211 protein-coding genes, 4 tRNA genes, 5 other RNA genes and 2 pseudogenes (2 of these 222 only partly in view) are annotated in these 227,430 nt (G+C 55.9%); 122 read left to right on the plus strand and 100 right to left on the minus strand.

What is annotated here, in order from left to right; translation table 11 throughout:
* Together macA and macB are read left to right on the plus strand one after the other, a co-directional pair.
* Positions 1–314, plus strand: partial view of a macrolide transporter subunit MacA gene (gene macA / locus GNG26_RS07225; RefSeq protein WP_103178898.1) — the end only. It extends 802 nt beyond the left edge of the window; 314 of the gene's 1,116 nt are visible here — the last part of the coding sequence; its start codon lies off the left edge, out of view; the stop codon is at positions 312–314.
* A complete protein-coding gene (gene macB / locus GNG26_RS07230; RefSeq protein ID WP_156238289.1) occupies positions 311–2,251 on the plus strand; it encodes a macrolide ABC transporter ATP-binding protein/permease MacB in 1,941 nt (646 codons plus the stop codon). The genes macA and macB overlap by 4 nt, the downstream gene beginning before the upstream one ends.
* Before the next feature lie 164 nt (positions 2,252–2,415).
* Here the strand turns inward: macB and cspD are convergent, their stop codons facing one another.
* Positions 2,416–2,637: a cold shock-like protein CspD gene (cspD, locus tag GNG26_RS07235; RefSeq protein WP_032617324.1), complete on the minus strand. Its 222-nt coding sequence runs from the start codon at positions 2,635–2,637 to the stop codon at positions 2,416–2,418.
* A 322-nt stretch (positions 2,638–2,959) separates the two neighbouring features.
* Between cspD and clpS the strand changes: the two genes are divergently transcribed.
* The 3 genes from clpS to GNG26_RS07250 all read left to right on the plus strand — a co-directional run bounded on the left by clpS (position 2,960) and on the right by GNG26_RS07250 (position 6,620).
* Positions 2,960–3,280, plus strand: a complete 321-nt coding sequence (gene clpS, locus GNG26_RS07240) for an ATP-dependent Clp protease adapter ClpS (RefSeq protein WP_114315466.1) — start codon at positions 2,960–2,962, stop codon at positions 3,278–3,280.
* Positions 3,281–3,310: 30 nt separating this feature from the next.
* Positions 3,311–5,587: an ATP-dependent Clp protease ATP-binding subunit ClpA gene (clpA, locus tag GNG26_RS07245; protein WP_114387535.1), complete on the plus strand. Its 2,277-nt coding sequence runs from the start codon at positions 3,311–3,313 to the stop codon at positions 5,585–5,587.
* A gap of 616 nt (positions 5,588–6,203) precedes the next feature.
* Positions 6,204–6,620 carry a hypothetical protein gene (locus GNG26_RS07250; RefSeq protein WP_156238290.1) on the plus strand — a complete coding sequence of 139 codons (417 nt, stop codon included), beginning with the start codon at positions 6,204–6,206 and terminating at the stop codon, positions 6,618–6,620.
* Between the two features lie 77 nt (positions 6,621–6,697).
* Here GNG26_RS07250 and infA read toward each other — a convergent pair whose 3' ends face one another.
* From infA to trxB, 6 genes and pseudogenes are all read right to left on the minus strand, one after another.
* Positions 6,698–6,916 (minus strand): translation initiation factor IF-1, encoded by a 219-nt coding sequence (gene infA, locus GNG26_RS07255; protein ID WP_001040187.1) that lies wholly within the window; start codon positions 6,914–6,916, stop codon positions 6,698–6,700.
* A pseudogene (locus tag GNG26_RS22805) lies at positions 6,844–7,017 on the minus strand (hypothetical protein); the annotation flags it as partial. The pseudogene GNG26_RS22805 and the gene infA, both read right to left, overlap by 73 nt.
* A 186-nt stretch (positions 7,018–7,203) precedes the next feature.
* On the minus strand, positions 7,204–7,911 hold the full coding sequence (gene aat, locus GNG26_RS07260) for a leucyl/phenylalanyl-tRNA--protein transferase (protein ID WP_156238291.1): 708 nt from the start codon (positions 7,909–7,911) through the stop codon (positions 7,204–7,206).
* 47 nt (positions 7,912–7,958) lie between these two features.
* Positions 7,959–9,680, minus strand: a complete 1,722-nt coding sequence (cydC, locus tag GNG26_RS07265) for a cysteine/glutathione ABC transporter ATP-binding protein/permease CydC (protein WP_156238292.1) — start codon at positions 9,678–9,680, stop codon at positions 7,959–7,961.
* A complete protein-coding gene (cydD, locus tag GNG26_RS07270) occupies positions 9,680–11,446 on the minus strand; it encodes a cysteine/glutathione ABC transporter permease/ATP-binding protein CydD (RefSeq protein ID WP_156238293.1) in 1,767 nt (588 codons plus the stop codon). Before cydD ends, cydC begins: the two co-directional genes overlap by 1 nt.
* Before the next feature lie 113 nt (positions 11,447–11,559).
* On the minus strand, positions 11,560–12,528 hold the full coding sequence (gene trxB, locus GNG26_RS07275) for a thioredoxin-disulfide reductase (RefSeq protein WP_103178905.1): 969 nt from the start codon (positions 12,526–12,528) through the stop codon (positions 11,560–11,562).
* Positions 12,529–13,077: 549 nt separating this feature from the next.
* Between trxB and lrp the strand changes: the two genes are divergently transcribed.
* The 10 genes from lrp (at position 13,078) to GNG26_RS07325 (ending at position 27,305) form a co-directional block, all read left to right on the plus strand.
* Entirely contained in the window at positions 13,078–13,572 is a 495-nt protein-coding gene (lrp, locus tag GNG26_RS07280; RefSeq protein ID WP_000228469.1) for a leucine-responsive transcriptional regulator Lrp, read from the plus strand.
* A gap of 133 nt (positions 13,573–13,705) precedes the next feature.
* Complete coding sequence (gene ftsK / locus GNG26_RS07285) at positions 13,706–17,620, plus strand: DNA translocase FtsK (RefSeq protein WP_156238294.1); 3,915 nt, start codon at positions 13,706–13,708, stop codon at positions 17,618–17,620.
* 127 nt (positions 17,621–17,747) lie between these two features.
* Positions 17,748–18,362 (plus strand): outer membrane lipoprotein chaperone LolA, encoded by a 615-nt coding sequence (lolA, locus tag GNG26_RS07290; protein ID WP_156238295.1) that lies wholly within the window; start codon positions 17,748–17,750, stop codon positions 18,360–18,362.
* A 9-nt stretch (positions 18,363–18,371) separates the two neighbouring features.
* Positions 18,372–19,715 (plus strand): replication-associated recombination protein RarA, encoded by a 1,344-nt coding sequence (rarA, locus tag GNG26_RS07295; protein ID WP_156238296.1) that lies wholly within the window; start codon positions 18,372–18,374, stop codon positions 19,713–19,715.
* A gap of 92 nt (positions 19,716–19,807) precedes the next feature.
* Positions 19,808–21,100: a serine--tRNA ligase gene (gene serS / locus GNG26_RS07300; protein ID WP_114387530.1), complete on the plus strand. Its 1,293-nt coding sequence runs from the start codon at positions 19,808–19,810 to the stop codon at positions 21,098–21,100.
* A gap of 207 nt (positions 21,101–21,307) precedes the next feature.
* A complete protein-coding gene (dmsA, locus tag GNG26_RS07305; RefSeq protein ID WP_156238297.1) occupies positions 21,308–23,752 on the plus strand; it encodes a dimethylsulfoxide reductase subunit A in 2,445 nt (814 codons plus the stop codon).
* A gap of 10 nt (positions 23,753–23,762) precedes the next feature.
* Positions 23,763–24,380 carry a DMSO/selenate family reductase complex B subunit gene (locus GNG26_RS07310; RefSeq protein ID WP_156238298.1) on the plus strand — a complete coding sequence of 206 codons (618 nt, stop codon included), beginning with the start codon at positions 23,763–23,765 and terminating at the stop codon, positions 24,378–24,380.
* A gap of 1 nt (position 24,381) precedes the next feature.
* A complete protein-coding gene (locus GNG26_RS07315) occupies positions 24,382–25,245 on the plus strand; it encodes a dimethyl sulfoxide reductase anchor subunit family protein (protein ID WP_156238299.1) in 864 nt (287 codons plus the stop codon).
* Between the two features lie 275 nt (positions 25,246–25,520).
* Positions 25,521–26,669, plus strand: a complete 1,149-nt coding sequence (locus GNG26_RS07320; protein WP_103178912.1) for an MFS transporter — start codon at positions 25,521–25,523, stop codon at positions 26,667–26,669.
* Positions 26,670–26,792: 123 nt separating this feature from the next.
* The gene (locus GNG26_RS07325) at positions 26,793–27,305 is read left to right on the plus strand and encodes an anti-virulence regulator CigR family protein (protein ID WP_156238300.1); all 513 of its coding nucleotides are present in this window, start codon (positions 26,793–26,795) and stop codon (positions 27,303–27,305) included.
* 34 nt (positions 27,306–27,339) lie between these two features.
* On the opposite strand, the gene pflA is transcribed toward GNG26_RS07325, so the two are convergent.
* The 4 genes from pflA to ycaO form a co-directional block, all read right to left on the minus strand.
* Positions 27,340–28,080, minus strand: coding sequence for a pyruvate formate lyase 1-activating protein (gene pflA, locus GNG26_RS07330; protein ID WP_103823383.1), 741 nt, complete (start codon positions 28,078–28,080; stop codon positions 27,340–27,342).
* Positions 28,081–28,282: 202 nt separating this feature from the next.
* Complete coding sequence (pflB, locus tag GNG26_RS07335) at positions 28,283–30,565, minus strand: formate C-acetyltransferase (RefSeq protein WP_103823382.1); 2,283 nt, start codon at positions 30,563–30,565, stop codon at positions 28,283–28,285.
* A gap of 51 nt (positions 30,566–30,616) precedes the next feature.
* Positions 30,617–31,474 carry a formate transporter FocA gene (focA, locus tag GNG26_RS07340; protein ID WP_146052351.1) on the minus strand — a complete coding sequence of 286 codons (858 nt, stop codon included), beginning with the start codon at positions 31,472–31,474 and terminating at the stop codon, positions 30,617–30,619.
* A gap of 406 nt (positions 31,475–31,880) precedes the next feature.
* Positions 31,881–33,641, minus strand: a complete 1,761-nt coding sequence (ycaO, locus tag GNG26_RS07345; protein ID WP_156238301.1) for a 30S ribosomal protein S12 methylthiotransferase accessory factor YcaO — start codon at positions 33,639–33,641, stop codon at positions 31,881–31,883.
* A 139-nt stretch (positions 33,642–33,780) separates the two neighbouring features.
* Between ycaO and GNG26_RS07350 the strand changes: the two genes are divergently transcribed.
* The 13 genes from GNG26_RS07350 (at position 33,781) to GNG26_RS07410 (ending at position 48,652) form a co-directional block, all read left to right on the plus strand.
* A complete protein-coding gene (locus GNG26_RS07350; RefSeq protein ID WP_114315450.1) occupies positions 33,781–34,473 on the plus strand; it encodes a DUF421 domain-containing protein in 693 nt (230 codons plus the stop codon).
* A gap of 163 nt (positions 34,474–34,636) precedes the next feature.
* The gene (gene serC, locus GNG26_RS07355; RefSeq protein WP_103823378.1) at positions 34,637–35,725 is read left to right on the plus strand and encodes a 3-phosphoserine/phosphohydroxythreonine transaminase; all 1,089 of its coding nucleotides are present in this window, start codon (positions 34,637–34,639) and stop codon (positions 35,723–35,725) included.
* 71 nt (positions 35,726–35,796) lie between these two features.
* Positions 35,797–37,080, plus strand: coding sequence for a 3-phosphoshikimate 1-carboxyvinyltransferase (gene aroA, locus GNG26_RS07360; protein WP_156238302.1), 1,284 nt, complete (start codon positions 35,797–35,799; stop codon positions 37,078–37,080).
* Positions 37,081–37,263: 183 nt separating this feature from the next.
* Positions 37,264–37,947 carry a (d)CMP kinase gene (gene cmk / locus GNG26_RS07365; RefSeq protein ID WP_156238303.1) on the plus strand — a complete coding sequence of 228 codons (684 nt, stop codon included), beginning with the start codon at positions 37,264–37,266 and terminating at the stop codon, positions 37,945–37,947.
* A 111-nt stretch (positions 37,948–38,058) separates the two neighbouring features.
* On the plus strand, positions 38,059–39,732 hold the full coding sequence (rpsA, locus tag GNG26_RS07370; RefSeq protein WP_032617357.1) for a 30S ribosomal protein S1: 1,674 nt from the start codon (positions 38,059–38,061) through the stop codon (positions 39,730–39,732).
* 120 nt (positions 39,733–39,852) lie between these two features.
* Complete coding sequence (gene ihfB, locus GNG26_RS07375; protein ID WP_039029484.1) at positions 39,853–40,140, plus strand: integration host factor subunit beta; 288 nt, start codon at positions 39,853–39,855, stop codon at positions 40,138–40,140.
* A gap of 213 nt (positions 40,141–40,353) precedes the next feature.
* Positions 40,354–42,618 (plus strand): ComEC family protein, encoded by a 2,265-nt coding sequence (locus tag GNG26_RS07380; RefSeq protein WP_156238304.1) that lies wholly within the window; start codon positions 40,354–40,356, stop codon positions 42,616–42,618.
* Between the two features lie 36 nt (positions 42,619–42,654).
* On the plus strand, positions 42,655–44,403 hold the full coding sequence (msbA, locus tag GNG26_RS07385) for a lipid A ABC transporter ATP-binding protein/permease MsbA (protein WP_103178923.1): 1,749 nt from the start codon (positions 42,655–42,657) through the stop codon (positions 44,401–44,403).
* A complete protein-coding gene (gene lpxK / locus GNG26_RS07390; RefSeq protein ID WP_156238305.1) occupies positions 44,400–45,404 on the plus strand; it encodes a tetraacyldisaccharide 4'-kinase in 1,005 nt (334 codons plus the stop codon). Before msbA ends, lpxK begins: the two co-directional genes overlap by 4 nt.
* Before the next feature lie 15 nt (positions 45,405–45,419).
* Entirely contained in the window at positions 45,420–46,649 is a 1,230-nt protein-coding gene (locus tag GNG26_RS07395) for a winged helix-turn-helix domain-containing protein (protein WP_156238306.1), read from the plus strand.
* Between the two features lie 45 nt (positions 46,650–46,694).
* The gene (gene ycaR / locus GNG26_RS07400; RefSeq protein ID WP_103178926.1) at positions 46,695–46,877 is read left to right on the plus strand and encodes a protein YcaR; all 183 of its coding nucleotides are present in this window, start codon (positions 46,695–46,697) and stop codon (positions 46,875–46,877) included.
* Complete coding sequence (gene kdsB, locus GNG26_RS07405) at positions 46,874–47,620, plus strand: 3-deoxy-manno-octulosonate cytidylyltransferase (protein ID WP_103823372.1); 747 nt, start codon at positions 46,874–46,876, stop codon at positions 47,618–47,620. Before ycaR ends, kdsB begins: the two co-directional genes overlap by 4 nt.
* A gap of 138 nt (positions 47,621–47,758) precedes the next feature.
* Positions 47,759–48,652 (plus strand): YcbJ family phosphotransferase, encoded by an 894-nt coding sequence (locus GNG26_RS07410; protein ID WP_156238307.1) that lies wholly within the window; start codon positions 47,759–47,761, stop codon positions 48,650–48,652.
* Here GNG26_RS07410 and elyC read toward each other — a convergent pair.
* Positions 48,629–49,408 (minus strand): envelope biogenesis factor ElyC, encoded by a 780-nt coding sequence (gene elyC / locus GNG26_RS07415; protein ID WP_156238308.1) that lies wholly within the window; start codon positions 49,406–49,408, stop codon positions 48,629–48,631. The genes GNG26_RS07410 and elyC overlap by 24 nt on opposite strands.
* 124 nt (positions 49,409–49,532) lie before the next feature.
* Between elyC and cmoM the strand changes: the two genes are divergently transcribed.
* The 7 genes from cmoM to GNG26_RS07450 all read left to right on the plus strand — a co-directional run bounded on the left by cmoM (position 49,533) and on the right by GNG26_RS07450 (position 60,171).
* Entirely contained in the window at positions 49,533–50,318 is a 786-nt protein-coding gene (gene cmoM, locus GNG26_RS07420; protein ID WP_156238309.1) for a tRNA uridine 5-oxyacetic acid(34) methyltransferase CmoM, read from the plus strand.
* The gene (gene mukF / locus GNG26_RS07425; RefSeq protein ID WP_103823368.1) at positions 50,315–51,637 is read left to right on the plus strand and encodes a chromosome partition protein MukF; all 1,323 of its coding nucleotides are present in this window, start codon (positions 50,315–50,317) and stop codon (positions 51,635–51,637) included. The genes cmoM and mukF overlap by 4 nt, the downstream gene beginning before the upstream one ends.
* Positions 51,618–52,322, plus strand: coding sequence for a chromosome partition protein MukE (gene mukE, locus GNG26_RS07430; protein ID WP_156238310.1), 705 nt, complete (start codon positions 51,618–51,620; stop codon positions 52,320–52,322). The genes mukF and mukE overlap by 20 nt, the downstream gene beginning before the upstream one ends.
* On the plus strand, positions 52,322–56,770 hold the full coding sequence (gene mukB, locus GNG26_RS07435; RefSeq protein WP_156238311.1) for a chromosome partition protein MukB: 4,449 nt from the start codon (positions 52,322–52,324) through the stop codon (positions 56,768–56,770). The genes mukE and mukB overlap by 1 nt, the downstream gene beginning before the upstream one ends.
* A 184-nt stretch (positions 56,771–56,954) precedes the next feature.
* Positions 56,955–58,778, plus strand: a complete 1,824-nt coding sequence (gene ldtD / locus GNG26_RS07440; protein ID WP_156238312.1) for a L,D-transpeptidase — start codon at positions 56,955–56,957, stop codon at positions 58,776–58,778.
* Positions 58,779–58,956: 178 nt separating this feature from the next.
* Positions 58,957–59,505 (plus strand): YcbK family protein, encoded by a 549-nt coding sequence (locus tag GNG26_RS07445; protein ID WP_103823365.1) that lies wholly within the window; start codon positions 58,957–58,959, stop codon positions 59,503–59,505.
* An 18-nt stretch (positions 59,506–59,523) separates the two neighbouring features.
* A complete protein-coding gene (locus GNG26_RS07450) occupies positions 59,524–60,171 on the plus strand; it encodes an MBL fold metallo-hydrolase (protein WP_039029469.1) in 648 nt (215 codons plus the stop codon).
* A 112-nt stretch (positions 60,172–60,283) separates the two neighbouring features.
* Here the strand turns inward: GNG26_RS07450 and GNG26_RS07455 are convergent, their stop codons facing one another.
* The 4 genes from GNG26_RS07455 to pncB form a co-directional block, all read right to left on the minus strand.
* Positions 60,284–61,474 (minus strand): amino acid aminotransferase, encoded by a 1,191-nt coding sequence (locus tag GNG26_RS07455; protein ID WP_103178937.1) that lies wholly within the window; start codon positions 61,472–61,474, stop codon positions 60,284–60,286.
* Between the two features lie 184 nt (positions 61,475–61,658).
* Positions 61,659–62,738, minus strand: coding sequence for a porin (locus GNG26_RS07460; RefSeq protein ID WP_156238313.1), 1,080 nt, complete (start codon positions 62,736–62,738; stop codon positions 61,659–61,661).
* 605 nt (positions 62,739–63,343) lie between these two features.
* Positions 63,344–64,744, minus strand: a complete 1,401-nt coding sequence (gene asnS, locus GNG26_RS07465; RefSeq protein ID WP_103178939.1) for an asparagine--tRNA ligase — start codon at positions 64,742–64,744, stop codon at positions 63,344–63,346.
* 162 nt (positions 64,745–64,906) lie between these two features.
* Positions 64,907–66,109, minus strand: a complete 1,203-nt coding sequence (pncB, locus tag GNG26_RS07470) for a nicotinate phosphoribosyltransferase (protein WP_156238314.1) — start codon at positions 66,107–66,109, stop codon at positions 64,907–64,909.
* A 264-nt stretch (positions 66,110–66,373) separates the two neighbouring features.
* On the opposite strand from pncB, the gene pepN reads away from it, so the two are divergent.
* The gene (pepN, locus tag GNG26_RS07475) at positions 66,374–68,986 is read left to right on the plus strand and encodes an aminopeptidase N (RefSeq protein ID WP_114387512.1); all 2,613 of its coding nucleotides are present in this window, start codon (positions 66,374–66,376) and stop codon (positions 68,984–68,986) included.
* 149 nt (positions 68,987–69,135) lie between these two features.
* Here pepN and ssuB read toward each other — a convergent pair whose 3' ends face one another.
* From ssuB to ssuE, 5 genes are read right to left on the minus strand one after another with little or no spacing between them, the layout of a single operon-like run.
* Complete coding sequence (gene ssuB / locus GNG26_RS07480; RefSeq protein WP_156238315.1) at positions 69,136–69,903, minus strand: aliphatic sulfonates ABC transporter ATP-binding protein; 768 nt, start codon at positions 69,901–69,903, stop codon at positions 69,136–69,138.
* On the minus strand, positions 69,900–70,691 hold the full coding sequence (ssuC, locus tag GNG26_RS07485) for an aliphatic sulfonate ABC transporter permease SsuC (RefSeq protein WP_103823359.1): 792 nt from the start codon (positions 70,689–70,691) through the stop codon (positions 69,900–69,902). The genes ssuB and ssuC overlap by 4 nt, the downstream gene beginning before the upstream one ends.
* A gap of 9 nt (positions 70,692–70,700) precedes the next feature.
* Complete coding sequence (gene ssuD / locus GNG26_RS07490) at positions 70,701–71,846, minus strand: FMNH2-dependent alkanesulfonate monooxygenase (RefSeq protein WP_156238316.1); 1,146 nt, start codon at positions 71,844–71,846, stop codon at positions 70,701–70,703.
* Positions 71,843–72,805 carry a sulfonate ABC transporter substrate-binding protein gene (locus GNG26_RS07495; RefSeq protein WP_156238317.1) on the minus strand — a complete coding sequence of 321 codons (963 nt, stop codon included), beginning with the start codon at positions 72,803–72,805 and terminating at the stop codon, positions 71,843–71,845. Before GNG26_RS07495 ends, ssuD begins: the two co-directional genes overlap by 4 nt.
* Positions 72,798–73,373, minus strand: a complete 576-nt coding sequence (gene ssuE, locus GNG26_RS07500; RefSeq protein WP_103178946.1) for an NADPH-dependent FMN reductase — start codon at positions 73,371–73,373, stop codon at positions 72,798–72,800. The genes GNG26_RS07495 and ssuE overlap by 8 nt, the downstream gene beginning before the upstream one ends.
* Positions 73,374–73,621: 248 nt before the next feature.
* Between ssuE and pyrD the strand changes: the two genes are divergently transcribed.
* Both pyrD and zapC read left to right on the plus strand, forming a co-directional pair.
* A complete protein-coding gene (gene pyrD / locus GNG26_RS07505) occupies positions 73,622–74,632 on the plus strand; it encodes a quinone-dependent dihydroorotate dehydrogenase (protein WP_156238318.1) in 1,011 nt (336 codons plus the stop codon).
* Positions 74,633–74,799: 167 nt separating this feature from the next.
* Complete coding sequence (gene zapC, locus GNG26_RS07510; RefSeq protein WP_103823355.1) at positions 74,800–75,336, plus strand: cell division protein ZapC; 537 nt, start codon at positions 74,800–74,802, stop codon at positions 75,334–75,336.
* Here the strand turns inward: zapC and GNG26_RS07515 are convergent.
* Positions 75,333–76,442: a YcbX family protein gene (locus GNG26_RS07515; RefSeq protein WP_156238319.1), complete on the minus strand. Its 1,110-nt coding sequence runs from the start codon at positions 76,440–76,442 to the stop codon at positions 75,333–75,335. The genes zapC and GNG26_RS07515 overlap by 4 nt on opposite strands.
* Positions 76,443–76,539: 97 nt before the next feature.
* Here GNG26_RS07515 and rlmKL point away from each other — a divergent pair, with 97 nt between their 5' ends.
* From rlmKL to rmf, 6 genes are all read left to right on the plus strand, one after another.
* Positions 76,540–78,648: a bifunctional 23S rRNA (guanine(2069)-N(7))-methyltransferase RlmK/23S rRNA (guanine(2445)-N(2))-methyltransferase RlmL gene (gene rlmKL / locus GNG26_RS07520; protein WP_103823353.1), complete on the plus strand. Its 2,109-nt coding sequence runs from the start codon at positions 76,540–76,542 to the stop codon at positions 78,646–78,648.
* A 12-nt stretch (positions 78,649–78,660) separates the two neighbouring features.
* Complete coding sequence (locus tag GNG26_RS07525) at positions 78,661–80,568, plus strand: ABC transporter ATP-binding protein (protein WP_156238320.1); 1,908 nt, start codon at positions 78,661–78,663, stop codon at positions 80,566–80,568.
* An 18-nt stretch (positions 80,569–80,586) separates the two neighbouring features.
* Positions 80,587–81,840: a membrane integrity-associated transporter subunit PqiA gene (gene pqiA, locus GNG26_RS07530; protein ID WP_156238321.1), complete on the plus strand. Its 1,254-nt coding sequence runs from the start codon at positions 80,587–80,589 to the stop codon at positions 81,838–81,840.
* 4 nt (positions 81,841–81,844) lie between these two features.
* A complete protein-coding gene (gene pqiB / locus GNG26_RS07535) occupies positions 81,845–83,482 on the plus strand; it encodes an intermembrane transport protein PqiB (protein WP_114388439.1) in 1,638 nt (545 codons plus the stop codon).
* Entirely contained in the window at positions 83,482–84,045 is a 564-nt protein-coding gene (pqiC, locus tag GNG26_RS07540; RefSeq protein ID WP_156238322.1) for a membrane integrity-associated transporter subunit PqiC, read from the plus strand. Before pqiB ends, pqiC begins: the two co-directional genes overlap by 1 nt.
* Positions 84,046–84,300: 255 nt before the next feature.
* On the plus strand, positions 84,301–84,468 hold the full coding sequence (gene rmf, locus GNG26_RS07545) for a ribosome modulation factor (RefSeq protein WP_010429337.1): 168 nt from the start codon (positions 84,301–84,303) through the stop codon (positions 84,466–84,468).
* 72 nt (positions 84,469–84,540) lie between these two features.
* Here the strand turns inward: rmf and fabA are convergent, their stop codons facing one another.
* A complete protein-coding gene (fabA, locus tag GNG26_RS07550; RefSeq protein WP_000227926.1) occupies positions 84,541–85,059 on the minus strand; it encodes a bifunctional 3-hydroxydecanoyl-ACP dehydratase/trans-2-decenoyl-ACP isomerase in 519 nt (172 codons plus the stop codon).
* Between the two features lie 68 nt (positions 85,060–85,127).
* Positions 85,128–86,888, minus strand: a complete 1,761-nt coding sequence (locus GNG26_RS07555; RefSeq protein WP_156238323.1) for a Lon protease family protein — start codon at positions 86,886–86,888, stop codon at positions 85,128–85,130.
* A 186-nt stretch (positions 86,889–87,074) separates the two neighbouring features.
* On the opposite strand from GNG26_RS07555, the gene matP reads away from it, so the two are divergent.
* The gene (gene matP, locus GNG26_RS07560; protein WP_103178956.1) at positions 87,075–87,530 is read left to right on the plus strand and encodes a macrodomain Ter protein MatP; all 456 of its coding nucleotides are present in this window, start codon (positions 87,075–87,077) and stop codon (positions 87,528–87,530) included.
* A 66-nt stretch (positions 87,531–87,596) separates the two neighbouring features.
* On the opposite strand, the gene ompA is transcribed toward matP, so the two are convergent.
* Together ompA and sulA are read right to left on the minus strand one after the other, a co-directional pair.
* Positions 87,597–88,652: a porin OmpA gene (gene ompA, locus GNG26_RS07565; protein WP_156238324.1), complete on the minus strand. Its 1,056-nt coding sequence runs from the start codon at positions 88,650–88,652 to the stop codon at positions 87,597–87,599.
* 354 nt (positions 88,653–89,006) lie between these two features.
* Positions 89,007–89,516 (minus strand): SOS-induced cell division inhibitor SulA, encoded by a 510-nt coding sequence (gene sulA / locus GNG26_RS07570; RefSeq protein WP_103178957.1) that lies wholly within the window; start codon positions 89,514–89,516, stop codon positions 89,007–89,009.
* Between the two features lie 217 nt (positions 89,517–89,733).
* Between sulA and GNG26_RS07575 the strand changes: the two genes are divergently transcribed.
* Positions 89,734–90,363 carry a TfoX/Sxy family DNA transformation protein gene (locus GNG26_RS07575; protein WP_156238325.1) on the plus strand — a complete coding sequence of 210 codons (630 nt, stop codon included), beginning with the start codon at positions 89,734–89,736 and terminating at the stop codon, positions 90,361–90,363.
* Here GNG26_RS07575 and yccS read toward each other — a convergent pair.
* Together yccS and GNG26_RS07585 are read right to left on the minus strand one after the other, a co-directional pair.
* The gene (gene yccS, locus GNG26_RS07580; RefSeq protein ID WP_114315419.1) at positions 90,344–92,479 is read right to left on the minus strand and encodes a YccS family putative transporter; all 2,136 of its coding nucleotides are present in this window, start codon (positions 92,477–92,479) and stop codon (positions 90,344–90,346) included. The two genes, GNG26_RS07575 and yccS, sit on opposite strands and share 20 nt — an antisense overlap.
* Positions 92,480–92,497: 18 nt before the next feature.
* Positions 92,498–92,944 (minus strand): YccF domain-containing protein, encoded by a 447-nt coding sequence (locus GNG26_RS07585; RefSeq protein ID WP_103178960.1) that lies wholly within the window; start codon positions 92,942–92,944, stop codon positions 92,498–92,500.
* A 123-nt stretch (positions 92,945–93,067) separates the two neighbouring features.
* On the opposite strand from GNG26_RS07585, the gene helD reads away from it, so the two are divergent.
* Complete coding sequence (helD, locus tag GNG26_RS07590) at positions 93,068–95,122, plus strand: DNA helicase IV (protein ID WP_156238326.1); 2,055 nt, start codon at positions 93,068–93,070, stop codon at positions 95,120–95,122.
* Positions 95,123–95,159: 37 nt separating this feature from the next.
* On the opposite strand, the gene mgsA is transcribed toward helD, so the two are convergent.
* Positions 95,160–95,618 carry a methylglyoxal synthase gene (gene mgsA, locus GNG26_RS07595; RefSeq protein WP_103178962.1) on the minus strand — a complete coding sequence of 153 codons (459 nt, stop codon included), beginning with the start codon at positions 95,616–95,618 and terminating at the stop codon, positions 95,160–95,162.
* A gap of 79 nt (positions 95,619–95,697) precedes the next feature.
* A complete protein-coding gene (locus GNG26_RS07600; protein ID WP_103178963.1) occupies positions 95,698–96,360 on the minus strand; it encodes a DUF2057 family protein in 663 nt (220 codons plus the stop codon).
* A 170-nt stretch (positions 96,361–96,530) separates the two neighbouring features.
* On the opposite strand from GNG26_RS07600, the gene GNG26_RS07605 reads away from it, so the two are divergent.
* Positions 96,531–96,944 (plus strand): CoA-binding protein, encoded by a 414-nt coding sequence (locus GNG26_RS07605; RefSeq protein ID WP_103823343.1) that lies wholly within the window; start codon positions 96,531–96,533, stop codon positions 96,942–96,944.
* A gap of 37 nt (positions 96,945–96,981) precedes the next feature.
* Here GNG26_RS07605 and hspQ read toward each other — a convergent pair whose 3' ends face one another.
* Both hspQ and rlmI read right to left on the minus strand, forming a co-directional pair.
* Positions 96,982–97,299 (minus strand): heat shock protein HspQ, encoded by a 318-nt coding sequence (gene hspQ, locus GNG26_RS07610; protein WP_103823342.1) that lies wholly within the window; start codon positions 97,297–97,299, stop codon positions 96,982–96,984.
* A gap of 60 nt (positions 97,300–97,359) precedes the next feature.
* Positions 97,360–98,550 carry a 23S rRNA (cytosine(1962)-C(5))-methyltransferase RlmI gene (rlmI, locus tag GNG26_RS07615; protein WP_156238327.1) on the minus strand — a complete coding sequence of 397 codons (1,191 nt, stop codon included), beginning with the start codon at positions 98,548–98,550 and terminating at the stop codon, positions 97,360–97,362.
* A 175-nt stretch (positions 98,551–98,725) separates the two neighbouring features.
* On the opposite strand from rlmI, the gene GNG26_RS07620 reads away from it, so the two are divergent.
* The 3 genes from GNG26_RS07620 (at position 98,726) to yccX (ending at position 100,426) form a co-directional block, all read left to right on the plus strand.
* Entirely contained in the window at positions 98,726–99,283 is a 558-nt protein-coding gene (locus GNG26_RS07620) for a kinase inhibitor (protein WP_156238328.1), read from the plus strand.
* A gap of 71 nt (positions 99,284–99,354) precedes the next feature.
* Positions 99,355–100,083, plus strand: coding sequence for a helix-turn-helix transcriptional regulator (locus GNG26_RS07625; RefSeq protein ID WP_370463893.1), 729 nt, complete (start codon positions 99,355–99,357; stop codon positions 100,081–100,083).
* A gap of 61 nt (positions 100,084–100,144) precedes the next feature.
* On the plus strand, positions 100,145–100,426 hold the full coding sequence (gene yccX, locus GNG26_RS07630) for an acylphosphatase (protein WP_103823338.1): 282 nt from the start codon (positions 100,145–100,147) through the stop codon (positions 100,424–100,426).
* Here the strand turns inward: yccX and tusE are convergent.
* Together tusE and yccA are read right to left on the minus strand one after the other, a co-directional pair.
* The gene (tusE, locus tag GNG26_RS07635) at positions 100,423–100,752 is read right to left on the minus strand and encodes a sulfurtransferase TusE (RefSeq protein ID WP_103823605.1); all 330 of its coding nucleotides are present in this window, start codon (positions 100,750–100,752) and stop codon (positions 100,423–100,425) included. The genes yccX and tusE overlap by 4 nt on opposite strands.
* Before the next feature lie 86 nt (positions 100,753–100,838).
* Positions 100,839–101,498: an FtsH protease modulator YccA gene (yccA, locus tag GNG26_RS07640; RefSeq protein WP_103823337.1), complete on the minus strand. Its 660-nt coding sequence runs from the start codon at positions 101,496–101,498 to the stop codon at positions 100,839–100,841.
* Between the two features lie 267 nt (positions 101,499–101,765).
* Here yccA and GNG26_RS07645 point away from each other — a divergent pair, with 267 nt between their 5' ends.
* From GNG26_RS07645 to GNG26_RS07665, 5 genes and pseudogenes are all read left to right on the plus strand, one after another.
* Positions 101,766–103,394, plus strand: a complete 1,629-nt coding sequence (locus GNG26_RS07645) for an ABC transporter substrate-binding protein (RefSeq protein ID WP_156238330.1) — start codon at positions 101,766–101,768, stop codon at positions 103,392–103,394.
* A gap of 145 nt (positions 103,395–103,539) precedes the next feature.
* Positions 103,540–103,627: transfer RNA gene (locus GNG26_RS07650), tRNA-Ser, on the plus strand.
* A 110-nt stretch (positions 103,628–103,737) separates the two neighbouring features.
* Positions 103,738–103,923, plus strand: a pseudogene (locus GNG26_RS07655) (choline transporter); the annotation flags it as partial.
* Positions 103,924–104,156: 233 nt separating this feature from the next.
* Entirely contained in the window at positions 104,157–104,522 is a 366-nt protein-coding gene (locus GNG26_RS07660; protein WP_103823334.1) for a hypothetical protein, read from the plus strand.
* 12 nt (positions 104,523–104,534) lie between these two features.
* Entirely contained in the window at positions 104,535–106,631 is a 2,097-nt protein-coding gene (locus GNG26_RS07665; RefSeq protein WP_156238331.1) for a pyrroloquinoline quinone-dependent dehydrogenase, read from the plus strand.
* 63 nt (positions 106,632–106,694) lie between these two features.
* On the opposite strand, the gene GNG26_RS07670 is transcribed toward GNG26_RS07665, so the two are convergent.
* Positions 106,695–107,552: an alpha/beta fold hydrolase gene (locus GNG26_RS07670; RefSeq protein ID WP_156238332.1), complete on the minus strand. Its 858-nt coding sequence runs from the start codon at positions 107,550–107,552 to the stop codon at positions 106,695–106,697.
* Positions 107,553–107,760: 208 nt separating this feature from the next.
* On the opposite strand from GNG26_RS07670, the gene GNG26_RS07675 reads away from it, so the two are divergent.
* Together GNG26_RS07675 and GNG26_RS07680 are read left to right on the plus strand one after the other, a co-directional pair.
* Positions 107,761–107,848: transfer RNA gene (locus GNG26_RS07675), tRNA-Ser, on the plus strand.
* A 219-nt stretch (positions 107,849–108,067) separates the two neighbouring features.
* Positions 108,068–109,072, plus strand: coding sequence for a substrate-binding domain-containing protein (locus GNG26_RS07680; RefSeq protein ID WP_197080137.1), 1,005 nt, complete (start codon positions 108,068–108,070; stop codon positions 109,070–109,072).
* On the opposite strand, the gene GNG26_RS07685 is transcribed toward GNG26_RS07680, so the two are convergent.
* From GNG26_RS07685 to GNG26_RS07700, 4 genes are all read right to left on the minus strand, one after another.
* Positions 109,065–109,949, minus strand: a complete 885-nt coding sequence (locus GNG26_RS07685; RefSeq protein ID WP_156238334.1) for an NAD(P)-dependent oxidoreductase — start codon at positions 109,947–109,949, stop codon at positions 109,065–109,067. The genes GNG26_RS07680 and GNG26_RS07685 overlap by 8 nt on opposite strands.
* A gap of 50 nt (positions 109,950–109,999) precedes the next feature.
* Positions 110,000–111,355, minus strand: coding sequence for an NAD(P)H-dependent oxidoreductase (locus GNG26_RS07690; protein ID WP_114315408.1), 1,356 nt, complete (start codon positions 111,353–111,355; stop codon positions 110,000–110,002).
* A gap of 26 nt (positions 111,356–111,381) precedes the next feature.
* On the minus strand, positions 111,382–112,740 hold the full coding sequence (locus GNG26_RS07695) for an MFS transporter (protein ID WP_156238335.1): 1,359 nt from the start codon (positions 112,738–112,740) through the stop codon (positions 111,382–111,384).
* Positions 112,741–112,972: 232 nt separating this feature from the next.
* Complete coding sequence (locus tag GNG26_RS07700; RefSeq protein ID WP_103178979.1) at positions 112,973–114,079, minus strand: NADH:flavin oxidoreductase/NADH oxidase; 1,107 nt, start codon at positions 114,077–114,079, stop codon at positions 112,973–112,975.
* A 175-nt stretch (positions 114,080–114,254) separates the two neighbouring features.
* Here GNG26_RS07700 and GNG26_RS07705 point away from each other — a divergent pair, with 175 nt between their 5' ends.
* The 6 genes from GNG26_RS07705 (at position 114,255) to ampC (ending at position 121,049) form a co-directional block, all read left to right on the plus strand.
* On the plus strand, positions 114,255–114,449 hold the full coding sequence (locus GNG26_RS07705; RefSeq protein WP_156238336.1) for a hypothetical protein: 195 nt from the start codon (positions 114,255–114,257) through the stop codon (positions 114,447–114,449).
* 491 nt (positions 114,450–114,940) lie between these two features.
* Positions 114,941–115,501 carry a fimbrial protein gene (locus GNG26_RS07710; protein ID WP_156238337.1) on the plus strand — a complete coding sequence of 187 codons (561 nt, stop codon included), beginning with the start codon at positions 114,941–114,943 and terminating at the stop codon, positions 115,499–115,501.
* A 61-nt stretch (positions 115,502–115,562) separates the two neighbouring features.
* Positions 115,563–116,225: a molecular chaperone gene (locus GNG26_RS07715; protein WP_156238338.1), complete on the plus strand. Its 663-nt coding sequence runs from the start codon at positions 115,563–115,565 to the stop codon at positions 116,223–116,225.
* A 78-nt stretch (positions 116,226–116,303) separates the two neighbouring features.
* Positions 116,304–118,733, plus strand: coding sequence for a fimbria/pilus outer membrane usher protein (locus tag GNG26_RS07720; RefSeq protein ID WP_156240152.1), 2,430 nt, complete (start codon positions 116,304–116,306; stop codon positions 118,731–118,733).
* Positions 118,734–118,744: 11 nt separating this feature from the next.
* Complete coding sequence (locus tag GNG26_RS07725) at positions 118,745–119,809, plus strand: fimbrial protein (RefSeq protein WP_103823622.1); 1,065 nt, start codon at positions 118,745–118,747, stop codon at positions 119,807–119,809.
* A gap of 97 nt (positions 119,810–119,906) precedes the next feature.
* Positions 119,907–121,049, plus strand: a complete 1,143-nt coding sequence (gene ampC / locus GNG26_RS07730) for a CMY2/MIR/ACT/EC family class C beta-lactamase (protein WP_156238339.1) — start codon at positions 119,907–119,909, stop codon at positions 121,047–121,049.
* Between the two features lie 67 nt (positions 121,050–121,116).
* Here the strand turns inward: ampC and GNG26_RS07735 are convergent, their stop codons facing one another.
* From GNG26_RS07735 to GNG26_RS07750, 4 genes are all read right to left on the minus strand, one after another.
* Positions 121,117–122,487 (minus strand): Xaa-Pro peptidase family protein, encoded by a 1,371-nt coding sequence (locus GNG26_RS07735; RefSeq protein WP_156238340.1) that lies wholly within the window; start codon positions 122,485–122,487, stop codon positions 121,117–121,119.
* Positions 122,488–122,513: 26 nt separating this feature from the next.
* Positions 122,514–122,750 carry a DUF1272 domain-containing protein gene (locus GNG26_RS07740; protein WP_103823625.1) on the minus strand — a complete coding sequence of 79 codons (237 nt, stop codon included), beginning with the start codon at positions 122,748–122,750 and terminating at the stop codon, positions 122,514–122,516.
* A gap of 93 nt (positions 122,751–122,843) precedes the next feature.
* Positions 122,844–123,410 (minus strand): NTP transferase domain-containing protein, encoded by a 567-nt coding sequence (locus GNG26_RS07745; RefSeq protein ID WP_156238341.1) that lies wholly within the window; start codon positions 123,408–123,410, stop codon positions 122,844–122,846.
* Between the two features lie 124 nt (positions 123,411–123,534).
* Positions 123,535–124,329, minus strand: coding sequence for an SDR family oxidoreductase (locus GNG26_RS07750; RefSeq protein ID WP_156238342.1), 795 nt, complete (start codon positions 124,327–124,329; stop codon positions 123,535–123,537).
* A 214-nt stretch (positions 124,330–124,543) separates the two neighbouring features.
* Here GNG26_RS07750 and GNG26_RS07755 point away from each other — a divergent pair, with 214 nt between their 5' ends.
* The 3 genes from GNG26_RS07755 to GNG26_RS07765 all read left to right on the plus strand — a co-directional run bounded on the left by GNG26_RS07755 (position 124,544) and on the right by GNG26_RS07765 (position 128,175).
* A complete protein-coding gene (locus GNG26_RS07755; protein WP_103823628.1) occupies positions 124,544–125,404 on the plus strand; it encodes a DMT family transporter in 861 nt (286 codons plus the stop codon).
* A gap of 327 nt (positions 125,405–125,731) precedes the next feature.
* A complete protein-coding gene (locus GNG26_RS07760) occupies positions 125,732–126,226 on the plus strand; it encodes a molybdopterin-dependent oxidoreductase (protein WP_103823629.1) in 495 nt (164 codons plus the stop codon).
* A 17-nt stretch (positions 126,227–126,243) separates the two neighbouring features.
* Positions 126,244–128,175, plus strand: coding sequence for a bifunctional diguanylate cyclase/phosphodiesterase (locus GNG26_RS07765; RefSeq protein WP_156238343.1), 1,932 nt, complete (start codon positions 126,244–126,246; stop codon positions 128,173–128,175).
* A 180-nt stretch (positions 128,176–128,355) separates the two neighbouring features.
* On the opposite strand, the gene GNG26_RS07770 is transcribed toward GNG26_RS07765, so the two are convergent.
* From GNG26_RS07770 to GNG26_RS07815, 10 genes are all read right to left on the minus strand, one after another.
* Positions 128,356–129,366, minus strand: coding sequence for a hypothetical protein (locus GNG26_RS07770; protein WP_156238344.1), 1,011 nt, complete (start codon positions 129,364–129,366; stop codon positions 128,356–128,358).
* A 288-nt stretch (positions 129,367–129,654) separates the two neighbouring features.
* Positions 129,655–130,539 carry an SDR family oxidoreductase gene (locus GNG26_RS07775; RefSeq protein WP_156238345.1) on the minus strand — a complete coding sequence of 295 codons (885 nt, stop codon included), beginning with the start codon at positions 130,537–130,539 and terminating at the stop codon, positions 129,655–129,657.
* Positions 130,540–130,712: 173 nt separating this feature from the next.
* Positions 130,713–130,937, minus strand: coding sequence for a hypothetical protein (locus tag GNG26_RS07780; protein ID WP_156238346.1), 225 nt, complete (start codon positions 130,935–130,937; stop codon positions 130,713–130,715).
* A gap of 75 nt (positions 130,938–131,012) precedes the next feature.
* Positions 131,013–131,231: a YgdI/YgdR family lipoprotein gene (locus GNG26_RS07785; RefSeq protein ID WP_103178994.1), complete on the minus strand. Its 219-nt coding sequence runs from the start codon at positions 131,229–131,231 to the stop codon at positions 131,013–131,015.
* A 191-nt stretch (positions 131,232–131,422) separates the two neighbouring features.
* Entirely contained in the window at positions 131,423–132,382 is a 960-nt protein-coding gene (locus GNG26_RS07790; RefSeq protein WP_156238347.1) for a glycyl-radical enzyme activating protein, read from the minus strand.
* Entirely contained in the window at positions 132,345–134,726 is a 2,382-nt protein-coding gene (gene cutC, locus GNG26_RS07795; RefSeq protein ID WP_156238348.1) for a choline trimethylamine-lyase, read from the minus strand. The genes GNG26_RS07790 and cutC overlap by 38 nt, the downstream gene beginning before the upstream one ends.
* 12 nt (positions 134,727–134,738) lie before the next feature.
* Positions 134,739–135,062 (minus strand): multidrug efflux SMR transporter, encoded by a 324-nt coding sequence (locus GNG26_RS07800; RefSeq protein ID WP_114315392.1) that lies wholly within the window; start codon positions 135,060–135,062, stop codon positions 134,739–134,741.
* 14 nt (positions 135,063–135,076) lie between these two features.
* Positions 135,077–135,415, minus strand: a complete 339-nt coding sequence (locus tag GNG26_RS07805; protein ID WP_156238349.1) for a multidrug efflux SMR transporter — start codon at positions 135,413–135,415, stop codon at positions 135,077–135,079.
* A 121-nt stretch (positions 135,416–135,536) separates the two neighbouring features.
* Positions 135,537–136,340, minus strand: a complete 804-nt coding sequence (locus GNG26_RS07810) for a PhzF family phenazine biosynthesis protein (RefSeq protein ID WP_156238350.1) — start codon at positions 136,338–136,340, stop codon at positions 135,537–135,539.
* The gene (locus tag GNG26_RS07815; protein ID WP_231604236.1) at positions 136,330–137,001 is read right to left on the minus strand and encodes a transcriptional regulator; all 672 of its coding nucleotides are present in this window, start codon (positions 136,999–137,001) and stop codon (positions 136,330–136,332) included. Before GNG26_RS07815 ends, GNG26_RS07810 begins: the two co-directional genes overlap by 11 nt.
* A gap of 214 nt (positions 137,002–137,215) precedes the next feature.
* On the opposite strand from GNG26_RS07815, the gene GNG26_RS07820 reads away from it, so the two are divergent.
* From GNG26_RS07820 to GNG26_RS07830, 3 genes are all read left to right on the plus strand, one after another.
* Positions 137,216–137,572 carry a hypothetical protein gene (locus GNG26_RS07820; protein ID WP_156238351.1) on the plus strand — a complete coding sequence of 119 codons (357 nt, stop codon included), beginning with the start codon at positions 137,216–137,218 and terminating at the stop codon, positions 137,570–137,572.
* A 79-nt stretch (positions 137,573–137,651) separates the two neighbouring features.
* Entirely contained in the window at positions 137,652–138,239 is a 588-nt protein-coding gene (locus tag GNG26_RS07825; RefSeq protein ID WP_231604239.1) for a YcxB family protein, read from the plus strand.
* A 3-nt stretch (positions 138,240–138,242) separates the two neighbouring features.
* Positions 138,243–139,037, plus strand: coding sequence for a helix-turn-helix domain-containing protein (locus GNG26_RS07830; RefSeq protein WP_103823641.1), 795 nt, complete (start codon positions 138,243–138,245; stop codon positions 139,035–139,037).
* Here the strand turns inward: GNG26_RS07830 and leuA are convergent.
* Complete coding sequence (gene leuA / locus GNG26_RS07835) at positions 138,989–140,665, minus strand: 2-isopropylmalate synthase (protein ID WP_156238352.1); 1,677 nt, start codon at positions 140,663–140,665, stop codon at positions 138,989–138,991. The genes GNG26_RS07830 and leuA overlap by 49 nt on opposite strands.
* 95 nt (positions 140,666–140,760) lie before the next feature.
* On the minus strand, positions 140,761–141,642 hold the full coding sequence (locus GNG26_RS07840; RefSeq protein WP_156238353.1) for a LysR substrate-binding domain-containing protein: 882 nt from the start codon (positions 141,640–141,642) through the stop codon (positions 140,761–140,763).
* Between the two features lie 100 nt (positions 141,643–141,742).
* Between GNG26_RS07840 and GNG26_RS07845 the strand changes: the two genes are divergently transcribed.
* The 5 genes from GNG26_RS07845 to GNG26_RS07865 all read left to right on the plus strand — a co-directional run bounded on the left by GNG26_RS07845 (position 141,743) and on the right by GNG26_RS07865 (position 144,633).
* On the plus strand, positions 141,743–142,045 hold the full coding sequence (locus tag GNG26_RS07845) for a carboxymuconolactone decarboxylase family protein (RefSeq protein WP_156238354.1): 303 nt from the start codon (positions 141,743–141,745) through the stop codon (positions 142,043–142,045).
* Positions 142,046–142,049: 4 nt separating this feature from the next.
* Positions 142,050–142,439: a tautomerase family protein gene (locus GNG26_RS07850; protein WP_156238355.1), complete on the plus strand. Its 390-nt coding sequence runs from the start codon at positions 142,050–142,052 to the stop codon at positions 142,437–142,439.
* The gene (locus tag GNG26_RS07855) at positions 142,436–142,942 is read left to right on the plus strand and encodes a DUF4865 family protein (protein WP_156238356.1); all 507 of its coding nucleotides are present in this window, start codon (positions 142,436–142,438) and stop codon (positions 142,940–142,942) included. Before GNG26_RS07850 ends, GNG26_RS07855 begins: the two co-directional genes overlap by 4 nt.
* A 124-nt stretch (positions 142,943–143,066) precedes the next feature.
* Positions 143,067–143,633: a TetR/AcrR family transcriptional regulator gene (locus tag GNG26_RS07860; RefSeq protein ID WP_156238357.1), complete on the plus strand. Its 567-nt coding sequence runs from the start codon at positions 143,067–143,069 to the stop codon at positions 143,631–143,633.
* 523 nt (positions 143,634–144,156) lie between these two features.
* Entirely contained in the window at positions 144,157–144,633 is a 477-nt protein-coding gene (locus tag GNG26_RS07865) for a DUF1348 family protein (protein ID WP_103179012.1), read from the plus strand.
* Positions 144,634–144,698: 65 nt separating this feature from the next.
* Here the strand turns inward: GNG26_RS07865 and GNG26_RS07870 are convergent, their stop codons facing one another.
* The gene (locus GNG26_RS07870) at positions 144,699–145,148 is read right to left on the minus strand and encodes a helix-turn-helix domain-containing protein (RefSeq protein ID WP_103823651.1); all 450 of its coding nucleotides are present in this window, start codon (positions 145,146–145,148) and stop codon (positions 144,699–144,701) included.
* A 145-nt stretch (positions 145,149–145,293) separates the two neighbouring features.
* On the opposite strand from GNG26_RS07870, the gene agp reads away from it, so the two are divergent.
* Positions 145,294–146,535, plus strand: a complete 1,242-nt coding sequence (agp, locus tag GNG26_RS07875) for a bifunctional glucose-1-phosphatase/inositol phosphatase (RefSeq protein WP_156238358.1) — start codon at positions 145,294–145,296, stop codon at positions 146,533–146,535.
* A 144-nt stretch (positions 146,536–146,679) separates the two neighbouring features.
* On the opposite strand, the gene GNG26_RS07880 is transcribed toward agp, so the two are convergent.
* Together GNG26_RS07880 and wrbA are read right to left on the minus strand one after the other, a co-directional pair.
* Positions 146,680–146,907, minus strand: a complete 228-nt coding sequence (locus GNG26_RS07880) for a YccJ family protein (RefSeq protein ID WP_103179015.1) — start codon at positions 146,905–146,907, stop codon at positions 146,680–146,682.
* A gap of 20 nt (positions 146,908–146,927) precedes the next feature.
* The gene (wrbA, locus tag GNG26_RS07885) at positions 146,928–147,524 is read right to left on the minus strand and encodes an NAD(P)H:quinone oxidoreductase (protein WP_103823653.1); all 597 of its coding nucleotides are present in this window, start codon (positions 147,522–147,524) and stop codon (positions 146,928–146,930) included.
* A 394-nt stretch (positions 147,525–147,918) separates the two neighbouring features.
* On the opposite strand from wrbA, the gene GNG26_RS07890 reads away from it, so the two are divergent.
* On the plus strand, positions 147,919–148,095 hold the full coding sequence (locus tag GNG26_RS07890) for a general stress protein (RefSeq protein WP_032617468.1): 177 nt from the start codon (positions 147,919–147,921) through the stop codon (positions 148,093–148,095).
* A 140-nt stretch (positions 148,096–148,235) separates the two neighbouring features.
* Positions 148,236–149,153, plus strand: a complete 918-nt coding sequence (locus GNG26_RS07895; RefSeq protein ID WP_114315382.1) for a DMT family transporter — start codon at positions 148,236–148,238, stop codon at positions 149,151–149,153.
* Here the strand turns inward: GNG26_RS07895 and rutG are convergent.
* The 7 genes from rutG to rutA are packed head-to-tail and all read right to left on the minus strand — an operon-like array spanning position 149,144 to position 154,579.
* Positions 149,144–150,469: a pyrimidine utilization transport protein G gene (gene rutG / locus GNG26_RS07900; RefSeq protein WP_156238359.1), complete on the minus strand. Its 1,326-nt coding sequence runs from the start codon at positions 150,467–150,469 to the stop codon at positions 149,144–149,146. The genes GNG26_RS07895 and rutG overlap by 10 nt on opposite strands.
* Before the next feature lie 20 nt (positions 150,470–150,489).
* Complete coding sequence (gene rutF / locus GNG26_RS07905) at positions 150,490–150,981, minus strand: NADH-dependent FMN reductase RutF (protein ID WP_103823656.1); 492 nt, start codon at positions 150,979–150,981, stop codon at positions 150,490–150,492.
* A 9-nt stretch (positions 150,982–150,990) separates the two neighbouring features.
* Complete coding sequence (locus tag GNG26_RS07910; protein ID WP_103823657.1) at positions 150,991–151,581, minus strand: malonic semialdehyde reductase; 591 nt, start codon at positions 151,579–151,581, stop codon at positions 150,991–150,993.
* A complete protein-coding gene (gene rutD, locus GNG26_RS07915; RefSeq protein ID WP_156238360.1) occupies positions 151,578–152,390 on the minus strand; it encodes a pyrimidine utilization protein D in 813 nt (270 codons plus the stop codon). The genes GNG26_RS07910 and rutD overlap by 4 nt, the downstream gene beginning before the upstream one ends.
* 7 nt (positions 152,391–152,397) lie before the next feature.
* The gene (rutC, locus tag GNG26_RS07920) at positions 152,398–152,784 is read right to left on the minus strand and encodes a pyrimidine utilization protein C (RefSeq protein WP_103823659.1); all 387 of its coding nucleotides are present in this window, start codon (positions 152,782–152,784) and stop codon (positions 152,398–152,400) included.
* Between the two features lie 11 nt (positions 152,785–152,795).
* Entirely contained in the window at positions 152,796–153,488 is a 693-nt protein-coding gene (rutB, locus tag GNG26_RS07925; RefSeq protein WP_156238361.1) for a pyrimidine utilization protein B, read from the minus strand.
* Positions 153,488–154,579 carry a pyrimidine utilization protein A gene (gene rutA, locus GNG26_RS07930; protein WP_156238362.1) on the minus strand — a complete coding sequence of 364 codons (1,092 nt, stop codon included), beginning with the start codon at positions 154,577–154,579 and terminating at the stop codon, positions 153,488–153,490. Before rutA ends, rutB begins: the two co-directional genes overlap by 1 nt.
* Positions 154,580–154,869: 290 nt before the next feature.
* Between rutA and rutR the strand changes: the two genes are divergently transcribed.
* Positions 154,870–155,508 carry an HTH-type transcriptional regulator RutR gene (gene rutR / locus GNG26_RS07935; RefSeq protein WP_114315378.1) on the plus strand — a complete coding sequence of 213 codons (639 nt, stop codon included), beginning with the start codon at positions 154,870–154,872 and terminating at the stop codon, positions 155,506–155,508.
* Here rutR and GNG26_RS07940 read toward each other — a convergent pair.
* The gene (locus tag GNG26_RS07940; RefSeq protein WP_114387461.1) at positions 155,505–155,900 is read right to left on the minus strand and encodes a lysozyme inhibitor LprI family protein; all 396 of its coding nucleotides are present in this window, start codon (positions 155,898–155,900) and stop codon (positions 155,505–155,507) included. The genes rutR and GNG26_RS07940 overlap by 4 nt on opposite strands.
* Before the next feature lie 112 nt (positions 155,901–156,012).
* Positions 156,013–159,975: a trifunctional transcriptional regulator/proline dehydrogenase/L-glutamate gamma-semialdehyde dehydrogenase gene (gene putA / locus GNG26_RS07945; protein WP_156238363.1), complete on the minus strand. Its 3,963-nt coding sequence runs from the start codon at positions 159,973–159,975 to the stop codon at positions 156,013–156,015.
* A gap of 420 nt (positions 159,976–160,395) precedes the next feature.
* Here putA and putP point away from each other — a divergent pair, with 420 nt between their 5' ends.
* Both putP and GNG26_RS07955 read left to right on the plus strand, forming a co-directional pair.
* On the plus strand, positions 160,396–161,904 hold the full coding sequence (gene putP, locus GNG26_RS07950; RefSeq protein WP_103823665.1) for a sodium/proline symporter PutP: 1,509 nt from the start codon (positions 160,396–160,398) through the stop codon (positions 161,902–161,904).
* Between the two features lie 103 nt (positions 161,905–162,007).
* Positions 162,008–162,427 (plus strand): DUF3574 domain-containing protein, encoded by a 420-nt coding sequence (locus tag GNG26_RS07955; RefSeq protein ID WP_103823666.1) that lies wholly within the window; start codon positions 162,008–162,010, stop codon positions 162,425–162,427.
* A gap of 97 nt (positions 162,428–162,524) precedes the next feature.
* Here the strand turns inward: GNG26_RS07955 and GNG26_RS07960 are convergent, their stop codons facing one another.
* Positions 162,525–163,709, minus strand: coding sequence for a NupC/NupG family nucleoside CNT transporter (locus GNG26_RS07960; RefSeq protein WP_103179030.1), 1,185 nt, complete (start codon positions 163,707–163,709; stop codon positions 162,525–162,527).
* 250 nt (positions 163,710–163,959) lie between these two features.
* On the opposite strand from GNG26_RS07960, the gene efeU reads away from it, so the two are divergent.
* The 5 genes from efeU (at position 163,960) to GNG26_RS07985 (ending at position 170,494) form a co-directional block, all read left to right on the plus strand.
* Entirely contained in the window at positions 163,960–164,793 is an 834-nt protein-coding gene (gene efeU, locus GNG26_RS07965) for an iron uptake transporter permease EfeU (RefSeq protein WP_103179032.1), read from the plus strand.
* A 48-nt stretch (positions 164,794–164,841) separates the two neighbouring features.
* Entirely contained in the window at positions 164,842–165,969 is a 1,128-nt protein-coding gene (gene efeO, locus GNG26_RS07970) for an iron uptake system protein EfeO (RefSeq protein ID WP_103823668.1), read from the plus strand.
* 4 nt (positions 165,970–165,973) lie between these two features.
* On the plus strand, positions 165,974–167,257 hold the full coding sequence (efeB, locus tag GNG26_RS07975; RefSeq protein ID WP_156238364.1) for an iron uptake transporter deferrochelatase/peroxidase subunit: 1,284 nt from the start codon (positions 165,974–165,976) through the stop codon (positions 167,255–167,257).
* Positions 167,258–167,757: 500 nt separating this feature from the next.
* The gene (gene phoH, locus GNG26_RS07980; RefSeq protein ID WP_180210573.1) at positions 167,758–168,549 is read left to right on the plus strand and encodes a phosphate starvation-inducible protein PhoH; all 792 of its coding nucleotides are present in this window, start codon (positions 167,758–167,760) and stop codon (positions 168,547–168,549) included.
* 451 nt (positions 168,550–169,000) lie between these two features.
* Positions 169,001–170,494, plus strand: a complete 1,494-nt coding sequence (locus GNG26_RS07985) for a sodium:alanine symporter family protein (RefSeq protein ID WP_103823671.1) — start codon at positions 169,001–169,003, stop codon at positions 170,492–170,494.
* 184 nt (positions 170,495–170,678) lie between these two features.
* Here the strand turns inward: GNG26_RS07985 and GNG26_RS07990 are convergent.
* The 5 genes from GNG26_RS07990 to GNG26_RS08010 all read right to left on the minus strand — a co-directional run bounded on the left by GNG26_RS07990 (position 170,679) and on the right by GNG26_RS08010 (position 172,831).
* A non-coding RNA gene (locus GNG26_RS07990) (RtT sRNA) lies at positions 170,679–170,816 on the minus strand.
* A gap of 42 nt (positions 170,817–170,858) precedes the next feature.
* A non-coding RNA gene (locus tag GNG26_RS07995) (RtT sRNA) lies at positions 170,859–170,995 on the minus strand.
* Between the two features lie 43 nt (positions 170,996–171,038).
* Positions 171,039–171,126: transfer RNA gene (locus GNG26_RS08000), tRNA-Ser, on the minus strand.
* A 146-nt stretch (positions 171,127–171,272) separates the two neighbouring features.
* Entirely contained in the window at positions 171,273–171,950 is a 678-nt protein-coding gene (locus GNG26_RS08005; RefSeq protein ID WP_156238365.1) for an isochorismatase family protein, read from the minus strand.
* 20 nt (positions 171,951–171,970) lie between these two features.
* Positions 171,971–172,831 carry a pirin family protein gene (locus GNG26_RS08010; RefSeq protein ID WP_156238366.1) on the minus strand — a complete coding sequence of 287 codons (861 nt, stop codon included), beginning with the start codon at positions 172,829–172,831 and terminating at the stop codon, positions 171,971–171,973.
* A gap of 110 nt (positions 172,832–172,941) precedes the next feature.
* Between GNG26_RS08010 and GNG26_RS08015 the strand changes: the two genes are divergently transcribed.
* A complete protein-coding gene (locus GNG26_RS08015) occupies positions 172,942–173,847 on the plus strand; it encodes a LysR family transcriptional regulator (RefSeq protein WP_156238367.1) in 906 nt (301 codons plus the stop codon).
* Between the two features lie 277 nt (positions 173,848–174,124).
* On the opposite strand, the gene GNG26_RS08020 is transcribed toward GNG26_RS08015, so the two are convergent.
* From GNG26_RS08020 to GNG26_RS08035, 4 genes are all read right to left on the minus strand, one after another.
* A non-coding RNA gene (locus GNG26_RS08020) (RtT sRNA) lies at positions 174,125–174,261 on the minus strand.
* A 46-nt stretch (positions 174,262–174,307) separates the two neighbouring features.
* A non-coding RNA gene (locus GNG26_RS08025) (RtT sRNA) lies at positions 174,308–174,445 on the minus strand.
* 42 nt (positions 174,446–174,487) lie between these two features.
* A non-coding RNA gene (locus tag GNG26_RS08030) (RtT sRNA) lies at positions 174,488–174,624 on the minus strand.
* Positions 174,625–174,666: 42 nt separating this feature from the next.
* A tRNA-Ser gene (locus tag GNG26_RS08035) sits at positions 174,667–174,754 on the minus strand.
* A 228-nt stretch (positions 174,755–174,982) separates the two neighbouring features.
* Between GNG26_RS08035 and ghrA the strand changes: the two genes are divergently transcribed.
* The 4 genes from ghrA to GNG26_RS08055 all read left to right on the plus strand — a co-directional run bounded on the left by ghrA (position 174,983) and on the right by GNG26_RS08055 (position 177,896).
* Positions 174,983–175,921, plus strand: a complete 939-nt coding sequence (gene ghrA / locus GNG26_RS08040) for a glyoxylate/hydroxypyruvate reductase GhrA (protein WP_156238368.1) — start codon at positions 174,983–174,985, stop codon at positions 175,919–175,921.
* A gap of 83 nt (positions 175,922–176,004) precedes the next feature.
* On the plus strand, positions 176,005–176,742 hold the full coding sequence (locus GNG26_RS08045) for a phosphatase (RefSeq protein WP_103823676.1): 738 nt from the start codon (positions 176,005–176,007) through the stop codon (positions 176,740–176,742).
* A 20-nt stretch (positions 176,743–176,762) separates the two neighbouring features.
* Positions 176,763–177,317: a molecular chaperone gene (locus GNG26_RS08050; protein ID WP_103179043.1), complete on the plus strand. Its 555-nt coding sequence runs from the start codon at positions 176,763–176,765 to the stop codon at positions 177,315–177,317.
* 96 nt (positions 177,318–177,413) lie between these two features.
* Positions 177,414–177,896, plus strand: coding sequence for a DUF1097 domain-containing protein (locus GNG26_RS08055; RefSeq protein WP_231604241.1), 483 nt, complete (start codon positions 177,414–177,416; stop codon positions 177,894–177,896).
* Positions 177,897–177,938: 42 nt separating this feature from the next.
* On the opposite strand, the gene csgG is transcribed toward GNG26_RS08055, so the two are convergent.
* From csgG to csgD, 4 genes are read right to left on the minus strand one after another with little or no spacing between them, the layout of a single operon-like run.
* Positions 177,939–178,772, minus strand: coding sequence for a curli production assembly/transport protein CsgG (gene csgG / locus GNG26_RS08060; protein ID WP_039032323.1), 834 nt, complete (start codon positions 178,770–178,772; stop codon positions 177,939–177,941).
* A gap of 26 nt (positions 178,773–178,798) precedes the next feature.
* Positions 178,799–179,212 (minus strand): curli production assembly/transport protein CsgF, encoded by a 414-nt coding sequence (csgF, locus tag GNG26_RS08065; protein ID WP_103823677.1) that lies wholly within the window; start codon positions 179,210–179,212, stop codon positions 178,799–178,801.
* 13 nt (positions 179,213–179,225) lie between these two features.
* Positions 179,226–179,615 carry a curli production assembly/transport protein CsgE gene (csgE, locus tag GNG26_RS08070; protein WP_156238369.1) on the minus strand — a complete coding sequence of 130 codons (390 nt, stop codon included), beginning with the start codon at positions 179,613–179,615 and terminating at the stop codon, positions 179,226–179,228.
* A gap of 4 nt (positions 179,616–179,619) precedes the next feature.
* Positions 179,620–180,270 (minus strand): biofilm master transcriptional regulator CsgD, encoded by a 651-nt coding sequence (gene csgD / locus GNG26_RS08075; protein WP_103823679.1) that lies wholly within the window; start codon positions 180,268–180,270, stop codon positions 179,620–179,622.
* Positions 180,271–181,017: 747 nt separating this feature from the next.
* On the opposite strand from csgD, the gene csgB reads away from it, so the two are divergent.
* From csgB to GNG26_RS08105, 6 genes are all read left to right on the plus strand, one after another.
* A complete protein-coding gene (gene csgB, locus GNG26_RS08080; RefSeq protein ID WP_103823680.1) occupies positions 181,018–181,467 on the plus strand; it encodes a curli minor subunit CsgB in 450 nt (149 codons plus the stop codon).
* 40 nt (positions 181,468–181,507) lie between these two features.
* Positions 181,508–181,957, plus strand: a complete 450-nt coding sequence (gene csgA, locus GNG26_RS08085) for a curli major subunit CsgA (protein WP_103823681.1) — start codon at positions 181,508–181,510, stop codon at positions 181,955–181,957.
* 60 nt (positions 181,958–182,017) lie between these two features.
* Positions 182,018–182,344 (plus strand): curli assembly chaperone CsgC, encoded by a 327-nt coding sequence (csgC, locus tag GNG26_RS08090; protein WP_103823682.1) that lies wholly within the window; start codon positions 182,018–182,020, stop codon positions 182,342–182,344.
* Positions 182,345–182,502: 158 nt separating this feature from the next.
* Entirely contained in the window at positions 182,503–182,802 is a 300-nt protein-coding gene (locus GNG26_RS08095; protein WP_231604244.1) for a type 1 fimbrial protein, read from the plus strand.
* A gap of 84 nt (positions 182,803–182,886) precedes the next feature.
* Positions 182,887–183,429 carry an O-acetyl-ADP-ribose deacetylase gene (gene ymdB / locus GNG26_RS08100; RefSeq protein ID WP_103823683.1) on the plus strand — a complete coding sequence of 181 codons (543 nt, stop codon included), beginning with the start codon at positions 182,887–182,889 and terminating at the stop codon, positions 183,427–183,429.
* Positions 183,365–184,849, plus strand: a complete 1,485-nt coding sequence (locus tag GNG26_RS08105) for a phospholipase D family protein (protein ID WP_197080154.1) — start codon at positions 183,365–183,367, stop codon at positions 184,847–184,849. Before ymdB ends, GNG26_RS08105 begins: the two co-directional genes overlap by 65 nt.
* Before the next feature lie 34 nt (positions 184,850–184,883).
* Here the strand turns inward: GNG26_RS08105 and mdoC are convergent, their stop codons facing one another.
* A complete protein-coding gene (gene mdoC, locus GNG26_RS08110) occupies positions 184,884–186,044 on the minus strand; it encodes a glucans biosynthesis protein MdoC (protein ID WP_156238370.1) in 1,161 nt (386 codons plus the stop codon).
* A 273-nt stretch (positions 186,045–186,317) separates the two neighbouring features.
* Here mdoC and mdoG point away from each other — a divergent pair, with 273 nt between their 5' ends.
* From mdoG to GNG26_RS08125, 3 genes are all read left to right on the plus strand, one after another.
* A complete protein-coding gene (mdoG, locus tag GNG26_RS08115) occupies positions 186,318–187,853 on the plus strand; it encodes a glucans biosynthesis protein MdoG (RefSeq protein ID WP_156238371.1) in 1,536 nt (511 codons plus the stop codon).
* Positions 187,846–190,374, plus strand: coding sequence for a glucans biosynthesis glucosyltransferase MdoH (gene mdoH / locus GNG26_RS08120; RefSeq protein ID WP_103179055.1), 2,529 nt, complete (start codon positions 187,846–187,848; stop codon positions 190,372–190,374). The genes mdoG and mdoH overlap by 8 nt, the downstream gene beginning before the upstream one ends.
* A 120-nt stretch (positions 190,375–190,494) precedes the next feature.
* Positions 190,495–190,722: a YceK/YidQ family lipoprotein gene (locus tag GNG26_RS08125; RefSeq protein ID WP_103823687.1), complete on the plus strand. Its 228-nt coding sequence runs from the start codon at positions 190,495–190,497 to the stop codon at positions 190,720–190,722.
* Here GNG26_RS08125 and GNG26_RS08130 read toward each other — a convergent pair whose 3' ends face one another.
* The 3 genes from GNG26_RS08130 to GNG26_RS08140 all read right to left on the minus strand — a co-directional run bounded on the left by GNG26_RS08130 (position 190,723) and on the right by GNG26_RS08140 (position 193,517).
* Positions 190,723–191,097: a MysB family protein gene (locus GNG26_RS08130; RefSeq protein WP_039032335.1), complete on the minus strand. Its 375-nt coding sequence runs from the start codon at positions 191,095–191,097 to the stop codon at positions 190,723–190,725.
* A gap of 97 nt (positions 191,098–191,194) precedes the next feature.
* Entirely contained in the window at positions 191,195–192,445 is a 1,251-nt protein-coding gene (gene mdtG / locus GNG26_RS08135; protein WP_156238372.1) for a multidrug efflux MFS transporter MdtG, read from the minus strand.
* 145 nt (positions 192,446–192,590) lie between these two features.
* Entirely contained in the window at positions 192,591–193,517 is a 927-nt protein-coding gene (locus tag GNG26_RS08140) for a Kdo(2)-lipid IV(A) acyltransferase (protein WP_156238373.1), read from the minus strand.
* 218 nt (positions 193,518–193,735) lie between these two features.
* Here GNG26_RS08140 and GNG26_RS08145 point away from each other — a divergent pair, with 218 nt between their 5' ends.
* Positions 193,736–194,785 (plus strand): rhodanese-related sulfurtransferase, encoded by a 1,050-nt coding sequence (locus tag GNG26_RS08145; protein WP_156238374.1) that lies wholly within the window; start codon positions 193,736–193,738, stop codon positions 194,783–194,785.
* Positions 194,786–194,824: 39 nt separating this feature from the next.
* Here GNG26_RS08145 and GNG26_RS08150 read toward each other — a convergent pair whose 3' ends face one another.
* The 9 genes from GNG26_RS08150 to mdtH all read right to left on the minus strand — a co-directional run bounded on the left by GNG26_RS08150 (position 194,825) and on the right by mdtH (position 201,527).
* On the minus strand, positions 194,825–195,400 hold the full coding sequence (locus GNG26_RS08150; RefSeq protein ID WP_103179061.1) for a YceI family protein: 576 nt from the start codon (positions 195,398–195,400) through the stop codon (positions 194,825–194,827).
* Position 195,401: 1 nt separating this feature from the next.
* A complete protein-coding gene (locus tag GNG26_RS08155; RefSeq protein WP_156238375.1) occupies positions 195,402–195,968 on the minus strand; it encodes a cytochrome b in 567 nt (188 codons plus the stop codon).
* 261 nt (positions 195,969–196,229) lie between these two features.
* Positions 196,230–196,343, minus strand: coding sequence for a YceO family protein (locus tag GNG26_RS08160; protein WP_103823691.1), 114 nt, complete (start codon positions 196,341–196,343; stop codon positions 196,230–196,232).
* Between the two features lie 56 nt (positions 196,344–196,399).
* The gene (solA, locus tag GNG26_RS08165) at positions 196,400–197,518 is read right to left on the minus strand and encodes an N-methyl-L-tryptophan oxidase (RefSeq protein WP_156238376.1); all 1,119 of its coding nucleotides are present in this window, start codon (positions 197,516–197,518) and stop codon (positions 196,400–196,402) included.
* Positions 197,519–197,634: 116 nt separating this feature from the next.
* Positions 197,635–197,889, minus strand: a complete 255-nt coding sequence (gene bssS, locus GNG26_RS08170; RefSeq protein ID WP_103179063.1) for a biofilm formation regulator BssS — start codon at positions 197,887–197,889, stop codon at positions 197,635–197,637.
* 273 nt (positions 197,890–198,162) lie between these two features.
* Positions 198,163–198,408: a DNA damage-inducible protein I gene (gene dinI, locus GNG26_RS08175; RefSeq protein ID WP_103823692.1), complete on the minus strand. Its 246-nt coding sequence runs from the start codon at positions 198,406–198,408 to the stop codon at positions 198,163–198,165.
* 74 nt (positions 198,409–198,482) lie between these two features.
* On the minus strand, positions 198,483–199,529 hold the full coding sequence (gene pyrC, locus GNG26_RS08180) for a dihydroorotase (RefSeq protein WP_114388431.1): 1,047 nt from the start codon (positions 199,527–199,529) through the stop codon (positions 198,483–198,485).
* Positions 199,530–199,638: 109 nt separating this feature from the next.
* Positions 199,639–200,199: a lipoprotein gene (locus tag GNG26_RS08185; RefSeq protein WP_114315358.1), complete on the minus strand. Its 561-nt coding sequence runs from the start codon at positions 200,197–200,199 to the stop codon at positions 199,639–199,641.
* A gap of 119 nt (positions 200,200–200,318) precedes the next feature.
* Complete coding sequence (mdtH, locus tag GNG26_RS08190; RefSeq protein ID WP_156238377.1) at positions 200,319–201,527, minus strand: multidrug efflux MFS transporter MdtH; 1,209 nt, start codon at positions 201,525–201,527, stop codon at positions 200,319–200,321.
* 358 nt (positions 201,528–201,885) lie between these two features.
* Here mdtH and rimJ point away from each other — a divergent pair, with 358 nt between their 5' ends.
* The 4 genes from rimJ (at position 201,886) to murJ (ending at position 205,742) form a co-directional block, all read left to right on the plus strand.
* Entirely contained in the window at positions 201,886–202,470 is a 585-nt protein-coding gene (gene rimJ, locus GNG26_RS08195; protein ID WP_103179068.1) for a ribosomal protein S5-alanine N-acetyltransferase, read from the plus strand.
* Between the two features lie 9 nt (positions 202,471–202,479).
* On the plus strand, positions 202,480–203,130 hold the full coding sequence (locus GNG26_RS08200; protein WP_156238378.1) for a YceH family protein: 651 nt from the start codon (positions 202,480–202,482) through the stop codon (positions 203,128–203,130).
* A 2-nt stretch (positions 203,131–203,132) separates the two neighbouring features.
* Complete coding sequence (locus GNG26_RS08205; RefSeq protein WP_103823697.1) at positions 203,133–204,056, plus strand: Gfo/Idh/MocA family protein; 924 nt, start codon at positions 203,133–203,135, stop codon at positions 204,054–204,056.
* Between the two features lie 150 nt (positions 204,057–204,206).
* Positions 204,207–205,742 carry a murein biosynthesis integral membrane protein MurJ gene (gene murJ, locus GNG26_RS08210; protein WP_156238379.1) on the plus strand — a complete coding sequence of 512 codons (1,536 nt, stop codon included), beginning with the start codon at positions 204,207–204,209 and terminating at the stop codon, positions 205,740–205,742.
* Between the two features lie 55 nt (positions 205,743–205,797).
* On the opposite strand, the gene flgN is transcribed toward murJ, so the two are convergent.
* From flgN to flgA, 3 genes are all read right to left on the minus strand, one after another.
* Complete coding sequence (flgN, locus tag GNG26_RS08215) at positions 205,798–206,220, minus strand: flagella biosynthesis chaperone FlgN (protein ID WP_156238380.1); 423 nt, start codon at positions 206,218–206,220, stop codon at positions 205,798–205,800.
* A gap of 7 nt (positions 206,221–206,227) precedes the next feature.
* Positions 206,228–206,515 carry a flagellar biosynthesis anti-sigma factor FlgM gene (gene flgM, locus GNG26_RS08220; RefSeq protein ID WP_103179073.1) on the minus strand — a complete coding sequence of 96 codons (288 nt, stop codon included), beginning with the start codon at positions 206,513–206,515 and terminating at the stop codon, positions 206,228–206,230.
* A 94-nt stretch (positions 206,516–206,609) separates the two neighbouring features.
* Positions 206,610–207,266, minus strand: a complete 657-nt coding sequence (gene flgA / locus GNG26_RS08225) for a flagellar basal body P-ring formation chaperone FlgA (RefSeq protein ID WP_156238381.1) — start codon at positions 207,264–207,266, stop codon at positions 206,610–206,612.
* Between the two features lie 160 nt (positions 207,267–207,426).
* Here flgA and flgB point away from each other — a divergent pair, with 160 nt between their 5' ends.
* The 11 genes from flgB (at position 207,427) to flgL (ending at position 217,334) form a co-directional block, all read left to right on the plus strand.
* On the plus strand, positions 207,427–207,846 hold the full coding sequence (gene flgB, locus GNG26_RS08230) for a flagellar basal body rod protein FlgB (protein ID WP_103179075.1): 420 nt from the start codon (positions 207,427–207,429) through the stop codon (positions 207,844–207,846).
* Positions 207,846–208,250 carry a flagellar basal body rod protein FlgC gene (gene flgC, locus GNG26_RS08235; RefSeq protein ID WP_103179076.1) on the plus strand — a complete coding sequence of 135 codons (405 nt, stop codon included), beginning with the start codon at positions 207,846–207,848 and terminating at the stop codon, positions 208,248–208,250. Before flgB ends, flgC begins: the two co-directional genes overlap by 1 nt.
* An 11-nt stretch (positions 208,251–208,261) precedes the next feature.
* The gene (flgD, locus tag GNG26_RS08240; RefSeq protein ID WP_103179077.1) at positions 208,262–208,966 is read left to right on the plus strand and encodes a flagellar hook assembly protein FlgD; all 705 of its coding nucleotides are present in this window, start codon (positions 208,262–208,264) and stop codon (positions 208,964–208,966) included.
* A gap of 26 nt (positions 208,967–208,992) precedes the next feature.
* A complete protein-coding gene (flgE, locus tag GNG26_RS08245) occupies positions 208,993–210,255 on the plus strand; it encodes a flagellar hook protein FlgE (RefSeq protein WP_156238382.1) in 1,263 nt (420 codons plus the stop codon).
* 20 nt (positions 210,256–210,275) lie between these two features.
* Entirely contained in the window at positions 210,276–211,031 is a 756-nt protein-coding gene (locus GNG26_RS08250) for a flagellar basal body rod protein FlgF (RefSeq protein ID WP_103179079.1), read from the plus strand.
* An 11-nt stretch (positions 211,032–211,042) separates the two neighbouring features.
* Complete coding sequence (flgG, locus tag GNG26_RS08255) at positions 211,043–211,825, plus strand: flagellar basal-body rod protein FlgG (protein ID WP_032617536.1); 783 nt, start codon at positions 211,043–211,045, stop codon at positions 211,823–211,825.
* A gap of 57 nt (positions 211,826–211,882) precedes the next feature.
* Entirely contained in the window at positions 211,883–212,581 is a 699-nt protein-coding gene (flgH, locus tag GNG26_RS08260) for a flagellar basal body L-ring protein FlgH (protein ID WP_039028917.1), read from the plus strand.
* A gap of 12 nt (positions 212,582–212,593) precedes the next feature.
* Positions 212,594–213,691, plus strand: a complete 1,098-nt coding sequence (locus GNG26_RS08265) for a flagellar basal body P-ring protein FlgI (RefSeq protein WP_103179080.1) — start codon at positions 212,594–212,596, stop codon at positions 213,689–213,691.
* The gene (gene flgJ / locus GNG26_RS08270) at positions 213,691–214,644 is read left to right on the plus strand and encodes a flagellar assembly peptidoglycan hydrolase FlgJ (protein ID WP_156238383.1); all 954 of its coding nucleotides are present in this window, start codon (positions 213,691–213,693) and stop codon (positions 214,642–214,644) included. Before GNG26_RS08265 ends, flgJ begins: the two co-directional genes overlap by 1 nt.
* A 75-nt stretch (positions 214,645–214,719) precedes the next feature.
* Entirely contained in the window at positions 214,720–216,366 is a 1,647-nt protein-coding gene (gene flgK, locus GNG26_RS08275; RefSeq protein WP_156238384.1) for a flagellar hook-associated protein FlgK, read from the plus strand.
* Between the two features lie 14 nt (positions 216,367–216,380).
* Positions 216,381–217,334, plus strand: coding sequence for a flagellar hook-associated protein FlgL (gene flgL / locus GNG26_RS08280; RefSeq protein ID WP_156238385.1), 954 nt, complete (start codon positions 216,381–216,383; stop codon positions 217,332–217,334).
* 79 nt (positions 217,335–217,413) lie between these two features.
* Here the strand turns inward: flgL and GNG26_RS08285 are convergent, their stop codons facing one another.
* Positions 217,414–218,628: an MFS transporter gene (locus GNG26_RS08285; RefSeq protein WP_156238386.1), complete on the minus strand. Its 1,215-nt coding sequence runs from the start codon at positions 218,626–218,628 to the stop codon at positions 217,414–217,416.
* A 109-nt stretch (positions 218,629–218,737) separates the two neighbouring features.
* Here GNG26_RS08285 and GNG26_RS08290 point away from each other — a divergent pair, with 109 nt between their 5' ends.
* The gene (locus GNG26_RS08290; RefSeq protein ID WP_156238387.1) at positions 218,738–219,676 is read left to right on the plus strand and encodes a LysR family transcriptional regulator; all 939 of its coding nucleotides are present in this window, start codon (positions 218,738–218,740) and stop codon (positions 219,674–219,676) included.
* A 40-nt stretch (positions 219,677–219,716) separates the two neighbouring features.
* Here the strand turns inward: GNG26_RS08290 and rne are convergent, their stop codons facing one another.
* A complete protein-coding gene (gene rne, locus GNG26_RS08295) occupies positions 219,717–222,932 on the minus strand; it encodes a ribonuclease E (RefSeq protein ID WP_156238388.1) in 3,216 nt (1,071 codons plus the stop codon).
* Between the two features lie 571 nt (positions 222,933–223,503).
* Here rne and rluC point away from each other — a divergent pair.
* Positions 223,504–224,451 (plus strand): 23S rRNA pseudouridine(955/2504/2580) synthase RluC, encoded by a 948-nt coding sequence (rluC, locus tag GNG26_RS08300; RefSeq protein ID WP_103823711.1) that lies wholly within the window; start codon positions 223,504–223,506, stop codon positions 224,449–224,451.
* 80 nt (positions 224,452–224,531) lie between these two features.
* Here the strand turns inward: rluC and GNG26_RS08305 are convergent, their stop codons facing one another.
* The gene (locus GNG26_RS08305; protein ID WP_103823712.1) at positions 224,532–225,116 is read right to left on the minus strand and encodes a nucleoside triphosphate pyrophosphatase; all 585 of its coding nucleotides are present in this window, start codon (positions 225,114–225,116) and stop codon (positions 224,532–224,534) included.
* Positions 225,117–225,257: 141 nt separating this feature from the next.
* Between GNG26_RS08305 and yceD the strand changes: the two genes are divergently transcribed.
* From yceD to GNG26_RS08325, 4 genes are all read left to right on the plus strand, one after another.
* Entirely contained in the window at positions 225,258–225,779 is a 522-nt protein-coding gene (gene yceD / locus GNG26_RS08310) for a 23S rRNA accumulation protein YceD (RefSeq protein WP_103179089.1), read from the plus strand.
* Positions 225,780–225,795: 16 nt separating this feature from the next.
* Positions 225,796–225,969 (plus strand): 50S ribosomal protein L32, encoded by a 174-nt coding sequence (gene rpmF, locus GNG26_RS08315; RefSeq protein ID WP_003857964.1) that lies wholly within the window; start codon positions 225,796–225,798, stop codon positions 225,967–225,969.
* Between the two features lie 79 nt (positions 225,970–226,048).
* Entirely contained in the window at positions 226,049–227,083 is a 1,035-nt protein-coding gene (gene plsX, locus GNG26_RS08320) for a phosphate acyltransferase PlsX (protein ID WP_231604303.1), read from the plus strand.
* Between the two features lie 6 nt (positions 227,084–227,089).
* Positions 227,090–227,430, plus strand: the start of a protein-coding gene (locus GNG26_RS08325) for a beta-ketoacyl-ACP synthase III (protein ID WP_156238390.1). The gene runs 613 nt beyond the window's last position; only the first 341 of its 954 coding nucleotides appear in the window; it begins with the start codon at positions 227,090–227,092; the stop codon falls past the right edge of the window.

Here is a 227,430-nt window from a genome sequence, read left to right on the forward strand (position 1 = left end):
AGGTCAACGACGCCATTTTCTATCACGCCCGGTTTGAAGTCCCCAACCCGCAGGGAGTGCTGCGCCTGGACATGACCGCCCAGGTGCATATTCAGCTCTCCGGGGTGAAAAACGTGCTGACCATTCCGCTGGCGGCGCTGGGCCAACCGGTAGGAGATAACCGCTATAACGTGAAGGTGCTGCGCAACGGTGAAATTCGCGAGCGTGAGGTGAGCCTCGGCTCGCGCAACGACACCGATGTGGTGGTGGTGAAAGGGCTGGAAGAGGGTGAAGAGGTGGTCATCAGCGAGAGCCAGCCGGGGGCGGCGAAATGACCGCCCTGCTGGAGCTGGATGATATCCGCCGCAGCTACCCCTCCGGCGACGGGCCGGTGGAGGTGCTGAAGGGCATCACCCTGCGGGTTGAGGCGGGGGAGATGGTGGCGATTGTCGGGGCGTCAGGCTCCGGTAAATCGACGCTGATGAACATTCTCGGCTGCCTGGATAAACCCACCAGCGGTACCTACCGGGTGGCGGGCACCGACGTCGCGACCCTGGACAGCGACGCGCTGGCTAAACTGCGCCGGGAACATTTCGGCTTTATCTTCCAGCGTTACCATCTGCTTTCGCATCTGAGCGCGGCGCAAAACGTCGAGGTGCCCGCGGTCTATGCTGGCGTGGAGCGCAAAAAACGCCTTGAGCGGGCGCAGGCGCTGCTTACCCGGCTGGGGCTGGGGGAGCGGGTCGATTACCAGCCGTCGCAGCTTTCCGGCGGCCAGCAGCAGCGGGTGAGTATCGCCCGGGCGCTGATGAACGGCGGACAGGTGATCCTGGCGGATGAACCGACCGGGGCGCTGGACAGCCACTCCGGGGAAGAGGTGATGGCGATCCTGCACCAGCTGCGGGATCAGGGGCACACGGTGATCATCGTCACCCACGACCCGGAGGTGGCTTCGCAGGCCGGGCGGATCGTAGAGATCCGCGATGGCGAGCTGGTCAGCAATCCGCCGCCTGGCCTCAATGCCACCCCGCGTCAGGAGGTATCATTACCGCCGCCTTCGGGCTGGCGGCAGTTTGCCAGCAGCTTTCGCGAAGCGCTGACCATGGCCTGGCTGGCGATGGCGGCAAACAAGATGCGCACCCTGCTGACCATGCTTGGGATCATCATCGGCATCGCCTCGGTGGTGTCGATTGTGGTGGTAGGTGACGCGGCCAAACAGCTGGTGCTGTCGGATATCCGTTCCATCGGCACCAATACCATTGACGTCTATCCCGGCAAAGATTTTGGCGATGACGAGCCGCAGTACCAGCAGGCGCTGAAGTATGACGATCTCACGGCCATTCAGAAGCAGCCGTGGGTTAACTCCGCCACCCCGGCGGTGTCCCAGAGCCTGCGTTTGCGCTATGCCAATATCGATGTGGCGGCCAGCGCCAACGGCGTCAGCGGCGACTACTTTAACGTCTACGGCATGACCTTCAGCGAAGGGGGTACCTTCAATGCAGAGCAGCTGGCAGGGCGGGCGCAGGTGGTGGTGCTCGACAGCAACGCCCGGCGACAGCTGTTCCCCAATAAAGCGAAGGTGGTGGGTGAGATCGTGCTGGTGGGGAACATGCCCGCGACGGTGATTGGCGTGGCGGAGGAGAAGCAGTCGATGTTTGGCAGCAGCAAGATTTTACGCGTCTGGCTGCCTTACACCACTATCTCCGGGCGCATTATGGGGCAGTCGTGGCTCAACTCCATCACCGTCCGGGTGAAAGATGGCTACGACAGCGCTCAGGCAGAGCAACAGCTTGAACGCCTGTTAACCCTGCGCCACGGGAAGAAAGATTTCTTCACCTGGAACATGGACGGGCTCTTGAAAACGGCGGAAAAGACCACACGTACTCTTCAGCTCTTCCTCACGCTAGTGGCGATCATCTCCCTGCTGGTCGGGGGGATCGGGGTGATGAATATCATGCTGGTGTCGGTGACGGAGCGGACGCGTGAAATCGGCATCCGTATGGCGGTCGGCGCCCGGGCCAGCGATGTGTTGCAGCAGTTTTTGATTGAAGCGGTGCTGGTCTGTCTGGTGGGCGGCGCGCTGGGGATTACGCTCTCGCTGCTCATCGCTTTTACGCTGCAGCTGTTTTTACCCGGCTGGGAAATTGGTTTTTCACCGATGGCGCTGCTAACTGCCTTCCTGTGTTCTACCTTTACCGGGGTGCTGTTTGGCTGGTTGCCGGCACGCAACGCCGCGCGATTAGATCCGGTGGATGCGTTAGCCCGGGAGTGAACCTGTTGCCGGGTGGCGGCTACGCCTTACCCGGCCTACGAAATCCGTAGGCCCGCGCAAGCGCAGCGCCGTCGGGCATCAGGCCGCATCACCGCACACAAATAAAAATGCCAGCGCATCGGGCTGGCATTTTGAGTGCGGGGTGTACACAATGAAACAGAGGGCTATGCCACCACTTCTGCTTCGATGGGCACAATAACGCTGGCATGATTGCCTTTTGGCCCAAGGTGTACATCGAACCGGACGGCCTGCCCGGCTTTCAGCGTTCTGTATCCATCCATCTGAATGGTGGAGTAATGTGCGAAAATGTCTTCGCCGCCGCCTTCAGGGCAGATAAAACCAAACCCTTTGGCGTTGTTGAACCACTTAACTGTACCCGTTTCCATGCTTCGACATCCTTCGTAAATCTTATTGAGTTAGATGTAATGAACCGGTGGTGGAGTGGGAGCTGTTCAAAACCTCGCCAACTCACGCTTGTACAATTTAGATAAACCAAAAGGATCGTCAAGCATTTGCCGGGCAAGGACGGGTAAAAATGAGTCAAAATTTGAAGCAGTTAACGCTATTGAACGGTATTGTGACAGACATCGCGGATGGCAATAATAGATGTAGGTTATCTGACATCTAAGGTAGATTCAGGTTATGTATAGCCTCCCGTCAGCATCAGAACACGCGACCGGAGACCGTAAACGAAGATGACGACTGACAATGGGTAAGACGAACGACTGGCTCGATTTCGACAAGCTGGCGGAAGATCAAGTGCGCGACGCGCTAAAACCGCCATCTATGTATAAAGTTATGTTAATGAACGATGATTACACGCCGATGGAATTTGTTATTGACGTGCTACAAAAGTTCTTTTCTTATGATGTTGAACGTGCAACGCAACTGATGCTTACGGTTCACTATCATGGCAAAGCCATCTGTGGAGTATTTACCGCAGAAGTCGCCGAAACCAAGGTGGCAATGGTGAACCAGTATGCAAGGGAGAATGAGCATCCGTTGCTGTGTACGCTGGAAAAAGCCTGAATAAGGCAATGAAAATTGGGGGAGGTGCCTATGCTCAATCAAGAACTGGAACTCAGTTTAAACATGGCTTTCGCCAGAGCGCGTGAGCACCGACATGAGTTTATGACGGTCGAGCACCTGCTGCTTGCACTGCTCAGTAACCCATCCGCCCGCGAAGCGCTTGAAGCCTGCTCCGTGGATCTGGTGGCGCTGCGTCAGGAACTTGAAGCCTTCATCGAACAGACCACACCTGTACTGCCCGTCAGTGAAGAGGAGCGCGACACGCAACCGACGCTCAGCTTCCAGCGTGTACTCCAGCGTGCGGTATTTCACGTCCAGTCCTCCGGACGTAGCGAAGTCACCGGTGCCAACGTGCTGGTTGCCATCTTCAGCGAGCAGGAGTCGCAAGCTGCCTACCTGCTGCGCAAACACGAAGTCAGCCGCCTCGATGTGGTGAACTTTATCTCTCACGGAACGCGAAAAGACGAATCGAATCCGTCTTCGGATTCCAGCCATCAGGTCAACAGCGAAGAGCAAGCAGGCGGGGAGGAACGTATGGAAAACTTCACCACCAATCTTAACCAGCTTGCCCGTGTTGGCGGTATTGACCCGCTGATAGGCCGCGATAAAGAGCTGGAACGGGCGATTCAGGTGCTGTGCCGCCGCCGCAAGAACAACCCGCTGCTGGTGGGGGAATCTGGCGTCGGTAAAACCGCCATTGCCGAAGGGCTGGCCTGGCGTATCGTGCAGGGCGACGTCCCGGAAGTGATCGCCGACTGCACTATCTATTCGCTGGATATCGGTTCCCTGTTGGCCGGAACCAAATACCGCGGCGATTTTGAAAAACGTTTCAAAGCGCTGCTGAAACAGCTGGAGCAGGATACCAACAGCATCCTGTTCATCGACGAGATCCATACCATCATCGGCGCCGGTGCGGCATCGGGTGGTCAGGTGGATGCCGCCAACCTGATTAAACCGCTGCTCTCCAGCGGCAAGATCCGGGTGATCGGCTCAACCACCTATCAGGAGTTCAGCAATATTTTCGAAAAAGACCGTGCTCTGGCGCGTCGCTTCCAGAAAATCGATATTACTGAACCGTCGGTTGAAGAAACGGTGCAGATCATCAACGGCCTGAAGCCGAAGTACGAAGCGCACCATGACGTGCGTTATACCGCGAAAGCGGTGCGTGCGGCGGTGGAGCTGGCGGTGAAATACATCAACGATCGCCACCTGCCGGATAAAGCGATTGATGTGATCGACGAAGCGGGCGCGCGTGCGCGTCTGATGCCGGTCAGCAAGCGTAAGAAAACGGTCAACGTGGCGGATATCGAATCCGTGGTGGCCCGCATCGCGCGTATCCCTGAGAAGAGTGTTTCTCAGAGCGACCGCGATACGCTGAAAAACCTCGGCGATCGCCTGAAAATGCTGGTCTTTGGGCAGGATAAAGCCATTGAGGCCTTAACCGAGGCCATTAAGATGGCCCGTGCCGGACTGGGGCATGAGCACAAACCTGTCGGTTCTTTCCTGTTCGCCGGCCCGACCGGGGTGGGGAAAACCGAGGTGACGGTTCAGCTCTCCAAAGCGCTGGGCATCGAGCTGCTGCGCTTTGATATGTCCGAGTATATGGAGCGTCACACCGTCAGCCGTCTGATTGGTGCGCCTCCGGGCTATGTGGGCTTTGACCAGGGCGGCCTGCTCACCGACGCGGTGATCAAGCATCCGCACGCGGTACTGCTGCTCGATGAAATCGAGAAAGCGCACCCGGACGTGTTCAACATCCTGCTGCAGGTGATGGATAACGGGACGCTGACCGATAACAACGGGCGCAAGGCGGACTTCCGCAACGTGGTGCTGGTGATGACCACCAACGCCGGGGTGCGTGAAACCGAGCGTAAATCCATCGGCCTGATCCACCAGGATAACAGCACCGATGCGATGGAGGAGATCAAGAAGATCTTCACGCCGGAGTTCCGTAACCGTCTGGACAACATTATCTGGTTCGAACATCTCTCTACCGAGGTGATCCATCAGGTGGTGGATAAGTTCATCGTCGAGCTGCAGGTTCAGCTGGATCAGAAAGGCGTGTCGCTGGAAGTGAGCCAGGAGGCCCGCAACTGGCTGGCTGAGAAAGGCTACGACCGTGCGATGGGTGCCCGTCCGATGGCGCGTGTGATTCAGGACAACCTGAAGAAACCGCTGGCTAACGAGCTGCTGTTTGGTTCGCTTGTCGATGGGGGCCAGGTGACGGTGGCGCTGGATCAGGCGAAGAACGAGCTGACGTATGATTTCCAGAGTGCGGCGAAGCATAAGCCGGAAGCGGCTCACTAACGCTGCTGCGTGATGGTAAAAACCGGGCGAAAGCCCGGTTTTTTTATGGTTTTTTAGTGTGCCGTTTGTAGGCCCGTGCAAGCGCAGCGCCGCCGGGCAATGCATGTGGCGCAATGCATGGTGGGTGGGAACACGTGGCGGTTGAGGAGGTTCCGTTCACTTTACGTTCCGTGCTTCTCTATAAACCTCGTCACCGGTGAACGTGTCAGGGGGGCTCGCCGCCGCCCCCCTGACCACCCTGGCTCCCGGCAAAGAAAATCGCCGCTTCGCGGTCCCCTCGGCTTATTCCCTTCGGCTTTCGGGTCGGGGGCGATCCTACATCCCTGTAGGTCGCCCCCTCTCGGCGCGTCCCTGCGCCTCGCCCCGGCCTGCGGTCAACGCCTCAGCGATTTTCAGCCGGACCAGGGTGCCGCTGTGAGTGGCGAATTTGCCTCTGGCTTTTCTGTTGCTGTAAGGAAGAATCAAAATTTTGCGAGGCGTTATCCAGAATTTAAATGAGGAAATTGCTGGATAAAATCACAGTATTAGAATGGCGATGCACCTGCAAAATCAGGTGCCAGGATTGGCATCCTGAAAGCGCGCACAATGATAATTTGCCGTGCATACAGGACTCTTTATGACTAATGAAAACCCTATTCCCCAGCTTTATAGCGAACTTGAAGTCTGTGCCCACGATCTCTCCACGCTCGCTGCGCGCTGCAACCTGCTTACCGAAATCCTTGTCGATTGCGACTCGCTGCCGCAAACGCAGCCTGTCTGCCGCTGCCTGGCGGCCTATCTCGATGCATTCAGCGCTGAGCTGGCAAAATCTATGACCGATTTTTGTGTGCTGGATGAGAACGAGATCCCGCCCTCGCACAAACAGGAGTGGCTGCTGGACAGCACCGAAGCCCAGTGCAATTACTGCCGGGCCTTAAACCATGTGCTGCTGGTGTCGCATTTCGACCGCGAGATGCTCCCGCACCTTACCGGCCTGCTGCATGATATTGCGCATACCATGCTGGCGGATCTGACCGTAGTGCGTATCCACTGATACGGGCGGGGCATAAAAAAAGGCCGGGATAACCCGGCCTTTATTATTCTTTGTACGCCATTTCAGGCGAAAAACTCTTAGCGACTACGGAAGACAATGCGGCCTTTGCTCAGGTCGTACGGGGTCAGCTCAACAGTCACTTTGTCGCCCGTCAGAATACGGATATAGTTCTTACGCATTTTACCGGAGATATGCGCGGTAACGACGTGACCGTTTTCCAGTTCTACGCGAAACATGGTGTTAGGCAACGTTTCCAGAACGGTACCCTGCATTTCAATATTGTCTTCTTTGGCCATCTAATCCTCTGGGGTATCACTACCAAGTTTTGAACCGGCAAGATAATGCCGAAATTCATCAATTAAGTAAAGATTTGCGCGTTTAAAACGCAACAAAGCAGTTTTCAGCGTATTGCCCGGACGTCACGGTTCAACCGTACGAAAAGCGCATACGTAAAGGGGAGGTGGCAGGATAAACGATAGGGCGTTATCGGATGCGAACTATTCCCAAACGGCGGCGGGGCAACAGGCAGAACCTACTCTGCGGCAGAATTATAGCACCTTGAGGAAAAATATGCGGAAAACATTTATCCCTGAGGCGTAAATAACGTCGTTGGCACCCAGAAATTTTGCGGTAATTTTTGCATGCGCAGGGTCGCCAGCTGCGCCAGATATTCATGGCGCGAGATCTCCACGACACCCAACGAGGCGGTATGTTCGTTCAGCACCTGGCAGTCAACTAACTTGCCGCCGCTGCGGGCGAAGCGTTCGCAGAAGACCAGCAGCGCGGTTTTGGAGGCGTTAACCGCGCGGCTGAACATCGACTCACCGCAAAACAGCGTGCCCTGCGCCACGCCGTACATGCCGCCCACCAGTTCATTCTTATCGTCCCATACCTCAATCGAATGGGCGTAGCCCAGTTCGTGCAGGCGATGGTAAGCGACGATCACCTCGGGTGTGATCCAGGTTCCTTCAAAGCGATCGCTGGCACAGCCCTCGATCACCTGACCAAACGCATGGTTGAGGGTGACGCGATAAGGGGAGCGAGCGTGAAAACGCTTCATGCTGCGGCTGATATGAAACTCCGCAGGCCACAGAACGGCGCGGGGATCGGGCGACCACCACAGGATCGGATCGCCGGGAGAGAACCACGGAAAAATCCCCCGCTGGTAAGCCATCAATAAACGCGACGGACTCAGATCGCCGCCCAGGGCCAGCAAACCATTAGGTTCACGCAGCGCCCCTTCCGGAGAAGGGAACGCAAGAGAATGACGAGAGAGCTGGACCAGGCGCATGACAACAAAACTCCAGTACGCAAAGTGGGGATCGGTTCAAATATAGACTACAGACGTTGTTTAAAGTGGTAGTAGCGGCCCTGTTTTGCCAACAGTTCAGCGTGATTACCTTGCTCAATAATTTGTCCGTTGTCCATCACAATAATTTGATCGAAATCCGCCAGACCGCGCAGACGGTGCGTTACCATCAGCACGGTTTTGTCCTGCATCTCTTTTTTCAGTAAATCAAGGATTTGCCGCTCGGTAGTCGCGTCCAGCCCCTCGGTGGGCTCATCCAGTAGCATCAGCGGCGCATTGTGAAGCAGCGCGCGCGCAATGGCCAGGCGACGCAGCTCGCCGCCGGATAATTGACGGCCGCCTTCGCCAAGCCAGCTGTTGAGCCCTTCATCTTCCAGCAGCTTCTGCAGACCCACTTTTTCCAGCATCCCGCGTAACACCTCATCGGCAGCACCGGGCGCAGCTAACAGCAGGTTATCGCGAAGGGTGGCGCTGAAAAGATGAACCCGCTGCGGCACCACGCTTACCGTTTTGCGCAGCGCAGTCTCGCTCATCTGCATCAGAGGCGTGTCATTAAACAGGATCTGACCCTGCGCCGGATCCCATGCTCTGGTCAGCAGCTGCAGCAGTGTCGATTTACCGCAGCCTGTGCGACCCAGCACCGCCACATGGGCACCCGCGGGGATCGTCAGGTTAATGTGGTCCAGCGCGGGCTGCGCCTGCCCTTCATAGGCAAAACTCACATCCGAAAGGCGCAGGGCCAGTCGCTCAGGGACCGCTGATGCGGTCGTACTGAACTGCACTTCCGGCTGCTGGCCGGTAATCTGGGTGATACGCAGCGCGGAGGCCACCACCTGGCCCAGGTGCTGAAAGGCACCGGTCACCGGTGCCAGGGCTTCAAACGCCGCCAGCGCACAGAAGACAAACAGGGCGATTAACGGGCCTGGCTGCGCGTTATCGCCCACGCCGCCGGAAGCCATCCACAGCATCGCCATGACTGCGCCTCCGCCAATGAGCAGCATCAGCGCCTGCGAGAGGGCCGTGAGTTCCGACTGCTTGCGCTGGGCTTCGTGCCAGTTCAGCTCGGTATTTTCCATCTGCGCGCGGTAGCGGCGGCTGGCACCAAAGATGGTCAGCTCCGCCTGACCCTGTAGCCAGCCCGTCAACTGCTGACGATACTCGCCCCGCAGACGCGTCAGCTTTTCACCGGTCGGTTTGCCGGCGCGGTAAAACAGCGGGGGTAAGATAAAGAGCGTTGCGAGCATGATCCCGCCGAGCGTCAGCGCAATGTGAACGTCCAGCAGGCACAGCCCAAGGGTGACCACTACAATCACCACCAGGGCGCCCACCAGCGGAGAGATAACGCGCAAATAAAGATGATCGAGGGTATCCACATCAGCGACCACGCGGTTAAGCAGTTCCCCCTGGCGATAGCGTGCCAGTCCGGCGGGGGAGAGGGGGAGCAGCTTACTGAAGGTAGTAACGCGCAGGTGCTGCAACACGCGGAACGTCGCATCATGGCTAACCAGACGTTCAAAGTAGCGCCCGGCGGTGCGGGTGATTGCCGTACCGCGCACCCCGGCGGCGGGCAGCATATAGTTAAAGCTGTAGAGCCCGGCAAAACCGGCGACCGCCGAGGCAGAGAGGAACCAGCCGGAGAGCGTCAACAGGCCGATACTGGCCAACAGGGTGACAATCGCCAGCACCACCCCCAGCGTCAGCATCCACTTATGGCGCATATAAAGCGCCAGATAAGGCAGTAAAGCGCGCATCAAATCTCCTCCTGACGGTTTGCCAGCAGGGCCGCAAACGGCCCCTGTGCCGCCGCGAGCGTGGCGTAATCGCCCTGCTCAACAAGCTGACCATTGTCCATGACCCAGATCTGATCCCACCGGGAGATGCCCTCCAGCTGGTGGGTTACCATCAGCGTGGTTTGCTGCTGCGAGGCGGCATCAAGGGCCATCATCACGCGCTGTTCACTGTGCGCATCCAGGCTGGCGGCAGGCTCATCCAGGAGTAAAAGCTGACAGGGGTTAAGCAGGGCGCGGGCCACGGCAATGCGCTGCGCCTGGCCGACGGAAAGCCCCGCCGACTGATCGCCCACCACCGTATCCACGCCGTTCGGCAGCAGGGGCAGGAATTCGCTGACCCAGGCGCGGTCGAGCACCGACTGTAACTCTGCTTCGCTGGCGTCCGGGCGAGCCAGCAGCACGTTTTCCCGCAGCGTGGCCGCCGGAAGCTGCGGGTTCTGACCTACCCAGCTTAAATGGGTGCGCCACTCGTCAGGATCGAGCGCAGAGAGCTCGGCCTGGTTGATGCGCAGCGAGCCGCTGTAGGCCATAAAACCGGATAACGCATTCAGCAGGGAGCTTTTACCGGAGCCGCTGGTGCCGACCAGCACCACGCGCTGGCCTGCCGCGAGGGTAAAGTTCAGAGGGCCGGCAAGGACTTTACCTTCCGGCGAGAGCACGCAAAAATCTTCCGCTTCAATGCTGACCGGTCTGGTGGTGTTCAGGGTCACGTCGCCACGCTGCGGATGAGCCAGCGGCGTTTCAAGGAAGGTTTTCAGGCTGTCGGCGGCGCCCACCGCCTGCGCTTTCGCATGATAGAAAGTGCCCAGATCGCGCAGCGGCTGGAAAAATTCCGGCGCCAGAATTAACGCCAGAAAGCCTGCAAAAAGGGTCACGGCAGTACCGTAATGACCGAAATCAAGGGCGCCCAGATAGGAGAAACCGAAATAGACAGCAACCAGCGCAATCGACAGGGAGGTGAAGAACTCCAGCACCCCGGAGGATAAAAATGCCAGGCGTAACACTTCCATGGTGCGCTGACGGAAATCCTGGGAGGCGTGGCGGATATTGTCGGTTTCGGCTTCACCGCGACCAAAAATACGCAGCGTTTCCATGCCGCGCAGACGGTCAAGGAAGTGGCCGCTGAGGCGTCCGAGCGCCAGGAAGTTGCGGCGGTTGGCGTCGGCAGCACCCATACCGACCATCGCCATAAAGAGCGGGATCAGCGGGGCGGTGCCCAGCAGGATCAGCGCGGCGACCCAGTTGTAAGGAAAAATCGCGAGCACGATCAGCAGGGGAACGAAAGCGGCCAGCGCCATCTGGGGCAGATAGCGGGCGTAGTAGTCATGCATATCATCGATCTGTTCGAGGATAAGCGTCGCCCAGCTTCCGGCGGGCTTGCCCTGGATCCAGGCAGGCCCGGCCTCCTGTAGCCTGTCCAGCACCTGGCGGCGAATTTCATAGCGAATGTTCTGCCCGGCGTGGAAGCCCACGCGCTCACGCAACCAGACCACCCAGGCACGCAGAACAAAGACCAGAATCAACACAATGAAAGGCAGTAACAGCGCCTCGCGCGGGATATTTTCCATAATCATATGGTTAAGAATGCGGGCCAGAAGCCATGCCTGGCCGACAATCAACAGTCCGCTGATAAACCCCAAAAGACGGGAAATATTCAGCCAGCGGCGGGAAATAACGCTTTGCTTTTTAAGCCAGCGAGTTAACTCTTGTTGACGGGTTTTTTCCATTGCGTGCTTTGCAGGTGATGTTATTAGGTATTGGGCACGGCAATGTTACAACGCAGAGACGATAAAGGCGACTTATCGCCGCCTTATTTACGTTTGTTGCTGATTTGTAAAAATTATTTACTCTGATCGGCCAGTCCGTCGAGATATCGTTCTGCATCCAGCGCCGCCATACAACCGGTGCCTGCAGAGGTGATCGCCTGACGATAAATGTGGTCCATCACGTCGCCCGCAGCGAACACACCCGGGATGCTGGTCTGGGTAGCATTACCGTGAATACCTGATTGCACTTTGATGTAGCCGTTCTCCAGCTCAAGCTGGCCGTCGAAGATAGCGGTGTTCGGGCTGTGGCCGATGGCAACAAACAGACCTGCCACTTCCAGCGTTTCAACGTTGTCGGTGTTCTGGGTGTCACGGATGCGCAGGCCTGCCACGCCCATCTGATCGCCGGTCACTTCTTCCAGCGTGCGGTGGGTATGCAGCACGATATTGCCGCTGGCCACTTTGTCCATCAGACGTTTGATCAGGATCTTTTCCGCGCGGAAAGTATCACGGCGGTGAATGAGGTGCACTTCAGAGGCAATATTCGCCAGATAGAGTGCCTCTTCAACCGCGGTATTGCCGCCGCCGATGACCGCGACCTTCTGGTTGCGATAGAAGAAACCGTCGCAGGTTGCGCAGGCAGATACGCCGCGACCTTTAAATTCCTCTTCAGAAGGCAGACCCAAATAGCGGGCAGAGGCGCCGGTAGCGATGATCAGCGCGTCGCAGGTGTACTCCGCGTTGTCACCTGTCAGGCGGAACGGACGGTTTTGCAGATCGACCTTGTTGATGTGGTCAAAAATGATTTCGGTATCAAATTTGGCGGCATGCTCGTGCATGCGCTCCATCAGCAGCGGCCCGGTCAGGCCTTCAGGATCGCCTGGCCAGTTTTCAACTTCGGTGGTGGTGGTCAGCTGACCGCCTTTTTCCATGCCCGTAATCAGTACCGGTTGCAGGTTAGCGCGTGCAGCGTAGACCGCTGCGGTATATCCCGCAGGTCCAGAACCAAGAATTAGCAGCTTACTGTGTTTGGCCGTGCCCATGAGATCCTCATTGTTGTTGGCAGACATTTTCCCGGATTGTAGGGAATTTGTTGGCGTAAAAAAAGGGCGCAGCGATTTTGTTAACGATGTGTGTGATAGAAAGGGCCAATCAACGAGAGGGAAGAAAAGGTGATTTTATAACAATAATCATGGGTAATCGGTCGAAACGACGGCGATAAAATGAGGATTAATCGCCGGACGTAATGAATATCCGACATGTTGTACTAAAAATCGATGTTTTGCTTTGACAATCCCCTGCGCTTTTGCGAAAACATTCAAGGAAGAAAAAAAATGGTCTTTGTGTAACGCATAGTCATGCACAAAATCACCATTTTTACCGGGTCAGCGAAATCTACGCATGGTGTGGACAGATGCCATACGTGATGTTGATGGCCGCCTCTGGGCAACGGTCTTCATACCACATAACCCCAATCGGATCGCGCAAACTATAAAACAGGCGATGCGATTAACCGCGGGGAAAGACTCTGAACAGTGAAGTGCACAGGGTCCTGGCAGGAGTTAGGGAAGGAATACAGAGAGACAATAATAATGGTAGATAGCAAGAAGCGCCCTGGCAAAGATCTCGACCGCATCGATCGTAACATTCTTAATGAATTGCAAAAGGATGGGCGTATTTCCAACGTCGAGCTTTCAAAACGTGTGGGACTTTCCCCGACGCCATGCCTTGAGCGTGTGCGCCGACTGGAAAGACAGGGTTTTATTCAGGGCTATACAGCGCTGCTGAACCCGCATTATCTGGATGCCTCACTTCTGGTATTTGTTGAGATTACTCTGAATCGTGGTGCGCCGGATGTTTTTGAGCAATTTAATGCCGCCGTACAAAAACTTGAAGAAATTCAGGAGTGTCATCTGGTTTCCGGTGATTTCGACTACCTGTTGAAAACCCGCGTGCCTGATATGTCCGCCTACCGTAAGCTGCTGGGCGAAACCCTGCTGCGACTGCCTGGTGTGAACGACACCCGTACCTACGTGGTAATGGAAGAAGTCAAACAGAGCAATCGTCTGGTTATTAAGACGCGCTAACACGGAACAGGTGCATTATCAGCGTACTTTGATTACACTCCTGGTAATCCATACAGCAACAGTGTCGGGCTTCCCGGCACTGTTGTCCGTTTAGCACGCAGGCAGGAATTGCCTGATACCTGGAGAGCCTGTTTTGAGCCAGGAATATACCGAAGACAAAGAAGTCAATTTAACCAAGCTCAGCAGTGGACGCCGACTCCTTGAGGCGTTACTGATCCTTGTTGCTCTTTTTGCCGTCTGGTTGATGGCAGCCTTACTCAGTTTCAATCCCTCCGATCCCAGCTGGTCACAAACCGCATGGCATGAGCCTATCCATAATTTAGGCGGCGTACCGGGGGCATGGCTGGCTGACACGCTGTTCTTTATCTTTGGCATAATGGCGTACACCCTTCCCGTCATTATTATTGGCGGCTGCTGGTTTGCCTGGCGCCATCGCCAGAACGATGACTACATCGACTATTTTGCTGTCTCGCTGCGCCTGATTGGTGCGCTTGCCCTGATCCTCACCTCCTGCGGTCTGGCGGCGATTAACGCCGACGACATCTGGTATTTTGCCTCCGGCGGCGTGATTGGCAGCCTGCTGAGCACCGCGCTACAGCCGATGCTGCACAGCAGCGGTGGTACTCTGGCGCTGCTCTGCGTCTGGGGGGCGGGGCTGACGCTGTTTACCGGCTGGTCCTGGGTCACCATCGCCGAGAAAATTGGCAGCGTGATCCTCAATATCCTGACCTTTGCCAGCAACCGCACCCGTCGCGACGATACCTGGGTTAACGACGAAGAGTATGAAGATGACTACGAAGACGCGGAGCCGAGCGCTGAGCGTCGTGAATCTCGCCGCGCCCGCATTATGCGCGGGGCGCTGGCGCGCCGTAAGCGTGTGGCAGAGAAATTCGCCAATCCATTAGGCCGCAAAACCGACGCGGCGTTGTTCTCCGGCAAACGGATGGATGACGAAGAAGAGGTGGCTTATAGTGCCCGTGGCGTTGCCGCCGATCCGGATGATGTATTGTTCTCCGGTAATCGTGCGCTGCCGTCCGATTATGATGAGTTCGATCCGCTGCTCAACGGTCACTCAGTAGCTGAGCCCCTTGCTGCCGCTGCCGCCGCAACCACGGCAACCCAGGCCTTTGCTGCGCCGGTTGAACCGATCACCCCGACGCCTTCTGTGCCAGAGATGCCGCTGCAGCAACATGCGGTTGAATGGCAAGCGGAACCTGCTGCGCCTGCATCGCCGATCCCTGCGCCGGAGCCGGAACCGTATGTCGCCGCCGCGCAGCAGGAGTGGCAACCGCCTTATCAGCCTGAACCTGTCTACGCGCAGCCGCAGTATGAGCCGCAGCAGCAGCCTGTTTATCAGCCTGAACCTGTTTATCAGTCTGAACCCGTTTATCAGCCAGAGCCGGTCTATCAGCCTCAGCCTGTTGTCACCCCGCCGGTCGTCGAAGAGCCGCCGGTTGAAGAGGTGAAACCGTCCCGTCCGCCGCTTTACTATTTCGAAGAGGTGGAAGAAAAACGTGCCCGTGAGCGCGAACAGCTTGCGGCCTGGTATCAGCCGGTGCCCGAGGAGGCACAAGAGCCAGCCCCGGTTAAAGCCGCTGAAACCCCGACAATTCCGGTTCCCGCTGTGGAACCCGCTTCCGCCGTCGCTCCTGTTGCCGCAAGCGTACAGCAGGCAACAAGCGCAGGAGCCGCTGCGGCCAGCGCCGCCGCGCCGTTATTCAGCCTGGCAACCGGCGGCGCACCGCGTCCGCAGGTAAAAGAGGGTATTGGTCCGCAGTTGCCGCGTCCTAATCGCGTACGTGTTCCGACCCGCCGTGAACTGGCCTCGTATGGTATCAAGCTGCCTTCCCAACGAATGGCCGAAGAGAAAGCGCGTGAAGCCGGACGTCAGCAGTATGATGAACACTACGACGACGATGCCGATGCCGATGGAATGCAGCAGCAGGAGGAGCTGGCCCGCCAGTTCGCTCAGCAGCAACAGCAGCGGTACGGTGGTGATGAGTATCAGGCCCAGCCACAGTCCTTTGAAACGCAGGATGACGAAGATAGTGCCGCCGAAGCGGAGCTGGCTCGCCAGTTCGCCGCCACCCAGCAGCAGCGTTATTCCGGTGAGCAACCGACAGGAGCTAACCCTTTCTCACTGGCTGACTTTGAATTCTCGCCAATGAAAGATCTGGTGGATGATACGCCGAGTGAACCGTTGTTCACGCCTGGCGTGATGCCGGAAGCCGAGCCACCACGTCAGCCGGTGACGCCGCCCCAGCCGCAGCAGTCCGTGCAGCCACAACATGTTGCACAGCAGCAGCCCGTTCAGCCACATCAGTATGCAAAACCGCAGCAGCCTGTTCAGCCGCAGCAGTATGCACAACCGCAGCAGCCTGTTCAGCCGCAGCAGTATGCACAGCCTCAGCAGCCCGTTCAGCCGCCGCAGCCCGTGCAGCCGCAGCAGTATGCGCAGCCGCAACAGCCGGTACAGCCACAGCAGCCAGCCGCTCAGCCTCAGCAGAGCCTGATCCATCCGCTGTTGATGCGCAATGGCGACAGCCGCCCGCTGCAAAAGCCAACCACGCCGCTGCCGTCGCTGGATCTGTTAACGCCGCCGCCAACGGAAGTAGAGCCGGTCGATACCTTTGCCCTGGAGCAGATGGCTCGTCTGGTTGAAGCGCGTCTGGCCGACTTCCGTATTAAAGCGGATGTGGTGAACTATTCCCCGGGCCCGGTCATCACCCGCTTCGAGCTGAACCTGGCGCCGGGTGTTAAAGCCGCGCGTATTTCCAATCTCTCCCGTGACCTGGCGCGTTCGCTGTCGACCGTGGCTGTGCGCGTGGTTGAGGTGATCCCAGGCAAACCCTATGTGGGCCTGGAGCTGCCGAACAAAAAACGCCAGACCGTTTACCTGCGTGAAGTGCTTGATAACGCCAAGTTCCGCGATAACCCGTCGCCACTGAGCGTGGTGCTGGGTAAAGACATCGCGGGTGAGCCTGTGGTGGCCGATCTGGCTAAAATGCCGCACCTGCTGGTGGCAGGTACCACCGGCTCCGGTAAATCTGTCGGCGTGAACGCCATGATCCTCAGCATGCTCTATAAAGCGCAGCCGGAAGATGTGCGTTTCATCATGATCGACCCGAAAATGCTGGAGCTGTCAGTCTATGAAGGGATCCCGCATCTGCTGACCGAAGTCGTGACCGACATGAAAGACGCTGCCAACGCCCTGCGCTGGAGCGTCAATGAGATGGAGCGTCGCTACAAGCTGATGTCCGCGCTGGGCGTGCGTAACCTCGCCGGGTATAACGAGATCATCGCCGAAGCGGCGAAGATGGGGCGCCCAATTCCGGATCCGTACTGGAAACCGGGCGACAGCATGGATGCCGAACATCCGGTACTGGAAAAGCTGCCGTATATCGTGGTGCTGGTGGATGAATTTGCCGACCTGATGATGACCGTCGGTAAGAAAGTGGAAGAGCTGATCGCCCGCCTGGCGCAAAAAGCCCGTGCGGCAGGGATCCATCTGGTGTTGGCGACCCAGCGTCCATCGGTGGATGTCATCACCGGCCTGATTAAAGCCAACATCCCGACCCGTATCGCCTTTACCGTGTCGAGCAAAATCGACTCCCGTACCATTCTTGACCAAGGGGGCGCGGAATCGCTGCTCGGCATGGGGGATATGCTCTATTCGGGGCCGAACTCGACTTCCCCGGTACGTGTCCACGGCGCGTTTGTTCGTGACCAGGAAGTGCATGCCGTGGTGCAGGACTGGAAAGCGCGCGGTCGTCCGCAATATGTCGAAGGCATCACCTCTGACAGCGAAAGCGAAGGCGGTGGTGGCGGCGGCTTTGACGGCGGTGAAGAGCTGGATCCATTGTTCGATCAGGCGGTTAACTTCGTTACCGAGAAACGTAAAGCCTCCATCTCCGGCGTACAGCGCCAGTTCCGCATCGGCTATAACCGCGCGGCGCGCATTATCGAGCAGATGGAAGCGCAGGGCATCGTTAGCGAGCAGGGACATAACGGCAACCGTGAAGTACTGGCCCCGCCACCGTTTGAGTAACGGCCTCGATTGCAAAGATGGGTAAAGCAGCAAAAATTAAGCATTTTCTTCTGTCGCCTGCCTGCGGGCAGGTCCAGAATAGTGACAGAAACCCCCATTTCGGGAAGACGCTTTGTAAGGATGAACAATGAAAAAAATCGCAATCACCTGTGCATTACTCACTAGCTTTGTGGCAAGCAGCGTCTGGGCTGATGCCGCCAGCGACCTGAAGAGCCGCCTGGATAAAGTGAGCAGCTTCCATGCCAGCTTCACGCAGAAAGTGACCGACGGCAGCGGCAACGCGGTGCAGGAAGGCCAGGGTGACTTGTGGGTTAAACGTCCGAATCTGTTCAACTGGCATATGACCCAGCCAGACGAAAGTATCCTTGTCTCCGACGGCAAAACCTTGTGGTTCTTTAACCCGTTTGTTGAGCAGGCCACCGCCACCTGGCTGAAAGATGCGACCAGCAACACGCCGTTTATGCTGATTGCCCGTAACCAGTCCAGCGACTGGCAGCAGTACAACATCAAACAGACCGGCGATGAGTTCGTGCTGACGCCGAAAGGCAGCACGGGCAACCTGAAGCAGTTCACCATCAACGTGAGCAGCAACGGTACTATTAATCAATTCAGCGCCGTTGAGCAGGACGATCAGCGCAGCAGCTATCAGCTGAAATCCCAGCAGAACGGTGCGGTCGATGCATCGAAATTCACCTTTACCCCGCCGAAGGGCGTAACGGTGGACGATCAACGTAATAAGTAAGAGGCGTGAGTGAGCAACCTGTCGCTCGATTTTTCAGATAATGCATTTCAACCTCTGGCCGCCCGTATGCGGCCAGAAAATTTAGCGCAGTATATCGGTCAGCAGCATCTGCTGGCTGCGGGCAAACCCTTGCCACGCGCTATTGAGGCCGGGCATCTGCACTCCATGATCCTCTGGGGGCCGCCCGGTACCGGTAAAACGACGCTGGCGGAAGTGATTGCCCGCTATGCCGATGCCGACGTCGAGCGTATCTCTGCCGTCACCTCCGGGGTGAAAGAGATCCGTGAAGCCATCGAGCGTGCCCGGCAGAACCGTAACGCCGGTCGCCGCACAATCCTGTTTGTTGACGAAGTCCACCGCTTCAACAAAAGCCAGCAGGATGCCTTCCTGCCGCATATTGAAGACGGCACCATCACCTTTATCGGCGCGACCACGGAAAACCCCTCGTTTGAACTCAACTCCGCACTGTTGTCCCGTGCCCGCGTCTATCTGCTGAAATCGTTAACCACCGAAGATATTGAGCAGGTGCTGACCCAGGCGATGACCGATAAGGCCCGGGGCTACGGCGGCCAGGATATCGTTCTACCTGACGAGACCCGTCGGGCCATTGCAGAGCTGGTTAATGGGGATGCGCGCCGGGCGCTGAATACCCTGGAGATGATGGCCGATATGGCCGAAGCCGACGATAGCGGTAAGCGGGTCTTGCTCCCGGCGCTGCTGACCGAAATCGCCGGTGAACGTAGCGCGCGTTTCGATAATAAAGGCGATCGTTTTTACGATCTGATCTCGGCGCTGCACAAATCGGTGCGCGGCAGTGCGCCCGATGCCGCGCTTTACTGGTATGCGCGCATTATCACTGCCGGGGGCGATCCGCTGTACGTTGCCCGCCGCTGTCTGGCGATTGCCTCGGAAGATGTCGGTAACGCCGATCCGCGCGCCATGCAGGTGGCGATCTCCGCCTGGGACTGTTTCACCCGAGTCGGGCCTGCTGAAGGCGAGCGCGCCATTGCCCAGGCCATTGTCTATCTGGCCTGCGCGCCGAAAAGCAATGCAGTCTATACCGCGTTCAAAGCGGCAATGTCCGACGCCCGCGAGCGCCCTGATTACGATGTCCCGGTCCACCTGCGTAACGCCCCGACCAAACTGATGAAAGAGATGGGCTACGGTCAGGAATACCGCTACGCCCACGACGAGCCCAACGCCTACGCTGCCGGAGAGGAGTATTTCCCGCAGGAAATGGCACAAACACGCTACTATCGCCCGACAAACAGAGGCCTTGAGGGTAAGATTGGCGAAAAGCTCGCCTGGCTTGCCGGACAGGATCAAAATAGCCCTATAAAACGCTACCGTTAGGGCTATCGTTGCGGTAATGTTTGCAATTGTATCTTCGTGACCGCAGGCTGTGGTCACATTTCCTATTTTAATTCGATAAGCACAGGATAAGCATGCTCGATCCCAATCTGCTGCGTAACGAGCCAGACGCAGTCGCTGAAAAACTGGCACGCCGGGGCTTTAAACTGGATGTAGATAAGCTGCGCGCTCTTGAAGAGCGTCGTAAAGTTCTGCAGGTACAAACCGAAAACTTGCAGGCAGAGCGTAACTCTCGATCGAAATCCATCGGCCAGGCGAAAGCGCGCGGGGAAGACATTGAGCCATTACGCCTGGAAGTGAACAAGCTGGGTGAAGAACTGGATCAGGCGAAAGCTGAGCTGGATCTTCTTCAGGCCGAAATTCGTGATATCGCGCTGGCGATCCCGAATATCCCTGACGACAGCGTACCTGTCGGCAAAGACGAAAACGACAACGTCGAAGTGAAACGCTGGGGTACGCCTCGCGAGTTCGACTTCGAGGTTCGCGATCACGTTACGCTGGGCGAAATGCATGCAGGGCTCGATTTTGCCGCTGCCGTTAAGCTGACCGGTTCCCGCTTTGTGGTAATGAAAGGACAGATCGCCCATCTGCACCGCGCGCTGGCGCAGTTCATGCTGGATCTGCACACCGAGCAGCACGGCTACAGCGAAACCTACGTACCGTATCTGGTTAACCACGATACGCTGTACGGCACCGGCCAGCTGCCGAAATTTGCCGGCGATCTGTTCCATACTCGTCCGCTGGATGAAGAAGCAGACAGCAGCAACTACGCGCTGATCCCAACGGCAGAAGTGCCGCTGACCAACCTCGTGCGTGACGAAATCCTCGACGAAGATGACCTGCCGATCAAACTGACGGCACACTCTCCGTGCTTCCGTTCTGAAGCGGGCTCTTATGGCCGTGATACCCGCGGTCTGATCCGTATGCACCAGTTCGACAAAGTTGAGATGGTACAGATCGTGCGTCCGGAAGAGTCCATGGCGGCGCTGGAAGAGATGACCGGTCACGCGGAAAAAGTGCTGGAGCTGCTGGGTCTGCCGTACCGCCGCGTGGCGCTGTGTACGGGTGACATGGGCTTTGGCGCCTGCAAAACCTTCGACCTCGAAGTGTGGGTACCGGCGCAGGGCACCTACCGTGAGATCTCCTCCTGCTCTAACGTAGGTGATTTCCAGGCGCGCCGCATGCAGGCTCGCTGCCGCAGTAAATCTGACAAGAAAACCCGCCTGGTGCACACCCTGAACGGCTCCGGCCTGGCAGTGGGGCGCACGCTGGTCGCGGTGCTGGAAAACTACCAGCAGGCCGATGGCCGTATCGAAATCCCTGAAGTGCTGCGTCCGTACATGAAAGGCCAGCAGTACATCGGTTGATTTGTTTTTAAGTAAAAAGCGCCTGCGGGCGCTTTTTTTATGCCCCGCTTTTGATGTCAGGCAATAACCCCTCCCTCTAAAGTAGTAATACTTGCCAAACAGTTGGTTAGCGTAAACGTCTGCTAACGCACGCCATCCTTACATAAAAAACTATATAGCGGTGACTGCCGCACCTTTGAACTTTGTGAGCAACCAAAGTGAGAATCTATGAAAATAAAAACGCCTGAAGCTCTGCTGGCTGCTGAGGTGAGTCGACGTGGATTGATGAAAACCACGGCGATTGGCGGCCTGGCTGTTGCCAGTAGCGCATTCACATTGCCTTTTTCACGTCTGGCATCGGCTGCACAAGCCACTGAGACCGTTAAACCTGATGAGAAAGTGGTCTGGAGCGCCTGCACGGTGAACTGCGGCAGCCGCTGTCCGCTGCGCATGCATGTCGTTGACGGTGAAATTAAATACGTTGAAACCGACAATACCGGGGATGATAACTACGAAGGATTACATCAGGTTCGCGCCTGCCTGCGTGGCCGCTCGATGCGCCGCCGCGTCTACAATCCGGATCGCCTGAAGCAGCCGATGAAGCGCGTGGGTAAACGCGGAGAAGGCAAATTCGAACCCATCAGCTGGGAAGAGGCCTTTGATACCATCGCCGGTACGATGCAGCGTCTGATTAAGGATTACGGTAACGAATCCATCTATCTGAACTACGGCACCGGCACCCTCGGCGGCACCATGACCCGCTCCTGGCCGCCGGGAAAAACTCTGATCGCCCGTCTGATGAACTGCTGCGGCGGGTATCTTAATCATTACGGTGACTACTCAACCGCACAGATTGCCGCTGGCCTGAACTACACCTACGGCGGCTGGGCAGATGGCAACAGCCCGTCGGATATCGAAAACAGCAAGCTGGTAGTCCTGTTCGGCAATAACCCTGGCGAAACGCGCATGAGCGGCGGCGGGGTGACGTACTACGTTGAACAGGCCCGGGAAAAATCGCAAGCCCGGATGATCGTCATTGACCCGCGCTATACCGACACCGGGGCAGGGCGCGAAGATGAGTGGATCCCCATCCGTCCCGGCACCGATGCAGCGCTGATCTCTGCCCTGGCGTGGGTCATGATCACTGAAAACCTCGTCGACCAGCCTTTCCTCGATAAATATTGCGTCGGCTACGACGAAAAAACGTTGCCTGAAGGGGCACCGGCGAACGGCCACTATAAAGCCTATATTCTCGGCCAGGGCAATGACGGCATCGCCAAAACTCCGGCCTGGGCTGCGGCCATCACCGGTATTCCTGAGGCGCGAATCATCAAACTGGCACGTGAAATCGCCGGGGCGAAGCCCGCGTTTATCTCTCAGGGTTGGGGGCCGCAGCGTCATGCGAATGGTGAACTGGTCTCCCGCGCTATCGCCATGCTGGCAATTTTAACCGGCAACGTGGGGATTAACGGTGGCAACAGCGGCGCGCGTGAAGGCTCATATTCACTGCCGTTTGTACGCATGCCGACCCTGGAAAACCCGGTTAAGACCAGCATTTCAATGTTTATGTGGACCGATGCCATCGAGCGCGGCCCGGAAATGACCGCTACCCGTGATGGGGTACGCGGCAAAGAAAAACTCGACGTGCCAATTAAGATGGTCTGGAACTACGCCGGGAACTGCCTGATCAACCAGCATTCGCAGATCAACCGTACCCATGAGATCCTGCAGGATGACAAAAAATGCGAGCTGATTGTGGTGGTGGACTGCCATATGACCTCTTCGGCGAAGTATGCCGATATCCTGCTGCCAGACTGCACCGCCTCTGAACAGATGGACTTCGCCCTTGATGCCTCCTGCGGCAATATGTCGTACGTGATTTTTGCGGACCAGGCGATCAAACCGCGCTTCGGCTGCAAAACCATCTATGAGATGACCACAGAGCTGGCGAAACGTATGGGCGTTGAGCAACAGTTCACCGAGGGGCGGACCCAGGAAGGATGGATGCGGCACCTGTACGAGCAATCCCGCGAAGCCATTCCGGAATTGCCGTCATTTGATGAATTCCGCCAGCAAGGCATGTTCAAAAAGCGTGACCCGGAAGGGCATCACGTGGCGTATAAAGCCTTCCGTGCCGATCCTGTTGCCAATCCGCTGACCACCCCGTCAGGCAAAATTGAGATCTACTCCGCTGAGCTGGCGCAGATCGCCGCGACGTGGGAGCTCGAGAAAGACGATGTGATCGATCCACTCCCGGTTTACAGTCCGGGCTTCGAAAACTACGACGATCCGCAGGTCAAAACCTTCCCGCTGCAGTTGACTGGCTTCCATTACAAAGCACGTACGCACTCTACCTACGGCAACGTTGATGTCCTTAAGGCGGCCTGTCGTCAGGAGATGTGGATCAATCCGCTGGATGCTAACGCCCGCGGGATCGCTAACGGCGACCGGGTACGGATCTTTAACAGCCGTGGCGAAGTACACATTGAAGCCAAAGTGACGCCGCGTATTCTGCCGGGCGTCGTCGCGCTAGGTGAGGGCGCCTGGTACAACCCGGACGCCAACCGCGTCGATCAGGCTGGCTGCATTAACGTGCTCACCACGCAACGCCCGTCGCCGCTGGCGAAAGGCAATCCGTCTCACAGTAACCTTGTTCAGGTTGAAAAGGCGTAAGGAGTAGCCGATGACCACTCAGTATGGATTTTTTATTGATTCCAGCCGCTGCACCGGGTGTAAAACCTGCGAGCTGGCCTGTAAGGACTATAAGGATCTGACGCCAGATGTCAGCTTCCGCCGTATCTACGAGTACGCGGGCGGCGACTGGCAGGAGGGCAACGGCGTCTGGCATCAGAACGTCTTTGCTTACTATCTCTCCATTGCCTGTAACCACTGCGAAGATCCCGCCTGTACCAAGGTGTGCCCGAGCGGCGCAATGCACAAGCGCGACGACGGTTTTGTCGTGGTGAATGAAGATGTCTGTATCGGGTGTCGTTATTGCCATATGGCCTGCCCGTACGGCGCGCCGCAGTACAACGCCGCCAAAGGCCATATGACCAAGTGCGACGGCTGCCATGATCGTGTGGCTGAAGGCCATAAGCCGATTTGTGTTGAATCCTGCCCACTACGGGCGCTGGATTTCGGTCCGATTGCCGAGCTGCGCCAGAAGTATGGCAAGCTGGCTGCGGTCGCGCCGCTGCCGTCGGCACACTTTACGAAGCCGAGTATCGTCATTAAACCCAATGCCAACAGCCGACCAACGGGTGATACCACCGGCTATCTGGCCAATCCAAAGGAGGTGTGAGATGGGAAGCGGATGGCATGAATGGCCGTTAATGATTTTTACCGTCTTCGGACAGTGCGTAGCGGGCGGTTTTATTGTGCTCGCGCTGGCGCTGTTAAAAGGTGATCTGAAGGCTGAACAACAGCAGCGTCTGGTGCTGAGCATGTTTGGCCTGTGGGTGCTTATGGGGATCGGCTTTATCGCCTCTACGCTGCATCTGGGCTCACCGATGCGCGCGTTTAACTCCCTCAACCGCGTGGGTGCTTCGTCACTCAGTAATGAGATCGCCAGCGGGGCGATCTTCTTTGCTGTTGGTGGTCTGGGCTGGCTGCTGGCCGCAATGAAGAAACTGCCTGTCGGGCTGCGCAGTCTGTGGCTGATTGTCACGATGGTGCTGGGCGTGGTGTTCGTCTGGATGATGGTTCGGGTCTATAACACAATCGACACCGTGCCTACCTGGTACAGCGTCTGGACCCCAATGAGCTTCTTCCTGACGATGTTTATCGGCGGGCCGCTGCTCGGTTTCCTGCTGCTGCGCGTGGCGGGTGTGGATGGCTGGGCCATGCGTTTATTGCCCGCCGTCTCCCTGCTGGCGCTGGTGGTGAGCGCCCTCGTTGCCCTGATGCAGGGGGCGGAGCTGGCAACCATCAGCAGCTCCATTCAGCAGGCGTCAGCCCTGGTGCCGGATTACGGCTCGCTGATGGCCTGGCGCGTGGTGCTGTTAGCGGCCGCGCTGGCCTGCTGGATTGTGCCGCAGCTTAAAGGCTATCAGCCTGCGTTACCGTTGTTGTCGCTGGCATTTGTGCTGGTGCTGGCGGGAGAATTACTGGGTCGCGGCGTATTCTACGGTCTGCATATGACTGTTGGAATGGCTGTCGCCAGTTAACGCTAATCTTTGTTATAGAAAGCCGGGACTTAGTGCCCGGTTTTTTTTATTTTCGATCATGAAATTTTTCTACTGTCGTTTGGCTTCAATTTTGTCTCTATATAAACAAAAACAAACACATAAATATTATTGATAGCCGCCATTCCATTAGCAGGATGAGTTTTTTCAATCGACGAGGATCATATCGTGCTTGCGGCTCGAGAGGGTGGATTGACTTTGTTTTTGCCAGTGGCATGATGCGCACGAAATCTGAACTTCCTCACGGTTTTTAATCCATGTCGACCTATACCCGGCCAGTGCTCCTGTTGCTCTGTGGCCTGCTTTTGCTGACCCTCGCGATCGCGGTGTTAAATACGCTCGTCCCGCTGTGGCTCGCCCATGAAAATTTACCGACCTGGCAGGTTGGCATGGTCAGCTCGTCCTTTTTTACCGGCAACCTGCTGGGAACATTAATGACGGGAAGCCTGATCAAACGCTTTGGCTTTAACCGCAGCTATTATCTGGCGTCGCTTATTTTTGCTGCCGGCTGTGCCGGGCTGGGGCTGATGGTTGGCTTCTGGAGCTGGATGGTCTGGCGCTTTATTGCCGGCGTAGGCTGCGCCATGATCTGGGTGGTCGTGGAAAGCGCCCTGATGTGCAGCGGTACCTCCCGCAACCGCGGTCGTCTGCTGGCGGCCTATATGATGGTCTATTATGTTGGGACCGTGCTGGGCCAGCTGATGGTCAGCAAACTTCCAACCGACCTGATGAGCGTGCTGCCGTGGGTAACGGGCATGGTGCTGGCCGCTATTCTGCCGCTGCTCTTTACGCGCATTGTGAACCAGAGCAGCGAGCACCAGGAAGCGACCCACGTCTGGCCGATGCTGAGATTGCGCCAGGCGCGCCTGGGTGTTAATGGCTGCATCATCTCCGGGATTGTACTGGGCTCGCTGTATGGCCTGATGCCGCTCTATCTCAACCATCAGGGGGTGAGTGATTCCGGTATCGGTTTCTGGATGGCGGTGATGGTTAGCGCCGGGATTGTTGGACAGTGGCCGGTGGGGCGTCTTGCCGACCGCTTTGGGCGCCTGCTGGTGCTGCGCGTTCAGGTCTTCGTGGTGATCATGGGGTGCTTTGCCATGCTCAGTAATGCCGCCATGGCGCCTGCACTGTTTATTCTGGGCGCGGCGGGCTTTACCCTCTATCCGGTGGCGATGGCCTGGGCCTGTGAGAAAGTGGAGCATCATCAGCTGGTGGCGATGAACCAGGCGCTGCTGCTGAGTTACACCATCGGCAGTTTACTGGGTCCGACCTTCACCGCCATGCTGATGCAGAATTATTCTGACAATCTGCTGTTTATTATGATCGCCAGTGTGTCATTTATTTATCTCTTAATGTTGCTGCGCAAAGCGGGCGAACACCCGACGCCAGTGGCGCATGCCTGAACAAATAAAAGCCTGTCGATGACAGGCTTTTTTGTCTTTGTCACATCTAAGAGTTTTACGCATTGTTTGTTTATCATGCCAGGCGATAATTCAGATGCGTTCTACCACTAAAAGGCAGCGATCATGTCTACTCGTCGTTTTACCACTACCGCGCTGGCAGTAGTGTTGTCTTTATCATTTGCAACTGCACCTGTTATGGCTAATCCAGGCAATGGGAATGCAAATGGCCACGGCATTGGCGGTGGGCAAGGTAATAGCGGTAATCATGGGAACGGAAATTCCGGGAAGGGGAATTCCGATAATCATGGTAATAAACAAAATAATGGCACTTCCAGCAAATCAAATAAAAGCGTAAGAGAGGATGTGGATGCACGTGTCAGTTACGATCATGCTCGTCATCTGGCGTTAAACTATGGTTTAACAGGTTATGACTCACTGCCGCCGGGGATTGCGAAAAACCTCGCCCGCGGTAAACCGCTGCCGCCGGGAATTGCGAAAAAGACCGTACCGGCTTCAATGTTAGGTCAATTGCCTTCTTACCCTGGTTATGAATGGCGGGTAGTCGGCAAGGATCTGGTCTTAATTGCGCTGAGTACGGCAATTGTGACGACCATTATTAATGGTGTCTTTGACTAATAAATAGAACGCCCGGTCAAGACCGGGCGTTTTGTTAATACATGACCTTGTGACCGTACTGCTCCAGAATGCCTTTCACGCGTTCCATGGTCTCTTTCTTCGGCGGCTTCACGCCATCAAGTTTGTATTCTTCGCCCATCGCCACCCATTTATGTTTGCCCAGCTCGTGATACGGCAGCAATTCAATTTTCTCGACATTACCCATATCGCGCGTGAACTCACCCAGTCGGTGGGCTGAATCATCATCATCTGACCAGCCTGGAACGACGACATAACGGATCCAGGTTTTGATGCCTTTGGCGGAGATGTATTTTGCGAACTCCAGAGTGCGGTGGTTGGAGACCCCCACCAGGTTCTGGTGGATCTCGTCGTTCATCTGCTTGAGATCGAGCATCACCAGATCGGTCACTTCCAGCAGTTCATCGATCACCGGATCGTAGCGACGGACAAAGCCGTTGGTATCCAGACAGGTATGAATACCCTCTTTACGGCAGGCGCGGAACCAGTCGCGTACAAACTCAGCCTGCAGGATCGCTTCCCCGCCGGATGCGGTTACGCCGCCGCCAGAGGCGTTCATAAAGTGGCGATAGGTCACCACTTCTTTCATTAAATCTTCAACGGTGACCTCTTTGCCGCCGTGGGTATCCCATGTATCGCGGTTATGGCAATACATGCAGCGCATCAGGCAGCCCTGGAAGAAGGTAATAAAACGGATGCCCGGGCCATCGACGGTGCCACAGGACTCAAAGGAGTGGATGCGACCAATAGTTGACATTGCGGTGATATCTCCAGGTTCGGCCCTTCCGGGGCCTGTTTATGTGCACAACTCGGAGGCTGTGTCGAGTCTGTTTTGGCTGTTATCCATTCATTATAGATAGCGGGCAAAAGAGACTGCGGAGCGGGAGGTGTTAAAAAGGCCCCACTTGCGTGGAGCCTTTATTGTACGCCTTTTACTGCGCGATTTCAGTCAAATCCACTTACATGGACTGAGTGAAAGTACGGGTAATAACGTCTTTCTGCTGCTCTTTAGTCAGCGAGTTAAAACGTACTGCGTAGCCAGAAACACGGATGGTCAGCTGAGGATATTTCTCAGGGTGTTCCATCGCGTCGAGCAGCATTTCACGGTTCATGACGTTCACGTTCAGGTGCTGACCACCTTCGATGGTTGCTTCATGATGGAAGTAACCGTCCATCAGACCCGCGAGGTTGGTTTTACGCACTTCGTCATCTTTACCCAGCGCATTTGGAACGATAGAGAAGGTGTAAGAGATACCATCTTTAGCGTAAGCAAACGGCAGTTTTGCAACGGAGGTCAGAGAGGCAACAGCACCTTTCTGATCACGGCCGTGCATTGGGTTAGCACCTGGTCCGAATGGCGCGCCAGCACGACGTCCGTCTGGGGTGTTACCGGTTTTCTTACCATACACAACGTTAGAGGTGATGGTCAGAACAGACTGAGTCGGGATAGCGTTACGGTAGGTAGTGAGTTTCTGAATTTTCTTCATGAAACGTTCTACCAGGTCAACCGCCATGTCATCAACGCGAGCGTCGTTGTTACCAAACTGCGGGTATTCGCCTTCGATTTCGAAGTCGATAGCCAGACCGTCTTCGTCACGAATTGGTTTAACTTTCGCATATTTGATAGCAGACAGGGAGTCAGCCGCAACGGACAGACCTGCGATACCACATGCCATGGTGCGCACTACGTCACGGTCGTGCAGCGCCATCAGAGAGGCTTCGTAGCTGTACTTGTCGTGCATATAGTGAATAACGTTCAGCGCGGTGACGTACTGTTTAGCCAGCCAGTCCATGAAGTGATCCATGCGATCCATGACTTCGTCATAGTTCAGCACGTCGCCTTTGATCGGCTCAGACTTAGGACCAACCTGCATTTTCAGTTTTTCATCAACGCCGCCGTTGATTGCGTACAGCATGGTTTTCGCCAGGTTTGCACGCGCACCGAAGAACTGCATTTGTTTACCAACAACCATTGGGCTTACGCAGCAAGCGATAGCGTAGTCATCGTTGTTGAAGTCAGGACGCATCAGGTCATCGTTCTCATACTGCAGAGAAGAGGTGTCGATGGACACTTTAGCGGCAAATTTCTTGAAGTTCAGTGGCAGTTTTTCAGACCACAGAACGGTGATGTTCGGCTCCGGAGAAGGACCCATGGTGTACAGGGTGTTCAGGAAGCGGAAGCTGTTTTTGGTTACCAGAGTACGGCCATCTACGCCCATACCACCGATGGATTCCGTTGCCCAGATTGGGTCACCAGAGAACAGCTCATCATATTCTGGGGTACGCAGGAAGCGAACCATACGCAGTTTCATGACCAGATGGTCAATCATTTCCTGAGCGTCTTGTTCAGTGATTTTGCCTGCTTTCAGGTCACGTTCGATGTACGCATCCAGGAAGGTGGATACACGACCGAAGGACATTGCTGCACCGTTCTGAGACTTAACAGCAGCCAGGTAACCGAAGTAGGTCCACTGGATCGCTTCCTGAGCGTTGGTTGCAGGGCCGGAGATATCGCAACCATATTTCGCTGCCATCTCTTTGATCTGACCCAGCGCGCGGTGCTGTTCAGCAATCTCTTCACGCAGACGGATAGTGGCTTCCAGGTTTACGCCATTTTCCAGGTCGGACTGCAGAGACTGGAACTGGGCGTATTTGTCTTTCATCAAGAAGTCGATACCGTACAGCGCAACGCGACGGTAGTCACCGATGATACGGCCACGGCCATACGCATCTGGCAGGCCGGTCAGGACGCCAGATTTACGGCAGTTCAGGATGTCTTTGGTATAAACGTCAAACACGCCCTGGTTGTGGGTTTTGCGGTATTCGGTGAAGATTTTTTTCAGCATTGGGTCCAGCTCGCGATTGTACGCTTTGCAGGAACCTTCAACCATTTTGATACCACCGAACGGGATAATCGCACGTTTCAGTGGCGCTTCAGTTTGCAGACCAACAATCTTCTCGAGGGACTTGTTGATATAACCCGCGTCGTGAGAAGTGATGGTGGACGCGATGGAGGTGTCGAAATCAACAGGCGCGTGAGTGCGGTTTTCCTGCTTAACGCCTTCCATAACGCTATCCCACAGGGCAGTGGTTGCGTCGGTGGCACCGGCCAGGAAGGATTCGTCACCTTCATATGGGGTGTAGTTTTTCTGGATGAAGTCACGAACGTTGACTTCATTCTGCCAATCACCTTTGGCAAAACCTTCCCATGCTGTGGCTAACTTTTCATTAAGTTCGGACATGTAACACCTACCTTCTTAAGTGGATTTTTTATTTACTGCCTGAGACAACCGTTAATGATGGTTATCGCCACGCAGGTAAATGACCCAGTATGTCAACCCAACCAGCAGACCACCGCCGATAATGTTCCCGATTGTGACTGGGATCAGGTTATCAGTAATGAAGTTCATAACGGTCAGGTGAGAGAAATTCTCCGGGCTTGAACCAATAGCGGTCCAGAACTCCGGGCTGGCAAAGTCACGGATTACGATACCGAAAGGAATCATAAACATGTTTGCAATGCTGTGTTCAAAGCCGCTGGCGACGAACATGGCGACGGGCAGTACCATAATCATGGCTTTGTCCATCAGGCTGCGGCCGGAGTAACTCATCCAGACGGCCAGGCAGACCATCAGGTTCGCCAGGATGCCAAGGGCAACGGCTTCAATAAATGTGTGGTGCATTTTATGGTCGGCGGTTTGCAGGACATTCAGACCCCATCCGCCGTTGGCTGTCATATATTCACCGGACAACCACATCAACAGGACGAACAGTAAACATCCAATCAGGTTACCGATATAAACGTTAATCCAGTTTTTGGCCAGTTGACCCCAGGTGATTCTACCGCTGGCTTTCGCCACGACGATGAGTACCGTCGAGGTAAAAAGATCGGCGCCGCAGATGACGCAGAGAATCAGACCCAGCGAGAAACAGATGCCACCAATCAGCTTGGCAATACCGAAAGGCATTGCGGCGGTACCGGTAGTGGCAGTGATATAGAAAACAAAAGCGATGGAGATGAACACGCCAGCGGTAATCGCCAGGAAGAACGTCGTCATCGGTTGTTTTGTTGCTTTATAGACACCCGCTTCTTCGGCAACTTTTGCCATCGCAGCTGGGAGTAAAAGATCAAAAGGGTTGTCAGCTTTCACACTAACTCTCTCTTTATTAAGTCGGCGACGAGATACTAACAAAGCATTATAGAAGAGAAATTGATGTAGATCATATCTCGCCTGGCTTATAGGCCCGCAAACTGCGTGGTTTTACAGCAAATGCGGAGTAAGTTTTTGATTATCCTGATAAAAATAAATTTTAAAAGTTACAAAATGAGTTGATTTTTTTCTCCTGACCCTCTCCCGGACAGTTAATTAAAATGGAGTATTTCATATAAATAGTAACAATACTCGGCAAGCTGGAATTATTATAGCTACCAATATTTAACTTTATTATTACAACTAAAATTTATTACCGCGCAAATAAAAAACGGGGCAATAAAAATTGCCCCGTAATATAACGTAGGCGATTGTATTCGCCTACTGTTTGTAATGGTATGTAACGTTATTTAGCCCAGTACGCGCTTTTGGCTTTCTGCAGTTTCTCATAGGCCTTCAGCAAGGACTGGTGAGCAGGGAAGGCTTTCAGATCGCTGTCCACGGCCTGCAGGCCATAGAACGGCGCTTCGCCGCTCAGGGCCGCGCTGGCGTTCTCTACCGCTTCGGCACCGTACATACGGGTGAAGGCGTTAAGATACTGCAGCGGCTGACGATCTTCTTCCTGCGCCAGCAACAGCAGCGTCTGCAGGCAACGGTAGTAGTTCGCACGCTCCGCGCTGAATACCGAGGCGTTGAATTCGATGGTCCATTCGGTCCAGATCAGCGCCTGTTCCAGATCGCCGCCTGCCAGCGCCAGCATCGCCTTCAGCTCGCCAATACGCAGGGTGTACCAGCCATTGTCTTTACCCGTCGCCAGACCCAGCAGCTCGCGAACGCGGGTAAAGTCATCGTGGCCTTCGTCGTCCAGCTGGGTAATGAGGTTCAGGTAGTCCTCTTTCTCCCATGTGCTCTCCGGCAGCGCCAGCAGGGTTTCGCGCAGGTGGCTACCCATGCTGTTATTGGCCAGCCACAGATCTTCCACCGGATAGATGTCAGACATACCCGGCACCAGAATACGGCAGGCGTAGACGCCCAGGTGTTCATAATCGGCGATGTACACTTCCTGCCCTTCGGCAGTGAAGATAGCCATCAGCGTGGCGAACTCCTCTTCCGTGGTGCCGGAGAAGCTCCAGTCAACAAACGGATAATCCGCGTCCTGCTTGAACAGATCCCAGGAGATAGAGCCGCTGGAGTCGATGAAGTGCGTCTCCAGGTTGGCATGTTCCGCCACTTCTTCGTCATCAAACGTCGGCGGAGTAAAGACATCGAGATCTTTCAGGCTACGGCCCTGCAGCAGCTCGGTAACGGTACGTTCCAGCGCTACGCCAAAGTCCGGGTGCGCCCCGAAGGAGGCGAAGCAGGTGCCGTTCGCCGGGTTGAAGAGCACCACGCAGATCACCGGGTACTTCCCGCCCAGCGAGCCGTCATAGGCGAAGATTGGGAAGCCTTCTGCTTCCAGTTTGGCAATGGACTCCACCACGCCCGGGTAGCGGGCCAGCACCTCAGCCGGGATCTCCGGCAGGCTGATAGATTCCGCGATAATGCGGTTTTTAATATGGCGCTCAAAGACTTCGGACAGACCCTGAACACGCGCTTCGTTGCGGGTGTTACCGGCTGACATGCCGTTGGAGACATACAGGTTGCCGACGATGTTCATCGGAATGTAGACGGTCTGCTCGTCAGACTGACGGGTAAACGGCAGGGCGCAGATACCGCGTTCTTCATTACCTGACTGTAAATCAACCAGCATGCTGGCGGTCAGTTGATTCTCCAGATCGTAAAACGCACGCAGACGATCGTCGAGGATCCCTTCCGGCAGTTCGTCATCTTCGGTCAGCGGGAACCATTTTTCATTTGGATAGTGAACAAACGGGCCATTCGCCACGGTCTCGCCCAGCCAGAAATCGGCAAAGAAATAGTTAGTGGACAGACGTTCAAAATACTCACCCAGCGCAGAGGCCAGCGCCGCTTTTTTGGTCGCACCTTTGCCATTGGTAAAGCACAGCGCGCACTCTTTATCGCGAATATGCACAGACCAGACGTGGGGAACCGGGTTGAGCCAGGAGGCCTCTTCGATGTTAAAGCCCAGGTCGGTCAGTTTTTGCTGGAAGCGAGCGATGGAATCTTCCAGGGCGGCGTCTTTGCCGGGGATAAACGTTTGAGTCATGGGGATCACTTATATCGTACGGAAAGCGCGCAATGATACGGGTTTTGCATGACAGGCGCTATCTCCCCGGCGGTTTCGGCGAAAATAAAAGGCTGGACTATGCTTATATCCAGTAACCTACTGTAAAGGAATATAAAAAATGAAAGCATTCGATCTTCAACGAATGGCCTTTGATAAAGTACCCGTTGAGTTTTTAGGCGAGGTAGCGCTGCGAAGTCTCTATACCTTTGTACTGGTTTTCCTGTTCCTCAAACTTACCGGACGACGCGGCGTGCGTCAGATGTCGCTCTTCGAAGTGTTAATCATTTTGACCCTGGGGTCGGCGGCGGGGGACGTGGCGTTTTATGACGATGTGCCGATGATTCCCGTCTTTGTTGTTTTCATCACCCTGGCGTTACTCTACCGGCTGGTGATGTGGCTGATGTCGAAAAGTGAAAAGCTGGAAGATCTGCTTGAGGGAAAACCGGTCGCCATTGTCGAAGAGGGCAAACTGGCCTGGGAAAAAGTAAAGCGCGCCAACATGACCGAGTTTGAGTTCTTTATGGAACTGCGGGTGAGCGGCGTCGAGCAGCTTGGGCAGGTTAAGCTTGCCATTATGGAGACCAACGGGCAGATAAGCGTTTACTTTTATGACGACGATCAGGTCAGGCCCGGGCTGTGCATATTGCCGGATGAATTTGTGAAACGTTTTATGACGATACCGGAAGTCGGCGAATATGCCTGTCGGCGTTGCGGTCATGTTCAGACTCTACAGGCCGGAGCGCATCAATTATGTCCACGTTGTACGAATCCGGAATGGACGAAGGTTAGCCTGGCCAAACGCATCACCTGACAGCAATTTTGTCGGTTTTGTGACAGCCCGCTGGCAGAATGTATTGTGTGATGGCGGGCACATTTTCCGGGGCATGAGTTTTAGACATTGCGGCGCGTGTCACTGAATGATAAAACCGATATCCACAGTTATTACTTATGGCTTTATAGCGTGGTGAGGGGAAATGGCTCAGGTCTTTAATTTTAGTTCAGGTCCGGCAATGTTACCGGCGGATGTGCTCAAACAGGCTCAACAGGAGCTGTGCGACTGGAACGGTCTTGGCACGTCGGTAATGGAAGTCAGCCACCGTGGTAAAGAGTTTATTCAGGTGGCGGAAGAGGCAGAAGCAGATTTTCGTTTCCTGCTGAATATCCCCTCAAATTACAAAGTATTATTCTGTCACGGCGGCGGACGCGGTCAGTTCGCTGGCATTCCACTGAACCTGCTGGGCGACAAAACCACCGCCGACTATGTTGATGCCGGTTACTGGGCTGCCAGCGCGGTAAAAGAAGCGCACAAATACTGCTCCCCGAACGTGATTGATGCCAAAGTCACCGTTGACGGTTTACGCGCGGTAAAACCGATGAGCGAATGGCAGCTCTCCCGCGATGCGGCCTATCTGCACTACTGCCCAAATGAAACCATCGACGGCATCGCCATCCACGAAGAGCCAAACTTTGGCGAGGATGTGGTCGTCACGGCGGACTTCTCCTCCACCATTCTCTCTGCGCCGCTGGATGTCAGCCGCTACGGCGTGATCTACGCTGGCGCGCAGAAAAACATCGGCCCGGCCGGTCTGACTCTGGTGATCGTGCGCGAAGATCTGCTGGGTAAAGCCCACAAATCCTGCCCGTCGATTCTGGATTACAGCGTGCTGAACGATAACGACTCCATGTTCAACACCCCGCCGACCTTTGCCTGGTATCTCTCTGGCCTGGTCTTTAAATGGCTGAGAAACAACGGCGGCGTGGCGCAGATGGATAAGATCAACCAGCAGAAATCTGAGCTGCTCTACAGCGTGATCGATGGCAGCGACTTCTATCGCAACGACGTCGCCAAAGCGAACCGCTCCCGCATGAACGTGCCGTTCCAGCTGGCTGACAGCAACCTCGATAAGCTCTTCCTCGAAGAGTCCTTCGCTGCTGGCCTGCATGCGCTGAAAGGCCACCGCGTGGTTGGCGGAATGCGTGCGTCCATCTATAACGCCATGCCGATCGAAGGCGTTAAGGCGTTGACCGACTTCATGACTGACTTCGAACGTCGCCACGGTTAATTGCGCCCGTGTTTATTCCCCCGTAGCCTGGCTGCGGGGTTTTTATTATGTTGAGTTGAGACTTAAATTTCATGGAATCCCTGACGTTACACCCTATCGCGCGGGTAGATGGCACCATCAATCTGCCTGGTTCAAAAAGTGTCTCGAACCGCGCCTTGCTGCTGGCTGCGCTGGCAAACGGCACCACTGTTCTCACTAACCTGCTGGACAGCGATGACGTTCGCCATATGCTTAATGCGCTGAAAGCGTTGGGAGTCCACTACACCCTGTCTACGGATCGTACCCGTTGTGAAGTGACGGGCAATGCGGGTGCGCTGCACTCCGCCGACGCGCTGGAGCTCTTCCTCGGTAACGCTGGCACGGCTATGCGCCCGCTGGCGGCAGCCCTGTGCCTGGGCAGCAATGACATCGTGCTGACAGGCGAGCCGCGCATGAAAGAGCGTCCGATTGGCCATCTGGTTGATGCGCTGCGTCAGGGCGGCGCGCAGATTGACTATCTGGAGCAGGAAAACTATCCGCCGCTGCGTCTGCGTGGAGGTTTTACCGGCGGTGAAGTGGCGGTGGACGGCAGCGTATCCAGCCAGTTCCTGACCGCGTTGTTGATGACCGCACCGCTGGCACCACAAAACACCACTATCACCATTAAAGGCGAGCTGGTTTCCAAACCCTATATTGATATCACGCTGCACCTGATGAAGACCTTTGGCGTTGAGGTGGAAAACCACAGCTACCAGCGTTTCGTGGTGCGTGGTGGGCAGCAGTACCAGACACCGGGCAACTACCTGGTAGAAGGCGATGCCTCGTCGGCCTCTTACTTCCTGGCGGCGGGCGCCATTAAAGGCGGTACCGTTAAAGTGACCGGTATTGGTCGCAACAGCGTGCAGGGCGATATTCGCTTTGCTGATGTGCTGGAGAAGATGGGCGCCGTGGTGACCTGGGGCGATGACTACATCTCCTGCACCCGCGGGGAGCTGAACGCCATTGATATGGACATGAACCACATTCCCGACGCGGCGATGACCATTGCCACGGCGGCGCTGTTTGCCAAAGGCACCACCACGCTGCGCAACATCTATAACTGGCGCGTGAAAGAGACCGATCGCCTGTTTGCTATGGCGACCGAGCTGCGTAAAGTCGGTGCCGAAGTGGAAGAGGGCGAGGACTATATCCGCGTAACGCCACCGGCCAGGCTGCAGGCGGCGGAAATTGGCACCTACAACGACCACCGTATGGCGATGTGCTTCTCGCTGGTGGCGCTCTCCGATACGCCGGTCACCATCCTTGACCCGAAATGTACCGCGAAAACCTTCCCCGACTACTTCGAGCAGCTGGCGCGTATTAGCACTCCTGCATGATATTGCTGCGCCGCATCACCTGATGCGGCGTTTCCTTACGCTTCCTGACGTCATCATCGTCCATTTCTTCTACACTCAGCTTCAATCATTCCGTAATTTGCACGCAAAGGTAACAGTTGTGCACATTGGCGCGTATAATGCGCGGCGTTTACACAACGGTATGCCTAAATTAAGGAGAAAAAGATGACGGCAATTGCCCCGGTAATCACCATTGACGGGCCGAGTGGCGCAGGTAAAGGCACGCTATGCAAGGCCATGGCGGAAGCACTGCAATGGCATCTTTTAGATTCGGGCGCAATCTATCGTGTGCTGGCGCTGGCTGCATTGCATCATCATGTCGATGTCGCCTCTGAAGAGGCACTGGTGCCGCTGGCCGCCCATCTGGACGTACGTTTCATCTCCACCAACGGCAACCTGGAAGTGATCCTCGAAGGGGAAGACGTCAGCAGCGAGATCCGCACCCAGGATGTGGCGAACGCCGCCTCTCAGGTCGCGGCGTTTCCGCGCGTTCGCGAGGCGCTTTTACGTCGCCAGCGCGCGTTCCGTGACGCGCCGGGCCTGATCGCCGACGGACGCGACATGGGAACCGTGGTCTTCCCTGATGCGCCGGTGAAAATTTTCCTTGACGCTTCCTCGGAGGAGCGCGCGCAGCGCCGTATGCTGCAGTTGCAGGAAAAGGGCTTTAGTGTTAACTTTGAACGTCTTTTGTCTGAGATAAAAGAGCGTGACGATCGCGACCGTAATCGCGCCGTTGCACCGCTTGTTCCCGCAGATGATGCATTAGTTCTGGATTCTACCAGTTTAACTATTGAGCAAGTGATTGAAAAAGCGCTACAATATGCGCGCCAGAAATTGGCTCTCGCGTAATCGCGACCGATTTAGCAGTACCCCCGCTGCAATGGATTGACGGCGGGTATGTGAAACAACCCCATCCGGCACGGAGCCAGGTGGACGTTAATATTAACCTGAAGATTAAACATGACTGAATCTTTTGCTCAACTGTTTGAAGAATCCTTAAAAGAAATCGAAACCCGTCCGGGTTCCATCGTTCGTGGCGTTGTTGTTGCTATCGACAAAGATATCGTACTGGTTGACGCCGGTCTGAAATCTGAGTCTGCCATTCCGGCAGAGCAGTTCAAAAACGCTCAGGGCGAGCTGGAAATCCAGGTTGGTGACGAAGTTGACGTTGCTCTGGACGCAGTAGAAGACGGCTTCGGCGAAACCCTGCTGTCTCGTGAAAAAGCGAAACGTCACGAAGCATGGATCACGCTGGAGAAAGCTTACGAAGAAGCTGAAACTGTGGTCGGTGTTATCAACGGCAAAGTTAAAGGTGGCTTCACTGTTGAGCTGAATGGTATTCGTGCGTTCCTGCCAGGTTCACTGGTAGACGTTCGTCCAGTTCGTGACACCCTGCACCTGGAAGGCAAAGAGCTTGAGTTCAAAGTAATCAAGCTGGACCAGAAGCGTAACAACGTTGTTGTTTCCCGTCGTGCCGTTATCGAATCCGAAAACAGCGCAGAACGCGATCAGCTGCTGGAAAACCTGCAGGAAGGCATGGAAGTCAAAGGTATCGTTAAGAACCTCACTGACTACGGCGCATTCGTTGACCTGGGCGGCGTTGATGGCCTGCTGCACATCACCGACATGGCGTGGAAACGCGTTAAGCACCCAAGCGAAATCGTGAACGTGGGCGACGAAATCACTGTTAAAGTGCTGAAGTTCGACCGCGAGCGTACTCGTGTATCCCTCGGCCTGAAACAGCTGGGCGAAGATCCATGGGTAGCTATCGCTAAACGTTACCCAGAAGGTACTAAACTGACTGGTCGCGTTACCAACCTGACCGACTACGGCTGCTTCGTTGAAATCGAAGAAGGCGTTGAAGGCCTGGTTCACGTTTCCGAAATGGACTGGACCAACAAAAACATCCACCCATCCAAAGTTGTTAACGTTGGTGATGTAGTGGAAGTTATGGTTCTGGATATCGACGAAGAACGTCGTCGTATCTCCCTGGGCCTGAAGCAGTGCAAAAACAACCCATGGCAGCAGTTCGCGGAAACCCACAACAAGGGCGACCGTGTTGAAGGTAAAATCAAGTCTATCACTGACTTCGGTATCTTCATCGGCCTGGACGGCGGCATCGACGGCCTGGTTCACCTGTCTGACATCTCCTGGAACGTTGCAGGCGAAGAAGCAGTACGTGAATACAAAAAAGGCGACGAAATCGCAGCAGTTGTTCTGCAGGTTGACGCAGAGCGTGAGCGTATCTCCCTGGGCGTTAAACAGCTCGCAGAAGATCCGTTCAACAACTGGGTTGCACTGAACAAGAAAGGCGCAATCGTAAACGGTAAAGTGACTGCAGTTGACGCGAAAGGCGCAACCGTAGAACTGGCTGACGGCGTTGAAGGTTACCTGCGCGCTTCTGAAGCTTCACGTGACCGCGTTGAAGATGCAACTCTGGTTCTGAGCGTAGGCGACGACGTTGAAGCTAAATTCACCGGCGTTGATCGTAAGAACCGTGCAATCAGCCTGTCTGTTCGTGCTAAAGACGAAGCTGATGAGAAAGATGCAATCGCAACTGTTAACAAACAGGAAGATGCAAACTTCTCTAACAACGCAATGGCTGAAGCTTTCAAAGCAGCTAAAGGCGAATAAGTTACTCGTAGAGTGACTTGACAGATTGCAGGATTCGTCCTGTAATCAATAACAAAGGGCGGCTACGGCCGCCCTTGTTTAAGCTGTTTAGCTAATTGGTTTGAAGGAACCGGAGGAATCATGACCAAGTCAGAATTGATTGAAAGACTTGCCAGCCAGCAATCGCATATACCTGCGAAAGCAGTGGAAGACGCCGTAAAAGAGATGCTGGAGCATATGGCTACCACTCTTGCACAGGGCGAGCGCATTGAAATCCGCGGTTTCGGTAGTTTTTCTCTGCACTATCGTGCTCCACGCACCGGGCGTAACCCGAAGACTGGCGACAAAGTAGAGCTGGAAGGTAAATACGTTCCGCACTTTAAGCCGGGTAAAGAGCTGCGCGATCGCGCCAATATTTACGGCAACTGAGTTTCGCCTGCGGGCAAAACTGAGTGACCACAAGAAAAGCACCTGCGGGTGCTTTTTTTGTTTTTCTCCTTTTTATCCGGAAGCTGCGCCGCAAATTTCCCGGTCCTTTGCTGCACGACGTTGATTTATGCCAGCCTGCGTCGCAACCGCACAATTTCGCACCTGACAGACTTAACGTCTGAACGCACACTGCCCTGACACAGGGAGGTGTAAATGCGTTTAACGTCGTTAGCGACATGTCTGATTCTGGCTATTCTGCCACTTCTGTGGCTGCCCGCTCTGCCAGCGCTGCCGGTTATCCAGGCCATAGCAGTTGCCGGATTTCTGCTCGCCTTAATTCGTCATAACGTGGCCCGCTACAGTGGTTTCTGGCTGCTTTTCTTTGCCTGGGGAGCGCTGGCCGCGCAAAGTGCGGTCTGGCCAATGCAGCATCTCACCCGGGGTCCGCAGAAAGCGGAGATAGAGATCGTAGCGGTTGAAAACGAGGCGGCCTATCGGGCCCGTATCATCCAGCTCAACGGCAAAGCGATGGTGCCAGCAGTAGGCGTCACGCTGTATGGCAACACTCTGCCGCAACCGGGCTGCGCCGGACAGCGTTGGTCGATGACCTTGTCATTACGTGCCGTTCACGGGCAAATCAACGATGGCGGGTTCGATTCCCAGCGCTATGCCCTGGCACAGCATCAACCCCTGACCGGGCGTTTTACCCATGCCGGTGTAACAGATGATCGCTGTAGCTTACGCGCCCGCTATCTCACCTCGCTGACGGCCACACTTTCTACCTATACCTGGGGGCCGGTTCTGCTGGGGCTGGGCATGGGGGAGCGGCTGGCGGTAACGCCAGAGATAAAAAATCTGATGCGGGAAACCGGCACCGGACATCTGATGGCGATCTCAGGTTTGCACATAGCCCTGGCGGCGTCGGTTGTCTGGCTGCTGGTGCGGGGCATACAGTTTTTCATCCCGGGGCGTTGGGTAAGCTGGCGAGCCCCGCTGGTGGCGGGTTTCTGCTTTGCCGCCTTTTACGCCTGGCTTACCGGAATGCAGCCTCCTGCGTTGCGCACCGTCGTCTCACTGGGTGCTTGTCTGGCGTTGCAATTGAGTGGTCGTCTCTGGTCGCCCTGGCAGGTATGGCGAGTCTGCATTGCTGCCATTTTGCTGGCCGATCCGCTGGCCGTGCTGTCGCACAGTCTTTTACTGTCCGCTTTTGCCGTGGCGGTGCTGATTTTCTGGTATCAGTGGGTGCCTGCCCCGCGCTTTTCCGGCCCCTGGGTCGTCAGGGCTGTGGTTAATTTGCTGCACCTGCAACTTGGCATGCTATTGCTGTTGCTGCCGGTACAGATTGTCGTCTTCCATGGTTTCAGCCTCTCTTCACTGGTCGCGAATCTGGTGGCGGTGCCGCTGGTGACCTTTATTTCGGTGCCTTTAATTTTACTGGGGATGGGGCTGCACCTCTGGATGTGGCCGGCGGCAGAAAATATGGTCTGGACTATGGCGGATGGCTCTCTGTCGCTGCTGTTCAGATTTTTAACCGCGCTCCCTGACGGTTGGATCCCGGTCGATAAACGCTGGCTGTGGCTGACCCTGCTGCCCTGGGCCGCCATCGTCGCCTGGCGGCTGCGCGGCGTACGCGCCTGTCCGGTGGTCTGTGTCTCGGCACTGGTGCTGGCAACCAGTCCGCCATGGCGGGCTGATAAAACCGAGGACTGGGCGGTGCATATGCTGGATGTCGGGCAGGGGCTGGCAATGGTGATCGAACGGCAGGGGAGAGCGATCCTTTATGACACCGGCCCTGCCTGGCCGGGCGGGGACAGTGCGCAACAGCTGATCATTCCCTGGCTACGGTGGCACCATTTACGCCCGGAGGGGGTGATTATCAGCCACGAACACCTCGACCATATCGGCGGGCTGGTATCGCTACGTAAGGCGTGGCCGACAATGTGGATAAGAAGCCCGCTGCGCTGGGCCGGTCATGACCCTTGTGCGCGCGGGGAGCGCTGGCAGTGGCGAGGGCTGACCTTCAGCGCACACTGGCCCCTCGCCAACAAACCGCAGCGCGGCAACAACGGTTCCTGCGTGGTTAAAGTTGAGGACGGTACCCATAGCGTGTTGTTAACCGGCGATATTGAAGCGAAGGGAGAAAAAGCGATGCTCAGTCGTCACTGGCAATATCTTGCGTCTACACTTATCCAGGTGCCGCACCATGGCAGTAATACCTCCTCGTCACTCCCTCTGGTGCAGCGCGTGGGTGGGCAGATCGCTCTGGTGTCTGCCTCCCGCTATAACGCGTGGCGACTGCCTTCGCTCAAAGTGGCTCGCCGCTACCAAAAGGAGGGGTATCGCTGGCTAACAACCCCCCGACAGGGACAACTTACCGTTTATTTTTCGCAACATGGCTGGCAAATCCATAGCTTACGGGATCAAATTTTGCCCCGTTGGTATCATCAGTGGTTTGGCGCGCCCGGAGATAACGGGTAGAATATGCGGCTATTTCAACAAATGCTGGTTTTTTGAATGCATAACGACAAAGATCTCTCCACGTGGCAGACCTTCCGCCGACTCTGGCCGGTGATTGCACCCTTCAGAACGGGCCTAATCGTGGCGGGCGTAGCGTTAATCCTCAACGCAGCCAGCGATACCTTCATGTTATCGCTCCTCAAACCGTTACTGGACGACGGTTTTGGTAAAACGGATCGCTCAGTGTTGCTATGGATGCCGCTGGTGGTTATCGGCCTGATGATTTTACGCGGCATCACCAGCTATATCTCCAGCTACTGCCTCTCCTGGGTTTCGGGCAAAGTGGTGATGACCATGCGCCGCCGCCTGTTCAGCCATATGATGGGCATGCCGGTCGCGTTTTTTGACAAGCAGTCGACCGGCACCCTGCTGTCGCGCATTACTTACGACTCCGAGCAGGTGGCTTCCTCCTCCTCCAGCGCGCTGATCACCGTTGTGCGTGAAGGGGCGTCGATTATTGGTCTGTTCGCCCTGATGTTCTGGTATAGCTGGCAACTGTCGCTGATCCTGATTGTGCTGGCGCCGATTGTCTCGATTGCGATCCGCGTCGTCTCGAAGCGTTTCCGCAGCATCAGTAAGAACATGCAGAACACGATGGGGCAGGTGACCACCAGCGCCGAGCAGATGCTGAAAGGCCATAAAGAGGTGCTGATTTTTGGCGGCCAGGAGCTCGAAACCAAGCGCTTCGATAAGGTCAGCAATAAGATGCGTCTGCAGGGGATGAAGATGGTGTCTGCTTCTTCCATCTCCGATCCGATCATTCAGCTCATCGCCTCCCTGGCGCTGGCGTTTGTGCTCTATGCCGCCAGCTTCCCGAGCGTGATGGAAACCCTCACCGCCGGTACCATCACCGTGGTCTTCTCGTCGATGATTGCCCTGATGCGCCCGCTGAAATCGTTAACCAACGTTAACGCCCAGTTCCAGCGCGGGATGGCAGCCTGCCAGACGCTGTTCGCGATCCTTGATTCCGAACAGGAAAAAGACGAAGGCAAACGCGTGATTGAGCGCTCAACCGGCGACGTGGAGTTCCGCAATGTGACCTTTACCTATCCGGGTCGTGATACGCCTGCTCTGCGCAATATCAATCTGAAAATTCCGGCAGGCAAGACCGTAGCCCTGGTGGGCCGCTCTGGCTCAGGTAAATCGACCATCGCCAGCCTGATCACCCGCTTCTACGATATTGATGAGGGTGAGATCCTGATTGATGGCCACGATCTGCGCGAGTACACCCTGCGGTCGCTGCGTAATCAGGTCGCGCTGGTTTCCCAGAATGTGCACCTGTTCAACGACACCGTGGCTAATAACATCGCCTATGCCCGGAATGAAGAGTACAGCCGCGAGCAGATCGAAGCGGCGGCGCGGATGGCCTACGCCATGGACTTCATCAATAAGATGGATAACGGCCTGGATACCATTATCGGTGAAAACGGTGTCCTGCTCTCCGGCGGTCAGCGCCAGCGTATTGCCATTGCGCGCGCGCTGCTGCGTGACAGCCCAATCCTGATCCTCGATGAAGCCACCTCGGCGCTGGATACCGAGTCCGAACGCGCTATCCAGTCTGCGCTGGATGAGCTGCAGAAGAACCGTACCTCACTGGTGATTGCCCACCGCCTGTCGACGATTGAAAAAGCCGACGAAATCGTGGTGGTGGAAGATGGCTACATCGTCGAGCGTGGCAGCCATGCTGACCTGCTGGCGCACCAGGGCGTGTATGCCCAGCTTCATAAAATGCAGTTTGGCGAATGATCGCTCGCATCTGGTCCGGTGAGTCTCCGCTCTGGCTGTTGCTGTTGCCGCTCTCATGGCTGTATGGCCTGGTCAGCGGCCTGATCCGCCTGAGTTATAAAGTGGGGCTCAAACGGGCCTGGCGCGCGCCGGTGCCGGTGGTGGTGGTGGGCAACCTTACCGCTGGCGGTAACGGTAAAACGCCGGTGGTGATCTGGCTGGTGGAACAGCTGACAAAACGCGGGATTCGCGTGGGGGTTGTCTCCCGGGGATATGGCGGCAAGGCGGAGCGCTATCCGCTGCTGCTGACCGCGCAAACCACCACGGCGCAAGCGGGGGATGAACCGGTGCTGATCTTTCAGCGTACCGGGGTGCCGGTAGCGGTTTCGCCGGTGCGCAGCGAGGCGGTGCAGGCTCTGCTGACGCAGGCGAATGTCCAGATTGTCATTACCGACGACGGCCTGCAGCACTACGCGCTGGCCCGGGATAAAGAGATCGTGGTGATTGATGGCGTGCGCCGCTTTGGTAACGGCTGGTGGTTACCTGCCGGACCGATGCGCGAGCGCGCGTCGCGTTTGCGGTCCGTGGATGCGGTTATCGTCAACGGCGGTACGGCGCAGGCGGGGGAGATCCCGATGCAGCTGCACCCAGGACTTGCCGTGAATCTGCTGACCGGTGAGCGGCGCGACGTTGCTGAGCTAAACCATCTGGTGGCGATGGCCGGTATCGGTCATCCTCCGCGCTTTTTCTCCACCCTGGAAGCCTGCGGCGCCAAACTTCAGCGTAGCGTGCCGCTGGCCGACCACCAGGCGCTAAGCCTGGAGCAGGTTGCGGCGTTTACTGCGCCTGGTCAGACATTGATCATGACTGAAAAAGATGCGGTGAAATGCCGTGCCTTTGCCCAGGATAACTGGTGGTATTTACCGGTTGATGCCCAACTGCAGGGTGAACAGCCTGAACAACTGCTCCAGGAACTTATCGCCCTTGCAGGGCAGGTAAAAGAGGTTTCGCCCGCGCACTAACTGACAGGAAAAGGCATGGCTTTACCGCAACTCACGCTTTCAGCCGCACGTCATCTGCATCTTGCCGCCCAGGGGCTTTTGAAAAAGCCCTGTCGTCGCGCCCGACCCGCCGATATTCTTACCACCATTAAGCGCATGTCGCTGTTACAGATCGACACCATCAATATCGTCGCCCGCAGCCCTTACCTGGTGCTCTTCAGCCGTCTCGGTCCCTATTCGCCCGACTGGCTGGATAACGCCCTGCGTCAGGGAGAGCTGATGGAGTACTGGGCGCACGAGGCGTGTTTCCTGCCGCGCAGCGACTTTGCGCTGGTGCGTCACAGAATGCTCGCGCCCGATAAAATGGGCTGGAAATACCGTCAGGCCTGGATGCAGGAACATGCGGATGAAATAGAAGAGCTTATCGCCCATATTCAGGAGAAAGGCCCTGTCCGTTCCGCCGATTTTGAACATCCCCACAAAGGAACGAGCGGCTGGTGGGAGTGGAAGCCGCATAAACGCCATCTTGAGGGATTATTCACCGCTGGCAAGGTGATGGTGGTCGAAAGGCGTAACTTTCAGCGCGTTTACGATCTCACACATCGGGTGATGCCTCAGTGGGATGATAGCCGGGATATGCTGACCCAGGCGGCGGCAGAGGCCATAATGCTGGAAAACAGCGCCCGCAGCTTAGGCATTTTCCGCCCCCAGTGGTTGGCCGACTATTACCGCCTGCGTCAGCCCGCGCTGGCACCCTTGCTTGAGCGCTGGCAGGCGCAGCAGCAGGTGGTCCGCGTCGAGGTGGAGACACTGGGGGAGATGTGGCTGCATGCCGATCTGCTGCCGTTGCTTAACGAAGCGCAGGAAGGGAAGCTCACCGCGACCCATAGCGCCGTTCTCTCACCCTTCGATCCGGTGGTCTGGGATCGTAAGCGTGCGGAGCAGCTCTTTAACTTCAGCTACCGGCTGGAATGTTATACCCCGGCGCCGAAACGTCAGTATGGCTATTTCGTTCTGCCGCTGTTGCATAGAGGGCAGCTGGTAGGGCGGATGGATGCCAAAATGCACCGCAAAACCGGCGAGCTACAGGTTATCGCCCTTTATCTGGAAGAGGGTGTTCGGATAAGCGTCGCGCTGGAGAAGGGACTCGCCACGGCAATCAGTGATTTTGCGGGCTGGCAGGGGGCGACACGCATCGCGCTGGGCCATCTTCCTGACGGACTTTTTCACACCTGTCGAACGGGCTGGGAAATAGACGCGGTCTGAAAAAGGAATATGGTAAACTTTACCGATTATTGATACGGAGGAACTATGGATCACCGTTTACTGGAAATTATTGCCTGCCCGGTGTGCAACGGCAAACTCTACTACAGCCAGGATAAGCAGGAGCTGATTTGCAAAGTGGATAGCCTTGCCTTCCCTCTGCGCGACGGCATTCCCGTCCTGCTGGAAACCGAAGCCCGCGCCCTGGCGCCTGAAGAGAGCAAACCATGAGTTTTGTTGTCATTATTCCGGCGCGCTTTGCCTCCACGCGTCTGCCGGGCAAACCGCTGGTGGATATCAACGGCAAGCCGATGATCGTGCATGTGCTTGAACGTGCCCGTGAGTCCGGCGCGGAGCGGATCATTGTCGCCACCGATCATGAAGAGGTGGCGCGTGCAGTTGAAGCGGCGGGCGGCGAAGTCTGCATGACCCGCGCCGATCACCAGTCCGGCACTGAGCGTCTGGCCGAAGTGGTGGAAAAATGCGGTTTCAGCGACGACACGGTGATTGTTAACGTGCAGGGCGATGAGCCGATGATCCCGGCGGTCATTATTCGTCAGGTGGCGGAAAACCTGGCCCAGCGTCAGGTGGGTATGGCGACGCTGGCCGTGCCGGTTCATAGCGCAGAAGAGGCATTCAACCCGAATGCGGTGAAGGTGGTACTGGACGCTGAAGGCTATGCGCTCTATTTCTCCCGCGCCACTATCCCCTGGGATCGCGATCGCTTTGCCGAATCCCGGGATAACATTGGTGACAGCATCCTGCGTCATCTGGGCATTTATGGCTATCGTGCAGGCTTTATCCGCCGTTACGTCAACTGGCAGCCGAGCCCGCTGGAGAACATCGAAATGCTCGAGCAGCTGCGTGTGCTGTGGTACGGCGAAAAGATCCACGTCGCCGTCGCGCACGAGGTCCCGGGCACAGGCGTTGATACGCCAGAAGATCTGGCCCGCGTTCGCGCTGAACTTCGCTAATCCCCGCCATCCCCTCTTTTGAGGGGATTTTTTTGTCTCAATTTTCTGAATTTCTGCTACAGAATCTTCTCATAAGAGTGACATCCGCCTGCCAGACGCTCATTATAAAAGCAGTAGTCTTAATGGGGGTAATCTCGAATGGAACAGCTGCGAGCCGAACTCAGCCATCTGCTGGGTGAAAAACTGAGCCGTGTGGAATGCGTGCATGAAAAGGCGGATACCACGCTATGGTCGCTGTACGACAGCCAGGGAAACCCCATGCCGTTATTGGCGCGAAGCTTCTCTTCACCGGATGTGGCCCGACAGCTGGCGTGGAAAATCTCCATGCTGGCCCGCAGCGGCACGGTAAGAATGCCGACCGTTTATGGCGTGATGACCCACGAAGAACATCCGGGCCCGGATGTCCTGCTGATTGAGCGTCTGCGTGGTGTCCCGGTGGAAGCCCCGGCGCGTACGCCTGAACGCTGGGAGCAGCTAAAAGATCAGATAGTTGAAGCGCTGCTGGCCTGGCACCGGCTGGACAGCGGAGGGCTGGTCGGCTCGGTGGACAGCACCCAGGAAAATCTCTGGCCACTCTGGTATCGTCAGCGGGTCGAGGTGCTGTGGGGGACGCTAAACCAGTATCACAACACTGGCCTGACCATGCAGGATAAACGGATCCTGTTTCGTACCCGCGAGTGCCTGCCCACCCTGTTTGAAGGATTCAATGACAACAGCGTGCTAATCCACGGTAATTTTACGCTGCGCAGTATGCTCAAGGATCCCCGCAGCGATCAGCTGCTGGCGATGGTCGGGCCCGGCGTGATGCTGTGGGCCCCCCGGGAGTATGAACTGTTTCGCCTGAGCGAGAGCGGGCAGGCGGAGGATTTACTCTGGCACTACCTGCGGCGCGCGCCGGTCTCAGAGTCGTTCCTCTGGCGGCGCTGGCTCTATACGCTGTGGGACGAAGTGGCGCAGCTGGTGAATACCGGTCATTTTAGCCGCGCCAACTTCGATCTGGCCTCGAAATCACTGCTCCCCTGGCTCGCCTGACAGGCCCTTCAGCCACTGCCAGACGCGCCCAAGCGTCTCATAGCCCACGCGATCGCTGTGCATCAGCCATACCGGGGACGGAATGATCCGTTCCCAGGGGTTAAGCGGGGCGCTAATCGCCAGCTGGTTCGCGGGCGCGGGCAGGGGATGCAGACCCTGGCGTTCAAAGAAGATCATCGCCCGCGGCAGATGGGAGGCTGAGGTGACCAGCAGGAAGGGCGCATCGCCTATCGCCTGCTTCACCGCGGCGGCTTCCTCTTCGGTATCTTTTGGACTGTCGAGAGTGATGATCGCCTCGCGCGGCACGCCCAAAGACTGCGCCACGCGCGCGCCCGCTTCGGCGGTACTCACCGGATTACTTTGTGCTGCCGCCCCGGTGAAGATCATCTTCGACCCGGGATTTGCCAGCCACAGCCGCATGCCTTCATTGAGGCGCGGCAGGCTGTTGTTGATCAGATTGGAGCTGGGAGCCCATTGTGGATCCCAGGTGTAGCCCCCGCCGAGCACCACGATGTACTTAACCTTCTCATTTTCCTGCCAGGTGGGGTATTTGTCTTCGACCGGACGTAACAGCCCATCCGCGACCGGCTGCAGGCTCAGCAGCGTCAGCGCCAGCCAGCCTGCCGTAACCAAAATTTTGCCGCTTTTCTGATGGCGGCTGAACCACAGCAACCCCAGGCCCAGCGCGATACACAGCAGAAGAAGAGGGAGGGGAAGCATCATGCCGCCAATATATTTTTTTAGGGTAAAAAGCATCCTTTCTGGCTCCTTTTTTGACCATATAGCTGATGATTGTCAGCGATATTACACCAGAGAGGTTCATTCTCCGCCCGGCTGTGACAAAATAGCGGTTTTGTTGTGAGTGGGTGGAGCTCTCCCAATGCGGGATCGCAATTTTGATGACATCGCGGAAAAGTTTGCCCGCAATATTTACGGCACGACCAAAGGCCGTCTACGGCAGACGATCCTCTGGCAGGATCTGGACATCCTGTTGGCCGGATTTGGCGACAAGAAACTGCGTGTCCTCGATGCTGGCGGCGGTGAAGGCCAGACGGCGATAAAAATGGCTGAGCGTGGGCACCACGTTATCCTTTGCGATCTCTCCGCTGAAATGATCGCCCGCGCTGAAAGTGCCGCGGTGGAGAAAGGTGTGAGCGATAACATGCAATTTATACATTGTGCCGCTCAGGAGATCGCTCAACATTTGGAAAGCCCGGTTGATCTGATATTGTCTCATGCGGTGCTGGAATGGGTAGCCGAACCCCAGGCGCTGCTGAAGACGCTCTGGTCGATACTGCGCCCCGGCGGCGCGCTGTCGCTGATGTTTTACAACGCTAACGGCCTGTTAATGCGTAACGTGCTGGTGGGTAATTTCGGTTATGTACAGCAGGGCATGTACAAGAAGAAACGCCGTACGCTGTCACCGGACTTTCCGCGCGACCCGCAGCAGGTTTATGGCTGGCTGGAAACCTCCGGCTGGCAGATTACCGGGAAAACCGGCATCAGGGTGTTTCATGATTATCTGCGTGATAAACAGAAGCAGCATGAGTGCTTTGACGCCCTGACAGAATTAGAGACGCGGTACTGCCGCCAGGAGCCTTATATTAGCCTTGGCCGCTACATTCACGTCACCGCGCGCAAGCCGCAGAGCAAGGATAACTTATGAGTGAATTTTCCCAGACAGTCCCCGAGCTGGTTGCCTGGGCCCGAAAAAACGATTTCTCCCTCTCGCTGCCGGTAGACAGACTCTCTTTTCTGCTGGCGGTCGCCACGCTGAACAGCGAACGGCTGGATGGAGAAATGAGCGAGGGCGAACTGGTGGATGCGTTCCGCCATGTCAGTGATGCGTTTGAGCAAACCAGCGAAACCATTAATGTGCGTGCCAATAACGCGATTAACGATATGGTGCGTCAACGTCTGCTGAACCGCTTTACCAGCGAGCTGGCAGAAGGGAATGCCATCTATCGTCTGACGCCACTGGGCATCGGCATTACCGACTACTACATTCGCCAGCGCGAATTCTCGACCCTGCGCCTCTCGATGCAGCTCTCCATTGTGGCGGGTGAACTGAAGCGTGCAGCCGATGCCGCAGATGAGGGCGGTGACGAGTTCCACTGGCACCGTAACGTCTACGCGCCGCTGAAATATTCAGTAGCCGAGATTTTCGACAGCATCGATTTGACGCAGCGCATCATGGATGAGCAGCAGCAGCTGGTGAAAGAGGACATCGCCCAGCTTCTGAACAAAGACTGGCGGGCGGCAATTTCCAGCTGTGAAATGCTGCTGTCAGAAACTTCCGGCACCCTGCGTGAACTGCAGGATACGCTGGAGGCTGCGGGGGACAAGCTGCAGGCTAACCTTCTGCGCATTCAGGATGCCACCCTGGCCCAGGACAACCTGCATTTTGTCGATCGCCTGGTCTTTGACCTGCAAAGCAAACTCGATCGCATTATCAGCTGGGGCCAGCAGGCGATCGACCTGTGGATCGGCTATGACCGCCACGTGCATAAATTTATCCGTACCGCTATCGACATGGATAAAAACCGCGTGTTTGCCCAGCGCCTGCGCCAGTCGGTACAGACCTATTTCGATGCGCCGTGGGCGCTGACCTACGCCAGCGCTGATCGCCTGCTCGATATGCGTGACGAAGAGATGAGCCTGCGCGACGAAGAGGTGACCGGCGAGCTGCCAGCCGATCTGGAATATGAAGAGTTTAACGAAATACGGGAACAGCTTGCGGCGATGATCGAGGAGCAACTGGCGATCTTCAAAACCAAAAACAAACCACTCGATCTCGGTCTGGTGGTGCGCGACTACCTCGCACAATACCCGCGTGCCCGCCATTTCGATATCGCCCGCATCGTGGTCGATCAGGCGGTACGCCTGGGCGTCGCGCAAGCAGATTTCACCGGCCTGCCGCCGAAGTGGCAGCCGATCAACGATTACGGAGCCAAGGTACAGGCGCATGTCATTGACAAATATTGAACACGTGATGCCAGTTAAGCTGGCCCAGGCGCTGGCAAATCCGATCTTTCCGGCGCTGGACAGCCAGCTGCGTGCCGGTCGTCACATTGGTCTCGACGAGCTGGATAATCACGCTTTTTTAATGGATTTTCAGGAGTACCTGGAAGAGTTTTACGCCCGCTTTAACGTGGAGCTGATCCGCGCGCCGGAGGGGTTCTTCTATCTGCGTCCGCGCTCCACCACGCTTATCCCGCGCTCGGTGCTCTCCGAACTGGACATGATGGTCGGCAAAATTCTCTGCTATCTCTACCTCAGCCCGGAGCGTCTGGCGAACGAAGGCATCTTCACCCAGCAGGAGCTCTATGACGAGCTGATGACCCTGGCGGACGAAGGCAAGCTGCTGAAGCTGGTAAACAACCGCTCCACCGGCTCGGACGTTGACCGTCAGAAGCTACAGGAAAAAGTGCGCTCCTCCCTGAACCGTCTGCGCCGTCTGGGGATGGTGTGGTTTATGGGCCATGACAGCAGCAAATTCCGCATCACCGAATCTGTGTTCCGCTTCGGTGCCGACGTGCGCGTGGGTGATGACGCCCGCGAAGCGCAGCTGCGCATGATCCGTGATGGCGAAGCGATGCCGGTGGAAAACCATCTGCAGCTCAATGACGAGCATGAAGACAATCAGCCGGATAGCGGGGAGGAAGAGTAATGATTGAACGCGGTAAATTTCGCTCACTAACGCTGGTTAACTGGAACGGTTTCTTTGCCCGCACCTTTGATCTCGATGAGCTGGTGACCACGCTCTCGGGCGGTAACGGGGCGGGGAAATCCACCACCATGGCGGCCTTCGTCACGGCGCTGATCCCGGACTTAACCCTGCTGCACTTCCGTAACACCACCGAAGCCGGCGCGACCAGCGGTTCCCGTGATAAGGGTCTGCACGGTAAGCTGAAGGCGGGTGTCTGTTACTCTGTGCTGGACGTGATCAACTCCCGCCATCAGCGCGTGGTGGTTGGCGTCCGCTTACAGCAGGTCGCCGGTCGCGACCGTAAAGTGGATATCAAACCGTTCGCCATTCAGGGGCTGCCAACCTCCGTTCAGCCCACCGCGCTATTGACGGAAACCCTCAACGAACGTCAGGCGCGCGTGCTGACGCTGCAGGAGCTGAAAGACAAGCTGGAAGCCATCGAAGGCGTGCAGTTTAAGCAGTTCAACTCCATCACCGAATACCACTCGCTGATGTTCGATCTGGGCATCGTCGCCCGTCGTCTGCGCTCCGCCTCGGACCGCAGTAAATATTATCGTCTGATCGAAGCCTCGCTCTACGGCGGGATCTCCAGCGCCATTACCCGCTCTCTGCGTGATTACCTGTTACCGGAAAACAGCGGTGTGCGTAAGGCGTTCCAGGACATGGAAGCGGCGCTGCGTGAAAACCGTATGACGCTGGAAGCCATTCGCGTCACGCAGTCTGACCGCGACCTGTTCAAGCACCTGATCAGCGAAGCCACCAACTATGTGGCGGCGGACTACATGCGCCACGCCAACGAGCGCCGCATTCATCTCGATCAGGCTCTCGAGTATCGCCGCGAGCTCTTTACTTCGCGCCAGCAGCTGGCGTCCGAGCAGTACAAGCACGTTGAGATGGCGCGTGAACTGTCCGAGCATAACGGGGCGGAAGGGGATCTGGAGGCCGATTACCAGGCCGCCAGCGATCATCTGAACCTGGTGCAGACCGCGCTGCGTCAGCAGGAAAAAATTGAGCGCTACGAAGCGGATCTCGATGAACTGCAAATTCGTCTGGAAGAGCAGAACGAAGTGGTGGCGGAAGCTGCCGACAAGCAGGAAGAGAACGAAGCCCGCGCCGAAGCTGCCGAGCTGGAAGTGGATGAGCTGAAAAGCCAGCTTGCCGACTATCAGCAGGCGCTCGACGTCCAGCAAACCCGCGCCATTCAGTACAATCAGGCGTTGCAGGCGCTGGAACGTGCAAAAGCGCTTTGCCACCTGCCGGACCTGACGCCAGAGAGTGCGGATCAGTGGCTGGAGACTTTCCAGGCCAAAGAGCAGGAAGCCACAGAAAAACTGCTGAACCTTGAGCAGAAAATGAGCGTGGCGCAAACAGCGCACAGCCAGTTTGAACAGGCATACCAGTTGGTGGCCGCCATTAACGGCCCGCTGGCGCGCGCCGAGGCGTGGGAAGTGGCCCGCGAGCTGCTGCGTGATGGCGTCAATCAGCGTCATATGGCGGAACAGGTTCAACCGCTGCGCATGCGTCTGAACGAGCTGGAACAGCGCCTGCGCGAACAGCAAGAGGCGGAACGCCTGCTGGCCGAGTTCTGCAAGCGTCAGGGCAAACGGGTCGATATTGACGATCTGGAATCCCTGCATCAGGAGCTGGAAGCCCGTATCGCGTCGCTGTCCGACAGCGTCTCCAGCGCTAGCGAACAGCGCATGTCCCTGCGTCAGGAACTGGAGCAGCTGCAGTCGCGTATTCAGACGCTGATGCAGCGCGCCCCGATCTGGCTGGCCGCCCAGAGCAGCCTTAGCCAGCTCAGCGAGCAGTGCGGCGAGACGTTCGAATCCAGCCAGGAGGTGACAGAGTACCTCCAGCAGCTGCTGGAGCGCGAGCGTGAAGCGATTGTAGAGCGTGATGAAGTGGGGGCGCGTAAGCGCGCCGTCGACGAAGAGATCGAACGTTTAAGCCAGCCGGGCGGTGCAGAAGATGCGCGTCTGAATACCCTGGCAGAGCGTTTTGGCGGCGTGCTGCTGTCCGAAATCTATGACGACGTCAGCCTGGAAGATGCGCCGTACTACTCGGCGCTGTATGGCCCGTCCCGCCACGCTATCGTGGTGCCGGATCTGTCGCTGATCGCGGACCAGCTCGAAGGGCTGGAAGATTGCCCGGAAGATCTCTACCTGATCGAAGGGGATCCGCAGTCGTTCGATGACAGCGTCTTCGGCGTCGACGAGCTGGAAAAAGCGGTGGTGGTGAAGATCGCCGATCGCCAGTGGCGCTATTCACGCTTCCCGGCGCTGCCGCTGTTTGGCCGCGCGGCCCGTGAAAGCCGTATTGAGAGCCTGCACACCGAGCGTGAAGCGCTGTCAGAACGTTTTGCGACGCTCTCGTTCGACGTGCAAAAAACCCAGCGTCTGCACCAGGCGTTCAGCCGCTTTATCGGCAGCCATCTGGCCGTGGCCTTTGAGGCCGATCCGGAAGCCGAGATCCGTAAGTTCACCACCCGTCGTACCGAGCTTGAACGCGCGATTTCAGCCCACGAAAATGATAACCAGCAGAGCCGCCTCCAGTTCGAGCAGGCTAAAGAGGGCGTCGCTGCCCTTAACCGCATTCTGCCGCGCCTGAACCTTCTGGCGGACGACACCCTCGCCGATCGGGTGGATGAGATTCAGGAGCGTCTCGACGAAGCACAGGAAGCCGCGCGCTTTGTCCAGCAGTACGGCAATCAGCTGGCGAAACTGGAGCCGATGGTCTCTGTGCTGCAGAGCGACCCGGAACAGTTCGAACAGCTGAAAGAAGATTATGCCTGGTCCCAGCAGGTCCAGCGCGAAGCGCGTCAGCAGGCGTTTGCCCTGACCGAAGTTTCCCAGCGCCGGGCGCACTTCAGCTACTCCGACTCGGCGGAGATGCTGAACGGCAACAGCGATCTGAACGAAAAACTGCGCCAGCGTCTGGAGCAGGCGGAAACGGAACGTACCCGCGCCCGTGAGGCGATGCGTAGCCATGCCGCGCAGCTGAGCCAGTACAATCAGGTGCTGGCGTCGCTGAAAAGTTCGTTTGATACCAAGAAAGAGCTGCTGACCGACCTGCATAAAGAGCTGCAGGATATCGGCGTGCGGGCCGACAGCGGGGCAGAGGAGCGGGCGCGCATTCGTCGCGACGAACTCCATGCCCAGCTCAGCAATAACCGCGCCCGCCGCAACCAGCTGGAAAAAGCGCTCACCTTCTGTGAAGCGGAGATGGACAACCTGACCCGCCGTCTGCGCAAGCTGGAACGTGACTACCACGAGAAGCGCGAGCAGGTGGTGACCGCCAAAGCGGGCTGGTGCGCCGTGATGCGGATGGTGAAAGACTACGGCGTTGAACGTCGTCTACACCGCCGCGAGCTGGCCTATCTCTCCGGCGATGAGCTGCGTTCTATGTCGGATAAGGCGCTGGGTGCGCTGCGTCTGGCTGTGGCGGATAACGAACACCTGCGCGATGTGCTGCGCATGTCGGAAGATCCGAAGCGCCCTGAGCGCAAAATTCAGTTCTTCGTGGCGGTCTATCAGCATCTGCGCGAGCGTATTCGCCAGGATATCATTCGCACCGATGACCCGGTTGAAGCCATTGAACAGATGGAGATTGAACTGGGGCGTCTGACGGAAGAGCTGACCTCACGTGAGCAGAAGCTGGCGATCAGCTCCCGCAGCGTGGCCAATATCATCCGTAAGACGATCCAGCGCGAGCAGAACCGTATTCGTCAGCTGAACCAGGGCCTGCAGAGCGTCTCCTTCGGCCAGGTTAACAGTGTGCGACTGAACGTCAACGTGCGCGAAGCCCACGCCACGCTGCTTGACGTACTGGCCGAGCAGCACGAGCAGCATCAGGATCTGTTCAACAGCAACCGACTGACCTTCTCCGAAGCGCTGGCGAAGCTGTATCAGCGTCTTAACCCGCAGATCGACATGGGCCAGCGTACGCCGCAGACCATCGGTGAGGAGCTGCTGGACTACCGCAACTATCTCGAGATGGAAGTGGAAGTTAACCGTGGCTCTGACGGCTGGCTGCGCGCGGAATCTGGCGCCCTGTCGACCGGGGAAGCGATCGGTACCGGGATGTCGATTCTGGTGATGGTGGTGCAGAGCTGGGAAGATGAATCCCGCCGTCTGCGCGGCAAGGATATCTCCCCATGTCGTCTGCTGTTCCTTGATGAGGCGGCGCGTCTGGATGCCCGTTCGATCGCCACGCTGTTTGAGCTGTGCGACCGTCTGGATATGCAGCTGATTATCGCAGCGCCAGAGAACATCAGTCCGGAGAAAGGCACCACCTATAAGCTGGTGCGTAAGGTCTACCAGAACAGCGAGCACGTTCATGTTGTGGGTCTGCGTGGCTTTGCCCCGCAGCCGCCGGAATCGCTTCCGGGAACGGCTGACGCCTCCTGAGGAATCTGAAAATTAACGATGGCGGCCTCCGGGCCGCCTTTTTTTTATTCCTTGAGCTTGTACTGGCGGCTGCGTTAACTTTAAACTTCTTTACATAAGGCAAGGCTGGTGCCGGTCTGTCTTCCTATAATGAAATGAAGCCCCGGTGATGAGGGCGCGACGTAAAGCAAACAGGGGGCAAGGGATGTTGCTGAATAAAATGTACGGTCGTCAGCTGTCGGCGCTCAGTTTGTGCATGACGGTATTAGTGGCTCCACTGTTTAACGCCCGGGCCGATGAGCCCGAACTGGTTCCGGTTGATAGCTCCGCGACGATGGGCGCGCAGCCTACGTCGCTGTCGCAACCGCTGGAACAATCGCCCGCCACCGCCATTATGGCCGGTATCCTGCCGCTACCTGCCGATGTCAGTGCAGAACAACGCCGTGAGCAGCTGTTGTCGGCCCTGCCGGCAGGATACTCTCCGGTCTATCTCAATCAGCTTACGCTGCTATATGCCGCACGTGACATGAAGCCCATGTGGGACGATCGCGAAGCTGTGCGCGCGTTTCAGCAGCAGCTTGCCGAAGTCGCTATTGCCGGTTTTCAGCCGCAGTTTACTGCCTGGGTGGAATTGCTGACCCAGCCTGCCGTCACTGGAATGGCGCGGGACGTCGTTCTGTCCGATGCGATGATGGGTTACCTGCAATTTGTGGCGGGGATCCCGGTCAACGGCAACCGCTGGCTCTACAGCAATAAGCCTTACAAGCTGGCGACACCGCCGCTGTCGGTCATTAACCAGTGGCAGCTGGCGCTGGATAAGGGCACGGTGCCGAATTTTATTAACGGACTTGCCCCGACGCATCCGCAGTATTCCGTCATGCACCAGTCGCTGCTCCAGCTGGTGGCCGATACGCAACCCTGGCCGCAACTACAGGGAACCGCGAAACTGAGCCCCGGGCAGTGGAGCAGCGATGTTCCGGCCCTGCGTGAAATCCTGAAGCGCTCAGGCGCGATTGACGGCGGGCCCAAAATTGCCCTGCCGGGTGACGATCCGCAAAGCGTGGTGGTCAGCCCGTCGGCGCCCTCCGTCGAAAAGAAAACCAAACCTGTTTCCAGCAAGCCGGCCTCCTATGACCGTAGCCTGGTTGAAGCGGTAAAAGCGTTCCAGGCCAGCCAGGGGTTGGGCGCGGATGGCGTTATCGGTCAGGCGACGCGTGAGGCGCTAAACATGACTCCCGCACAGCGTGCCGGGGTGCTGGCGTTGAATATCCAGCGCCTGCGTTTGCTGCCGGGAACGCTCTCGACGGGCATCATGGTGAATATCCCGGCCTTTTCGTTGGTCTATTACCAGAACGGCAGTGAAGTGCTGGCCTCCCGCGTGATTGTGGGCCGCCCGGATCGTAAAACGCCGATGATGAGCAGCGCGCTGAACAACGTGGTGGTTAACCCGCCGTGGAACGTGCCGCCGACGCTGGCGCGCAAAGATATTCTGCCGAAGGTGTGGAATGACCCGGGCTATCTTGAACGCCATAACTATACCGTCCTGCGCGGCTGGAACAGTAAAGAGGCGATAGATCCGTGGCAAGTCGACTGGGCGACCATCACGCCGGCGAATTTACCTTTCCGTTTCCAGCAGGCACCTGGTGCGCACAACTCGCTGGGTCGGTATAAATTCAATATGCCAAGCTCGGATGCCATCTATCTGCATGATACGCCGAACCACAACCTGTTCCAGAAAGATGCCCGTGCGCTCAGTTCTGGGTGCGTGCGTGTTAATAAGGCGTCAGAACTGGCAAATATGTTGTTACAGGATGCTGGCTGGAACGACACACGTATCTCGGATGCGCTGAAGCAGGGCGACACGCGATATGTGAATATCCGCCAGAATATTCCGGTTAATCTGTACTATCTCACCGCCTTCGTCGGCAAGGATGGCCGGACGCAGTATCGTACAGATATTTACAATTATGATGAGACCGCCCGGTCCAACACACAAATTCTGCCCAAGGCAGAGCAATTGATCAGATAAATGAAGAAGTTCGGAAAATTCCGGTAGTCTAAATGGAAAAATAAACGGGGTCTTGCGGTTGCAAGCCCCGTCTTTCCTGGGTTGTGGTGCCTTGACGATGACAGGTTTGCCCGGTAATGTGCCCTTCGTGCGCTGTAAAGCATCTATACGATAACATTGACCTGTAGACCTGATTACCATGGACAAATTCGACGCTAATCGCCGTAAGTTGTTGGCGTTAGGTGGCATTGCGCTGGGCGCGGCCATCTTACCTACGCCATCATTTGCCACGCTCTCTACCCCTCGACCACGTATTTTGACGCTTAATAACCTGCACACAGGTGAGTCGATCAAAGCTGAGTTTTTTGATGGTCGGGGCTATATTCAGGATGAATTAGCCAAGCTGAATCACTTTTTCCGTGATTTCCGCGCCAATAAAGTAAAGGCCATCGATCCGGGATTATTTGACCAGCTTTACCGCCTGCAGGGTTTGCTTGGCACCCGCAAACCGGTTCAGCTCATTTCCGGCTACCGCTCTCTTGATACCAATAATGAATTGCGCGCCCACAGCCGCGGTGTAGCTAAAAAGAGCTATCACACCAAAGGGCAGGCGATGGATTTTCATATTGAAGGCGTTTCGTTAGCCAATGTTCGCAAAGCTGCGTTATCTATGCGCGCAGGTGGTGTAGGATATTACCCACGTAGCAACTTTGTGCATATTGATACCGGGCCATTGCGGCACTGGTAATAACAAATCAGGAGCAGTATGAACTATCGTATTATTCCGGTCACCGCCTTCTCCCAGAACTGTTCGCTTATCTGGTGTGAACAAACCAAACTGGCAGCCCTGGTCGATCCCGGTGGCGATGCAGAGAAGATCAAACAGGAAGTCGCTGCCGCTGGCGTGACCTTAATGCAGATCCTGCTGACCCACGGCCATCTCGATCACGTGGGGGCGGCGGCTGAACTGGCACAGCATTATGGCGTGCCGGTGATTGGCCCGGAAAAAGAAGATGAGTTCTGGCTGCAGGGATTACCGGCGCAGAGCCGCATGTTTGGTCTTGATGAATGTCTTCCCCTGACGCCAGATCGCTGGCTGAATGAGGGCGAGAGCGTCAACGTGGGCAATGTGACATTACAGGTCTTGCATTGTCCAGGGCATACTCCAGGCCATATTGTTTTCTTTGATGACCAGTCGCGTCTGCTGATTTCTGGCGATGTGATCTTTAAAGGCGGCGTAGGGCGCAGTGATTTCCCCCGGGGCGATCACGGCCAGCTGATTCGCTCGATTAAAGAGAAGTTATTACCGCTGGGCGACGATGTGACCTTTATTTCAGGTCATGGCCCGATGTCTACCCTGGGATACGAACGGCTGCACAATCCGTTCCTGCAGGATGAAATGCCGGTCTGGTAATAACCATTAAAAAAGCCTGCTTTAAGCAGGCTTTTTTAATTGCCCGGTGGCGCTACGCTTACCGGGCCTACACGTAGGCCGGGCAAACGCATTGCCGCCCGGCTTAGCGTTTTTACAATACTGCCACAATCGCTTCGCACAGCGGCGCCATGTTATCCGGCGTCATCCCCGCCACGTTAACACGACCCGATGCCACCGCATACACACCAAACTCTTCGCGCAGACGCAGAACCTGCTCTTTGGTCAGGCCGCTGAATGAGAACATGCCATTCTGTTTGATGATAAAGCTGAAGTCGCGATCCGCCCCTTTTTCCGCCAGGGTGTTCACAAACAGCTGACGCATGCGCTGAATACGCTGACGCATGTCGTTCAGTTCCTGCTCCCAGATAGCGCGCAGGGCGTCATTGCTGAGGATAGTCGCCACTACAGACGCACCGTGAGCCGGCGGGTTAGAGTAGTTAGCGCGAATAACAGATTTCATCTGGCTGAATGCACGGTCAACGGTCTGCTCATCAGACGCCACCAGCGTACAGGCACCTACGCGCTCGTTGTAGAGGCCGAAGTTCTTGGAATAGGAGCTGGCAACAATCAGCTCTTTATGGACTGCTGCGAAGGCGCGCAGGCCTTCGGCGTCTTCTTCCAGGCCACGAGCAAAGCCCTGATACGCGAAGTCGAACAGCGGCAGCCAGCCTTTTTCTACGGAGAGTTTCGCCAGCTGTTCCCACTGCTCAAGCGTTGGATCAATCCCGGTTGGGTTATGGCAGCAGCCGTGGAACAGCACCACATCGCCCGCCTGCGCTTCGCTCAGGCTTGCCAGCAGGCCGTCGAAGTCCAGAGAGTGGTTTGCCGCGTCGTAGTAAGCATATTCACGCACTTCCAGACCCGCAGAGTTAAAGACACTCTTGTGGTTCGGCCAGCTCGGATTGCTCACCCAGACGGTTTTTACGCTGGTGTTTTTGGCGAGGAAATCCGCTGCCACGCGCAGGGCGCCAGTACCGCCAGGGGTCTGCGCCGTGCGGGCACGTTTATCGCTGACAATCGCGCTGCCTTTGCCGAACAGCAGTTCCTGGGTGCAACGACCAAATTCCGGAATACCGTCGATGCCGAGGTAGTTTTTGGTATTTTCATTTTCCAGCAGATACTGCTCAGCTTTTTTAACGCTGGTCAGTACCGGGGTCTTGCCGGTCTCATCTTTATAGACACCAATACCCAGGTTAATTTTCCCAGGGCGGTCATCGGCACGAAACAGATCGGCCAGGCCCAGAATAGGGTCGGCAGGGGCGGCGGTAATGTTCTCAAACATGACGAAGTTCCATTGTGGTTACGGAAGTGAAATCCGCTATCAGGTTAACGATAGTTCTACAAAATGCCAACCGTTTGCTACAAAAAGCGTGCGGCTTTTCAAAAGTCGCCATTTTTTGCTTTCACGCATAAAAAAACAGGGCCGAAGCCCTGTTTTTTAGACATATAACAAAGTGGTGTACTGATTAGAACTGGTAAACGATACCTACACCCGCCTGGTCGTCGGTAGACAGGCCAGTTGCTTCGGTGTAATTGTTGTCGTCCAGCAGGTTGAAGCGGTACGCAGCGTACACGTTCATGTTCTTGTTGAAGTAGTACCAGGTACCCACTTCTACGTATTTCACCAGGTCAGCATCGCCGCCGGAGAAACCGTTACGACCGGTCAGATCTTTACCTTTGGACTGAACGTAACCCACGGATGGACGCAGACCGAAGTCGAACTGGTACTGAACCACAGCTTCAACGTTCTGAGTCTTGTTCGCGAACTCGCCGTCGTTTTCACGGGTCATGTTCTGAGATTCGCCGTACATTACCGCTGCGTACAGGTTGTTTGCGTCATATTTCAGGGAGGTTGCCCAGCCTTCAGCACGTTCGCCTTTACCGTCAACACTCTGAGCGGTAGAGCGGTCAGAGTTAGAGTAAGCTGCAGTTACGTTGAAGCCTTCAGCGAAGTCATAACCCAGAGAGTAGCTGCCGCCGTCGCCGTTCTGACGGCTGGTGGTGTGGCCAGATTCGTTTTTACCCTGATACTGCAGACCCACTGCCAGGCCGTCAACCAGACCGAAGAAGTCAGAGTTACGGTAGGTAGCCAGACCGGTGCTACGTGCGGTCATGAAGTTGTCAGTTGCCGCCAGGGAGTCGCCACCCCAGATAACGAACATATCGGTAGAAGCCAGCGCATCGTAGAACACGCCGTAGTTACGACCGTAGTCGAATGAACCGTAGTCACCAGCTTTCAGGCCTGCGAATGCCAGACGGGTCTTGGTGCCCTGAGCGCCTTCCTGGGAAGAAGCGTCCATGTTGTATTCCCACTGACCGTAACCGGCCAGTTGGTCATTAATCTGAGTTTCACCTTTGAAGCCGATACGCGCATAGGTGGTATCACCGTTGTTGGTGTCACCGTTGGTGGTCCAGATGTGCTCACCTACAGCTTTACCGTAGAAGTCCAGCTTGTTAGCGTTTTTGTTATAGATTTCTGCTGCGTTAGCTGCACCGGCTGCCAGCAGGGCAGGGATAACCACTGCCAGGATATTGCGCTTCATCATTATTTATTACCCTCATTGGTTTTTTTATGACACTCGCCACTGCCGTCAATAAATTCTGTCAATAAATATTTCCGGAACTATTGATGAGAGTTTGGTGTCTTTATGTGTCTGACAGGCATCTTTCCATTCAAATAGCGGTTTCGCTAGCCTGAAAGTGCTACAAACATAAAGAATCGGTTACAATGAGAAAATATGTGTAACTAAATGTGAATTTTAAGGAACTTTGTGAGGCACCTCAAAGTTCAGAGTTGAATGGCTAAATTTAAAGCTTCATATATTCTATCTATATGAATTGCTTATCTTAATTTTAGATAACGACTTTTTTTATGATCCGAAGCATTAGCGAACAATTTTTCTTATTTCTGAAAATGGACGTCTGGATAGCCGGGAGTTTGTGCGAAAAATGTGCTAATGCTTAAGAAAGAGATTAGGCGCAATAAGAATAGGGTTTATTTTTTGTTCAAAGATGTTTCGTGGAAATAAAGCGTAACACTGAAGAGGATATTGCGGGGTTGTGCTTTAAAGATACTGACTTTCAACTGACACAAGTTGACACGGCAGGATAAAATAATGGCCAGCATAGCTGGCCATTGAGTATTACGGGATTAGAACGTTGCGCTGCGCGGAGTACGCGGGAAAGGAATGACATCACGCACGTTCTGAACGCCGGTGACATAGGCAATCAGACGCTCAAAGCCGAGCCCGAAACCGGAGTGCGGCACGGTGCCATAGCGACGTAAATCGCGATACCACCAGTAGTCCTCTTTGTTGAGGCCCATTTCAGCCATACGCGCATCCAGCACATCCAGACGCTCTTCACGCTGAGAACCCCCGATGATTTCACCGATGCCCGGCGCCAGCACGTCCATCGCGGCAACGGTTTTACCATCTTCGTTAAGGCGCATATAGAACGCCTTAATGTCTTTTGGATAGTTTTTAACAACCACTGGCGCCTTGAAGTGTTTCTCGGCAAGGTAACGTTCATGCTCGGAAGCCAGATCAACGCCCCAGTAAACCGGGTTCTCGAACTTCTCACCGCATTTCTCAAGGATCGCGACGGCATCGGTGTAATCCACCTGCGCAAAGTCAGCAGAGACGAAACGCTCCAGACGGGCAATCGCATCGCTGTCGACGCGCTCGGCGAAGAATTTCATGTCGTCTGCACGCTCGGTAAGCACGGCCTTGAAGACATACTTCAGCATCGCTTCTGCCAGGCCCGCAACATCATTGAGATCGGCGAAGGCCACTTCGGGCTCCAGCATCCAGAATTCTGCCAGGTGGCGGCTGGTGTTGGAGTTTTCAGCACGGAAGGTCGGGCCGAAGGTGTAGATTTTAGACAGCGCACAGGCGTAGGTTTCGCCGTTCAGCTGGCCAGACACGGTCAGGAAGGCCTCTTTACCAAAGAAGTCTTTGTCGTAATCCACTTTGCCTTCTGGCGTGCGCGGCAGGTTTTCCATATCCAGCGTGGAGACGCGGAACATCTCGCCTGCGCCTTCGGTATCAGAGGCGGTGATAAGCGGCGTGGAGACCCAGAAGAAACCTTGCTCGTCGAAGAAGCGGTGCAGCGCCTGTGCAAGCGTATGACGGACACGGGCCACGGCACCAATCATGTTGGTACGCGGGCGCAGGTGAGCCACTTCGCGCAGATACTCGATGCTGTGGCGTTTTGCCGCCATCGGGTAGGTATCTGGATCTTCAACCCAGCCGGTCACTTCAATGGAGGTGGCCTGCAGTTCGTAGCTCTGACCCTGGCCCTGAGAGGCCACGATTTTACCGGTGACGACAACGGAGCAACCCGTGGTCAGACGCAGCACTTCCTGATTGTAATTGGGCAGAGAATTATTAATTACGGCCTGTACAGGATCAAAGCAGGAACCGTCATAGACGGCGAGGAATGAAAAGCCAGCTTTTGAATCTCGGCGGGTACGCACCCATCCGCGCACGGTGACTTCGCTGTCAACGGCTACGCGGCCCTGGAGTACGTCGGCTACAGGCACAACGCTCATAATAGTCTCTCTATGTTGTCCAAAAATAAAATCTGTATCCCCCTCTACAGGGGGATATCTATGTTACCTGGCATCCGCCATCAGACAAGCAGATTTCGCAATCATAAGAGAAGAAATAGGAAATAAATAAGAGAAGGGAGCGCGGCAGGCTCCCTGAAGAGATTAGCTGGCGATTTTTACCTGAGGCAGGTCGAAGGCTTTACGCAGCGCCCGCACGAAGGCTTTGTCATGACAGATGGTTTTGCCCGGGCTGTCGGAGAGCTTCGCCACCGGCTTGCCGTTACATTCCACCAGTTTAATCACTATATTCAGCGGTTTTACCTGTGGAATATCGCAGGTCAGACGGGTGCCGATCCCGAAGGCCAGATTTACGCGCGAGGAGAAATGTCGGTACAGGCCTACCGCTTTTGGCAGGTCGAGATTATCGGAGAAGACCAGCACTTTGCTCATCGGGTCGATGCCCAGCTTTTGATAATGGGCGATCGCTTTCTCACCCCACTCCAGCGGATCCCCGGAGTCATGGCGCAGCCCCTGATAGGCGGTGGCGAACTCAGGCCCGAAATCGCGCAGGAAGGCGTCCATGGTAATACAGTCGGTTAAGGCAATACCGAGCTGGTTCGGGTACTCATCAAGCCAGGCGGCCAGCGCCGCACGCTGGCTGGTCGCCAGTTCCGGGCTGATCTGCTGATGCGCCTGGAACCACTCGTGCGCCTGGGTGCCCATTGGGGTCAGGTTCAGACGGCGGGCCAGATCGTAATTACTGGTGCCGACAAACCACGGCTCCTGCTGCAGCCGCTCGACGATGGCCTGCTGCACCTCGCGGGAGAAACGGCGGCGGGTGCCAAAATCCATCAGACGGAAACGCGACATATCCAGCGAGTCGGTCAGTTGGGCAAAATCCACCAGCTTCTGTTCCAGCGTCGTCAGCGCCAGCTCAACGCTCGCCTCCGGGGAACGGAAGCGGTGCACCAGCTCGCTGATCACCGCCAGCAGCGGCACTTCCCACATGATCACTTCCCGCCACGGGCCTTCAAGGCGGATGTGCAGCTTGCCGTTATCATTGTTGATTTTTACCTGGGACGGGTCATAGCGGAAATTGCGCAGCCACTGAAGGTAATCTTCTTTAAAGAAGGGCAGGCTGGAAAGCCACTGGAATTCATCATCCTGCAGACGAAGATGCTGCATTGCGTCGACTTGCTCACGGATGGCGTCAGCATAGATCCCCAGCAAATCGTCACCACGGCAGCGGAATTCAGCCGCGACCTGTACGTCGTGGTATTGGTGGAAAACGGCTTGCTGCATATGCAGTTTGTACGCGTCGGTATCCAGCAGCGTATGCAGAACAGGAGAAGCGAATTGAGTCATAGGTGCGCAGTAGCATCCTCTCACGGGAGCGTTTAGTACAATAAACGACTAATGAAACCGCTGGAGTATACCTTGTTTAGCGATTTATTGAACCCCGATCACACCATAAGCCTGGACCAGGGTCGAGAGCATTTCGTGCCGCGTGTTATAAAAATGTAGCAAATAGAGTGTTTGTGACTGAAAAGATGAACATTCTGCATAGCGTGATTTAGACAACAGGAATAGACTGGTTCGTTATTCGACAAACGATGCAAAAGGTTTTCTATGACACAACAGCCTCAAGCCAAATACCGCCACGACTACCGTGCGCCGGATTACCTGATTAGCGATATCGATCTGACTTTTGACCTGGATGCCACAAAAACCGTTGTGACGGCGGTAAGTCAGGTGACGCGCCACAACGCCACGGCGGTGCCGCTGCGTCTTGATGGCGAGGACCTGACCTTAGTGTCGGTGCAGGTGAACGACACCCCATGGACCGACTATAAAGAAGAGAACAACCAGCTGGTGCTGGATAACCTGCCGGAACGTTTTACGTTACGCATCGTTAACGAGATTAGCCCGGCGTCTAACACCGCACTGGAGGGGTTATACCAGTCGGGCGTGGCGCTCTGCACCCAGTGTGAAGCCGAAGGTTTCCGTCACATCACCTGGTATCTCGACCGCCCGGATGTACTGGCCCGCTTTACCACCAAAATCATCGCCGATAAAGCCACCTATCCGTTCCTGCTCTCCAACGGTAACCGCGTAGGCGAGGGCGAGCTGGAAAATGGCCGTCACTGGGTACAGTGGCAGGATCCGTTCCCGAAACCGTGCTACCTGTTTGCGCTGGTGGCGGGTGATTTTGACGTTCTGCGCGACACCTTCACCACCCGTTCAGGGCGTGAAGTGGCGCTGGAGCTGTTTGTCGATCGCGGCAACCTCGACCGCGCCCCGTGGGCCATGACCTCGCTTATCAACTCCATGAAGTGGGATGAAGAGCGTTTCGGTCTCGAGTATGACCTCGACATCTATATGATCGTCGCCGTCGACTTCTTCAATATGGGCGCGATGGAGAACAAGGGCCTTAACGTCTTTAACTCCAAATATGTGCTGGCGCGTACCGATACCGCCACCGATAAAGACTACCTCGATATCGAGCGCGTCATCGGCCACGAATATTTCCACAACTGGACCGGCAACCGCGTCACCTGCCGCGACTGGTTCCAGCTGAGCCTGAAAGAGGGCTTAACCGTCTTCCGCGATCAGGAGTTCAGCTCCGACCTCGGCTCGCGGGCGGTGAACCGCATCAATAACGTGCGCACCATGCGCGGCCTGCAATTTGCCGAAGACGCCAGCCCAATGGCGCACCCGATCCGCCCGGACAAAGTGATTGAGATGAACAACTTCTACACCCTGACGGTGTATGAAAAGGGTTCTGAAATTATTCGTATGATCCACACCCTGCTGGGCGAAGAGAACTTCCAGAAAGGGATGCAGCTCTATTTCGAACGCCATGACGGCAGCGCCGCCACCTGCGACGATTTCGTGCAGGCGATGGAAGATGCCTCTAACATCGATCTCTCCCATTTCCGCCGCTGGTACAGCCAGGCCGGTACGCCGGTTGTCACCGTTAAAGACGACTACAACCCGGAAACCGAGCAGTACACCCTGACCATCAGCCAGCGCACGCCGCCGACTGCCGAGCAGGAAGAGAAGCACCCGCTACATATTCCGTTCGCCATTGAGCTGTACGATAACGAAGGTAAGGTGATCCCGCTGCAAAAAGGCGGCCATCCGGTGCATAACGTGTTGAACGTGACCCAGGCCGAGCAGACTTTCATCTTTGATAACGTCTACTTCCAGCCGGTACCTGCGCTGCTGTGCGAATTCTCCGCGCCGGTTAAGCTGGAGTACAAGTGGAGCGATCAGCAGCTGACCTTCCTGATGCGTCATGCGCGCAACGACTTCTCCCGCTGGGATGCGGCGCAGAGCCTGCTGGCGACCTATATCAAGCTGAACGTCAATCGTCATCAGCAGGGGCAGCCGCTGTCGGTACCGGCACATGTTGCCGACGCCTTCCGCGCAATTCTGTTAGATGAGAAGATCGATCCGGCGCTGGCGGCTGAAATCCTTACCCTGCCGTCGGTAAATGAAATCGCCGAGCTGTTTGAGATTATCGATCCGATCGCTATCGCGACGGTGCGTGAGGCGCTGACCCGTACTCTGGCAACCGAGCTGGCGGATGAGTTCCTGGCGGTCTACAACCACCATAAACTGGACGCCTATCGGGTTGAGCATGCCGATATTGGCAAGCGCTCACTGCGTAACACCTGTCTGCGCTATCTGGCGTTTGGGGAGACGGCGCTCGCCGACGAACTGGTCAGCAAGCAGTATCACACGGCCGACAACATGACCGATGCGCTGGCTGCGCTGGCTGCCAGCGTTGCCGCAGAGCTGCCGTGCCGTGATGCCCTGATGCAGGAGTATGACGACAAATGGCACCAGGATGGTCTGGTAATGGATAAGTGGTTCATCCTGCAATCCACCAGCCCGGCGGCGGATGTGGTGAACAAGGTGCGCAGCCTGCTCAATCACCGTTCGTTCACTCTGAGCAACCCGAACCGCGTCCGCTCTCTGATTGGCGCCTTTGCCAGCAGCAACCCGGCCGCCTTCCATGCGGAAGATGGCAGCGGCTACCAGTTTATGGTGGAGATGCTGACCGAGCTCAACAGCCGCAACCCGCAGGTGGCGTCGCGTCTGATTGAGCCGCTGATCCGTCTGAAACGCTACGATGAGAAGCGTCAGGCGAAGATGCGTGCCGCGCTGGAGCAGCTGAAAGGGCTGGAAAATCTGTCTGGCGATCTGTACGAGAAGATCAGCAAGGCGCTGGCCTGACAGAAAGCCGGGTCCGGCCTGGGGTTCTGTTTTGTAGGCCGGGTAAGGCGAAGCCGCCACCCGGCAATGCTGTGCGGCCTGATGCCCGGTGGCGCTAAGCTTACCGGGCCTACCAAGACCGGGCAGGCGTAAGTGCCGCCCGGCTTTTTTTATCCGTGCTTTCTGATGGGCACCTCACTGGCACCGCGCTTCATCACCCGCTCCAGGACCTCCGCTTCCAGCTCCGCCAACCGCGCCGAACCCACCCGGCGAGGGCGAGGAAGATCTACCGTCAGATCCAGCCCAATCTTACCCTCCTCAATCAGCAGTACCCGGTCCGCCATGGCAACGGCTTCGCTCACATCATGGGTCACCAGCAGCACCGTAAAGCCGTGCTCCTGCCATAACGAGACGATAAGATCCTGCATCTCAATCCGCGTCAGGGCGTCCAGCGCCCCCAGCGGCTCATCCAGCAGCAATAGCCCCGGGCGATGGATCAGCGCTCTGGCCAGCGCCACGCGCTGTTTCTGACCCCCTGACAGGGCGGCAGGCCACTCCCCGGCGCGATTGTCCAGCCCGACGGCGGCCAGCGCCTGTAATGCCTGCGCTTTCCAGTCGCCTTTCAGCCCCAGCCCCACGTTATCGATTACCGATTTCCATGGCAGCAGTCGCGCATCCTGGAACATCATCCGGGTATCGTCCTGGATCTCCGCCAGCGGGGTGTTCCCGGCCAGCAGTTCGCCGCTGTTCGGCGCTTCCAGCCCGGCCAGCAGGCGCAGCAGGGTGCTTTTACCGCCGCCGCTGCGGCCTACCACCGCCACGAATTGCCCGGCGGGAATATGCAGCTCCAGTTCGTTCAGAATGGTGTTTTCGCCGTAGCGTTTGGTGACGCCGTTAAGCAACAGCGGCGTCCCCTGGTTTAAGCGAGCCGTATTCATGCGTGTGCCTCCTTTATCGCGTAGGCCGGATTCCAGCGCAGCCAGCGGCGTTCCAGCCACTGGGCGCTGACATCCGCCAGTTTGCCGAGCAGGGCGTAGAGAACGATGGCCACCACGACCACGTCGGTCTGCAGGAATTCGCGGGCGTTCATCGCCAGGTAGCCGATACCCGAGTTGGCGGAGATGGTTTCCGCCACAATTAACGTCAGCCACATCAGACCGAGGGCGAAGCGCACGCCGACCATAATGGAGGGGAGGGCGCCCGGCAGGATAACGTGGATAAACAGGGCGAAGCCGGACAAACCGTAGCTGCGCGCCATCTCCACCAGCCCGCGATCGATATTACGAATGCCGTGCCAGGTGTTGATATAGACCGGGAAGAGCGTGCCGAGGGCGACGAGGAAAATCTTTGCCGTCTCATCGATACCAAACCAGAGGATCACCAGCGGGATCAGCGCCAGATGTGGCACGTTGCGCAGCATCTGGATCGAGGTGTCCAGCAGACGCTCACCCCAGCGGGAGAGGCCGCTGATCAGCCCCAGCGTCAGGCCAATCGACCCGCCGATGGAAAAACCAATCACTGCGCGCCAGGCGCTGATCGCCAGATGCTGCCACAGCTCACCGCTGGCGCTCAGGGACCAGAAGGCCTCCACAACCCCCTCCGGCGACGGCAGGATGCGGCTGGAGAGCCAGCCCACGGAGGAGGCTAACTGCCAGATAAGCACAATGCCTGCGGGAAGCAGCCAGGGGGCAATGCGCAGCAGCCATTTTCGGGAAGGGTTAGCCATGCGTTCTCCTTAGCTCTGGGCGACTTTACGCGGAATAAATTCGTTGGCGACCGCTTCACCCTGCTGCTGCAGGGGCTGCGGCTGCGGGATTTCTGGAATGGCGACATCCAGATGCGGGAACAGCAGTTCGCCCACCTTGTACGCCTCCTCCAGATGCGGATAACCGGAGAGAATAAAGCTGTCGATACCGAGGTCAGCGTACTCATTAATGCGCGCCGCCACGGTCGGGCCATCACCCACTAAGGCGGTACCCGCACCGCCGCGCACCAGGCCGACGCCCGCCCACAGGTTCGGGCTGATCTCCAGATTTTCTCTTTTACCGTTGTGCAGGGAGGCCATTCGGTGTTGCCCCACGGAATCGGTGCGGGCAAACGCGGCCTGCGCTTTGGCAATGGTGTCTTCATCCAGCTGCGAAATCAGGCGATCGGCGGCCTGCCACGCCTCTTCAGTGGTTTCGCGCACAATCACATGCAGACGAATGCCGAAGCGGACTTTACGACCCCGCGCCGCGGCTTTGGCGCGCACCTGTTCGATTTTCTCTTTTACCAGCGCCGGCGGTTCGCCCCAGGTGAGGTAGAGATCCACCTGTTCGGCGGCCAGATCCTGGGCAACGTCCGATGAACCGCCAAAATAGAGTGGCGGACGCGGCTGCTGAATCGGTGGGAAGTAGAGTTTCGCGTCACGCACATGGATATGCTTGCCCTCGAAGGTGACGCTCTCACCCTCCAGCAGACGACGCCAGACGTGGGTGAACTCCGCGGAGGCTTCGTAACGCTCGGTGTGATCGAGGAAGACGCCGTCTCCCGCCAGCTCCTGCGGATCGCTGCCGGTTACCAGGTTAAAGAGCGCGCGCCCGTTCGACAGGCGGTCGAGGGTCGCGGCCTGGCGTGCGGCCACCGTCGGGGAGGTTACGCTGGGACGCAGGGCCACCAGAAACTTCAGGCGTTGGGTCACCGGGATCATCGACGCCGCCACCAACCACGCATCCTCGCAGGAACGACCTGTCGGGATCAGCACCCCGGTAAAACCAATCCGGTCGGCGGCCTGGGCGATCTGCTGAAGATAAGCATGATCCACCGGGCGTGCGCCCTCGTCGGTGCCCAGATAATGACCGTCGCCGTGGGTAGGTAAAAACCAGAACAGATTCAGACTCATGATTTATCTCCTTTCGAGGCAGTGGGTTGCCAGATGCGGTCGCGAATAACGATTTTTTTCGGTACCAGATGGTTGTCGTAAAACAGGTCGGCGGTTTGCTGCTGTAACACGGCGATTTTCGCATCCACCGGTTTGATGACGGTTGGCGGGCGATGGTCAAGGTAGGTAGCAATGACCGGCTCCGGCAGACCCATGCTTTTTGCCAGCAGGGCGATACTGGCCTGACGCTGGCTCTGGGTGAGGGCGTCCGCTTCGCTGAAGGTATCCAGCACGCCCTGAATAAAGGCACCGTTCTTCTCGGCATAGGGGCGTGCGGCAAGGTAGAAAGAGCCGGTCTGTTTCAGGGTTTCGCCATCTTTCAGTACTCTCACACCCCCCTGCAGCAGCACCGCAGAGTAGTAAGGGTCCCAGATAGCCCAGGCATCGACATTCTGTTGCTGGAAAGCGGCGCGGGCATCCGACGGGGAGAGATAGACCGGCTGAATATCCTTAAAGGTCAGGCCCGCCTGCTGGAGCGCGCGCAGTAAAAGGTTGTGCGAACTGGAACCTTTCTGGAAAGCAACTTTGTGGCCTTTCAAATCCGCTACGGTTTTAATCGGGCTGTTTTCAGGCACCAGGATCACTTCGGCTTTCGGTTTGGGCGGCTCAACGCCGACGTAAACCAGGTCCGCGCCAGCGGCCTGGGCGAAGATCGGCGGGATATCGCCGGTACTGCCAAGATCGATACTGCCGACGTTCAGCGCCTCCAGCATCTGCGGGCCAGCCGGGAACTCAACCCAGGAGAATTTGGTGTCCGGGTAGCGTTTTTCCAGCAGCTGATGGCTCTTCGCCAGCACCATACTGACGCTGCCTTTCTGATAGCCAATACGCAGATTGTCGGGCGCGGGCTCTGCGCCATGCGCCAGTGCGGAGAGAGCCACCAGACCTGCCAGACTCAGGCGTGCAAGGGATTTAAACATGGGCGACTCCTTTCTGAAGACCAAAGGCGGGAACCTGAACGTCGCGGCGATGTAGCGCCTGCCAGAAGGTCTCCAGCGCGCTGTCGAGGCGGGTTTGCAGGTTCGGGGTAAAGTGCGGCTTGTGCTGGTAGTCGATGACCTGAGAATCATCGGCAAACACGCCGTGCAGGATCTCCTGGGCTTTCAGGGCGTTGAGCACCGGTTTCAGGGCGTAATCCACCGCCAGCAGATGAGCCACGGTGCCGCCCGTCGCCAGAGGCAGGACGACTTTGCCCTCTAACGCGCGCTCCGGCAGCAGATCGAGCAGGGTTTTCAGGGCGCCGGAGAACGAGGCTTTATAGATCGGCGTGGCGACGATCAGCCCATCGGCCTCTTTTAACTGTTCATTCAGCGCCTTCAGCGCAGGGCTGTCGAAGCGGGCATAGAGCAGATCTTCCGGGGCAAAATTTTGCAGATTCCAGTGGAACACCTCCACATCCAGAGAGGTAAGCTGCTCCCGGGCGTACTCCAGCAGTGCGCTGGAGCGGGAAGGGAATCGCGGACTGCCGGCCAACGTAATGACGCGCATAGATGCTCCTTATAACCAATTATTTGCTTTTATCTAACATTGATAACATTTGTTGGCAGTGTGGCACCGCTGGCTTATTCCGCTAAATGATTTATCCGCAAGATAAATGCCGAAAATTGAATAAAGGAGGAGTGAAAAGTAAACGATTGCGCGGCATGGGGCTTTTTTTGCCTCAGGTCAATTCCCTTTCCCGCTGCGATCGCAGATAATACGCCCCCGGTTTGCACACCGGGAATCCAGGAGAGTTCATGTACTACCCCTTCGTTCGTAAAGCCCTTTTCCAGCTCGATCCTGAGCGCGCTCATGAATTAACGTTCCAGCAGTTACGCCGTATTACGGGAACCCCGCTCGAAGCGCTGGTGCGCCAGAAAGTGTTGGATAAGCCGATCACCTGTATGGGGTTAACCTTTAAAAACCCACTGGGTCTGGCGGCAGGGCTGGATAAAAATGGCGAGTGCATTGATGCACTGGGTGCGATGGGCTTCGGCTCCATCGAAATTGGTACCGTCACACCGCGTCCGCAGCCGGGTAACGACAAGCCACGCCTGTTCCGCCTGGTAGAAGCCGAAGGGCTGATTAACCGCATGGGGTTTAATAATCTCGGTGTCGATCACCTCGTTGAAAATGTGAAAAAGGCCCATTTCGACGGCGTATTAGGCATTAATATCGGCAAAAATAAAGACACGCCGGTCGAACAGGGCAAAGATGACTACCTGATCTGCATGGAGAAAGTCTACGCTTATGCTGGATATATTGCGGTGAATATCTCCTCGCCTAACACGCCAGGTCTGCGTACCCTGCAATACGGCGAAGCGCTGGATGACTTATTAACCGCCATCAAAAATAAGCAAAATGAACTCCAGGCGACGCACCATAAATATGTGCCGGTCGCCGTTAAAATTGCGCCGGATCTGACTGAAGAAGAGCTGATTCAGGTGGCCGACAGTTTAGTTCGTCATAATATTGATGGTGTTATCGCTACCAATACCACGCTCGACCGCGCTTTAGTTCAGGGGATGAAGCACTGCGATGAAATGGGCGGCTTGAGCGGACGCCCGGTGCAGTTAAAAAGCACCGAAATTATTCGTCGTCTGTCGCAGGAATTAAATGGCCGCTTACCGATTATTGGGGTTGGCGGGATTGATTCAGTCATCGCCGCCCGTGAAAAAATGGCTGCTGGCGCTTCGCTTGTTCAGATATATTCCGGCTTTATTTTTAAAGGTCCGCCGCTGATTAAAGAAATCGTTAATCACCTCTAACCTTTTAGCATGACTGACAACCAGGGCTTTATTTCCAGCTCTGGTTGTTTTATATTCCCGGACTGTTGCTTTATTAGACATAGTAGTCTTTGATTACTGAGGTTAAAAAAACGAAGCGGCAATAAGGACTTTCTTACGACAGGACGTTTCGGGAACGGGAGAGACAGATGCGAATTAAACCTGACGATAACTGGCGCTGGTATTTCTGCGAAGAGCACGATCGTATGATGCTCGATCTGGCCAATGGTATGTTGTTTCGTTCGCGTTTTGCCCGCCGGATGTTAACCCCGGACGCCTTCGCCGATACCGGTTTTTGCGTCGATGATGCTGCCCTCTATTTCTCTTTTGAAGAGAAGTGCCGTGACCTGGAACTGTCGAAAGAGCAACGCGCTGAACTGGTGCTCAATGCGCTGGTGGCGATCCGCTTCCTCAAACCCCAGATGCCAAAAAGCTGGCACTTTCTTGCCCACGGTGAACGCTGGACACCGACAATCGGCGACGCCGCCTGTGTCAGCCTGAGCGAAAATGGTGAGCAGGTGAATTTGCTGGTGGTGGAGCCGGGCGACAACGCTGCGCTCTGTTTACTGGCGCAGCCCGCGGTGACCATTGCCGGGCGCACCATGCAGTTGGGCGACCCGATTAAAGTGATGAATGACAGGCTGAAACCGCAACCGGTCAGCTTCAGCCTGGAACAGGCTGTTTAAGCCTCGAGCTGTAACGACGTTTTCGGCACACAGCTACAGCACAGGATTGTGCCGTCGCTGCCAATGGCCGATTTCTTCAGCGCGCTCACTTCCCCCTCAACCAGCGTGATGCGACAGCATCCGCAAATCCCCGCACGGCAGGAGTAGGGCACGCGAATACCGGCCTGTTCAAGCTGCTCCAGTAACACCTGCTGATTGTTACCGCGAATGGTCTGTCCCTGCCACTGGATGGTCACCGCCGTTGCAGGCTGCACTTCCATGTCGCTGGCCTCTTCTTCGGCACCTGCGCCGTAGAGGCGGCCCGGGGCGGTCGAGAGGATCTCCACCTCGTCGCCCACGCGGATCACTCCGCTGGAGCGCGGGATCAGGTTCTGACCGAAATCGACATCACCATTATCCTGCGCGGTGCGGAAAGATTGCAGGGTTTTTAGCGGTTCGCCAGCCGGGTGTTTCTGCCCCTTTTCCGGGCTGACGGTGGTAAAGATGCAGCGGCTACAGGGTTTCACCACATCAAAAATGACCTCGCCAATGCGGATCACTTTCCAGGTGTCCTCTTCCCAGGCGGCAGCGCCGGTCACCACCAGGTTCGGGCGGAACTGCTCCATCTGCACGCTGGCCGGGCAGCGCTGTTGCAGGTCGCGCAGCGAGGCTTCGTTAGTGAGCAGATACGGGAACCCGTCGGCAAAAGAGAGCGGCACCGCGGCAAACTTAGCCACGCGTCGCGTCAGCTCCGGCCCAACCCAGCGCAGCTGAACCGGGCGGGAAAAGAATTCGCTCAGCCAGCGGTTGATCGCATCCGGGGCGATACGGGCGGTAAAGTGGTTGCCCCAGACTTCGGTGGGCGCATCCGCTGGCGCAAAATCGCTGAAACGGACGATACTACTGGAACCATCCGGCGCAGTCAGATGGAGACCATCCTGAACCGGCGCCGGGGTAAAGCGAACCATTTGCGGGAACTGGCGTGCGGTAATAAATGTGCCATCCAGCTCTGTGACCATAAAAATGCGATCAAAGGCAAAACCGCTGACATCGGCAAGGGCATGGGTGAGCCCAATACCCCGCATGGATTTAACCGGATGAATGAAAAGCCTGGATAACGTCGCCACGGCGCAGCCCTCAAATGAAAATAAGCCCTCAACTTTATGACATAGAGCCCAGATTGGCTATAATGCGCAGCAATTTTCTTAGAGTAAAAGTGACGATATGAATTCTCTGTTTGCCAGTACGGCCCGTGGGCTGGAAGAGCTGTTAAAAACTGAACTGGAAAACCTGGGCGCGCAAGAGTGCCAGGTGGTTCAGGGTGGTGTCCATTTTCAGGGCGACACGCGGCTTATTTACCAGAGCCTGATGTGGAGCCGCCTGGCCTCACGCATCATGTTGCCGATGAGAGAGTGCAAGGTTTATAGCGATCTCGATCTTTATATTGGCGTGCAGACTATCGACTGGACAGAGATTTTTGCCCCAGGCGCCACTTTTGCCGTGCACTTCAGCGGCCTGAACGATGAGATCCGTAACAGCCAGTACGGGGCGCTGAAGGTCAAAGATGCCATCGTCGACTGTTTCACGCGCAAAAATCTGGAGCGTCCGAACGTCGATCGTGAAAATCCGGATCTGCGCATCAACGTTCGCCTGAATAAAGAAGTCGCCAGCATTGCGCTGGACCTGTGTGGCGAAGGCCTGCACCAGCGCGGCTACCGCGATCGTGCCGGTATTGCGCCGATCAAAGAGAACCTTGCGGCCGCCATCGTGATGCGTTCCGGCTGGCTGCCGGGTACGCCGCTGCTCGATCCGATGTGTGGTTCCGGTACCCTGCTTATCGAAGCGGCGATGCTGGCAACCGACCGCGCGCCGGGCCTGCATCGCGGCGCGTGGGGCTTTAAGGGTTGGGCTCAGCATGACGAGGCCATCTGGCAGGAGGTCAAAGCCGAAGCCCAGACGCGCGCACGTGCCGGGCTGGCAGCCTATGAATCCCGTTTCTATGGTTCTGACAGCGACGCCCGCGTGATTGAACGCGCGCGCAGCAACGCCCGCCGCGCCGGGATCGGCGAGCTGATCGCCTTTGAGGTTAAAGACGTTTCCCAGCTCACCAATCCGCTGCCAAAAGGCCCGTACGGCACGGTGATCAGCAACCCGCCTTACGGCGAACGTCTGGACAGCGAGCCTGCGCTGATTGCCCTGCACAGTCTGCTGGGGCGCACCATGAAGGATCTATTTGGCGGCTGGAATCTCTCTTTGTTCAGCGCCTCCCCTGAGCTGCTGAGCTGCCTGCAACTGCGCGCCGAGCGCCAGTTCAAGGCCAAAAACGGCCCGCTGGACTGCGTGCAGAAAAATTACCATCTGGCCGAAAAAGAGGCAGACAGCAAACCTGCCACCATCGCGGAAGATTACGCCAACCGCCTGCGCAAGAACCTGAAGAAATTTGAAAAATGGGCGAAGCAGGAAGGCATTGAATGCTATCGCCTGTATGACGCCGATCTGCCGGAATACAACGTGGCGGTCGATCGCTACGCCGACTGGGTGGTCGTGCAGGAGTATGCCCCGCCTAAAACTGTCGATCCGCAGAAAGCCCGTCAGCGTATGCTCGATATTATTGCCGCGACCATCAGCGTGCTGAATATCGCCCCGAACAAGCTGATCCTCAAAACCCGTGAGCGTCAGAAGGGTAAAAACCAGTACGAGAAGATGAACAGCAAGGGCGAGTTCATCGAAGTGGGTGAATATAACGCGCGCCTGTGGGTGAACCTCACCGATTACCTCGATACCGGGCTGTTCCTCGACCACCGCATTGCCCGCCGCATGCTGGGCCAGATGAGTAAAGGTAAAGACTTCCTGAACCTCTTCTCCTATACCGGCAGCGCCAGCGTACATGCCGGCCTGGGCGGTGCGCGTACCACTACCACCGTGGATATGTCCCGTACCTATCTGGAGTGGGCGGAGCGCAACCTGCGCCTTAACGGCCTGACCGGTCGCGCGCACCGCCTGCTGCAGGCTGACGTGCTGGGCTGGCTGCGAGAAACCGAAGAGCAGTTCGATCTGATCTTTATCGATCCGCCGACCTTCTCGAACTCCAAGCGCATGGAAGAGTCTTTCGATGTCCAGCGCGACCATATTACGCTGATGAAAGATCTAAAACGTATGCTGCGTAAAGGCGGCACGATCATGTTCTCGAACAACAAACGCGGTTTCCGCATGGATCATGAAGGGCTGGAAAAACTGGGGCTGAAAGCACAAGAGATCAGTCAAAAAACCTTGTCCCAGGATTTTGCCCGTAACCGTCAGATCCATAACTGCTGGCTGATTACCGCGGTCTGAAAGGAAAAGTAAATGTCATTAATTAGTATGCATGGAGCGTGGCTGTCGTTCAGCGACGCGCCGCTTCTCGATAATGCTGAGCTGCATATCGAAGATAACGAACGTGTCTGTCTGGTGGGGCGTAATGGCGCCGGAAAATCGACGCTGATGAAGATCCTCAACCGCGAGCAGGGGCTGGATGACGGGCGTATTATTTACGAACAGGATCTGGTCGTGGCGCGTCTGCAACAGGACCCGCCGCGCAACGTTCAGGGCAGCGTTTACGATTTTGTTGCCGAAGGCATCGAAGAGCAGGCCGAATATCTGAAGCGCTACCACGAGATCTCGCATCTGGTGATGACCGACCCCAGCACCAAAAACCTGAATGAGATGGCGCGCCTGCAGGAGCTGCTGGATCATCATGGCCTGTGGCAGCTTGAAAACCGTATCAACGAAGTGCTGGCGCAGTTAGGTCTGGAAGCGGACATGCCGCTGGCCTCGCTTTCTGGCGGCTGGCTGCGTAAGGCGGCGCTGGGCCGGGCGCTGGTCAGCGGGCCGAAAGTGCTGCTGCTTGATGAGCCGACCAACCACCTGGATATCGAAACCATCGACTGGCTGGAAGGGTTCCTGAAAACCTTCAACGGCACCATCATCTTTATCTCTCATGACCGTTCGTTCATTCGCAATATGGCGACCCGTATTGTCGATCTCGATCGCGGCAAGCTGGTGACCTATCCTGGCGATTACGATACCTATCTGCTGGAAAAAGAGGAAAACCTGCGGGTAGAGGAGCTGCAAAACGCAGAGTTCGACCGCAAGCTGGCGCAGGAAGAGGTGTGGATCCGTCAGGGCATTAAAGCGCGTCGTACCCGTAATGAAGGCCGCGTCCGTGCCCTGAAAGCAATGCGCCGAGAGCGCAGCGAACGCCGCGAGGTGATGGGCAGCGCGAAGATGCAGGTCGAAGAGGCGAGCCGTTCAGGTAAAATCGTCTTTGAGTTGGAAAACGTCAACTACCAGGTCGACGGCAAGGTGCTGGTGAAGGACTTCTCCGCCCAGGTACAGCGCGGCGACAAAATCGCCCTTATCGGCCCGAACGGCTGCGGTAAGACTACGCTGCTGAAGCTGATGCTGGATCAACTTAAGGCCGACAGCGGCCGCATCCACTGCGGTACCAAGCTCGAAGTGGCGTACTTTGACCAGCACCGCGCGGAGCTGGATCCGGATAAAACGGTGATGGACAACCTCGCCGAAGGCAAGCAGGAAGTGATGGTAAACGGTAAGCCGCGCCACGTGCTGGGCTATCTGCAGGACTTCCTGTTCCATCCAAAACGGGCGATGACCCCGGTGCGTGCCCTCTCTGGTGGGGAGCGTAACCGCCTGTTACTGGCGCGTCTGTTCCTGAAACCCAGCAACCTGCTTATTCTTGACGAACCGACCAACGATCTTGACGTTGAAACGCTGGAACTTCTGGAAGAACTGATTGATAGTTATCAGGGAACTGTGATGCTGGTCAGCCACGATCGTCAGTTCGTGGATAACACCGTTACCGAATGCTGGATCTTCGAAGGCCAGGGCCGAATTGGCCAGTATGTGGGCGGTTATCACGATGCCCGTGGGCAGCAGGCGCAATCGCAGGCGACAAAACAGTCAAAAGTGAAGGTGGAAGCGGAAGTTGCTGTTCCAAAAGCAGAAAATAGCAAACGCACCACGGCCAAATTAAGCTATAACCTTCAGCGCGAACTGGAAGGCTTGCCGCAGCGTCTGGAAGAGCTCGAAGCCAGTCTGGAAAGTTTGCAGGCTCAGGTGGCAGACGCGTCATTCTTCAGCCAGCCGCATGACTATACTCAAAAAGTTCTGGCCGATATGGCCCAGGCTGAGCAGGCGCTGGAAGAGGCATTTGAACGCTGGGAATATCTTGAGGCTCTGAAAAACGGCGCATAAGTTAAACATGGAGCCAGTATGTGTGAACATCACCATGCCGACCGGCATATTTTATGCTCACAGTGCGATATGCTCGTGGCGCTTCCCGTGCTCGAGCATGGCCACAAAGCGGCATGCCCGCGCTGCGGGACAACGCTGACAACAGAGTGGGACGCGCCGCGGCAGCGTCCTACTGCTTATGCCATTGCTGCGTTGTTTATGCTCTTTCTCTCCAATCTTTTCCCCTTTATTAATATGAAGGTGGGGGGCATCACCAGCGAAGTCCATTTGCTGGAGATACCCCGCGTGATGTTCTCAGAGAATTACGCCAGTCTGGGAACATTCTTTTTACTTTTCGTCCAGATCGTACCGGCGTTTTGCCTGGTGGTTATCTTACTGCTCGTGAACCGGGCGCATATGCCCGGAGCACTGAAGATCAGGCTGGCGCGGATCCTGTTCCAGTTGAAAAGCTGGGGAATGGCGGAGATTTTCTTAGCCGGTATTCTGGTGAGCTTTGTTAAGCTGATGGCCTACGGCGATATCGGCATTGGCAGCAGCTTTATTCCCTGGTGCCTGTTCTGTATCCTGCAACTACGCGCGTTTCAGTGCGTGGATCGCCGTTGGGCATGGGACGATATCGCCCCTGCGCCCGCGTTGCCGCAAACGCTGCAACCCGGCGTGCCGGGAATCAACCAAAATTTGCGCTTATGCGCCTGCTGCACAGCGATCCTTCCTGCCGACCAGTATGTCTGCCCGCGTTGCGCAACAAAAGGGCATGTGCGGCGTAAAAACAGCCTTCAGTGGACCATAGCGCTGCTTATTACGTCCATGATCCTCTATCTCCCGGCCAATATTCTGCCGATTATGATTACCGACCTGCTGGGCGATAGAATGCCATCGACCATCATGGCCGGGGTTGTACTGCTATGGAGTGAAGGCTCCTATCCGGTTGCGCTGGTGATCTTTATCGCCAGTATTATGGTTCCCACGCTCAAAATGATTGCGATTGCCTGGCTCTGCTGGGATGCGAAAGGGCACGGCAAGCGTGACAGCGAGCGGATGCATCTGATCTATGAAGTCGTGGAGTTTGTCGGGCGCTGGTCAATGATTGACGTCTTTGTTATTGCCGTCCTCTCTGCGCTGGTGCGTATAGGCGGATTAATGAGTATCTATCCCGCCATCGGAGCGGTGATGTTTGCATTGGTCGTGATTATGACCATGTTTGCGGCCATGACTTTCGACCCTCGGTTATCCTGGGATCGTGAGTCAGCGTCGAGCCATGAGGATGAATAAAAGCATGGAAAAGAAAAGCGGAGAGGCGAAAGTGCAGAAGGTCAGAAACTGGTCGCCGGTGTGGATTTTCCCCATCGTGACTGCCCTGATCGGTGCCTGGATCCTGTTTTATCATTACAGCCATCAGGGTCCGGAAGTGACGTTAATCACCACCAACGCCGAGGGGATTGAGGGTGGTAAAACCACCATCAAAAGCCGCAGCGTGGATGTGGGGGTCGTTGAAAGCGCCACCCTGACTGACGACCTGACACACGTAGAGATCAAAGCCCGCCTTAACGCTGGCATGGAGAAGCTGCTGCATGGCGACTCGGTATTCTGGGTGGTGAAACCGCAGGTGGGCCGTGAAGGCATCAGCGGTCTGGGCACGTTGTTATCCGGGGCATATATTGAACTGCAACCGGGCAAAAAGGGCGTCCAGCCAGCGGAATATCAACTGCTGGACTCACCGCCGCTGGCGCCACCCGACGCGAAGGGGATCCGCGTCATCCTCGACAGTAAAAAAGCGGGCCAGCTGAGTCCGGGCGATCCGGTATTGTTCCGCGGTTATCGCGTGGGTTCCGTTGAAACCAGCACGTTTGACACCCAAAAACGCACCATCAGTTATCAGCTGTTTATCAATGCGCCTAACGATCGCCTGGTGACCGGCAACGTACGCTTCTGGAAAGACAGCGGTATCGCCGTGGACTTAACCTCAGCCGGTATGCGCGTCGAAATGGGTTCACTCTCTACGCTCTTCGGCGGTGGCGTTAGCTTTGACGTGCCGGAAGGGCTGGATCAGGGCCAGCCGGTGGCGCAGCATACGGCGTTCAAGCTCTATGACGACCAGAGAAGCATTCAGGATTCGCTCTATACCGACCATATCGACTACCTGATGTTCTTCAAAGATTCTGTCCGCGGCCTGCAGCCGGGCGCGCCGGTTGAATTCCGTGGCATCCGTCTCGGAACCGTCGGTAAGGTGCCGTTCTTTGCGCCGGGTATGCGGCAGGTGCTGGATGATGACTACCGTATTCCGGTGCTGATCCGCATCGAGCCGGAGCGTCTGATCAATCAGGTTGGCGATACGCCGGACATTGCTCAGCATATCGACGGGCTAATGAAGCGCGGCCTGCGCGGCTCGCTCAAAACCGGTAATCTGGTGACCGGGGCGCTGTATGTGGATATGGACTTCTTCCCGAAAGAGCCGCCGTTAAAAGAGATCCGCGAGTTTGGGGGCTATAAAATTATCCCGACCGTCAGCGGTGGCCTGGCGCAGATCCAACAGCGTCTGATGGAAACGCTGGATAAGATCAACAACCTGCCGCTTAATCCGATGATTCAGCAGGCTACCAACACACTTAGTGAAAGCCAGGCGACGATGCGCCGACTGCAGGCCACGCTGGATAATCTGAACAAGCTGACCGCCAGCCAGTCGATGCAGCAGCTGCCGCAGGACATGCAGAAGACGCTGCGTGAACTGAACCGCAGTATGCAGGGCTTCCAGCCGGGTTCCGCGGCATATAACAAGATGGTGGCGGATATGCAGCGCCTCGATCAGGTTCTGCGTGAGCTCCAGCCGGTACTGAAAACGCTGAATACGAAGAGTAATGCGCTGGTATTCGAAGCAAAAGACAAAAAGGACCCTGAGCCGAAGGGGGCTAAATAATGAAAAAATGGCTAATCATCACCGCAGTGGCGCTTCTGACCGCCTGTAGCTCATCAGAGAACAAGAGCTATTATCAGCTGCCGGTGGCAGCGCAGGCGGGCGGGCAAACGACGGCCAGCCAGGGGAACCGCCTGCTGTGGGTAGAGCAGGTGGCGGTGCCGGATTACCTCGCCGGTAATGGCGTGGTTTATCAAACCAGCGATGTGCAGTATGTCATCGCTAATAACAACCTGTGGGCCAGCCCGCTGGATCAGCAGCTGCGCAACACGCTGGTCGCTAACCTTGGCAGCCAACTGCCGGGATGGGTGGTTGCCTCGCAGCCGCTGGGTAGCGACCAGGATACGCTCAACGTCAACGTGACCAACTTCCACGGGCGCTATGATGGCAGGGTGATTGTCAGCGGGGAGTGGCTGCTGAACCATCAGGGTCAGCTGATCAAACGACCTTTCCATCTGGAGCTGATCCAGCGAAAAGATGGTTACGATGAGATGGTAAAAGTGCTGGCTCAGGGCTGGGCGCAGGAGTCTGCCAGCATTGCGAGAGAGATCTCCCGACTGCCATAAGTAAAATTCATCGCACGGGGCCGCACTTAGCTTGATGCTAATTGCGGCTTTTTTTTCGTTTGTCCCTCAGGCGGTTACTTGTGCCGTGTCACAATTTTTGTACAAATGAACTTTTGTGTAGCTCACATTTATGACACTGGCGTGAATTTTGCGCATTGACGCTCGGCGGTAATCAGGGTATTCGTTATCTGTGATTGCACATTTTGTAATCACTGTTTTCTTTTCCACCAGATCAAATAATGAGGGAAACGAGGCATGAAGAGACAGAAACGAGATCGCCTTGAAAGGGCTCATCAACGTGGTTATCAGGCTGGCATCGCCGGACGTTCAAAAGAAATGTGTCCCTATCAGACCTTGAATCAGAGGTCACAATGGTTAGGGGGCTGGCGAGAAGCTATCGGAGACAGGGCAGTACTTGCTTGATAACGTCTCTTTAAAAAAGAAACCTCCGCACTGCGGAGGTTTCGCCTTTATATGCTCTGGTAAAAGCAACAATCAGAATGCGGAGGTGTCCTGGAACAGACCCACTTTCAGGTCGTTCGCGGTATAGATCAGACGACCGTCGACCAGCACTTCGCCATCCGCCAGGCCCATAATCAGGCGACGGTTAACAATGCGTTTGAAGTGAATACGGTAGGTAACTTTTTTCGCGGTCGGCAGAACCTGACCAGTGAATTTCACTTCACCCACGCCCAGCGCGCGGCCTTTGCCTTCGCCACCCAGCCAGCCGAGGTAGAAGCCAACCAGCTGCCACATTGCGTCCAGACCCAGGCAGCCTGGCATCACCGGATCGCCAATAAAGTGGCAACCAAAGAACCACAGGTCCGGATTGATATCGAGCTCTGCTTCTACGTAACCCTTATCGAAGTTGCCGCCGGTTTCCGTCATCTTCACGACACGGTCCATCATCAGCATGTTCGGGGCCGGTAACTGCGGGCCTTTCGCGCCAAACAGTTCACCGCGACCAGAGGCAAGAAGATCTTCTTTTGTATAGGATTCGCGTTTATCTACCATGTTCTCAGTATGCCTTATTTTAGTGAAGGACGCAGGATAGCTAACACGTGTACGCTGAACAAGTCCGATCAGTTTGGCGTGAACCAGTTCAACCAGCGTAACGGCCAGGGATAACGGTGGCGCGCTTCCTGTTGCGTTGCCTGCGCAATACGTTCCTGGATAGTCTGCATCAACGTGGTTTGCCCCTCGGCGTCCCACTCCAGGTTTGTCAGTAAGGGTAGCGCATCTGTAATGTCTTCGATGGCCCAGAGGCTGAATTGTTCCTCTTCTACCGCCTTCAGCAGTTCCTGACTGAGGCTGAGATGACGCACGTTCGGCAGAGGAATGATCACACCCTGTTTACCGCTCAGCCCACGCTGCTGGCAGACGGTAAAGAAGCCCTCGATCTTCTCATTCAGACCGCCGACCGGCTGCGCGCGACCAAACTGGTCCACGGAACCGGTAATGGCAATGCTCTGATTCACCGGCACATCGGCCAGGGCGCTGATGAGGGCACACAGCTCTGCCATTGAGGCACTGTCGCCATCCACTTCGCTGTAGGATTGTTCGAAGGTCAGCGAGGCGGTGAAGGGGATCTGCTGCTCGAGCTGCAGTTCCGACATCAGGAAGGCCTGCATGATCATCATGCCCTTGGCGTGAATATTCCCGCCCAGCTCGGCTTTGCGTTCGACATCGATAAACTCACCGTCGCCGATATGCACGACGCAGCTGATACGCGACGGCTCGCCAAAGGCGCGCGGGTGGCCAGGGAATTCAATTACCGACAGGGCGTTGATCTGCCCGACGCGTTCGCCTTCGGTTTCAACCAGGATCTGCTCAAGCAGGATCTCATCCTGCATGCGATCGGCAAGATAGCCTTCACGCCATTCGCGCTGCACCAGCATCTGGGAGAGCTGTTCGCCGGTGACCGTATCGTCTTCGGTCATGGCTGCGGCTTCACGCAGTTGTTTGCCAAGCCAGAGAGGACAAAGCGGCAGTGTCTCCTGATCGCCGGTATAGCGGACCGCTTCGCGGATCAGCACCGGCCAGGCATCGGCAGCTGGTGTTGGCAGCTGCGCACGCTGGCAGACGGCGTAAACCCACTGCAGCCATTGCTGCATATCTTCGGCATCCGCAATCTGGGTGCTCTCTTCAAATTCGCTGTAGACCACCTGGTCGGCCAGTTCGGGTTCCATCTCCTGGAAATCCGCCAGCGCTTCGCGATCGCCGATGAGCACCACTTTCAGGGTGAGCGGCATAGAGGGCACAGCGACCGGAAGAGGACGCGACTCGTCGTAGGCCACCCAGTCGAAGCGCTGCTGGCTAACGCTGTTTTTCAGGCGCATCCACAGAAGCGGCTGAGCAAGCAGCGTGCGCAGAGAGATAACCAGCACGCCGCCGTTTGCCTGATGGACCAGACCGGGATGCAGGGTTAATTCACCATTAAACTGGCGCAGACAGCCGAACAGCTGTTCTGCTTCTGTCCAGCCCGCCTGGACGATGTTGCCGGTGACTGCAAAACGGCCATCGGGTACGGTGGCGGGTTCAAAGGTAACGGTATGCCCATCGATGCGGTACTCACCACCAAAGACCGTTCCGGCTTCTGGCTGCAGCTGCCGCATGGCATCTGCCAGAAGATTCAGATACTCCGCTTCGTCTGGCGCTTTCAACAACATGAATGGCGAGGTGGCCCATGGGCTTAACACCTGCTCCAGCGCGTAATGCAAACGGGGCTGAGTGTCGCTGAGGATGTATTCGTCTTCTTTCGCGAGATCTGGCTGTGCAAACAGTTCCTGATAACTGTCGGTATCCGGAACAAGGTCACGCCATGCAAGTTTCGTAATGGTCAAAGTTGATGTTTTTTAGTCAGAAGTAAAACGATGGAGTATACCGTAAGGCGCAGGCTCTGCACATGAGGGAATGGGGGTTTCCGGGCAGGAATGCGTCACCGCGTGTCACAGGATATGATTTCTTTTCAGCAGATTGCTAAAAAACTGATATTCTGAACACAGTTACACGGTCACACTGAGATCGCAATGAAATATCAACAACTGGAAAATCTCGAAAGCGGCTGGAAATGGAAGTATCTGGTCAAAAAACACCGTGAAGGGGAGTTGATCACCTGCTACCTCGAAGCCAGTGCCGCAAAAGAAGCTGTAGATTTATTGCTGACCCTCGAAAATGAACCCATTCTGGTCAATGGCTGGATTGAAAAGCATATTAATCCCGCCTTACTGAACCGAATGAAGCAGACTATCCGTGCGCGGCGCAAACGGCACTTTAATGCTGAGCACCAGCACACCCGTAAAAAGTCGATCGATCTGGAGTTTATGGTCTGGCAGCGTCTGGCCGGGCTTGCCCAGCGACGGGGGAAAACCTTGTCAGAAACCATCGTGCAGCTGATTGAAGATGCGGAACATAAAGAGAAGTACGCCAGTCAGATGTCGACCCTGAAAACCGATCTTCAGGCGCTGCTGGCCGGTAAAAAGTAGCGTTTTACTTTTCTTCAGGCAATAAAAAACCCCGCACCATGGCGGGGTTTTTTGTCAGACGATAACTTATGCCGCTGGCTGAGTTACAACGTCTTTGATGCCTTTAACTTCGATCTCTACGCGACGATCTGGAGCCAGGCAGTCGATCAGTGCAGCGCGAGCTTTCACGTTGTCACAGGTAGAACCGGTAACTGGGTTAGATTCGCCCATACCACGTGGGGAGATCTTGTTAGCCGGGATACCTTTAGAGATCAGGTAATCAACAACGGACTGAGCACGTTTCTCAGACAGACCCTGGTTGTAAGCGTCAGAACCGATACGGTCGGTGAAGCCCAGAACCACTACGGAACCATCTTTAGGATCCAGGTTGCTCAGCTGGGTGTACAGCTGATCCAGTGCCTGCTGACCTTCTGGTTTCAGGGTTGCTTTGTTGAAGTTGAACAGAACGTCAGACTTCAGAGTGAAGTGCTTGGTCTGTACTTCTGGAGCCGGTGCTGGAGCTGGAGCAACGATTGGCGCTGCTTCTTCCTGCTGGCCGAAACGGTAGGAAACACCCACGCTCAGCATGCCGTTGTCTGGACGAACACCAACGGTGTTGCCGTCGCCGATGTTGTTAACCCACTGGTATTCCAGACGGGTAGCAACGTCACGGGTCATAGCCCACTCAACGCCACCAGCGAATACTGGGGATACGCCGGTGTCATGGTCGTCGCCAGCGATGCTGTTGCTGGAGTCTGCACGCCATACCATGCCGCCCAGACGGGTGTAGATGTCTACAGCGTCATTTACTGGGTAGCCCAGTTTAGCAGTCAGCTGAACGCCCTGAGCTTTGAATGCGCCGTTAACGTTGTCGCCTTTGTAAGGCATACGGCCCAGCCAGTCGTAACCCATTTCGAAGCCAACGTACGGGTTAACCTGATAACCACCGAACGCGCCTGCGCCCAGCTGGCTTTCATGAGTTGGACCGTCGTTGTTCAGAGCGTCGTTATACCAGCCAGTGTCATGGAACTGAGACCAGCCCAGTTTAGCACCAGCGTACCAGGTATTATCTTTCGGAGCGGCCTGCGCTACGGTAGCGAAACCAGCCAGTGCCACTGCAATCGCGATAGCTGTCTTTTTCATTTTTTGCGCCTCGTTATCATCCAAAAATCGCCATGAGAATCTCAATGAGAGTCACGGTTAAATCCTTCACCGGGGGGCGGGGACAAAGAGTAAACCTACCGATATCTTCGGCTTAGGCCGAGCACCCCTGGCGATGTAAAGTCTACAACGTACCTGAAAACTTACAAGTGTGAACTCTGTCAGGCATATGAAAAAAAAAGTTTTGTATACACAATATTTAACATTTATTGCGCAATTTAAGGCGTGCTAAAATGAAGAAAGCCGCGGCAGACAAGACTTTTCGCGGCTTTTATATAGAGAACCAACGGCGTACAGAGGGCGCAAAAAAAATTCCAGGAATACTCTTATTTTTACTTAATGATACAAATTGGAGTGAATTTTTAGCCCAGAAAGGTGTCCGTTGCCCAGAGCATTCATTCGAATGGGACGCATTATGAAGCCGAGCGCATTACCTTCTTCGGCGGCTTCAGCCAGACGATGTTGTTCCGTTTCCGTCAACTCGTGCGTAAACCAGCCGATCACGACGCTGTAATTCCCGGTACGCAACGCCCTCACCATTGAATCTACAGTATGGCATGGATCCATCTGACTTATCTGCATCACTTTTGTGAGTGGTAAGCCAGCGGACTGCACCCACTCCCGGCTCAATTTCTGCTGCGGCGTAAGCCACAACTGCCAGCGAGACTGCTGACCAAGCTGCTGTAACAGGGGCAGCAATAACAGCTGCGTCATCATGGGCTGGTCTTCACGGTAGAGCACTTCACTAATCAGCCCGGTGGAAACAGGCGCAGTGGAATTCAGCGCGCTTTTACCTGCGGTTGAAGAGAAAGTAGTTGAACGGTTTGCATAGCCTGAAGAGTACATAATCAATCCAGCCCTGTGGTTACTGTATGGATATACAGTAACCCCTGTGCGACTAAAGATCAACCTCATTTTCGGAAAGCTCCTCGCAAATTTGGTTTGTAATTCAGTCGTATTGAAAAATCATCTTGCCGTTCGATTATAAGTTACCTATTTTCTGGCTAACGGATCCGTTAACAAACGAACTCACCATTACTCCATGATTTAAAAGGGAAATATCATGAAAAAGTTATCGTATGAACGGATCTATCAATCAGCAGAATACCTGTCTCCTCTCGGCAAGGTGCACTATCGCGCCCTGTTTGGCGGTTACACTCTGGCGGTAGATGACACGGTATTTGCCATGGTGTCGGAAGGGGAGTTATACCTGCGGGCCTGTGAGGAGAGCGCACCTTACTGTGTAAAACATGCCTCGACTTTCCTGTCGCTGGTAAAGCGGGGGCGGCCTGTGTTGTTGAACTATTATCGCGTTGATGAAGGTCTCTGGCAGGATCGCGAAAAGCTTCTGCAGCTCTCCTCGTTTGCGCTGGAGGCGGCGCGGCGGGAGCGCAGCGCACGCTATAAGCGCGAAAGGCTGAAAGATTTACCCAATCTCACCTTTCAACTGGAGATCCTGCTTTATGAAGCGGGCATCACCACCGAAGAGGCATTACGCGCGCTGGGGGCGGAGCAGTCCTGGCTGAAGATCAAAGCGCTGAACAAGCACCTCAGTTATAAGGTGCTGTTTGCACTGGAAGGGGCCATCACCGGGCTGCACGTCGCTGCACTCCCGGAAGTCAGACGCCAGGAGCTTGTGGAGTGGTACAAAAAGCTGCCGGTAGAGACTCCCCTTACTCCGGCAGCTGATTAACGTGCTGCTGTAGGCGACAAATTTCTGGCAGCAACGCGATGAGCAGACCAATTTGCTGCAGAACCAGAGGCGCTTTGCTCTCGGCTCCCGGCTCAATATGTGAAATGCGTTGCGCCAGTTCGCTTAATGCCTGCTGAACACGAGGCTCATCCGCCGGACGTTGATGAAGTGCATCATCAACGTAGCAGACCGCATCGTCGAGCAATCCCAGGATTGCGGGGCTGGTGAGCCGCTCGCGGTGCGCGCCCAACGCGGCGATATAGCTGGTAAAAGTATGGTTGAGGCACAGCAAACGGAATGCAACTTCACGGGTTTCTGCGGTTGCCCGCGGCTCCGTGGACATATTCGACACCACAGACGCCAGCTCCGCGTCGCGGTTATAGGCATCACGCCGGGCGATACGGTACGCCAGGCGGTTATCGCGCCCCTGATGATACTGCTCAAGAATGGCATCAAGATAACGGCAGTTGGCGTTCATCGCCTGATCCAGCACCCGAGGCAGATTACGGAACCGCCAGTCCGGCCAGATGAAACTCACCGCAGCCCAGGCAATGGCGCAGCCAATTAACGTATCAATGACGCGCGGCAGGGCCACCTCAAAACCTTCCCCGAGCAGGTTGAAGCAGAGCAGCACCAGCAGAGTGATAAACATGGTGGCGTGAGCATATTGCACATTACGAAACGCAAAAAACAGCACGCCGGTGATCACAATTAAGATCAGCTGACCTTCCAGCGAAGGAACAAAGTAAAGGATGGGTAACCCGACAGCGACCCCAACCAGGGTGCCGAGAATACGCAGCGCCAGCCGGTGGCGGGTGGCATTGTAGTTGGGCTGACAGACAAAGAGGCTGGTGAGCAAAATCCAGTAGCCGTGATTAAGCCCGGTTATCTGTATAAAAGCATAACCAATACAGAGCACCAGCGACATCCTCACCGCATGGCGAAACAGCGCCGATTCCGGGGAAAAATGACGACTTAAACGCAGCCAGATATCGCTAAACCCATGCAGGCTGTCATCCGCAAGCTGGTTATTCACATCATTACCGGGTGTTGCCAGCGCCTGTTCAGATTCGATAGTGGCGAGCTGGGCATCAATGGCGCGTAAGTTATTTAACAGAAAACCCAGCGCTTTCATCTGCTCAGCAGAGGTGCCGCTGGCCTGAACGCGGTCGAGCGCCGCATCCAGGTGGGTAAATGCGCGTTCAAATCGCGGATCGTGTTGATAAGGGGTGCGCAGCAGAATGGAGCGCGACAGCTGCTGGCAGGCTTGCGACTGCATCGACAACAGGCGCTGGAAGCGGAACATCACGTCGCTGTAGCGAAACTTTTCGCGCAGTTCGGCGTACTGAATATGCGATGAGCTGGCGCGTTCGTGGATATCCTGCGCCACAAAGTAATAGTGTAGGGTTCGGCGGGTGCCGCGCTGACCACGATCGCCGCGTAAACGGGTAAGTAACGATGCTTTGGTCTGGTTTAGCGTGGTCACCAGTTGCCCGTTCGCCAGGGCCAGATCGTACAGCGGTGCCTGGCCGTCATCTTCGATATCTGGATCGAAGAGCCGGGACTTTAATTCCAGATAGTGGGCCAGCTGCTCATAGCTGCGGGCAAGATTATCCTGTAACGGGCGAATGGGGAAAATAAGATGCCCGGCGAGCGTCAGCAGGTTATACCAGACCGCGCCCAGCAACAGCAGCACCGGCTGTTGATACCACTGGTCATACAGCGACACCCCCAGCATGGTATAGATGGCAATAAGCAGCGCGCCAAAGGCGATGGTGGCGTAGCGCTGGCCCAGCCCACCCAACAGGATAAAAACGCTGGTGGAGAGCGTCAGCCCAATCGCGAAAAACCATGGCCACGGAAAGAGCAGCTCAACCGATGCAGAGGCGATAAAAAAGCAGATCAGGGTGATAACCAGATTGCGCAGCCGACCGGTAAGACGATCGTCCAGGTCGGCCAGCGCGCCGGCAACCACCCCCAGCGTCAGCGGGATGGTCAGCTTTACTTCGCCCAGCCACCAGGGCAGGGCGGTACTGCCACACAGGGCAATAAAGATCCGGGCATTGTAGAGCCAGGCGCTGTTCAGGGTGTAGCGGCGAAGCAGAGGGCTTAGCATGTGCGCGCGAGGTCCTTGTTACGGAAAACGGCGGCGGGCGTTGGCTTCCCGCGCGGCGCGAGCCACTTCTACCGGCACAACCCGGCGTCCGACCGGCCATAAAGCGATGGCGGCAATTTTGAAATTGGCGATCCCGACGGGGATGCCAATCAGGGTCAGGCACTGGGCGATCCCCGCCGCTATATGCATCACACACAGCCACCAGCCGAAAAAGATCAGCCACAGAATATTGAGCAGCGTTCCGCCGGTGTTCATCAGCGTACTTTTACTGTCAGGCTCCAGTTCATCCACGTGAACCGCTTCGTTACCGTAAGGCACCAGCGAGAGTTTGGTGATTTCCCAGCAGGAGCGCGTCAGCGGCAGGGTAAAGATCAGCACCACGCTGACCAGCGTCGCCAGCAGCCAGGAGAGGGTAGTGACAAAACCACCCAGCACAAAATTCAAAATATTCAGAACGGTACGCATAAAACCTCAATTCTTACCGGAATGGTGAAGCCCTGATGATTGTAACGTTTTTTTGCGCTGGAGCACCTGAAAACTGGCAGTTAAACTGTTATGCAATTATTCACGTCGTGGATCAGGCTGGACATGGAACTGAAAGCAACATCGTTAGGCAAGCGCCTGGCACAACATCCGTACGACAAAGTCGTTCTGCTCAACGCCGGGGTCAAGGTCTCAGGCGAACGTCATGAATATCTCATCCCTTTCAATCAGCTATTGGCCATTCACTGCAAACGCGGCCTGGTCTGGGGGGAGCTGGAGTTTGTTCTGCCCGATGAAAAAGTGGTCCGCCTGCATGGCACCGAGTGGGCAGAAACCCAGCGTTTTCACCGTCATCTGAACACGCTCTGGCAGCAGTGGAGTGCTGAAATGAGTGAGGTGGCGGCGCAGGTCCTGCAAAACGCGCTGAATGACATTGCCGCAACAAATGAGCAAAACAGCTGGCTGACGCGGGAAAAAACGCTCGGTTTGCAGCAAAAAATTCGCCAGGCGTTACAGGCCTTGCCGTTGTCCGTCTCAAGGCTCGACGAGTTTGATAACTGCCGGGAAGCCTGGCGTCAGTGTCAGGCCTGGCTGAAGGACATTGACCAGAGCAGGCTGGCGCACAATCAGGCGTGGACCGACGCCATGCTCAGCCAGTATGCCGACTTTTTTGCCGGTATTGAGTCTTCCCCCCTCAATCCGGCCCAGGCCCGGGCGGTGGTCAACGGCGAGTCGTCGCTGCTGGTGCTGGCCGGTGCCGGTAGCGGCAAAACCTCGGTGCTGGTGGCCCGGGCAGGCTGGCTGCTGACCCGCAATGAAGCCTCTGCCGATCAGATTTTACTCCTGGCCTTTGGCCGTAAGGCGGCCCAGGAGATGGATGAGCGGATAGAGGCGCGGCTGCATACCCGCGACATTACCGCCCGGACCTTCCACGCCCTGGCCCTGCACATCATTCAGCAGGGGAGTAAAAAAGTGCCCGTGGTCAGCGAGCTTGAAAACGACACCGCGGCGCGACAGAAGCTATTTATAGATGCCTGGCAGCAGCAGTGCAGCGAGAAAAAAGCGCAGGCCAAAGGCTGGCGCCAGTGGCTGGAAGAGGAGCTGAACTGGGACGTGCCGGAGGGCAGTTTCTGGCAAAACGAGAAGCTGGCGCGCCGACTGGCACCCCGGCTCGATCGCTGGGTGAGCCTGATGCGCATGCACGGCGGCGCTCAGGCAGAGATGATTGCCGGTGCCCCTGAAGAGGTGCGGGCGCTGTTTTCAAAGCGGGTGAAGTTAATGGCTCCCCTGCTTAAGGCGTGGAAAGCTGCCCTGAAGGCAGAAAACGCCGTCGATTTTTCCGGCCTGATTCATCAGGCGATCGTTATTCTGGAGAAAGGCCGTTTTATCAGCCCCTGGAAACACATTCTGGTGGATGAGTTTCAGGACATCTCCCCTCAGCGTGCGGCACTGCTGGCGGCGCTACGGGCACAGAACAAGCACACCACCCTGTTCGCTGTGGGGGATGACTGGCAGGCGATCTATCGCTTCAGTGGCGCGCAGCTGTCGCTGACAACCGCGTTTCACCATTACTTTGGCGAAGGCGATCGCTGCGATCTGGATACCACCTACCGCTTCAATAACCGGATCGGTGAGATCGCCAACCGCTTTATCCAGCAGAACCCGCATCAGCTGGCAAAACCGCTGAACAGCCTCTCGGCTGGGGACAAAAAAGCGGTCACGCTGCTGGCAGACGATCAGCTCGATGCCCTGCTGGATAAGCTGAGCGGTTACGCCAGACCGGAGGAGCGCATTCTGGTGCTGGCGCGCTATCAGCATCTCAAGCCCGCCAGCCTGGAGAAAGCCGCGACCCGCTGGCCAAAGTTGCAGCTGGATTTTATGACGATCCATGCCAGCAAGGGGCAGCAGGCGGACTATGCCATCGTCGTGGGGTTACAGGAGGGGAGCGACGGTTTCCCAGCACCTGCGCGTGAATCGGTCATGGAGCAGGCTCTGCTGCCTGCGACGGAAGACTTTCCCGATGCCGAAGAGCGGCGATTGTTATATGTGGCGATGACCCGCGCCCGCCATCGGGTCTGGTTGCTGTTCAATAAACAGCAGCCGTCACGTTTTGTTGAGATATTGAAAAATATAGACGTGCCGGTAGCGCGTAAACCGTAGGCCGGGTAAGGCGAAGCCGCCACCCGGCAGGACACATTTACTTCAGACGTTCAGCCAGATAGCGCTGATAATCCGGGATCAGGATCTCCACCGGCGAGTTGAACTGCGGGGATTCGATAATAAAGTCCGCCGTCGACAGGTTAGTGGCGACCGGAATATTCCACACCGTTGCCAGACGCAGCAGGGCTTTTACGTCCGGATCGTGCGGTACCGCATTGAGCGGGTCCCAGAAGAAGATCAGCACATCAATCTTTCCTTCCGAAATCTGGGCACCCACCTGCTGATCGCCCCCCATAGGGCCGCTCAGCATGGCATTCACCTGCAGCCCGGTCTCCCGATGGATCAGGTTGCCGGTTGTTCCGGTGGCCGAAAGCTGATGTTGTCCCAGCAGGGATTTATGACGCTGGACCCAGTTGAGCAGCATCTGTTTGCAGTGATCGTGCGCGACAAGGGCAATATGTTTGCGTTCCGGCAGTGTGCGGGTTGTGAGTTCCATAGTCTCTATCCGTTAGTTAACTGGCTACAGATTACTGGAAGCACCTGACGCTGCAAGAGAAAGGGATAAAAAATGCGGCTCAGGACGAGGGTTGTTGTTTCGCCCATTGCAGGAAACGGCTTCGGGTCTCGGGATCGGCCTGGGCAAACCAGTATTTCAGGCGCTGCTCCGTCATGCTCTGGGATTGCGGTGGCGGCATATCCAGTTCAGACACGCCGGATAAGAGCGTGCTGTCATCGGCCATGGTGGTAGAAAACTGCGGTATCGAGGCGCTCTGCCCGGCTTTGTTATAGCGCTCAGTGTCGTACTCGTAATTGACGCCGTTCGGCGTATTGGTGATCGCCAGAATATCCAGCTTGACCGGAATCGGGGTCGCGTCGCCATCCAGCAACTCGATTTGCGGTGATTTATCAAAAAGTTGTGACTCTTTTTCTGTTTCCAGCCGCGGAAGGCTAAAATTAACCTGACTGATCCGCTGCGTGTTAAAGCTGGCGACCAGAGGAGGGGAGATATAGATGCGCTCCTCGTGATTGCCAAGGCGAATGGTTTTTTCTACCCGGAAGACAATCTGATGCGGACCGTTGTCCAACTCTATGCTATCGGCGCCGCGCAGCAGGGAACTGGAGACTTTTTTGCCATCAAGTACCAGCAGGTCGATGTCTGTAGAGAGCCGCAGCGTTGTGGCGAAAACGCAAACCGGCATGAGCAGCGCAAACAGACTCCAGGCAATGCCGGTTTTCATAGAGAGCCCTCTTAAAAGACATGCGTCTTGAATAATGTATCAAAATTTTTCGTTAATCATATTTACTAACATATAGACAGGGTCCGGCAATTTGCCCTCATACAGACGTATGGGATGAGAAGTTGTTTAACGGCGTTGATACCCGGTTTGAACGAGCCAGGAGGAGATAAATGAAAGAGAACACCATAGCTGACATCCTTACCACCACCCGAACCATTGCGTTGGTGGGGGCGAGTGATAAGCCCGATCGCCCGAGTTATCGGGTGATGAAATATCTGCTCGACCAGGGCTATCACGTGATCCCGGTATCACCAAAAGTGGCAGGTAAAACATTGCTGGGCCAGCAGGGGTACGGCACCTTGGCGGAAGTACCGGAAAAAATCGACATGGTGGATGTGTTCCGCAACTCTGAAGCGGCCTGGGGGGTGGCGCAGGAAGCCATTGCAGTCGGGGCGAAAACGTTGTGGTTACAGCTCGGGGTGATTAACGAACAGGCGGCGGTGCTGGCACGGGACGCAGGCCTGAATGTGGTGATGGATCGCTGCCCGGCGATTGAGATCCCACGCCTCGGGATGGCGAAGTAATAAAAAACCCGGTCAGCCGTGGGCTACCGGGTTTTCATTAGTTACGCAGGCGCGGCGCCTGCAACTGTTTGCGGATCGTTTGCGCCAGTTCATCCATCGATGGCTGTTCAGGATGTTCATCCTGCTGTTCGCTACTTAACTGGGCTTCGGCAAGATAGGTATGCACGGCCTGGCCATCGTCATCTTCCATAACCACGTGGTACCAGGGCGCGGCGCGGAGTTCTGCATTCACCGCCAGCTCATCCGCTGACGGCTCGTCGAGAGAATATTCCGGGTCGATATCCACGACCACACCCAGATAACCTAACAGGGAATGGCGGACCTGCTGGCCGATACCGAATTTGCTGGCATTCATAGTCACCTCCCGGGAAACGTTACTTACACTATAGGTGTGGGCAACATTCCACTTTTCAAGTTACATGATGCGACAGGCAAATCCTTTCAGATACAGCCCTTCCGGATAGGTAGCGATCACCGGATGATCGGCCGCCTGACGGAACTGCTCTATAAATTGTACATCACGACCAGCATCTACAGCGGCATCCGCGATAATTTTCTGGAATAATTCGGTGGTCATCAGGCCGGAACAGGAGAAGGTCAGCAACACGCCGCCCGGGTTAATCAGCTGGATGGCGAGCATGTTAATGTCTTTGTACCCACGGCAGGCACCCATCAGCTGGTTTTTATTTTCCACGAATTTCGGCGGATCCATGACGATCACGTCAAACGTCTCGCCCTGGTCGCGATATTTGCGCAGCAGCTTAAAGACATCATCGCGAACAAATTCGGCTTTGCTCAGATCCAGCTTGTTAAGCTCGACGTTCTGCTTCGCCACGTCCAGCGCTTCCTGGGACGTATCGACGCTCACCACCTGAGCACAACCGCCCATCAGCGCCGACACCGCAAAGCCGCCGGTGTAGGAGAAGCAGTTCAGCACGCGCTTATCGGCAACGTACTGGCGTGTTGCCAGACGGCTGTCGCGCTGATCGAGGTAGTAACCGGTTTTGTGGCCGCCCTGAATATCCACCAGCAGTTTCATGCCGTGCTCTTCGATAGGCAGCAGGGCAGGGGGCAGTTCGCCCGTTACCGGACCCTGAGTCAGTTCCATGCCCTCTTTTTTACGCACCGCGACGTCGCTGCGATCGTAAATGGCACACTCAGGGAACAGTGTCTGCAGCGCGCTGATTAACGCCGCCCGCTGATACTCTGCCCCCGCGCTTAGCAGTTGCAGCACCAGGAAATTGCCAAAACGGTCGATGGTCACGCCTGGCAGACCGTCGGATTCACCGGCGATCAGGCGGTAGCTGTCCAGCCCGTCGCGTTTTGCCAGCCAGTCGCGCCACTGCTGCGCCTGCTGCAGGCGACGGACGAAGAAATCGATATCGATGGATTCCTCTTTATCAAACGTCCAGACGCGCGCCCGGATCTGGGACGCAGGCGAGTATGCGCCGCGCGCTAACCATTTCCCCTGGTGGTCAACGATATCGATGGTTTCACCGAGGCTGGCTTTGCCTTCCATACGGGCAACTGCACCGGAGAAGACCCAGGGATGGCGGCGCAGCAATGATTTCTCGCGCCCTTTGGCTAACACTAAACGTACACTCATAATTTTCAGTTCTGTCGATTCCAGGGAAATGGCGCGTAGAGTAGCACAGATGGCCAGTGGCAATCATCTGCGGACACTATTGAGCGTTTCGGCACATTTTAAAATCGCTCAGGCACATTATGAATTCGTTGTGAGCTTTAGAGTGAGGTTTCCGGTTCAGCAAAAGGAAACCACAATGAAAAAGCACATTGCCATCGCCGCCATTGCGCTGGCGACAATCAATTTTACTGCGTCTGCGGCATTGCCGTTTAGTCTCAGCAGTCAGGATATCGCCGACGGCCACCCCTTAACGCAACAGCAGGTTTTTACTGGCTTTGGCTGCAAGGGAGGAAATGCCTCGCCACAGCTGGCCTGGCAGCATCCCCCGGCGGGCACAAAAAGTTTTGCCATCACGGCCTACGATCCTGCTGCCCCCACCGGCAGCGGCTGGTGGCACTGGACCCTGGTCAATCTTCCCGCTCACACGCTGAGCCTGCCCGCTGGCGCCGGAAAAACGAACAGCGATAAATTACCCGCAGGGGCGGTGCAGGGGCGGAATGATTTCGGGTATGCTGGCTTCGGTGGGGCGTGTCCGCCGGAAGGGGATAAACCGCACCCCTATCAGTTCACCGTCTGGGCGCTGAACGTGGATAAACTGCCCATCGACAGTAATGCCAGCGGCGCCCTGGTCGGCTTCATGCTCAACAGCCACGTACTGGCGAAAGCGCAATTAACCGCAACATACGCACGATAAAAGGTGGTCCGGTGCAGGATTTTCATTTTCAACATAATCATCTGACAGCGGCTGAGGTTAATGCCAGCAAGATGCATCGCCTGCACCACGTAAAGCTTTTTTACCCGGCCATTTGCCACATTACACACGGCAGCAAGGTGATTATTCAGGAGGAGCGGCGCTTAGTGGCGACGCCGGATGAGCTAATCATTATTCCGGCGAATACCCCAATGGAAATCATTAACCAGCCCGCGCAGGAGCTGTTTCATTCCGATTTGCTGCTGTTATCCCCCGACATTATCGCCGAGTTTAAAACGCGCTACCTGCAATCCTGGCCGCGCACCAGAACGGACTCGTTGTGTGCTCCGCTCAGCGAAGGGCTGGCCTTTATGTGGAGCAATCTGCTGCATGCGGTGCGGCACGGTTTTCCGGAAGAGCTGCAAAAGCATCAGGCCTTCGGGCTCCTGCTGGCGCTGCTGCATGATGGGGTGGCCGGGCCGCTGCTTATCGAGAGAAATATCAATCTCACCGAGCAGGTGCGGCATTTCATCATGGTGTCGCCCGGTAAGGCATGGACCGCGCAGGAGATCGCCAGCCGTCTGGCCGTAAGCGTACCCACCTTGCGCCGACGCTTACGGGAAGAGTCGCAAAGTTTTCGCCAGATTGTGGAGGAGGTGCGTATGGCGGTAGCACTTTCGCAGCTACAGTCGACCCGCCTGCCCATCGGCGAGATCGCCATGCAGTGCGGGTACCTGTCCAGCTCGCGTTTTACGGCCCGTTTCCGCCAGCATTACGGCTGTTTACCCAAAACGCTACGCTAAACCTGTAGCCATAATTTGCTATTCTTTGGGTTCAGGTCAGGCATGGATAAGGGGAGGGAGTATGGCAAATGTCTGCATCATCGCGTGGGTTCACGGCACGGTTCAGGGTGTGGGCTTTCGTTACAGCACGCAGCGAGAAGCCACGGAGCTGGGGCTGACCGGTTACGCGCGTAATATGGATGACGGAAGCGTCGAAGTGGTGGCCTGCGGCGAGGCGGAACAGGTCGATAAACTGCTCGCCTGGCTTAAGGCGGGCGGGCCGCGCATTGCACGGGTTGAAAAGGTTCTGTCAGAACCGCATCAACCCGGCCGGGAATACGTGAACTTCGGTATTCGCTATTAAATGCACTTCACGGGCTTAGGCAGACCGGCGATTTTGGTCGCCTGTTTTGCCGGGCCTTTCGGGAACAGACGATAGAGATAGCGGCTGTTGCCTTTCTCCTCGCCATATTTATTGGCCATCGCTTTCACCAGCATGCGGATGGCGGGGGAGGTGTTGAATTCCAGATAGAAGTCGCGCACAAAGCGCACCACTTCCCAGTGCTCTGGCGTCAGGGCGATAGACTCTTTTTCGGCGATAATCGCCGCCAGCCCTTCGCTCCACTGGCTGGTCTCTTTCAGATAGCCTTCGCTATCGGTCTCAATCTCTTTACCTTCAAAGTTCAGCATAATCATCACGAAATTATCGAAAACCGTGACAGTTTACCAAAAAAGAAAGCCCCGCATAAGCGGGGCTTGTTACAGAGCACTGTCGGTTAATCGCGGCTGGCGAAGCCCAGGATGCTCAACAGGCTGACGAAGATGTTGTACAGCGACACATACAGGCTCACGGTAGCGCGGATGTAGTTCGTCTCACCGCCATGAATGATGTTGCTGGTTTCCATCAGGATCGCCCCGGAGGAGATCAGGATGAATACGGCGCTGATAGCCAGGTGCAGGGCCGGTAACTGCAGGAAGATGTTCGCCACCATACCGATCAGTACTACCACGATGCCCGCCATCAGCATACCGCCGAGGAAGGACATGTCTTTGCGGGTGGTCAGCACGTAGGCAGAACAGCAGAAGAAGACCAGCGCGGTACCGCCCAGCGCCAGACCGATCAGATCGCCCATACCGGCGGACAGGTAGGTATTAAGCATTGGCCCCAGGATGTAGCCCAGGAAACCGGTGAAGGCGAACGCCGACAAAATACCTACCGGCTTGTTAGCCGTTTTGTAGGTCAGGAACATCAGACCATACATACCAACCAGAGTCAGGATCAGCCCCGGCGATGGCAGCATCAGCACGGTGCTGGCGGTGGCCGTCAGCGCGGAGAAGGCCAGCGTCAGGCTGAGCATAAAGTAGGTGTTGCGCAGCACCTTGTGGGTGCTGAGTAGCGATGTGCGGTCGCGTGAAGAACTAATAATACGATCCATGAGTCACTCTCTTATGACAGATGTAATTGACGGCAAGAATAGAAAACGACGCGCCGCTTATAAAATGGTTTTACCCATCTTTACTCAGCATCTTAGGTATTGAGGTAGCATGAAATGTTCCGTAACCTGCGCAATGTAGCACGAACCACGGTTTGTCAGGGTTAATCAGATCAAGCTCTTATAGGTCACTGAAATATATTGCCTTATTCCTGACTCAACGCTAAGAGTTATTTTGCGTCGACAAAACGAAACAATAAGGCGAAGGACATGAAACCCTCATCACAAGCAACATTTACCCTCTCTTTACTGACGGCAGGCATCCTGTGCGCAAGCACAACGGCGTTCGCCGCTAGTGTACCGGCAGGAACAGAGCTGGCAGAGAAGCAGGAACTGGTCAGGAATAATGGCAATGAACCGGCATCTCTCGATCCGCATAAAGTCGAAAGCGATGTCGAATTCAATATTATCAGCGATATATTCGATGGGCTGGTGAGCGTCTCGCCGCAGGGTGAGATCCAGCCGCGGCTGGCCGAGAAATGGGAGAACAAAGACAACACCGTCTGGACCTTCCATCTCCGTCCGGGGATTACCTGGAGCGACGGTACAGCGATTACTGCCCAGGACGTAGTCTGGAGCTGGCAGCGGCTGGTGGACCCGAAAACCGTCTCGCCGTATGCCAGCTTCCCAGGCAACATGCATATGGTCAACGCCGCCGATATCGCCGAGGGCAAAAAAGCCCCTGAAACCCTGGGGGTGAAGGCGCTGAACGACACCACCCTGGAAGTGACGCTGGATCAGCCCAACGCGGCATTTCTTGCCATGCTGGCGCACCCGTCGCTGGTGCCGGTGGATAAGGTCCTGATTGGTCGCTACGGCGATAAATGGTCCAGGCCGGAACACTTTGTTGGCAGCGGGGCCTATACCCTCAAGCAGTGGGTGGTCAACGAGCGGATTGTCGCCGAGCGCAACCCGCGCTACTGGGACAATGCCCATACGGTGATCAACAAGGTGACTTACCTGCCCATCACCTCCGAAGCCGCCGACGTGAACCGCTACAGGGCGGGTGAAATCGATATCGCTTATACACTGCCTATCAACCAGTTCGCGCAGCTACAAAAAACGCTGGGCAAAGAGGTGGATGTCTCGCCGCAGCTGGCAACCTACTACTACCAGTTCAATACCTCCCGTCCCCCGTTTAACGATCCGCGCGTACGCAAGGCGCTGAACCTGGCGCTGGATAAAGAGATTATTGCCGGGAAGGTGCTGGGGCAGGGGCAGCGTCCAGCGTGGGTGATTAGCCAGCCGGATATCGGCGGGGTGAAACTGAAAAATCCGGATTACGCCAGCTGGCCGATGGATAAACGCATTGCCGAAGCGAAAAAACTGTTGAACGAAGCTGGCTTTAACGACGGTCACCCGCTCAGCTTTAACCTCCTGTATAACACCTCGGAATCCCACCAGCGGATTGCCATTGCCGTCAGCTCGATGTGGAAGAAAAACCTCGGCGTGGAGGCGAAGCTGCAAAACCAGGAGTGGAAAACGATGCTGGACACCATGCACACCCACAATTTTGACGCGGTGCGCTACGCCTGGATCGCCGATTTCGACGATGCGGCGACTTTCCTGAATAACTTCCGTACCGGTGACAGTCAGAATACCAGCCAGTACAGCAATGCCGCCTATGACGAGGCGCTGGCCAATGCCGCGAAAGCGAAAACCACTGCCGAGCGCGGGGCATTTTACCAGCAGGCAGAAGATCTGCTGGCGCGGGATGTCCCGGCGATCCCGGTCTATCACTACGTGCGTACCCATCTGGTGAAGCCGTGGGTGGGCGGATTTACGCCGGATAAGCTGGGGTACTACTTCACCAAAGATATGTATATCAAAAAACATTGAGCGGTCTGTGCGTGATTTTGTGCTGATAAAATGGTCAGGATGTTGGCTATTCAACCGATTAAACGCATTTTGACTATTTTTCAGGCGAACGATCGCGGGCACGCTTTACAGGGCGCAAGGAGGTGTTTATAGTTCGCCTCATTCTGGAAGTGTGGCCGAGCGGTTGAAGGCACCGGTCTTGAAAACCGGCGACCCGAAAGGGTTCCAGAGTTCGAATCTCTGCGCTTCCGCCAGATTAGATAAGCCCTGCGATAGTAATATCGCGGGGCTTTTTCTTTTGTCGTTTTACCTGCCCGATGACATTATGTCAGTCAACTAAAGATCCGATTCCGACAAATCAACCTTTGCCCTGGCGGCGACAGACAACGACGAACAGCCGGCGGAGCAACACAGATACTATCGTGCGGAAGTCTACCTCAAAGAAGGGGGACAGAATTACGACGTGATGAGCTGGAACCCGGAGCAGCTGGTTAACGATATTCTCGACCAGTACGAAAAGCATCTCCACTTCTTGCATCTGGTTCGTTAACATCACTATGCCACCTCCTCAGGCGGCATTTTTTATGCCCAACTACGCGGCTATGCCGTGTTTGAACGCCCCCTTTAAAAACCTTCTTCTATACTCAGTTACGTTTAGTGATCTATGCCGCTGTTTTTCTTACTGCCTGAGTTTTTCGCTATTGCCCATGCAAGTCGCAGCCGCATAAATCCACGAGCCTGAATTATTGGTTAATTTTTGTTTTGATAGGGGGAGTTCCTGGTATGTTACATTCTCAATCCTCCCGCGCTGGCACGATATTGCTGCTGCTGGCTGCGGTCATTGGCGTCGCGGTGGCGTTATACGCCTGGCTGACGCCCCTTACCGGCGTTACCGATACCATCGGTGCGTTGGGCGTCGCCATTGCCAGTGCGGTACTGGCGGTACTGACCTTGATGTTACGTGCCGCATCTGGCCGTGGGGCGCGTATCTTTCTGATTATCGTCACCCTCGTGGTACTCATTGGTATTGGATTCGCCGCCGCGCTGCTGCACCAGTACATCATTACTGCAGCGATGGTGGTCGGCCTGATTGGTCTGATTATGCTGAGCAGCAAGCCCGTTCACCACAATACCCGCGTCAGAGCCTGAGGAGTCCCACCCGTGTATAACGATAAACACTACCCCTTCATGAAAGTCAGCATGACGGCGCTGGCGCTGCTGATCGCGCCACTCTCTGTGCAGGCGCAGGATAAAGCCACTGAGGCCTCTCAGGGAACGCAAGAACAGCTCAACGTAGATGCAGCGGATCAACAGGCGCCAGGAACCACCAAAACCACCGATGAAGCCTCTACCGGGCAGAACGAGGGACAAAAAGTGGCTTCGGCTGAGCAACCAGCGACCCCGCTGGTGCCCTCTGCCGCCACCTGGGACAGCTTCCACGGACAGCTTAACGCGCAGAAATACAGCCCGTTGACCCAGATCACGGCGGAGAACGTCGGTAAATTGGCGAAAATCTGGGAGTTCCATACCGGCGATGTGTCGGATGGTAAAGGCGAGACCCCTGCAACCGTCTGGTCAGCAACGCCCATTTTTGCTAACGAGACGCTCTATATCGGTACCCCTTTCGATCGCCTGATTGCGCTGGATCCGGGCACCGGGAAAGAGAAGTGGCACTACGACACGAAGTCTTCGCGTAAAGCGCTAACCCAGCCGGTGCTGAAAAACCGCGGCGTCTCCTACTGGCAGGCCAAAGAGCCAGTCGCCGGCGAAGCCTGCCAGAAGATCGTCTATATGGGCACCGTGGACGGCAAGCTCTTTGCGCTGGATGCCGATTCAGGCAAACCCTGCACCGGTTTTGCGAACAACGGCGTGCTGGATGTGAATCAGTGGAACACCGTTAACGCCAAATTCCCGCTCTCCATCCTGCAACCGCCAACGGTGGTGGGTAACCACCTGCTGGTGGGCTGGGCCGGCAAAGACTGGGCTTACGCCGAAGCACCTCCGGGCACCGTATTTTCTATCAATGCCCAGACCGGCGAGCGGGAATGGTCCTTCGAGGCGATCCCGGAAGAGATTCGCCAGCGCACCGGGACGGCTAACGTCTGGACGCACATGTCCGCCGACGAGGCCAACGGCCTGGTTTATCTGCCGGTCTCCTCTCCGTCGCCTAACTACTGGGGCGGTAACCGTGTCGACGCGATCCCGCTTGGCACCTCGACAACCGCGCTGGACATCAATACCGGTAAAGTGGTCTGGTCCCGCCAGTGGGTGCATCACGACGTGTGGGATTACGATATCAACTCCGCGCCAACGCTGATGGATATCACCGTAGACGGCAAGCAGATCCCGGCCCTGGTACAGGCCACCAAGCAGGGCTTCCTGTTTGTGGTTAACCGCCTGACGGGGGAGGACGTCTGGCCTATCGAAGAGCGTCCGGTGCCGCAGGGCGACGGTTCGGTGCAGGGGGAAAAACTTTCGCCAACCCAGCCGTTCCCGACCAAGCCTGCACCGCTGCTCGATCAGTCGAAAAAGCCGGAGATCTGGAAGCTGGCCGATATGGTGGGTGCCGGTCAATGCTCCCGCCTGTGGGATAACCTGGCCTATGAGGGGATGTACACACCGCCTACCGCCAAAGGCGAGGGGGCGCTGACCTACCCGGACAGCGCCGGTGGCGTGCAGTGGGGCGGGGTGGCGTTCGATCCGAATAAGCAGATCGCTATCGTCAACACCTCGCATATTGTGCAGTACGTGAAGCTCTACAGCCGCGAAGATTACGATAAAGCCGATAAAACTGCCGGTAACGAGAGCGGCTTTGCACCGCAGGAAGGCGCGCCTTACGGCATGCGTCTGCTGGTGGCCAATAACTGGCTGGGCATGCCGTGCTGGAAACCGCCGTTTGGTGAGATCGTCGCGCTGGATATGCATACGGGTGACGTGAAGTGGCGTCGTCCGGTTGGCGCCTCGCAGCAGTACGGCTTCTTTATGCCGGAAAGCTGGGGCTCCCCAACCATCGGCGGCCCGGCTATCACCGCGGGTGGGGTGATCTTTATCGGTGCCTCTATGGATGCCAAAGTACGCGCTTATTCCGTGGAAAGCGGTGAAGAGCTATGGTCCGATCAGGTTGAGGCTCCTGCGGTCGCGAACCCGTCGGTCTATGAGTACAAAGGCCGTCAGTATGTGGCGTTTGTCGCGGGCGGAAACACTATCCTGAAGGATCAGGTAGGCGACCAGGTTGTGGTTTACGCCCTGCCTGAATAATTCCTTGACGCACAATGTCATCATAATGGGGCCTGCGGGCCCCTTTTTATATTCACTGCTCGCTCAATCGGGGCACTGACTCTTCAACCATTGCCCGACAATGGGCCATAATGTTTCCGCACAGCGCGTGCGGAAAAAACCCATATGCCCCACGCTGGGCAGGCCAAAATCCGCATGACGGATCTCCCGGCGGTCAATTTTTGCGTTTTTGACCGGCTCAATCAGGCGCGTAATGGCCTCAGGATTAGCCCACGGATCGTCATCAAACCCCATAACCATCAGAGGGAGCCTGACCTCAGCCGCTCTTCGACGCGCATCCCAGTCAGGATCGTCGTAGAAGTAACCCGGCATGGCGCTCCAGCGCCCCCACTGCAGCATGACAGGCGCCGGTAAATCTTCTCCCAACCCGAGGCGTTTTGCCGGCATATAACCAAATATACGGCAGAGGAGCGGACCGAGAACGCGCAGCAAGCACCAGACGCGCACTTTTTCCGCCGTCTGTTTTATAGAACGGGTCACCCCGGCGTGGGATGCCACAATGGCCGCAGCCTGAAGATGCCGGGTAGCCGTCGACAGCAGAACGGCGTGTCCACCCACGCTGTGCCCAACCGCCAGCAGGCTAAGATCGGGGAAACGTGACCTGGCCCAGGCCGTGATGCAACCCACATCCTGCTCCATCCAGTCTGACATGGAGACGTTACAGCTGCGGAGCATGACTGATTTAGAGCGACCTACCCCCCGATAGTCATACGTCAGGACACTGAATCCATAGTCGTAAAGATACTCAGCGAAACGCTGATAAAATTCCTGTACAACCGCTGTCGCGGGGTGAAGGATAACCAGCGCACGGGCATCTTCTCTCTCCCAAAGCGTGGCAGCGAGAGAGTCGCCTTCATTTGTCGGTATTATTATCGAATGCATAGGTAAACCTTGGTTGAGTGGTCATACCAGTTCTGAATAAAAGACAATAGCTGCTTATGATGAGTCTGGCGATTTTTTCTTGCCTGGAATTTGACGGTCGTCAGCAGAAGATGATGCGTGCGGAGTTGTACAAAAGGCGAACACATTCAATTTCCTGAATTTTTTGCTTTACATAACCTCCAGAGATGTTTATAGTGCGCCTCACTCTGGAAGCGTGGCCGAGCGGTTGAAGGCACCGGTCTTGAAAACCGGCGACCCGAAAGGGTTCTAGAGTTCGAATCTCTACGCTTCCGCCAAATTTAAAAACCCTGCGATAGCAATATCGCAGGGTTTTTTGCTTTTGTGCTTTTTCAGCAAAAGTTGACGTCTCCTGCGCAACTTATTTCCCTGGTTGAAGGCAAGCGCTGTCATAAATTTTATCGATACGTGATTTTGCCACTAACATCATTTTCATCGAAACATGATTGATCTAACATAAAATTATCTACTCTGCGGACATGAGGCTAAGTGCTACATTGAATGATAAAAAGAAAAGCACCATCAAAGATGTCGCTGCTTTAGCCGAAGTATCAATCGGTGTTGTCTCCCGTGTATTGAATCCCGGAACCGGTTCAGTTTCCGAACGTACCCGGCAGCGGATTATCGCTGCCATGCAAACCCTAAATTACACCCCGCAGAGCGCCGCGCGTGAACTCAAGACAAACCTGAACAATACCCTCGGCTTGGTTGTGGCCGACATCAGTAATGACTTTTTCTCTGAAATTTCGGATCTGATTGTACGGCGCGCTCGCGAAATGGCGATGAACGTCATCCTGGTCACGACGCAGGAAGATCCCTTGCTTGAGCGGGAAAGCCTGGAAATGTTGATGCAAAAGCGGGTCAAAGCCATCATCGCAACGCCGACAAGCGCTAATAAGGATATGTGGCAATCGATCAGCAACATGGGGATAGCGATCGTATTTATCGATCGCTATCTGGAGGATTTTACAGGCGCCAGTGTTATTGGGTTTAACAATGAAACCTCTGCTCGCCAGGCGACCTCTTATCTGGTCGAGCAAGGCCATCGGCGTATTGGGTGGATAAGTGGGCCTCTCAATACATCCACTTCTTTGCAAAGACTGGAAGGTTACAAGAAAGGCCTGCAGGCGCAGGGAATTGAATGTAATAAACAGCTTATCGCAGTAAAGAATTTTCGCGATCCGCTCGCCAGCCAGTCGCTTGATGAATTGCTGTCGCTTGCAGAACCACCGACAGCAATCATTATTGGCAATACGTCAATCGCACCGGTCATCATGTCGCGGATCCGCGAGCTAAAATTGGCTGTGCCCGATGACCTTTCCGTCATCGTTTATCATGACAGTCACTGGAGTCGCCTGCTGAGCCCGTCCATCAGCGTTATAAAACATCCCCTTGAAGAACTGGCCAGTAAAGCACTGTTGAGTTTATCCGGTGAACAGCAAAAACCCTGCGAACTGGATAGCATATTAGTTAAAAGAGAAAGTGTTTCCAGAATTAAATAGCCACCTTATTTAAACGCTGAATTTGCTTAATAATGGCGCAATGATCCAGGTCACCCTCTCCGGCATCAATCATCTGGCTGAAGAGTTGATTCACTGTTTCTGTTAACGGTAGGGTCAAATTAAGCTGCTTTGCCAGTGCCACCGCACTGCGCGTATCTTTAAGCTGCCACTTTGCAGCGCCCCGAGCTTTAAAATCCCCTTTAACCATGCGTTCGCCCTGGTGTTGCAACAATGTGGAATCTGCAAACCCGCCGAGTAGGGCTTCGCGCACTTTTTCTGGATTGGCGCCGCCGCGTTGCGCGAGAGTAAAAGCTTCCGACAATAAACTTAAGGTTCCGGCGACAATAATCTGGTTTGCAAGTTTGGTGAGCTGACCGGCTCCAACCTCTCCGACATGCGTGACTTTCCCCAGGTGTGATAGCAAAGGACGAAGGCTATCAATGAGCTGCCTGTCTCCTCCCGCCATTAAGGATAATGACCCTTTCTCCGCGCCTGTTGTTCCGCCGGAAACAGGGAGATCGACATAATGAGCCTGAACACTATGGGCCTTACGTGCTTGCTCAACCACAATGTCCGGCGACAGGGTACTCATCATGAGGATGATTGTCTCTGGACCAATGTACTGAAGTGCGTCGTGATTGAATATCACCTCATCGCACGCCGTGGCATCGCTTAACAAACAGATGATGAGCTCACTGTCTGCCAGTAACTGCGAAGCAGATTGTTCGATCTTTACGCCAGCGCTTGCCAGTTGTAGCGCTTTTTCTTGCGACCTGTTCCACACCGCGACCGGATATCCGGCAGCGACAAGTCGACGCGCCACAGGTTGTCCCATCAACCCCGTACCCAACAAGCCAATACGCATTTCGCTTTTCATTTGTCCTCCTGATATACCCGCAACAGCAGCCGTTGCGGGTATCACCCTGTTTATAATCCCGCAAGATTGACCATTTGCTTGCGCAATTCGACGATATCCAGATTGTTGTCAAAATGAACATCGGAGAAACGAATCGCCTTATCTTTTGCGACATCCTTCACCAGTCGGACATGATGGGCCAGCCCCATTGGCAAGAAATCTTGTGCCACACTGATGCTGGCTGGCAAGGCGTTGGCCCAGACAGTAAACCCACCTTCACCATCCAGCATCTCACCCGCTTTGAGATCGCGTTTTGCCGTTGCAACCGCATCGCCCCGGAAACTTAATGCTGTCCCGGTAGCTTCTCCTCGTAATACCGCGGAGAGAATACTGATGCTGGTTTCCAGACCAATCAGATGGAAAGGGCGCCACATCGACGCGTACCAGCCGCTTGGGTCGGTCAGTAATCCGTACTGTTTGAAACAGGCCCGGCTGTATTCATCCCGGGCTTTAAATGTCACGAAAACGCCGTAGCGGATATTGTTAAGCACCTCACGTCCGTCAGGTTCCTGACTGGCTGCGATATCCACAAGCCCACTGCGGCCCAGGCGCCCGCCATCAGATGCCGGAGAGAAGACCCGCGCCAGGTCATGCACCCCGGCAGGGGGAAATTCCAGTCCGTTATCGGGACAGTCTAATCCGGTTGCGTTGGCGACAGCCGCCATCTCAATGGCCGCTTTGGTACCATCGGTAAACGAGTTGTACATTTTTGGGTTAAAGTCCCCGGCAGCAACTTCTTCGTCAGACCAGCCAAAGAATCCCCAGACGGTATCCGGTGTGGAGTAGCGGTATCGCGGTTCGTAATTCATCCCTTTACCTGCGGCAACGATTTCAAAGCCACAGGCTTTAGCCCAGTCAACCAGTTCACAAATGATCGCCGGTTGATCACCATAAGCCATGCTGTAAATCACCCCGTTCTGGCGCGCACGTTCGGCTATCAAAGGCCCGCACAACACGTCGGCTTCCACATTTACCATCACCACGTGTTTTCCATTTTCGACCGCATGGAGAGCGTGACGAGTGCCGGCCAGAGGATGTCCCGTCGCTTCAACTATGCAGTGGATTTGCTCACACCGGATCAGCTGTTCTGCATCCTCAACGACGCAGGTTGTGCCTTCGCGTAAAGCTGCTTCGATGTTATGCGCCTGATACTGCGATTCTGGCCATCCCACACGCGCCAGGGCAGCACGGGCTTTCTGGACATCCAGGTCTGCAACGGCCACCACATGCAGTCCTTCCAGGTGCCGCAGTTGGGCAAGTACCATCGAACCAAATTTGCCGGCGCCGATAATGCCCACACGAACAGGCTGTGCTGAACCCGATTTTGCGGCACAGGCACGCTCAGCTAACAATGCTGCTAAGTTCATTTTCTACTCCTTTAAGGGGGGATGGATTAACGCCAGCCAGCAATCTGACGGCGATTTCTGCTCATGAGATAAATCAGCAACGGCGAGAACAAAACCAGGACAGCTAACAGATAGAGACCGCTCTGTGATTTACCGGAAATCGAGATAACGAGGCCAACCAGGAAGGGCCCGAAGAACCCACCAATATTGCCAATTGAGTTAATCAGTGCCATGCCACCGGCACAGCCTCGGCTGGTAAGAAAGGATGCTGGAAGGGTATAAAACGTCGGCACGCATGACAGCATACCCACCGTCGAAAGCGTTAACCCCACCATGGATATCACGGGTGAGTCGCTGATAGCGGCGACCACAAATCCGACAGAAAAAAGCAGCGATGGAAGAATAAAATGCCAGGTTCGCTCATTGGTTTTATCAGAGTGATTCGACCACCAACACATCACCACCGCGCCTGCGATATAGGGAATCGTGCCCAGCATGCCGACAACAGTATCAGAGTAATCGAAGCGCTTGATGAACTGCGGCATCCAGAAACCGAGGCCTGTGAGACCAATAACGGTAAAGAAATAGGCCATCCCCAGCAGCCAGACCCGTCGGTCTTTGATCATTTCCCTGAAACCGGAGTGCCCGGCGGACAAGGTCGTCTGTTGGTCTTTTTCCATCAGGTCCTGGTAAGCCTGACGCTCTTCGGGTTTAAGCCAGGACGCTTTGGACGGTTTATCGGTAAGATAAAGAAAAACCACAACGGATAAGATGACAGGCGGGCAGCCTTCAATTAAAAATAGCCACTGCCAACTCTCCAGCCCCCCAACATTATGGAAATTGTCGAGAATATAACCCGAGATCGGATTGGCGATAATAGCAGCCAGCGGAACCCCTAAATAGTAAATGGAGAAGACCTTAGCCAGCTCCTTTTTGGGAAACCAGGTGGTGAGATAGAAAACAATACCTGGCGCCAGTCCCGCCTCGGCCACGCCCAGTAAAAAGCGCAGGATACTAAGCGTCACCACGCCTTGTGCAAACGCCATCGCCATGGAAATAATGCCCCATGTGATCATGATTCGGGCTAACCAGAAGCGTGCACCGTATCGTTCCAGCAGCACATTGCTGGGAATTTCAAACAGGATATAACCGAAGGAAAATATCCCCACAGCAAACCCAAAATGTTCAGGCGTTAACCCCAGGGATTGATTCATGGTTAACGCGGCCATGCCGATATTTGAGCGATCTATAAACGCAAGCAGATACATCAGCAGTATCAGGGGCATCAGCCGAAATTTGGCTTTTTTTATCGCCCCCCTTGCCAGCGATGAAATTTCTGTTTGGCCTGGCTCAGGCGTAACACCCACACCGGCCAGCGTACTATCGAACTCTTCTATGTGTTTCATGATGTATCCCAGTAGCGTTTAACCCACTGAAAATCACGGAAAAAGCATGAATACCGCGACAGTTTTATGAAAAAGTAAAACGTTTTACTTTTTCAAGAGTTTTACGACTGATACAGAAACAGTCAAGAGAAGCGCGGGGAAAGTTAAGAAATTGTGACTAGGTTAACGAGTTGTAAATGATCATGCTTTTAGGCGGGGAAGGATACCCGTGATGCCACGGGTATCCGAAACATCAGGACTTAAACAGGTTCTTCAGGGTATGCGGCTGGCAACGTAGATACTGTTCCGGCGCATGGACTTGGGCGCCCAGCGCCGCCGCCGCATGCCATGGCCAGCGCGGGTTATAGAGCGCACCGCGGGCGATGGCAATAAAATCTGCATCCCCGCTGGCCACGATGGATTCCGCATGCTCGGGCTCGGTGATTAATCCCACCGCCACCACCGGAATATTTACCGCAGCTTTCACCGCCCTTGCCAGCGGCACCTGATAGCCAGGATAGACCTCAATCTTCTGATCCGGATGCAGACCGCCGCTGGAGACGTGGATCACGTCAACGCCACGCGCTTCCAGCATTCTGGAGAACTCAACCGCTTCTTCAAGGTTGAATCCGCCTTCCACCCAGTCCGTCCCGGAGATACGTACGCTGATGGCTCTCTCCGCCGGGAAGGCTTCCCGCACCGCGTCGACAATTTCCAGTGGGAACCGGGCTCTGTTTTCCAGCGAACCGCCGTAATTATCCGTGCGCTGATTAGAGAGCGGCGATAAAAACTGATGAAGCAGATAGCCGTGGGCGGCGTGGATCTGGATCAGATCGATATTCAGTCTGGCCGCACGTTTTGCGGCCTCAGCGAACTGGTTGCGGATTTCGGCTAAGCCCTCGCTGTCGAGAGCGGTTGGCGGGACATAGCCCTCGTTGTAAGGCACTGCGGAAGGGGCTAACGTCTGCCAGCCCCCTTGCTGGTCGGGTGGAATTTGCTGTCCCCGATGATCCCACGGCTTGTGCGTTGACGCTTTTCTGCCCGCGTGGGCCAGCTGGATGCCAACAGGAATATCGGACCACTTACGCAGGGTGTCCAGCACCCGGCCCATCGCTTCCTCGGTTTTGTCATCGTAGAGCCCGACGTCAGCGTAGGTAATGCGGCCTTCCGGGGAGACGGCTGCCGCCTCAATGGTGAGCAGACCCGCGCCGGAGAGGGCCAGTTGCCCCAGGTGAAGGGTATGCCAGTCATTCATGCAGCCCTCTTCGGCAGAATACTGACACATGGGGGCGATCACGATGCGATTGTCGAGTTCAAGATTGCGGATACGTAACGGTGTAAACAGCTTGGGTTGAGACATACATGTCACTCCAGATTGCAGCGTTAGAAACAGGGGAGGGCGATTTTTACCCTTATATATTCATTAACATAACGCAGAGATAACGATAACTGAACCTGCCGTTTATGCAAAAGTCCGTTGCGTCAGACGCAACGCTTTAATGATTACGCTATTCACTTTGCGACGTTGCTGAAAGATGCGCCATCAGAAAATCGACAAACACTTTCACTTTTTTGCTGTTCCTGCGGGTGGGGTGTGCCGTGAGTATGTGGCGGGGGACACGATGCGCACCGTGACATGGGCGGCTTTATCGTTGCGCCAGATAATGGCAGTAAAACATGAAGCGGGCTTTATTTTAAACCCTGCTCAGGGCATTGGGAATAACACTTAAGTTGTCTGTATTGGTATTTTAATGTAAACATTCATATTCGGTTTTTTATTTGTTGGCTCGTTGTAAGATTTATCTTAATATTAATTTCACTGCTAGCTTTCCTCTTGGGTATAATTGCAAAGATGGCCAATTTATAGGGCTGAATGTTATTTTTATGTAGCCATTTCTCACCATTGCAGTGCAAGAAAATACAAAAATATTAAGATTAATCAATGATGTCAATGTTGACATGTCAACATTGCCGGGGCGGCTATTTTGCGTGTCAGATACCCGGTTGTTTTTTAGTGATACGGGAAATATCATTTTTATGCGCGTAGGTGGATTAAGCGCATTTTATTTTTAAATAAAGAGCGATTAATCAGGGGAATAATGCTCTCTGGTTAGCCGGGAGAGGCATTTTAATTTAAAGGGAAACGCAGAAGGGATGAGTTTTAGGACCGGAGGACATCGGTCAACGTCATCATGAATAACAAGTCAAGTTGAGCGTAATAATGAAGAATCAATTTCGCGTAGCTGCAATTCTGGCGGGCACGCTGGCCTCTGGTGCCGCATTTTCCAATAATATGACCACGAATCCGGGTGCTGGCGCGGGTACGCAAAACACCGGCGGGATTGTGGAGTTCAGCGGTGAAATCGTCGACGCCTCCTGCAATATCACCACCAAAAGCAAAGACGTGCAGGTGGACCTGGGGAAATGGGGCGCAAGCTATTTCACCGCAGCGGGCACCGAAACGACCAAAACCCCTTTCAAAATTGAGGTAGATAACTGTCCGGCGTCGGTGACGACGGTTGCCGTGCTGTTCGATGGTCAAAAAGATGCCCTTGATGCCACCCTGCTGGCGGTGGCCGGTGGGGCGAAAGGTGTGGGTATCAAATTGTACAACAACGGCGCATCCAGCTCTCAGGTTGCCCTGGGGACGGTTTCAGCAAGCGTTCCGGTTGCTTCCGGTAAAGCCACGGTACCCTTTTCCGCCGACTACGTCTCTACAGAGAAGACCGTTACCCCGGGTGCGGCTAATGGCGTTGCAAACTTCCTGATGGTTTACAACTGATCCCCGCATGAGCAGGCCCTGCGCCTGTTCATTCTCTTTTTTGTCCAATGGTATCTGCACGATGAAACAGCTTCTTGCCGCTGTGATGACCGCTTTTCTTCTGCTCTGCGCCACCGCGCAGGCCGGGGTAGTGATGGGCGGAACCCGCGTGATCTATGAGGAAGGAAAACGCGAAGCCACCTTAACGGTGACGAACATGGATACCCGCGTTCCCTACCTGGTGCAGTCGTGGGTTGAAAACCAGGCCGCAGACGATAAACGCCCGGTGCCTTTTGTGGTTACGCCGCCGCTCTTTCGCCTCGATCCTGAGCAGGAGAACGTCCTGCGAATAAGCTTTACCGGGGGCGCATTACCCACAGACCGGGAGTCAGTGTACTGGCTGTGCGTGAAAAACATCGCCCCAACGCAAAAAGCGGCGTCCAACAAGCTCCAGATCAACGTGAAATCGAAGTTCAAGCTCTTCTGGCGGCCAAAAGGGCTGGGCGAGGCCAAAGACGCCTGGCAGAAGCTGACCTTTACCCGGCAGGGTAACCGGCTGGTGGCGCATAACCCGACGCCGTTTTATGTCTCCCTCTACAGCCTGACGGTTGGCGGCAAAGCGATCCCCGAACCGGGCATGATCGCGCCTCAGAGCAGCCAGACGTGGACGGGTGTCGGCACCGGGCAGGTGACGTGGCGCGCCATTAACGACTCTGGCGGTATCACTGACGCCGCGCAGCAGTAACCGGGGGCGAGGGTGAAAACGAACACTTCACGCCGCGACGGTGCGTTACTGCTGGCAACGCTCCCCACTGCGCTGTTGATGCTCTCGAGGCCCGGGATGGTGCGGGCAGAAGATTACTTCGATCCGGCGGCGCTGGAGCTGAGCTCACCGCAGCAAAAAACTGCCGATCTGCACTATTTTGCCACCGCGGGCGGGCAGCAGCCCGGCACGTGGCCGGTCACCATCTGGGTCAATGACCAGCAGGTCAGCGAGGGGAATATCACCTTCGTGGAGGAGAATGGCACCCTTGCACCGGTGCTGACGGCGGCCCAGCTAGCGGAATATGGCGTCAACGTTAGCGCGTTCTCCTCATTTGAACGTCTGCACGACGGGGAGACCTTCACCCGTATCGACCAGTACATCCCCGACGCCAGCAGCCGGTTCGACTTCCCGACCCAGCGGCTGAACCTGAGTATTCCCCAGGCGGCAATGAACGTTCAGCGCGAGGGGGATATTGATCCCGCACGCTGGGATGAGGGGATACCGGCGGCGTTTGTCGATTACACGCTCTCCGGCGCGCAAACCGGGCAATCCACCCATAACGGTCGCTCCACCTTTCTCAACCTGCGCAGCGGGGTGAACCTCGGGCCGTGGCGGTTGCGCAATACCTCATCCATGCAGTATGACTCCACCCGGCGCTGGCAGTCGCTCAGTACATACCTGCAACGGGACGTCACCCCGCTGAAAAGCCAGCTGCGGATTGGGGATACCTACACCAGCGGGGAGGTGTTTGACAGCGTGCAGTTTCGCGGCGTCCAGCTGATGTCAAATGAAGAGATGCTCCCGGACAGCCAGCGCGGTTTTGCCCCGGTGATCCGCGGCGTCGCCCACAGTAACGCCAAAGTGACCATCTCCCAGCATGGCTACGTGATCTACGAAACCTACGTCTCGCCGGGGGCGTTTGCCATTAAGGATCTCTACCCGACCGCGCAGAGCGGCGACCTGGAGGTCAACGTGAAGGAGAGCGACGGTTCGGAGCGCACCTTTACCCAGCCGTTCTCGTCGGTGCCGTTTATGCTGCGGGAGGAGCGGATAAAATACAGCCTCAGCGCCGGGCGCTTTCACGCAGGCAAGCATGAGAGCCGCACCCCGGCGTTTATCCAGAGCACGTTGTTTTACGGTTTACCGGCAGCCTTTACCCTTTTTGGTGGCACGCAACTGGCCGACGATTATCACGCGCTGGCACTTGGGGTGGGACATAGCTTAGGGGAGCTGGGTTCGCTTGGCACCGACGTGACGCTGGCGGGCACCACCACCCCTTCCGGCAAGCGCTACCGCGGCCACTCCCTGCGGGCGCAGTATCAGAAAAGTTTTGCCCGGGTGGGAACCTCGTTCAGCCTCGCCAGCTACCGCTACTCCTCCAGCGGGTTTTACGACTTCAGTGAGGCGATGAGGCTGGAGAAACGTTACGGGCTGGTGGATAACAAACGCACCCGGGAAGAGGTTGCCATCAGCCAGACCCTCGGCGAGATGGGTAACCTGTCGTTGTCCGCTTACGTTCAGGATTACTGGCACAACCAGAGCAGCGACAAAACGCTCCATGCCGGTTTTTACAGCGCCTGGAAAGGGATCTCCTGGGGGCTGGGCTACTACTACACCCAGTCCAGCGGACACAATAATCCCGATCGCTCCTGGTCCTTCAATATCACCATTCCGCTAGGGGGGGCGCTTGCCAGCAGTTCGGTGAGCTACACCACCTCGTCGGATAATCGCGGCTATACCTCGCACCAGGTGTCGATGTATGGCTCGGTGCCGAAGAGCGCGAATCTCTACTACGCCGTGCAACAGGGCTACGCCAGCCAGGGGCAGGGGAGTAACAGCGGCGCATCCCTCGACTACCACGGCGGCTATGGTCAGGCGCAGCTGGGTTATCGACACGATCGCGACAGCAGCCAGATCACCTGGGGGGCGTCGGGCTCCATCGTCGCGCACCCGCATGGCATCACATTGGGGCAGAGTCTGGGCGACAGCTTTGCCATCGTGCGTGCACCGGGAGCGGTCAACGTGGCTGTTCAGAACGGCAGCAACGTTCATACCGACTGGCGGGGTTACGCGGTGGTGCCTGCGCTGACGGCCTGGCACAAAAACGTCATTACCCTTGATACCGAATCGATGACCAGCGACACCGACGTCGAACAGTTCGGCGCGACGGTGATCCCCGGCGGTGGGGCGGTGGTCGAGGCAAACTTCCGGACCCATATCGGCCATCGCGTGCTGTTTACCCTACATGATCGTTCGGGGCCAGTGCCGTTTGGCGCCAGCGCCCAGCTGGCTGGCGATCGCAACGCCGCCACCGGCATGGTGGCCGACGGCGGAACGGTCTACCTGAGCGGTATTCCGGATACCGGCACCCTGGAGGTGAACTGGAATGACAGAGGGGAGGCCCACCGCTGCACGCTGCCTTTCCACATCGCCGCCGACCAGCCGGATGCGGTAAAGCGTATTGAGGCAGCCTGTTTATCACAATGAGGATATTAACCATGCGGTTAGTCTGTTTACTTCTGACGGTCGCCGGGCTGTTCAGCCCTGGCGTATGGGCGGCAGCCTGCAATGGCGATACCGGCCAGATGACGATTAACGTTCAGAACATCAAATACCTGCCTTCGCTGCGTAACAACACCCAGATGACCAGCATCATGGCCGACAGCGGCAGCGGGTTTCGTTTTAGCTGCGATCAGGAGGCCCGGCAGGCCGGGGCGATAGCGGTGAAATATGAACAGGAGCGCACCGGGAATGAGACCTTCATCAATGGCCGAATGGTGTTTGAGTCGGCCATTCCGGGTATCGGCTATGCCCTGGGCTTTCAGTGTAACGGCGGGCCGATCCACTACCTGGATGGCTCCGGTATGCATGAGACGGAGGTCTGTAACAGCAGCGAGAATCCCGCGCTGCTGCACCAGGAACATATCGTGGTGAAGGCGTTTATTACCTTCTTTAAAACCGGCAACGTCAGCCTGGTCAGCGGCAACCACACCAACGCCTCGCCGTTGGGGGCGGTCGGTAAACTCTATGTCGATATTCCCGGCTCAGGCACAACCGGCACGCCCATCAGCGCCGACCTGACGGCGATGAACGTGGATATCGGCGCGGTGGGCAGTTGCAATGTCACCACCCCGGCCATTTTTGTCGATTTAGGCAAGGTTAACCGCGCCGATTTTAAAGGAGTGGGGCAGACGGCGGGAACGGCGAAGACATTGACCATTCCGGTCTATTGTTCGCAGCCGGCGCAGATCAAAATTGGCTTTTTCGGCACCCCAGCCGCCACCGGCGTCACCGATACGCTGGCCATTACCCCGTCGCCGTCGAGCGCCAGCGGCGTGGGGGTCAGGCTGAGCTACGGCAATAATGGCGCCAGTGCACCGGTCGCGGGAACCGCCCTGCACATCAACGAGGCCGGAAACCTGCCGGGTCTGGGACAGGTAACCGCGACAAATGCGGCCAGCGCCCAGCCTTTCCACTTTGTTGCCCAGCTGGTACAGACCGACCCGACCGTGACGGCGGGGTGGGCAAACACCACCGCCACCTTTGCGCTAGAGTATAACTAGTCTTCTGCGAACGGGCGTCGGTTCACGGGGGCCCGTTTTACATCTTCCCGTCAGGCCTGCAAAATAGCGCTCTCACTTTTCGCTAAAGATCATAACGATGAAAAAATCCCTGCTCTGTACGCTCCTCGTTTGCCTGTCCGGTTCTGCTTTTGCCACTTCCCCGGAGGAGGCGCAGGTCGCGGAGGCGGTGAAACCTACGCTTACCGCGCTGATGAACGACCAGACGATCCCGGGCATGGCCGTTGCGGTCATCTACAAGGGCCAGACCTATTTCTTCACGCAAGGGCTGGCCGATGTCGCCGGGAAAAAGCCCGTCACCCGGCAAACCCTGTTTGAGCTGGGCTCGGTGAGTAAAACCTTTACCGGGGTGCTCGGCGGCGATGCGGTGGCGCGCGGGGAGATTGCCCTCAACGATCCGGCCAGCAAGTACTGGCCCGCGCTGTCAGGCAAGCAGTGGCAGGGCATCAGCCTCCTCCATCTGGCGACCTACACCGCAGGGGGACTCCCGCTCCAGGTACCGGAGAGCGTGACCGATGCCGCAGCGCTGGAAACGTACTATCAGACCTGGCAGCCAGCATGGACGCCGGGTACTAAACGCCTCTACGCCAACGCCAGTATTGGCCTGTTCGGCGCCCTGGCGGTCAAGCCCTCAAAGATGAGTTTCGAGCAGGCGCTCACCCGCCGGGTGCTGGAGCCGTTGAAGCTGAGCCACACCTGGGTAACCGTACCGGCAAGCGAACAGGCGAACTATGCCTGGGGCTACCGGGACGGTAAGGCGGTGCACGTCTCGCCAGGGATGCTTGATGCCGAAGCCTACGGGGTAAAAACCTCCATCGTGGATATGGCAGGCTGGCTACAGGCCAACCTGCAACCGGACAGCATTAAAGACGCATCGCTGAAAAAAGGGGTGGAGATTGCCCAGTCACGCTACTGGCAGGTGGGGGAGATGTATCAGGGGCTGGGCTGGGAGATGCTCAACTGGCCGGTCTCCTCCCGGACGCTGGAGCAGGGGGCCGATAATAAATATGCCCTGGCCGCCCGCGATGCCACCGCTATCGCGCCTCCACAGCCGCCGGTGCAGGCCTCATGGGTACATAAAACCGGCTCGACCGGCGGATTCGGCAGCTACATCGCCTTTATCCCTGAGAAGAACCTCGGCATTGTGATGCTGGCGAATAAAAGTTACCCCAACAGCGAGCGGGTCAAGGCAGCGTACCGCATTCTTGCAGCATTGCAGTAAGGTTGATTGCCCTAAAAGGCCCGGCAGCGCTACGCTTGCCGGGCCTATAAAGTGGCACCAACAAACTTCAACAGGTAAACGCCATCTCCTTCGCCAGCAGGAATGGACGAAGATAACCCACGGTATTCGAGAGCGGGATCACCTCATCCGCCAGATTGATGTTTAACACCTCGCGAATGTACGTCCGGCGGCTGGTAATCCGCGCCCACAGCTCCGGGTACGCCGCCTCAATTTTCTCCTGCAAGGCCTGGTCCGCCAGGGCGACGCTCTCCTCGGCGCTCACGCCGGTATAACCAGGAACCGAGGGGATGATATCGAGTTGCAGGATCATGCCGCTTTTTAACGTCTCGGCAGAGCCTTGGTAAATGGGGGAGGACATCCACTCCTCGTCGGCGCTAAGGTGCCCGGGATTAAGATGCCAGCCATACTGCGCTTTATTGAGCACCTGTTCGATATGGGCATACAGCTCGCCGCCCGGCATGCCGATTTTAATCTGCTCAAGCCAGCTGGCGACGGCGGCAAAATAGGGTTTCGCCACCCGATCCAGATAATCTTTCTGGCCGTCCGGCAGCTCGCTCTCGTCAGCAATCACAAACCCGGTCCGGCTGGACAGCCCACCCTTAAAGCCGGTGGTCATCGACAGTGGCTGCCCGCGCTCCAGCTTTTTATAGGTGGGGTAGAAGTTTGCCTTCTCAAAACGCTGTCCGGCGGCGGCAATGGTCACCACCGAATGATACTGCCCCTCTGCCGCCAGCCGCGCCCCCAGCTCGGTTTCGCGCATCCCTGGCTCCACTGCGTTCATGGCGTTCAGGATGCAGGTCGAGGCCAGGTTCGCGCCATATTCATAATGCGCGATTTCGTTCTCGTTGTTGGTGATGCGGGCGCCGTTATCGCCGCCGATAAACAGGTGTGTGGCGTTCTCAAGGGTCGCATCGGTGCTGTTTTTCAGCGCCTCGACGATAAAATAAGGCAGATCGAAAAGCTGCCTGTTATCCGCCCCGGCTGCGGTAAACATCTTCCAGCCCACCAGTCCGATTCGGCCATGCGCATGCAGACCCGCTTCGCGAAACAGTGACTCCAGCGAGGTTTCATTATCCATCGGCTGGTTGGGCAGCGAGAAAAACGGGCAGTGTCTGAGGGTAACCGGAATGCGGGAATGGCGGGCCATCTTCAGATTTTCATTGCCGAGGATCGCCGTCGCCGCGCCGCTCTTTTCCAGAATCAGCAGACCCTCCTCAAAACGCGGCACAAACCCGGTCAGGTACTCAAAGTTGCTGCCGTGTTCTTTGTCGGCATAGATCACCAGGGCGTCATAGCCCGCCTCGTTGATGCGGGCCAGCACTTTATTTTTGCGCTCAAGCAGGGTGGCATCGGTAAGCAACACCGGAGCCACATCGGTGAAGGTACGTGGCGCAGGAATGGTCTGCAGCTGGATCATAATTTCCCTCGTCGTCAGAAGGCGGTTCAGGCGCTTTTTTGCGCATGAACCCGCACGGTGGAGGCCGGCGCGTTTACCAGCTTATTTGCCGGACGCACCGGGCGGCGCACCAGCTCCCCCTGGCAGTTAGGGCAGCGATGGTGAAGGTGGGTGTCGGCACAGGTCGCGCAGAAGGTGCACTCAAAGGAGCAGATCCGCGCGTCCAGATCATCAGGAGGCAGGTCACGATCGCACCATTCGCAGTTCGGACGGAGTTCAAGCATGGTTCTTATCCTGTTGGGTTAGGGGCCTTTTTTTACTATGCCAGAGAGTAAAAAAAGCCGCGACAGCATAATAATAACGTGACGCGGGGAGCGTTAACTCCCCTGTTGCACGCTTCTGAAATCGTCAGGGGTATCGATATCAAAAATAATTTCCGGGCGATCGAGGGCCACGCACTGGTGTTTACCCTGCATCAGGGCCTGGCGCATGCTGCGGATAGCCGGACGGGAGATCGCCTGTTGCAGGCTGGCGCGATCAATCAAAACAGGGTGGCCGGGCGTACCGTGATAGTGCGGCAAGATCGCCCCCCCGGTGCGTAATGCCCACAGTTGGCGGTAAATCTCCCCGTCCAGGCAGGGCAGATCGCCAGGGGTAATAAAACAGTAATCCGTGCTCACCGCCCGGGCACCGGTTATCACCGAACTGACCAGTCCGTTTTCGTAATCGGGATTATGAACCAGGGTGACATTTTCCCGGTGCTGATATCGCGCCTGTAGCTTCTGGGCACGAAAACCGGTGACGAGAATAATGCGCGAGCAAAACTGCAGGGCGTTGTTGATACTGGCATCCAGAAGGGTCCCCTCGCGCCAGGGTAACATCATTTTCCACGTTCCCATGCGGGAGGAGAGTCCTGCGGCAGTAATAATACAGTCGACCGGCATTGTCTTATCCCTTTATCAACGTGAGAGAAGGTAAAGGGAAAATATACCGCAAATTTCGGGATTTAACGCGCTGACCGACGCCTGTTAAAAAGCCCCCTGAAGCAGGGGGCAATTCGCGCAATTTTTAGCGTGTCAGGTAGCGGGGGGCGGGTTCGCCGGTGCGGGCGCTGGCAAACAGCGCCAGGCGCGCCTCTTCGTAGCGCGTCCACAGGGCTTGATCGTGCATCGGCGGGATGGTGATCAGCTCGCCCTGATCGAGCCCCGCCAGCGCCGCATCCACCATATTGTCGGTGGTCATCACCGACCCGGCGGGCAGAGCGTCGGCGCTGATGCCGGACAGCTCCCAGATCTCCGTGGCCGTAGCTGCGGGCAGTACCGCCTGGATACGTACCTGGCTGTCGGCAAACTCCTCCTGTAATCCGCGCGTAAAATTCAGCACCCAGGCTTTGGTGGCGCTGTACAGCGCGCTGCCCGCCCGGGCATGGATCGACAGTACCGAGGCGATATTAATCAAAGTACCGCGGTTGTTTTGCGCCAGACGCGGCAGCAGGGCATAAGTGAGACGCATCAGCGCGGTGGTGTTGAGCATGTTGATCGCCTGATGCTGCGCCACATCCCCCGCGAGGAACGGTGCCATTTGCGCAGTACCGGCATTGTTGATCAGCGTGTCGATAGCGGCGTTGTTGCGCAACATCTCTTCCACGGCGCGGATCCCGCTTTCATCGGTAAGATCCGCCGTCAGGGTGGTGACCTTCACGCCATAGCGCTGCCTGAGCTGTTCCGCCAGCGCCAGCAGACGCGCCTCCCGGCGGGCTACCAGCACCAGATCGTAACCGCGAGCGGCGAGACGATCGGCGTAGACCGCGCCAATTCCGGAAGATGCACCTGTAATCAAAGCTGTTGAACGTTGCGTAGTCATTGTCGTACCTCTTGAAGGGGGAGAGTGGTTTTAATATAAAACTAAATAAACTGTGCGCCATTTGGTTTTATTATGCAACCATATCGCCGGGATTTTTTGATCTCTGCGTTGGGCGGTGGAGATGACCGTCCGCAAAAGCGCGGTTTTACAGTAAAGTGAATAGACAAACTCACGATCCCACCGTCGGTCCGGAACGGTCTCTCTCAGGAAGGGTATGAAAAAGCTGTTGCTGGTTCTCTTTGTCTTAACTGCATTTGCAGCGAACTCCATTCTTTGCCGCATTGCCCTGAAGAACGGCCATGCCGATCCTGAAACCTTCAGCATGCTGAGATTGCTGGGGGGAGCGGCAGTGCTGTTTGTCTGGCATCTGGCGCGGGGAAGGCTGAAAGAGATACGCTGGAAAATCATCGACGCCCTGCTGCTGTGCGCCTATGTTCTCTTTTTCTCGCTGGCGTACGTCCAGCTCAATACGGCGACAGGCGCATTGCTGCTGTTTGGCGCAGTCCAGGTCTGTATGATCGGCTGGAGCGTGGTAAAAGGCGAGAAACTGAGCGGCTATAAGGCCTGCGGGATCGTCATTGCCGTAGGGGGCATTATTACCTTACTGCTTCCTGGCGCGACGGCGCCTCCGCTAGCGGCGGCCATTACGATGGTGGCCTCTGGCCTCGCGTGGGGAGCCTATTCGCTGCGCGGCAAAAATATCCAGGCTGCGGCGGGAACGACGAACGGAAATTTCATCCTGAGCCTGCCGGTTATTCTCGTAGTGAGCCTGATACGACAGGCGCCAGTCCATATTGACGCCAGCGGCATCATCCTGGCCCTGCTTTCCGGCGGGCTGGCATCTGGCGTTGCTTACGTGCTCTGGTATGCCCTGGTCGGCACGCTCTCTTCAGCAACCGCCAGCACGCTGCAGCTGAGCGTTCCGTGTATTGCGGCGGCAGGGGGCGTGTTATTTCTTGGCGAGGTACCGGATCTCCGGATGTTGCTTTGCACGCTGGCGGTGCTGGCCGGAATAGCAATGGTTATCGCCGCCGATAACAAGAAGCGGCAACAGCCGGAAAAAAACGGTTTATGAACGGGCAGGAGGTAATGATTCTCCCGCCCTCATCTGGCTTTCACTGAGTAGTGATAAAATTTAAACCTTTATATTTCTGTGTGTTTAATTGCATTATATAAGTGGGTAGATTATTTTTTGTACAGATCCAATAAAATTTGCCCTAACTGAAATAAATGTACAGACTTTACTTAATCATTTTTAAAAGAAGTAAAAATTTAACTTATTGATTTTAATGATTTATTGTATAAATGATTTTGTTGCTGCAATAATAGGCAGGGAGCATATATTAATAGCACGTTAACTAAATTATAATTCTTTCATATCCGGCAGATAGGTGAGGTTAGTATGCGGTTTATTGTCATGTTGTTAAGCGTTGTGGTTGCCACCCATGCCTGGGCGGGTGAACTACCCAAACCTGCCGGTAAAGCCCTTTTAACCCTGTCCGGTAATATTCAAAATACAAACGAAGAGGGTAAAGCCGTTTTCGATGTCGCCAGCCTTGAGAAACTCGGGATGGTCAGTTTTCAGACCACTTCGCCTTGGTATAATGGACGTACAACCTTTACGGGTGTGCCGCTGCAAAAGATCATGGATTACGTTGGGGCAAAAGGCACCGTTGCTAAGGTCATTGCGCTCAATGACTACACCACCGTTATCCCGCTCAGTGATTTCAAAAAATACAACGTTATCCTTGCCTTGAAAGTCAACGGTGAATACATGCGTATCCGTGACAAAGGCCCGCTATTCATTGTGTATCCCTATGACAGCCTGCACGAGCTGAATAATCAAATTTATTATTCACGATCGGCATGGCAGGTCAGCAAAATGAATATTGAGTAGGAGTTCAGAAGCGCAACATGAACAGGATACTGGCGGGCATCATTTTTTTCCTATTTATCTCTACGGGATATATCTCTTTTCTTGTGCACGAGAGGCAACAAGAGCTACAAAAACTGACGCACTATACGGACTCATGGTCTGCAGCTCAGCTGGTATCAGAATTTTATCGATTCGAATCAACGCTTGGTCTTTACGCCAACGGTATTGACGCATTGACGATAGACGACGTGCGCCTGCGTCTTGACATTATGCTCAGCCAAAGCGGTTTAATGAAAGAAGGTGATCTGGGGCGCTATATCGCCAGCAATAAAGCCCATCATGAACTGGCGGTAAATATAGAAAATATTCTCAAAGATCTGGACGCTAATCTTGAGAAAATGGATCGTTCAGAGCTCCAGACATACCTGATTCAAATGCACCTGCTTGATGCCCCTTTAAGCCGCCTGTCATCCAGTGCATTAGATAATGATATTAACTCGATCAATAAAGCTAATCTTAAAATACAGACATTATATTATATTTATTCAGCCGCTTCTTTATTGCTCATCATTTTGAGCGGCATTCTTGGGGTACTCATATTCTTCCAGAACAGAAATATTCTGACGGCGCATCTTCAGGTCAAAAGCCTTGCTGAAGAGCTGCAAAAATCTAAGGAAAAGCTGCAAATCCAGAATACGCAACTGGAATATGATGTTTACCATGACTCGCTGACAGGAATGAATAACCGTCAGTTTTTCTGGGAAAATATAAAGAAAATCATTCAGGTGGCAGAAAAAAATAATGATTCTGTAACGGTAATGCTGTTTGATTTAGATTGTTTCAAGGAGATCAATGATACTTATGGTCATGATGTTGGCGATATGTTGCTGCGCCAGATCTCCGAACGCCTGATTGCCATGAGCCTGACATCCGATACACTTTATCGCTTAGGTGGGGATGAGTTTGCCTTTCTCTCAAGCGGTTTGACAGAGAGCAGCGCCGTTTCGCGCGCGCGAAAAATATGTGCTTCCATCAACCAGCCGTACACGATTTATAACACCATCATTAATATCGCCACCTGTGTCGGGATTGTTATCTCAGACACGGAGCGCCGCTCCGACTTTCTCTATAAATTTGCCGATCTGGCCCTGTATGAAGCCAAAAAAGAGGGCCCTGGCCAGATAAAAGTCTTCCGGCCGATCATGTTACAAAAGCTGCAGGAGAGCAGAACCCTTGAGCACGATCTGGCGATGGCCTTAGCGAATAAAGAATTCGTGGTTTATTATCAGCCCATTGTCGATTCGTTCAGCCGGGAAATTTACAGCTATGAAGCCCTGGTTCGCTGGGTGCATCCATTAAAGGGCCTTCTGTCGCCCGATAGCTTTATTCCCGTTGCTGAAAAAACAGGCATGATTAACGAACTGGGAAGGTCGGTGCTTGAAATCGCCTGCCGGGAAGCGGCGACCTGGGCGGTTCCGGCAAAAATCTCCGTGAATGTTTCGCCTATCCAGCTCAGCAGCAAAGCCTTTGCCGGCATCGTGCTCTCCATTCTGGAGGAGACAGGGCTTTCGGCCAATCGTCTGGAGCTGGAGGTGACGGAATCCTCTCTCTTTACCGATAACGATACTCCGCTCAATACTCTCAACATGCTCAGAGCCCGTGGCGTGCAAATCTCCATTGATGATTTTGGTACGGGATATTCTTCCCTTTCGCGGCTGAGTAAGCTTGCCTTCGATAAAATTAAAATCGATAAATCCTTTGTGCATTCGATATCTGACCAGGACGACGCCCTGACCATCATCAAACTGATCACCGGTATGGCGAAGTCTCTTAATATGAAGGCGGTTGCAGAAGGGGTCGAAACGCAGGAACAGCTGGAAAGTCTCCAGGCGCTGGGTTGCGATCTCGCTCAGGGTTATCTGTTTGGTAAACCGCAGCCGGGAATCGATGGCAGGATCCGCAACGGATAAATCGCGTGGCTGAATGAAGGCGTGGTGAAAAAAGAAAAAAACATAAATGCCCGTCAGGGCATTTATGTTTTAAAAAGCGATTAATGGAAGAACAGTGCAATCAGGATAATGATTGGAATAGGTACGCCTAAAAAGAAGAGTAATAGTGAGCGCATTTTAAACCTCCTGCTTAATTAAGAATTATAAATCACGTTGACGACCACCGAAGGTCGCACACAGGCTGGCAACAAAAGCACCGGCCAGCAGCGCAATAAATGTCCAGAGCATCAGATAGCTCGTGGTTTTACGTGCGGCATCAGCAGCTTGCTGCGCTTTCTCCTTCGTTTCTTTTAATTTAGCCTGGGCTTTGTCATAGGTGGTTTGTACACGCTGTTCAGCTTCTTGCTGACTGATACCCGTCTTTTGTGCAATCAGCTGGGCAACATACTGACGATCTTCCTGCGGTAAGGTACCGGTGGTGATGCTATTGGCAAAAATACCGGTCACTTCACTTACCTGCGCAGGCGTTAATGGCTCAGCAGGTGCAGCTGGCGTGGCGGGAGCAGGCGCAGGTGCAGCGGTTGGGTCAGCAGGATCGGTGGCACCGTTTGCTGGTGCGGCCGGTGCCGGTGTGGCAGGGTTACTCGCCCTAAACATCGAATTCACAAAATAGTCCATGGATGAACCCGGTGCCTCAGACGAACTGTTCGCCATACCCGCCGCGCCAGCTGCCGTGGCCGTCGCAGCGCCGCCGGCAACAGTACCCACGACTTTAGCGCCGCCGCCAATCAGGGCGCCCACGGTGCTTGTAAACAGCGCCGCAGAAACCAGTGCAGCGACAGCCCAGGTTAAAAAACCGTGGGCAGTATCGCGGAAGTACACTTCATCGGTACGGGTATCGACCCATTTGGTACGCAGGCGCCCGGCTAAATAGCCGCCCATGCCCGACGCCACAATTTGTGTGAACGTCAGCCAGGCGATGGCTGCGATACCCACCGTACCGGCGTCGAGCCCGCGGTTTTCCCAGGGCGAAATCGTTGTCAGGCCCAGCCCGGTGCCCAGCATAAGCAAAATCAACGACAGGGAGGCCGCTGCCGCCGCGCCGGCAAAGATGGCACCCCATGATACGGCGCTGCTGTTCGTCGCAGGCATGGGCAGCCGCGAATCGGGATACGTAGTGTTAACCGTGGCGTGTTCATGAATGTGAGTCATAGCTGTTGTCCTTTAGTTAATCTTTGCGTTCGGAACCAGGAACTGATTGAAAAACAGGAAACATTATCAACTTGAACGTTTAAGCCCTTCAGGGACCGGATGATGTCATTTAGAACGAGGAAGGCTGTAAAACTGACCGAAATAAAAAACAAAAATCAACGATCTAAGAATAGTTGATAATTTTGCGCCGGACGGCTTTTCAGCTTTAAAAATCCGTTACCGCTTCGGATAACGGATTTTATAATTAGCCTTGTTGTCGTCAGGCGCGTCAAAATAAAGGCAACAGAATTAGACTACGCCGGTACCGCCGTCTGAGCACCAGACCTGACCGGAGGCATACGAACACTCTTCAGATGCCAGCAGAACATAGAGTGGAGCAATCTCCACGGGCTGACCCGGTCTGCCCAGCGGGGTATCTCCCCCGAACTGCTGCACCTTCTCCTGCGGCTGTCCGCCGCTTGACTGCAATGGCGTCCAGTAAGGGCCCGGCGCCACGGCATTCACGCGGATGCCTTTCGGTCCAAGCTGTTTTGCCAGGGATTTGGTAAACGCCACGTTACAGGCTTTGGTCTGGGCGTAATCCAGCAGGATTTCGCTGGGCTTAAAGGCCTGAACCGAAGAGGTATTAATAATCACCGCGCCTTCCGACAGATGACGCAGGGCGGCGCGGGTGATCCAGAAGGGGGCATAAACGTTGGTTTTGAAGGTCGCGTCGAAAGCGGCGGTGGTCAGATCTTCAATGGATTCGCAGAACTGCTGTCTGCCCGCATTGTTGACTAAAATATCGAGTCCACCCAGCTCCGTCACCGCGCGCTCAACCAGCGTCTCACAGAACGACTCTACCCGAATATCACCCGGGATCGCGACGGCTTTGCGTCCTTCCGCCTGAATCAGGGCAATAACGGCTGCGGCATCGGACTCCTCTTCCGGCAGATAGCCAATGGCCACGTCCGCACCTTCACGGGCGTAGGCAATCGCCACCGCGCGACCAATCCCGGAATCGCCGCCGGTAATCAGTGCTTTTTTGCCAGAAAGTCTGCCCGAGCCGGTATAACTCGTCTCGCCATGATCGGGGATTGGCTTCATCTCTGACGCCAGTCCGGGCATTTGCTGCGGCTGCTCCACAAACGGGGGTTGTGGGTAGTTTTTTGAAGTGGTGTTTCCTGATGTCATCCCGACCTCCTTTATCAATGAATTTAAAGCGTAGCCACTGTGACGGAACGCACCTTTCTGGAAGGGATAATTCAGATTATTCTTCTTCTGGATATATTTTTGATTTTGTCTTCACTTTGTAAGATCACTAAACAAGCGCCCCCTATTTGGCCGTAAGCATGAGGGGGATGAGGTTATTTGTGCGGTTGTTTACGGGTAATACCGGAAATGAAGCGTCTGAGATGTTTTTTGGGTGAGCGTCTACGTGTGGCGTTGATTTTTGCCGGCTCGACGACGACCTTATTCGCTTCCGGGTGGATCGGCTTTTGGCTGCCCGAGCGAAGTTGCCAGAGTGCGCCTGAATCGCCATGAATAATCAACGCGCCTGAAAGGAGGAGAAGAAATAAGATCTTCTTCATCCTCTTTAGCCTCTCTCCTGAACGAGCATGCAAGCAGGGCAGAGTTTCCGCCGACCCTCTGCCCGCTGTGCTACCTTATTTCTCTATCATCTGGATAATCTGATCCCGGTTGATCGCATGTTCATTTCCCGCGATATCTTCATAAGTAATGAGGCCATTATCATCATCAACTTCGGGTTTTCCGTGAGTAATAATCATCTCACCATTTTTCTTCTGTAAAACATAATCGCTTGAACATCCGGCGACGGTGAGGCTCAATAGCACCAGGCTTATTACAGCCACAACTTTCTTCATTACAACTCCTTATTTACTCAAGCCTGTCACAGGCACAATGATGCCGCACGCTAGTTAAATTGCGTCAGAAGCAGTGCAGCATAAATCACGAACATGAAAAAGAGCGTACCGATAACGACGCGTCGTTCGAGAGCCGAACTATTTTTGTCAGCACGCTTCTCTGGTTTATTTAACATGATTACCTCTTTTCGTTAGCCCACCATTACCCCTGAAACCCTTACCGGCAGGTTATATTTGTGGGTATGTTGTAAGAAGTTTTCTACTTTTGCAGCAGAGTCGTTCCATTCGTAGGCCTTATTAAGTAAGGCGTACTTCCCGGTGCCAAAACGGTGGTAGGGAAGTAATTCGATAAATTTGAACGCGGGGCGATGCCAGGTCAGGGAATTTATCAGCATTAACAATTTTTCAGCCTGTTCGGGGCTATCGTTAAAGCCTGGAATAACGGGGATACGGATAATAATCTGTCGATCTTCCTGCAATAATCTTTCAAGGTTACGCAGGATGATGTTATTACTCACCCCGGTATAGCGTTTATGCTGCTCGTCATCAGCGCTTTTCAGGTCATAGAGAATCAAATCGCAAACCGATGCGATCTGTTGAACGGCGCGCCACGGGGCGTACCCGGCGGTTTCAATTGCCGTGTGAATATCCTCAGCGCTAATTCGTTGGATGAGTTGTCTGGCAAACTCGGGCTGGGTACAGACTTCGCCCCCGCTGAGGGTGATGCCGCCTCCGGATTGACGAAACCAGGTTTCATCCGCCATGACGCGGTTAAAAACGGCCTCTGAGGTCAGTTTTTCCCCTGTCACATTGAGAGCGCCAGCCGGGCAGCGCTCCTCGCATCGCCTGCACCCCTGGCACTGACGCGAGCGATCAAGCGTGTGCACACCATCCATCCAACGGTGTACGCCGGCCGGGCAGTGCAGGGCACATTTTCCACAGTGAAGGCAGCGCTCAGCATGCCAGAAGATCTCGCTGCCAGGGTTGAGTCCTTCCGGGTTGGCGCACCAGCGGCAGCGCATCTGGCAGCCTTTCAGAAACACAACGCTGCGGATCCCCGGTCCGTCATGCAGCGAAAACCGCTGAATATGTGTTATCCAGCCGGATGACGGCTCAGAAGCGATGTTGAGTGGTTCGGCTGATGATCTCATCCTGCACCTCTTTACTTAATTCAACGAAAAAGGCGCTGTATCCTGCGACACGGATCATCAGGTTGCGGTACTCCTCCGGATTTTGCTGCGCCTTCAGCAGCGTTTCATCATCCAGGTAGCTGAACTGCAACTGGGCATTTCCCAGGATACTGGCTGTCCGCAGCAGATGGATAAGGCTGTTTTGCCCTTCCGGCGTTTCCAGCATGCCGTACATAAGCTTGATGTTATGGACCATGCCGATATCCATCTCTTCGACATTGATTCGGCTGACCGAGTTGATGATCGCAGTGGGGCCCAGATAATCTGTCTGCTGGGCCGGGCTTATTCCATCCGCCAGCGGCTTGCCCGCAAGGCGACCGGATGGAAGGGCGCCGGTTATTAGCCCGAACGGCGTATTGTTCGAGATGGAGAGCGTGCCGAATGCAAAAGGTGCATACAGCATCCGGTACTGACGATGCTCTTTTTCCAGAAAGTGCACGCTTTCGCGGGCAATCTCATCCACGGCGGCAATGTCGTTACCGTATTTCGGCACCCGCAGGCATGCAGTAAGGAGCGCCTCATAACCGACAAAATTATGGTCGAGCGCGTCAACAATCTGTTGCAGCGTGAAGCGGGAGGTTTCAAATACCAGCGTCCTGATGACCATCAGAGAGTTCACGAAGTCGGCAAGCCCCGTCCAGATAAGACCCGGCCCCGCATTCAGAAACGCGCCGCCCTGGGTGACATCCTTCGCGGTTGCCATACAGCCCTCGATGAGGCTCGACATCAGCGGTTTTCTGGCATGATCCGCATGCAGTTTCTGCACGATGAGCGTGACCTGCGCGGCCTTTCTGACCATAGCGGATAACTGGGCCATAACCGCACGTTTGACATCTTCATAGCAGTGGAACTGCGATACCTCGCCGGTGTGGGGGCCTGTCTGCTTCCCGGCGCGCGAGCGGCCGTTATGCAGCGCCATCTCGATCGCTGCGGTGAAGGTGGTATAACCCACCGAGGTCCACTGGTACATTTTGCCCGCTTTCTGTGGCTCGACGCAGCCCATCAGACAGTAGTCACGGGCATCTTCATAGCTGAACCCTTTATGCAGCATCATGCGAATATGCGCATCATCGAAATGGCATGCCGGGAACCCCATTCCGCCGCGCACCACATCCACCACCTTGCGCATAAACGACTGCGGCGACTGATTGTGAATTCGCACGGCGAGGCCCGGCTGATAAATTTTTAATCGCGCGGAGCAGTCCATAATGAGCAGCGTGAGCGGATTGGTGGCATCGCCGCCTTCACGCTTCTGCCCGCCGACCACGAGGTTGATAAAAGGCTGATACCCGGCGAAATACATCGCCGTCGATTCGCTGCAAATCCACAGGGTTTCCGCCATCTTAATCAGCCAGCAGCAAAGCAGCTCTTCAGCCTGGGCATGCGTTAAGGTTCCGTCACTGAGATCGCGCTCCAGTAACGGCCAGAGATATTGATCGACGCGGCCAAGGGAGATCCCGGTCTGATTCTCTTCCAGCATAAACAGCGAATGCACAAACCAGATAGCCTGCAGGGCATCGTAAAAATGCTGCGGAGGATGTTCAGGGACACGCTCGCAAATCGTGGCAATATGCAGCAGTTCTTTCCGGCGAAGGGGGCGGGGCTCGGCCCCGGCCAGCTGGCGCAGATAACGCGCATAGCGCCGGGTGTAAGCCATCACGCCGTCACAGGTGTGCTGCACGGCGGTATAAAAATTAAACGCCTCGATGCCGTCGGAGGTGGCGGGATCGAGGGCGGCCAGGTGCGCGGCTGCCTCATCCCGTATTCCCTTTATCCCTTTGGTCAGCAGAATATTGTCGTAGCCCGGGCAAGCGTCACCGCCGCCGTTTTGTGTTTTAATCGTGACGTCGCATATCGCATCGTCATGACACCACTCCCACAGCCCAACGGTTTTTAGCTGCGTCTCCGCCATCTCATCCAGTGAGCGGCCTTGCCAGTAAGGAAATACCTCTTCCCGCAGGATACGTTTCGTTTCGTCGTCAATCTGGTAGGGATCCTGGGCCCGGAAAGGGAGGTTATCCAGCTCGTTGGCCACCCAGCGCCAGCTTATTTCCGGCGAAACTTCACCCCCGCGCGCGCCGCCCGCAGGGTGGCTGACGATAAGCTCGTTTTCGGCGACATATAAAGGCGCGTTCTCGCAGGCATGACGAAACGCTAACGCCCTGAGCAGAATATTATCCATTCCCGGATTGGCCTGATAAACCCGGGTGACGCTAAGGGCACGATGGGCAGAAATAAAGGGCTTCGCCTGTAAAAAGGCGTCGCGCAGCCGTTCCACACGCGGTGGAAGGGGATTGCTATTCATACTGTCGATCCTTTAAAACGCAATCACGATGAGTCCGGCGACGATGCAGCCGATCCCCACCTTTTCCAGGGCGCTGCTGCGCAGTTGATAAAAGATGCTGCTCAGGAGTGAAATCATCACAATGCCGGTTCCTGACCAGGCGGCATAGGCGACAACCGGTGAAATCCAGCCCATCAGCATCGACAGGGCAAAAAAGGATGTCGCGTAACAAATCAGGCAGAGAACCGTTATCAGCGTATTTTTGAATGTATTGGTTTGCGGCAGCATCAAGGTGGCAATCACTTCCATTGAGACGGAAATAAAAAGCCAGAAAAAGCCAAATAAAATATTCACCATTTAAAACCACACTGTTATCTTTTTTGTTTGATAGCAAGATTGAGAATTAATGTGCCAATAATAACCATACCCACACCTATCCACGAATCCTGTGTCAGGGTGAAATCAAAGTAACGGGTTTGTATAAAGGTAATACTTATGATCCCGAAGGCAGACCAGATAGCATAGGCCACACCTATATGAATCCTCCTCAGGGCGAGAGATAAAAAATAGTAGCTTACGCCATAACAGATAATGGCCAGTACACCAACGGAGATAATTTTAAAACTGTCAGAAAGCGATAATAATGTTGTCGCGACGATTTCAATGGATACGGCAGCAATAAGCGCAGTAACGCATCTGGTTAAAGTCATTAGATTATCCTTGGTTATAAGTCACCAATAGTGTTTGGTTCAGGTAACAGGATGCCGGGCAGAATTTAATCCGCTTATTCTATTCTCGGTGAATTAAATGAATACTGTAAAACAGGTCTGTTTAAATAATAAATACCCCCTCAATGACCAGACAGGCTTCGCCCGTCAGCGCCACGCGGCCCGTATCGTTAATATGGCAGATCAATTCTCCTTTACGGCTGCCGCCCTGTTGGGCATGGAGCGTTTTTTTCGCCAGCTTGTCGCTCCACAGCGGGGCCAGAAAGGTATGCGCAGAGCCGGTAACGGGATCTTCATTGACGCCCACCTGGGGCCCAAACCAGCGGGAGCGGAAATCAAACTGACGAGAAGGCGCCGTTACTACCACGCCGCGGGTGTTGAATTTCGCCAGGGCGGTGAAATCTGGCGTTAAGCCATCAAGTTGCGTTTCGTCATCCATGACCACGATCAGATCGGAGGCCTGCCAGATTTCAGTCGCCCCGGCAACGATGCCAAGTGCTGACAAAAGCCCTTCCGGGGCCGCAATCCTGCGGGGGGTGACGAGGGGAAAGTCCATCGTGAATTTTCCATTATCAGAGGTAACGGTCAACTCACCGCTGCGGGTGAAAAAACGCACCGTCTTGCCCGTCTCTTCGCGACGCAGAAGGACACTGGCTGCGGCAAGCGTCGCATGACCGCAAAGGTCGACTTCAACGGCAGGGGTAAACCAGCGAAGGGCGTAATCGTGCCCCTGCTTAACGACAAACGCCGTTTCGGAGAGATTATTCTCGCTGGCTATACGCTGTAACAGCGCATCCTCTGGCCACGCTTCCAGCAGACAAACCGCTGCGGAATTACCCGTAAACGGGCCCTGAGAGAAAGCATCCACCTGGTAAAAAGGAATGCGTTGCGAATAGCTATTTTTCATTCATCACCTCAAGATCGTTATAAACCGTATAGCGTGTCACACCCAGCGCCTGGGCCGCATGTTGCACGCCCCCCCTCATTTTAAAAATGCCTTTATCGCGCATCTCCGCAACGATTTTAAGACGTTGCGTTTTCTGAATTTTCTTTCCGGTAACGGTATGTTTTTCGATGATTTCCTGAATTGATTGCTCAACAAGGCCACCCAGGTTGAGATCGGCTGCATCCGTTTCGGCAGGCGCGGTGGCCATGATGATGTCGAGACTTTTGCGAATGTGTTCATACGGTGAGGTGTCGACATTCATGCAGAAAGCCATCAGCGGATGGCCGTCATCGCTGTAGTAAATGGTGGAGGCGCTGTTGAGGATCTTCTCCGAGGCGGTCACGGTTTTATAATCTTTAACCGTCAACGATTTACGGCCCTCATTTTTACTGAGCAACAGGGCAAATCCCTTATCTTTCTCGGGGCCAGATAACAGGTGGTCGCCTTGACGTCTGCCGCTGACGTGCCCGTTAATGATTTTGACAATCGAGCATTCGGGCGTGGTGAGATTGTGTAAAACGGCTTCCTGATTGGCGGAGAGCGTACCCGCCAGCGCATCCATGGCAGCTTCCAGTGGCCCGGAAATCAGCTTAATTTGTTCTGCATATTCTGACTTCATCATTTTTCCTTCGTCTGGGTCATTGTCAGGGCCACGAGTTTACCATTTGCCACGCGAACCTTCGCCTCTGCAGGAAAGGGATGGGCTGGCAGTCTTAAATTATACTCATAATGTTTAATTATCAACAAAAAGTTGATTTGTGGTTTTTGCAGGGGTAAATTCACTGCCACTGATGGCGGGCTTTCCAGCCGGGAGCCTCTGAAAAGTGGGAACAAGTATGAAAATCATTGGGCTTATAGCGTTAGCGGGTATCCTGACGGCGTGCAGTCTTATCCATCCCTTTGGTGATGCGACGGTGTATCAGGTCTATTCGGTCTCTTCTCACCCGGGGCTGGTGGGGCGCTATCACTGTCTGCGCGATGCCTTGTCGGCAGAGGGCTATGGTGTTGAGGTGATTTATCCTGAGGCGGATACCCCTAACTTTTTTGATATCAACAAAGCGCAGCAGCGGATCGCTCAGGTAGATATGTACCATGTACGCGGGTCAGAAGAGATCAGTATCACGCTCATTGCCGGGGCAAAAACAGATCTCCGTACCCTGGATGGCATCATGCAACCCTGTGTAAGACGGTAATAGGCTGAGGGGAAAGGCCATCCTGATGGGGCAATATGTTAGGATAAAAACAATCAGGCGCTAAATAAGAGGGAGAGGCATGATAAGAAAAAACAGAATCGTTGTGGATTATTCATTATCAGCCCTGGAGCGTACTAACGCTGGCAAGCTCATCAACGATCATAAAAAAGAACACCTCAAACCTTACGGTTCTCTTTTTCTCATTCATAAGGCTGCGGTCTCTGTTTTAGCGGTGGCGGCCTTATTTAATTTTATCACCCTGTTGCAGTTAAGCCTGCAAACCGCCCCCGACGGTGATTTTCTCGCCAGAGCAAAAATGTTCAGTATCGCGCTGTTCGTGCTGTTTGGCGTCGCGTTGGCGCTGTTCAAACTCTATGATGTGGTCATGAATAAGGTCATGCAAAAGCAGCAACAGGCTGAGCAGGAAGACGAGGAGACTTTACAGAAAGTGAAGCTCAACCGCTTCTTTATTGAAAATATCACTAACACCGCCAGCGTTAAAATCTATTGGGAAAAAGTGAAGGAAAGCTACAGGAAAGGGGGTTTTATTTTTATCCATATGCGCAGTGATAATTGTGTGGTGATACCCGAGAGAGTATTTGCCTCAGCAAACGAAGCCGCAGAGGTGTTTGACTTTATCAACGCGCAGTTAGCGCAAAATAGATAATCGATGACAACCCAACAGCAGTTCAGCTTCGCCACCCGCCCGCTGGTGCCTTTTGCCCATGATTACACCCATGGCGAAACGGAGCCCTGGCACAGCCATACCTGCGCCCAGCTTCTGCATACCCTCAGCGGGGTGGTGCGGGTAGAGACCGGGCAGGGGATCTGGATTGTGCCGCCGGGGCGGGGCGTCTGGCTGCCTGCCGGGACGCAGCACCGGCTGCTGATCACCGGTGACGTGGCGGCCCGGACGCTCTTTATCGATCCTTTCGCCCGGGCGGATTTACCCTCGGTCTGCCAGGTTGTGCAAATCTCCACCCTGCTGCGCGAGCTGATCGTCGCCTCGCTGCAACTGCCGGAAAGCTACGCCGCGGGCAGCCGGGCGGAGCGCATTTACGAGCTGATCCTCGATGAAATCAGGGGGATCGGTGTGCTGCCGTTTAACCTGCCGGAACCCCAGGCCCCCGCGCTGCTGGCCCTGTGCCGCCAGATCCAGGCCGAGCCGGGAACAAAATGGACGACGGCGCTGGCAGCAAAAACGCTCAATATCAGTGAACGCACCCTGCTGCGGCACTTTCGCCAGCAGACCGGGCTGGCATTCAGTGAATGGTTGCGCCGGGCGCGGCTGATGGAGGCGCTGAACCGCCTCGCGCAGGGGCAATCGGTGCTGCGGGTGGCGCTGGACCTCGGTTATGAGAGTCACAGCGCCTTTAGCGCCATGTTCCGCCGCACGCTCGGCGTGGCGCCTAGCGACTACTTCCCGCCCGAGGCGCTCTCCGGCAACGCATTCAGCAAAGCCTGAAGCGACGCCCGGGAAACATCGTTGTCGATGCCCGTTCCCCAGCCGCTGGCACCCTGCTTAAAGCTGCAGCGGATATAGGCCGCCGAGCGGCTTTCGCTGCATCTCCCGAGGGTATGCTCGTGATAATCCTCAATGGCGAAGGCCAGATGAAAACAGGTTTTTATCGCGCTGGCGGCGGCAGAGAGCAGGCCGTTGCCGTTCCCCTTCAGGATCACAATCCCGTCGGCGGTCTGGACGCGGGCCCACAGCAGCAGCCCGCCGTCGGCCTGGCTTTCGGTGCGGTAATCCAGCAGCTGTCGCGGGGCGTGCTGATGTGGCCCATACAGCTCGCGATAAAGCTGCCACAACGCACTCAGCGTCATCTCGGTACCTTCCCGATCGGTGTGCGCCTGAACGTGGCGGCTAAAGTCCTGTTGCAGGGCCCGGGGCAGCGCCAGACCATGATTTTGCTCCAGCATCCACGCTGCGCCGCTTTTCCCGGACTGGCTGTTAACGCGGATCACCGCCTCATAGCTACAGCCGATATCTTCCGGGTCCACCGGAAGATAGGGCATCTCCCAGCGCGGGGAGGCGGACTGTTCCCGGGCGTGAAATCCCTTTTTGATGGCGTCCTGATGTGAGCCAGAGAAGGCGGTAAAGGCCAGCTTACCGGCGTAAGGATGGCGGGGATGCACCGGCAGCTGGTTGCACTGCTCCACAAGTTCCACCACCTGCTTCATATCGCTGAAATCGAGCTGCGGCGAAATCCCCTGACTGTAGAGGTTCATCGCCAGGGTCACCAGGCAGACGTTCCCGGTGCGTTCCCCGTTACCGAACAGGCAACCTTCCACCCGGTCGGCACCCGCCAGCAGGGCGAGCTCGGCGCTGGCAACGCCGCTGCCGCGATCGTTATGGGGATGGACGCTGATGCAGACCTCGCTCCGGCGGGAGAAGTGACGGCAGAAATACTCGATCTGATCGGCATAGACGTTGGGGGTGTTGACCTCCACCGTGGCAGGCAGGTTGACGATCATCGGCCGTTCGGCAGAGGGTTCCCAGACATCCGCCACCGCCTCGCAGATGTGCAGGGCAAACTCCGGTTCGGTAAAGCAGAAGGTTTCCGGCGAATACTCATAGGTCCAGCGCGTCTGCGGGTTGGCCTCGCACAGCGCGCGTATCTGCCGCGTGGCGCTGACCGCCAGCTGCACAATCTCCTCCTGGCTCTGACGAAAGACCAGTTGGCGGAACAGCGGCGCGGTGGCGTTATAGAGATGCACCGTGGCGCGTTTTGCCCCATCGAGGGAAGCAAAGGTGCGCTCAATCAGATCGCTGCGGGCCTGGGTAAGCACCTGAATGGTGACATCATCCGGGATGCGTTGCTCCTCAATCAGCTGGCGGACAAACTGAAAATCTGTCTCTGAGGCGGAGGGGAACGCCACCTCAATCTCCTTGAAGCCGCATTTGAGCAGCTGCTCCCAGAAGCGCAGCTTGCGGGGGATATCCATCGGTTCCGCCAGCGCCTGGTTGCCGTCGCGCAGGTCGGTTGAAAGCCAGCGCGGGGCGTGGGTCAGGATCTTATCCGGCCACTGGCGGTCGGGTAACGAAATGGGGGCATAGGCCACGTACTTTTGCGAAGGGTTGTGCAACATAGGGGTTCTCCAGGTGATGTTCTGTTTTTTATCCTGGCGAAGAACGGGGCAGGGCACTGGCGCATAACTGACAACCTGTGGCGAGGAACCGCCATTTATTTCACCCCGAGCAGAGCCTGCTCCATCAGTTGCGCCAGCAGGGCCTGCGCCCGTGGCTCTGCCTCGCTGCCGTGCTGTTCGAGGGTGATCCCCAGCCTGCCCAGCGTGGGCAGGACGCTTCCCGCCACCCGCAGGCTGGCAGGCATCCCGATCCGGGTCCGCAGCGTTACGCCGAGCCCGGCCTGCACCGCCGCCCAGATTCCGCTCAGGCTGTGGCTGACAAAGACCACCCGCCAGGGGATGCCCGCCCGGTTCAGGCAGTCGATGGCGTGGGCGCGCATCAGGCAGGGGGTGTCGAACATCACCAGCGGCAGGGGCTCGCCCCGGGCAAGCAGGGAACGGATCTCCATCTCCGGGGGCTGGATCCACACCATCTGGCTCTGGCCGATCGACCGTCCCTTGCGTGGCTCGCTCTCGTTCTGCCACAGCAGCACCATATCCAGGGCGTGATCATCGAAGGCATTGAGTAGCGCCCGGTTGCGATCCACTCTGGCAACGATCCGCACTCCCGGATGGTGGCGTCTGAATTCGCCCAGAATGCCCGGCATTAGCGACTCTCCAAAATCCTCCTGCATGCCGATGCGGATCTCCGCCTGCAGCAGCTCGCCTTTCAGCGCGAACTGCACCTCGTCATTCAGCGCCAGCATGCGGCGGGCGTAGCTCATGACGATCTCTCCGTTGCGGGTCAGCGTCAGGCCTCGGCCCTTTTTCATCACCAGCTCTGCACCGCACTGCTGTTCCAGCTTTTTGAGCTGGGCGCTCACCGCCGAAGTGGAGCGGCAGAGATGGGTGGCAGCCAGGGCAAAGCTGCCGCACTCAATGCCGGTGACAAAACTGCGCAGCGCATCGAGGTCGAGCGTCGGAGGGAGCTTGTTCATAAATGTCCTGAAATACGGGATGGTGGTGCAAATATAATTTGATTTTCAGGATGAAACTATGGGGCCAGAATCGCCTTACTGTCAATGCGGAGAGAACATCATGGCCACATCCCTTACTTCTGAAACCCTGAGCCGCGTCGCGCCGAAACTGGCCGAGCTGAGCAGGGAGGTGCTGTTCAATGACATCTGGAAACGCGACGCGCTCTCCCCGCGCGATCGCAGCCTCATCACCCTGGGCGCGCTGACGGCGCTGGGGCGGGTGCAGCAACTGCCCTGGCATATCGACTTCGCCCAGCAAAACGGCCTGAGCCGGGAGGAAATTACCGAAGTGTTCACTCATCTGGCGTTCTACGCCGGCTGGCCTGCGGCGGTCTCCGCTCTCGGCTGCCTGGAAGAGGAGTAACCCGATGCCCTTTACACGTATCTCCCTGCGGCCGGGGTACAGCGACGCGCAGATAGCACGGATCTCCGACATCCTCCAGCAGAGCCTGGAGGCGGAATTCGCGGTTCCGCCGGGGGACCGCTTCCAGATTTTTGAGGAGATCCCGACCAGGCTGCACCTGTTCGATCGCCACTATAAAAGCGGCGGGCGCAGCGACAAGTTTATTCAGTTTCACATCCTGGCGGGCAAGCCCCGCACCGCTGCGCAAAAGCAAAATTTCTGCCGCCGGCTCTGTGAAGGGCTGCACAGAACGCTGGCTATTCACCCGGATGACGTGATGGTGATGATCCAGTTCAATACCGCCGAAGAGTGGAGCTTTAGTCGGGGACAGATGCTGTCTGAGGAGGGGTTATGATCGTTATGCAATATCGCTTCACCCTGCCAGCCGACTACGATATGACCATTATTGAACGGCGCATCGCGGAGCATGGCGCGAAGCTGAACGGCTTTCCCGGCCTGCTGTTTAAGGCATTCCTTGTTGCCAGACGCGATGCCGCTTTTAGCGAGGAAAACCGCTATGCACCGCTCTACGTCTGGGAGAGTGCCGCCGCGATGACGCAGTTTTTACAGAGCCCCGGCTTTCGCAGGCTGACGCAGGATTTTGGCTGGCCGCAGATCGACACCTGGCTGGCGCTGCGCCTGCCGGCTGTGGCAGAGGTGAAAAGTGCCGCCTGGCTGTCGATTGCCCGTGAGACGATCCCCGCGCACAGCGACCTGTCAGCACTGCAACTGCATGCCCCGCTCTGCGGGTGGGATGTCAGCCGCTGGCAACTGTTGCAGGTGGATTTTGTCGGGGCGCCGCAGGAGGGCAAGGAGAATTATCGGGTTGCGTATGTGGCGAGTGAGGACATGGGTTAAATCCCCCACCGTTGATCAGGCTTAACTCTTTGAAGGTAGCGGTATTCCGGAACAGGAAAAATTCGTAGCGATTCTGGACGAAAAGAGAATTGACTGAGGAGAACGATCGTTCTACCATTAACTTATGAACAAAAATACGACTGACACACGAGAAAAAATCCTCGCGACCGCTGAACAACTCATTTACCAGAACGGCATCCATGCCACCGGTATGGACCTTCTGGTGAAGACCTCAGGTGTGGCCCGGAAAAGCATCTATCGCTATTTCGCGAATAAAGACGAAGTGGCGGCTGCTGCGCTGAACGCGCGGGATGTCCGCTGGATGGAATGGTTCAGAAGCGAGTGCGACAAAGGGGACACGCCGCAAGAACGTATCCTGAATATGTTCACCGTGCTTAAAGGCTGGTTTGAGTCGGAAGGATACCGCGGGTGTGCATTCATCAATACCGCCGGGGAAGTGGGGGACAGTGCCGATCCCATTCGCCAGATTGCCAGACTGCATAAACAGAAAATACTGGATTATGCCCTGGAGTTGACCGGGCAACTGAATATTGAGCACGCTTCAGCCCTGGCAAGGCAATTGCTGTTATTGGTTGAAGGCGCTATAACCGTATCACGCGTCATGGGCGATTACAGCGCCGCCGATGATGCAAAAGATATTGCTCAATTGTTACTGAAACAGGTCTCGTAAACGAGACCTGAACTCAGAGGCACAGACACTGAAACAGAAATAATTCATCCTCATACTTTTCATACTTATATTCTGTGTTTATGAACAGAGTATAAAAGTTCATAAAATATCTCTTCCCTTGTCGAATGTTTATTTACGACGCTATTCCCTGCCGCCTTTTTTATTCTGACCGGGTACGACTTTCGTATCGCAAAGGCCATAAAATTGAGGCGCTATAATCATATATTGTTGTATATAAAGAAAATTTGTGGGCTTGCTTGTAAGGGGGCGATAAGATAAGAATATCGCTAATGACATTTTTTATTTTTTAATCCTTTTACAGACACACACTTGACGGGGTAGAACGATCGTTCTACCATGAGTGCATGGACAACAAGAACTCTCTGGTAAATGGATATTGCGCGACTGCATTTTGCAAAACCGCCATGAATGAAAAGGACGTTATATAACAGGGGGAATAGTTTATGTCTGTCTCTCGAAAATGCGTATTAACCCTCTATCCCAATTTACAGGAGTCTTAACCATGTCTGATGCACAAATTCGTCCGCCACTGCCTCCGTTTACGCTTGAATCAGCAATTGAAAAAGTCAGGCTTGCTGAAGATGGCTGGAATAGCCGCGACGCCGAAAAAGTTGCGCTGGCCTATTCTCTGGATACCAAATGGCGTAATCGCGCAGAATTTGCGAATAATCGCGAAGAAGCTAAAGGCTTCCTGGAACGTAAATGGAAAAAAGAACTTGAGTATCGCCTGATTAAAGAATTATGGGCATTTGGCGGCAACCGCATTGCCGTCCGTTACGCTTATGAATGGCGCGATGATTCCGGTAACTGGTTCCGCTCTTACGGAAATGAGAACTGGGAATTTGGCGAAGATGGCCTGATGCAACGCCGTTTCGCCTGCATCAACGACATGCCTATCAAGGAAAGCGAACGTAAATTCCACTGGCCGCTGGGGCGTCGTCCTGACGATCATCCAGGGTTATCGGAACTGGGTCTTTAACGTCCCGTTTTATTCCGCAACGCCCGGCGACTGTCCTGGTCGGGCGTTTGTGTTATTTCACTCAGTTATTTCGCCTGCGGATACTTCGCCACCACCTCACCTGGCCCCAGCTCCCGCCCATCACTCGCCACCATTGTGAGCTTGCGCAACGGCTGGCGATCCCGCGCGTCCACCAGCACCGTACCGGTATCCCCCTCGGCGAACAGGTGTTCATTTCCCCACTGGGAGAGCGCCAGCAGCACGGTTTGCAGTTCGCGGCCTTTTGTGGTCAGCACATACTCCTGCCAGGCGCTGCCGTCGGAGGCGGGTTGCAGCGTCAGGATGCCTTCGTCCACCAGCAGCTTCAGCCGGGTCGCCAGCATGTTTTTGGCGATGCCGAGGCTTTTCTGAAACTCACCAAAACGCGTTATGCCGCTCAGGGCATCACGCACAATCAGCAGGGACCACCAGTCGCCGATAATATCCAGCGAGCGGGCGACAGGGCAGGGGCTCTCTTCGAGGCGGGTACGTTTCACGGTCTCTCCTTATCAGCAGTAAGTTTAATTATAAAACCAATTACTCCCGCGTACAAAGCAAGCCGTCACTTTGCGGGCAGGCTCCAGGTAATTCGTCACAGATCTGTCACACTGTTAACGACAATAAACAGGTGAGGAATTAGGGATGAGAAAAGCACTAATCGCTGTCGCCGTGGCGGGCAGCATCGGGCTCTCTGGTGGCGTTCAGGCGCAAACCGCGCCGGAAGGGTATCAGCTGGAACAGGTTCTGATCATGAGCCGTCATAACCTGCGTGCGCCGCTGGCCAATAACGGCAGCGTGCTGGAGCAGTCGACTCCGGAAAAATGGCCAGAGTGGGATGTGCCTGGCGGGCAGCTCACCACCAAAGGTGGGGTGCTGGAAGTCTACATGGGGCACTACATGCGTGAATGGCTGGCAGAGCAGGGGCTGGTGACCGCCGGGGAGTGTCCGGCAGCGAACAGCGTCTATGCCTATGCCAACAGCCTGCAACGTACGGTGGCGACCGCACAGTTCTTCATTACCGGCGCGTTCCCGGGCTGTGATGTGCCGGTGCACCATCAGGAACAGATGGGCACTATGGACCCCACGTTTAACCCGGTGATCACCGACAACTCCCCTGAATTCCGCGAAAAAGCGCTACAGGCGATGAACAAAGAACGCCAGGGGATGCAGCTTGACGAGAGCTACAAACTGCTGGAGCAGATGACCGACTACAAACAGTCTCCGTCCTGCAAAGAGAAACAGGTCTGTTCCCTGACGGACGCGAAAGACACCTACAGCGCCGAGTACCAGAAAGAGCCTGGCGTATCCGGTCCGCTGAAGGTAGGTAACTCGCTGGTGGACGCCTTCACCTTGCAGTATTACGAAGGCTTCCCGCTGGATCAGGTGGCGTGGGGCGAGATCAAAACCGACCAGCAGTGGCGGGTGCTCTCTCAGCTGAAAAATGGCTATCAGGATTCGCTTTTTACCTCGGCAGAGGTGGCGCGTAACGTGGCGAAACCGCTGGTGAAATATATCGATAACGCACTGGTCACCGATCGGGCGAAAGCGCCAAAAATCACCGTGCTGGTGGGGCATGACTCCAACATCGCCTCTCTGCTGAAGGCGCTGGATTTTAAACCCTATCAGCTGCACGGCCAGTACGAGCGCACACCCATTGGCGGCAAGATCGTCTTCCAGCGCTGGCACGACAAAACCGGCAATCGCGATTTGATGAAAATTGAGTATGTCTATCAGAGTACCGAGCAGCTGCGTAATGCCCAGGTGCTGACGTTAGAAGCCCCGGCCCAGCGCGTTACCCTGGAGCTGAATGGCTGTCCGGTGGATGCTGACGGATTCTGTCCGGTGGAGAGCTTTAATAAGGTATTGAATACCGCGGCGCAGTAAGTTCAGCCCCTCTCCCTGAAGGGGAGAGGGGCTGAAATGTCGGGTGGCACTTCGCTTACCCGACCTACAAAATCCAACTCTGGTTGCGAATCCCGTAGGCCTGATAAGCGTAGCGCCATCAGGCGTTTTTTGTCCGCACGAATATCAGACGTTTTTGCGCTCGATGGTCTGCTCGCCCCAGAACAGCGAGTCTTTGTCGGTTTTTTGGAAGGCTAACATCAGAACTTCATCATTACCTTCTTCCCAGATTTTCTCTGCCAGTTTTTCGTCATATTTTGCGACTTCAAAAATCGCCTCAGCGATCTCCGGTGACGTATTACGTAAACGCGCAAATTCCCCGACGCGATGTGCTTTAGCTTCTTGAGTTGGCATAGTAATCCTCCTGTTGAGAGTTAACCTTTCAGTTTAGCAGCCAGGCCGGCGACATATTCACCCTGATAGCGGGCAATGTTCAGTTCTGCTTCCGAAGGCTGACGTGAACCGTCGCCCCCGGCAATCGTTGTTGCGCCATACGGCGTACCGCCACGGAGCTGGGAAAGATCAAACAGTTCCGGGGTGCCGTAGCCGATGGGCACAATCACCATCCCGTGGTGCGCAAGGGTGGTCCAGGTTGAGGTGATGGTCTGCTCCTGTCCGCCACCGGTGCCGGTGGAGCTGAACACGCTGGCGACTTTGCCGAGTAACGCATTTTTAGCCCACAATCCTCCGGTCTGGTCGAGGAAGGTGCGCATCTGGCCGGCCATATTGCCGAAGCGCGTTGGGGTACCAAAGATGATTGCGTCATAATCGCCCAGTTCCTGCGGGGAGGCCACCGGCGCGTCCTGCGCTTTACCGCCCGCTTTGGCAAAAGCTTCTGCCTGCATGGTTTCCGGTACGCGTTTGATCACCACCTCAACCCCCTCGATTTTCCTGGCGCCTTCCGCAACTGCATGAGCCATGGTTTCGATGTGTCCGTACATGGAATAGTAGAGCACCAGAATTTTCGTCATTTCGCTTCACTCCTCGCATGATTTTTACGGTCAGCGGCATGCTGCCCTCTTTTAAAGATATGACGTGACAGCGAGACTGCAAATCTGGACGCCATTTATTTGATTTTAAACAATAAAGAATGACAGACTTTCGTCGTAGCAAAATGAAACATTTTCACTAGGGCAAATTTTCGGAATGATAAGAAAGGCTTATGGTTCCGTTTCGGCAGGCTTCATACAAAAGGCTGATATCGTATTGCAGGATATTACGATTCGCTGGCCGAATGCGCCTGCTCCACTAAGCTTAAGTTCACGCGGCGCAGTTAAAGACTCTTTTTTAGCGTCGTCAGGTGGAAGAATTCGCTTTCACTGAATGCAGAATTAAATCTTATGTTTTTAACTCTGGAGGTCCGACATGGCAAACCATCGTGGTGGGTCAGGTAATTTTGCAGAAGACCGTGAAAGAGCATCAGAAGCAGGACGTAAAGGTGGCCAGCAAAGTGGGGGTAACTTTAAAAACGACCCTCAACGTGCATCCGAAGCTGGCAAAAAAGGGGGCAAAAATAGCCATGGCGGCAACAAGAGCAGTTAAGTTGCGGCCATCTGAAGTAGAGGTCTTTTGACCTCTGGCACCCCCGCCGCCGGGATCCCCGGCGGTTTTTTTATGCCTGTTATTGAAGTGTTATCAAATTCCTTCCACACTAGCGGATTGACTCTTTGTGCTGGTGCCCCATGTCTCTCTCCCGTTATGCCTTTTCGATCAAACCGCAGGAAGCGATCCTGATCCTTATCACCATGTTCTGGGGTGGGACCTTTCTTGCCGTACAGTACGCCGTCACGCAGAGCGGCCCTTTTTTCTTTGTCGGCCTGCGTTTTGCCACGGCTGCGCTGGCGGTGGCGCTCATTTCGCTCAAAACCCTGCGCGGCCTGACCCTGACCGAACTGAAAGCGGGGCTGGCGATCGGGGTGGCGATCGCGATGGGCTACAGCCTGCAAACCTGGGGATTACAGACTATTCCCAGCAGTAAATCGGCGTTTATTACCGCCATGTATGTCCCCCTGGTGCCGCTGCTACAGTGGCTCTGCCTGCGCCGCATGCCGGGAATGATGTCCTGCATCGGCATTGTGCTGGCCTTTATCGGGCTGATCCTGCTGGCAGGGCCGGAAGATAACCTGCTGGCGCTCGGGCCTGGAGAGATGATCACCCTGGTGGGCGCGGTGGCGATTGCCGCCGAGATCATCCTCATCAGCGCCTGGGCCGGAAAGGTGGACGTCAAGCGTGTCACCGTCGTGCAGCTGGCGACCGCCTCGCTGGTGGCGTTTCTGACCATGATCCCAGCCGGGGAGTCGGTTCCGCCGATGTCGGCAGGGCTGTGGATGGTGGCCCTTGGGCTGGGGATTTTCAGCGCCATTATTCAGGTGACCATGAACTGGGCCCAGCGCAGCGTCTCGCCAACCCGGGCGACCGTTATCTATACCGGCGAACCGGTCTGGGCGGGGATCTTTGGCCGTCTGGCGGGGGAGCGCCTGCCGCTGCTCGCCCTGCTGGGGGGCGCCTTTATCATCGCGGGCGTGCTGGTGAGTGAGCTGAAGCTGAAAAGGAAAAAGAAGGCGCTGCCGGACGACAGCGCCACGCTGGATCAGTCCTGAGTCGCCACTGTGCCCTGCGTCACCCCCGCCATCCGGCGGCTGAGCAGGGCGTTAAGGGCAATCGCGCCAAAGGTGGCCGTGCCGATCCCGCCCAGGGTGAAGCCGCCGAGCGAAAGGGCAAAATCCCCCGCGCCCAGCACCAGCGTTACGGCGACCATAATCAGGTTGCCGTTCTGACTGAGATCAACATGGTTCTGCACCCAGATCCGCGCCCCGGCTACCGCAATCAGGCCAAACACCACAATCGACGCACCGCCAATCACCGGCCCTGGGATGGTGTGGATCAAGGCACCGAATTTAGGTGAAAAGCCGAGCAGCACGGCAATCACCGCTGCCGCCACGAACACCAGCGTCGAGTAGACCTGGGTTACCGCCATCACCCCGATGTTCTCGGCATAGGTGGTGACGCCGCTGCCGCCCACCGAACCCGACAGCATGGTTGCCAGCCCGTCTCCCACAAATGCCCGCCCCATATAGGGGTCCATATTGCGTCCGGTCATGCCGGCCACCGCTTTCAAATGGCCGAGGTTTTCCGCCACCAGGATCACCGCCACCGGGGCAATTAGCATGATCGCCTGGCCGTTAAAGGTGGGCGAGGTGAACTGCGGAAGGCCAAACCACGCCGCCTGTTGCACGAGAGCAAAATCGACCGGTTTACCGAACCCAAACACGCTGGTCAGCAGACCGTAGATCAGGCAGGCAAAGATCAGCCCCACCAGGATCAGCAGCCGCTGGATCATCCCCCGGGTAAACACCGCCACCAGGCCGATACAGAGCACCGTCATCACCGCCATCCAGCTGTCAAAGGCGGAGCCGGAAACCCCTTTGACGGCGATAGGCGCCAGGTTGAGGCCAATCGCCATCACCACTGCCCCGGTGACCACCGGCGGCATCAGCCGTTCGATCCAGCGGGTGCCCAGCTTCATCACCACCAGACCCACCGCGGTGTAGAGTGCCCCGCAGGCGATGATCCCGCCCAGCGCCACGCTCAGCTGCGGGTTTACCCCCTGGCCGGAAAAGCCGGTGGCGGCAATCACCACCCCGACAAAGGCAGCGCTGGAGCCGAGATAGCTCGGCACCCGTCCGCCGGTGATGAAAAAGAAGAGCAGGGTGCCAATGCCCGACATCAGAATCGACAGGTTAGGATCCAGCCCCATCAGAATGGGCATCAGCACCGTGGCGCCAAACATCGCCACCGCATGCTGCACCCCCATCACCGCGGTTTGCGCCAGCGGGAGACGTTCATCCGGCGCGACCACGCCGCTATCAGAGGAGGTCGATTTCAACTGCCAGTGAGGAAAACCGAATAGTGCCATCAGCTGCTCCTTAAGGAGGATTAACAGGCGGGTCGCATCAGCGCGTGGTAGCCGCGGTCAAACCACACCAGGCCCTGGGGCACCGGGTGGCGGGTTATTGCAACAATCTCGCAAAACAGAATGTCGTGGGTGCCGACGCTCACCACCTGGCTAATGCGGCAGTCGAACGAAGCCAGCGCCTCGTCGAGACGTGGACAGCCGGTGGCACCCGTCTGCCAGCCTGCTGCGGCAAAGCGATCGGCCATCGGGGTTTTGCCGCCAAACAGATTCGAGAGCGACTCCTGCCCGGCGCTCAGGGTGTTGACGCACAGGGTGCGGTTGTCGTTAAACACCGGCCACACCGAGGCGCTACGATTCAGGCACACCAGCAGGGTTGGCGGTGAGTCGGTCACGCTGCATACCGCGCTGGCGGTAAAGCCCGCCTGGCCGGCCGGGCCGTCGGTGGTGATGATATTGACCGCCGCGCCCAGACAGGCCATGGCATCACGAAACGTTTGTTTATCGATATTCATGGTGGCTCCTTATGCCAGCCCACAGGCGTCTTCAAAACTCAGACGGGGCAGTCGCCCGTAGAGTTTGCTGGTATCGCCGTAGCCGATGTTGATCAGCAGATTGCTTTTGAGGTTGCTGCCGGTGAAGAAGGCCGCATCCACCTTTTCGCGGTCAAAGCCGGACATCGGCCCGGTATCCAGCCCCAGCGCCCGGCAGGCAACGATCAGATAGGCCGCCTGCATCGTGCTGTTGCGAAAGGCGGTCTCCTCGGCAAGCTGCGGGCTGGCGGTAAACCAGCTCCGGGCATCGCCGTGGGGGAACAGCTCCGGCAGCCGGTCGTAAAACTGGCTGTCCCAGGCAACGATAACCGTCACCGGGGCGGTGAGGGTCTTTTGCAGGTTGCCGCTGGAGAGGGCCGGGCGCAGCTTCTCTTTGCCTTCCGGGGTACGGATAAAGACCATCCGCGCCGGAGAGCAGTTGGCGGAGGTGGGCCCCCACTTCATCAGGTCATAGATTTCGCGCAGCGTCTCGTCGCTGACCGGACGATCCAGCCAGCCGTTATGGGTTCGCGCTTCGGTAAACAGCGCATGTTGCGCCGTCGGGGTGATGGCTTCACTCATGGCAACTCCTTCAGTAAACGTGCGTGGCGGTGCAGCAGGCTGGCGAGTCCGTTTTGCAGCAGGGCGTTAAACGCCTCCGGCTCGGTCACGTTGCAGGCGTGTCCGCCCCGGGGCATCACGGTAAGCAGGCTGCCGGGCAGGGCGGCATGCAGCTCTGCTGAACAGACCGAGGGCACCAGCAGATCGTCGGCGGCGCAAAGTATCTGCACCGGGCAGTGAATGCGCGCCGTCTGGCGGCTGAAATCGGCCCGCTTCAGGGCATTGAGCCTGCGCAGGAGCGTGGTTTTGCCCTGAAAGTGGGCCAGGGCCAGCGCCTCTTCAGCCTCCATGCGCGGCTGGCGGGCCGCCATCCAGTCGGCGGGATAAAGAAAGAGTGGCTGGGCTTCCACCCACGCCTGCGCCCCTCCGGCATGTAGCAGCCGCTCGCGGATCTGGAAACAGCGGCGGGTATGGGGATGCAGCGTCAGCCAGCCGTTAACGCACACCAGGGCACCGATCGCCTGCGGGTGATCCACTGCCAGCTGCAGGCCGATAAGCGCCCCCAGGGCATGGCCCACCACGCTGAACCGCGCGATCCCTGCGAGAGAGAGCGCCTGCCACAGCTCGTCGGCCATCGCTGCCAGGGTGTAATCTTCCGGCAGCTCGCCGGGGTTATTGCCGGTGCCGCGCTGGTCGTAGCAGACCACCTGATACCCTTGCTCCAGGTCGGCGAGCTGAGGCAGCCAGTAGCTGCCGCAGCCCCCCAGTCCGGCGATCAGCACCACAACCGGCGCGTCCGCAAAGGGCGGCGGTGAAATGGAAAGATTCATGACAACCTCAGCGGCCAATGTGGGCGATGGTGGCAATCTCCACCAGCGCCTCGGGTTTCACCAGCCCGCACTGAATACAGAAGCGCGCCGGTTTATCGCCGGGGAAAAATTCGGCGTAGATCTCGTTAATCGCGGCGTAGTTTTTCCAGTCGGTAATAAAGATGCTGTTGAAGGTCACATCCGCCATGGTCCCACCCGCCGTTTCGATAACGCGCTGGATGGTCTGCAGCACGTGGCGGGTTTGCGCCTTTGGGTCATCGGGAAACACCACGTTGTTATCCGCGTCGAACGGCAGGGTGCCCGAGACGTAAACCACCCCGTCCGCCAGGGTGCCGGGGACGAAAGGGGCAATCGGCGTGCTGGTCCCCTGGGGGATAATCACAGATTTCGGCATAGGGTAGCTCCTCAGGCGATACGGGTGTAAGCGGCAGGGGAAAGGGCGTCACAGAAGGTGGCGACGTCAGTAACCCAGCCAAAAAAGGTTTCGATGTTGAACAGCGCGGCCTGCTGGGCAAATGCCGGCCCCGCCTGGTGGGTGGCGTCTTCCAGCACCACGCCGAAATATTCGAGGAAAAAGCCGTCGCGCAGGGTCGACTCTACGCAGACGTTGGTGGCGATACCGGTAAAGATCAGATGGCGGATGCCGCGGCTGCGCAAAATGCTGTCCAGCGGGGTGTTGAAAAAGCCGCTGTAGCGCGGTTTCGGCAGCACGATGTCCCCCGGCTCCGGCACCAGCTCATTCACCAGCTGGTAATCCCAGCCGCCTTTCGCCAGCAGCTTGCCGTGCAGCTCCGGGCGCTGGCGCATGGTTTTCAGCGCGTTCGATTTGTGGAAGTTGGGCGAGCCAGGACCGCCAGCCTCCACATACTCTTCATCCCAGCCATTCTGGAACCAGATAATCAGCATCCCGGCCTTGCGGGCGGCGGCCACCGCGGTGCGGATATTCTCGATCACCGGCCGGGTGGCGGAGACGTCAAACCCGGCGAGGTCGAGATAGCCGCCAGGGCTGGCGTAGGCGTTCTGCATATCCACCACGATCAGCGCGCTCTGCTGGGCGTCAAAGGTGATGGCTTCCGGGCGTGCGGGCAGGGTGGTCATCACGCCACCTCCTTCGTCATAACCGGAATATGGGCGCGGCACTGCATCAGCGGCTGGATGCGCTCGCCAAACGTTTCAATCCCGGCAATAAAATCATCAAAGGTCAGAAGCACCCCTTCAGCGCCCGGCACGCTGGCAACCTCATCGAGCATGCGCGCCACGCTGGCATAGGAGCCCACCAGGGTGCCCATGTTGATATTCACCGCCGAGGTCGGGTCGGCCATCTGCCGCACGTTGGTGTCGGCCCCGGAGCGGGTGTCCTTTTGGCTCTGTTCGCTGAGCCAACTCAGGGCTTCGTTGTCGGCCCCGGCTTTGTAGTGCTCCCACTTCGCCCGCGCCGCCTCGTCGGTCTCGTCGGCAATGACCATAAACAGCACGTAGGAGCCGACATCGCGCCCGGTTTTTTCGGCAGCCTGTTTCATGCGCGCAGCGGTAGGGGCAAAGGCCGTTGGGGTGTTGACCCCTTTACCGAAGCAGAAGTTGAAGTCGGCGTATTTCGCCGAGAAGTCCATCCCGGCATCGCTCTGCCCGGCGCAGATCACCTTCATCGGCACCGACGGCTGGGGGCTGACGCGGCAGTCGTTCATGGTAAAGAACTCACCTTTGAAATCGCTCTTGCCGGTGCCCCACAGATCCCGCAGGACCTGCACATACTCGGTGAGGTAGTCATAGCGCTTCGAAAAATAGTCATCCCCCGGCCAGAGCCCCATCTGCTCGTACTCCGGTTTTTGCCAGCCGGTTACAAGGTTGACGCCAAAACGTCCGCCGGAGATGGTATCGATGGTCGAGGCCATCCGCGCCACGATTGCCGGGGGTAGGGTGAGGGTGGCGGCGGTAGCGTAGATCTGGATCCGCGAGGTGACCGCCGCCAGCCCGGCCATCAGGGTGAAGGACTCCAGGTTGTGATCCCAGAATTCGGTTTTCCCGCCGAAGCCGCGCAGCTTAATCATCGACAGGGCAAAATCGAAGTGATAGTGCTCTGCCTTCTGCACGATGGCTTTGTTCAGCTCAAAGGTCGGCATGTACTGCGGCGCGTGGGTAGAGATCAACCAGCCGTTATTGCCAATGGGAACGAATACGCCAATTTTCATCACGAACCTCTCTTCATCTCAGCATGGGGTGAAAGTCAGACGTGGCGCTGCATCCTGCATCTCCTGTTCAGCCGCGTAGTCTCGGTTTTGCAAAGGGGATGCCAGTTTTGAAATCTGTAATGTTATTAGGGTGTTAAGAAATGGTTGATGAATTGCGGATGATAAAAGTGGACTGTCTGGTCAAAATAGTTGCACACAAAGCAGGCAGTCGTGCGCGGTGGCGGTGCAGATTGTCGTGGTAAGGCAGGGGTTTTTGCTATGCTGGGAGCAGATCAACACGGAGTGAGCAAATGGCACAAGGCGCAGTGAAGACAGGCGGTAAACGTTCGCAGGCGGTGAGCGCGAAAAAACAGGCGATCCTCTCGGCGGCGCTGGAGACCTTCTCACAGTTTGGCATTCACGGCACCCGGCTGGAGCAGGTGGCCGAGCTGGCGGGGGTGTCAAAAACCAATCTGCTCTACTACTTCCCCTCCAAAGAGGCGCTGTACGTCTCCGTTCTGCAGCAGATCCTCGATATCTGGCTGGCCCCGCTGAAGGCGTTTCGCGAGGAGCTGACCCCGCTGGTGGCGATCCAGCAGTATATCCGCCTGAAGCTGGAGGTCTCCCGGGACTATCCCCAGGCGTCGCGATTGTTCTGTCTGGAGATGCTGCAGGGGGCACCGCTGCTGAAAACGGTGCTGAGCGGGGATATGAAATCGCTGGTGGATGAGAAGTCAGCGATCATAGCCGGGTGGGTCGCTACCGGCAAACTGGCGCCGGTCGATCCGCACCATCTGATCTTTATGATCTGGGCGGCGACCCAACACTACGCCGACTTTTCCGCCCAGGTGGAAGCGGTGACGGGCAAGACGCTCAAGGATGACGACTTTTTCCACAGCACGGTGGAGAACGTTGAGCGGATGATTATCGAAGGGATCCGGGTGCGTTAATTCCCCGGAGGTAGCGGGCAGCTTAAATCGCCCTCTTCGCACTGCATCAGCGTAGCCAGATAGGCTTCCCGTTCGTTGGTTTTATCCGCCAGGCACTGGTTCACAATCATCGGCTGAATGGAGCCGCCTTGAGTGCCGGAGCCGATAAAGGCGCAGTCGGCATCGCGCAGGGCGATCCACGCCTGTTGCGCCTTTTTCAGCAGCTCACGCTGGGGGGCGTCGGCGCGCTTGATGGCTGACTGATACGTCTGGTTCAGGGTTTTATCCGCGGCCTGATACTGCTGCGCGGTGCAGCTGTTCATCTCCGCCTGGGTGCTGGCGTTGGCGCACTCATCCGCCAGCGCGCTGGTGCTCAGTAGTAACGCGGCACCGGCGATAAAAGCTCGTTTCATCTTTCCCTCCCTATAAAAAAGCCGGATGCGCTGCGCTTATCCGGCCTACAAAAACAGAATGTCACCTCTGTAGCCCCGGTAAGCGTAGCGCCACCGGGGAGAGATTGCACGCTTAACCGATGGTCATCAGGCTGGCGTTACCCCCTGCTGCGGCGGTGTTCACGCTGAGCGAACGCTCCACGTACAGACGCTCCAGCTGCAGGTTGGTTTCACCCCGGGCGAAGCCCTGCACGGAGACAATCGCCCCGCTGCGGGCCGCAACCTGCTCGCACAGCTCGCGCAGCTGGTCGGAGTCACCGTGATAGATCACCGCGTCAAACGACTGGCTGGTCAGCACATCGGCTTTGGCGAAACGAATCCGTTCCGTCACCGCCTTCGGCAGCTGCTTCGCCAGGTCACGGTGCAGGCTATCTTCCGGCCACAGCACTTCACACCCGGTCGCCATCGCTGCCGCCAGCTGGATCAGCGCATCCTGCTCGTTATCCGCCACGCACAGCACACGCTCGCGCGGCATCAGCGTCCAGGTGTTGCGCTCGCCCGTTGGCCCTGGCAGTACGCGCTGGGTACCGGCCTGGGCCAGCTCGCCATACTCCTGACACAGCTCGCGCAGTTCAGGGCGTTTTTCTGCCCACGCTTTTAATGCTTCCAGCGGCTGGGTCAGCACCGTTTTCACCTGGGTGTCTACCGCGTACTGCGCATCCTGACGCGCCAGGGTGACGCCCAGCGCATTGGCCGGACGGTTAGCCAGCAGGCGATAGAGGTACATTGGACCACCGGCTTTCGGACCAGTGCCCGACAGCCCTTCGCCGCCGAACGGCTGCACGCCGACCACGGCGCCGACCATGTTGCGGTTCACGTAGAGGTTGCCGACGTTGGCGCTGCCGGTCACCTGGGCGATGGTTTCGTCGATACGAGTATGCACCCCCAGGGTCAGACCGTAGCCGGAGGCGTTGATCTGCGCGATCAGCTGGTCGAGGTTGTTACGGTTGTAGCGCACCACGTGCAGCACCGGGCCAAATACCTCTTTCTTCAGCTCATCGAAGCTCGCCAGCTCAATCAGGGTTGGCGCCACAAAGGTGCCGCTGGTCCATTCGCGGGCATCTTCGCTGTTCTCACGCACCGCCTGATAGACCGGACGGCCTTTGGCACGCATCGCCTGGATGTGGTTTTCGATGTTGGCTTTCGCTTCGGCGTCGATCACCGGGCCAATGTCGGTGGTCAGACGGCCAGGGTTGCCCATCCGGCACTCCGCCATCGCGCCACGCAGCATTTTCAGGGTGTGATCGGCCACTTCGTCCTGCACGCAGAGCACGCGCAGGGCGGAGCAGCGCTGTCCGGCGCTGTCGAAGGCGGAGGCTACCACGTCCACCACCACCTGCTCGGTGAGGGCAGAGGAGTCGACGATCATCGCGTTCATACCGCCGGTTTCGGCGATCAGCGGCGTCGGACGACCCTGGGCATCCAGACGGGTGGCGATGTTGCGCTGCAACAGGGAGGCCACTTCGGTGGAGCCGGTGAACATTACGCCGCGCACGCGGTTGTCGGCGGTGAGTTTGGCACCCACGGTCTCGCCGCGGCCTGGCAGCAGCTGCACGACGCCCGCCGGGACACCCGCTTCCAGCAGGATATTGATCCCCTGAGCGGCAATCAGCGGGGTCTGTTCCGCCGGTTTGGCCAGCACGCTGTTACCCGCGGCAAGGGCGGCGGCAATCTGGCCAGTGAAGATCGCCAGCGGGAAGTTCCACGGGCTGATACAGACCACCGGGCCCAGCGGGCGGTGGGTTTCGTTGTCGAAATCGTCACGCACCTGACCGGCATAGTAGTGCAGGAAGTCAACGGCCTCGCGCACTTCGGCGATAGCGTTGCTGAAGGTTTTACCCGCTTCACGCACCAGAATGCCAATCAGCTGCTGCATCTGATCTTCCATCAGCACCGCAGCGCGCTCCAGAATGGCTGCACGCTCCTGCGGCGGGGTGGCGAACCAGATCGGTGCGTTGTTCACCGCGCTGTCGAGGGCCAGATCCACTTCCTCTTCGGTCGCTTCGCGGACAAAGCCGACAATGTCTTTCGGTTCGGCCGGGTTGATCACCGGCTGCATTTCGCCATTGCTGACCGGCTGCTCAAGGATCGGTTTCGCCTGCCATTTTTGCAGGGCGCTGTTGAGCAGTGACGAGGAGAGCGATGCCAGACGGTGTTCGTTCGCCAGGTCGAGGCCCGCGGAGTTGATGCGGCCATTGCCGTACAGCTCGCGCGGCAGGGCAATCTTCGGATGCGGCAGACCCACCTGACCCTCCTGGGCGGCCAGCTTTTCCACCGCCTGTACCGGGTCCGCCACCAGCTCATCCAGCGGCAGGGTGGCATCGGCGATGCGGTTAACGAAGGAGGTGTTGGCCCCGTTCTCCAGCAGACGACGCACCAGGTACGCCAGCAGGGTTTCGTGAGTACCGACCGGTGCGTAGATACGGCACGGACGGTTCAGTTTACCCTCGGACACTTTACCGGTGACCTGCTCGTACAGCGGTTCACCCATGCCGTGCAGGCACTGGAACTCGTACTGGCCTGGATAGTAGTTCTGACCGGCCAGCTGATAGATGGCCGCCAGGGTGTGGGCGTTGTGGGTGGCGAACTGCGGATAGATCAGGTTCGGCACGCCGAGCAGCTTTTTGGCGCAGGCGAGGTAGGAGACGTCGGTGTAGACCTTGCGGGTATAGACCGGATAACCCTCCAGACCCTCCATCTGCGCGCGTTTGATCTCGCTGTCCCAGTAGGCGCCCTTCACCAGACGGATCATCAGGCGGCGACGGCTGCGGGTGGCGAGATCAATCAGGTAATCAATGACGAACGGGCAGCGTTTCTGGTAGGCCTGAATGACAAAGCCAATCCCGTTCCAGCCCGCCAGCTCCGGCTCGAAGCAGAGTTTTTCCAGTAGATCGAGGGAGATCTCCAGGCGGTCGGCCTCTTCGGCGTCGATGTTGATCCCGATGTCATACTGGCGCGCCAGCAGGGTCAGGGACTTCAGGCGCGGATAGAGCTCTTCCATCACCCGGTCGTACTGGGCGCGGCTGTAGCGCGGGTGCAGGGCGGAGAGCTTGATGGAGATCCCCGGGCCTTCATAAATGCCGCGACCGTTGGAGGCTTTACCGATGGCGTGGATCGCCTGCTGGTAAGAGACCAGATAGGCCTGCGCGTCGGCGGCGGTCAGCGCCGCTTCGCCCAGCATGTCATAGGAGTAGCGGAAGCCTTTATCTTCCAGCTTGCGGGCGTTCGCCAGCGCTTCGGCGATGGTTTCGCCGGTGACGAACTGCTCGCCCATCAGGCGCATCGCCATGTCCACGCCTTTACGGATCAGCGGCTCGCCGCTCTTGCCGATAATGCGGTTCAGGGAGCGGGAGAGGCTCGCTTCGTTGTGGGTGGAGACCAGACGGCCAGTGAACAGCAGGCCCCAGGTGGCGGCGTTAACGAACAGCGACGGGCTGCGGCCAATGTGCGAATGCCAGTTACCGTTGCTGATCTTGTCGCGGATCAGCGCGTCGCGGGTCGCTTTGTCCGGGATACGCAGCAGCGCTTCCGCCAGACACATTAACGCTACGCCCTCCTGAGAGGAGAGGGAGAACTCCTGCAGCAGGCTCTGCACCATGCCAGCCCGGCCGGAGGCCGTTTTCTGGTTACGCAGTTTTTCGGCAAGCTGATAGGCCAGGCTGTGCGCCTGGGAGGCGACTGGCTCCGGCAGACGTGCCTGTTCCAGCAGCATCGGCACGGCATCGGTCTCTGCGCGACGGTAGGCGGCGGTAATGGCCGCGCGGCTCACCGACTGGGGCAGGATCTGCTCGGCAAACTCAAGGAACGGCTGGTGGACCTCTTCGACGGCCTCGGCCTGTTCGTCGCTCTCGTTGGCGGCACCGGCCAGCAGGGCAGGCAGCTCTGGTAGATCGTCATTGCTCTCCAGTTTTTCCAGATAATTAAAGATCGCCTGCTTGATTAACCAGTGTGGCGTGCGGTCAATTCGGGTCGCAGCCGATTTAATCCGTTCGCGGGTCGCATCATCCAGCTTAACCCCCATGGTGGTCATGCCCATGCCAAAAACTCCTGTGATTCAGTAGCGCTAGTGTAGTTAACGTGAAATATCCACTATGTTGCAACTTTGTGCAACCACGTTAAATGTGACCCGGTTTGCAAGCTGAAAAATGAATGGGATGTTACGTGATAGTTAACCGTAAAAAAGTTGTGGATTTTAGCGATCAACCCTGGTTTCATGCGGCGCTTAACACTTTTTGCAGGTGCAACCTCAAAAAACGTGAGCGAGTGCAACCTCCAGGAAACTGGTGTGAAACCGGGGATGAAATTCATGTAAATGCAGTGTTAAATCGTTTGTGTAATGGAGGCGCATACGGCAGGATACGCGCGGCCAACAGAAACACACATCATCACCCTCTCGTTCCGGGGGTGTAATAAAGACGGTCAAAAAGGCTGTCGAACATCTTTGCGGAGTATTTAAATGGCAATTAGCACACCGATGCTGGTGACATTTCTTATCTATATTTTTGGCATGATCCTGATAGGGTTCCTTGCATGGCGTTCAACCAAAAACTTTGACGACTACATCCTCGGCGGGCGAAGCCTTGGGCCGTTCGTGACGGCGCTCTCTGCGGGCGCGTCAGATATGAGCGGCTGGCTGCTGATGGGCCTGCCGGGCGCCATCTTCATCTCCGGTATTTCAGAAAGCTGGATCGCCATCGGTCTGACGCTGGGGGCATGGATTAACTGGAAGCTGGTGGCCGGGCGTCTGCGCGTGCACACCGAAGCTAACAACAACGCCCTGACCCTGCCGGACTACTTCACCGGCCGTTTCGAAGATAACAGCCGCATCCTGCGTATTATCTCCGCATTAGTGATTCTGCTCTTCTTCACCATCTACTGTGCCTCCGGCATCGTGGCAGGCGCGCGTCTGTTCGAAAGCACCTTCGGCATGAGCTATGAAACCGCACTGTGGGCGGGCGCGGCGGCGACCATCCTCTATACCTTCGTGGGCGGGTTCCTGGCGGTCAGCTGGACCGACACCGTGCAGGCCAGCCTGATGATTTTTGCCCTGATCCTGACCCCGGTGATTGTGATCCTGTCGGTGGGCGGCCTGGGTGATTCCCTGGCGGTGATCCAGCAGAAGAGCATCGAAAACGTCGATATGCTGAAAGGGCTGAATTTTGTTGCCATCGTGTCGCTGATGGGCTGGGGGCTGGGTTACTTCGGCCAGCCGCACATCCTGGCGCGCTTTATGGCGGCGGATTCGCACCACACCATCGTTCATGCCCGTCGTATCAGTATGGCGTGGATGATCCTCTGCCTGGGCGGCGCCTGTGCGGTGGGCTTCTTCGGTATCGCGTACTTTACGAACAACCCGTCGCTGGCGGGCGAGGTGAACCAGAACGCCGAGCGCGTGTTCATTGAGCTGGCGCAGATCCTCTTCAACCCGTGGATTGCCGGTATTCTGCTCTCCGCTATTCTGGCGGCGGTGATGTCCACCCTGAGCTGCCAGCTGCTGGTCTGCTCCAGTGCCATCACAGAAGATCTCTACAAAGCCTTCCTGCGTAAGGGCGCCAGCCAGAAAGAGCTGGTGTGGGTCGGCCGCTTTATGGTGCTGTTGGTGGCGCTGGTCGCTATCGCGCTGGCGTCAAATCCGGAAAACCGCGTGCTGGGTCTGGTGAGCTACGCCTGGGCGGGCTTTGGCGCCGCCTTTGGTCCGGTGGTGCTGTTCTCCGTGATGTGGTCCCGCATGACCCGTAATGGCGCCCTGGCGGGGATGATCATCGGTGCGGTTACCGTTATCGTCTGGAAGCAGTTCGCCTGGCTGGGCCTGTACGAAATCATTCCAGGCTTTATCTTCGGCAGCATCGGGATCGTGGTCTTCAGCCTGATGGGTAAAGCGCCATCTACCTCAATGCAGAAACGCTTTGCGGAAGCCGACGCGCAGTACCACACCACCGCGCCGACGAAGTTGCAGGCGCAGTAAGTGACAGACACGCTATAAGCCGGGCTTGCCCGGCTTTTTTTATTGCTAATTTCCGTGATTTACGCTGATATCGCTGGGCAAATTACAATGAGGATAGCGAAGAATGAGACTTAAAAACGGACTTATGGCGGGCGCGCTTTTACTGCTGGCAGGCTGTAATGCACCCTCTCACAGCACCGCGGACAACACCTGCAAAGCCGATAACCAGATGCAGCAGACCACCCTCTATTTCGGCCTGAACCGTCCGGCAGGGGAGGCGATCACCGGCCAGGAGTGGCAGCAGTTTGTGGACCAGGACGTCACGCCACGTTTTCGTGATGGCTTAACGGTGTTTGATGCCCGCGGGCAGTGGCTGGGTAACGACGGAAAAGTGGCGCGTGAGGCGAGCAAGGCGCTGATGCTGATCCACGGTAAAGATGCGCAAAGCGAGAGCAATATCGAGGCGCTGCGCGGGATCTATAAAACGCGCTTCGCCCAGGAGTCGGTGATGCGCGTTGACCAGCCGGTGTGCGTGCAGTTTTGATAAGACCGGGTGCGGCCTGTTTGCCGGGTGGCGCTAGCGCTTACCCGGCCTACTTATCCTGTAGGCCCGTGTAAGCGCAGCGCCGCCGGGCAACAAACTACAACACTAATCCCGCAAAGCTCGCCGATAACAGGCTCACCAGCGTCGCGCCGTACACCAGGCGCAGACCGAAGCGTGACACCACGTTGCCCTGCTTCTCATTCAGCCCCTTAATCGCCCCGGCGACAATACCGATAGAGGCAAAGTTAGCGAAAGAGACCAGGAACACCGACAGAATGCCCAGCCCGCGCGGGGTCATCTCTGCGGCAATCTTTTGCAGCTCGATCATCGCCACGAACTCGTTCGCTACCAGCTTGGTCGCCATAATGCCGCCCGCGTGCAGGGCATCGCTCAGCGGGATCCCCACCAGCCAGGCCAGGGGATAGAAGACATAGCCCAGAATCTGCTGGAAGCTCAGGCCAAACAGGCTGGAGAAGAGGGCGTTGACGGCGCTGATCAGGGCGATAAAGCCAATCAGCATCGCCAGAATAATCATCGCCACTTTGAAGCCAGCCAGAATATATTCCCCCAGCATCTCAAAGAAACTCTGGGACTCATGCATCTTCTCCAGCTTAATTTCCGGCTCCGCTTCCGGGCGGGTCGGGTTAATCACCGTGAGGATGATAAAGGTGCTGAACATATTCAGGATCAGCGCCGCGACCACATATTTTGCCTCCAGCATCGTCATATAGGCGCCGACGATGGAGAGCGACACGGTGGACATCGCGGTAGCCGCCATGGTGAACAGACGACGCGAGGAGAGATCGCCCAGCACCCCTTTGTAAGCAATGAAGTTTTCTGACTGGCCCAGCGTCAGGGAGCTAATGGCGTTAAACGACTCCAGCTTGCCCATGCCGTTCACTTTCGACAGCAGGGTGCCGACAACGCGAATAATTACCGGCAGAATGCGCCAGTGCTGCAGAATGCCGATCAGTGCGGAAATAAAGATAATCGGACACAACACCCCAAGGAAAATAAACGCCAGCCCTTTTTCGCCCATCCCGCCAAAGACAAAGTTGGTCCCTTCGGCGGCATATTTCAGTAACGATTCAAAGAAGCCCGAGACGTACTGAATAACGAACAGACCGCTTTCGGCATGGAGGAAAAAGAACGCCAGCGCAATCTCAATAACAATGAGTTGAATGACGTAGCGAATACGGACGTTGCGGCGGTCGAAGCTCACCAGCCAGGCCAGCGCAAGGATAACCACCAGCGCCAGCAAGAAGTGCAGAAATTGATACATAGTTGATTTTCAGCAGATTAATGAGGCGCATATTTAGCCACAGCCTGCTGTAAGCGTAAATGGGCATTTATGTTATAACTTATTCACCTTTTAGTCACTTATGTGACTATTTTCCCGGTACGAGTTTACATCCTGTCATCAAAATGCAGCATATTTCGCTTGTATTTCTTATTGCCGTAATGATAATCACTATCACAAGAATTTACCTTTCTTTGCATGAGTTGACGGCGAAAAACATTTAAGGTGTCGCATGTTTGTTCCATTCCTCATTATGTTACGTGAAGGGCTCGAAGCAGCCTTAATTGTCAGTCTTATCGCCAGCTATCTGAAACGCACCCAGCGGGGCCGCTGGATCGGCGTGATGTGGATTGGTGTCTTCCTTGCTGCCGCCCTCTGCCTGGGTCTGGGCATTGCCATCAACGAAACCACCGGTGAATTCCCGCAAAAAGAGCAGGAGCTGTTTGAAGGGATCGTGGCCCTGATTGCGGTGGTGATCCTCACCTGGATGGTCTTCTGGATGCGTAAAGTGTCCCGTAACGTCAAAGTCCAGCTGGAGCAGGCGGTGGACAGCGCCCTGGCGAAGGGCAAGAGCCACGGCTGGGCACTGATCATGATGGTCTTTTTCGCCGTGGCGCGTGAAGGGCTGGAGTCGGTCTTCTTCCTGCTGGCCGCCTTCCAGCAGGATGTCGGGATCTGGCCGCCGCTGGGTGCGGTGCTGGGCCTGGCGACCGCGGTGGTGCTCGGCTTCCTGCTCTACTGGGGCGGCATTCGTCTCAATCTGGGCGCCTTCTTCAAATGGACCAGCCTGTTTATTCTGCTGGTGGCCGCCGGGCTGGCGGCGGGGGCGATCCGCGCCTTCCATGAGGCGGGCCTGTGGAACCACTTCCAGGAGGTGGCGTTCGATCTCAGTAACGTCCTGTCTACCCATTCGCTGACCGGCACCCTGCTGGAAGGGATCTTTGGCTATCAGGAGACGCCGAGCGTCAGCGAAGTGGCGGTGTACTTTATCTATCTTATTCCGGCGCTGGCGCTGTTCTTTATGCCATCGCGCCCCAGCGCTCAGCCGTCGCGTACTGCGCCCTGAAGTGCTCATTGTAGTTACAACATACTCTAAAAGGTTAAGGGAAAAGTCATGGCAATCCACTTTCGTCGCAGTGCATTACAGGCTGGCGTGGCAGCGCTGATCGCTTCTGCATTCGCCGCACAGGCCGCGGATGTTCCACAGGTAAAAGTCACCGTCAATGATAAACAGTGTGAGCCGATGACCATCACGGTCAACAGCGGTAAAACCCAGTTCATCATCCAGAACCACAGCCAGAAAGCGCTGGAGTGGGAGATCCTTAAAGGGGTGATGGTGGTGGAAGAGCGGGAAAACATCGCGCCGGGCTTTAGCCAGAAGATGACCGCCAACCTTGAGCCGGGCGAATACGACATGACCTGCGGCCTGCTGACCAACCCGAAAGGCAAGCTGATCGTGAAAGGTGCCGCCACCGCCGATGCCGCCAAAGGCGACGCGCTGTTGAGCCTCGGCGATGCCATTACCGCCTATAAAGCGTACGTCACTAAAGAGACTGCGGATCTGGTCGCGGGCACCAAAGCCTTTACCGACGCGGTGAAAGCGGGCGATATCGAAAAAGCGAAATCCCTCTATGCGCCGACCCGTCAGCACTACGAGCGTATCGAGCCGATTGCCGAGCTCTTCTCGGATCTCGATGGCAGCATCGACGCCCGTGAAGACGACTACGAGCAGAAAGCCGCCGATCCGAAATTCACCGGTTTCCACCGTCTGGAGAAAGCGCTGTTTGGCGACAATTCCACCAAAGGGATGGAGCAGTACGCGGAGCAGCTGAACAGCGACGTGCTGGAGCTGCAAAAACGCATCAGCGAGCTGGCCTTCCCGCCGTCAAAAGTGGTGGGTGGCGCGGCAGGGCTGATTGAAGAAGTGGCCGCCAGCAAGATCAGCGGGGAAGAAGACCGCTATAGCCATACCGATCTGTGGGACTTCCAGGCCAACGTCGAAGGCGCGCAGAAGATCGTTGACCTGCTGCGTCCTCAGCTGCAAAAAGATAACAGTGCCTTGCTGGAAAAAGTGGATGCCAACTTTAAGAAAGTGAATACCATTCTGGCGAAGTACCGCACCAAAGAGGGCTTTGAGACTTACGACAAGCTGACCGATGCCGACCGTAACGCCCTGAAAGGGCCGATTACCACCCTGGCGGAAGATCTGGCTCAGCTGCGCGGTGTACTGGGTCTGGACTAAGTTGATGAACAAGCATGACGAGTACCACGTGGCTGAACCTTCACGACGTCGGTTGTTAAAAGGGGTAGGGGCGCTTGGCGGCGCCCTGGCCCTGGCAGGCGGTTGCCCGGTGGCGCATGCGGCAAAACCGCAGAGCGCGCCGGGCACGCTCTCCCCGGATACGCGGATGGAGACGCAGCCGTTTCACGGCCTGCATCAGGCCGGGATCTTAACCCCGCAGCAGGCATCAATGATGCTGGTGGCCTTTGACGTGCTCGCCAGCGATAAAAGCGAGCTGGAGCGTCTGTTCCGCCTCCTGACCCAGCGCATTACCTTTCTGACCACCGGCGGCCCGGCGCCTGAGACACCGAACCCGCGTCTGCCGCCGATGGATTCCGGTATTCTGGGGAGCTATATCGCCCCGGATAACCTCACCATGACGGTGTCGCTGGGGGCGTCGCTGTTTGATGATCGCTTTGGTCTGGCGGCGCAAAAACCGAAATCATTGCAGAAGATGGTGCGCTTCCCGAATGACTCCCTGGATGCGGCGTTGTGCCATGGCGATCTGCTGATCCAGATCTGCGCCAATACCCAGGACACGGTGATCCACGCCCTGCGGGATCTCATCAAGCACACCCCGGATCTGTTAAGCGTGCGCTGGAAGCGGGAAGGGTTTATCTCTGACCATGCCGCGCGCAGCAAAGGCAAAGAGACCCCGGTGAATCTGCTCGGCTTTAAGGATGGCACTGCCAACCCCAACAGCCAGGATGGGCCGTTAATGGATCGGGTGGTGTGGGTGACCGCCGATCAGGGCGAACCGGCCTGGGCGGTGGGCGGCAGCTATCAGGCTGTACGCATTATCCAGTTCCGCGTGGAGTTCTGGGACCGGACGCCGCTGAAAGAACAGCAGACCATTTTTGGCCGCGACAAGCAGAGCGGTGCGCCGCTGGGCATGAAGAACGAGCACGACGTGCCGGATTACGCCAGCGATCCGGAGGGCAATGTTATCGCTCTCGACAGCCATATCCGCCTCGCCAACCCGCGTACGCAGGAGACTGAACAAAACCTGATGATGCGCCGGGGCTACAGCTACTCGCTGGGGGTGACCAACTCCGGCCAGCTGGATATGGGCCTGCTCTTTGTCTGCTTCCAGCACGATCTGGAGAAGGGCTTTTTGACCGTGCAGAAGCGCCTGAACGGCGAGGCGCTGGAGGAGTACGTCAAACCCATCGGCGGAGGCTACTTCTTTGCGCTGCCTGGCGTACAGGATAAAAACGGCTGGCTTGCCCAGGGGCTGCTCGAAGCCTGAATACCGTCCCGCTTACCCCTTAAGCGGGACCATTTTTTCACGTCCCGCTATCCCTTTGTTATAATTCTGTAATATCCCCATAGCAGACTAAGTATCGCTGTCAGGCGAATCTTAAAAGTTGCACTCAGGTAAAAATAATGTTGCATTCATGCTAAATCCTGATGTACTTAGATTAAGAAAGCGGTAAACCTTACAGTGAACATGAATCACTCTGGAGATCGCGAATGGTTGGGTCCTCTACTGGACATGGTAAACGCAACAACCGCAGCACACGGCGCGGAGGCCCACACTCCGGCAGCGATCTCTTCACCGAAAAATTCTCCCCCTCCACAGCAAATCCTGATTTTTCCGACCTGACGAATGGTGAGCATAGCGATTCGGCCGGGTCATTTAACCAAGCAAGCTATGGCTTAGAAGGAAGCCAACCCTCAGATGTTTGTTCGCCTAATCGCACCGACTCTGGTGCGAGTGATGAATACCAACAACTCAAGGTGCTATCCATGGGAAGACAAAAAGCAGTGATCAAAGCTCGTCGTGAAGCAAAACGTGTGCTGAGACGGGATTCACGTAGCCATAAACAGCGTGAAGAAGAGTCGGTCACCTCGCTTGTGCAGATGAGTGGTGTTGAAGCAATTGGCATGGCGCGGGACTGCCGTGATACGACCCCGATTGCGGCACGCAACGACGCTCAGGCGCAGTACCTGAATGCTATCGAGAGTAAGTCGCTCATTTTCGCCACCGGGGAAGCCGGGTGCGGGAAAACGTGGATAAGTGCAGCCAAAGCGGCGGAGGCGCTGATTCATAAGGACGTCGATAAAATCATTGTCACCCGTCCGGTACTGCAGGCCGATGAAGATCTCGGTTTCTTGCCAGGCGATATTTCGGAGAAATTTGCCCCTTACTTCCGGCCTGTTTATGACGTGCTGGTGAAACGTCTGGGGGCCTCTTTTATGCAGTACTGCCTGCGTCCCGAAATTGGCAAGGTAGAAATTGCGCCGTTCGCCTATATGCGCGGACGTACATTTGAAAATGCAGTTGTGATTCTCGACGAGGCTCAGAATGTAACTGCTGCGCAAATGAAAATGTTCTTAACGCGCCTCGGGGAGAACGTGACGGTTATTGTCAATGGCGATATCACCCAGTGCGACCTGCCGGCGGGCGTTCCGTCCGGGCTGAGCGACGCGCTGGCACGTTTTGAGGAAGATGAGATGGTGGGCATTGTGCGTTTCAATAAAGACGACTGCGTGCGCTCGGCGCTGTGCCAGCGGACGCTGCAGGTCTATTCCCGGTAATGGCATAACCTTCTCGTTTTAATTTCTTCTGCTATCCCTTCCCGGCGCAATGCCGGGAAGCTGCGTCTGTCGAAACACTTCTGTTGGGTTGTCTTTTTAAAGATCACATTATGATAATGTCATACTTATTTCGTACAGAAAATGCCGGGTATTACGCAACGTTTTGCTGTATCTATAAGTCTTAACGTTAATTCAAATGGGCTTTTTAATAAAAAATGCAGAAGTGTGATATTTAATCATAATACCCACAAAATATGTATGAAAATCATGATCAGGCTAATTGTAAATAATCGATTAAACGTGAATGTTGTCACAATTCATTACTGCCATGCGAATATTAAGTTGGTCTCTTTCTGACTATTATCTATGTTTCGTAGTTATCCAAACACAATTCTATAAAGAAACTTACAGGGAATCCGTTTTCTCTGGACCATTACGCTGAGGGCCATATATGAACGAACTGGTTGGTGCAATTAATGGTGTTATCTGGAGCCCGGCGTTAATATTTTTATGCCTGGGTGTCGGCCTCTATTTCTCACTGCGTAGTCGCTTTCTGCAATTACGCCATGTTAAACATATGGTCGCGCTGATGTTTCAGGGGCGCGCCACCGATGCAGGAGTGTCGTCGTTTCAGGCACTGACGATGACGCTGGCAGGACGTGTGGGGACCGGGAATATCGCCGGCGTAGCGACCGCCATTACCTTTGGTGGTCCTGGCGCGATGTTCTGGATGTGGATGGTAGCCTTTTTGGGTGCCAGCTCTGCTTTTGTTGAATCCACGCTGGGTCAGGTATACAAAGAAAAAATTAACGGTGAATATCGTGGTGGCCCTGCCTTTTATATTGAAAAAGGGTTGGGCGTAAAATGGTATGCATGGTTATTTGCTGTAGTGACTATTTTCTCCTGCGGCTTATTACTTCCAGGTGTACAGGCAAACTCTATTGGTGCCAGCCTGGATATTGCCTTTGGACTTAATCCGAATGTTACCGCCGCATTATTGGCCATGCTGTTAAGTTTCATTATTTTCGGTGGTGTAAAAAGGATCGCCAGCTTTAGCAGCATGGTCGTTCCTTTTATGGCGCTCGGCTATATTATTGTGGCCTGCGTTATTATCGCTATTAATATTGAACAGCTCCCTTCCGTAATTCTGCTGATCTGGAAAAGTGCATTTGGCCTTGAAGCGGGCTTTGGTGCCGTTCTGGGGCAGGCGATCATGTGGGGCGTAAAGCGCGGGGTTTATTCCAACGAGGCGGCGCAGGGAACAGGGCCACATGCTTCATCAGCAGCCGAAGTCAGTCATCCGGCAAAACAGGGGCTGGTTCAGGCTTTCTCAGTCTATATCGACACGCTGTTCGTCTGCTCCGCTACGGGGTTTATGCTGTTGATCACCGGGTTGTATAATGTTCAGGGCGTCGACGGCGCGGCAATCTACACCGGCATCGCAGGCGTGGCGGCAGGTCCTGGCTATGTGCAGACCGCGATGGAAAGTATGATGCCTGGTTTTGGTAACTACTTTGTCGCCATTGCGCTGTTCTTCTTTGCCTTCACCACTATTATTGCCTACTACTATATTGCTGAAACAAATATTGCCTTTATCAACCGCAAAATTAACCGCCCATGGCTGACGTTCTTGCTGAAAATATTCCTGTTAACCTCCACGGTATATGGCACCGTGCGTACTGCGGATCTGGCATGGGGGCTGGGCGATATTGGGGTCGGATTGATGGCGTGGCTTAACATTATTGCAATTGTTCTTTTGCATAAAAAAGCATTTGCCAGCCTTAAAGATTATGAAACGCAGAAGGCGCAAGGAATCGATCCACAATTTGACCCGATCCGGCTTGGAATTAAAAATGCCGATCATTGGGTTAAGGAACCTAAAGATGAAAAGGGTATGAACCCGGATCAGACATCTCCTCTGCCGGGAGGCCGGACGGTAAGTTGATGGTGCGAGAAAAGCCCGTACGCAAGTACGGGCTTTTTTAATGGCGTGGTGAGGGGCTGCGCTCTCAGTCTGTCCAACTGGCTGCGCCAGTTGTCGAACCCCGGTCGGGGGTTTTCATCCCCCCCACAGGCGTGCAACATGCGAAAAAAAAGCCCGCATTTTTATGCGAGCTCTTCTTTAAATATGGCGGTGAGGGGGGGATTGACTCGCTGCGCTCGCCCTACGGGCAGCCCACTCACTGTGTTCGTGGTCTGTCCAACTGGCTGTCGCCAGTTGTCGAACCCCGGTCGGGGGTTCTCATCCCCCCAGCGGAGAATATAAAAGAAAAAAGCCCGTACTTTCGTACGAGCTCTTATCTCGAATATGGCGGTGAGGGGGGGATTGACTCGCTTCGCTCGCCCTACGGGCAGCCTGTTCGCTGCGCTCTCAGTCTGTCCAACTGGCTGCGCCAGTTGTCGAACCCCGGTCGGGGGTTCTCATCCCCCCCAACGGAGAATATAAAAGAAAAAAGCCCGTACTTTCGTACGAGCTCTCATCTCGAATATGGCGGTGAGGGGGGGATTCGAACCCCCGATACGTTGCCGTATACACACTTTCCAGGCGTGCTCCTTCAGCCACTCGGACACCTCACCATATTGTTTTGCTGCCTTTCCTCTCGGGGGCAACGGGGCGCTACTATAGGGAGTCAGGCTAAAACGGTCAAGCAGATTTTCTGCTTTACTGCGCGTTCGGTTAAGCAATAAGCAGCTCCACGGTTTTCAGGCCGTGGAGCAGGCGATTAGCGTTGTGAATCGAGTGCTTCCCCGTTCTTCACCACCTCTTGCGCTTTACCGTAGCTTTCAATCAGCAGCTGATAAGCCGGGAAGATATGGGTATAGACTTCTGCCCATTGCATTGCATCTTCACGATTCCAGGTGCGCTGGATCTCCGAGGCGACGGCGGCAGTATCCATCGGCACGACGCCAGCCTGCACGATACGCGCCAGGGTGATCTCCTGCGCCATTTTACTGTAGGTGCCCGAAGCATCGATCACCGCAAACACTTTATAGCCCTCAGCCACCGCGCTGATCGACGGGAAGGCCATGCAGACGCTGGTAATGGTACCGGCGATAATCAGCGTTTTGCGCCCGGTCGCCTTCACAGCAGCGACGAAGTCCGGATTATCCCAGGCGTTGATCTCACCCTTACGCGCCACGTACTGCGCATGGGGCGCATTGGCGTGGATCTCCGGGATCAGCGGCCCGTTTGGCCCTTGCGGTACGGAGGCAGTGGTGATCACCGGGATATTCGCAAGAGTAGCGATTTTTGCCAGCGCCGCGGCGCGGGCACGCAGCTCCGGCATCGGCATATCACCCACGGTCTGGAACAGGCCGCTCTGGTGATCGATAAGCAACATCACCGCATCATTCACATCAATAGCCGGACGGGCGCCATTAAAGTTAGCAGGGGTAGACATGATTCTCTCCTTTATTACATTCAGATCTGGCCGAAGCGGCCGGAGTTGAAATCGCGAACGGCTTCGGCGATTTCGGTTTTACTGTTCATCACAAATGGACCATAGCCCACAATCGGCTCATTCAGCGGCTCACCGGCCATCAGCAGCACTTTGGCGTCGCTGCTGGCTTCCAGATGCAGCTTCTCCCCTTGCTGGCTCAGCACCACCAGTTGGGCTTCACCCGCCTGCTCGGTGCCGTTTACCGTCACGCTGCCTTCAAGCACTACCAGCGCGGTGCTCCAGCCCTCGGGTTGGCTGAGCGTAAGGTGGCTGCCCTGATGCAGGGCGATGTCCCAGACGTTCAGCGGCGAGTAGGTGTGCGCCGGACCGGTAGTCTCCTCGTAGCGTCCGGCGATCACCCGTAGCGAGCCGGCGTTGTCAGGCAGCGTCATCACCGGGATCTGACGTTTTGTGATGCTCTGATAGCCCGGTGCCGCCATCTTGTCCTTCGCAGGCAGGTTGACCCACAGCTGCAACATTTTTAGCTCCCCTCCGTTTTGCGCAAAAGCGCTGGAGTGGAACTCCTCATGCAGGATGCCGGCGCCTGCGGTCATCCACTGCACGTCGCCCGGGCCAATCACGCCACCTTTACCGGTTGAGTCGCGGTGTTCAACTTCGCCGGAATAGACGATGGTCACCGTTTCAAAACCGCGGTGGGGATGCTGGCCCACGCCGCGTTTCGCGCCATCCGCCGGGAACGAATAAGGCCCGGCGTAATCCAGCAGTAAAAACGGGCTCAGTGGCTCCCCATGGGTCTGGTATGAAAACATTGAACGCACCGGGAAACCGTCGCCAACCCAGTGCGGCCGGGGGGCGGTATAAATGCCTGTTACGTTTTTCATCGTTTTCTCCTGATGTTCTGTTGATGTAATTAGCTTATATTCAGGGTTAATATCCCGGTAGATAGTGAAAATGACATGCACTGTTCCATTTATGGAACGATGAGGGCGTTATGCAGGATCTCAATGATTTCGCGTGGTTTGTCAAAGTAGTCGAACACGGTGGTTTCGCGGCAGCCGGGCGGGCGCTCGACCTGCCAAAATCCCGACTCAGCCGACGGATTGCCCAGCTGGAGGCACGGCTTGGGGTACGTCTGATCCAGCGGACAACGCGGCAGTTTACGGTTACTGAAGTGGGGCAGACCTTCTATCAGCACTGCAAGGCGATGCTGATAGAAGCCGAGGCAGCGGAGGAGGCGGTTGCGGCCTTGCAGGCGGAACCGCGCGGCCTGGTGCGGATTACCTGCCCGGTCACGCTGCTGCACGTCCACGTCGGGCCGATGCTGGCTAAGTTTATGGCGCATTACCCCGGAATTAACCTCCAGCTTGAGGCGACCAACCGGCGGGTGGATCTGGTGGCGGAGGGTGTTGATATCGCCATCCGTGTGCGTCCTCGCCCGTTTGATGACAGCGATCTGGTGTTACGGGTGCTTGCAGACAGAGGGCATTGCCTGGTGGCGAGTCCGCAGTTGATCCAGCGTCTGGGTATGCCGACCATGCCATCGGAGCTCAGCGCCTGGCCCGGGCTGAGTCTGGGGGAGGGGAGACAGGTTCATAAGTGGGCGTTAAGCGGGCCGGAGGGGGCGAAAGCGGAGATCCATTTTCAGCCGCGCCTGATGACTACCGATATGCTGGCGCTACGGGAAGCGGCGATAGCGGGCGTGGGGCTGGTGCAGTTACCCATTTTGATGGTCAAAGAGCAGCTGGCGTCCGGGGCATTAATAAAAGTGCTTGAAGAGTGGGAGCCACGGCGTGAAGTGATCCATGCGGTCTACCCCTCCCGGCGCGGGCTGTTGCCGTCAGTCAGGACGCTGGTGGATTTTTTGACCGAGGAGTATGCGCGGATGGTAGAGGAGTGAAACCGGGTTTGGGTTTCGTAGGTCGGGTAAGCGTAGCGCCACTCGACGCTTCCAGAGCGCGCGCTGTTGCATTAAGGCAAAACGCCTGATGGCGCTGCGCTTATCAGGCCTACGGGATCGAGGCTGGCTTTGGGTTTCGTAGGTCGGGTAAGCGTAGCGCCACCCGACATGTACTGGCTGTCGCCAGTTGTCGAACCCCAGTCGGGGGTCTCATCCCCCCAGCGGAGAATATAAAAGAAAAAAGCCCGTACTTTCGTACGAGCTCTCATCTTGAATATGGCGGTGAGGGGGGGATTGACTCGCTGCGCTCGCCCTGCGGGCAGCCTGTTCGCTGCGCTCTCAGTCTGTCCAACTGGCTGTCGCCAGTTGTCGAACCCCGGTCGGGGGTTCTCATCCCCCCCGCAGGCGTACAACATGCGAAAAAAAAGCCCGCATTTTCATGCGAGCTCTTCTTTAAATATGGCGGTGAGGGGGGGATTGACTCGCTGCGCTCGCCCTGCGGGCAGCCTGTTCGCTGCGCTCTCAGTCTGTCCAACTGGCTGTCGCCAGTTGTCGAACCCCAGTCGGGGATTCTCATCCCCCCAGCGGAGAATATAAAAGAAAAAAGCCCGTACTTTCGTACGAGCTCTCATCTTGAATATGGCGGTGAGGGGGGGATTGACTCGCTGCGCTCGCCCTGCGGGCAGCCTGTTCGCTGCGCTCTCAGTCTGTCCAACTGGCTGCGCCAGTTGTCGAACCCCAGTCGGGGATTCTCATCCCCCCAGCGGAGAATATAAAAGAAAAAAGCCCGTACTTTCGTACGAGCTCTCATCTTGAATATGGCGGTGAGGGGGGGATTCGAACCCCCGATACGTTGCCGTATACACACTTTCCAGGCGTGCTCCTTCAGCCACTCGGACACCTCACCATATTGTCATCCCGTTGTTGCTGGGACGGGCGCTAATGTAAGGAAAAGCCTGACTTACGTCAATCAACTTTTTCAGTAAATTAGCGCGTTCAGACAAACTTCAGCCAACATGATTTTTAATTGCGCTGAAAGTGCCTTTTTTATCAGCAAAGACCCCACACCCAAAATTTGTTATGCTGCAATCCAGTTGATAATGAACATAAAACAGCGCAACAGAAGGCAATCGCAATGGACATTATTTTTTATCACCCGACATTTGATAACGCTTACTGGATAAAAACACTTTCGACGGCCCTGCCGGGCGCGCGGGTTCGGGAGTGGAAGCGCGGCGATAACGAACCCGCAGATTATGCCCTGGTGTGGCACCCTCCGGTTGAGATGCTGCAGGGGCGAAACCTGAAAGCGGTGTTTGCCCTTGGGGCAGGGGTGGACTCGATCCTCAGCAAGCTCAAGGCGCACCCGGAAATGCTGGCGGAGTCGATCCCGCTGTTTCGCCTGGAAGATACCGGCATGGGCCAGCAGATGCAGGAGTATGCGGTCAGCCAGGTGTTGCACTGGTTCCGCCGCTTTGACGATTACCAGGCGCTGAAACAGCAGGCCCGCTGGGAGCCGCTGGCCGACTATCAGCGCGAAGATTTTACTATCGGGATCCTCGGGGCCGGGGTGTTGGGATCGAAAGTGGCCGAAGCGCTGGCACCATGGGGCTTCCCGCTGCGCTGCTGGAGCCGCACCCGTAAAGACTACCCTGGCGTCACCAGCTTTGCCGGGAAGGAAGAGTTACCGCAGTTTTTAGACGGCACGCGAGTGCTGATTAACCTGCTGCCGAATACGGCTGAGACGGTCGGTATCATTAATAAGGCGCTCATCAACCAGCTGGCGGACAACAGCTACCTGATGAATCTGGCGCGTGGCGTCCACGTGGTGGAAGCCGATCTGTTGGCGGCGCTGGAGAGCGGCAAGCTGAAAGGCGCGATGCTGGATGTCTACAGCAAAGAGCCGTTACCGGCGGACAATCCCCTGTGGGCGCACCCGCGCGTAGCCATGACACCGCACATTGCGGCGGTGACGCGTCCGGCAGAAGCCATCGACTATATCGCCCGCACCATCTCGCAGCTGGAGAAGGGCGAACAGGTTACCGGGCAGGTCGACAGACAGCGCGGTTACTGAGTTATACCCGGCGATTGCCGGGTTTTTGCTGATAAACGCCCGTGATAACTGCTATCCTTTGGGAAACATGAGAGGAGAGAACGATGTACCCCGTTGACCTGCATATGCACACCGTCGCCAGTACCCACGCCTACAGCAACCTTCATGACTACATCGCCCAGGCAAAACAGAAGAACATTAAGCTCTTTGCGATCACCGATCATGGCCCGGATATGGCAGATGCGCCGCACTACTGGCACTTTGTGAACATGCGCATCTGGCCGCGGGTGGTGGATGGCGTCGGGATCCTGCGCGGCATTGAGGCCAACATCAAAAATACCCAGGGCGACATTGATTGTACCGGCCCAATGCTCACCTCTCTGGATCTGATCCTCGCCGGTTTCCATGAGCCGGTTTTCGCTCCTCAGGATCAAGCTACCCATACCGAGGCGATGATCGCCACTATCGCCAGCGGTAACGTACATATCATCAGCCATCCGGGGAACCCGAAATACCCGATTGATATTCAGGCGGTCGCGCAGGCGGCGGCGGAGCATCGCGTGGCGCTGGAGATCAACAACTCCTCCTTTATTCACTCCCGTAAAGGTAGCGAAGCAAACTGCCGGGCAGTGGCGGCTGCGGTGAAGGAGGCCGGTGGCTATGTAGCGCTGGGCTCCGATTCCCATACCGCCTTCACGCTGGGCGATTTTAGCGAATGCCGCAAAATCCTCGACGCGGTGGACTTCCCGGAAGATCGCATCCTGAACGTCTCCCCGCGTCGGCTACTCGATTTCCTGGAGTCGCGTGGCATGGCGCCAATCAATGAATTTGCTGATTTTTAACTGTGTAATGGACTAAATAAATGAATGAGTTTTCCATCCTCTGTCGCGTACTGGGTTCTCTCTATTATCGCCAGCCGCAGGATCCGCTGCTGGTGCCGCTGTTTACCTTGATCCGCGAAGGCAAGCTGGCCCAGAACTGGCCGCTTGAGCAGGATGAGTTGTTGCTGCGTCTGCAAAACAGCTGCGACATGCAGCAGGTCGCCGCCGACTACAACGCGCTGTTTGTCGGGGAAGAGTGCCGCGTGTCGCCGTATCGCTCTGCCTGGGAAGAGGGCGCGACCGAAGCCGAAGTGCGCGCATTCCTCTCTGAACGCGGAATGCCGCTGACCGATACCCCAGCCGACCACCTCGGCACGCTGCTGCTGGCGGCCTCGTGGATTGAAGATCATGCGGCGGAAGATGAAAACGAGGCGCTGGAAACCCTCTTCGGGGAGTACATCCTGCCCTGGTGCGGGACGTTCCTCGGGAAGGTTGAAGCGCACGCCACTTCATCTTTCTGGCGCACCATGGCGCCACTGACCCGCGATGCCATTGCCGCAATGTGGGATGAGCTACAGGAAGAGAACGAAGAGTGATTTAGATCACCATCTGAATGTAACGGCAAATCTCAATTTGCATATTATGTGTTCCTGATCTCATTTAATGGCCGCGTATCTGTTAAGATGCGCGCCATGAACATTCTATTTTCTATCGCAATTACGACAGGCATCCTATCCGGTTTATGGGGCTGGGTTGCCGTCTCTCTCGGACTCCTCAGTTGGGCGGGCTTCCTTGGCTGCACGGCCTATTTCGCCTGCCCGCAGGGGGGCGTGAAGGGGCTGTTTATCTCCGCCTGTACGCTGATGAGCGGCGTGGCGTGGGCGATGATTATCATCCACGGCAGCGCGCTGGCACCTCATCTGGAAATCGTTGGCTACGTTATGACCGGCGTGGTGGCGTTTTTGATGTGTATCCAGGCAAAACATCTGCTGCTCTCGTTTGTGCCCGGCACCTTTATGGGGGCCTGCGCTACTTTTGCAGGGCAGGGGGAGTGGCGGCTGGTGGTGCCTTCGCTGGCGCTGGGGCTGGTGTTTGGCTACGCCATGAAAAACAGCGGCCTGTGGCTGGCGGCGCGCAGGGAGAAAACGCGAAACGTCACGGCGTTGAGCGAATAAAAAAGGCGAGACCAGGGTCTCGCCTTTTTAATGCGCTTTCTGTCAGGATTCTGGCGGCGTCGACATCTCGCGGTATTTCACCAGAATATCGTTTTTCACTTCATTTTTGTTTTGCAGGTCCCACAATCCGCGATCGATACCGTCGTTAATCAGGAAGATCACCCCGGTTTCGATAGCAGACATCAGGCAGAGCATGACCGGCTCGTTAGAGGTATAACCGATTTCGCCCTCCAGCAGACGCTGGTAGTCGATGAAACGGAACACCCCGGCCTGCACTTCATACGAGAGAATGGTTTTGCTGGTAGTCACGGAAGACAAAATCTCGCCGGTACTGACGTTGACCACACGCAGGTTCACCGCAATCTGGTCAAGCTGGTACTGCGTATCGCCGCCAATACCGAAATACCGGGCCCCCACACCGCCCGATTTCACGTTACTTTCGTAGCCGATAATTGAACCTTCTACCATCACGTTCGCTGCTGTAAGCGAATGCAACGGAATACGGTTGTTCATTGCCACGGTGCCGTTATCCTGCGCAGCACGAATGATCTTACGTTCGTTGAGCAGGTTTTGCAGCCCCTGACGTTCCAGAGGAATAAACCAGCGAGAATCTTTTAACGCAGTAACCAGCATGGCGGTGGCGCTCTGCGGTACAGCCGTTGAGAAGTTACTTGCCGGATACGGTTTAAATTGCCCGGTTTCATCCTGAATATTATAAACCGACACGTAGATCTTACCCGTTGGCAATGGCAATTTGGTTAAATCACGATAGCTCTGGGCGCGAGGCATTAATGTCGGTTTTGCTGCTTCTTTTGGAGGAGCAGTTAAACAGCCGCTCAATAAGCACACTGCAACAAGGAGGAGAAAGCGCTGCATGATTATTATCCTTATCTCGACATTATTTAAAAGTCGGTAGAACCGCTTTGCAAGCCAGCAACCTGAATGGTGGACGTTTTCCCCGTTTTGCGGTCTGTCACGTTCAGCTGCATTTGTCCGTCCGCATTGGCAATGTCGACAATAAAGTCGCTGGTCACCATACGGCCGGGTTTGCCGGTATTAATATTGGTCAGCAGCCCGCCCAGAACCTGGGCCTGGATTGCCTGGGTAAAGTTATCCAGCGCACTCGGGGTTTCAATCCCGAAGTCGTCAGAGCCTGGATCCGTATAAGAGTTTTGTGCCTGGGCCGAGTTTAAAAGAAAAGAACCGTTATTAGGGTTTCCACCAAAGTTCGGGTTGCGGAACTGGAAGGTCATATTTCCGGCCCAGCTCAGAGATGGAATAAGCATTAAAGCTACTACTGCATGGACAACACGCATGGATGCCTCCGAATTAAAATTCGTCTGGTGCTAAATCGCCCGTACCCAGCAGAGCTTTATCGATCTGCAGGCGATTTAATGCCTCTTCGGTTTGAGCCAGAGCAAAGACCACATTTTTATCCAGGTCAGTTTTCGTGGGGAATAAAAAGGTCTGGAATATAACGTCCTGATTAACCGTTATGGTGATCCAGCTTCCCCAACGTGCGCTGGGCCGTTCATTGATAGTTAAGTTACCGGGATAATCACTTTCCCATTTGTCGCTGAAGCCGCGATAAAAAGCATGGCCGACTGCGGAGACGGTGTGGTCAGTTAACAATCCCGGGATCTCTACTTCAACCGCATGAAGATTCCCGGCAGCAAGCCATAAGCCTGCTGCGGCAATCAAACTCACTGTGCGTTTCATACTGTTAACGCCTGAGGTTATCATTCGCCCATGAAACCGCCTGAGTCCGGTTTTTGACAGCTATCTTCTTGAAAAGATTGTAAAGATGAGTCTTAACCGTATTTTCGCTGATAAATAACGAACGGGCGATTTCAATATTTGAAGCACCGATACGTAATTTATTCAGAATCTCTTTTTCGCGATGGGTCAGCAAAGCGGACTCTGAACTGTTATAGCGATAATTTCCGGAGTGCGTTATGAGGTAGCTGGCAAGTTTCTGCGAAAAGTAACATTCACCACGCAGAACCCCCTGCAGACCTTCAACCACGCGCGTTTCGTCCTCATTGACATAAAAGACGCCATTGATATGTGGCCAACTTTCAATATCCCTGAAGGGGTATTCTTCCGGCGTATTTAACAACAACACACGGATATTGTTGTTTTTCCTGCTTAAAATATCTTGCCAGTATTGGATAAGTTTTTTATCCGCTTCCATCATATCGAAAAGAATAATGCTACCAGGCGCAATGTCATCGAAAGAGCGTTGAATGCTATGCAATTTTCCGCTCAACGATAAACTATGCTTTAAATGCTGTAGTAAAGCTGTCGCTTGTAAAGAAGGTTTGGTCACTAACAATAAAGTCTGACCATGCAAGCTTTGGACTTCATTAAACATGATGAAACCCCTTTTTATGAAACACCTGGCAGCTGCCCCCAATATATTATTGGGGGCACCAGAAGTACTGACAGATGTTGCACTGCTGTGTGTAGAAAAAAGACCATATCCCTTAGAGAGAAGGGAGAATTAATTCGCAATGCCGAACTTCTGTTTTCAATCTAGCTTTAACGTTTTTTAAAGCAAGTGTTAAACGTGTAACAGGATGTAAAAATCAATATTACTTTGTAAAAAATGAGTTCATGAATTGATTAAGAATCATCAAAAAGTTGTACATTACGATATTGATGCACACATTTTAAAAATCATACAAATTCACTTAAGTGATTGATTGTATTGATTAATATAAATTGAAGGCTATTAGCGATAAGGTATGAGACAGGGCAAAACGCTAAGCCTATTTTTACAATATGTAAACGTCTTAAGAAATCACGGACTTTGTCACGCAATCATGGATATATTCCGTTTCCTCTCCTCTGGACCAGACGAAACGGCAAATCCACGCATTTGAGGTTTTCCATTTTTGCAAAGGGAAAATGGCCCTTGCTAACCCCCTGTAAAATCGTTGTATCGCCACGGTATTTAATTTTAATTAATACTTTGGGGTGAACGGAAGAATAAAAATACAACTGGCGGGTGAGATATTAAAATTGTTTCGGCAGACATACTCTTCATCGTAACGCCGGGTTAACAAAATATTTGCTCTTGTTAACGCAGTTATTATACCACCAGGTCCAGGGTGATAACATGAAGAACAAGTTGTTATTGATGTTGACATTACTGGGTGCACCTGGATTTGTTTTCGCAGCGACTGATTTAGCTTCGGCAGAATACAATTTCGCGGTTAATGAGCTGAGTAAATCCTCATATAACCAGGCTGCAATCATTGGACAAGTTGGCGTAAATAATAACGCTAACGTTCAACAAAACGGCCAGAAACTGTTGTCTGTCGTTTCTCAGGAGGGCGGAAATAATCGGGCGAACATTGATCAATCAGGGAGTTATAACCTTGCTTATATTGATCAAAAAGGGAACTCGAACAATGCGAGTATTAATCAAGGTGCATATGGTAATACCGCAGTGATTATTCAGAAAGGTTCTGGTAATAAAGCGAATATTACGCAGTACGGTACGCAAAAAACGGCAGTTGTAGTACAGAGACAGTCGCAAATGGCAATTCGCGTCATCCAACGCTAGCTATTGAGCGATAATTAATCAATCCGATGGGGGCTTTACAATGAAACTTTTAAAAGTGGCAGTAATTGCAGCAATCGTGGTTTCTGGCAGTGCTATGGCTGGTTCTGTTCCACAGTGGGGTAATAACCATGGTGGTAACGGAAATAACAACGTCAGCCCAGAATCGCTGACCGTTTATCAATATGGTGGCCGTAACAATGTGGACGCTTTGCAAAGCGATGCACGTGGCTCTGAAATCACCGTTCGTCAGAATGGCTTCGGTAACGATGCCGATCTGTCTCAGGGTGCTGACAGCAGCGAAATCAGCCTGACCCAGCGTGGCCAGGGTAACGAAGCAACCATCAGCCAGTGGAGCGGTCGTGACCTCTCTGCGACTGTAAGCCAGTCTGGTGGTCGTAACGAAGTCGATCTTCGTCAAACTATGAACGGCGCTTCTGCTAACATCACTCAGGTTGGCTTCGGCAACACCGTGACTGCTGGTCAGTACTAATACTGCCGCTGTACGTCGAAAAAACAGGGCTGAGGCCCTGTTTTTTTTTGGGAGATGATAATGAATACACTTTTACTACTTGCCGCGCTGACCAGTCAGATTACCTTTCAGACCTCCACCGAAGGTGAGAACGTGACCATTATTCCTCAGGTAACCGTCACAGAACCGTGTTTATGCCAGGTACAAATCCTCACCTCGCGCAGTGGCCCGGGCGGGCAGAGCACCTCACGTCAGCAAAACACCGTCTCGTTACCGGCAAATAAAACGGTCAATCTTTCCCGTATGACTCTTAATTCCGGACCCAATGACAAGATAAACGTTATTGTGACGGTCTCGGATGGTAAGTCGTTGCATCTGTCGCAACAGTGGCCACCGTCGAAAGCCTGATGTTTAAAACATTCACAAAATCAATATATTGATTAAAGTGGCGCGGGTGTTATTCCATTGTTATTCTCATGTTACTGGCGTCGTCGATGCCAGTCGACAGCCCTCCATGAAGGGCGTTGTTTAAGCGTCAGGGACGATTATCATTGAGGATTACACTGATGGTTTCGTCCCGTATCACCCTGGCCGCAGCCTTTGTTGCTGCGGTTACGCTTACCCCAGTCTGCACGGCCAATGTCATCCATTTTATCGGACGGATTGTCGAAGATCCCTGTAACGTCACGCCTGATGCGCGCGCCTTAACCGTCTCCTGTCCGCAGGACAATAAAATGTCTGTTCAACAGGTCAGCTATAAAGATGCGCTCGAGGGCAGGGTGAATGCCGCAGATCTTGCCACTGTCAGCATGAGGTACATCAACCCGGAAAAATCGCTCGCCATTGTGCAGGTTGACTACCGCTGAGGCAGGACCGTTTTCTGTCAACCGGACTTCCACAACCCAACCTCTGCGATACACTTAAGAAAAAACGGTATGCAGAGGTTGATTATGTACTCCCGAATTGAAGTCTTTCATGGTGATATCACCACGCTGCATGTGGATGTGGTGGTTAACGCAGCCAATCCTTCTTTGATGGGCGGTGGTGGCGTGGACGGCGCCATTCATCGGGCGGCAGGCCCCGCCCTGCTGGAGGCGTGTAAGCTGGTGCGCCAGCAGCAGGGCGAGTGCGCCCCGGGGCAGGCGGTGATTACGCTTGCCGGAAACCTGCCCGCCAAAGCGGTGATCCACACCGTTGGTCCCGTCTGGCACGGGGGGGAACATCACGAAGCGCGGATTCTGGAGGAGGCCTACCGCAACAGCCTGAACCTGGCGGCGGCCAACGGTTATCAGACTCTCGCCTTCCCGGCAATCAGCACTGGCGTTTATGGCTATCCCCGCGCGGCGGCGGCTGAAATCGCCGTTAATACGGTTTCGGATTATCTCACCCTCAAGCCTCTGCCGGAGCGGGTATACTTTGTCTGCTATGATGAAGAAAATGCCCGACTATACAAGCGACTGCTTACCCAGCGAGGACAGGAAACCGACGCATAACACGCGACTTGGACGCGCGATTGCACCGGTCAGCTCTGCACATCCCGGCCTTTGTGGGCTTCTCCCTCTTGATAACAGTCTCGATGCCTTCGCCTGCCGTTACCGGCTGGTGGAGATGGCAGAAAAGACGCTGGATGTGCAGTACTACATCTGGGAAGACGACATGTCAGGACGCCTGTTGTTTTCCGTCTTATTGTCCGCCGCCATGCGCGGGGTCCGCGTACGTTTGTTGCTCGACGACAACAATACCCAGGGGCTGGACAGCATCCTGCGCCTGCTGGATGCACATCCCAACTTTGATGTCCGGCTGTTTAATCCCTTTTCGTTCCGCTCCCTGCGCGCGCTGGGCTATCTCACCGATTTTGCCCGTCTCAATCGCCGGATGCACAACAAAAGTTTCACCGTGGACGGCGAGGTCACCATTATTGGCGGGCGAAACATCGGTGATGCCTATTTTGGCGCAGGCGAAGAGCCGCTCTTTTCCGATCTGGACGTGATGGCCACAGGCCCGGTGGTTCAGGATGTGGCCAATGATTTTGAGCGCTACTGGAACTGCGCGTCGGTCTCCACGCTTCAGCAGGTGCTGGAACTTTCCGAGGCGGAAATTGAAGACAAAATTCATCCCCCTGAGGAGTGGTATCGCGACGACATTACCCGTCGTTATCTGGATAAATTACAGTCCAGCGACTTTATTACCAACCTCGAGGCGGGCAAACTGCCGCTGATTTGGGCTAAAACCCGGCTACTCAGTGACGATCCGCGTAAAGGGCAGGGCCGGGCAAAACGGCACTCGCTGCTGCCCCAGCGCCTGATGGGGGTGATGGGTTCGCCGTTGCAGCAAATCGATATCATCTCCGCTTATTTTGTCCCTACCCGGGCGGGGGTGGCGCTGCTGCTGCAGATGGTGCGTAAAGGGGTGAAAGTCGCCATCCTCACCAACTCGCTGGCAGCGAACGACGTCTCCGTTGTGCATGCCGGTTACGCCCGCTGGCGAAAAAAGCTGTTGCGCCACGGCATCGAACTTTATGAACTAAAGCCCGTTCAGGATGGTGTACCGCCGGCGCACGATCGCGGCATCACCGGGAACTCCGGCTCCAGCCTGCATGCCAAGACGTTCAGCGTCGACGGCGAGAAAGTGTTTATCGGTTCACTTAATTTTGATCCCCGTTCAACCATGCTCAATACCGAGATGGGCTTTGTCATTGAAAGCGAAAAGCTGGCAAGGATGATCCACACCCGGTTCGTGCGCAGCCAGCGCCATGAAGCCTGGCAACTCCGGCTGGATAAAATGGGACGTCTGAACTGGATTGAGCGTAAGGACGGGCAGGAGATCGTGCATAAAAAGGAGCCCAAAACCCGTTTCTGGCAGCGGATGCTGGTGCGCCTGGCCTACTGGCTGCCGGTCGAGTGGCTGCTGTAATGACGCGCCGGTTCAGCGACCGGCGCACAACGGCTTAGCTGGTGACCTGCGGCGTTTTTTCCGTTTTGCTGGCTGGTTTGCCGGAAAAGAGAAAGCGCAGCAGCGGAATACGCAGATGAATTTCATACAGCACAATCGCAATACCCACCACAAACACCAGCCCACAGATAAAGCCCAGCAGATTTGAGCTGATATGCGGCGTAATGTAGGCGCCAAAGAACAGCGTTAACGGATGGTGCACCAGATAAATGAACAGCGAGGCGTTGACGAAATAGGTGACGCGCGCCGATTTAAAGTTCAGCAGGCGGTGCCCCAGGGCAAAGACCACGTTCACCATCCACAGCCCCAGCAGCATGGTGATCACGCTTTCGGTTTCATACATCCACGCATCGCCGCTGCCATAACGTTGGTTAAGCAGATAGGCAACAAACGCCAGTAGCGCGCCGAGCGTACAGCCGCGTGACGGAGTAGTAAACAGCGCTTTCAGCTTCGGATGCACAAACGCCAGGGCGCCAATCAGGAAGAAGGGCAGGTAGAAGAGCGTCTGCATCACCACAAAGTTAAACAGGCCGTCGCTGAGGATCGGTGAATAGATAATTAAAAGCGTGCGGCGCAGCGCGGCATAGACGATACCCAGGATTAAAAACAGTACCGACAGCTTGCCCCAGGTAATATCGGCAAAAAACGCCTCCGACCGGGCGCTGAGATGATGGCGCATGCGGCTGAAGAGCCACAGGCTGACCGTGGTCATCACCACCAGCACCAGCAGGAACCACAGGTGAGAAACCAGTTCCCAGGCGAGGGTGTTGTATTTATCGTACAGCGACAGGGTGTGCCAGCTCTCCGCTTTGCCTTTGACATGTTGCAGCATAATGAATTGCGGCAGCGTCAGCAGGGGAATGGCGGTAAGCATCGGAATACCGACGCGTTCCACGCGCACTTTCCACCAGCGCTTGAGCGGATAGCGCAAAAAAAGCATGTAAGAGAAGTAGCCCGAAATAACGAAAAAGACCTGCATCCGGAAGGAGTGGATAAAATCGTTAAACAGCGTCAGCCACCACGACGACTCTGCACTATTGACGTGCCAGACGTGGCTCGAATAAATCAAGGAAATATGAAACGGGATCCCCAGCAGCATGAGCCATGCCCGGATGGAATCAAGGAAATATTCGCGTTGTGCGGGTACGGTACTCATATGACGTTGCGCATTCTCAGACTTTTCGTCTTATCCCTAAGACCAATAGTGTTTACATTCGGTGCCAACCCTACACGAAGTCTGACACACTGTCTCCAGGATAAGCACGCAAAGTGAAAACGGGTTACTTTCACTTGCTTAAACCATGAGCCAGCACGCTGAACAAAGCGGTGATTATGTTGTCGGAATGCCTGATTTTCCATTAAAATGGATCGGATCGATATAAGCACACAAAGGGGGAAGTGCTTACTTATTATGAAACATAAACCACAAATGATGAAAATGCGTTGGTTAGGAGCGGCAGTCCTGTTGTCTCTGTATACCTCATCGGCCCTGGCCTTTACCATCGACGACGTCGCAAAACAGGCAAAATCGATGGCCAGTAAAGGGTACGAAGCGCCAAAAAGTAACTTACCCTCCGTTTTCCGCGACATGAAATATGCGGACTATCAGCAGATCCAGTTTAATCACGATAAAGCCTACTGGAATAAAATAAAAACCCCGTTCAAGCTCGAGTTTTATCATCAGGGGATGTACTTCGACACGCCTGTCACCATTAATGAAGTGACCTCCAACGCGGTACGCAAAATCAAGTACAGCCCGGACTACTTTAATTTCGGCAATGTGCAACACGACAAAGACACCGTGAAAGATTTGGGCTTCGCGGGCTTTAAAGTGCTTTATCCCATCAACAGTAAAGATAAAAACGACGAAATTGTCAGCATGTTGGGGGCAAGCTATTTCCGTGTGATTGGCGGCGGCCAGGTTTATGGCCTCTCTGCGCGTGGTCTGGCGATCGATACCGCTCTGCCGTCCGGGGAAGAGTTCCCACGTTTTCGCGAGTTCTGGATCGAACGTCCAAAACCAACCGACAAGCGCCTGACCATCTATGCACTGCTGGATTCCCCGCGCGCAACGGGCGCCTATCGCTTTGTCATTATTCCTGGCCGCGATACGGTGGTCGACGTGCAGTCTAAAGTCTATCTGCGCGATAAAGTCGGCAAACTGGGCGTTGCTCCGCTGACCAGCATGTTCCTGTTCGGGCCAAACCAGCCTTCTCCTGCCACCAACTTCCGCCCGGAACTGCACGACTCTAACGGTCTGTCGATCCTTGCCGGCAACGGTGAGTGGATCTGGCGTCCGCTGAACAACCCGAAACACCTGGCGGTAAGCAGCTTCAGCATGGAGAACCCGCAGGGGTTTGGTCTGCTGCAGCGTGGCCGTCAGTTCTCCCGCTTTGAAGATCTGGACGATCGTTACGATCTGCGTCCAAGCGCCTGGATCACCCCGAAAGGCGAGTGGGGCAAAGGCAAAGTTGAGCTGGTAGAGATCCCAACCAACGACGAAACCAACGACAACATCGTCGCGTACTGGACGCCGGACCAGCTGCCGGAAGCCGGTAAAGAGATGAACTTCAACTACAGCATCACCATGAGCCGCGATGAAGACAAGCTGCATGCGCCGGAAAGCGCGTATGTTCTGCAGACCCGCCGCTCAACAGGGGATGTGAAACAGTCCAATCTGATCCGCCAGCCTGATGGCACCATCGCGTTTGTTGTCGATTTCACCGGCCAGGATATGCAGAACCTGGCGCCGGAAACCCCGGTCACCGCTCAGGCGAGCATTGGTGACAATGGTGAGATCGTTGAGAACAGCGTGCGTTATAACCCGGTCACCAAAGGCTGGCGTTTAACTCTGCGCATTAAAGTGAAAGACGCGAAACAGCCGACTGAGATGCGTGCCGCCCTGGTCAACGCCGATCAGCCGTTGAGTGAAACCTGGAGCTATCAGCTACCTGCCAATGAATAAGATAACTGAGTATATCGATGCCATGCCGCTGACCGATATCGAGAAGGCGGCACTGCCGAAGGGTGACATCAGCGCGGTTCACACCGCGCTGGATGCCGATCATCATCCGTTTACGCGTGAAGATGATACCCCGCTGGGCTCGGTTAAAAGCCGTCTCGAACAGGCCTGGCCCGATTCACTGGCTGAAGGCCAGCTGATCCGCGATGACGAAGGGCGCACCCAGCTTGAGGCGATGCCAAAAGCGACGCGCTCTTCCATGTTCCCGGATCCCTGGCGCACCAACCCGGTGGGCCGTTTCTGGGATCGCCTGCGTGGCCGCGACACGAATCCGCGCTACCTCTCTCGCCTCTCTAAAGAGCAGCAGGCCAGCGAGGAAAAATGGCGTACCGTCGGCAGTATTCGCCGCTACATCCTGCTGCTGTTAACCATTGCGCAGACCGTCGTCGCTACCTGGTATATGAAGACGATCCTTCCGTACCAGGGCTGGGCGCTGATCAATCCGGCCGATATGTTCGACCAGGATCTGCTGGTCTCGTTTATGCAGCTGCTGCCTTATATTCTGCAAAGCGGCATCCTGCTGCTGTTCGCCATTCTCTTCTGCTGGGTATCGGCCGGTTTCTGGACTGCGCTGATGGGCTTCCTGCAGCTGCTGATAGGCCGGGATAAGTACAGCATTTCGCACTCTACGGTGGGGGATGAACCCCTCAATCCTGAACACCGTACTGCGCTTATCATGCCTATCTGTAACGAAGATGTGGATCGCGTTTTTGCCGGCCTGCGCGCCACCTGGGAGTCGGTGAAAGCCACCGGTAACGCCGAACACTTCGACGTTTACATCCTGAGTGACAGCTACAACCCGGATATCTGCGTGGCAGAACAGAAAGCGTGGATGGAACTTATCGCCGAAGTGCAGGGCGAAGGGCAGATCTTCTACCGTCGTCGTCGTCGTCGCGTGAAGCGTAAAAGCGGTAACATCGATGACTTCTGCCGTCGCTGGGGCAGTCAGTACAGCTATATGGTGGTGCTGGATGCCGACTCGGTGATGACCGGTGAGTGTCTGACGGGCCTTGTGCGCCTGATGGAAGCGAACCCGAATGCCGGGATCATTCAGTCTTCGCCGAAAGCGTCGGGTATGGACACGCTCTATGCGCGTTGCCAGCAGTTTGCGACCCGCGTCTACGGGCCGCTGTTTACTGCCGGTCTGCACTTCTGGCAGCTGGGGGAGTCGCACTACTGGGGGCATAACGCCATTATCCGCGTGAAGCCGTTCATTGAGCACTGTGCGCTGGCGCCGCTGCCGGGCGAAGGCTCGTTTGCTGGTTCTATCCTGTCGCATGACTTCGTGGAAGCCGCGCTGATGCGTCGTGCCGGTTGGGGGGTGTGGATCGCCTATGACCTGCCGGGCTCCTATGAAGAGCTGCCGCCAAACCTGCTGGATGAGCTGAAGCGTGACCGCCGCTGGTGTCACGGGAACCTGATGAACTTCCGTCTGTTCCTCGTAAAAGGGATGCACCCGGTACACCGTGCCGTGTTCCTGACCGGCGTAATGTCCTACCTCTCAGCGCCGCTGTGGTTTATGTTCCTGGCCCTGTCGACCGCCCTGCAGGTGGTACACGCCCTGACCGAGCCGCAGTACTTCCTGCAGCCGCGCCAGCTGTTCCCGGTCTGGCCGCAGTGGCGTCCTGAGCTGGCGATAGCGCTCTTTGCCTCGACGATGGTGCTGCTCTTCCTGCCGAAGCTGCTGAGTATTGTGCTCATCTGGTGTAAGGGCTCTAAGGAGTACGGTGGTTTCTTCCGCGTGACGCTCTCCCTGCTGCTGGAGGTGTTGTTCTCCGTGCTGCTGGCCCCGGTGCGTATGCTGTTCCACACCGTCTTCGTGGTCAGCGCCTTCCTCGGCTGGGAAGTGGTCTGGAACTCGCCGCAGCGTGACGATGACTCTACGCCGTGGAGTGAAGCCTTTATGCGTCACGGTTCGCAGATGCTGCTCGGTCTGGTCTGGGCGGTGGGCATGGCGTGGCTGGATCTGCGCTTCCTGTTCTGGCTGGCGCCGATTGTCTTCTCGCTGATCCTCTCCCCGTTTGTGTCGGTGATCTCAAGCCGTTCAACGGTGGGTCTGCGCACCAAACGCTGGAAGCTGTTCCTGATCCCGGAAGAGTATTCCCCGCCGCAGGTGCTGGTGGATACAGACAAGTATCTGGAGCTCAACCGCAGCCGTTCGCTGGAAGATGGGTTTATGCACGCGGTGTTTAACCCGTCATTCAACGCCCTGGCCATCGCTATGGCGACTGCCCGTCACCGTGCCAGCCGCGTTCTGGAGATCGCCCGCGATCGTCACGTTGAGCAGGCGCTGAACGAGACGCCGGAGAAGCTGAACCGTGACCGTCGTCTGGTGCTGCTAAGCGATCCTGTCACCATGGCGCGGATGCATCATCGTGTCTGGGCCGCCCCGGAGAAATACTCTTCGTGGGTGAACTATTACCAGACGCTGAAGCTGAATCCGCAGGCGTTGAAAGCGAAGTGATGCGCCGGGTGGCGCTACGCTTACCCGGCCTACAAAATCTGTAGGCCCGTGCAAGCGCAGCGCCGACGGGCAAATAAATACCGGCTCTTGAGCCGGTATTTTTATCTTTCGAGGTACTGGATGAGATTTTTCACCGTCATCACAATGGCGCTATTACTGAGCGGCTGCGGCAGTATTATCAGCCGGACGATCCCAGGACAGGGACACGGCAATCAATACTACCCGGGCGTGCAGTGGGACGTTCGCGACTCCGCATGGCGTTACCTGACGGTGCTGGATCTGCCGTTCTCGCTGGTCTTTGACACGTTGCTGCTGCCCATCGACGCTCAGCACGGGCCCTATGAGTAATTAACGCTCATCCCATTCATCCGCTGCGGTTTGCCCTTCTTCGGTATCCAGCGGCGGCTCGAGCTGGAATTCACCCTCATCCCATTCATGCAGGGTGTTCTCTTCCAGCCACTCCTGACGCAGCTCAATCTCGTCATAATCGCCATCAAACACAGCCTGGGCCGCTTCACCGCTCAGAACCGGCAGGCATTCGCCGTCTTCGCCGTCATCGGCAAAAAATTCGGCCTGCCACATAATGTCCCCATCCTGCATGACATATTTTTGGATATTGAGTTGCTCAATATTCGCGTCATCTTCTTCAATGCCGGGATTATCAGCGAGGAACTCCTCGCGCGCGGCATCAATCGCTTCCTCTAGAGTGGCAAACATAGTCATCGGCGTCTCCCTGTGATTTGACATGGTGTTCAGGGAAAGGATAGCTGATTCTCCATAATTGCAAGTATGAAAGCCGTAAAACCTTCACGAAGTTGTCTTAATCGGGCGCAGAGACCTTATCCTGCCCGGGAACCCCCCGCGGCTGGCGAAAGGCGCGCGACAGACTCACCCATGAGTAAAAGGCGTTAAACATCACCACGCAGGCGGTCACAATAAACACAGCCCGGAAACCGTAGCTGGCGGCAATACCGGCCCCGAGGAGCGGGCCGGTGACGTTGCCGATATCGCGAAACGACTGGTTATAGCTGAAGATGCGTCCGGCTATCTGATTGGTGGAGTTATAGACCAGCAGGGTCTGCACCGCAGGCAGCAGGGCGCCATCGGCCGCCCCGAGTAAAAAGCGCAGAACGCCCAACTGCCACGGCGATTGCACAAATGACATCGGGATGAGGAGTAGCACGGAGATCACCAGCGCGACGATCAGGATCCTTTCCGGACCAATCCGATCGCCCAGTTTCCCCAGCCGCGGGGCGCTGATTAGGGCGGCTACGCCGGGCACCGAGGCAATCATGCCGCTGATAAAGGCGATATTGCCCACGTGCCCGGCCAGGTCGCGCACGTAGAGCGTCAGGATCGGCGCAATGGAGCCGGTAGCGACCTGAATGATCATGGTGGTGACAAACAGGCTGATGACCAGGCGAGGGTTTTTAAGCGAGGCAAAGACCTCGCGGGCATGCAGCATCTCTTTTTTCGGCACCGGGGTAAAATTTTCCCGGATACAGAATAAGGTCACCAGGAAACAGGCAAACAGAACGCCCGCGGTGATAAAAAATACTGGCCGCAAACCGTAGCTGTCCGCCAGTAATCCCCCGGCCAGCGGGCCAAGCAGGGCACCACTCACCGCACCAGTGGAGAGGGTTCCCAGCGCCCAGCCACTTTTATGGCGGGGAATTTGCGTGGCGATGAGCGCGTTGGCATTGGGTACAAAGCCGCCCAGCAGCCCCAGCAGCGCGCGTAACACCAGAAACTGCCAGATGTTTTGCGCCAGCCCCATCAGCAGCATGATGATGGCCATCCCCAGCGCCGAACGCAGCAGCATAATTTTGCGCCCTTTGCGGTCGGCCAGCCCACCCCAGAACGGTGAGGCGATGGCGGAGAAGAGAAACGTGATGCTGAACACCAGTCCGGACCACATATTGAGCGCGCTGTGGCCGCTGACGCCGAGCTGTTCTACGTAGAGCGGCAGAAAAGGCATCACCAGGCTAAATGCGGCACCCGTGAGAAAGCAGCCCAGCCAGGCAACCATGAGGTTCCGCTTCCAGTTTATTGGCGTTTCTGAGGGAGACATAGCTATCCGCGTTATGATGCGCAGCGGCATCATTATAAAAGAAAGTAATAAGCCTGCTAATTATGCGCCTGGGTGATGGGTGCTGCAATGACGGTGAGCATTATAAGCTTAAAGAGAAGTGCGGCCCGTAGGCCGCAGAGGAGGATTAATAGCGGGAAGGCACGCCTTCCGGACGGGTTTTAAAGCGGCGATGCAGCCACATATACTGTTCCGGTGCCAGCAGGATGCATTTCTCAACCACGCGATTCATCCACGCGGCGGTGGTTGTCGCATCGTCCAGCGGCGGAGAACATTCCGGTTCCAGCATCATCAGTTCATAGCCCTTGCCGTCAGGTTTGCGACGCGGCACAAAAGGGACAATCGCCGCGTTCGACAGACGGGCCAGGGTCCATGTCCCGGTGGTGGTGGCTGCCTCGTCGACCGCAAAGAAGGGCACAAAGACGCTGGCGGTCGGGCCGTAGTCATGATCCGGCGCGTACCAGATCACCTCACCGGATTTCAGGGCGCGGATCATGCCCTTGAGATCTTTACGGTCGATCATGCTCTTGTTGGAGCGCATCCGGCCCCAGGTTTGCAGCCAGTCGATCACCGGGTTGTCGTTCGGGCGATAGACGCCAATACCGGGCGCCTGCATACCAAACATCCGCGCGCCGATCTCCAGGGTCAGAAAATGGACGCCGATCAGCAGAACACCGGTTTTATTGGCCTGCAGATTGTGCACCGGATCCATGCCGGTACCGGTCACTTCCGTCCAGCGCGCCATGCGCTTATTGGACCAGAACCAGGCCATGCCGGTTTCCATCAGCCCCATGCCGACGGATTCAAAATTTTTCACCACCATGGTGTCACGCTCATGCTCGCTCATCTCCGGGAAACAGAGTTCCAGATTACGGCGGGCAATGCGGGCGCGGCGGGACATAAAGCGCATCGCCAGTCGACCCAGACCGCAGCCAAGACGGTAGATCAGCGGGTAGGGCAGTTGCACCATTAACCATAATAAACCGATGCCAGCCCAGGTCAGCCAGTAACGAGGATGTAGAAGCGCAATGGAAAATTTAGGTAGTTGAGTCATGTCGTTCCTGTTTGTGATACGTCCTGTTGGCGTAGTGTCGCATTTTTCCATTGATAACCAAAATGCATCGCTATGGAATGGTCATGAATAGAGCAAATGTTATACCTTCGGCATTTTAACGTGAGAAATGTAGCGCAAAATGAAGGGATGTAAATTCCCAATGTTTGCTATATGATGCCGACCGATTTTCATTCTTACGATTGCAGGAACCGTACACCATGCCAGTGTTACACAACCTCATTTCGAACGAAGAGCTGAAAGCGCGCATGTTGGCTGAAACCGAGCCGCGCACGACGATCTCGTTCTATAAATATTTCAACATCGTTAACCCACAGGCGACACGCGACGCGCTGTACAAGGCGTTAACCGCGCTGAACGTCTTTGGCCGTATCTATCTTGCCCATGAGGGCATCAATGCTCAGATCAGCGTGCCTGAAAGCAAGGTCGATGAGCTGCGCAGCTTCCTTTATGGCTTCGATCCGGCTCTGGACGGCCTGCGCCTGAACATTGCCCTGGACGATGATGGGAAATCCTTCTGGGTGCTGCGCATGAAAGTGCGCGAGCGCATTGTGGCGGACGGCATTGATGACCCGACCTTTGATGCCAGCGACGTGGGCGATTACCTGAAAGCGTCAGAAGTGAATGCCATGCTGGACGATCCTGACGCCGTGTTTATCGATATGCGTAACCACTACGAATATGAAGTGGGCCATTTCGAAAACGCCCTTGAGATCCCGGCAGATACTTTCCGTGAGCAGCTGCCAAAAGCCGTTGAGATGATGCAGGAGCATAAGGACAAAAAAATTGTCATGTACTGCACCGGCGGGATCCGCTGCGAAAAAGCCAGCGCCTGGATGAAGCACAACGGCTTTAACAAGGTGTGGCATATCGAAGGCGGGATCATCGAGTATGCCCGTCGCGCCCGCGAGCAGGGGCTACCAGTGCGCTTTATTGGCAAGAACTTCGTCTTTGACGAGCGCATGGGGGAGCGTATCTCGGACGATGTGATCGCCCACTGCCATCAGTGCGGCACCGCCTGCGACACCCATACCAACTGCAAAAATGACGGTTGTCATCTGCTGTTTATTCAGTGTCCGGCCTGCGCTGAGAAGTTTAACGGCTGCTGCAGCGAGCTGTGCAGCGAAGAGAGCATGTTGCCTGAAGAGGAGCAGCGTCGCCGCCGTGCCGGGCGCGAAAATGGCAATAAGATCTTTAATAAGTCGCGGGGGCGTCTGAATACCCGCCTGGGCATTCCTGACCCGGAGTGACCCTGAAACCTTGCCCGGTCGCGTGACCGGGCGAGGGCATTATTTCTGCTGAACCCCTTCCACCGAAATGATCAGCTCTACGTCCTGCGACGCCGGGCCCAGATCGGTCGTGATGTTGAAGTCTTTCAGGTGAATTTTACCTGATGCCTCAAACCCGGCACGTTTCCCGCCCCACGGATCGTCACCCTGACCAATCAGTTTTGCATCCAGCTTAACCGGTTTCGTTACGCCGTTGAGCGTCAGGTTGCCGGTAATATCCAGCCCGTCACCATCCTTTTTCACCTCGGTCGAGGTAAAGGTCGCCTGCGGGTATTTCGCCACGTTGAGGAAGTCTGCGCTGCGCAGATGCTTATCGCGCTCGGCGTGGTTCGTATCGAGGCTGTTGGTGTTCAGGGTGACATTGACCTTATCATTCGCCGGATTGCTCTCATCAAAGGTGAAGGAGCCATCGAAATCCTTGAATGTGCCGTACAGCCAGCTGTACCCCAGATGCTGAATACGGAAGTTCACAAAGGCGTGCTGGCCTTGTTTATCAATTTTGTAATCCGCTGCCACGGCGGCGCCGGTGGTGAACAGCAGAGACGCTAAGGTTAATCCCAGCAGGCTTTTCTTCATTTTATGCTCCAGAGTCAGGGGACGCTTTGCCCAACATACGTGTCAGGGTGGCGTCTTTGTCGATAAAGTGGTGTTTTATGGCGGCAAGACCATGTAATACGGAGAGAATGACTACGCCCCAGGCCAGCCATAAATGCACGGTTCCGGCCAGATCGGCCTGAGGGCCGGCATCGGCCAGCAGGGCGGGCACGTCAAACAGGCCGAAGACACTGATAGGTTTTCCGTCGGCGGTGGAGATCAAATAGCCGCTGATCAGGATGGCGAAAAGCAAGGCGTAGAGGGCGATATGCGCGGCGGCAGCGCTAATACGCGTAAAGCGAGTCTGGCTTTTCAACGCCGGCGGAACAGGGGAGACATGGCGCCACAGCAGCCGCACCACCAGCGCCAGCATCAGCATAAAGCCGATGCTTTTATGCAGCTCCGGTGCCTGGTGATACCAGCCATCGTAATAGCTCAGGGTCACCATCCAGAGGCCAAGACCAAACATGCCGTAAACCGCAATCGCCATCAGCCAGTGCAGACTCATGGAAATAACGCCATAGCGTGTGGGGGAATTTCGCACCTGCATTTTGAACACCATTATTAATTCGCAAGCGCTAAAAATGGCGTGGGGAAAACATTAATGCAAATGATATTTACACATATTCAATATTAATTTTACTTGTTCAATTATTTTGAATTAAAAATAGAAGTTATAGTCAATTACGCTGTAAAGGATTTCCAGGGTTGGCTGATTTTTGGCGGGTTAAGACGTTTTTATGATGTTCAAATAATTTATTGCGAAATTATAGTTATTTTAAGAAGTGTCAATTTTTGTCAATGAATCTCATCAGAAAAATACAATATAAAGGATATCGAGGATTGCCAACAGCGACCACAGCAAAATATAGAGCATCAGGTGCTCGCGAATATTATTGACCAGATAGCTAACGATACGACGCATGAATATACCGGTAAAAAGATGAAAGAAAGGCTTCGGAAACCCGAAGCCTGACACCATTATCGGCTAAAGCGAGACAGGGAGAAAGGCGTGAGATCAAACGGCGGGGCGATCTGCTGAGAAAATTGTGCGGCAATCTCACCCAGCACGCTGGCGAATTTGAATCCGTGCCCGCTCAGGCCGGTGATCAGCAGCGTATTATCATGGCCCGGCAGGGTATCAATGATGAAATCTTCGTCCGGCGTGTTGTCATAGGTACAGGCTGCTCCGTGTAACAGGCCGCCGATACCCGGCAGTACGTTGCGCAGGAATTTAAACGCTTCAGAGCCATCGCCAGGATACGCGCCAAACGGCTTACGTTCTTCCGGCGAGTTAATCACCTGCCCGCCGTTGTGTTTACCGATCTTCAGGGCATCTTTCTCGGACGGGAAGCCGTAAAACTGGTCGCCGTCAGGCAGCTCGCCGGTAAAGGCAGGGAAGTGATTCTGATGGCTGTAGCGCCCGTCAGCCTGGAACCAGGAGAAAACTTTGCGTACCGGCTGCACCGGCAGGCCGGGCACCAGACGTGAAACCCAGGTGCCGGCGCTCACCAGCAGGCGGCTTGCGCTGTAGGGGCCTTCCGGGGTGTCAACGGTGACGCCGTCGTCATGATGGGTAATGGCGGTAACCGGGCAGTTAAACAATTGGGCGCAGCCCGCCTCTTTCGCCAGTGCAATCCAGGTTTTAATGGCCAGCTCGCTGCGCAGTACCCCGGATTCGGCCTCAAACAGACCGATATAACCCTCGGGCACCTGAATTTCAGGCCAGCGCTTCATTACTGCCGCCGCGTCCAGCCGCTCAAGATTGAGATTGAACTGACGGGCGCTCTGCTCGACGTTCGCCAGGAATGACGAATCGGATGGCCCAAGATTGACCACGCCCGTGCGTTCAAAGACCGGCTCACCGCTGATTTGCGCCAGTTCATCCCACAGCGCCTGCGCCCGTAACACCAGCGGCACATAGCGTTCGCCTTCGCCGTAAGCGTGGCGCATCAGACGGGTATCGCCGTGGTGACTCCCTTCGGTGTGGGGCGGCATATGGGCATCGATCATCAGTACGTTCTGACCGGCTCGCGTTGCGTAATAGCCTGCCGCCGCGCCGACAGATCCGCTGCCAATAATAATAAGATCGTATTTCATGAGGCTCTCTTTACGCGTTTCGTTGGTTAGCAGGGTAATTAAGAAGGCAGGGTTATACAAGGGAGAAATAAACGAGGCACCGTGAGGTGCCTGTTGGGTGAAAAAGTGTCGTGACGCTAGTGTCGCCGGTACTCATTTTCCTGGTAGTCACTGGATTCTATTTTTGCAATACCGGCTTCTAGAATAGAAATAAACTGACGTGCGACATCTGTGGTTAACCACAACGTCTGCCCAACTTCCGCTTCTTCGGTGTCAGGGTGATTTGGGGTCTGGTAATGCAAACGCAGCATCAGTGCGTCGTAGCTATCTACAGTGCTGATATCCCAGCCTACAAGCGGATGGGTCTGGATGACTTCATTATTCTTTTCCATCATAACCCCCTGAATACGTGTTAAAAAGATAACGACTGTGAGGTTCAATGCGTGTTTTTCTGAAGCAATTTCAGTATATCAATAAATAAGGCTTCTTAAGGGAAAAAGAAACAGGCAGTCCAAAATATTTATGCGTTTTAGGATTGTTTGAACATTAAAACGTCACCTTGCCGATGATTTTTGACATAGTCAGTCAGAATATTCGTGCTTTTGACGTGAAAAGAGGAAAAAAAGCCGGGGCGACCCGGCAAAAAAACACAATGAAGGAGAAATTTAATCGGTAATAAACCAGTCGTCAGCGCTCTCCCAGGTTTCCTGTAAAATTTCGCTGATGCGCTCTTTATCATCTTTTGCGCCACCGATGACCGAGAGATTGTTTGACCCCGCATAACGCACGGTGACAGCACCTTCGCGTTCGGGAAAGGAGTTGTTTATACGGCGGGATAATTCACCCGCCAGTGCATCCAGCGCACCAGCAGGCAAAGGCGTTGTTCTGGCAATGGTCACTTCAATACGCATAATTGCCCCCTGTGTTATATACTGTGTATTTATACAGTTATATTGTTGAACTTACAACAGGGGGCAAACAATTTTTAACGCTTCACCGTCCACTGTACGGTTTCACCTGCGAGGAAGGGGATCAGGGTGTCGTCGGTCAGGGGGATAGACTCCGCGACGCTGCTCTCTTCGCGCACCAGCTCAACAAAGCTCTCATTCACTGGCAGACCATAGAAACGCGGCCCGTTCAGGGAGCAGAACGCCTCGAAATGTTGCAGGGCATTCATCTCGTCAAACACCTGCGCGTAGCTGGCAAGGGCGGTCGGGGCGTTAAAGCAGCCTGCACAGCCGCAGCTGGCCTCTTTCCGATGACGGGCATGGGGCGCGGAGTCGGTGCCGAGGAAGGCGCGCTCAAAGCCGCTGGCAACCAGTTCGCGTAGCGCCTGCTGGTGGACATTGCGTTTGAGGATCGGCAGGCAGTACAGGTGCGGACGCACGCCGCCCACCAGCATATGGTTGCGGTTGAACATCAGGTGCTGCGGGGTGATAGTGGCCGCCAGAAGTTCATTGCCATCACGCACGTACTCCGCGGCATCTTTGGTGGTGATGTGTTCAAACACCACTTTCAGACCTGGCAGGCGCTGGCGCAGCGGCTCCATCACGGTTTCGATGAAGCGGGCTTCACGGTCGAAAATGTCGATGTCGGCGTGAGTCACTTCGCCGTGCACCAGCAGCGGCATCCCCAGTTTTTCCATACGCTCCAGCACCGGCATAATCGCGTCAATGCTGGTGACACCGTGGCTGGAGTTGGTGGTGGCGTTGGCCGGATAGAGTTTGGCGGCGGTAAAGACCCCTTCGCTAAAGCCGCGCTCAATCTCATTCGGATCGAGCGTGTCGGTCAGATAACAGGTCATCAGCGGGGTAAAATCGTGGCCGGCAGGCACGGCATCAAGAATGCGCTGGCGATAGGCGATCGCCGCATCGACCGTGGTGACCGGCGGCACCAGGTTTGGCATGACAATCGCGCGGCCATAAATTTCACTGGTATACGGCACGACGGTTTTCAGCATATCGCCATCGCGAAGATGGATATGCCAGTCGTCTGGGCGGCGGATTTTCAAAACCTGGGATTGTGCAGTCATGGATAGGCTCCGGCTGAGTGAGATGATTTTTGCCGGACACAAAGAATAGGGGGAAACGTTTTCGTTTGCACTCTTTTCTGTAAAAAAAGGCGCCGAAGCGCCTCACAGGTTAATCGACGAAGGGGATGACAATCTCACCCGGCTTCACTTCGATACCTTTTGCATACTTTTTCGCCAGTGCTTCGCCCTGGCTGTTGTCTTCGCTCAGGATATAAGCCGGCTGGTGATTAAAGTAGTTTTGCAGGGACTGGTTCAGGTACGGCATCAGCGTCTGCAGAACCGGCTTCATCTTCTCCGGCGAGACCACGGCGTCGGTGATCTCCATCTGTTGCAGATAGATGGCGCCCTGATCCTTATTAAAGACCGGCAACGCTTTTAACTTCAGCTTGATATTGGCTTTCTGGCTGCCGAACAGCGAATTCATATCCAGACTGGCATCGCCGGAGAGCATCACTTTGTTTGGCTCTTCGCGGCCAATCTGGCTGGCAAGATTGCTCAGGACGATATGCGCATCGGCGACGCCGGGCACACCGATATCTTTCGCAAAGTTATTGCGCTTCTGCAGGGCCTGGTTGATCTCCTGTTCACTGACCGTGTACTGGGTGAGCTGATTACAACCAACCAGCAGACCGCTGATGATCAATGCAGTGGCAATAACAATCTTTTTCATGGTTTTCCTCGACATACTGGCGCTTCAATCCTGACGCGCCAGTATGTCAGGGGAGTGTCCCTCAGACCAGCAGAATAAACTGATAACGGCGAAGAACAGGAATAGTGCCTGAGTCCCGGTCAGGCTCCGGGCTCCAGCACGCCGGGTACAGCGCGCTTGTGGCTGAACTGCCAGCCCAGCGCGAAGAAGGTGGTTACCCCAATCAAAGTCAGCATCATCCACGGCAGTTCAGGCTGGTTAAAGGCTTTCCCGGCATCGAACAGCCAGCCGCCCCCGGCATAGCCCAGCGCGCCACCAATCGCCAGACCGAGACGGCTGAAGCCCATATAGCTGCCCCGCGCGCGCGGATCGGCCAGCTCGGCGCTCAGCGTTTCACGGGCGGGTTCGGCGATGATGGAGCCGATATAGAAGGTGCAAATCAGCATAAACAGCTGTTGCAGGGAGCTCACCATCCCAATGGGCAGCATGCTCAGGGACATCAGCAGCAGGCCCGCCATCAGGCGATGCTCCAGGCGGAAGCGTTTTTCGCTCCAGCGGGCAATAGGGTAGAGCAGGGTGAGGGAGAGGCAGGCCTCAATGGCGTACATCCACTTCACCGCCGCCGGCGAGCCGGCAATATCGTTAACCATGATCGGCAGCATCAGCATCACCTGTACGCCGAGCATGTAATAGCCCGCCAGGGTCAGCACATAGGTGATAAAGCGTTTGTCGCGCCAGACGCGATCGAGCCCTTCCCTTACCGGCGCTTTGACGGTAGAGAGCTTCCAGGCGGGCAGCAGCCAGGCGTTAAAGGCCGCACACAGAATAAACAGCACTGCACCCGTGGCGCAGACCAGCCGAAAATCGTACTGCAACAGCCAGCTTCCCAGCAGCGCCCCCACCACCGCGCCCGCGCTGTCCTGCATCATCAGCAGCGAGAAAAAACGCCCGCGATGCCGGGGACGGATCAGCTTCACAACAAGCGCCGTGCGCGGCGGATCGAACAGCGTGCCGCCCAGCCCGGAGACAATACAGGAGACCCATAGCAGCCAGGGTTCATGGGCAATCGCCATGGTGGCAAAACCCGCCGCCCGCAGCAGCATGCCGGTGACAATCATCGGTTTGGCACCAAAGCGGTCGGCAATCGCGCCGCCAAACACCCCCAGCCCCTGCTGGACAAACTGGCGCAGCCCCAGCGCAATGCCGACCATCAATGCCGCCCAGCCCATCTGATCGACAAAGCGAATGGAGATGAGCGGAAAAACGACAAAAAAGCCGAGCACAACCAGCATGTTATCAACAAGCAGGAAATATTTACCCAGGCTCCGGGCCTGTGAGATATGGGACATTTCCCCTCCAGGGAAATATACCCGTCATACTTCAAGTTGCCGGTGCGTTGGCCTCCTCGCTCACCCCTGTCACTTACCGGAGTAAGCTCCAGGGGATTCGCTGCGTCGCCGCCTTCCTGCAACTCGAATTATTTAGGGTATCAAGATAATGAGCGCGCTAATATTTTGCGGTTTCGCCGGGTTTTTTCCCACTGCGCAGGCGACAATATTTTTTTATCAAAAAGGCACTTTGATTGAGGGTTTTCATCGAAAAATGTGAAAAGTCTTCAAAATGGTATGTCGCTGTTTTCCCAGACGGCAGCGGCGCAGGTATAGTAAAGCTAACGGGTCAAGGTTGTAACATGAAGGAGTTGTATCCATGTTTGGCTATCGCAGTAATGTGCCGAAAGTGCGTCTGACGACCGACCGGCTGGTGGTTCGCCTCGTGCATGAGCGTGATGCCTGGCGTCTGGCGGACTACTACGCTGAGAATCGTCAGTTTTTAAAACCCTGGGAACCCGTGCGGGATGAGAGCCACTGCTATCCTTCCGGCTGGCAGGCCCGGCTGAGCATGATCGCCGAGTTTCACAAGCAGGGCTCGGCGTTCTACTTTGCTCTGCTGGATCCCGATGAAAAAGAGATCATCGGCATCGCCAACTTCTCTAACGTGGTGCGGGGCTCGTTTCATGCCTGCTATCTGGGGTACTCCATCGGGCAAAAATGGCAGGGGCAGGGGCTGATGTTTGAGGCGCTGACCTCGGCAATCCGCTATATGCAACGTACCCAGCATATGCACCGCATTATGGCCAACTATATGCCGCACAATCAGCGCAGCGGCGGTCTGCTGGCGCGCCTCGGATTTGAAAAGGAAGGCTACGCCAAAGATTACCTGCTGATTGACGGCGAATGGCGCGATCATGTCCTGACGGCGCTGACAACCAAAGAGTGGAGCGCGGGGCGCTAAGGAACAGAGATGAAATACCAGTTAAGCGCCACAGAAGCGCGCGTCATTGGCTGCCTGCTGGAGAAGCAGGTCACGACGCCGGAGCAGTATCCGCTCTCGGTAAATGCGGTCACCCTGGCCTGCAACCAAAAAACCAACCGTGAACCGGTGATGAACCTTGCCGAACATGAGGTACAGGATCTGCTGGATGCGCTGGTGAAACGCCACTACCTGCGCACTGTCAGTGGCTTTGGCAATCGCGTCACCAAGTATGAGCAGCGTTTTTGCAACTCCGAGTTTGGCGCCCTGAAGCTAAACTCCGCCGAAGTGGCGCTGATCGCCACCCTGCTGCTGCGCGGGGCGCAGACCCCTGGCGAGCTGCGCACCCGGGCGGCGCGCATGCATGAATTCGCCGATATGCAGGAGGTGGAGCAGACACTCGAAGGCCTGGCGGCAAGAGAAGATGGCCCGTTTGTCCTGCGTCTGGCGCGCGAGCCCGGCAAGCGTGAAAGCCGCTATATGCATCTTTTCAGCGGAGAGGTTGAAACCATCGCCGCCGTCGTTGAGGCAGCGGCTCCCGCCACGGAAGAAACCTTACTGGCCCGCGTTGAAACGCTGGAAAACGAAGTCGAAGAACTGAAGCAGCGCCTCGATTCGCTGCTGGCACATCTGGGAGATTAACGGTGACAAAATTACGTGTGGGCGTGGTAGGGCTGGGTGGGATCGCCCAGAAAGCCTGGCTGCCGGTGCTGAGCGCCGCATCAGACTGGACATTGCAGGGGGCATGGTCGCCCTCGCGGGATAAGGCGATCAGGATCTGTGAATCGCTGCGTATGCCTTACTATGAGTCGTTGCAGGATCTGGCCCGCGCCTGTGATGCGGTCTTTGTCCATACTTCCACCGCCACCCATTACCAGGTGGTTAGCGAGCTACTGCATGCCGGGGTGCATGTCTGTGTTGATAAACCGCTGGCGGATAATCTGGCCGACGCCGAGCGCCTGGTCGATCTCGCCGCGCAGAAGAAGCTCACTCTGATGGTCGGGTTTAACCGTCGCTTTGCGCCGCTCTATCAGCAGCTGAAAAACGGGCTTCAGGGGGCGGCATCGCTGCGCATGGATAAGCATCGCGCCGACAGCGTCGGCCCCAACGATCTGCGTTTTACCCTGCTGGATGATTATCTGCACGTGGTGGACACCGCGCTGTGGCTGGCGGGAGATAATGCGCGTCTCACCGGCGGCACGCTGCAAACCAACGAGCAGGGGGCGATGATCTATGCCGAGCACCATTTCAGCACGGGCAATATGCAGATCACCACCTCCATGCACCGCCGGGCAGGCAGCCAGCGGGAGTGGGTCCAGGCGGTGACGGACGGCGCGCTGCTGGACGTGACCGATATGCGCGAGTGGCGCGAAGAGCGGGGCGCTGGAGTGGTTACGCCGGCTATTCCTGGCTGGCAGAGCACCCTGGAGCAGCGTGGTTTTGCGGGCTGCGCGCGCCACTTTATTGAATGTGTGCAAAATCAGACGGTTCCTGAAACCTCGGGTGAACAGGCGATCCGCGCCCAGCGCATCGTGGAGAAGCTCTGGCGCGATGCCATGAGCGAATAACCCTCTGTAACATCTGCCCATAGCAATTCCTGTTTTTACGAGTAGACTAGGCGCGTTTTGCGTTTTCCAGGCCGGGTAAGCATAGCGATACCCGGCGAAATTACGCCTGCTTTGCAGGCGTTTTGTTTCAGGTAGTGGAAGCTCACGTTAATGAACCTATTAAAATCGCTGGCCGCCGTCAGCTCGATGACCATGTTTTCGCGCGTGCTGGGTTTTGCGCGCGACGCCATTGTGGCGCGGGTCTTTGGCGCAGGGATGGCCACTGACGCCTTTTTTGTCGCGTTCAAACTGCCCAACCTGCTGCGTCGAATTTTTGCCGAAGGCGCCTTTTCCCAGGCGTTTGTGCCTATCCTCGCGGAATACAAAAGCAAGCAGGGTGAAGACGCCACCAGGGTCTTTGTCGCGTATGTGTCGGGGCTGTTGACCCTCGCGCTGGCCATCGTCACCGTGATTGGGATGCTGGCAGCACCCTGGGTGATTATGGTGACCGCCCCCGGCTTTGCCGATACCGCCGACAAGTTTGCCCTGACCACGCAGCTGCTGCGCATCACCTTTCCTTATATTCTGCTGATCTCCCTGGCATCTCTGGTCGGGGCCATCCTCAACACCTGGAACCGCTTCTCGGTACCGGCCTTTGCGCCGACCTTCCTTAACGTCAGCATGATCGGCTTTGCGCTGTTTGCCGCGCCGCACTTCCATCCGCCAGTACTGGCGTTGGCCTGGGCGGTGACGGTAGGGGGCGTGCTCCAGCTGGCGTATCAACTGCCGCACCTGAAGAAAATTGGCATGCTGGTGCTGCCGCGCATTAACCTGCGCGATGCCGGCGCGATGCGGGTGGTGAAGCAGATGGGCCCGGCGATCCTTGGCGTGTCGGTGAGCCAGATTTCACTCATCATCAACACCATCTTCGCCTCCTTCCTTGTCTCCGGGTCGGTATCCTGGATGTACTACGCCGATCGCCTGATGGAGTTTCCCTCCGGGGTGCTGGGGGTGGCGCTGGGTACGATCCTGCTGCCGTCACTCTCCCGCAGTTTCGCCAGCGGCAATCATGATGAATATTGCCGCCTGATGGACTGGGGGTTACGCCTCTGCTTCCTGCTGGCGCTGCCAAGCGCCGTGGCGCTGGGGATCCTGGCGAAACCACTCACCGTCTCCCTGTTCCAGTACGGGAAATTTTCCGCGTTTGATGCCGCCATGACCCAGCGAGCGCTGGTAGCCTATTCCGTCGGGCTGATAGGGCTTATCGTGGTGAAAGTGCTGGCTCCGGGCTTCTATTCGCGCCAGGACATCAAAACCCCGGTGAAGATCGCCATTGTGACGCTGATCATGACCCAGGTGATGAACCTTGCGTTTATCGGCCCGTTGAAGCATGCCGGTCTGTCGTTATCCATCGGCCTGGCGGCCTGTCTCAACGCCGGGCTGCTCTACTGGCAGCTGCGTAAGCAGCAGATCTTTACTCCGCAGCCGGGCTGGTCGCGCTTCCTGCTGCGTCTGGTGATTGCGGTGCTGGTGATGGCGGCCGCCCTGGTGGGGATGCTCTACGTAATGCCAGACTGGTCGCTGGGCACCATGCCATATCGTCTGCTGCGCCTGATGGCGGTCGTGCTGGTGGGGGTAGTGGCCTACTTCGCCACCCTCGCGGTGCTGGGCTTTAAGGTGAAAGAGTTTACCCGCCGCACGGCGTAACGCAAAAAAAGGGGAGCGCCTGTCGGTGCTCCCCATTCCTGTGGCTATCGCCTGTTTAAATCGAAATTTTCTTTCCGCCGCTGCGTGAGCTGGCTGTCTGGCCATCGGCGCCATACAGTCCTGTCTCCTGATGCGGCTTAAGCACGGCAAGTGCCTGCTGGTTACGAAGGATTTGCCCTTCCAGTAACCACCCGTTGTGCTGATTCAGATCGCGCAGATGCTGCGTTTTTTCAGTAATAGTTTGCCAGCGTTCGACGACATCATCATTTGCACTATGGCGCACGGATTGCTCGCTGCGTCGCTGCTGTTCAAGGTAATCCAGCGTGGCCAGCAGTGAGCTTTTATCTTCTGTAATGCGCTGCAGCGCGCTGCCATGAACATTTCCGGCAGAGAGCTGCTGCTGTTCGGCGTCCATGACCGTTTTCAGGTCGTTCAACACGACCGTCATTTGATCCATTATTTCCGTCAGACGACTCATACAGTGGTTACTCTAAGAAACTTTGCGCATCCTGGATCAGCGCATCAGCGATTTTACTGGTATCCATTTTCAGCTCGCCATTGCGAATGGCGGTTTTCAGCGCTTCAACACGCTCCATGTTGATATCGTTGCTACCAGGCTGCATCAGTTTCGCCTGGGCATCGCTCAGCGTGACGCTGGTGCTGTTGGCGGTCGCCGATTTTTGCGGGCGAGTCTTTGCAGTGGCAGTGTCATTCATTTCGCGCGGTTGAACTGGGCTAACCGGCTTCAGGGGCGATGTACGATCAATGCTCATTATGTTGTCCTCATCGAGGGTTCGCGGCGTTGGCGCCTGACATCATCATTAAGTTACTTCTATATCGGCAGCCGCCGCATAATCTTTAAAAAGATTATAGGTTAATCAGAATATTCCCATCAGGATCCACCGTTCCGCTCACCACCTGGCCCGAAGACATTCTCACCCGGGCGTTTTGCGCAACCGCCGCATTGTTTAGCGCCTGACCTTCACCGTTAACGCTAAAGCCGTCGCCGCTGGCGATAACCATCACCCGCTGCCCGGCTTTGATCCGCCATGATTGACGCAGCATCGATAGCTGCAAAGGCTGCCCTGGCACCAGATCGCGCAGGCTGACGGCATTCTGCACCTGATGAATATCCAGGATGGCCCGGGGTGGAAGCTGATCCAGCCTGCCGCGCTTCAGCGTCACGCTGTCCGGCTGCAGGGCGGCACCCCGGGGGATACTCCGGGACGCGACAACATAATCGCCCGTCGCCTGAACTGCAACCTGTATAAATCGTTTTTCATTGCCACATCGTGCGGTAACGCTGACGTTGCCCCACAGCTTCGTGTTGCCGATAACGCTGAATGCAGGCGTCTCGCACGAAGGACGCATGCTGGCGGGTGTGCGAACCTGCACCGAAACCTCATCGCTGAACCCCGCCAGCCGCTGGGCAAAAAATTCCGTCAGCTGGGCGTCAAGATCCTGCGCCTGCGTGAGGGCGCTCCAGAGGAGCAGGGTTGCGGTGAAACCACGTTTGAGTGCCATATCGCCCGTTACCGTCGGTTTAATGATGAGCAGAATTCTACCTGTAGCGGTTTGTCATCAACGCAATAAATAGCGACGCATTTTGTGCTTATTCCGTCGATGAAGTAGACGGGGTGAGATTTAAGCTATCCACTGAAATTTTGCCATCAGCGGAGGAGACATGCTCGATAAACTCGACGCCGCGCTACGTTTTCAGCAGGAAGCGCTCAATTTACGCGCCCAGCGTCAGGAGATTCTGGCCGCCAATATCGCTAACGCCGACACCCCCGGGTTTCAGGCGCGCGATATCGATTTTTCCAGTGAATTAAAGAAAGTGATGGAGCGCGGTCGGGCCGAAAATAGCGGTGTCGCCCTTGCGCTGACGTCTGCACGCCACATTCCCGCACAGACCGTGACCACCCCGAGTATCGATTTACTTTATCGCATTCCCGATCAGCCATCCCTGGACGGTAACACCGTCGATATGGACCGGGAGCGTACGCAGTTCGCCGATAACAGCCTGCAGTACCAGATGGGGCTGACCGTTCTCGGCGGGCAGATTAAAGGCATGATGAATGTTCTGCAGGGAGGCAATGGTTAATGGCCTTACTCAATATCTTTGATATCGCGGGTTCAGCGCTGACCGCGCAATCGCAACGACTGAACGTCGCCGCCAGTAACCTGGCGAACGCCGACAGCGTGGCGGGTCCGGACGGGCAACCTTATCGCGCCAAACAGGTGGTGTTCCAGGTCGATGCCGCACCGGGCGCCGCAACCGGCGGGGTAAAAGTCGCCAGCGTAATTGAGAGCCAGGCACCGGACAAGCTGGTCTACGAGCCGGGCAACCCGCTGGCGGACGCCAACGGCTACGTCAAAATGCCGAACGTGGATGTGGTAGGCGAGATGGTGAACACCATGTCAGCGTCCCGCAGCTACCAGGCCAACGTTGAAGTACTGAACACCGTGAAGAGCATGATGCTTAAAACGCTCACTCTGGGCCAGTAAAGGAGAGATCAATGTCCATTGCAGTCAATGTAAATGACAGGTCGAGTGCCACAGGCGTCAGCGGCACTACCGGCAACAGTTCGCTTACCGGCAGCAACGCGTCCGATCTGCAAAGCAGCTTCCTGACGCTGCTGGTCGCACAGCTGAAAAACCAGGATCCAACCAACCCGATGCAGAACAACGAACTGACCACGCAGCTTGCGCAGATCAGTACGGTGAGCGGCATCGAGAAACTGAATACCACGCTGGGTTCTATTTCCGGGCAGCTCGACAGCAGCCAGTCGATGCAGGCCAGCACGCTGATTGGGCATGGCGTGATGATCCCGGGCTCCACCATTCTGGCAGGCAGCAGCAGTACCGACGGCACCAGCACCACCTCCACCACGCCGTTTGGTGTTGAGCTGCAGCAGAGCGCCGACAAAGTGACCGCCACCATCACCGACAGAAACGGTGCGGTGGTTCGCACTATTGATATCGGCGAACTGAAAGCCGGTGTTCATACCTTTACCTGGGACGGCACGATGACCGACGGCAGCAGTGCGCCAAATGGTTCGTATAACGTTGCTATCTCCGCCAGCAGCGGCAGTACGCAGCTGGTGGCCCAGCCACTGCAGTTCGCGATGGTGCAGGGTGTGATCCGCAGCAGCAACGGTAACACGTTGGATCTGGGGACTTACGGTACAACTACGCTCGACGAAGTTCGGCAGATTATATAAGCCTTAACCTTTATCAGGAGTAACAAATGGCCTTTTCACAAGCGGTCAGCGGCCTGAATGCTGCAGCCACTAACCTCGACGTCATTGGTAACAACATTGCCAACTCCGCGACCTATGGCTTTAAGTCTGGTAGCGCGTCGTTCGCAGATATGTTCGCCGGTTCCAAAGTCGGTCTGGGCGTAAAAGTCGCCGGGATCACTCAGGACTTCAGCGACGGTACCACCACTAATACCGGTCGTGGTCTGGACGTGGCGATCAGCCAGAACGGTTTCTTCCGTATGCTCGACAGCAACGGTTCCGTCTATTACAGCCGTAACGGCCAGTTCAGCCTGGACGAAAACCGCAACCTGGTAAACATGCAGGGTCTGCAGGTGACCGGCTATCCGGCAGCGGGTAGCCCGCCAACGGTACAGACCGGCGCGAATCCGCAGCCGATCACCATTCCTAACAATCTGATGTCGGCAAAAGCGACCAGCACCGCAGCGCAGCAGATCAACCTGAACTCCACGGACAGCGTGCCTAACATTCCGTTTGACGCCACAACCGCCAACCCGGACTCGGACAGCTATAACAAGAAAGGCACCATCACCGTTTATGACGAACAGGGTAATGCCCACAACATGTATGTCTACTACGTAAAAACGGCGGACAACAAGTGGGATCTCTACACCCAGGACGGTAGTGCCGCGAACGGCCAGATCACCAAATCTGCCCAGATGAGCTTCGACCCCAACGGTAACCTGGAAGGGATCTATAACTACAGCCCAGCCGGTGTTTTGAGTGCGACGCCAAACGCCAACCCGGCCATTAACGTGACCACCGATCCGCTGAGCGGCGCGCTGCCAGTGACCTTCACCCTGAGCTTCCTGAATTCCATGCAGCAGAACACCGGGGCGAACAACATCGTGGCGACCAACCAGAACGGCTACCGCCCGGGCGACCTGGTGAGCTATCAGATCAACGACGACGGCACCGTGGTAGGTAACTACTCCAACGAACAGAACCAGGTGCTGGGTCAGATCGTACTGGCAAACTTCGCCAACAACGAAGGTCTGCAGTCAGAAGGGAACAACGTCTGGTCTGCCACGCAGTCTTCAGGCGTGGCGCTGCTGGGCACCGCAGGTTCCGGTAACTTCGGTACCCTGACCAACGGCGCGCTGGAAGCCTCCAACGTCGACCTGAGTAAAGAGCTGGTCAATATGATCGTCGCACAGCGTAACTATCAGTCGAACGCGCAGACCATCAAAACCCAGGATCAGATCCTCAACACGCTGGTTAACCTCCGCTAAGTGGCTGACGGGATAGCTTAATGGATCACGCAATATATACCGCGATGGGCGCCGCCAGTCAGACGCTCAATCAGCAGGCCGTCACCGCCAGCAACCTGGCGAACGCCTCGACGCCGGGCTTTCGCGCGCAGCTCAATGCGATGCGCGCCGTCCCGGTGGAAGGGCTCTCCCTGCCGACGCGTACGCTGGTGACCGCCTCCACCCCGGGAGCCGATATGACGCCCGGGCAGATGGACTACACCTCGCGCCCGCTCGATGTGGCGCTGCAGCAGGACGGCTGGCTGGCGGTTCAGACCGCAGACGGCGGTGAAGGCTACACCCGTAACGGGAACATCCAGGTGGACGCGGTCGGGCAACTGACCATCCAGGGACGTCCGGTTATTGGTGAAGGTGGCCCGATCACCGTGCCGGAAGGCTCGGAGATCACCATCGCGGCCGACGGCACCATCTCCGCCCTGAACCCGGGCGATCCGCCAAACACCGTCGCCCCGGTTGGCCGCCTGAAGCTGGTAAAAGCCGAAGGTTTTGAAGTGCAGCGTGGCGACGACGGCATGTTCCGTCTGACCCAGGCGGCGCAGGCTACCCGTGGCGCGACGTTACAGGCTGACCCAACCATTCGCGTCATGTCTGGCGTGCTGGAAGGCAGTAACGTTAAGCCGGTGACCGCGATGACCGACATGATCGCCAGCGCCCGCCGTTTTGAAATGCAGATGAAGGTGATTTCCAGCGTTGATGAAAACGCCAGTCGCGCCAACCAACTGCTGTCAATGAGTTAACAGGACTACTTATGATCAGTTCTTTATGGATCGCGAAAACCGGCCTCGATGCGCAGCAAACCAATATGGATGTCATCGCCAACAACCTGGCGAACGTCAGCACCAATGGGTTTAAGCGTCAGCGTGCGGTTTTCGAAGATTTGCTTTATCAAACCATTCGCCAGCCAGGAGCGCAGTCGTCTGAACAGACTACGCTGCCTTCCGGTCTGCAGATTGGTACCGGTGTTCGCCCGGTGGCGACTGAACGTCTGCACAGCCAGGGCAACCTCTCCCAGACCAACAACAGCAAAGACGTGGCGATCAAGGGCCAGGGCTTCTTTCAGGTGCAGCTCCCGGACGGGACCTCTGCCTATACCCGTGACGGTTCGTTCCAGGTGGATCAGAACGGCCAGCTGGTGACCGCGGGCGGTTTCCAGGTGCAGCCGGCGATCACCATTCCCGCTAACGCCCTGAGCATTACCATCGGGCGTGACGGGATCGTGAGCGTGACCCAGCAGGGCCAGGCCGCGCCGGTGCAGGTTGGCCAGCTCAACCTGACCACCTTCATGAACGACACCGGTCTGGAAAGCATCGGTGAGAACCTGTACATCGAAACCCAGTCCTCCGGCGCGCCGAACGAGAGCACACCGGGTCTGAACGGTTCAGGTCTGCTCTATCAGGGGTATGTGGAAACCTCAAACGTCAACGTCGCGGAAGAGCTGGTGAATATGATCCAGGTTCAACGCGCGTACGAAATTAACAGTAAAGCAGTGTCGACGACCGACCAGATGCTGCAGAAACTGACGCAACTCTAAGGTGTAGCCCGGTGCGGTTCACGCCGCACCGGCTCCCTGTTTTCGAAGATGAAGGCAATGCAAAAACACGCGGCGATTCGTTATCCGATAGTGACTCTCCTGGCCGTTACCCTCAGCGGTTGCGCCTGGGTTCCGTCTCAACCTTTGGTGCAGGGTGCGACTTCCGCCCAACCCATTCCTGGCCCGACGCCGGTAGTGAATGGCTCAATTTTCCAGACCGCGCAGCCGATTAACTACGGTTATCAGCCGCTGTTTGAAGACCGTCGCCCACGCAATATCGGCGATACGCTGACCATCCAGCTGCAGGAAAACGTCAGCGCCAGTAAGAGCTCGTCGGCGAATGCCAGCCGCGACGGGAAAACCAATTTTGGCTTCGACACTGTGCCACGCTATCTCGAAGGACTCTTCGGTAACGCGCGCGCCGATGCCGAGGCGTCTGGCGGCAACTCCTTTAACGGTAAAGGCGGCGCCAATGCCAGCAACACCTTTAGCGGCACGTTGACGGTGACCGTCGACCAGGTGCTGGCGAACGGCAATTTACATGTAGTGGGTGAAAAACAGATCGCCATCAACCAGGGCACGGAATTCATTCGCTTCTCCGGTGTGGTTAACCCTCGCACCATCAGCGGCTCCAACACCGTACCGTCCACCCAGGTGGCCGATGCGCGCATTGAGTATGTCGGCAACGGCTACATCAATGAGGCGCAGAATATGGGCTGGTTGCAGCGTTTCTTCCTTAACTTATCACCGATGTAATCGAGGTGACCTATGTTTAAATCCCTCTTCGGGTTCCTGCTGGTGCTGGTGGCGACCTGTGCCCAGGCCGACCGTATTCGCGATCTCACAAGCGTACAGGGTGTGCGGGAAAACTCACTGATCGGTTACGGTCTGGTCGTGGGGCTTGACGGAACGGGTGACCAGACCACCCAGACGCCGTTCACGACCCAGAGTCTGAATAATATGCTCTCCCAGCTCGGCATCACGGTGCCCGCCGGGACCAACATGCAGCTGAAAAACGTGGCGGCGGTAATGGTCACCGCCTCTTTCCCGGCCTTTGCGCGCCAGGGGCAAACCATCGACGTGGTGGTCTCCTCCATGGGGAATGCGAAAAGCCTGCGCGGCGGGACTCTGCTGATGACCCCCCTGAAAGGGGTGGATAGCCAAGTGTATGCCCTGGCGCAGGGTAACATCCTTGTCGGCGGGGCGGGTGCCTCCGCAGGCGGCAGCAGCGTGCAGGTCAACCAGCTTAACGGCGGCCGTATTACCAACGGGGCGGTCATTGAGCGTGAACTGCCGACCCAGTTCGGCAGCGGCAACACCATAAACCTGCAGCTGAATAATGACGACTTCACCATGGCGCAGCAGATTGCGGACACCATCAACCGCAACCGTGGCTACGGCAGCGCCACCGCGCTGGATGCCCGCACCGTACAGATCCGCGTCTCCAGCGGCGGCAGTAACCAGGTGCGTCTGCTGGCGGATATCCAGAATATGGAAGTGAACGTTACGCCGCAGGATGCCAAAGTGATCATCAACTCCCGCACCGGCTCGGTGGTGATGAACCGTGAGGTGACGCTGGATAGCTGCGCCGTGGCGCAGGGCAACCTGTCGGTGACCGTCAACCGCTCGGCTAACGTCAGCCAGCCGGATACGCCGTTTGGCGGCGGTGAAACGGTGGTGACGCCGCAGACCCAGATCGATTTGCGTCAGAGCGGCGGCTCGCTGCAGAGCGTGCGCTCCAGCGCCAACCTGAACAACGTGGTACGTGCCCTGAACGCGCTGGGTGCCACCCCGATGGATCTGATGTCGATTCTGCAATCCATGCAGAGCGCGGGCTGCCTGCGCGCCAAACTGGAAATTATCTGATGCTGACCGATAGCAAACTGCTGAGCAGCGCGGCCTGGGATACCCAGTCGCTCAACGAACTGAAGTCTAAAGCGGGCAAAGATCCGGCGGGCAATATCCGTCCGGTTGCCCGCCAGGTGGAGGGGATGTTTGTCCAGATGATGCTGAAAAGTATGCGTGAAGCCCTGCCAAAAGATGGCATCTTCAGCAGCGACTCCACGCGTCTGTACACCAGCATGTATGACCAGCAGATTGCGCAGCAGATGACTGCCGGTAAAGGGTTAGGACTTGCCGATGTGATCGTTAAGCAGATGGCGGCCGCGCAGGGCGTGCCGCCAGAAGAGGCACCGCAGCAGGTGCCGATGAAGTTCGATCTGGAAAGGGTCACCAGCTATCAAAACCAGGCCCTGACGCAGATGGTGCGTAAAGCGGTGCCGAAGGTGCCTGAGAGCAATGATGAACCCCTTACCGGCGACAGCAAAGACTTTCTGGCCCAGCTCTCCCTGCCGGCGCGTCTCGCCAGCCAGCAGAGTGGGGTGCCGCATCACCTGATCCTCGCCCAGGCGGCGCTGGAGTCGGGCTGGGGACAACGGCAGATCCGCCGTGAGAACGGTGAGCCGAGCTTTAACATCTTTGGGGTGAAGGCCTCGGGGAGCTGGAAAGGGCCGACTACCGAGATCACCACCACCGAGTATGAAAACGGCGAAGCGAAGAAGATCAAAGCCAAATTCCGCGTCTACAGCTCCTATCTCGAGGCACTTTCAGACTATGTCGGCCTGTTGAGTCGTAACCCGCGCTATGCGGCCGTGACCCAGGCCGCGACGGCAGAGCAGGGTGCGCAGGCGTTGCAGAACGCGGGCTATGCCACCGATCCACATTATGCCCGCAAGCTGACCAGCATGATCCAGCAGCTTAAAGCGATGGGTGAAAAAGTCAGCAAAGCCTACAGCAACGATATCGAAAATCTGTTCTGAAAGTTCTCAAGTCCGGCTGGGGCCTGCCGATAATCTCCAGCAGGACTCATGTCTGAAAGTATAAAAGGAACCCCCATGTCCAGTTTGATCAACAGCGCCATGAGTGGCCTCAGTGCAGCCCAGGCTGCACTGAATACCGCCAGTAATAACATTTCAAGTTACAACGTGACGGGCTACACCCGTCAGACAACGGTGCTGAGCGCCTCAAACAGCACCCTGACAGGCGGCGGTTGGGTTGGCAACGGCGTGTATGTCTCCGGGGTACAGCGCGAATATGATGCATTCATTACCAACCAATTGCGCACCGCGCAGAACCAGAGCAGTGCCCTGACGACCCGCTACCAGCAGATGTCCAAAATTGACGACATTCTCTCTGGCAGCACCAACAGCCTGGCGACCACCCTGCAGGGCTTCTTTACCAGTCTGCAGACCCTGGTGAGCAACGCCGAAGATCCGGCGGCGCGCCAGACCGTACTGGGCAAGGCTGATGGTCTGGTGAACCAGTTCAAGGTGAACGATCAGTATCTGCGCGATCAGGATAAGCAGATCAACACCGCCATCGGTACCAGCGTTGATCAGATCAACAACTACGCTAAACAGATTGCCAACCTGAACGATCAGATTTCCCGTCTGACCGGCGTGGGTGCGGGCGCATCCCCAAACAATCTGCTCGACCAGCGCGACCAGCTGGTGAGCGAGCTGAACCAGATCGTGGGTGTTGAAGTCTCCGTTCAGGATAGCGGCACCTATAACGTCTCCTTTGGCAATGGCTACAACCTGGTTCAGGGCAGCACCGCTAATCAGCTGGCGGCCGTGAAGTCCAGCGCCGATCCATCCCGTACCACGGTGGCGTTTGTTGACGGCACCTCGGGCCCCGTTGAGATCCCGGAAAAACTGCTGACCAGCGGCTCTCTGGGCGGCATGTTGACCTTCCGTACCGAGGAGCTCGACGCGGCACGTAACACCCTTAACCAGCTGGCGCTCTCTTTCGCTAATGAGATGAATACCCAGCATGAAAAGGGCTTTGATCCTGAAGGTAACGCCGGCGGCAAATTGTTTGATATCGGTGCTCCCGCGGTACTGGGAAACACCAAAAATACCGGTTCGGCCTCGGTCACCGCGGCGATTAACGTGGCAGACAGCGCTAAAGTGCAGGCCACCGACTACAAGATGGAGTTTGATGGCGGCAGCTGGAAGATCACTCGTCTTTCCGATAAAACCACCGTCAACCCAACTGACGACGGCAACGGTAATTTATCTTTTGATGGCCTGACGGTGAACGTATCGGGTGCAGCGAATAACAAAGACAGCTTTATCGTTAAGCCTGTTGTCAATGCCATCGTCAATATGGATGTGGCGATTAGCGATGAGTCTAAACTGGCGCTGGCGTCTGACGCCACCGGCGGTGAAAGCGATAACCGCAACGGCCAGGCGCTGCTTAATCTGCAGAACAGCAAAGTGGTCGGCGGCAACAAGAGTTTTAACGATGCGTATGCCTCGTTGGTCAGCACAGTCGGCAGCAAAACCGCGACGCTGAAAACCAGCAGTACCACCCAGGCAAACGTGACGACGCAACTGAGCAACCAGCAGCAGTCGATCTCCGGGGTTAACCTCGATGAAGAGTATGGCAACCTCCAGCGCTACCAGCAGTACTACCTGGCCAATGCCCAGGTGCTGCAAACCGCCAGCACGCTCTTTGACGCGTTAATCAATATTCGCTAAGGCCGAGGTGAACGATGCGTATTAGCACCCAAATGATGTACCAGCAGAACATGCGTGGGATCACCGACTCCCAGAGCAAGTGGCTGAGCTACGGTGAGCAGATGTCCACCGGTAAACGTGTTAACCGTCCTTCTGACGATCCTATCGCTGCGTCTCAGGCAGTTGTGCTCTCGCAGGCGCAGGCGCAAAACAGTCAGTACACGCTTGCACGCTCTTTTGCGTCCCAGCGAGTCGGGCTGGAGGAGAGCGTTCTGGGCCAGGTGACCACTGCGCTGCAATCAGCACAGGATAAAATTGTTTATGCCGGAAACGGCTCCCTGAGTGATAACGACCGCAGTTCCATTGCAACCGATCTGCAGGGCATCCGCGACCAGCTGTTGAACCTGGCAAACAGTACTGATGGCAACGGGCGCTATATTTTTGCTGGTTATAAAACGGATGCTCCGGCATTCGATCAGGCAACCGGAAAGTATGACGGCGGCGACACGCCAATCCGACAGCAGGTCGATTCTGCGCGTAATATGCAGATCAGCCATACCGGCCAGGAAGTGTTTGAATCTTTCACCAGTAACGCCGCGCCAGAACCAGATGGCTCTGCCCCGGAAAAGAATCTGTTCAAGATCCTGGATAACGTGATTGCGGCTCTGAAAACGCCAGTCAGCGGCGATCAGGGCAAGACTGATCAACTGAATCTGGACATTGATAAAGCAAACCGCGGGTTGCGTAACTCCCTTGATAACGTGCTGACCGTGCGTGCTGACCTGGGCACCAAACTGACTGAACTGGATGCACTCAACACGCTGGGCAGTGACCGGGCCTTAGGCCAGACTCAGCAGATGAGCGATCTGGTTGATGTCGACTGGAACGCTGCGATTTCCTCCTACACTATGCAACAAGCGGCGCTTCAGGCATCTTATAAAGCATTCAGCGATATGCAGGGTATGTCTCTGTTCCAACTGAATAAATAACTGACTTGACCTTTAGAACATGGCTTGAAACTGGTTATGTTCTGTATGCCCAATCCGTTTTGCGGATTGGGCTTTTTTTTCAGAAATTTTGCAGGGCCGATGAGCGGGTGCGGACGTTTTCAGTCATACGGATAACCAGCGCCACGCCTGCTGTAATGGTCGCCAGCGCAATCACGCCCGGCCAACCGGCCATGGTATAGAGCTGACTGCCCAATGCGGAACCTAACGCCATCCCGATAAACACACCGGTAAAGAGCAGAGCGTTCAGACGGCCACGGGCCTGGGGCTCAAGGCTGTAAACCAGGTTCTGGTGGGCCACCAGGCTCGACTGCAGACCGAGATCAAAACCTACCGCGGCAACGGCAATCAGGATCAGCTGGCCCTGTACACCTAATGCCGGCATGAAAAACATCAGGGCGAAGGAGACGGTTACCAGCGCGGCACCCAGCTGAGTGACTTTACCGGCGCCCAGTTTATCCGCCAGACCGCCTGCGAGTGGCGCGGCCAGAGCGCCTGCGGCACCGGCAATGCCATACCCACCGGCAACGGCGCTGCCAAGCCCGTAGTGTTCCATCAGCATCACCGCCAGAGTAGACCAGAAGGCGCTAAAGGCGATGGAGAGAAAACCTTGTGCCAGGGCGGCGCGGCGCAGAGCGGGGTAGCGACGCCACAGATGTGCCATGGAACGCATCAGCTGCGGATAACGCAGGTTCGACGGCACCGCGAAGCGGGGCAGAATAAACCACATCACGGCGGCGAGGATCGCAATACTGCCCGCCGCAAGTTGGTACATCACTCGCCAGCCAAAGGCTTCACCTACCACGCCGCTCACCGTACGGGAGAGCAGGATCCCCAGTAACAGACCGGTCATCACAGTACCGACGGTTTTCCCCTGTTTGCCCTCCGGGGCGAGGATCGCCGCAGCCGGAACAATGTCCTGCGCCATGGTGGCGGTCATCCCAATCAGCAGGCTGACCAGCAGCAGGGAGTGGATCTGAGCCGTCAGGCTACAGGCCAAAAGCAGTAATGCCAGCGCAATGCTTTTCACCACAATCAGGGTGCGGCGATCATAGCGATCGCCAAGCGGCAGCAGGAAGAGGATCCCGAGCGCATAGCCCGCCTGCGTCAGAGTGGGCACCATCCCCATCCCTTCAATACTGAGATGCAAATCAGCGCCCATCAGCGGCAGTAGCGGCTGAGCATAATAGATGGCGGCGACGCTAAAGCCCGCGCCGATGGCAAGGATGAAAATTACCCAACGGCTGACGGCTGGGCTCAGGGTACTGGAGTTCATATGCAGTTCCTCATTTCGGGTGTGTCACTATTCTTTATCACCCCGCCTTGCGGTGGTAGCGGGCCCGGTGATAAAACACTTATACGTGTAACGTATAACCGGATTAAAAATGAAACGTTCAGAACGTATAGACCGCGTAGAGCTGATGCGTACTTTTGTGCGTATCGTGGAGACGGGCTCTCTTTCTGCTGCCGCGGTGCAGATGGCGACCAGCCAGGCCACCGTCAGCCGTCGGCTGCAATCGCTGGAGACGCTATTGGGCGTGCGCCTGATCCTGCGAACGACACACGCCATGAAGCTGACGGATGACGGTGAACGCTGCTATCAACATGCCCGGCGGGTCATTGACAGCTGGTACGCGCTGGAGGATGAAGTCGGGCAAACAGAAGATGAGCCGGTCGGTGTGCTTCGCGTGCGTGCGCCGCATGCCTTTGGACAGGAGCAGTTGCTGGAGCCATTAACGGCGTTTCTGCTGCGCTATCCACGACTCAATGTGGAGTGGATGCTCAATGACCGCTCGGCTGATTTTTTAAGTGACAATATCGACTGCGCTATCCGGGTCGGGGCGGAGATCGACCCGGCCACGGTGTCGGTATTGCTGGCCGAGGTACCGCGCAGCATTGTGGCCTCACCCGAGCTGCTGGCACGGTTTGCGCCAGTAGAAAAACCGGAAGATCTCTCCGCGCTGCCCTGGGTGGCGCTCAATACTTTTTATCGTCAGCATGTTGAACTGTTCAGCGCGGAAGCCGCACAACCACTGCGGGTGGCTATCTCCCCGCGCTTAAGTACCGACAGCCTCTACGTGGCGCGTAAAAGCGCGCTCACCGGGCTGGGCGTTGCCGTGGTCTCAAGCTGGACTGTCGAAGCGGATATCCGTGAGGGCAGGCTGATTCATCTGGTGCCTGACTGGCAGCCCGCCGCGTTGCCGGTTCATCTTGTCTACCCGTGGTCTCGCTACTATCCGGCGCGATTGCGTCGTTTTCTGGAGATGATGAGAGAGGTGATGCCTGAAATCGCGGGGATGCGCAGGCCAGAGCAGAAGCAATAAAAAAGCCGACCCGAAGGTCGGCTTTTGCGCTTAAGCAGGCTTATTCAGCCGGCTGTGGACGCGTGGCTGGCGCCGTGGCGTGATGGGTGGCACTGTGACCACCTGCAGAGCCTTTACCGTCAAATTCAAATGCCGGACGTACCCAGTCACTCTGGCGCGGCGCTTCCGGAACATATTCCGGTGCCGGTGCACGGGTCATTGGGGCCGTCGCGTGATGGGCTTCAGCATGAACCTGAGCGGCTGGTGCTGGCTTCACTGCAGGAACCGGCTTCACTTCTGGCTCGTCAACGTGAGCGACATCAGTGACTTCAGGTTCCACTTCAGCTGCCTCAACCGGTTCAACATCGATTTCAATCTCAGGTTGAACTTCCGTTTCTACTTCAACTTCCACGACCGGCTGCGGCTCGACGGCTGCTTCGGTGGTTTCAGCCGATTCAACGGCAGCGGCTTCTTCGACAGCAGGTTCAGCTACGGCAGCATCTTCTGCAATCTGCTTCGCGACGACCGCATCGTCAGGAGTGACGATCTGTGGTTGTTCTGTCACAGGCGCAGCAATCACTTCCGGATGTGAAGTTTCGATTTCAACGACCTGCGGCTCTGGGATCACAACGGCAGCAGCGTCAGCGATCGCTTCAACCGCGACTGGCGTAACAGGGGTTGCAGTTTCCTGAGCGACGTTCTGCTCTTCAAACTGTGGCTCCTGAGGGCGAGCTACCGGATAACGGATCCAGGCTTTACCGGATGCCATTTCTGGTGAGGCACAGGCAATAGCCAGCGGCATTGGCGACTGCAGCGGATAACGCTCGTCACGATAACGACGGCGACGCTGACCACTCACGCGCAGGTGACGCGGAGAGCGACGTGAACGGCGCGGCATGCCGGCGTTTTCACGGCCTTCAGCATTTTCTTCCTGCTCTGGTGCGTTTTCAATCACCGCAGGCAGATCAACTTTAGCCAGCTCGGTACGCTGTGCCGGTTCGGCCTGTGGCGCGATCGCTTCAACCGCTGCGTCTTCAGCCTGAGACTGGAAACGCACTTTCTGGCTCATCTGACGCTGCTTACGGCGCGGCATCACCTGAACGCGTTCTTCCTGTTCAGTATCCTGAGCGGTCTCTTCGTCGCGATTCAGCGCTTTAACTTCCTGCTGAGCCTGACGCTTGTCATCGTTACGACGACGGTTACGTTCGCGGCGCGGCTGCTGCTCATCACGCTGTCTGCCTTTGTCAGACTCTTCGCTGACCGGCTGGCGAATTTCACGCTCTTCCGCGTTCTGCTGCGGCTTTTCGCGGCGGTTGCGACGGTTTTCGTCACGACCTTCACGGCGCTCGCGACCTTCGCGGTTATCACGATTGTCACGGCTTTCGCTGCCTTCACGGCCTTCGTTGCTCTCTGAACGGTTATCGCGGCGCTCATTGCGGTCACGACGGTTGTTCTGGCGTTTACGACGATCCGGTGAACGCTCCTGTTTCTCTTCTTTCTTCTCAACCGGTGCCGGGGCAGGCTGCGGCTCTTCACCCGCAAACATCTTCTTCAGCGCACTGAGGAAGCGGCTCAGCAGACCAGGCTGTTCAGCCGGTTGGCTCACTTCTGCCGCCGGTTTGGTTGCAGGTTTAGCCGCCACGGTCTCCTGCGCTGGCGCAGGCGGTGCTTCTGGCATCACAAACGCTGCCAGTGCAGGCTGTTCAGGCAATTTACGCTCTGAGTACTCTTCCTCGGACGGCAGTGCCATCGCCTCTTCATGCAGCTTAGGCAGCATGTAGCTCAGGGTAGAGGTCTCTTCGCCTTTGCGCACGCGCAGCACGGAGTAGTGCGGAGTCTGCATCTGATCGTTAGGCACGATCACGCAGCGTACGCCACCCAGACGGGCTTCGATCGCACTTACCGCGGCACGTTTTTCGTTCAGCAGGTAGGAGGCAATCGGTACAGGCACAATGGCGTGAACTTCTTTGGTGTTCTCTTTCAGCGCTTCTTCTTCGATAAGACGCAGGATAGAGAGGGACAGCGATTCGTTGTCACGCACGGTGCCGGTACCGCTACAGCGTGGGCAGACGTGGTGGCTGGATTCACCCAGTGACGGGCTCAGACGCTGGCGGGACATCTCCAGCAGGCCAAAACGGGAGATATGGCTGATCTGGATACGCGCACGATCCTGACGCACCGCTTCACGCAGACGGTTTTCCACCGCGCGCTGGTGACGTACCGGCGTCATGTCGATGAAGTCGATAACGATCAGGCCGCCCAGGTCACGCAGACGCAGCTGGCGGGCAATCTCATCGGCCGCTTCCAGGTTGGTGTTGAATGCCGTCTCTTCGATATCGCCACCGCGGGTTGCACGGGCGGAGTTGATGTCGATGGCGGTCAGCGCCTCGGTGCTGTCGATAACGATAGAACCACCGGATGGCAGACGGACTTCACGCTGGAAGGCGGATTCAATCTGCGATTCAATCTGGTAGTGGCTGAACAGCGGGATCTCACCGGTGTACAGTTTGATTTTGCTGGTGAAATCGGGACGACCCAGTGCGGCAATGTGCTGGCGAGCCAGCTCAAGCACTTTCGGGTTATCAATCAGAATTTCGCCAATGTCCTGACGCAGATAGTCGCGGAAGGCACGCACGATAACGTTGCTTTCCTGGTGGATCAGGAACGGAGCAGGGCGGCTTTCAGCGGCTTTCTGAATCGCTTCCCAGTGCTTCAGACGGAAGCCCAGGTCCCACTGCAGCGCTTCGGCAGATTTGCCCACGCCTGCGGTACGAACAATCAGACCCATACCGTCTGGTAGTTCCAGGCTTGCCAGCGCCTCTTTCAGCTCGGTACGGTCATCCCCTTCGATACGGCGAGAGATACCCCCCGCGCGCGGGTTGTTTGGCATCAGTACGAGGTAGCTGCCTGCCAGGCTGATAAAGGTAGTCAGTGCAGCGCCTTTGTTGCCACGCTCTTCTTTATCAATCTGGACAATAACTTCCTGACCTTCACGCAGAACATCTTTGATGTTAGGACGGCCATGGGCATTATAGTTGGAAGGGAAGTACTCGCGAGCGATCTCTTTCAGCGGGAGGAAACCATGACGCTCGGCACCGTAATCGACAAATGCGGCCTCAAGGCTGGGTTCAATGCGGGTGATTTTGCCTTTGTAAATGTTCGCTTTTTTCTGTTCGTGTCCAGGACTTTCGATATCCAGATCGTACAGACGCTGCCCATCCACAAGGGCGACACGCAACTCTTCTTGCTGAGTTGCGTTGATTAACATTCTTTTCATCGTAACTTACTCATTATTCTTACATTGACGACTAAGCTGCGGGCAAGGTGACGCTTTCCGGGGTATGAACCGATGGCCTCGTGTCTATTCACGTCGCCAACCTCACGGTTGTCGCTCGCTTAAGAGGCGCAAAGTGTCGGTTGCCTGTATTTCATACGGAAATACAGCGCGATTATCAGGGGAATAGCCTGGGTAAAACTCTCCAGAGAAGATTCCATTTACCGGTAAGTACTGCAACCCGCAGCCCGCTAACTGTCTGAAAGATCAATACGTCTTACGCCATTGCTGCGTGGATGATCGGTCAGACAAAATTGGTCATTCCGTCGATATCCTTGCTTAACCAGGATTTAACACGGAAAACTGCAGCATTATTCCATTGCTAACCGGGTTATAGCAAGATGACTTTTGCCAATTATCACCCGGTTACTCACAGTTTTTTCACTTCTCTCATAGGATTGGTTTAATAACCACCAAATCGATTGCGTGAACGAAACAGTAACCGGGTAAAACTAAATATAAGCATAGAAAAATGAGTGGCGCTAATGGCTGCCGATAATTAGAATCGCCCCCCATGAAAACAGAGACTCCAGCCGTAAAAATGGTTGCCATTACCGATGATGAAGCGGGGCAACGCATCGACAACTTTTTGCGCACCCAACTGAAGGGTGTGCCAAAGAGCATGATTTATCGCATCTTGCGTAAGGGTGAGGTGCGTGTGAATAAGAAGCGCATTAAACCCGAGTACAAACTGGAAGCGGGTGATGAAGTGCGCATCCCGCCCGTACGTGTCGCCGAGCGGGAAGAGGAGGCGGTATCGCCGCATCTGAATAAAGTCGCCGCGCTGACGGATGTGATCTTATATGAAGACGATCATATCCTGGTACTCAACAAACCTTCCGGTACAGCCGTACACGGCGGCAGCGGGTTGAGCTTCGGCGTGATCGAAGGTCTGCGCGCGCTGCGCCCGGAAGCACGCTTCCTGGAGCTGGTTCATCGTCTTGACCGCGACACCTCTGGCGTACTGCTGGTGGCGAAAAAGCGTTCGGCGCTGCGTTCGCTGCATGAACAGCTGCGTGAGAAGGGGATGCAGAAGGATTACCTCGCGCTGGTGCGCGGCCAGTGGCAGTCCCATGTCAAAGTGGTCCAGGCGCCGCTGCTGAAAAATATTCTGCAAAGCGGTGAGCGTATCGTTCGCGTGAGTCAGGAAGGCAAACCGTCTGAAACGCGCTTCAAGGTGGAAGAGCGTTATGAATTCGCTACCCTGGTGCGCTGCAGCCCGGTGACCGGTCGTACTCACCAGATCCGTGTTCACACCCTGCATGCAGGTCATCCCATCGCCTTCGACGATCGCTATGGCGACCGTGAGTTTGATAAGCAGCTGGCGGGTACGGGCTTGTCTCGTCTGTTCCTGCATGCCGCCGCGCTGAAGTTTACCCATCCGGGTACTGGCGAGGTGATGCGTATCGAAGCGCCTATGGATGAGCAGCTGAAACGCTGTCTTAAAGTTCTGCGCGGTTAATTGCCGGGTGGCGCTGCGCTTACCCGGCTTACAAAACCGTAGGCCCGTGCAAGCGTAGCGCCGCCGGGCGAAGCAGAGGGCTACGCCATTAACGGGTTGTAATGTTCCCGGCGCAGCATCTGGCACAGCGCAATCAGCGGTAATCCCACCAGGGTGTTCGGGTCGCGCCCGTCCAGCCTGTCAAACAACGCAATCCCCAGCCCTTCGCTCTTAAAGCTGCCCGCGCAGTTTAACGGACGCTCTTTACGGACGTAGTCATCAATCTCTTGTTCGCTGAGATGGCGGAAGTGAACGTCAAAGGGCTCGCATTCCGTCTGCAAATGGCCCGTTGAGCTGTTATAGAGAGCCAGGCCGGTATAGAACGTGACGATATTACCGCGGGCTTTCAACAGCTGCTGACGCGCATTCTCTTCGGTATGCGGTTTACCGGTGATAGCACCATCCAGGACGCAAACCTGATCGGAACCTATAATAAGATGGTCAGGAAATTGCGCTGCCAGGCTTTTTGCTTTTTCCTGCGCCAGACGTACCACCAGATGCCGTGGCGATTCACCGGGTTGTGGGCTTTCATCCACATTCGGTGCGGCACATTCAAAGGGTACGCCAAGCTTTTCCAGCAACACGCGGCGGTAGGGTGAAGTCGAGGCGAGAATAAGATTTGGCATATTTTTTTCACCAGATATAGCGTATCGATGCCAGCCATTTTAAACTACAGGCCGCAATGTGTGCGAATAATTGGCAAAAGGCAGCCTGAGGTTGCCTTTTTCTTTGACTCTATGACGTTACAAAGTTAATATGCGCGCCCTATGCAAAAGGTAAAATTACCCCTGACTCTTGATCCGGTTCGTACGGCTCAAAAACGCCTCGATTACGAAGGTATTTATACCCGTGACCAGGCTGAACGTATTGCCGAATCCGTAGTCAGTGTGGACAGTGATGTGGAATGCTCCATGTCGTTCGCGATCGATAACCAGCGCCTCGCCGTATTAACCGGTGATGCAAAGGTTTCGGTTACGCTCGAGTGTCAGCGTTGCGGGAAACCGTTCCCACTTCATGTTCACACAACATATTGTTTCAGTCCGGTTCGTTCAGACGAACAGGCTGAAGCACTCCCGGAAGCGTATGAGCCGATTGAGGTTAACGAATTCGGTGAAATCGATCTGCTGGCGTTAGTTGAAGATGAAATCATCCTCGCTCTGCCAGTGGTTCCGGTGCATGATTCTGAACACTGTGAAGTGTCCGAGGCGGACATGGTCTTTGGGGAACTGCCTGATGAAGCGCAAAAACCAAACCCATTTGCCGTATTAGCCAGCTTAAAGCGTAAGTAATTAAGGAGTAAGGTCCATGGCCGTACAACAGAATAAACCAACCCGTTCCAAACGTGGCATGCGTCGTTCCCATGACGCACTGACTGCAGTTACCAGCCTGTCTGTAGACAAGACTTCTGGTGAAAAACACCTGCGTCACCACATCACTGCTGACGGTTTCTACCGCGGCCGCAAGGTTATCACTAAGTAATCACGCGTTTGCGTGATTAGGCTTAGTGAGGGTTTCCCCGTGCAAACGGGGATATACCGAACCAGGCTGCGACGATACCTTGACACGTCTAACCCTGGCGTTAGATGTCATGGGGGGCGATTTTGGCCCTTCCGTGACAGTGCCTGCAGCATTGCAGGCACTGAACTCTAATTCGCAACTCGCTCTCCTTTTAGTCGGTAATCCCGACGCTATCACGCCATTACTCGCAAAAGCTGACTTCGAACAACGTTCACGTCTGCAGATTATTCCTGCCCAGTCAGCTATTGCCAGTGATGTCCGGGCCTCACAGGCGATCCGCAGCAGCCGCGGAAGTTCAATGCGCATCGCGCTTGAGCTGGTTAAAGAGGGCCGCGCACAAGCCTGCGTCAGCGCCGGCAATACCGGCGCGCTGATGGGGCTGGCAAAATTACTGCTCAAACCGCTTGAAGGTATTGAGCGCCCGGCGCTGGTAACGGTACTGCCGCACCAGCAAAAGGGCAAAACGGTGGTGCTGGATTTAGGCGCCAACGTCGATTGCGACAGTGTGATGTTGGCGCAGTTTGCCGTTATGGGCTCGGTGCTGGCAGAGGAAGCGGTAGGGATTTCTCATCCCCGCGTTGCTTTGCTGAATATTGGCGAGGAAGAGACCAAAGGCCTCGACAGCATCCGTGAAGCGTCCGAGCGGCTAAAAAATGAGCCATCCATCAACTATATTGGATATCTTGAAGCCAACGAATTATTGACCGGAAAAACGGATGTACTGGTGTGTGACGGGTTTACAGGAAACGTTACATTAAAAACCATGGAAGGGGTGGTGAGAATGTTTCTTTCTCTGCTTAAATCGCAGGGAGAGGGGAAAAAACGGTCATGGTGGCTGATTTTATTAAAGCGTTGGTTACAAAAGAGCCTGGCGCGGCGATTCAGTCACCTCAACCCCGACCAGTATAATGGCGCCTGTCTGTTAGGATTGCGCGGCATTGTGATTAAGAGTCACGGTGCGGCCAATCAGCGAGCGTTTGCCGTCGCGATTGAACAGGCAGTGCAGGCGGTGCAGCGACAAGTCCCACAGCGGATTGCCGCTCGCCTGGGATCTGTATTAGCAAAAAGTGACTGAGCGTACATGTATACGAAGATTTTAGGTACCGGCAGCTATCTGCCAAAGCAAGTGCGAACCAATGCCGATCTGGAAAAAATGGTAGACACGTCTGACGAGTGGATCGTCACACGTACAGGTATCCGCGAACGTCGTATTGCCGCGCCAGATGAAACAGTTTCCACCATGGGCTATGAAGCCGCCCAGCGCGCGCTGGAAATGGCGGGTGTCGATAAAGATGACATCGGTCTGATTATTGTTGCGACCACTTCCGCCACGCATGCCTTCCCAAGCGCTGCGTGCCAGGTGCAGAACATGCTGGGCATCAAAGGCTGCCCGGCGTTTGACGTTGCCGCTGCCTGCGCAGG

The sequence above is a fragment of the Leclercia sp. J807 genome (assembly GCF_009734465.1).
Lineage (GTDB): Bacteria > Pseudomonadota > Gammaproteobacteria > Enterobacterales > Enterobacteriaceae > Enterobacter.

Bases quoted from the DNA above. Each gene is read 5' to 3' on its own strand.
- macB (WP_156238289.1), top strand. From the start codon at position 311: ATGACCGCCCTGCTGGAGCTGGATGATATCCGCCGCAGCTACCCCTCC.
- cspD (WP_032617324.1), bottom strand. From the start codon at position 2,637: ATGGAAACGGGTACAGTTAAGTGGTTCAACAACGCCAAAGGGTTTGGT.
- clpS (WP_114315466.1), top strand. From the start codon at position 2,960: ATGGGTAAGACGAACGACTGGCTCGATTTCGACAAGCTGGCGGAAGAT.
- clpA (WP_114387535.1), top strand. From the start codon at position 3,311: ATGCTCAATCAAGAACTGGAACTCAGTTTAAACATGGCTTTCGCCAGA.
- GNG26_RS07250 (WP_156238290.1), top strand. From the start codon at position 6,204: ATGACTAATGAAAACCCTATTCCCCAGCTTTATAGCGAACTTGAAGTC.
- infA (WP_001040187.1), bottom strand. From the start codon at position 6,916: ATGGCCAAAGAAGACAATATTGAAATGCAGGGTACCGTTCTGGAAACG.
- aat (WP_156238291.1), bottom strand. From the start codon at position 7,911: ATGCGCCTGGTCCAGCTCTCTCGTCATTCTCTTGCGTTCCCTTCTCCG.
- cydC (WP_156238292.1), bottom strand. From the start codon at position 9,680: ATGCGCGCTTTACTGCCTTATCTGGCGCTTTATATGCGCCATAAGTGG.
- cydD (WP_156238293.1), bottom strand. From the start codon at position 11,446: ATGGAAAAAACCCGTCAACAAGAGTTAACTCGCTGGCTTAAAAAGCAA.
- trxB (WP_103178905.1), bottom strand. From the start codon at position 12,528: ATGGGCACGGCCAAACACAGTAAGCTGCTAATTCTTGGTTCTGGACCT.
- lrp (WP_000228469.1), top strand. From the start codon at position 13,078: ATGGTAGATAGCAAGAAGCGCCCTGGCAAAGATCTCGACCGCATCGAT.
- lolA (WP_156238295.1), top strand. From the start codon at position 17,748: ATGAAAAAAATCGCAATCACCTGTGCATTACTCACTAGCTTTGTGGCA.
- serS (WP_114387530.1), top strand. From the start codon at position 19,808: ATGCTCGATCCCAATCTGCTGCGTAACGAGCCAGACGCAGTCGCTGAA.
- dmsA (WP_156238297.1), top strand. From the start codon at position 21,308: ATGAAAATAAAAACGCCTGAAGCTCTGCTGGCTGCTGAGGTGAGTCGA.
- GNG26_RS07310 (WP_156238298.1), top strand. From the start codon at position 23,763: ATGACCACTCAGTATGGATTTTTTATTGATTCCAGCCGCTGCACCGGG.
- GNG26_RS07315 (WP_156238299.1), top strand. From the start codon at position 24,382: ATGGGAAGCGGATGGCATGAATGGCCGTTAATGATTTTTACCGTCTTC.
- GNG26_RS07320 (WP_103178912.1), top strand. From the start codon at position 25,521: ATGTCGACCTATACCCGGCCAGTGCTCCTGTTGCTCTGTGGCCTGCTT.
- GNG26_RS07325 (WP_156238300.1), top strand. From the start codon at position 26,793: ATGTCTACTCGTCGTTTTACCACTACCGCGCTGGCAGTAGTGTTGTCT.
- pflA (WP_103823383.1), bottom strand. From the start codon at position 28,080: ATGTCAACTATTGGTCGCATCCACTCCTTTGAGTCCTGTGGCACCGTC.
- pflB (WP_103823382.1), bottom strand. From the start codon at position 30,565: ATGTCCGAACTTAATGAAAAGTTAGCCACAGCATGGGAAGGTTTTGCC.
- ycaO (WP_156238301.1), bottom strand. From the start codon at position 33,641: ATGACTCAAACGTTTATCCCCGGCAAAGACGCCGCCCTGGAAGATTCC.
- GNG26_RS07350 (WP_114315450.1), top strand. From the start codon at position 33,781: ATGAAAGCATTCGATCTTCAACGAATGGCCTTTGATAAAGTACCCGTT.
- serC (WP_103823378.1), top strand. From the start codon at position 34,637: ATGGCTCAGGTCTTTAATTTTAGTTCAGGTCCGGCAATGTTACCGGCG.
- aroA (WP_156238302.1), top strand. From the start codon at position 35,797: ATGGAATCCCTGACGTTACACCCTATCGCGCGGGTAGATGGCACCATC.
- cmk (WP_156238303.1), top strand. From the start codon at position 37,264: ATGACGGCAATTGCCCCGGTAATCACCATTGACGGGCCGAGTGGCGCA.
- rpsA (WP_032617357.1), top strand. From the start codon at position 38,059: ATGACTGAATCTTTTGCTCAACTGTTTGAAGAATCCTTAAAAGAAATC.
- ihfB (WP_039029484.1), top strand. From the start codon at position 39,853: ATGACCAAGTCAGAATTGATTGAAAGACTTGCCAGCCAGCAATCGCAT.
- GNG26_RS07380 (WP_156238304.1), top strand. From the start codon at position 40,354: ATGCGTTTAACGTCGTTAGCGACATGTCTGATTCTGGCTATTCTGCCA.
- msbA (WP_103178923.1), top strand. From the start codon at position 42,655: ATGCATAACGACAAAGATCTCTCCACGTGGCAGACCTTCCGCCGACTC.
- lpxK (WP_156238305.1), top strand. From the start codon at position 44,400: ATGATCGCTCGCATCTGGTCCGGTGAGTCTCCGCTCTGGCTGTTGCTG.
- GNG26_RS07395 (WP_156238306.1), top strand. From the start codon at position 45,420: ATGGCTTTACCGCAACTCACGCTTTCAGCCGCACGTCATCTGCATCTT.
- ycaR (WP_103178926.1), top strand. From the start codon at position 46,695: ATGGATCACCGTTTACTGGAAATTATTGCCTGCCCGGTGTGCAACGGC.
- kdsB (WP_103823372.1), top strand. From the start codon at position 46,874: ATGAGTTTTGTTGTCATTATTCCGGCGCGCTTTGCCTCCACGCGTCTG.
- GNG26_RS07410 (WP_156238307.1), top strand. From the start codon at position 47,759: ATGGAACAGCTGCGAGCCGAACTCAGCCATCTGCTGGGTGAAAAACTG.
- elyC (WP_156238308.1), bottom strand. From the start codon at position 49,408: ATGCTTTTTACCCTAAAAAAATATATTGGCGGCATGATGCTTCCCCTC.
- cmoM (WP_156238309.1), top strand. From the start codon at position 49,533: ATGCGGGATCGCAATTTTGATGACATCGCGGAAAAGTTTGCCCGCAAT.
- mukF (WP_103823368.1), top strand. From the start codon at position 50,315: ATGAGTGAATTTTCCCAGACAGTCCCCGAGCTGGTTGCCTGGGCCCGA.
- mukE (WP_156238310.1), top strand. From the start codon at position 51,618: ATGTCATTGACAAATATTGAACACGTGATGCCAGTTAAGCTGGCCCAG.
- mukB (WP_156238311.1), top strand. From the start codon at position 52,322: ATGATTGAACGCGGTAAATTTCGCTCACTAACGCTGGTTAACTGGAAC.
- ldtD (WP_156238312.1), top strand. From the start codon at position 56,955: ATGTTGCTGAATAAAATGTACGGTCGTCAGCTGTCGGCGCTCAGTTTG.
- GNG26_RS07445 (WP_103823365.1), top strand. From the start codon at position 58,957: ATGGACAAATTCGACGCTAATCGCCGTAAGTTGTTGGCGTTAGGTGGC.
- GNG26_RS07450 (WP_039029469.1), top strand. From the start codon at position 59,524: ATGAACTATCGTATTATTCCGGTCACCGCCTTCTCCCAGAACTGTTCG.
- GNG26_RS07455 (WP_103178937.1), bottom strand. From the start codon at position 61,474: ATGTTTGAGAACATTACCGCCGCCCCTGCCGACCCTATTCTGGGCCTG.
- GNG26_RS07460 (WP_156238313.1), bottom strand. From the start codon at position 62,738: ATGATGAAGCGCAATATCCTGGCAGTGGTTATCCCTGCCCTGCTGGCA.
- asnS (WP_103178939.1), bottom strand. From the start codon at position 64,744: ATGAGCGTTGTGCCTGTAGCCGACGTACTCCAGGGCCGCGTAGCCGTT.
- pncB (WP_156238314.1), bottom strand. From the start codon at position 66,109: ATGACTCAATTCGCTTCTCCTGTTCTGCATACGCTGCTGGATACCGAC.
- pepN (WP_114387512.1), top strand. From the start codon at position 66,374: ATGACACAACAGCCTCAAGCCAAATACCGCCACGACTACCGTGCGCCG.
- ssuB (WP_156238315.1), bottom strand. From the start codon at position 69,903: ATGAATACGGCTCGCTTAAACCAGGGGACGCCGCTGTTGCTTAACGGC.
- ssuC (WP_103823359.1), bottom strand. From the start codon at position 70,691: ATGGCTAACCCTTCCCGAAAATGGCTGCTGCGCATTGCCCCCTGGCTG.
- ssuD (WP_156238316.1), bottom strand. From the start codon at position 71,846: ATGAGTCTGAATCTGTTCTGGTTTTTACCTACCCACGGCGACGGTCAT.
- GNG26_RS07495 (WP_156238317.1), bottom strand. From the start codon at position 72,805: ATGTTTAAATCCCTTGCACGCCTGAGTCTGGCAGGTCTGGTGGCTCTC.
- ssuE (WP_103178946.1), bottom strand. From the start codon at position 73,373: ATGCGCGTCATTACGTTGGCCGGCAGTCCGCGATTCCCTTCCCGCTCC.
- pyrD (WP_156238318.1), top strand. From the start codon at position 73,622: ATGTACTACCCCTTCGTTCGTAAAGCCCTTTTCCAGCTCGATCCTGAG.
- zapC (WP_103823355.1), top strand. From the start codon at position 74,800: ATGCGAATTAAACCTGACGATAACTGGCGCTGGTATTTCTGCGAAGAG.
- rlmKL (WP_103823353.1), top strand. From the start codon at position 76,540: ATGAATTCTCTGTTTGCCAGTACGGCCCGTGGGCTGGAAGAGCTGTTA.
- GNG26_RS07525 (WP_156238320.1), top strand. From the start codon at position 78,661: ATGTCATTAATTAGTATGCATGGAGCGTGGCTGTCGTTCAGCGACGCG.
- pqiA (WP_156238321.1), top strand. From the start codon at position 80,587: ATGTGTGAACATCACCATGCCGACCGGCATATTTTATGCTCACAGTGC.
- pqiB (WP_114388439.1), top strand. From the start codon at position 81,845: ATGGAAAAGAAAAGCGGAGAGGCGAAAGTGCAGAAGGTCAGAAACTGG.
- pqiC (WP_156238322.1), top strand. From the start codon at position 83,482: ATGAAAAAATGGCTAATCATCACCGCAGTGGCGCTTCTGACCGCCTGT.
- rmf (WP_010429337.1), top strand. From the start codon at position 84,301: ATGAAGAGACAGAAACGAGATCGCCTTGAAAGGGCTCATCAACGTGGT.
- fabA (WP_000227926.1), bottom strand. From the start codon at position 85,059: ATGGTAGATAAACGCGAATCCTATACAAAAGAAGATCTTCTTGCCTCT.
- matP (WP_103178956.1), top strand. From the start codon at position 87,075: ATGAAATATCAACAACTGGAAAATCTCGAAAGCGGCTGGAAATGGAAG.
- ompA (WP_156238324.1), bottom strand. From the start codon at position 88,652: ATGAAAAAGACAGCTATCGCGATTGCAGTGGCACTGGCTGGTTTCGCT.
- sulA (WP_103178957.1), bottom strand. From the start codon at position 89,516: ATGTACTCTTCAGGCTATGCAAACCGTTCAACTACTTTCTCTTCAACC.
- GNG26_RS07575 (WP_156238325.1), top strand. From the start codon at position 89,734: ATGAAAAAGTTATCGTATGAACGGATCTATCAATCAGCAGAATACCTG.
- yccS (WP_114315419.1), bottom strand. From the start codon at position 92,479: ATGCTAAGCCCTCTGCTTCGCCGCTACACCCTGAACAGCGCCTGGCTC.
- GNG26_RS07585 (WP_103178960.1), bottom strand. From the start codon at position 92,944: ATGCGTACCGTTCTGAATATTTTGAATTTTGTGCTGGGTGGTTTTGTC.
- helD (WP_156238326.1), top strand. From the start codon at position 93,068: ATGGAACTGAAAGCAACATCGTTAGGCAAGCGCCTGGCACAACATCCG.
- mgsA (WP_103178962.1), bottom strand. From the start codon at position 95,618: ATGGAACTCACAACCCGCACACTGCCGGAACGCAAACATATTGCCCTT.
- GNG26_RS07600 (WP_103178963.1), bottom strand. From the start codon at position 96,360: ATGAAAACCGGCATTGCCTGGAGTCTGTTTGCGCTGCTCATGCCGGTT.
- GNG26_RS07605 (WP_103823343.1), top strand. From the start codon at position 96,531: ATGAAAGAGAACACCATAGCTGACATCCTTACCACCACCCGAACCATT.
- hspQ (WP_103823342.1), bottom strand. From the start codon at position 97,299: ATGAATGCCAGCAAATTCGGTATCGGCCAGCAGGTCCGCCATTCCCTG.
- rlmI (WP_156238327.1), bottom strand. From the start codon at position 98,550: ATGAGTGTACGTTTAGTGTTAGCCAAAGGGCGCGAGAAATCATTGCTG.
- GNG26_RS07620 (WP_156238328.1), top strand. From the start codon at position 98,726: ATGAAAAAGCACATTGCCATCGCCGCCATTGCGCTGGCGACAATCAAT.
- GNG26_RS07625 (WP_370463893.1), top strand. From the start codon at position 99,355: ATGCATCGCCTGCACCACGTAAAGCTTTTTTACCCGGCCATTTGCCAC.
- yccX (WP_103823338.1), top strand. From the start codon at position 100,145: ATGGCAAATGTCTGCATCATCGCGTGGGTTCACGGCACGGTTCAGGGT.
- tusE (WP_103823605.1), bottom strand. From the start codon at position 100,752: ATGCTGAACTTTGAAGGTAAAGAGATTGAGACCGATAGCGAAGGCTAT.
- yccA (WP_103823337.1), bottom strand. From the start codon at position 101,498: ATGGATCGTATTATTAGTTCTTCACGCGACCGCACATCGCTACTCAGC.
- GNG26_RS07645 (WP_156238330.1), top strand. From the start codon at position 101,766: ATGAAACCCTCATCACAAGCAACATTTACCCTCTCTTTACTGACGGCA.
- GNG26_RS07660 (WP_103823334.1), top strand. From the start codon at position 104,157: ATGTTACATTCTCAATCCTCCCGCGCTGGCACGATATTGCTGCTGCTG.
- GNG26_RS07670 (WP_156238332.1), bottom strand. From the start codon at position 107,552: ATGCATTCGATAATAATACCGACAAATGAAGGCGACTCTCTCGCTGCC.
- GNG26_RS07685 (WP_156238334.1), bottom strand. From the start codon at position 109,949: ATGAAAAGCGAAATGCGTATTGGCTTGTTGGGTACGGGGTTGATGGGA.
- GNG26_RS07690 (WP_114315408.1), bottom strand. From the start codon at position 111,355: ATGAACTTAGCAGCATTGTTAGCTGAGCGTGCCTGTGCCGCAAAATCG.
- GNG26_RS07695 (WP_156238335.1), bottom strand. From the start codon at position 112,740: ATGAAACACATAGAAGAGTTCGATAGTACGCTGGCCGGTGTGGGTGTT.
- GNG26_RS07700 (WP_103178979.1), bottom strand. From the start codon at position 114,079: ATGTCTCAACCCAAGCTGTTTACACCGTTACGTATCCGCAATCTTGAA.
- GNG26_RS07705 (WP_156238336.1), top strand. From the start codon at position 114,255: ATGCGCCATCAGAAAATCGACAAACACTTTCACTTTTTTGCTGTTCCT.
- GNG26_RS07710 (WP_156238337.1), top strand. From the start codon at position 114,941: ATGAAGAATCAATTTCGCGTAGCTGCAATTCTGGCGGGCACGCTGGCC.
- GNG26_RS07715 (WP_156238338.1), top strand. From the start codon at position 115,563: ATGAAACAGCTTCTTGCCGCTGTGATGACCGCTTTTCTTCTGCTCTGC.
- GNG26_RS07720 (WP_156240152.1), top strand. From the start codon at position 116,304: ATGCTCTCGAGGCCCGGGATGGTGCGGGCAGAAGATTACTTCGATCCG.
- GNG26_RS07725 (WP_103823622.1), top strand. From the start codon at position 118,745: ATGCGGTTAGTCTGTTTACTTCTGACGGTCGCCGGGCTGTTCAGCCCT.
- ampC (WP_156238339.1), top strand. From the start codon at position 119,907: ATGAAAAAATCCCTGCTCTGTACGCTCCTCGTTTGCCTGTCCGGTTCT.
- GNG26_RS07735 (WP_156238340.1), bottom strand. From the start codon at position 122,487: ATGATCCAGCTGCAGACCATTCCTGCGCCACGTACCTTCACCGATGTG.
- GNG26_RS07740 (WP_103823625.1), bottom strand. From the start codon at position 122,750: ATGCTTGAACTCCGTCCGAACTGCGAATGGTGCGATCGTGACCTGCCT.
- GNG26_RS07745 (WP_156238341.1), bottom strand. From the start codon at position 123,410: ATGCCGGTCGACTGTATTATTACTGCCGCAGGACTCTCCTCCCGCATG.
- GNG26_RS07750 (WP_156238342.1), bottom strand. From the start codon at position 124,329: ATGACTACGCAACGTTCAACAGCTTTGATTACAGGTGCATCTTCCGGA.
- GNG26_RS07755 (WP_103823628.1), top strand. From the start codon at position 124,544: ATGAAAAAGCTGTTGCTGGTTCTCTTTGTCTTAACTGCATTTGCAGCG.
- GNG26_RS07760 (WP_103823629.1), top strand. From the start codon at position 125,732: ATGCGGTTTATTGTCATGTTGTTAAGCGTTGTGGTTGCCACCCATGCC.
- GNG26_RS07765 (WP_156238343.1), top strand. From the start codon at position 126,244: ATGAACAGGATACTGGCGGGCATCATTTTTTTCCTATTTATCTCTACG.
- GNG26_RS07770 (WP_156238344.1), bottom strand. From the start codon at position 129,366: ATGACTCACATTCATGAACACGCCACGGTTAACACTACGTATCCCGAT.
- GNG26_RS07775 (WP_156238345.1), bottom strand. From the start codon at position 130,539: ATGACATCAGGAAACACCACTTCAAAAAACTACCCACAACCCCCGTTT.
- GNG26_RS07780 (WP_156238346.1), bottom strand. From the start codon at position 130,937: ATGAAGAAGATCTTATTTCTTCTCCTCCTTTCAGGCGCGTTGATTATT.
- GNG26_RS07785 (WP_103178994.1), bottom strand. From the start codon at position 131,231: ATGAAGAAAGTTGTGGCTGTAATAAGCCTGGTGCTATTGAGCCTCACC.
- GNG26_RS07790 (WP_156238347.1), bottom strand. From the start codon at position 132,382: ATGAGATCATCAGCCGAACCACTCAACATCGCTTCTGAGCCGTCATCC.
- cutC (WP_156238348.1), bottom strand. From the start codon at position 134,726: ATGAATAGCAATCCCCTTCCACCGCGTGTGGAACGGCTGCGCGACGCC.
- GNG26_RS07800 (WP_114315392.1), bottom strand. From the start codon at position 135,062: ATGGTGAATATTTTATTTGGCTTTTTCTGGCTTTTTATTTCCGTCTCA.
- GNG26_RS07805 (WP_156238349.1), bottom strand. From the start codon at position 135,415: ATGACTTTAACCAGATGCGTTACTGCGCTTATTGCTGCCGTATCCATT.
- GNG26_RS07810 (WP_156238350.1), bottom strand. From the start codon at position 136,340: ATGAAAAATAGCTATTCGCAACGCATTCCTTTTTACCAGGTGGATGCT.
- GNG26_RS07815 (WP_231604236.1), bottom strand. From the start codon at position 137,001: ATGATGAAGTCAGAATATGCAGAACAAATTAAGCTGATTTCCGGGCCA.
- GNG26_RS07820 (WP_156238351.1), top strand. From the start codon at position 137,216: ATGAAAATCATTGGGCTTATAGCGTTAGCGGGTATCCTGACGGCGTGC.
- GNG26_RS07825 (WP_231604239.1), top strand. From the start codon at position 137,652: ATGATAAGAAAAAACAGAATCGTTGTGGATTATTCATTATCAGCCCTG.
- GNG26_RS07830 (WP_103823641.1), top strand. From the start codon at position 138,243: ATGACAACCCAACAGCAGTTCAGCTTCGCCACCCGCCCGCTGGTGCCT.
- leuA (WP_156238352.1), bottom strand. From the start codon at position 140,665: ATGTTGCACAACCCTTCGCAAAAGTACGTGGCCTATGCCCCCATTTCG.
- GNG26_RS07840 (WP_156238353.1), bottom strand. From the start codon at position 141,642: ATGAACAAGCTCCCTCCGACGCTCGACCTCGATGCGCTGCGCAGTTTT.
- GNG26_RS07845 (WP_156238354.1), top strand. From the start codon at position 141,743: ATGGCCACATCCCTTACTTCTGAAACCCTGAGCCGCGTCGCGCCGAAA.
- GNG26_RS07850 (WP_156238355.1), top strand. From the start codon at position 142,050: ATGCCCTTTACACGTATCTCCCTGCGGCCGGGGTACAGCGACGCGCAG.
- GNG26_RS07855 (WP_156238356.1), top strand. From the start codon at position 142,436: ATGATCGTTATGCAATATCGCTTCACCCTGCCAGCCGACTACGATATG.
- GNG26_RS07860 (WP_156238357.1), top strand. From the start codon at position 143,067: ATGAACAAAAATACGACTGACACACGAGAAAAAATCCTCGCGACCGCT.
- GNG26_RS07865 (WP_103179012.1), top strand. From the start codon at position 144,157: ATGTCTGATGCACAAATTCGTCCGCCACTGCCTCCGTTTACGCTTGAA.
- agp (WP_156238358.1), top strand. From the start codon at position 145,294: ATGAGAAAAGCACTAATCGCTGTCGCCGTGGCGGGCAGCATCGGGCTC.
- GNG26_RS07880 (WP_103179015.1), bottom strand. From the start codon at position 146,907: ATGCCAACTCAAGAAGCTAAAGCACATCGCGTCGGGGAATTTGCGCGT.
- wrbA (WP_103823653.1), bottom strand. From the start codon at position 147,524: ATGACGAAAATTCTGGTGCTCTACTATTCCATGTACGGACACATCGAA.
- GNG26_RS07890 (WP_032617468.1), top strand. From the start codon at position 147,919: ATGGCAAACCATCGTGGTGGGTCAGGTAATTTTGCAGAAGACCGTGAA.
- GNG26_RS07895 (WP_114315382.1), top strand. From the start codon at position 148,236: ATGTCTCTCTCCCGTTATGCCTTTTCGATCAAACCGCAGGAAGCGATC.
- rutG (WP_156238359.1), bottom strand. From the start codon at position 150,469: ATGGCACTATTCGGTTTTCCTCACTGGCAGTTGAAATCGACCTCCTCT.
- rutF (WP_103823656.1), bottom strand. From the start codon at position 150,981: ATGAATATCGATAAACAAACGTTTCGTGATGCCATGGCCTGTCTGGGC.
- GNG26_RS07910 (WP_103823657.1), bottom strand. From the start codon at position 151,581: ATGAGTGAAGCCATCACCCCGACGGCGCAACATGCGCTGTTTACCGAA.
- rutD (WP_156238360.1), bottom strand. From the start codon at position 152,390: ATGAATCTTTCCATTTCACCGCCGCCCTTTGCGGACGCGCCGGTTGTG.
- rutC (WP_103823659.1), bottom strand. From the start codon at position 152,784: ATGCCGAAATCTGTGATTATCCCCCAGGGGACCAGCACGCCGATTGCC.
- rutB (WP_156238361.1), bottom strand. From the start codon at position 153,488: ATGACCACCCTGCCCGCACGCCCGGAAGCCATCACCTTTGACGCCCAG.
- rutA (WP_156238362.1), bottom strand. From the start codon at position 154,579: ATGAAAATTGGCGTATTCGTTCCCATTGGCAATAACGGCTGGTTGATC.
- rutR (WP_114315378.1), top strand. From the start codon at position 154,870: ATGGCACAAGGCGCAGTGAAGACAGGCGGTAAACGTTCGCAGGCGGTG.
- GNG26_RS07940 (WP_114387461.1), bottom strand. From the start codon at position 155,900: ATGAAACGAGCTTTTATCGCCGGTGCCGCGTTACTACTGAGCACCAGC.
- putA (WP_156238363.1), bottom strand. From the start codon at position 159,975: ATGGGCATGACCACCATGGGGGTTAAGCTGGATGATGCGACCCGCGAA.
- putP (WP_103823665.1), top strand. From the start codon at position 160,396: ATGGCAATTAGCACACCGATGCTGGTGACATTTCTTATCTATATTTTT.
- GNG26_RS07955 (WP_103823666.1), top strand. From the start codon at position 162,008: ATGAGACTTAAAAACGGACTTATGGCGGGCGCGCTTTTACTGCTGGCA.
- GNG26_RS07960 (WP_103179030.1), bottom strand. From the start codon at position 163,709: ATGTATCAATTTCTGCACTTCTTGCTGGCGCTGGTGGTTATCCTTGCG.
- efeU (WP_103179032.1), top strand. From the start codon at position 163,960: ATGTTTGTTCCATTCCTCATTATGTTACGTGAAGGGCTCGAAGCAGCC.
- efeO (WP_103823668.1), top strand. From the start codon at position 164,842: ATGGCAATCCACTTTCGTCGCAGTGCATTACAGGCTGGCGTGGCAGCG.
- efeB (WP_156238364.1), top strand. From the start codon at position 165,974: ATGAACAAGCATGACGAGTACCACGTGGCTGAACCTTCACGACGTCGG.
- phoH (WP_180210573.1), top strand. From the start codon at position 167,758: ATGGGAAGACAAAAAGCAGTGATCAAAGCTCGTCGTGAAGCAAAACGT.
- GNG26_RS07985 (WP_103823671.1), top strand. From the start codon at position 169,001: ATGAACGAACTGGTTGGTGCAATTAATGGTGTTATCTGGAGCCCGGCG.
- GNG26_RS08005 (WP_156238365.1), bottom strand. From the start codon at position 171,950: ATGTCTACCCCTGCTAACTTTAATGGCGCCCGTCCGGCTATTGATGTG.
- GNG26_RS08010 (WP_156238366.1), bottom strand. From the start codon at position 172,831: ATGAAAAACGTAACAGGCATTTATACCGCCCCCCGGCCGCACTGGGTT.
- GNG26_RS08015 (WP_156238367.1), top strand. From the start codon at position 172,942: ATGCAGGATCTCAATGATTTCGCGTGGTTTGTCAAAGTAGTCGAACAC.
- ghrA (WP_156238368.1), top strand. From the start codon at position 174,983: ATGGACATTATTTTTTATCACCCGACATTTGATAACGCTTACTGGATA.
- GNG26_RS08045 (WP_103823676.1), top strand. From the start codon at position 176,005: ATGTACCCCGTTGACCTGCATATGCACACCGTCGCCAGTACCCACGCC.
- GNG26_RS08050 (WP_103179043.1), top strand. From the start codon at position 176,763: ATGAATGAGTTTTCCATCCTCTGTCGCGTACTGGGTTCTCTCTATTAT.
- GNG26_RS08055 (WP_231604241.1), top strand. From the start codon at position 177,414: ATGAACATTCTATTTTCTATCGCAATTACGACAGGCATCCTATCCGGT.
- csgG (WP_039032323.1), bottom strand. From the start codon at position 178,772: ATGCAGCGCTTTCTCCTCCTTGTTGCAGTGTGCTTATTGAGCGGCTGT.
- csgF (WP_103823677.1), bottom strand. From the start codon at position 179,212: ATGCGTGTTGTCCATGCAGTAGTAGCTTTAATGCTTATTCCATCTCTG.
- csgE (WP_156238369.1), bottom strand. From the start codon at position 179,615: ATGAAACGCACAGTGAGTTTGATTGCCGCAGCAGGCTTATGGCTTGCT.
- csgD (WP_103823679.1), bottom strand. From the start codon at position 180,270: ATGTTTAATGAAGTCCAAAGCTTGCATGGTCAGACTTTATTGTTAGTG.
- csgB (WP_103823680.1), top strand. From the start codon at position 181,018: ATGAAGAACAAGTTGTTATTGATGTTGACATTACTGGGTGCACCTGGA.
- csgA (WP_103823681.1), top strand. From the start codon at position 181,508: ATGAAACTTTTAAAAGTGGCAGTAATTGCAGCAATCGTGGTTTCTGGC.
- csgC (WP_103823682.1), top strand. From the start codon at position 182,018: ATGAATACACTTTTACTACTTGCCGCGCTGACCAGTCAGATTACCTTT.
- GNG26_RS08095 (WP_231604244.1), top strand. From the start codon at position 182,503: ATGGTTTCGTCCCGTATCACCCTGGCCGCAGCCTTTGTTGCTGCGGTT.
- ymdB (WP_103823683.1), top strand. From the start codon at position 182,887: ATGTACTCCCGAATTGAAGTCTTTCATGGTGATATCACCACGCTGCAT.
- GNG26_RS08105 (WP_197080154.1), top strand. From the start codon at position 183,365: ATGAAGAAAATGCCCGACTATACAAGCGACTGCTTACCCAGCGAGGAC.
- mdoC (WP_156238370.1), bottom strand. From the start codon at position 186,044: ATGAGTACCGTACCCGCACAACGCGAATATTTCCTTGATTCCATCCGG.
- mdoG (WP_156238371.1), top strand. From the start codon at position 186,318: ATGATGAAAATGCGTTGGTTAGGAGCGGCAGTCCTGTTGTCTCTGTAT.
- mdoH (WP_103179055.1), top strand. From the start codon at position 187,846: ATGAATAAGATAACTGAGTATATCGATGCCATGCCGCTGACCGATATC.
- GNG26_RS08125 (WP_103823687.1), top strand. From the start codon at position 190,495: ATGAGATTTTTCACCGTCATCACAATGGCGCTATTACTGAGCGGCTGC.
- GNG26_RS08130 (WP_039032335.1), bottom strand. From the start codon at position 191,097: ATGACTATGTTTGCCACTCTAGAGGAAGCGATTGATGCCGCGCGCGAG.
- mdtG (WP_156238372.1), bottom strand. From the start codon at position 192,445: ATGTCTCCCTCAGAAACGCCAATAAACTGGAAGCGGAACCTCATGGTT.
- GNG26_RS08140 (WP_156238373.1), bottom strand. From the start codon at position 193,517: ATGACTCAACTACCTAAATTTTCCATTGCGCTTCTACATCCTCGTTAC.
- GNG26_RS08145 (WP_156238374.1), top strand. From the start codon at position 193,736: ATGCCAGTGTTACACAACCTCATTTCGAACGAAGAGCTGAAAGCGCGC.
- GNG26_RS08150 (WP_103179061.1), bottom strand. From the start codon at position 195,400: ATGAAGAAAAGCCTGCTGGGATTAACCTTAGCGTCTCTGCTGTTCACC.
- GNG26_RS08155 (WP_156238375.1), bottom strand. From the start codon at position 195,968: ATGCAGGTGCGAAATTCCCCCACACGCTATGGCGTTATTTCCATGAGT.
- GNG26_RS08160 (WP_103823691.1), bottom strand. From the start codon at position 196,343: ATGCGTCGTATCGTTAGCTATCTGGTCAATAATATTCGCGAGCACCTG.
- solA (WP_156238376.1), bottom strand. From the start codon at position 197,518: ATGAAATACGATCTTATTATTATTGGCAGCGGATCTGTCGGCGCGGCG.
- bssS (WP_103179063.1), bottom strand. From the start codon at position 197,889: ATGGAAAAGAATAATGAAGTCATCCAGACCCATCCGCTTGTAGGCTGG.
- dinI (WP_103823692.1), bottom strand. From the start codon at position 198,408: ATGCGTATTGAAGTGACCATTGCCAGAACAACGCCTTTGCCTGCTGGT.
- pyrC (WP_114388431.1), bottom strand. From the start codon at position 199,529: ATGACTGCACAATCCCAGGTTTTGAAAATCCGCCGCCCAGACGACTGG.
- GNG26_RS08185 (WP_114315358.1), bottom strand. From the start codon at position 200,199: ATGAAAAAGATTGTTATTGCCACTGCATTGATCATCAGCGGTCTGCTG.
- mdtH (WP_156238377.1), bottom strand. From the start codon at position 201,527: ATGTCCCATATCTCACAGGCCCGGAGCCTGGGTAAATATTTCCTGCTT.
- rimJ (WP_103179068.1), top strand. From the start codon at position 201,886: ATGTTTGGCTATCGCAGTAATGTGCCGAAAGTGCGTCTGACGACCGAC.
- GNG26_RS08200 (WP_156238378.1), top strand. From the start codon at position 202,480: ATGAAATACCAGTTAAGCGCCACAGAAGCGCGCGTCATTGGCTGCCTG.
- murJ (WP_156238379.1), top strand. From the start codon at position 204,207: ATGAACCTATTAAAATCGCTGGCCGCCGTCAGCTCGATGACCATGTTT.
- flgN (WP_156238380.1), bottom strand. From the start codon at position 206,220: ATGAGTCGTCTGACGGAAATAATGGATCAAATGACGGTCGTGTTGAAC.
- flgM (WP_103179073.1), bottom strand. From the start codon at position 206,515: ATGAGCATTGATCGTACATCGCCCCTGAAGCCGGTTAGCCCAGTTCAA.
- flgA (WP_156238381.1), bottom strand. From the start codon at position 207,266: ATGGCACTCAAACGTGGTTTCACCGCAACCCTGCTCCTCTGGAGCGCC.
- flgB (WP_103179075.1), top strand. From the start codon at position 207,427: ATGCTCGATAAACTCGACGCCGCGCTACGTTTTCAGCAGGAAGCGCTC.
- flgC (WP_103179076.1), top strand. From the start codon at position 207,846: ATGGCCTTACTCAATATCTTTGATATCGCGGGTTCAGCGCTGACCGCG.
- flgD (WP_103179077.1), top strand. From the start codon at position 208,262: ATGTCCATTGCAGTCAATGTAAATGACAGGTCGAGTGCCACAGGCGTC.
- flgE (WP_156238382.1), top strand. From the start codon at position 208,993: ATGGCCTTTTCACAAGCGGTCAGCGGCCTGAATGCTGCAGCCACTAAC.
- GNG26_RS08250 (WP_103179079.1), top strand. From the start codon at position 210,276: ATGGATCACGCAATATATACCGCGATGGGCGCCGCCAGTCAGACGCTC.
- flgG (WP_032617536.1), top strand. From the start codon at position 211,043: ATGATCAGTTCTTTATGGATCGCGAAAACCGGCCTCGATGCGCAGCAA.
- flgH (WP_039028917.1), top strand. From the start codon at position 211,883: ATGCAAAAACACGCGGCGATTCGTTATCCGATAGTGACTCTCCTGGCC.
- GNG26_RS08265 (WP_103179080.1), top strand. From the start codon at position 212,594: ATGTTTAAATCCCTCTTCGGGTTCCTGCTGGTGCTGGTGGCGACCTGT.
- flgJ (WP_156238383.1), top strand. From the start codon at position 213,691: ATGCTGACCGATAGCAAACTGCTGAGCAGCGCGGCCTGGGATACCCAG.
- flgK (WP_156238384.1), top strand. From the start codon at position 214,720: ATGTCCAGTTTGATCAACAGCGCCATGAGTGGCCTCAGTGCAGCCCAG.
- flgL (WP_156238385.1), top strand. From the start codon at position 216,381: ATGCGTATTAGCACCCAAATGATGTACCAGCAGAACATGCGTGGGATC.
- GNG26_RS08285 (WP_156238386.1), bottom strand. From the start codon at position 218,628: ATGAACTCCAGTACCCTGAGCCCAGCCGTCAGCCGTTGGGTAATTTTC.
- GNG26_RS08290 (WP_156238387.1), top strand. From the start codon at position 218,738: ATGAAACGTTCAGAACGTATAGACCGCGTAGAGCTGATGCGTACTTTT.
- rne (WP_156238388.1), bottom strand. From the start codon at position 222,932: ATGAAAAGAATGTTAATCAACGCAACTCAGCAAGAAGAGTTGCGTGTC.
- rluC (WP_103823711.1), top strand. From the start codon at position 223,504: ATGAAAACAGAGACTCCAGCCGTAAAAATGGTTGCCATTACCGATGAT.
- GNG26_RS08305 (WP_103823712.1), bottom strand. From the start codon at position 225,116: ATGCCAAATCTTATTCTCGCCTCGACTTCACCCTACCGCCGCGTGTTG.
- yceD (WP_103179089.1), top strand. From the start codon at position 225,258: ATGCAAAAGGTAAAATTACCCCTGACTCTTGATCCGGTTCGTACGGCT.
- rpmF (WP_003857964.1), top strand. From the start codon at position 225,796: ATGGCCGTACAACAGAATAAACCAACCCGTTCCAAACGTGGCATGCGT.